The sequence below is a fragment of the Maribacter sp. Hel_I_7 genome (assembly GCF_000688315.1).
Lineage (GTDB): Bacteria > Bacteroidota > Bacteroidia > Flavobacteriales > Flavobacteriaceae > Maribacter > Maribacter stanieri.
Genome location: NZ_JHZW01000002.1, coordinates 1,265,583 through 1,496,268, shown reverse-complemented (window position 1 = coordinate 1,496,268; position 230,686 = coordinate 1,265,583). Strand labels below are relative to the sequence as shown.

General features: G+C 34.9%; 217 protein-coding genes and 2 tRNA genes (2 of these 219 only partly in view). 105 read left to right on the top strand and 114 right to left on the bottom strand.

Annotated elements, in window-relative coordinates:
* Both P178_RS21650 and P178_RS0108025 read right to left on the bottom strand, forming a co-directional pair.
* A protein-coding gene (locus tag P178_RS21650; protein WP_051638207.1) for a SulP family inorganic anion transporter crosses the window boundary here: on the bottom strand, positions 1-111 show its beginning. Its footprint begins 1,515 nt before the window's first position; 111 of the gene's 1,626 nt are visible here — the first part of the coding sequence; its start codon is at positions 109-111; its stop codon lies off the left edge, out of view.
* Positions 112-194: 83 nt separating this feature from the next.
* A complete protein-coding gene (locus P178_RS0108025) occupies positions 195-1,169 on the bottom strand; it encodes a phytanoyl-CoA dioxygenase family protein (RefSeq protein ID WP_027065736.1) in 975 nt (324 codons plus the stop codon).
* Positions 1,170-1,313: 144 nt separating this feature from the next.
* Between P178_RS0108025 and P178_RS0108020 the strand changes: the two genes are divergently transcribed.
* Both P178_RS0108020 and P178_RS0108015 read left to right on the top strand, forming a co-directional pair.
* Positions 1,314-2,162 (top strand): AraC family transcriptional regulator, encoded by an 849-nt coding sequence (locus tag P178_RS0108020; protein WP_027065735.1) that lies wholly within the window; start codon positions 1,314-1,316, stop codon positions 2,160-2,162.
* Between the two features lie 124 nt (positions 2,163-2,286).
* On the top strand, positions 2,287-2,814 hold the full coding sequence (locus tag P178_RS0108015; protein ID WP_027065734.1) for a DUF421 domain-containing protein: 528 nt from the start codon (positions 2,287-2,289) through the stop codon (positions 2,812-2,814).
* Positions 2,815-2,869: 55 nt separating this feature from the next.
* On the opposite strand, the gene P178_RS0108010 is transcribed toward P178_RS0108015, so the two are convergent.
* The gene (locus P178_RS0108010) at positions 2,870-3,784 is read right to left on the bottom strand and encodes a hypothetical protein (RefSeq protein ID WP_027065733.1); all 915 of its coding nucleotides are present in this window, start codon (positions 3,782-3,784) and stop codon (positions 2,870-2,872) included.
* A 110-nt stretch (positions 3,785-3,894) separates the two neighbouring features.
* Between P178_RS0108010 and P178_RS0108005 the strand changes: the two genes are divergently transcribed.
* Positions 3,895-4,896 (top strand): NAD(P)H-dependent glycerol-3-phosphate dehydrogenase, encoded by a 1,002-nt coding sequence (locus P178_RS0108005; protein WP_027065732.1) that lies wholly within the window; start codon positions 3,895-3,897, stop codon positions 4,894-4,896.
* Here the strand turns inward: P178_RS0108005 and P178_RS0108000 are convergent.
* The 3 genes from P178_RS0108000 to P178_RS0107990 all read right to left on the bottom strand — a co-directional run bounded on the left by P178_RS0108000 (position 4,893) and on the right by P178_RS0107990 (position 8,688).
* Complete coding sequence (locus P178_RS0108000; RefSeq protein WP_036145887.1) at positions 4,893-6,560, bottom strand: glycerol-3-phosphate dehydrogenase/oxidase; 1,668 nt, start codon at positions 6,558-6,560, stop codon at positions 4,893-4,895. The genes P178_RS0108005 and P178_RS0108000 overlap by 4 nt on opposite strands.
* Before the next feature lie 114 nt (positions 6,561-6,674).
* Entirely contained in the window at positions 6,675-8,168 is a 1,494-nt protein-coding gene (glpK, locus tag P178_RS0107995) for a glycerol kinase GlpK (RefSeq protein ID WP_027065730.1), read from the bottom strand.
* A 163-nt stretch (positions 8,169-8,331) separates the two neighbouring features.
* Positions 8,332-8,688, bottom strand: coding sequence for a hypothetical protein (locus P178_RS0107990; protein ID WP_027065729.1), 357 nt, complete (start codon positions 8,686-8,688; stop codon positions 8,332-8,334).
* Positions 8,689-8,770: 82 nt separating this feature from the next.
* Here P178_RS0107990 and P178_RS0107985 point away from each other — a divergent pair, with 82 nt between their 5' ends.
* From P178_RS0107985 to P178_RS0107945, 8 genes are all read left to right on the top strand, one after another.
* A complete protein-coding gene (locus P178_RS0107985) occupies positions 8,771-9,295 on the top strand; it encodes a CvpA family protein (RefSeq protein WP_027065728.1) in 525 nt (174 codons plus the stop codon).
* 188 nt (positions 9,296-9,483) lie between these two features.
* Positions 9,484-9,963: a CAP domain-containing protein gene (locus P178_RS0107980; RefSeq protein WP_027065727.1), complete on the top strand. Its 480-nt coding sequence runs from the start codon at positions 9,484-9,486 to the stop codon at positions 9,961-9,963.
* 268 nt (positions 9,964-10,231) lie between these two features.
* Entirely contained in the window at positions 10,232-10,735 is a 504-nt protein-coding gene (locus P178_RS0107975; protein ID WP_027065726.1) for a CAP domain-containing protein, read from the top strand.
* 111 nt (positions 10,736-10,846) lie between these two features.
* A complete protein-coding gene (locus tag P178_RS0107970; protein ID WP_027065725.1) occupies positions 10,847-11,389 on the top strand; it encodes a 3-hydroxyanthranilate 3,4-dioxygenase in 543 nt (180 codons plus the stop codon).
* Positions 11,386-11,757 (top strand): DUF1304 domain-containing protein, encoded by a 372-nt coding sequence (locus tag P178_RS0107965; RefSeq protein ID WP_027065724.1) that lies wholly within the window; start codon positions 11,386-11,388, stop codon positions 11,755-11,757. The genes P178_RS0107970 and P178_RS0107965 overlap by 4 nt, the downstream gene beginning before the upstream one ends.
* Before the next feature lie 80 nt (positions 11,758-11,837).
* Positions 11,838-13,391, top strand: coding sequence for an aldehyde dehydrogenase family protein (locus P178_RS0107960; RefSeq protein ID WP_027065723.1), 1,554 nt, complete (start codon positions 11,838-11,840; stop codon positions 13,389-13,391).
* A 582-nt stretch (positions 13,392-13,973) separates the two neighbouring features.
* On the top strand, positions 13,974-14,882 hold the full coding sequence (locus P178_RS0107950) for an OmpA family protein (RefSeq protein WP_027065722.1): 909 nt from the start codon (positions 13,974-13,976) through the stop codon (positions 14,880-14,882).
* Between the two features lie 32 nt (positions 14,883-14,914).
* The gene (locus tag P178_RS0107945; protein ID WP_027065721.1) at positions 14,915-15,580 is read left to right on the top strand and encodes a hypothetical protein; all 666 of its coding nucleotides are present in this window, start codon (positions 14,915-14,917) and stop codon (positions 15,578-15,580) included.
* A 56-nt stretch (positions 15,581-15,636) separates the two neighbouring features.
* Here the strand turns inward: P178_RS0107945 and P178_RS0107940 are convergent, their stop codons facing one another.
* The 4 genes from P178_RS0107940 to P178_RS0107925 all read right to left on the bottom strand — a co-directional run bounded on the left by P178_RS0107940 (position 15,637) and on the right by P178_RS0107925 (position 19,698).
* Positions 15,637-16,635: an acyl-ACP desaturase gene (locus P178_RS0107940; RefSeq protein ID WP_027065720.1), complete on the bottom strand. Its 999-nt coding sequence runs from the start codon at positions 16,633-16,635 to the stop codon at positions 15,637-15,639.
* Between the two features lie 64 nt (positions 16,636-16,699).
* Positions 16,700-17,434, bottom strand: a complete 735-nt coding sequence (locus tag P178_RS0107935; protein WP_027065719.1) for a metallophosphoesterase family protein — start codon at positions 17,432-17,434, stop codon at positions 16,700-16,702.
* Entirely contained in the window at positions 17,431-18,513 is a 1,083-nt protein-coding gene (locus tag P178_RS0107930) for a hypothetical protein (RefSeq protein ID WP_027065718.1), read from the bottom strand. Before P178_RS0107930 ends, P178_RS0107935 begins: the two co-directional genes overlap by 4 nt.
* A 51-nt stretch (positions 18,514-18,564) precedes the next feature.
* Positions 18,565-19,698 carry an SPFH domain-containing protein gene (locus tag P178_RS0107925; protein ID WP_027065717.1) on the bottom strand — a complete coding sequence of 378 codons (1,134 nt, stop codon included), beginning with the start codon at positions 19,696-19,698 and terminating at the stop codon, positions 18,565-18,567.
* Positions 19,699-19,884: 186 nt separating this feature from the next.
* Here P178_RS0107925 and P178_RS0107920 point away from each other — a divergent pair, with 186 nt between their 5' ends.
* Positions 19,885-20,829 carry a carbohydrate kinase family protein gene (locus P178_RS0107920; RefSeq protein WP_027065716.1) on the top strand — a complete coding sequence of 315 codons (945 nt, stop codon included), beginning with the start codon at positions 19,885-19,887 and terminating at the stop codon, positions 20,827-20,829.
* A gap of 1 nt (position 20,830) precedes the next feature.
* Positions 20,831-22,771, top strand: a complete 1,941-nt coding sequence (locus tag P178_RS0107915) for an amylosucrase (RefSeq protein ID WP_027065715.1) — start codon at positions 20,831-20,833, stop codon at positions 22,769-22,771.
* Here the strand turns inward: P178_RS0107915 and P178_RS0107910 are convergent.
* The 3 genes from P178_RS0107910 to P178_RS0107900 are packed head-to-tail and all read right to left on the bottom strand — an operon-like array spanning position 22,758 to position 25,568.
* On the bottom strand, positions 22,758-23,894 hold the full coding sequence (locus P178_RS0107910; RefSeq protein ID WP_027065714.1) for an ATP-binding protein: 1,137 nt from the start codon (positions 23,892-23,894) through the stop codon (positions 22,758-22,760). The genes P178_RS0107915 and P178_RS0107910 overlap by 14 nt on opposite strands.
* Before the next feature lie 45 nt (positions 23,895-23,939).
* The gene (locus P178_RS0107905; RefSeq protein ID WP_027065713.1) at positions 23,940-24,692 is read right to left on the bottom strand and encodes an SDR family NAD(P)-dependent oxidoreductase; all 753 of its coding nucleotides are present in this window, start codon (positions 24,690-24,692) and stop codon (positions 23,940-23,942) included.
* Between the two features lie 12 nt (positions 24,693-24,704).
* On the bottom strand, positions 24,705-25,568 hold the full coding sequence (locus tag P178_RS0107900; RefSeq protein WP_027065712.1) for an aldo/keto reductase family oxidoreductase: 864 nt from the start codon (positions 25,566-25,568) through the stop codon (positions 24,705-24,707).
* Between the two features lie 171 nt (positions 25,569-25,739).
* Here P178_RS0107900 and P178_RS0107895 point away from each other — a divergent pair, with 171 nt between their 5' ends.
* From P178_RS0107895 to P178_RS0107800, 20 genes are all read left to right on the top strand, one after another.
* Positions 25,740-26,741 (top strand): AAA family ATPase, encoded by a 1,002-nt coding sequence (locus P178_RS0107895; RefSeq protein WP_027065711.1) that lies wholly within the window; start codon positions 25,740-25,742, stop codon positions 26,739-26,741.
* Positions 26,742-26,837: 96 nt separating this feature from the next.
* Positions 26,838-27,704 (top strand): DUF58 domain-containing protein, encoded by an 867-nt coding sequence (locus P178_RS0107890; RefSeq protein WP_027065710.1) that lies wholly within the window; start codon positions 26,838-26,840, stop codon positions 27,702-27,704.
* A gap of 5 nt (positions 27,705-27,709) precedes the next feature.
* The gene (locus P178_RS0107885; RefSeq protein WP_027065709.1) at positions 27,710-29,371 is read left to right on the top strand and encodes a hypothetical protein; all 1,662 of its coding nucleotides are present in this window, start codon (positions 27,710-27,712) and stop codon (positions 29,369-29,371) included.
* The gene (locus P178_RS0107880; protein ID WP_027065708.1) at positions 29,372-30,370 is read left to right on the top strand and encodes a vWA domain-containing protein; all 999 of its coding nucleotides are present in this window, start codon (positions 29,372-29,374) and stop codon (positions 30,368-30,370) included. It begins immediately after the preceding gene.
* Between the two features lies 1 nt (position 30,371).
* Entirely contained in the window at positions 30,372-31,418 is a 1,047-nt protein-coding gene (locus P178_RS0107875; RefSeq protein ID WP_027065707.1) for a VWA domain-containing protein, read from the top strand.
* Positions 31,411-32,268, top strand: a complete 858-nt coding sequence (locus P178_RS0107870) for a tetratricopeptide repeat protein (protein WP_027065706.1) — start codon at positions 31,411-31,413, stop codon at positions 32,266-32,268. Before P178_RS0107875 ends, P178_RS0107870 begins: the two co-directional genes overlap by 8 nt.
* Before the next feature lie 59 nt (positions 32,269-32,327).
* Positions 32,328-34,052 (top strand): BatD family protein, encoded by a 1,725-nt coding sequence (locus tag P178_RS0107865; protein WP_051638206.1) that lies wholly within the window; start codon positions 32,328-32,330, stop codon positions 34,050-34,052.
* A gap of 2 nt (positions 34,053-34,054) precedes the next feature.
* The gene (locus tag P178_RS0107860; RefSeq protein WP_036145879.1) at positions 34,055-34,816 is read left to right on the top strand and encodes a tetratricopeptide repeat protein; all 762 of its coding nucleotides are present in this window, start codon (positions 34,055-34,057) and stop codon (positions 34,814-34,816) included.
* 58 nt (positions 34,817-34,874) lie between these two features.
* The gene (locus P178_RS0107855; RefSeq protein ID WP_027065703.1) at positions 34,875-35,168 is read left to right on the top strand and encodes a hypothetical protein; all 294 of its coding nucleotides are present in this window, start codon (positions 34,875-34,877) and stop codon (positions 35,166-35,168) included.
* A 72-nt stretch (positions 35,169-35,240) separates the two neighbouring features.
* A complete protein-coding gene (locus P178_RS0107850; RefSeq protein ID WP_027065702.1) occupies positions 35,241-36,833 on the top strand; it encodes a SulP family inorganic anion transporter in 1,593 nt (530 codons plus the stop codon).
* Positions 36,834-36,873: 40 nt separating this feature from the next.
* A complete protein-coding gene (locus tag P178_RS0107845; protein ID WP_027065701.1) occupies positions 36,874-37,701 on the top strand; it encodes a hypothetical protein in 828 nt (275 codons plus the stop codon).
* A 16-nt stretch (positions 37,702-37,717) separates the two neighbouring features.
* Entirely contained in the window at positions 37,718-38,347 is a 630-nt protein-coding gene (locus tag P178_RS0107840) for a carbonic anhydrase family protein (RefSeq protein WP_027065700.1), read from the top strand.
* Positions 38,348-38,513: 166 nt separating this feature from the next.
* Complete coding sequence (locus P178_RS0107835; protein WP_027065699.1) at positions 38,514-40,388, top strand: SulP family inorganic anion transporter; 1,875 nt, start codon at positions 38,514-38,516, stop codon at positions 40,386-40,388.
* A 71-nt stretch (positions 40,389-40,459) separates the two neighbouring features.
* A complete protein-coding gene (pheS, locus tag P178_RS0107830; RefSeq protein WP_027065698.1) occupies positions 40,460-41,479 on the top strand; it encodes a phenylalanine--tRNA ligase subunit alpha in 1,020 nt (339 codons plus the stop codon).
* Between the two features lie 9 nt (positions 41,480-41,488).
* Positions 41,489-41,884 carry a hypothetical protein gene (locus P178_RS0107825; RefSeq protein WP_027065697.1) on the top strand — a complete coding sequence of 132 codons (396 nt, stop codon included), beginning with the start codon at positions 41,489-41,491 and terminating at the stop codon, positions 41,882-41,884.
* Between the two features lie 243 nt (positions 41,885-42,127).
* On the top strand, positions 42,128-42,607 hold the full coding sequence (locus P178_RS0107820) for a GbsR/MarR family transcriptional regulator (protein WP_027065696.1): 480 nt from the start codon (positions 42,128-42,130) through the stop codon (positions 42,605-42,607).
* Positions 42,608-42,708: 101 nt separating this feature from the next.
* Positions 42,709-43,794, top strand: coding sequence for an efflux RND transporter periplasmic adaptor subunit (locus tag P178_RS0107815; RefSeq protein WP_027065695.1), 1,086 nt, complete (start codon positions 42,709-42,711; stop codon positions 43,792-43,794).
* Between the two features lie 37 nt (positions 43,795-43,831).
* The gene (locus tag P178_RS0107810; RefSeq protein ID WP_027065694.1) at positions 43,832-46,978 is read left to right on the top strand and encodes an efflux RND transporter permease subunit; all 3,147 of its coding nucleotides are present in this window, start codon (positions 43,832-43,834) and stop codon (positions 46,976-46,978) included.
* Between the two features lie 7 nt (positions 46,979-46,985).
* Positions 46,986-48,389 (top strand): TolC family protein, encoded by a 1,404-nt coding sequence (locus tag P178_RS0107805; protein WP_027065693.1) that lies wholly within the window; start codon positions 46,986-46,988, stop codon positions 48,387-48,389.
* Positions 48,390-48,407: 18 nt separating this feature from the next.
* Positions 48,408-48,986 (top strand): TetR/AcrR family transcriptional regulator, encoded by a 579-nt coding sequence (locus P178_RS0107800; RefSeq protein ID WP_036145874.1) that lies wholly within the window; start codon positions 48,408-48,410, stop codon positions 48,984-48,986.
* A gap of 14 nt (positions 48,987-49,000) precedes the next feature.
* On the opposite strand, the gene P178_RS0107795 is transcribed toward P178_RS0107800, so the two are convergent.
* A complete protein-coding gene (locus tag P178_RS0107795; RefSeq protein ID WP_027065691.1) occupies positions 49,001-49,471 on the bottom strand; it encodes a CYTH domain-containing protein in 471 nt (156 codons plus the stop codon).
* A 52-nt stretch (positions 49,472-49,523) separates the two neighbouring features.
* On the opposite strand from P178_RS0107795, the gene dinB reads away from it, so the two are divergent.
* The 6 genes from dinB to P178_RS0107765 all read left to right on the top strand — a co-directional run bounded on the left by dinB (position 49,524) and on the right by P178_RS0107765 (position 57,881).
* A complete protein-coding gene (gene dinB / locus P178_RS0107790) occupies positions 49,524-50,627 on the top strand; it encodes a DNA polymerase IV (protein ID WP_027065690.1) in 1,104 nt (367 codons plus the stop codon).
* A gap of 109 nt (positions 50,628-50,736) precedes the next feature.
* Positions 50,737-51,156: a hypothetical protein gene (locus P178_RS0107785; RefSeq protein WP_027065689.1), complete on the top strand. Its 420-nt coding sequence runs from the start codon at positions 50,737-50,739 to the stop codon at positions 51,154-51,156.
* Between the two features lie 146 nt (positions 51,157-51,302).
* Positions 51,303-52,388, top strand: coding sequence for an efflux RND transporter periplasmic adaptor subunit (locus tag P178_RS0107780; protein ID WP_051638205.1), 1,086 nt, complete (start codon positions 51,303-51,305; stop codon positions 52,386-52,388).
* A 17-nt stretch (positions 52,389-52,405) separates the two neighbouring features.
* Positions 52,406-55,654 (top strand): efflux RND transporter permease subunit, encoded by a 3,249-nt coding sequence (locus P178_RS0107775; RefSeq protein WP_027065687.1) that lies wholly within the window; start codon positions 52,406-52,408, stop codon positions 55,652-55,654.
* Complete coding sequence (locus P178_RS0107770) at positions 55,641-57,089, top strand: TolC family protein (RefSeq protein ID WP_027065686.1); 1,449 nt, start codon at positions 55,641-55,643, stop codon at positions 57,087-57,089. The genes P178_RS0107775 and P178_RS0107770 overlap by 14 nt, the downstream gene beginning before the upstream one ends.
* Before the next feature lie 267 nt (positions 57,090-57,356).
* Positions 57,357-57,881 carry a PAS domain-containing protein gene (locus P178_RS0107765; protein ID WP_027065685.1) on the top strand — a complete coding sequence of 175 codons (525 nt, stop codon included), beginning with the start codon at positions 57,357-57,359 and terminating at the stop codon, positions 57,879-57,881.
* Positions 57,882-57,956: 75 nt separating this feature from the next.
* Here P178_RS0107765 and pyk read toward each other — a convergent pair whose 3' ends face one another.
* The 5 genes from pyk to P178_RS0107740 form a co-directional block, all read right to left on the bottom strand.
* Positions 57,957-59,399, bottom strand: a complete 1,443-nt coding sequence (gene pyk, locus P178_RS0107760; RefSeq protein ID WP_027065684.1) for a pyruvate kinase — start codon at positions 59,397-59,399, stop codon at positions 57,957-57,959.
* A gap of 2 nt (positions 59,400-59,401) precedes the next feature.
* Positions 59,402-59,866: an IPExxxVDY family protein gene (locus P178_RS0107755; protein WP_027065683.1), complete on the bottom strand. Its 465-nt coding sequence runs from the start codon at positions 59,864-59,866 to the stop codon at positions 59,402-59,404.
* Between the two features lie 115 nt (positions 59,867-59,981).
* Positions 59,982-60,716, bottom strand: a complete 735-nt coding sequence (rnc, locus tag P178_RS0107750) for a ribonuclease III (protein ID WP_027065682.1) — start codon at positions 60,714-60,716, stop codon at positions 59,982-59,984.
* An 8-nt stretch (positions 60,717-60,724) separates the two neighbouring features.
* On the bottom strand, positions 60,725-61,975 hold the full coding sequence (fabF, locus tag P178_RS0107745; RefSeq protein WP_027065681.1) for a beta-ketoacyl-ACP synthase II: 1,251 nt from the start codon (positions 61,973-61,975) through the stop codon (positions 60,725-60,727).
* 107 nt (positions 61,976-62,082) lie between these two features.
* A complete protein-coding gene (locus P178_RS0107740) occupies positions 62,083-62,316 on the bottom strand; it encodes an acyl carrier protein (RefSeq protein ID WP_008269813.1) in 234 nt (77 codons plus the stop codon).
* 290 nt (positions 62,317-62,606) lie between these two features.
* Between P178_RS0107740 and P178_RS0107735 the strand changes: the two genes are divergently transcribed.
* From P178_RS0107735 to P178_RS0107720, 4 genes are all read left to right on the top strand, one after another.
* Positions 62,607-63,182 (top strand): phosphoribosylglycinamide formyltransferase, encoded by a 576-nt coding sequence (locus P178_RS0107735; RefSeq protein ID WP_027065680.1) that lies wholly within the window; start codon positions 62,607-62,609, stop codon positions 63,180-63,182.
* Positions 63,182-63,817, top strand: coding sequence for a viroplasmin family protein (locus P178_RS0107730; RefSeq protein WP_027065679.1), 636 nt, complete (start codon positions 63,182-63,184; stop codon positions 63,815-63,817). The genes P178_RS0107735 and P178_RS0107730 overlap by 1 nt, the downstream gene beginning before the upstream one ends.
* A 114-nt stretch (positions 63,818-63,931) precedes the next feature.
* Positions 63,932-64,858 carry a PfkB family carbohydrate kinase gene (locus tag P178_RS0107725; protein ID WP_027065678.1) on the top strand — a complete coding sequence of 309 codons (927 nt, stop codon included), beginning with the start codon at positions 63,932-63,934 and terminating at the stop codon, positions 64,856-64,858.
* Between the two features lie 44 nt (positions 64,859-64,902).
* Positions 64,903-66,801 (top strand): hypothetical protein, encoded by a 1,899-nt coding sequence (locus P178_RS0107720; protein WP_027065677.1) that lies wholly within the window; start codon positions 64,903-64,905, stop codon positions 66,799-66,801.
* Positions 66,802-66,882: 81 nt separating this feature from the next.
* Here P178_RS0107720 and P178_RS0107715 read toward each other — a convergent pair whose 3' ends face one another.
* Together P178_RS0107715 and P178_RS0107710 are read right to left on the bottom strand one after the other, a co-directional pair.
* On the bottom strand, positions 66,883-67,062 hold the full coding sequence (locus tag P178_RS0107715) for a hypothetical protein (RefSeq protein ID WP_027065676.1): 180 nt from the start codon (positions 67,060-67,062) through the stop codon (positions 66,883-66,885).
* 603 nt (positions 67,063-67,665) lie between these two features.
* A complete protein-coding gene (locus P178_RS0107710; RefSeq protein ID WP_027065675.1) occupies positions 67,666-68,274 on the bottom strand; it encodes a superoxide dismutase in 609 nt (202 codons plus the stop codon).
* 119 nt (positions 68,275-68,393) lie between these two features.
* Here P178_RS0107710 and P178_RS0107705 point away from each other — a divergent pair, with 119 nt between their 5' ends.
* The 4 genes from P178_RS0107705 to P178_RS0107690 all read left to right on the top strand — a co-directional run bounded on the left by P178_RS0107705 (position 68,394) and on the right by P178_RS0107690 (position 76,961).
* Positions 68,394-71,489, top strand: a complete 3,096-nt coding sequence (locus P178_RS0107705) for a UvrD-helicase domain-containing protein (protein WP_027065674.1) — start codon at positions 68,394-68,396, stop codon at positions 71,487-71,489.
* A gap of 6 nt (positions 71,490-71,495) precedes the next feature.
* Positions 71,496-72,689, top strand: a complete 1,194-nt coding sequence (gene kbl / locus P178_RS0107700; RefSeq protein ID WP_027065673.1) for a glycine C-acetyltransferase — start codon at positions 71,496-71,498, stop codon at positions 72,687-72,689.
* Between the two features lie 113 nt (positions 72,690-72,802).
* Entirely contained in the window at positions 72,803-74,146 is a 1,344-nt protein-coding gene (locus P178_RS0107695; protein WP_027065672.1) for an OmpA family protein, read from the top strand.
* A 73-nt stretch (positions 74,147-74,219) separates the two neighbouring features.
* A complete protein-coding gene (locus P178_RS0107690; RefSeq protein ID WP_027065671.1) occupies positions 74,220-76,961 on the top strand; it encodes a PD-(D/E)XK nuclease family protein in 2,742 nt (913 codons plus the stop codon).
* Positions 76,962-76,963: 2 nt separating this feature from the next.
* Here P178_RS0107690 and P178_RS0107685 read toward each other — a convergent pair whose 3' ends face one another.
* Positions 76,964-77,674 (bottom strand): SDR family oxidoreductase, encoded by a 711-nt coding sequence (locus tag P178_RS0107685; RefSeq protein ID WP_027065670.1) that lies wholly within the window; start codon positions 77,672-77,674, stop codon positions 76,964-76,966.
* Between the two features lie 115 nt (positions 77,675-77,789).
* Between P178_RS0107685 and P178_RS0107680 the strand changes: the two genes are divergently transcribed.
* Positions 77,790-79,130: a sugar porter family MFS transporter gene (locus P178_RS0107680; RefSeq protein WP_027065669.1), complete on the top strand. Its 1,341-nt coding sequence runs from the start codon at positions 77,790-77,792 to the stop codon at positions 79,128-79,130.
* A 97-nt stretch (positions 79,131-79,227) separates the two neighbouring features.
* Here the strand turns inward: P178_RS0107680 and P178_RS0107675 are convergent, their stop codons facing one another.
* The 15 genes from P178_RS0107675 to P178_RS0107600 all read right to left on the bottom strand — a co-directional run bounded on the left by P178_RS0107675 (position 79,228) and on the right by P178_RS0107600 (position 92,430).
* Complete coding sequence (locus tag P178_RS0107675; RefSeq protein ID WP_027065668.1) at positions 79,228-79,527, bottom strand: antibiotic biosynthesis monooxygenase family protein; 300 nt, start codon at positions 79,525-79,527, stop codon at positions 79,228-79,230.
* Positions 79,524-79,859, bottom strand: coding sequence for a hypothetical protein (locus P178_RS0107670; protein ID WP_027065667.1), 336 nt, complete (start codon positions 79,857-79,859; stop codon positions 79,524-79,526). Before P178_RS0107670 ends, P178_RS0107675 begins: the two co-directional genes overlap by 4 nt.
* A gap of 34 nt (positions 79,860-79,893) precedes the next feature.
* Positions 79,894-80,805, bottom strand: a complete 912-nt coding sequence (locus P178_RS0107665) for a helix-turn-helix domain-containing protein (protein WP_027065666.1) — start codon at positions 80,803-80,805, stop codon at positions 79,894-79,896.
* Between the two features lies 1 nt (position 80,806).
* The gene (locus tag P178_RS0107660; RefSeq protein WP_027065665.1) at positions 80,807-81,319 is read right to left on the bottom strand and encodes a hypothetical protein; all 513 of its coding nucleotides are present in this window, start codon (positions 81,317-81,319) and stop codon (positions 80,807-80,809) included.
* 26 nt (positions 81,320-81,345) lie between these two features.
* A complete protein-coding gene (locus P178_RS0107655) occupies positions 81,346-82,296 on the bottom strand; it encodes an SDR family oxidoreductase (RefSeq protein ID WP_027065664.1) in 951 nt (316 codons plus the stop codon).
* Between the two features lie 164 nt (positions 82,297-82,460).
* A complete protein-coding gene (locus P178_RS0107650; protein ID WP_155941596.1) occupies positions 82,461-82,862 on the bottom strand; it encodes a biotin/lipoyl-containing protein in 402 nt (133 codons plus the stop codon).
* Between the two features lie 33 nt (positions 82,863-82,895).
* Positions 82,896-84,617: a leucine-rich repeat domain-containing protein gene (locus tag P178_RS22590; protein ID WP_027065662.1), complete on the bottom strand. Its 1,722-nt coding sequence runs from the start codon at positions 84,615-84,617 to the stop codon at positions 82,896-82,898.
* 28 nt (positions 84,618-84,645) lie between these two features.
* A complete protein-coding gene (locus P178_RS0107640; protein ID WP_027065661.1) occupies positions 84,646-85,467 on the bottom strand; it encodes a DUF695 domain-containing protein in 822 nt (273 codons plus the stop codon).
* Between the two features lie 48 nt (positions 85,468-85,515).
* Positions 85,516-87,360, bottom strand: a complete 1,845-nt coding sequence (locus P178_RS0107635) for a hypothetical protein (RefSeq protein WP_027065660.1) — start codon at positions 87,358-87,360, stop codon at positions 85,516-85,518.
* A 146-nt stretch (positions 87,361-87,506) separates the two neighbouring features.
* Positions 87,507-88,205 (bottom strand): DUF4386 domain-containing protein, encoded by a 699-nt coding sequence (locus P178_RS0107630; protein WP_027065659.1) that lies wholly within the window; start codon positions 88,203-88,205, stop codon positions 87,507-87,509.
* A 116-nt stretch (positions 88,206-88,321) separates the two neighbouring features.
* Positions 88,322-88,687: a hypothetical protein gene (locus tag P178_RS0107625; protein ID WP_027065658.1), complete on the bottom strand. Its 366-nt coding sequence runs from the start codon at positions 88,685-88,687 to the stop codon at positions 88,322-88,324.
* A 241-nt stretch (positions 88,688-88,928) separates the two neighbouring features.
* On the bottom strand, positions 88,929-89,459 hold the full coding sequence (locus tag P178_RS0107615; protein WP_027065657.1) for a nuclear transport factor 2 family protein: 531 nt from the start codon (positions 89,457-89,459) through the stop codon (positions 88,929-88,931).
* A gap of 279 nt (positions 89,460-89,738) precedes the next feature.
* Positions 89,739-90,617: a PhzF family phenazine biosynthesis protein gene (locus P178_RS0107610; protein WP_027065656.1), complete on the bottom strand. Its 879-nt coding sequence runs from the start codon at positions 90,615-90,617 to the stop codon at positions 89,739-89,741.
* Between the two features lie 56 nt (positions 90,618-90,673).
* On the bottom strand, positions 90,674-91,210 hold the full coding sequence (locus P178_RS0107605) for a sigma-70 family RNA polymerase sigma factor (protein WP_027065655.1): 537 nt from the start codon (positions 91,208-91,210) through the stop codon (positions 90,674-90,676).
* 14 nt (positions 91,211-91,224) lie between these two features.
* Positions 91,225-92,430: a serine hydrolase domain-containing protein gene (locus P178_RS0107600; protein ID WP_036145868.1), complete on the bottom strand. Its 1,206-nt coding sequence runs from the start codon at positions 92,428-92,430 to the stop codon at positions 91,225-91,227.
* Positions 92,431-92,606: 176 nt separating this feature from the next.
* On the opposite strand from P178_RS0107600, the gene P178_RS0107595 reads away from it, so the two are divergent.
* Complete coding sequence (locus P178_RS0107595; protein WP_027065653.1) at positions 92,607-93,647, top strand: succinylglutamate desuccinylase/aspartoacylase family protein; 1,041 nt, start codon at positions 92,607-92,609, stop codon at positions 93,645-93,647.
* Between the two features lie 291 nt (positions 93,648-93,938).
* On the opposite strand, the gene P178_RS0107590 is transcribed toward P178_RS0107595, so the two are convergent.
* The 4 genes from P178_RS0107590 to P178_RS0107575 form a co-directional block, all read right to left on the bottom strand.
* Positions 93,939-94,199 (bottom strand): GIY-YIG nuclease family protein, encoded by a 261-nt coding sequence (locus tag P178_RS0107590; protein ID WP_027065652.1) that lies wholly within the window; start codon positions 94,197-94,199, stop codon positions 93,939-93,941.
* A gap of 169 nt (positions 94,200-94,368) precedes the next feature.
* Positions 94,369-94,442: transfer RNA gene (locus P178_RS0107585), tRNA-Ala, on the bottom strand.
* Positions 94,443-94,685: 243 nt separating this feature from the next.
* The gene (locus P178_RS23700) at positions 94,686-94,853 is read right to left on the bottom strand and encodes a GIY-YIG nuclease family protein (protein ID WP_081819404.1); all 168 of its coding nucleotides are present in this window, start codon (positions 94,851-94,853) and stop codon (positions 94,686-94,688) included.
* A 128-nt stretch (positions 94,854-94,981) separates the two neighbouring features.
* Complete coding sequence (locus P178_RS0107575; protein WP_027065651.1) at positions 94,982-95,779, bottom strand: universal stress protein; 798 nt, start codon at positions 95,777-95,779, stop codon at positions 94,982-94,984.
* Between the two features lie 53 nt (positions 95,780-95,832).
* On the opposite strand from P178_RS0107575, the gene P178_RS0107570 reads away from it, so the two are divergent.
* The 7 genes from P178_RS0107570 to P178_RS0107540 all read left to right on the top strand — a co-directional run bounded on the left by P178_RS0107570 (position 95,833) and on the right by P178_RS0107540 (position 101,581).
* On the top strand, positions 95,833-96,333 hold the full coding sequence (locus tag P178_RS0107570) for a GNAT family N-acetyltransferase (RefSeq protein WP_027065650.1): 501 nt from the start codon (positions 95,833-95,835) through the stop codon (positions 96,331-96,333).
* A gap of 12 nt (positions 96,334-96,345) precedes the next feature.
* Positions 96,346-97,680: an MATE family efflux transporter gene (locus P178_RS0107565; RefSeq protein ID WP_027065649.1), complete on the top strand. Its 1,335-nt coding sequence runs from the start codon at positions 96,346-96,348 to the stop codon at positions 97,678-97,680.
* 69 nt (positions 97,681-97,749) lie between these two features.
* Positions 97,750-98,517, top strand: coding sequence for an enoyl-CoA hydratase/isomerase family protein (locus P178_RS0107560; RefSeq protein WP_027065648.1), 768 nt, complete (start codon positions 97,750-97,752; stop codon positions 98,515-98,517).
* Positions 98,518-98,731: 214 nt separating this feature from the next.
* Positions 98,732-99,157 (top strand): hypothetical protein, encoded by a 426-nt coding sequence (locus P178_RS0107555; protein ID WP_027065647.1) that lies wholly within the window; start codon positions 98,732-98,734, stop codon positions 99,155-99,157.
* A gap of 56 nt (positions 99,158-99,213) precedes the next feature.
* Positions 99,214-99,663 carry a 6-pyruvoyl trahydropterin synthase family protein gene (locus P178_RS0107550; RefSeq protein ID WP_027065646.1) on the top strand — a complete coding sequence of 150 codons (450 nt, stop codon included), beginning with the start codon at positions 99,214-99,216 and terminating at the stop codon, positions 99,661-99,663.
* Positions 99,664-99,746: 83 nt separating this feature from the next.
* Positions 99,747-100,733, top strand: a complete 987-nt coding sequence (locus tag P178_RS0107545) for a hypothetical protein (RefSeq protein ID WP_036145864.1) — start codon at positions 99,747-99,749, stop codon at positions 100,731-100,733.
* Positions 100,734-100,816: 83 nt separating this feature from the next.
* Positions 100,817-101,581: a UDP-2,3-diacylglucosamine diphosphatase gene (locus tag P178_RS0107540; RefSeq protein WP_036145862.1), complete on the top strand. Its 765-nt coding sequence runs from the start codon at positions 100,817-100,819 to the stop codon at positions 101,579-101,581.
* A 639-nt stretch (positions 101,582-102,220) separates the two neighbouring features.
* On the opposite strand, the gene P178_RS0107535 is transcribed toward P178_RS0107540, so the two are convergent.
* The 5 genes from P178_RS0107535 to P178_RS0107515 all read right to left on the bottom strand — a co-directional run bounded on the left by P178_RS0107535 (position 102,221) and on the right by P178_RS0107515 (position 106,659).
* On the bottom strand, positions 102,221-103,483 hold the full coding sequence (locus tag P178_RS0107535) for an MFS transporter (protein ID WP_027065643.1): 1,263 nt from the start codon (positions 103,481-103,483) through the stop codon (positions 102,221-102,223).
* Between the two features lie 104 nt (positions 103,484-103,587).
* Complete coding sequence (locus P178_RS0107530) at positions 103,588-103,950, bottom strand: hypothetical protein (protein ID WP_027065642.1); 363 nt, start codon at positions 103,948-103,950, stop codon at positions 103,588-103,590.
* Between the two features lie 62 nt (positions 103,951-104,012).
* Positions 104,013-104,399 carry a VOC family protein gene (locus P178_RS0107525; protein ID WP_027065641.1) on the bottom strand — a complete coding sequence of 129 codons (387 nt, stop codon included), beginning with the start codon at positions 104,397-104,399 and terminating at the stop codon, positions 104,013-104,015.
* The gene (recJ, locus tag P178_RS0107520; RefSeq protein ID WP_027065640.1) at positions 104,396-106,084 is read right to left on the bottom strand and encodes a single-stranded-DNA-specific exonuclease RecJ; all 1,689 of its coding nucleotides are present in this window, start codon (positions 106,082-106,084) and stop codon (positions 104,396-104,398) included. The genes P178_RS0107525 and recJ overlap by 4 nt, the downstream gene beginning before the upstream one ends.
* A 146-nt stretch (positions 106,085-106,230) precedes the next feature.
* Positions 106,231-106,659 carry an OsmC family protein gene (locus P178_RS0107515; RefSeq protein ID WP_027065639.1) on the bottom strand — a complete coding sequence of 143 codons (429 nt, stop codon included), beginning with the start codon at positions 106,657-106,659 and terminating at the stop codon, positions 106,231-106,233.
* 122 nt (positions 106,660-106,781) lie between these two features.
* Here P178_RS0107515 and P178_RS0107510 point away from each other — a divergent pair, with 122 nt between their 5' ends.
* Positions 106,782-107,384, top strand: coding sequence for a carboxymuconolactone decarboxylase family protein (locus tag P178_RS0107510; RefSeq protein ID WP_027065638.1), 603 nt, complete (start codon positions 106,782-106,784; stop codon positions 107,382-107,384).
* 61 nt (positions 107,385-107,445) lie between these two features.
* Here P178_RS0107510 and P178_RS0107505 read toward each other — a convergent pair whose 3' ends face one another.
* From P178_RS0107505 to P178_RS0107490, 4 genes are all read right to left on the bottom strand, one after another.
* Positions 107,446-108,021, bottom strand: a complete 576-nt coding sequence (locus P178_RS0107505; protein ID WP_027065637.1) for a uracil-DNA glycosylase family protein — start codon at positions 108,019-108,021, stop codon at positions 107,446-107,448.
* A gap of 83 nt (positions 108,022-108,104) precedes the next feature.
* Positions 108,105-108,449 carry a HopJ type III effector protein gene (locus tag P178_RS0107500; RefSeq protein ID WP_027065636.1) on the bottom strand — a complete coding sequence of 115 codons (345 nt, stop codon included), beginning with the start codon at positions 108,447-108,449 and terminating at the stop codon, positions 108,105-108,107.
* 5 nt (positions 108,450-108,454) lie between these two features.
* Positions 108,455-109,126 (bottom strand): 16S rRNA (cytidine(1402)-2'-O)-methyltransferase, encoded by a 672-nt coding sequence (rsmI, locus tag P178_RS0107495; protein WP_027065635.1) that lies wholly within the window; start codon positions 109,124-109,126, stop codon positions 108,455-108,457.
* 62 nt (positions 109,127-109,188) lie between these two features.
* Positions 109,189-109,881 carry a hypothetical protein gene (locus P178_RS0107490; protein WP_027065634.1) on the bottom strand — a complete coding sequence of 231 codons (693 nt, stop codon included), beginning with the start codon at positions 109,879-109,881 and terminating at the stop codon, positions 109,189-109,191.
* Positions 109,882-109,985: 104 nt separating this feature from the next.
* Here P178_RS0107490 and P178_RS0107485 point away from each other — a divergent pair, with 104 nt between their 5' ends.
* The 7 genes from P178_RS0107485 (at position 109,986) to arfB (ending at position 117,269) form a co-directional block, all read left to right on the top strand.
* Positions 109,986-110,630, top strand: coding sequence for a thymidine kinase (locus tag P178_RS0107485; RefSeq protein ID WP_027065633.1), 645 nt, complete (start codon positions 109,986-109,988; stop codon positions 110,628-110,630).
* Positions 110,623-111,729, top strand: a complete 1,107-nt coding sequence (alr, locus tag P178_RS0107480; RefSeq protein WP_027065632.1) for an alanine racemase — start codon at positions 110,623-110,625, stop codon at positions 111,727-111,729. Before P178_RS0107485 ends, alr begins: the two co-directional genes overlap by 8 nt.
* A gap of 84 nt (positions 111,730-111,813) precedes the next feature.
* Positions 111,814-112,221: a large conductance mechanosensitive channel protein MscL gene (gene mscL / locus P178_RS0107475; RefSeq protein ID WP_027065631.1), complete on the top strand. Its 408-nt coding sequence runs from the start codon at positions 111,814-111,816 to the stop codon at positions 112,219-112,221.
* A gap of 229 nt (positions 112,222-112,450) precedes the next feature.
* Positions 112,451-113,440 carry an aspartate-semialdehyde dehydrogenase gene (locus P178_RS0107470; protein ID WP_027065630.1) on the top strand — a complete coding sequence of 330 codons (990 nt, stop codon included), beginning with the start codon at positions 112,451-112,453 and terminating at the stop codon, positions 113,438-113,440.
* 86 nt (positions 113,441-113,526) lie between these two features.
* Positions 113,527-115,683 carry a prolyl oligopeptidase family serine peptidase gene (locus P178_RS0107465; RefSeq protein WP_027065629.1) on the top strand — a complete coding sequence of 719 codons (2,157 nt, stop codon included), beginning with the start codon at positions 113,527-113,529 and terminating at the stop codon, positions 115,681-115,683.
* 85 nt (positions 115,684-115,768) lie between these two features.
* Positions 115,769-116,761, top strand: a complete 993-nt coding sequence (locus P178_RS0107460; protein WP_027065628.1) for an ABC transporter ATP-binding protein — start codon at positions 115,769-115,771, stop codon at positions 116,759-116,761.
* 106 nt (positions 116,762-116,867) lie between these two features.
* Positions 116,868-117,269 (top strand): alternative ribosome rescue aminoacyl-tRNA hydrolase ArfB, encoded by a 402-nt coding sequence (gene arfB / locus P178_RS0107455; RefSeq protein ID WP_027065627.1) that lies wholly within the window; start codon positions 116,868-116,870, stop codon positions 117,267-117,269.
* A 4-nt stretch (positions 117,270-117,273) separates the two neighbouring features.
* On the opposite strand, the gene P178_RS0107450 is transcribed toward arfB, so the two are convergent.
* The 11 genes from P178_RS0107450 to pdxA form a co-directional block, all read right to left on the bottom strand.
* On the bottom strand, positions 117,274-118,602 hold the full coding sequence (locus P178_RS0107450) for a GntP family permease (protein WP_027065626.1): 1,329 nt from the start codon (positions 118,600-118,602) through the stop codon (positions 117,274-117,276).
* Positions 118,603-118,750: 148 nt separating this feature from the next.
* Entirely contained in the window at positions 118,751-119,221 is a 471-nt protein-coding gene (locus tag P178_RS0107445) for a 3-oxoacyl-ACP synthase (RefSeq protein WP_231500517.1), read from the bottom strand.
* Complete coding sequence (locus P178_RS0107440; protein ID WP_027065624.1) at positions 119,208-119,819, bottom strand: hypothetical protein; 612 nt, start codon at positions 119,817-119,819, stop codon at positions 119,208-119,210. Before P178_RS0107440 ends, P178_RS0107445 begins: the two co-directional genes overlap by 14 nt.
* Before the next feature lie 169 nt (positions 119,820-119,988).
* Entirely contained in the window at positions 119,989-121,104 is a 1,116-nt protein-coding gene (locus tag P178_RS0107435) for an NAD(P)/FAD-dependent oxidoreductase (RefSeq protein ID WP_027065623.1), read from the bottom strand.
* A gap of 21 nt (positions 121,105-121,125) precedes the next feature.
* Positions 121,126-122,100 (bottom strand): polysaccharide deacetylase family protein, encoded by a 975-nt coding sequence (locus tag P178_RS0107430; protein ID WP_051638203.1) that lies wholly within the window; start codon positions 122,098-122,100, stop codon positions 121,126-121,128.
* 118 nt (positions 122,101-122,218) lie between these two features.
* Positions 122,219-123,571: an acetyl-CoA carboxylase biotin carboxylase subunit gene (gene accC, locus P178_RS0107425; protein ID WP_027065621.1), complete on the bottom strand. Its 1,353-nt coding sequence runs from the start codon at positions 123,569-123,571 to the stop codon at positions 122,219-122,221.
* 85 nt (positions 123,572-123,656) lie between these two features.
* Positions 123,657-124,145 (bottom strand): acetyl-CoA carboxylase biotin carboxyl carrier protein, encoded by a 489-nt coding sequence (gene accB / locus P178_RS0107420; protein WP_027065620.1) that lies wholly within the window; start codon positions 124,143-124,145, stop codon positions 123,657-123,659.
* Between the two features lie 33 nt (positions 124,146-124,178).
* Entirely contained in the window at positions 124,179-125,174 is a 996-nt protein-coding gene (locus P178_RS0107415; RefSeq protein WP_027065619.1) for a beta-ketoacyl-ACP synthase III, read from the bottom strand.
* Between the two features lie 233 nt (positions 125,175-125,407).
* Positions 125,408-125,605: a 50S ribosomal protein L32 gene (gene rpmF, locus P178_RS0107410; RefSeq protein ID WP_027065618.1), complete on the bottom strand. Its 198-nt coding sequence runs from the start codon at positions 125,603-125,605 to the stop codon at positions 125,408-125,410.
* Between the two features lie 7 nt (positions 125,606-125,612).
* Positions 125,613-126,143 carry a YceD family protein gene (locus tag P178_RS0107405; protein WP_027065617.1) on the bottom strand — a complete coding sequence of 177 codons (531 nt, stop codon included), beginning with the start codon at positions 126,141-126,143 and terminating at the stop codon, positions 125,613-125,615.
* A 122-nt stretch (positions 126,144-126,265) separates the two neighbouring features.
* A complete protein-coding gene (pdxA, locus tag P178_RS0107400) occupies positions 126,266-127,318 on the bottom strand; it encodes a 4-hydroxythreonine-4-phosphate dehydrogenase PdxA (RefSeq protein WP_027065616.1) in 1,053 nt (350 codons plus the stop codon).
* Positions 127,319-127,378: 60 nt separating this feature from the next.
* On the opposite strand from pdxA, the gene P178_RS0107395 reads away from it, so the two are divergent.
* The gene (locus P178_RS0107395; RefSeq protein ID WP_027065615.1) at positions 127,379-127,963 is read left to right on the top strand and encodes a riboflavin synthase; all 585 of its coding nucleotides are present in this window, start codon (positions 127,379-127,381) and stop codon (positions 127,961-127,963) included.
* A gap of 4 nt (positions 127,964-127,967) precedes the next feature.
* Here P178_RS0107395 and P178_RS0107390 read toward each other — a convergent pair whose 3' ends face one another.
* Positions 127,968-129,056: a DUF5009 domain-containing protein gene (locus P178_RS0107390; RefSeq protein WP_036145857.1), complete on the bottom strand. Its 1,089-nt coding sequence runs from the start codon at positions 129,054-129,056 to the stop codon at positions 127,968-127,970.
* 7 nt (positions 129,057-129,063) lie between these two features.
* Positions 129,064-130,875 carry a sodium:solute symporter family protein gene (locus P178_RS0107385; RefSeq protein ID WP_027065613.1) on the bottom strand — a complete coding sequence of 604 codons (1,812 nt, stop codon included), beginning with the start codon at positions 130,873-130,875 and terminating at the stop codon, positions 129,064-129,066.
* Positions 130,876-130,950: 75 nt separating this feature from the next.
* Here P178_RS0107385 and P178_RS0107380 point away from each other — a divergent pair, with 75 nt between their 5' ends.
* Both P178_RS0107380 and P178_RS0107375 read left to right on the top strand, forming a co-directional pair.
* Positions 130,951-131,706 (top strand): sulfite exporter TauE/SafE family protein, encoded by a 756-nt coding sequence (locus tag P178_RS0107380; protein WP_027065612.1) that lies wholly within the window; start codon positions 130,951-130,953, stop codon positions 131,704-131,706.
* Between the two features lie 124 nt (positions 131,707-131,830).
* On the top strand, positions 131,831-133,360 hold the full coding sequence (locus P178_RS0107375) for a GH3 auxin-responsive promoter family protein (protein WP_027065611.1): 1,530 nt from the start codon (positions 131,831-131,833) through the stop codon (positions 133,358-133,360).
* A gap of 5 nt (positions 133,361-133,365) precedes the next feature.
* Here the strand turns inward: P178_RS0107375 and P178_RS0107370 are convergent, their stop codons facing one another.
* Together P178_RS0107370 and cls are read right to left on the bottom strand one after the other, a co-directional pair.
* Positions 133,366-133,968, bottom strand: a complete 603-nt coding sequence (locus P178_RS0107370; protein ID WP_027065610.1) for a hypothetical protein — start codon at positions 133,966-133,968, stop codon at positions 133,366-133,368.
* A 14-nt stretch (positions 133,969-133,982) separates the two neighbouring features.
* Complete coding sequence (gene cls / locus P178_RS0107365) at positions 133,983-135,410, bottom strand: cardiolipin synthase (RefSeq protein WP_231500516.1); 1,428 nt, start codon at positions 135,408-135,410, stop codon at positions 133,983-133,985.
* A 130-nt stretch (positions 135,411-135,540) separates the two neighbouring features.
* On the opposite strand from cls, the gene P178_RS0107360 reads away from it, so the two are divergent.
* A complete protein-coding gene (locus P178_RS0107360; protein WP_027065608.1) occupies positions 135,541-135,951 on the top strand; it encodes an arsenate reductase family protein in 411 nt (136 codons plus the stop codon).
* 64 nt (positions 135,952-136,015) lie between these two features.
* Positions 136,016-137,572 (top strand): hypothetical protein, encoded by a 1,557-nt coding sequence (locus P178_RS0107355; RefSeq protein WP_027065607.1) that lies wholly within the window; start codon positions 136,016-136,018, stop codon positions 137,570-137,572.
* 72 nt (positions 137,573-137,644) lie between these two features.
* Here the strand turns inward: P178_RS0107355 and P178_RS0107350 are convergent, their stop codons facing one another.
* On the bottom strand, positions 137,645-137,827 hold the full coding sequence (locus tag P178_RS0107350; protein WP_027065606.1) for a hypothetical protein: 183 nt from the start codon (positions 137,825-137,827) through the stop codon (positions 137,645-137,647).
* 271 nt (positions 137,828-138,098) lie between these two features.
* Here P178_RS0107350 and P178_RS0107345 point away from each other — a divergent pair, with 271 nt between their 5' ends.
* Together P178_RS0107345 and P178_RS0107340 are read left to right on the top strand one after the other, a co-directional pair.
* Positions 138,099-139,145 carry a helix-turn-helix domain-containing protein gene (locus P178_RS0107345; protein WP_027065605.1) on the top strand — a complete coding sequence of 349 codons (1,047 nt, stop codon included), beginning with the start codon at positions 138,099-138,101 and terminating at the stop codon, positions 139,143-139,145.
* Positions 139,146-139,315: 170 nt separating this feature from the next.
* Positions 139,316-140,353 (top strand): helix-turn-helix domain-containing protein, encoded by a 1,038-nt coding sequence (locus tag P178_RS0107340; RefSeq protein ID WP_036145851.1) that lies wholly within the window; start codon positions 139,316-139,318, stop codon positions 140,351-140,353.
* Here P178_RS0107340 and P178_RS0107335 read toward each other — a convergent pair.
* The 3 genes from P178_RS0107335 to P178_RS0107325 form a co-directional block, all read right to left on the bottom strand.
* On the bottom strand, positions 140,350-141,012 hold the full coding sequence (locus tag P178_RS0107335; RefSeq protein WP_197026792.1) for an SOS response-associated peptidase family protein: 663 nt from the start codon (positions 141,010-141,012) through the stop codon (positions 140,350-140,352). The two genes, P178_RS0107340 and P178_RS0107335, sit on opposite strands and share 4 nt — an antisense overlap.
* A 212-nt stretch (positions 141,013-141,224) precedes the next feature.
* Positions 141,225-141,674 (bottom strand): ferritin-like domain-containing protein, encoded by a 450-nt coding sequence (locus P178_RS0107330; RefSeq protein ID WP_027065602.1) that lies wholly within the window; start codon positions 141,672-141,674, stop codon positions 141,225-141,227.
* A 49-nt stretch (positions 141,675-141,723) separates the two neighbouring features.
* On the bottom strand, positions 141,724-141,966 hold the full coding sequence (locus P178_RS0107325; RefSeq protein ID WP_027065601.1) for a hypothetical protein: 243 nt from the start codon (positions 141,964-141,966) through the stop codon (positions 141,724-141,726).
* Between the two features lie 267 nt (positions 141,967-142,233).
* Between P178_RS0107325 and P178_RS0107320 the strand changes: the two genes are divergently transcribed.
* The gene (locus P178_RS0107320) at positions 142,234-142,446 is read left to right on the top strand and encodes a DUF2945 domain-containing protein (protein ID WP_027065600.1); all 213 of its coding nucleotides are present in this window, start codon (positions 142,234-142,236) and stop codon (positions 142,444-142,446) included.
* Positions 142,447-142,453: 7 nt separating this feature from the next.
* Here the strand turns inward: P178_RS0107320 and P178_RS0107315 are convergent, their stop codons facing one another.
* Positions 142,454-143,530, bottom strand: a complete 1,077-nt coding sequence (locus tag P178_RS0107315) for a DNA topoisomerase IB (RefSeq protein ID WP_027065599.1) — start codon at positions 143,528-143,530, stop codon at positions 142,454-142,456.
* A 259-nt stretch (positions 143,531-143,789) separates the two neighbouring features.
* Between P178_RS0107315 and P178_RS0107310 the strand changes: the two genes are divergently transcribed.
* Positions 143,790-144,395, top strand: coding sequence for a DUF2652 domain-containing protein (locus P178_RS0107310; RefSeq protein ID WP_027065598.1), 606 nt, complete (start codon positions 143,790-143,792; stop codon positions 144,393-144,395).
* A gap of 107 nt (positions 144,396-144,502) precedes the next feature.
* Entirely contained in the window at positions 144,503-144,970 is a 468-nt protein-coding gene (locus P178_RS0107305) for a Dps family protein (protein WP_027065597.1), read from the top strand.
* Between the two features lie 94 nt (positions 144,971-145,064).
* On the opposite strand, the gene P178_RS0107300 is transcribed toward P178_RS0107305, so the two are convergent.
* Genes P178_RS0107300 through P178_RS0107290 form a run of 3 tightly spaced genes read right to left on the bottom strand, consistent with a single transcriptional unit; the run spans position 145,065 to position 145,947 of the window.
* Positions 145,065-145,259 carry a hypothetical protein gene (locus P178_RS0107300; RefSeq protein WP_036145848.1) on the bottom strand — a complete coding sequence of 65 codons (195 nt, stop codon included), beginning with the start codon at positions 145,257-145,259 and terminating at the stop codon, positions 145,065-145,067.
* Between the two features lie 7 nt (positions 145,260-145,266).
* On the bottom strand, positions 145,267-145,614 hold the full coding sequence (locus P178_RS0107295) for a phage holin family protein (RefSeq protein WP_027065595.1): 348 nt from the start codon (positions 145,612-145,614) through the stop codon (positions 145,267-145,269).
* Entirely contained in the window at positions 145,615-145,947 is a 333-nt protein-coding gene (locus tag P178_RS0107290; protein WP_027065594.1) for a YtxH domain-containing protein, read from the bottom strand.
* A gap of 196 nt (positions 145,948-146,143) precedes the next feature.
* On the opposite strand from P178_RS0107290, the gene P178_RS0107285 reads away from it, so the two are divergent.
* Genes P178_RS0107285 through P178_RS0107270 form a run of 4 tightly spaced genes read left to right on the top strand, consistent with a single transcriptional unit; the run spans position 146,144 to position 152,710 of the window.
* Positions 146,144-147,505 carry an NAD-dependent succinate-semialdehyde dehydrogenase gene (locus tag P178_RS0107285; protein ID WP_027065593.1) on the top strand — a complete coding sequence of 454 codons (1,362 nt, stop codon included), beginning with the start codon at positions 146,144-146,146 and terminating at the stop codon, positions 147,503-147,505.
* 5 nt (positions 147,506-147,510) lie between these two features.
* Positions 147,511-147,681 carry a hypothetical protein gene (locus P178_RS23195; RefSeq protein WP_155941595.1) on the top strand — a complete coding sequence of 57 codons (171 nt, stop codon included), beginning with the start codon at positions 147,511-147,513 and terminating at the stop codon, positions 147,679-147,681.
* Positions 147,682-147,707: 26 nt separating this feature from the next.
* On the top strand, positions 147,708-151,448 hold the full coding sequence (locus tag P178_RS0107275; protein WP_155941594.1) for a hypothetical protein: 3,741 nt from the start codon (positions 147,708-147,710) through the stop codon (positions 151,446-151,448).
* 50 nt (positions 151,449-151,498) lie between these two features.
* Positions 151,499-152,710 carry a Pycsar system effector family protein gene (locus tag P178_RS0107270; RefSeq protein ID WP_027065591.1) on the top strand — a complete coding sequence of 404 codons (1,212 nt, stop codon included), beginning with the start codon at positions 151,499-151,501 and terminating at the stop codon, positions 152,708-152,710.
* A gap of 8 nt (positions 152,711-152,718) precedes the next feature.
* Here the strand turns inward: P178_RS0107270 and P178_RS23640 are convergent, their stop codons facing one another.
* The 13 genes from P178_RS23640 to cobA all read right to left on the bottom strand — a co-directional run bounded on the left by P178_RS23640 (position 152,719) and on the right by cobA (position 168,646).
* Positions 152,719-152,844 carry a hypothetical protein gene (locus tag P178_RS23640; protein ID WP_262493282.1) on the bottom strand — a complete coding sequence of 42 codons (126 nt, stop codon included), beginning with the start codon at positions 152,842-152,844 and terminating at the stop codon, positions 152,719-152,721.
* Between the two features lie 144 nt (positions 152,845-152,988).
* Positions 152,989-154,425 carry a rubredoxin gene (locus P178_RS0107260; RefSeq protein WP_027065590.1) on the bottom strand — a complete coding sequence of 479 codons (1,437 nt, stop codon included), beginning with the start codon at positions 154,423-154,425 and terminating at the stop codon, positions 152,989-152,991.
* 11 nt (positions 154,426-154,436) lie between these two features.
* Positions 154,437-157,967, bottom strand: coding sequence for a nitrate reductase (locus P178_RS0107255; RefSeq protein ID WP_027065589.1), 3,531 nt, complete (start codon positions 157,965-157,967; stop codon positions 154,437-154,439).
* Between the two features lie 300 nt (positions 157,968-158,267).
* On the bottom strand, positions 158,268-158,696 hold the full coding sequence (locus P178_RS0107250; RefSeq protein WP_027065588.1) for a DUF6526 family protein: 429 nt from the start codon (positions 158,694-158,696) through the stop codon (positions 158,268-158,270).
* Between the two features lie 162 nt (positions 158,697-158,858).
* The gene (locus P178_RS0107245; RefSeq protein ID WP_027065587.1) at positions 158,859-159,530 is read right to left on the bottom strand and encodes a response regulator transcription factor; all 672 of its coding nucleotides are present in this window, start codon (positions 159,528-159,530) and stop codon (positions 158,859-158,861) included.
* Between the two features lie 111 nt (positions 159,531-159,641).
* Positions 159,642-160,925 (bottom strand): alginate export family protein, encoded by a 1,284-nt coding sequence (locus tag P178_RS0107240; RefSeq protein WP_027065586.1) that lies wholly within the window; start codon positions 160,923-160,925, stop codon positions 159,642-159,644.
* A gap of 34 nt (positions 160,926-160,959) precedes the next feature.
* Positions 160,960-161,784, bottom strand: a complete 825-nt coding sequence (locus P178_RS0107235) for an ABC transporter ATP-binding protein (RefSeq protein ID WP_027065585.1) — start codon at positions 161,782-161,784, stop codon at positions 160,960-160,962.
* An 11-nt stretch (positions 161,785-161,795) separates the two neighbouring features.
* The gene (locus P178_RS0107230) at positions 161,796-162,635 is read right to left on the bottom strand and encodes an ABC transporter ATP-binding protein (RefSeq protein WP_027065584.1); all 840 of its coding nucleotides are present in this window, start codon (positions 162,633-162,635) and stop codon (positions 161,796-161,798) included.
* A gap of 19 nt (positions 162,636-162,654) precedes the next feature.
* Positions 162,655-163,755 carry an ABC transporter permease gene (locus tag P178_RS0107225; protein WP_027065583.1) on the bottom strand — a complete coding sequence of 367 codons (1,101 nt, stop codon included), beginning with the start codon at positions 163,753-163,755 and terminating at the stop codon, positions 162,655-162,657.
* A gap of 33 nt (positions 163,756-163,788) precedes the next feature.
* Positions 163,789-165,177, bottom strand: coding sequence for a CmpA/NrtA family ABC transporter substrate-binding protein (locus P178_RS0107220; RefSeq protein WP_027065582.1), 1,389 nt, complete (start codon positions 165,175-165,177; stop codon positions 163,789-163,791).
* 249 nt (positions 165,178-165,426) lie between these two features.
* Positions 165,427-166,185, bottom strand: a complete 759-nt coding sequence (locus P178_RS0107215; RefSeq protein ID WP_051638201.1) for a Crp/Fnr family transcriptional regulator — start codon at positions 166,183-166,185, stop codon at positions 165,427-165,429.
* Positions 166,186-166,197: 12 nt separating this feature from the next.
* Positions 166,198-167,625, bottom strand: a complete 1,428-nt coding sequence (locus tag P178_RS21635; protein WP_036145845.1) for a NarK family nitrate/nitrite MFS transporter — start codon at positions 167,623-167,625, stop codon at positions 166,198-166,200.
* 247 nt (positions 167,626-167,872) lie between these two features.
* Positions 167,873-168,646, bottom strand: a complete 774-nt coding sequence (gene cobA, locus P178_RS0107205; protein ID WP_316930000.1) for a uroporphyrinogen-III C-methyltransferase — start codon at positions 168,644-168,646, stop codon at positions 167,873-167,875.
* Between the two features lie 124 nt (positions 168,647-168,770).
* Between cobA and nirB the strand changes: the two genes are divergently transcribed.
* From nirB to P178_RS0107180, 5 genes are read left to right on the top strand one after another with little or no spacing between them, the layout of a single operon-like run.
* Complete coding sequence (gene nirB, locus P178_RS0107200) at positions 168,771-171,290, top strand: nitrite reductase large subunit NirB (protein WP_027065579.1); 2,520 nt, start codon at positions 168,771-168,773, stop codon at positions 171,288-171,290.
* A 36-nt stretch (positions 171,291-171,326) separates the two neighbouring features.
* On the top strand, positions 171,327-171,704 hold the full coding sequence (gene nirD, locus P178_RS0107195; protein ID WP_027065578.1) for a nitrite reductase small subunit NirD: 378 nt from the start codon (positions 171,327-171,329) through the stop codon (positions 171,702-171,704).
* 21 nt (positions 171,705-171,725) lie between these two features.
* Complete coding sequence (locus tag P178_RS0107190) at positions 171,726-172,316, top strand: DUF4202 domain-containing protein (protein WP_027065577.1); 591 nt, start codon at positions 171,726-171,728, stop codon at positions 172,314-172,316.
* 22 nt (positions 172,317-172,338) lie between these two features.
* A complete protein-coding gene (locus P178_RS0107185) occupies positions 172,339-174,189 on the top strand; it encodes an ATP-binding protein (protein WP_027065576.1) in 1,851 nt (616 codons plus the stop codon).
* The gene (locus P178_RS0107180; RefSeq protein ID WP_027065575.1) at positions 174,176-174,760 is read left to right on the top strand and encodes a bifunctional precorrin-2 dehydrogenase/sirohydrochlorin ferrochelatase; all 585 of its coding nucleotides are present in this window, start codon (positions 174,176-174,178) and stop codon (positions 174,758-174,760) included. The genes P178_RS0107185 and P178_RS0107180 overlap by 14 nt, the downstream gene beginning before the upstream one ends.
* 1 nt (position 174,761) lies before the next feature.
* Here the strand turns inward: P178_RS0107180 and P178_RS0107175 are convergent, their stop codons facing one another.
* Entirely contained in the window at positions 174,762-175,319 is a 558-nt protein-coding gene (locus P178_RS0107175) for a hypothetical protein (RefSeq protein WP_027065574.1), read from the bottom strand.
* Positions 175,320-175,517: 198 nt separating this feature from the next.
* Here P178_RS0107175 and P178_RS0107170 point away from each other — a divergent pair, with 198 nt between their 5' ends.
* Positions 175,518-176,576, top strand: a complete 1,059-nt coding sequence (locus P178_RS0107170) for a phosphotransferase enzyme family protein (RefSeq protein WP_036145843.1) — start codon at positions 175,518-175,520, stop codon at positions 176,574-176,576.
* Between the two features lie 2 nt (positions 176,577-176,578).
* Here P178_RS0107170 and P178_RS0107165 read toward each other — a convergent pair whose 3' ends face one another.
* From P178_RS0107165 to P178_RS0107150, 4 genes are all read right to left on the bottom strand, one after another.
* The gene (locus P178_RS0107165; RefSeq protein WP_027065572.1) at positions 176,579-177,283 is read right to left on the bottom strand and encodes a TVP38/TMEM64 family protein; all 705 of its coding nucleotides are present in this window, start codon (positions 177,281-177,283) and stop codon (positions 176,579-176,581) included.
* Between the two features lie 4 nt (positions 177,284-177,287).
* Positions 177,288-178,172 carry an SdiA-regulated domain-containing protein gene (locus P178_RS21630; protein ID WP_051638200.1) on the bottom strand — a complete coding sequence of 295 codons (885 nt, stop codon included), beginning with the start codon at positions 178,170-178,172 and terminating at the stop codon, positions 177,288-177,290.
* 102 nt (positions 178,173-178,274) lie between these two features.
* Positions 178,275-179,540 carry a sensor histidine kinase gene (locus tag P178_RS0107155; RefSeq protein ID WP_027065571.1) on the bottom strand — a complete coding sequence of 422 codons (1,266 nt, stop codon included), beginning with the start codon at positions 179,538-179,540 and terminating at the stop codon, positions 178,275-178,277.
* A gap of 30 nt (positions 179,541-179,570) precedes the next feature.
* Positions 179,571-180,248, bottom strand: coding sequence for a response regulator transcription factor (locus tag P178_RS0107150; RefSeq protein ID WP_027065570.1), 678 nt, complete (start codon positions 180,246-180,248; stop codon positions 179,571-179,573).
* A gap of 151 nt (positions 180,249-180,399) precedes the next feature.
* On the opposite strand from P178_RS0107150, the gene P178_RS0107145 reads away from it, so the two are divergent.
* On the top strand, positions 180,400-180,846 hold the full coding sequence (locus P178_RS0107145; RefSeq protein ID WP_051638199.1) for a PepSY-like domain-containing protein: 447 nt from the start codon (positions 180,400-180,402) through the stop codon (positions 180,844-180,846).
* A 92-nt stretch (positions 180,847-180,938) separates the two neighbouring features.
* Here P178_RS0107145 and P178_RS0107140 read toward each other — a convergent pair whose 3' ends face one another.
* The 6 genes from P178_RS0107140 to P178_RS23190 form a co-directional block, all read right to left on the bottom strand.
* A complete protein-coding gene (locus tag P178_RS0107140; protein ID WP_027065568.1) occupies positions 180,939-181,508 on the bottom strand; it encodes a TlpA family protein disulfide reductase in 570 nt (189 codons plus the stop codon).
* Between the two features lie 106 nt (positions 181,509-181,614).
* Entirely contained in the window at positions 181,615-181,803 is a 189-nt protein-coding gene (locus P178_RS0107135; protein ID WP_027065567.1) for a hypothetical protein, read from the bottom strand.
* Between the two features lie 40 nt (positions 181,804-181,843).
* Positions 181,844-182,086: a hypothetical protein gene (locus P178_RS0107130; RefSeq protein ID WP_027065566.1), complete on the bottom strand. Its 243-nt coding sequence runs from the start codon at positions 182,084-182,086 to the stop codon at positions 181,844-181,846.
* Positions 182,087-182,156: 70 nt separating this feature from the next.
* Complete coding sequence (locus P178_RS0107125) at positions 182,157-182,690, bottom strand: hypothetical protein (protein WP_155941593.1); 534 nt, start codon at positions 182,688-182,690, stop codon at positions 182,157-182,159.
* A gap of 29 nt (positions 182,691-182,719) precedes the next feature.
* Positions 182,720-182,992 carry a hypothetical protein gene (locus tag P178_RS0107120; RefSeq protein WP_027065564.1) on the bottom strand — a complete coding sequence of 91 codons (273 nt, stop codon included), beginning with the start codon at positions 182,990-182,992 and terminating at the stop codon, positions 182,720-182,722.
* An 8-nt stretch (positions 182,993-183,000) separates the two neighbouring features.
* Positions 183,001-183,177, bottom strand: a complete 177-nt coding sequence (locus P178_RS23190) for a hypothetical protein (RefSeq protein ID WP_155941592.1) — start codon at positions 183,175-183,177, stop codon at positions 183,001-183,003.
* 283 nt (positions 183,178-183,460) lie between these two features.
* On the opposite strand from P178_RS23190, the gene P178_RS0107110 reads away from it, so the two are divergent.
* From P178_RS0107110 to P178_RS0107085, 6 genes are all read left to right on the top strand, one after another.
* Complete coding sequence (locus tag P178_RS0107110; RefSeq protein WP_027065563.1) at positions 183,461-183,823, top strand: hypothetical protein; 363 nt, start codon at positions 183,461-183,463, stop codon at positions 183,821-183,823.
* Positions 183,824-183,878: 55 nt separating this feature from the next.
* Entirely contained in the window at positions 183,879-184,613 is a 735-nt protein-coding gene (locus tag P178_RS0107105; protein ID WP_231500515.1) for a hypothetical protein, read from the top strand.
* A gap of 7 nt (positions 184,614-184,620) precedes the next feature.
* The gene (locus P178_RS0107100; protein WP_027065561.1) at positions 184,621-186,204 is read left to right on the top strand and encodes a type I restriction-modification system subunit M; all 1,584 of its coding nucleotides are present in this window, start codon (positions 184,621-184,623) and stop codon (positions 186,202-186,204) included.
* Complete coding sequence (locus tag P178_RS0107095) at positions 186,204-187,550, top strand: restriction endonuclease subunit S (protein ID WP_027065560.1); 1,347 nt, start codon at positions 186,204-186,206, stop codon at positions 187,548-187,550. Before P178_RS0107100 ends, P178_RS0107095 begins: the two co-directional genes overlap by 1 nt.
* Positions 187,551-187,846: 296 nt before the next feature.
* Positions 187,847-189,391 (top strand): Fic family protein, encoded by a 1,545-nt coding sequence (locus P178_RS0107090; protein WP_027065559.1) that lies wholly within the window; start codon positions 187,847-187,849, stop codon positions 189,389-189,391.
* Complete coding sequence (locus P178_RS0107085; RefSeq protein ID WP_027065558.1) at positions 189,388-192,288, top strand: type I restriction endonuclease subunit R; 2,901 nt, start codon at positions 189,388-189,390, stop codon at positions 192,286-192,288. Before P178_RS0107090 ends, P178_RS0107085 begins: the two co-directional genes overlap by 4 nt.
* A gap of 43 nt (positions 192,289-192,331) precedes the next feature.
* Here the strand turns inward: P178_RS0107085 and P178_RS0107080 are convergent, their stop codons facing one another.
* From P178_RS0107080 to P178_RS0107045, 9 genes are all read right to left on the bottom strand, one after another.
* Complete coding sequence (locus tag P178_RS0107080) at positions 192,332-193,273, bottom strand: hypothetical protein (protein ID WP_027065557.1); 942 nt, start codon at positions 193,271-193,273, stop codon at positions 192,332-192,334.
* Positions 193,270-193,518: a hypothetical protein gene (locus tag P178_RS0107075; protein ID WP_027065556.1), complete on the bottom strand. Its 249-nt coding sequence runs from the start codon at positions 193,516-193,518 to the stop codon at positions 193,270-193,272. Before P178_RS0107075 ends, P178_RS0107080 begins: the two co-directional genes overlap by 4 nt.
* 99 nt (positions 193,519-193,617) lie before the next feature.
* Positions 193,618-193,788 carry a hypothetical protein gene (locus P178_RS23185; protein WP_155941591.1) on the bottom strand — a complete coding sequence of 57 codons (171 nt, stop codon included), beginning with the start codon at positions 193,786-193,788 and terminating at the stop codon, positions 193,618-193,620.
* 53 nt (positions 193,789-193,841) lie between these two features.
* A complete protein-coding gene (locus P178_RS0107070) occupies positions 193,842-194,312 on the bottom strand; it encodes a hypothetical protein (protein WP_027065555.1) in 471 nt (156 codons plus the stop codon).
* Entirely contained in the window at positions 194,309-194,524 is a 216-nt protein-coding gene (locus P178_RS0107065) for a hypothetical protein (RefSeq protein ID WP_027065554.1), read from the bottom strand. The genes P178_RS0107070 and P178_RS0107065 overlap by 4 nt, the downstream gene beginning before the upstream one ends.
* A gap of 142 nt (positions 194,525-194,666) precedes the next feature.
* Entirely contained in the window at positions 194,667-195,296 is a 630-nt protein-coding gene (locus tag P178_RS0107060; protein WP_027065553.1) for a hypothetical protein, read from the bottom strand.
* A 20-nt stretch (positions 195,297-195,316) separates the two neighbouring features.
* Positions 195,317-195,931, bottom strand: coding sequence for a response regulator (locus P178_RS0107055; protein WP_027065552.1), 615 nt, complete (start codon positions 195,929-195,931; stop codon positions 195,317-195,319).
* Complete coding sequence (locus tag P178_RS0107050; RefSeq protein WP_027065551.1) at positions 195,928-197,766, bottom strand: sensor histidine kinase; 1,839 nt, start codon at positions 197,764-197,766, stop codon at positions 195,928-195,930. Before P178_RS0107050 ends, P178_RS0107055 begins: the two co-directional genes overlap by 4 nt.
* Positions 197,759-198,301 carry a hypothetical protein gene (locus P178_RS0107045; protein WP_027065550.1) on the bottom strand — a complete coding sequence of 181 codons (543 nt, stop codon included), beginning with the start codon at positions 198,299-198,301 and terminating at the stop codon, positions 197,759-197,761. Before P178_RS0107045 ends, P178_RS0107050 begins: the two co-directional genes overlap by 8 nt.
* Before the next feature lie 661 nt (positions 198,302-198,962).
* Between P178_RS0107045 and P178_RS0107040 the strand changes: the two genes are divergently transcribed.
* The 3 genes from P178_RS0107040 to P178_RS21620 all read left to right on the top strand — a co-directional run bounded on the left by P178_RS0107040 (position 198,963) and on the right by P178_RS21620 (position 202,372).
* Complete coding sequence (locus P178_RS0107040) at positions 198,963-199,988, top strand: DUF1080 domain-containing protein (RefSeq protein WP_197026790.1); 1,026 nt, start codon at positions 198,963-198,965, stop codon at positions 199,986-199,988.
* A 104-nt stretch (positions 199,989-200,092) separates the two neighbouring features.
* Positions 200,093-201,358, top strand: coding sequence for a PQQ-dependent sugar dehydrogenase (locus P178_RS21625; protein ID WP_081819402.1), 1,266 nt, complete (start codon positions 200,093-200,095; stop codon positions 201,356-201,358).
* A gap of 9 nt (positions 201,359-201,367) precedes the next feature.
* On the top strand, positions 201,368-202,372 hold the full coding sequence (locus P178_RS21620) for a DUF3500 domain-containing protein (protein ID WP_051638196.1): 1,005 nt from the start codon (positions 201,368-201,370) through the stop codon (positions 202,370-202,372).
* Between the two features lie 80 nt (positions 202,373-202,452).
* Here P178_RS21620 and P178_RS0107025 read toward each other — a convergent pair whose 3' ends face one another.
* The 4 genes from P178_RS0107025 to mce all read right to left on the bottom strand — a co-directional run bounded on the left by P178_RS0107025 (position 202,453) and on the right by mce (position 207,261).
* Positions 202,453-204,993, bottom strand: coding sequence for a M14 metallopeptidase family protein (locus tag P178_RS0107025; protein ID WP_231500514.1), 2,541 nt, complete (start codon positions 204,991-204,993; stop codon positions 202,453-202,455).
* Between the two features lie 281 nt (positions 204,994-205,274).
* Positions 205,275-206,321 (bottom strand): sterol desaturase family protein, encoded by a 1,047-nt coding sequence (locus tag P178_RS21615; RefSeq protein ID WP_081819401.1) that lies wholly within the window; start codon positions 206,319-206,321, stop codon positions 205,275-205,277.
* A gap of 317 nt (positions 206,322-206,638) precedes the next feature.
* Positions 206,639-206,712 (bottom strand) — tRNA-Ile (locus tag P178_RS0107015).
* A gap of 144 nt (positions 206,713-206,856) precedes the next feature.
* Positions 206,857-207,261 carry a methylmalonyl-CoA epimerase gene (gene mce / locus P178_RS0107010; protein ID WP_027065547.1) on the bottom strand — a complete coding sequence of 135 codons (405 nt, stop codon included), beginning with the start codon at positions 207,259-207,261 and terminating at the stop codon, positions 206,857-206,859.
* 66 nt (positions 207,262-207,327) lie between these two features.
* Here mce and rbfA point away from each other — a divergent pair, with 66 nt between their 5' ends.
* From rbfA to P178_RS0106990, 4 genes are all read left to right on the top strand, one after another.
* Positions 207,328-207,720 carry a 30S ribosome-binding factor RbfA gene (rbfA, locus tag P178_RS0107005; RefSeq protein ID WP_027065546.1) on the top strand — a complete coding sequence of 131 codons (393 nt, stop codon included), beginning with the start codon at positions 207,328-207,330 and terminating at the stop codon, positions 207,718-207,720.
* Between the two features lie 4 nt (positions 207,721-207,724).
* Positions 207,725-208,930 carry an ABC transporter permease gene (locus P178_RS0107000; RefSeq protein WP_027065545.1) on the top strand — a complete coding sequence of 402 codons (1,206 nt, stop codon included), beginning with the start codon at positions 207,725-207,727 and terminating at the stop codon, positions 208,928-208,930.
* A gap of 80 nt (positions 208,931-209,010) precedes the next feature.
* Complete coding sequence (locus P178_RS0106995) at positions 209,011-210,117, top strand: hypothetical protein (RefSeq protein WP_027065544.1); 1,107 nt, start codon at positions 209,011-209,013, stop codon at positions 210,115-210,117.
* 64 nt (positions 210,118-210,181) lie between these two features.
* Positions 210,182-211,288, top strand: a complete 1,107-nt coding sequence (locus P178_RS0106990) for a hypothetical protein (protein WP_027065543.1) — start codon at positions 210,182-210,184, stop codon at positions 211,286-211,288.
* A gap of 11 nt (positions 211,289-211,299) precedes the next feature.
* Here the strand turns inward: P178_RS0106990 and dusB are convergent, their stop codons facing one another.
* Positions 211,300-212,298, bottom strand: a complete 999-nt coding sequence (gene dusB / locus P178_RS0106985) for a tRNA dihydrouridine synthase DusB (protein ID WP_027065542.1) — start codon at positions 212,296-212,298, stop codon at positions 211,300-211,302.
* 212 nt (positions 212,299-212,510) lie between these two features.
* Between dusB and P178_RS0106980 the strand changes: the two genes are divergently transcribed.
* The 3 genes from P178_RS0106980 to P178_RS0106970 are packed head-to-tail and all read left to right on the top strand — an operon-like array spanning position 212,511 to position 214,853.
* Positions 212,511-213,293 (top strand): prolipoprotein diacylglyceryl transferase family protein, encoded by a 783-nt coding sequence (locus P178_RS0106980; RefSeq protein WP_231500513.1) that lies wholly within the window; start codon positions 212,511-212,513, stop codon positions 213,291-213,293.
* On the top strand, positions 213,265-214,659 hold the full coding sequence (locus P178_RS0106975; protein ID WP_027065540.1) for a radical SAM protein: 1,395 nt from the start codon (positions 213,265-213,267) through the stop codon (positions 214,657-214,659). Before P178_RS0106980 ends, P178_RS0106975 begins: the two co-directional genes overlap by 29 nt.
* Positions 214,656-214,853, top strand: a complete 198-nt coding sequence (locus tag P178_RS0106970) for a hypothetical protein (RefSeq protein WP_027065539.1) — start codon at positions 214,656-214,658, stop codon at positions 214,851-214,853. Before P178_RS0106975 ends, P178_RS0106970 begins: the two co-directional genes overlap by 4 nt.
* 5 nt (positions 214,854-214,858) lie before the next feature.
* Here the strand turns inward: P178_RS0106970 and P178_RS0106965 are convergent, their stop codons facing one another.
* Positions 214,859-217,258, bottom strand: coding sequence for an outer membrane beta-barrel family protein (locus P178_RS0106965; RefSeq protein ID WP_027065538.1), 2,400 nt, complete (start codon positions 217,256-217,258; stop codon positions 214,859-214,861).
* 110 nt (positions 217,259-217,368) lie between these two features.
* Positions 217,369-219,771 carry an outer membrane beta-barrel family protein gene (locus tag P178_RS0106960; RefSeq protein WP_051638268.1) on the bottom strand — a complete coding sequence of 801 codons (2,403 nt, stop codon included), beginning with the start codon at positions 219,769-219,771 and terminating at the stop codon, positions 217,369-217,371.
* A gap of 203 nt (positions 219,772-219,974) precedes the next feature.
* Between P178_RS0106960 and lepA the strand changes: the two genes are divergently transcribed.
* Positions 219,975-221,771: a translation elongation factor 4 gene (gene lepA / locus P178_RS0106955; RefSeq protein ID WP_027065536.1), complete on the top strand. Its 1,797-nt coding sequence runs from the start codon at positions 219,975-219,977 to the stop codon at positions 221,769-221,771.
* A 190-nt stretch (positions 221,772-221,961) separates the two neighbouring features.
* Here lepA and P178_RS0106950 read toward each other — a convergent pair whose 3' ends face one another.
* The gene (locus tag P178_RS0106950) at positions 221,962-223,824 is read right to left on the bottom strand and encodes a cation:proton antiporter (protein WP_027065535.1); all 1,863 of its coding nucleotides are present in this window, start codon (positions 223,822-223,824) and stop codon (positions 221,962-221,964) included.
* A gap of 158 nt (positions 223,825-223,982) precedes the next feature.
* On the opposite strand from P178_RS0106950, the gene P178_RS0106945 reads away from it, so the two are divergent.
* The 3 genes from P178_RS0106945 to P178_RS22585 form a co-directional block, all read left to right on the top strand.
* Positions 223,983-224,828 carry a universal stress protein gene (locus P178_RS0106945; RefSeq protein ID WP_027065534.1) on the top strand — a complete coding sequence of 282 codons (846 nt, stop codon included), beginning with the start codon at positions 223,983-223,985 and terminating at the stop codon, positions 224,826-224,828.
* Between the two features lie 2 nt (positions 224,829-224,830).
* Positions 224,831-227,053 (top strand): SulP family inorganic anion transporter, encoded by a 2,223-nt coding sequence (locus P178_RS0106940; protein ID WP_081819400.1) that lies wholly within the window; start codon positions 224,831-224,833, stop codon positions 227,051-227,053.
* A 375-nt stretch (positions 227,054-227,428) separates the two neighbouring features.
* A protein-coding gene (locus P178_RS22585; RefSeq protein ID WP_081819399.1) for a PAS domain S-box protein crosses the window boundary here: on the top strand, positions 227,429-230,686 show its 5' portion. Its footprint extends 1,326 nt past the window's final position; only the first 3,258 of its 4,584 coding nucleotides appear in the window; its start codon is at positions 227,429-227,431; the stop codon falls past the right edge of the window.

Sequence of the window (230,686 nt, the reverse complement as noted above, 5' to 3'; positions counted from 1 at the left end):
AAACATCAATGATTCTGGAATCATTGTCATAGCGACCGTTAAGCCCGCTAAAATTTCATTTTTATAATCTACCTTCTGTTTGAAATCGAATAAATTGAAAACCTTCGCCATGTTCCTCTAACTTTAAAGGGCGCAAAAATAGTAATATTTACTGGCCTCACCACAAACCTGCTAATTATTACCAAATTATCTGTCTACCAGTCTTTTAATCCCAATAATCTTTCTCCTAACGGTGATAGTTTAGCAGTTTCATATTTGGTTTGTTCCCATTTACGCGGATCACCCGGAAATGCATACCCATCAGGGGCGATTTTGTTCTTCCAAGAGTTGACTCTCCAATTACGCATTTCTTTATTTTCTGGCTCAGCCGGCATCATTGAAATGTACTGTGCTATCCTAACTTTATCTTTAGATTTATTAGGTCTTATACCATGTGGTTGGGTACTATTAAAAATCAATAAATCTCCCGTATTCATTTTTACTTTTACAATTTTATCTTCCAAACCATCTAAAGAAGGTTGAAAACGGTCTCTATCATCTGGTTGTGATAATTTCCAAGAATCATAATTGCGGTACAACCATGGTATACATTGAAAGCCACCCATATTCTCATCATCTTGATCAGCCAATGCCAATACTCCTTGAACGTTTTGTGGTTTGGTCTCCGGATCATAATCCCAATGAATAAATCCTTTCTTTTCTACTCCCTTAGGTAATGGAAAATTGAGATTGGCTCGATCAATGGTCACCCATAACTTTTCTGTTCCCCATACATCTACAAATGCATCATATATTCTTTGCGTTTGTCTATTGTTCCATAAATGTTGATGGTTGTAAACCTCAACCATACCCGTTCCCGTTAATTCTTTCATTTGCATTTCTGCTCTTGGTGGCGCGTACCATGTTGAAGAATCTGTAGGATTCTTTTCATCAAATTCCCAAAGAAAATCAGCGGTTGCTTTTGCCTGGTCTAAAGGCACTGCATTTTTAATGACAATGTACCCGTTCTCTATCCAAAATTTCCAATCCTCTTCGCTGAGTACACGAAGTGAATTTCCATTAGAACGATCATTTAATTTTTGTTTACTACTAGTTGCGGTAGATGGATTTCCTGGGATATCTTTGTGTGCTTTATTACCTTGCTCTACAATATTTTTAGTCTGTTTCATAGTGTTTGATTTAAGTTATTGTTCATAACAAAACTATTGAGCCTTAGCAACTTAAACCACCGTAATATTGACCATAATTTGAACAATATTGATTTATAAAACCCTAAACACATAAATTATCTGCAATTTTGTTACATTTATCGAATGAAGATTGAACTAGAAACCATCGATTCTAACTCTAAAAGTCCGTTCAGACTTTTGCACGACCCCAAGTTGAGCCATCTTTTCTTTTGGCATTTTCATCCAGAATATGAGCTAGTATATATTGAGAATGCAAATGGAACTAGACATGTCGGCGACCACATTTCTGAATACGAAGAAACAGACTTAGTTCTTATTGGATCTAATATTCCCCACTTAAATTTCGACTATGGCGTCAATACAGATTATCGTAAAGAAGTTTTACATATTAAACCCAGTTTTAAGAACACATTTGTAGACCCTTTACCAGAATTACAAAGCCTAAATAGATTATTAGATTTATCACGCTACGGAATTGCATTTCATGGCGAAACAAAGAAAGAAGTGGGTAATTTATTAAAGGAACTGCACACTCTTAAACCTTTTGAATATTTTATGGCTATTATGAGTATTCTTAAAAGATTGTCGCAAAGCAATGAGTTCGAATTACTTCATAAGAAGCCTTATAAAAATAGATACAGTAAAAAAGAGCAAAGCAGAATACGTGATATTTATGCACTAATTGATGAACGTTACCAAGGTAAAATTTCTGTAGATGAAGTTGCTAAATTCTGTAATTTAACGAAACCAGCGTTCTGCCGATATTTTAAAAAAGCTACCGGCAGTACTTTTATAGAATTCTTAAATCAATATCGTATTAGCCAGTCTAAACGCATGTTACTTACTGGAAAAAATGTAACTGAAACATGCTTTGAATGTGGTTTTGAAAGTCTTTCTTATTTCAATAGAACATTTAAGAAAGTAACAGGGGAAAATCCATCTGCGTTCAAAAAAAGATTGCACACCAGTTAAATGAAGCATCATTATAGGCAATAGAGGAAACTTATAAAGTGAGACCATATTATTTTTAGAAAAATATTATTAATCTGTACAGCATAGCACATTTGCGACACTGTTTAGTTTCTAAAAAACAACCATGGAAATCTTTGATCCACTTTCTTTGAAAACCGTTTTACAAATGTGTATTGCGGCTGTTTTCATCTATTTATATATTATGTTCGTTACTAGAGTAACCGGTAAAAGAACATTTGCAAAAATGACAAGTTTCGATTTTGCCGTTACTATTGCAATGGGGTCTATTCTTGCTGATGCAGTAAACAAACCTGTTTCTAGTTTGATGCCTGCAATTGTCTCTCTTGCCCTATTGGCAGGATTACAAGCCATATTCGCAAAAATACTATCATCTTCTGATACGGCTCAAAAAGTTATAACAAACACTCCCATTTTATTAATGAAGAATGGTGTTATTCTTAGAGAAAATTTAAATAAAGCTTTGGTAAGTCAAGCTGATTTAATGGGGAAGTTACGAGAGGCTAATGTTTTACAACTATCCCAAGTAAAGGCAGTCATATTTGAAACAACTGGAGATATTTCCGTTTTACATTCAGAAGACCAAATAGATATTGATGCTATAATTATGGAAGATGTTAAATCTGATACTTAAAAAAAATGCCCTATTCAAATTGAATAGGGCATTCTTAAGACAATCAACTTAAAAACTATTTTGCTTTCTTCCTTTCAACATTCATTGTTGGGTTAGAAGATTTACTTCTCTTTTTACTCTCTGCACTTTTACTAGACTTCAAATACTCTTGGTAACCCCTTCCTTTAAATTCGTAAGTAGTTCCACTATCTGGGTGATATAATTCTATAGTGCTATCGTTTATTACATATAGTTCAAAATAATCATCACCCATAAAATTATAGTCTAAAGTCAATGTTTTCAATGAATTATCACCCTGAATATTGTACACTTGGTAATCACCTTCAAAATCCCATTGTAAATAAGAAATATTCGTATTTGGGGCATCTAAAGAAGACCTGAAAAAACGTGGTAAAAACTGTAGGTAATTTTCATTATCAAAATCATTTAATGCACCTGTTTCACTGGTATAGATTTTCTCCCAAGCATCATACTCTTGTATGAAGTAGTTGATATTATCATAGAATACCGTGTTATAATCAAAATTATTAATCTGGTACCCTTTCAAATAATAAGAAGTATCTGTACTGGCATCATACAACTCAATGGTATTATTATTAACCGCGTAAACTTCTAAAAACCAAGACCCGTCAATATCATGATCTATATCTACTGTACCTCTTAGGGTACCATAAGTACCTACATCAATACCATAGCCACCACCTGTTTTACCTATACCAACAATGTTATTATTAGCATATAATACGCCGCGATCAAAAGAAACCGTAAACGCCCTTTGTAAAAAAGGAACCTCACCATTACCACGTGTTGCATTGATATCTACATACCAAAGGTCATAGCTTTGCAAAACTTGATCTGTATTAAAAGCTGACTCTTCTATAAAATCATCTTCAATAATTACCTCTGTATAACAAGAAACCATTAAAGTGGCCAATAGGAAATATCCTGTGAGTAGTTTTATTGTTTTCATATGATTTGATTTAAAAGATTATCTACCTAGAAACAATCTCTATGCCAAAATTTAAATAAGACTGATACTAATCATATTATGAGCATCTAAATATTTGGTAAATTTGCACCATGAACAAGGATGCGAAATTTGCGGTTTTAGGAGGTGGAAGTTGGGCTACGGCTATTGTTAAGATGTTGACCAACAACCAAAAACAAGTAGGTTGGTATATGAGAAATACCGATGCTATTGAACATATAAAAACTCAAAAACACAATCCAAATTACCTTACTTCGGTTGAATTTAAACCTGAGCAATTACTCTTAACCAGTGATATCAATGAAGCAGTCGACAATGCAGATGTTTTGATTTTTGCAATTCCTTCTGCCTTTTTAGTAGGTGAATTAGAAAATTTAACATCTTCTCTAAAAGACAAAATTATTTTTTCCGCTATTAAGGGTATCGTACCTGAATCTGGATTAATAGTTGGCGAGCATTTTCATGAAGTTTTTAAAATACCATTTGATCACATTGGTGTTATTACCGGTCCATGCCATGCAGAAGAAGTTGCTATGGAACGCCTTTCATATTTAACGATTGCATGTGCAGATAAAGAAAAAGCCCAACTGATAGCGAAAAACTTATCAAGTAATTACATTAAAACGAATATTAGTAAGGATATCATTGGTACAGAATATGCCGCAATGCTAAAAAATATATATGCTATTGCAGCTGGAATTGCCCATGGTCTGGGATATGGAGATAATTTTCAAAGTGTATTGATGAGCAATGCAATTCGTGAAATGAAGCGATACACTAAACGTATTCATAACCTGGATCGTAACATTAATAAATCTGCCTACTTAGGGGATTTATTGGTTACAGGATACTCCATTTTTAGCCGAAACAGAATGTTCGGCAATATGATAGGTAAAGGGTACACGGTAAAAAGTGCACAAATGGAAATGAGTATGATTGCTGAAGGATATTACGCAGCAAAAAGCGCTTATAACATTAAAGAAAACTTCAGCAAAAAGGTTAAAACACCTATTATAGATGCTGTTTATAAAGTTCTCTATGAAAATAAGAATCCTAAAAAGGTTTTCCACGATTTAACCGACAAACTAGATTAAGGTCTTTCTAAAGAAAAATCTGAATGCTCTTTTAATTCTGCGTTCAGCGTTTTTCTCCATTCTTCAATTTTAGCATCATCTACCTTAAACTTACTTTGGAAGTCCGCCATTAGCGGCTCCATTAAGGTTCTAATACTTTCAATATCGAAATATAATCTACCCGTTCTTCTTATAAAGAAGTCCATTGGGTTCTGTACCATTTCATAATCAATACCAAATGCTAATTCTGCTTTAGCTAAACGAACATATTTATCTTCGTCAACTAATGTAGCGTAAGTTTCAAGGATCTTAGAGGTTTGTTTACCATAATTAGTTACTAAAAACCAAGCATCATGTTTGGTAAACCCTTCTTCTTTAATTTCACTATACACCTGATCAATGTATTTTTTAACGTGTTTAAATTTCTTGAAATTATCATTTCCACTTAAAAATATCTTCTCGGTGTAGCAATCTTTTAATTCGATATCATGTTCATCCTCCATCTTTTTAGCAATACGGTCTACCACTCTTTCTGCCATTTTACGGTAGCCTGTCAACTTACCACCAGCAATACTTATTAGGCCCGTATCTGATACAAAAATCTCGTCTTTTCTTGATAATTCTGAAGCAGATTTACCTTCTTCATGTATTAAAGGACGTAAACCTGCCCAAGAAGAAACAATATCATCTAACTCTAAATTAATATCTGGAAACATGTTATTTACCGCTGAAATTAAATAGATGGCATCGGCTATGTTTGTTGTTACCTTGTCTTTATTATCATTATAGTTTGTATCTGTAGTACCAACATAGGTGATTTTACCTCTAGGTATAGCAAACATCATTCTACCGTCTGGAATATCAAAATACACAGATTGTTTAACCGGTAATTTCTCATAAGGGAATACCAAATGCACACCTTTGGTTAAATGAAGTTGTTTCCCTTTTTTAGAATTGTTTAAACTTCTTAAATCATCTACCCATGGGCCAGCTGCACTGATCACATATTTAGATTTAATCGTAAATTCTTGACCTGTAACCTCATCTGTTGCTTTTACTCCGGCAACTTTCTCATTTTCATATATAAACGCGTTCACTTTGGCATAATTCAACGCCTGTGCTCCAAATAACAAACTTGTTTTAATGTTTTCAATAGTTAAACGGGCGTCATCTGTTCTGTATTCGGCATAATATCCCGCACCGTTTAAAATTTTCTTAGGTAATAAGGGCTCCAACTTCATAGCCTCCTTCTTTTCTATCATTTTTCGTTTATCGTCTCCAGATACCTGAGCCAGAATATCATAAACTTTAAGACCAATAGATGTTAACCATTTACCATAAGAGCCATTTTCAATTAACGGTAATAACATCTTCTCTGGCAATACCAAATGTGGCGCCAATTTATGTACAATTGCACGTTCAGAACCTACTTCTTTTACCAACCAAAAATCGAACTGCTTTAAATAACGAAGACCACCATGAATTAATTTGGTTGACTTACTACTAGTACCAGAAGCAAAATCACCTTTTTCCAGCAAAGCGACCTTTAATCCCCGAGATGCGGCGTCTAATGCTATTCCACCTCCAGTAATTCCACCACCAATAACCACTAAGTCAAAATCTTCAGATTTTAGATTATCTATTGTTTTTTGGCGTTCCAAATTGGTGAATTTTATATATTTCATCAGTAGCGATCTATTTAGTTATTTAAAAGGTACTTATATAAATAAAGCAAAGTTAAAGCCCATTACCTCCTATTCTATGCTCTAAAGAATTAAAAAATTGTAAAATTGATTCGTCTACAATTCTTCGTCTTCCCATCCTTTGGTGCGTTCTACCGCTTTCTGCCATTTTTTATACAGACGCTTTCTTTTTACCCTATCAAAAGTTGGTTTAAAGATTCTGTCCATTGGTCGGCTTTCATCAATATCCGATTGCTTCCAAAAACCTACTTGTATTCCTGCAAGAAATGCAGCCCCCATGGCTGTAGATTCAATTATCTCTGGTCTATGAACTTCTGAATCCAAAATATCGGCTTGAAATTGCATTAAATGATTGTTGGCACATGCACCACCATCTACACGAAGGTTTTTAAGTTGAATACCAGAATCATCTTCCATTGCTTTTAAAATATCTTTGGTCTGATATGCCAACGCTTCTAAAGTTGCCTTTGCTAAATGTGCTTTGCCTGTATCCCTAGTTAACCCGAAAACGGCACCTCTTGCATACATATCCCAGTAGGGTGCTCCTAAGCCTGCAAATGCAGGAACTACATAAACAGGATTTTCACCTTCAATAGAGTTAGCCAGTTCCTCCGTATCATTTGCATCTTCTATAAGCTCTAAACCATCTCTTAACCATTGTATAGCCGCCCCTGCAATGAAAATACTGCCTTCTAAAGCATAATTAACCTTACCATCTAAACCGTAGGCAATCGTAGTTAAAAGTCCGTTTTTAGAAAACTGTGGTTTTTCTCCGGTATTCATCAACATAAAACAACCTGTGCCGTATGTGTTTTTTGCAGTGCCCTTCTTAAAACAAGCTTGACCAAAAAGAGCCGCTTGTTGATCCCCGGCAATACCTGCAATAGGAATCTTTATACCATCAATTTCGTAATCGCCAAAATGAGCCGAAGATGGCTTTACTTCTGGCAACATAGATTTTGGTATCTCAAGAACCTTTAACATTTTATCTTCCCATTTTAGATTTACAATATCATAAATCATGGTCCTTGACGCATTGGTATAATCGGTACAATGCTTTTGATCTTTCGTCATATTCCAAACCAACCAAGTATCTATAGTGCCCATCAATAAATCACCCGCTTGGGCTTTCTTTTTTGCGCCATCTACATTATCAAGTATCCATTTTACCTTGGTTCCAGAAAAATAAGAGTCAATGACTAAACCCGTGGTCTTCTTAACATGCTCTGTTAATCCAATTTTTTTAAGGTGTTCGCAAATGTTTGCTGTTCGTTTATCTTGCCAAACAATTGCATTATATACAGGCTCACCGGTGTTTTTATCCCAGACAACAGTAGTTTCTCTCTGGTTGGTAATACCAATACCCACTATTTCTGTAGGTTTCACTTTTTCCTTTTCCAGAAGCTCTTTTAAAACTTCTAACTGTGAGGATAATATTTCTTTTGGATCGTGCTCTACCCAACCAGATTTAGGAAATATCTGCTTAAATTCTTTTTGAACCATTCCTTGAATAGTTCCATCATGGTCAACCAATAAAGCTCTAGAGCTCGTTGTACCTTGATCTAATGATACTATAAATTGCCTTGCCATGTGTTTTTAAGTTATTTCCTTAAATATAGCAGATTTAATACCTAATTCAAATATGAACTATAGAGGTATTAAGAATTTCTATAAAATGAAAAAATAACTTGAAGAAGATTTATCAAGTCAACACACGTACTACATAAAAAAAGGATAAATTTTTAAGCTTAATCTAATTTATAAACTCTTTTTCTACAAAATAAGAAACAATAGCCTCTTTCATTAAAACAGTTTGCTCCCCCGCTTTTAATGTTGGCAATTCTTCAACCACGTTATAATGCGGCCAACCTTCTTCATCAAAAAAACTAAACTCATAAAAACCATAAGGTTCTAAAAGACGACAGATGGCAATGTGCATTAAATCTAATTTATCATCCTTTTTATACTTTCTATGGTATTGCCCTAATTCTTGGACTCCAACTAAATAAATTATAGCATCTAACTCCAAAGGATCACCATCAGAAAACTTTCCAGAAAGCTTTTCCACCAAATAATCCCATCGTTCTTTTAATTGTATATCCCTAGCCATATAAATTTGTTGAGCCTGTAGTAAGGTACAGACCTTGCAAAGGTACAAATCAAAGTTCTATCTTTGTTAAAACACTTTACTAATGGGACTTTTGGATATTTTACTTGGATTACCCTTAATTTGGGGGCTATGGAAGGGATATAAAAATGGTCTTTTTATGGAAATAGCCTCTATTGTGGCATTAGTTGCCGGCATTTTTGGGGCAATCCATTTTTCATACATTACGGGTAACTACCTATCGGAACATTTAGATTGGGATGAAAGAAATATGAGTATTATAGCTTTTATTATTACATTAATTCTCATAATTATCATCGTTAATCTTGCAGGTAAAATATTGACCAAAGTTGCCAACTTTGCCATGCTTGGCTCTTTAAATAAAATTGCAGGTGGAATTTTTGGGGTTTTAAAGGTTGCTATTCTTTTAGGTGCCGCTTTCATATTTTTTGACCGAATGGATAACACATTTGGTCTAATAAAAGAGGAAACTAAACAGGAGTCTGTTCTCTACCAACCAATTAAGGATATTGGAGCACTAATTTTTGATACAGTATTGAAAAGTGAAGTATTGCCAAAAGAGTCTACCGAAGAACCTGTTACCATATAACTACACTGAACGCTAATCTTACTTTTTATACACTTTATCGAATAAGCATTTTTGTTATCATCCTGCATTTAATTTTTCAATAATATTACTATATCGATAACCCAAATCGATTTAGAGAACTTAGAACATTCTCGTTTTTCTTACCTACTACGCTACGCCGAGAGGCTACATAATTAAAAGACACTTATATGAAAATGAGATTGCTTTATGCGGTCCCTGTCTTTTTATTACTTTTTCTTGGTTCTTGCACTAGCGACTCTGTTGATGATACGCCGGTACTTGAAGCTGAAAATGTATTAACTATAGAACAGGACCTTCTAGAAATTGTCAATGAGCATCGATTAAGCTTAAATACCAATACTTTGGAATTTAGCGATGTGGCATACAAATACGCGAACCTTCATACTGATTACATGATATCTAAGGGCAGCATTAGTCATGATAATTTTAGCTCAAGAGCATCTAATATTAATACTGAGATAGCTGTTGAAATGGTAGCAGAGAACGTTGCCAAAGATTATCAAACTGCCATTGAAGCTTTTGAAGGTTGGTATACAAGTAGCAGTCATAAAAAAACCATGGAAGGAGATTTTACTCACACCGGTATTAGTGTAAAGAAAGACGATTTGGGTAATTATTATTTTACCCAACTATTTTACAAGCAATAATCAACTAGCTATTATTACCTAAAAACAGATAATTTTTAACTGCAGTTTAACCCATATGGGTTGACATGGTTCTTTAGTCGGACAAAGTGGGAAAAATCATATTAAATACACTTTTTGACGTTGAAATTTTACTTGTATTTTATCGATGAGGACCGATTTTATCAATAGACGTAGCTTAACGAGTTTTTTGCCCTCTCTATAGATGTTTTTCTTCTTACCATTTACGTTGAGCCTATTTTTGAAACTCAATAAAAAAAGTTTCCCACTTATGAAGTACACATTAACTTACTTAGTATTAATCATTTCGCTATTATCATCTTGTTCTAAATATGAAAACTTTGCAGGATATGACAATACAGAGGAACCTTTAACAAATTTTACTTTAGCTTCTTCTGAATCTCACAGTACTTTAGAAGATGAGCTTTTTGAAATGATAAATGATCATAGAGTTAATTTAGGTTTAAATGCATTGGTATTTGAAAGTACCACCTATTATTATGCAAATCTTCATACGGCCTATATGATTTCTAAAGGAAATACCAGTCATGATAATTTTACCAAACGTGCAGAGAATATTGCAAAAAGGACAGATGCTATATTTATTGCTGAAAATGTAGCAAGAAATTACGATACTATAGAAGAGGTTTTCGATGCTTGGAAAAAAAGTTCTGGGCATAGAGAAAATATAGAAGGCGATTACGATTATTCTGCAATTAGCATTAAACAGAATAGCCATGGTGATTTTTATTTTACACAAGTATTTTTTAGATAAGCTTAAAAGAAACTAATTTTATAAAAGCCTTTGTAATTCAAAGGCTTTTTTTATGCTTAACTTTTAGGTAAAAAATAACGGTTTATTTAACTTTCACTTAAATTCATAAAAATGAGTATACAAGCACCATTTAATCTAAATAAATGGATAGAGGAAAACCGAGCGCTTCTTAAGCCACCGGTAGGAAATAAAAACCTATATAAAGATGCCGGAGACTATATTGTTATGATAGTTGCCGGACCTAACGCTAGAAAAGACTACCATTATAATGAAACAGAAGAACTTTTCTATCAACTTGAAGGCGAAATAGAAGTACACATTCAAGAAGATGGTAAAAAAAGAACCATGCAACTAGGACCTGGAGATATGTATTTACATCCTGCCAAAGTGCCCCATTCCCCTGTGCGTAAAGAAGGTTCTATTGGTTTAGTCATAGAGCGTAAACGTGCAAACATGAATGTTGATGACGGCTTATTATGGTTCTGCGATAATTGCAACCACAAACTATATGAAGCTTATTTTACGCTTCATGATATTGAAAAAGATTTCCTTTCACATTTTAAGCATTTTTACAGTTCAAAAGAATTAAGAACTTGCGATAATTGCGGCACTGTTATGCCTGTAGACGAACGTTTTATAGCTAAAGAAGAATGATAATTGTAGCCAAAATTATTACCGCACTTGTTGCGCTCATACATATTTACATTCTTTGGATAGAAATGTTCTCATGGACCACTACCGGCAAAAAAGTATTTAAAAATTTTCCTAAAGATTTATTTGAACCTACCATACAAATGGCAGCCAACCAAGGTCTCTACAATGGTTTCTTAGCAGCTGGTTTAATTTGGTCATTTTTAATAGATAGTACAGAATGGTCAACAAACGTTGCTCTTTTCTTTTTAGGCTGTGTTACCGTTGCAGGTATTTACGGTGCTATTTCTGTAAGTAAAAAAATATTCATTATCCAGAGCATACCTGCTTTGATCGGAATTGTTTTATGGTCTATCATAAAATTTTCATAGTTTCAATTAGTTCTACTTGTGGATAAAATTCTTTGTATTTTTGTAATATATCTAACATAAATCACGTAAAAAGTTATAAAATGTCAAAAATAGCAGCAGATTTCGGAATACACGACGCTCTTAAAGCATTAGGAATTAAAGATGTCAATGAGGGAACTTCAACGGGATCCAATAATTTTTCATCCGGAGATATTATTTCTTCATATTCTCCAGTAGATGGTTCTTTGATTGCAAAAGTGAAGTCAACTACAAAAGCAGATTATGAAAAGGTAATGTCTACTGCTACAACTACATTCAAAGAATGGAGAACAAAACCTGCTCCTTTACGTGGAGAAATTGTTAGACAATTTGGTGACAAATTAAGAGAACTTAAAGAGCCGTTAGGTAAACTTGTTTCTTACGAAATGGGTAAAAGCTACCAAGAAGGCTTAGGTGAAGTTCAAGAAATGATAGATATCTGTGATTTTGCAGTGGGTCTCTCTCGTCAATTACACGGGTTAACTATGCACTCAGAAAGACCTGGGCATAGAATGTACGAGCAATATCACTCTTTGGGTGTGGTTGGTATTATTTCTGCTTTTAATTTTCCTGTAGCCGTGTGGGCATGGAATACTGCATTAGCTTGGATCTGTGGTGATGTTTGCGTTTGGAAGCCATCAGAAAAAACACCTTTATGTGGAATAGCATGTCAAAATATTGCTGCTGAAGTTCTTAAAGCAAATAATCTTCCTGAAGGCATTTCTTGTTTGATAAACGGTGATTATAAAGTAGGTGAGTTAATGACTCAAGACAATAGAATTCCGTTAGTATCCGCTACTGGATCTATTAGAATGGGTAAAATTGTTGCCCAAGCAGTTGCTGCTCGATTAGGTAAATCTTTATTAGAACTTGGTGGTAATAATGCTATTATAGTTACTCCTGATGCTGATTTAAAAATGACAGTTATTGGTGCCGTTTTCGGTGCTGTAGGTACCGCCGGTCAACGTTGCACATCTACTAGAAGATTAATCATTCATGATTCTATGTACGATAAAGTAAAAGAAGCAGTGGTTGCAGCATACCAACAATTAAGAATCGGTAACCCATTAGATGAAAATAATCATGTAGGTCCATTAATAGATACTGATGCTGTAGCACAATACAACAAGGCCTTAGAAAGAGTTGTCAAAGAAGGTGGTAAATTAATTGTTCAAGGCGGTGTGTTAGAAGGTGAAGGTTATGAAAGTGGTTGCTATGTAAAGCCTGCTATAGCTGAGGCTAAAAACGACTTTGAAATTGTACAGCATGAGACTTTTGCCCCTGTTCTTTATCTTTTAAAATATTCTGGTGATGTTGAAAATGCCATAGCAATTCAAAACGGAGTGGTTCAAGGTCTTTCTTCGGCAATTATGACAAACAATCTTCGTGAGGCAGAGCATTTCCTATCTGCATGGGGTAGTGATTGTGGAATTGCAAATGTTAACATTGGTACTTCTGGAGCTGAAATTGGCGGTGCCTTTGGTGGTGAAAAAGAAACAGGTGGTGGTCGTGAAAGCGGATCTGATGCTTGGAAAGTTTATATGCGAAGACAAACGAACACCATAAATTACACCACTGAGCTACCATTAGCACAGGGTATAAAATTTGATTTATAGATAATTTCCTAATTTTCTTTGCATGCTGCTTACTAGGTTGCTTTTCTGCCAGCTGGTTCATTAGACCAACTACCATGTAGTAAAGTTTGAGCACCCAGTACAATAAACATGCAAAGAAAATTTATAGTATTTTTTATTTTTTTCTTCATTTTTACAAGTGTAAATACCTCTGTATTAAACTAGTAAATTCCTCTATTGATTTCAATAAATTCTGTACGGCTTTACACAAATATTGTATAGTTGGATCATAGATTAGATAAATCTTAAACATAAAAAAATCCTGTCTACTAAAAGAAGACAGGATTTTTTAACCAACTAACTCAAAACTTTACACTGTATACTCAATGCCCAAACCTTGTGGGGAGAAATATACCGTTTAAGTATCTACGCAAAAATGCAAATAATAGTTGTTGTTTCATACACTTTTTTTACCATCTAACACGTAGATCGTATAGTTGGTAATATATTTAACATATCTGAAATTTAGATAATGATTGATTCTAAGGTAATTAGGTTACAATCTTTTAACATTTTTAAGATTTTTTTAATAAATTGTGGACTAAACACTAAACATAAATTACAATGACGAAAACAACAAGGTATTTATTATACATGTTGATTGCCATTGTAGTTGGTACATTTCTTTACATAACCTATTGCAGCGAATGTGGTGCAGTAGCCACTGTGACAGAGCCAACTACAGAAAAGGTAATCATAAAAGAGCCCTCGGCAACATCATATCCATTTGCAATTGATGGTAATGGGTTCGCCTATAATACCAATGACAATTATAATTTTAACGTTTCTTCCCATAATATTCTTATGCCTTTAGGAGCTGAATTAACAAAAGGTATTTCTGGATTACAGAATCATTTAGAAACCAATGACAGTAACGTTATAAACATAACGGGTTACTATACCAGTGAGGAAGAAAATAATACTGCATTTCCCAACCTAGGACTTGCAAGAGCAAATTCTATTAAAAATGATTTGGCATCTAAAGGTATTTCTACCGCTCAAATTAATACAATGGGTAAACTTATGGATGAGATGATTCCAAAAGATGGCACATATTGGGGCGCTGCTACCTTTGGCATTGTAGAAAAATCTGCAACCGCAGAAGATGATCTTAAGGCATTGTATGAAAAAATAAATGCAGATCCTTTAATTCTATATTTTAACTCGGCAGAAGCATCAATTAGTTTAGACGCTACCCAAAGACAAAAGGTTGCGGATATTTCTAGGTATTTAGATAAAGTTGCTGGAGCCACTACAAATGTAGTTGGGCATACAGATGCAACTGGCCAAGCAAGTACAAATATGAGATTAGGTAAAGAAAGAGCTGAATTTGCTAAAAGCTATCTAATGAAAAACGGTATCGCTGCCGATAAAATTATAGTTTCTTCTAAAGGACAATCACAACCAATTGCTACTAATGCAACTGAAGAAGGCAGAGTAAAAAATAGACGAACAGTAATTACATTAAATTAAGACATACACTAATCCTATAAATAAGTAAAATCATGAATTTTGAAAATATGAATATTTGGTGCTGGCTAATTCCAGCTTTAGTTGGTATTATCTGCGGTATATTAGGCTACCTAATAGGTAGACTTTTTGGTAAAGATTCTGTAGAAGTTGTAGATAATTCAGCCGAAATATCTAATCTTAAAGCTAGTAACGACAAGCTAAAAGCTGACTTAGCTGATTTAAATAACCTTAAGGCAACCAACAGCAAGTTAAAAGCAGATTTAGATGCATGTAACCAAAGAGTAATTGCCGCAAGCAAGGTTGTTAAACCTGCTCCGGTTACTCCAAGCGCGCCAAGTACAAATCTTGGTGCCTCTGCTGCCTCTTTCGCTGCAGGTGCCGCTACAAGTAGCGCGTTAGCTTTTGACGGATCTGCTGCCAAAGCTGCTTTCGGAAAGAATATAAAACAAGACGATTTAAAACTGGTTGAAGGCATAGGTCCTAAAATTGAAGGTATGTTCAAAGACCATGGTATTAAGACTTGGAAAGAACTGTCTGAAGCTAGTTTAACAGAATGCCAAAAAATATTGGATACAGGCGGAACTAGGTATAAGATCCATGATCCTTCTTCTTGGCCTTTACAAGCAAAAATGTGCTACGAAGGTAAATGGGCAGAACTTGTGAAGTGGCAACAAGAACATAAACACGGTAAACTATAGCTTACTGTTTAAAGCAAAAAAAAAATCCCGATCATAACTGATCGGGATTTTTTTATTTATAATGCTCCGTTTGCCTCTACCCACTTAAAGTGATATTGGTCTTGAGGAAATTTCATTCGCTCTGCAATTCTCTCTAATCTAGAAGGTAACTTAATTAAATAGTCACGTGCCTTTTCAGCTTCTTCATTTAATGAACGCACTGAATCTAATTCCCAATACGCATTTAGCTTTCTTAGAATCTCTACATAATCTTGTGCCGTATACACACCTAAGCGTTGTGCACAGTTAGAGAAATTCTCAAACGCTGATCCTATTGTACCACCAGACTCACGTAAAAAGTGCGCGGGCATTACAATCTTTTTCTTCATCATATCAGCAAAGGCAATCATCATACCAGATGGATCCTCTCCAAGAATAGTCTTCACAAATTCTCTATATGCTAAATGGTGTCTCATTTCGTCACCAGCAATAATTGTACACATTTTACCTAGAAGGACATTTCCTTTTTTCTTGGCCATTTGCCCAACACGCTTATGAGAAATATTGGTTGCTAATTCTTGAAATGATGTATAAACAAAGTTTTTATATGGATCACGATCCGTACCAATATCAAAACCGTCAGATATTAAATGTTGGGTTGTTATTTCTATTTCTCTCATATTTACCCTTCCAGATAAATACAGATATTTATTCAACACATCTCCATGTCTATTTTCTTCAGCTGTCCAAGCGCGAACCCATTTTGCCCAACCATTTGTTTTATGATCTCCATGCTGGTCAACACCTACTACATCCATTAACCAAGACTCATAAGTTGGCAATGCTTCTTCTGTAATAGTATCAGCTACCATGGTAACCCAAAAATCATATCCTAATTCTTTAGACTCCTCACGAATATCTTTTACTTCTTGTAAGAAAGTATCTTTCTCAGAATTTGGTAAAAAATCTGTTGGCTGCCATATATCCTCTGGTTGTATAAGGAAGGAATCCATAAATCCTTCTACCTGAGGTTCTAGAGCCTGCATCACTTCTAATCTTATATTTTTAGTAGACATAGTTTAGTTTTTATCAAAGATCGTCATTAAAACAATCTATTTTTTAGTAAAGTTAACGGTTTTCTTAGTTTCTTCCATTTTCATTAGGATAAAAGGTATATACCGGCTCACTTTGCCAATATTCTTTAGTATCCGCATTAAATACTGTCAATGGACCTTTGAATGCTGCACCCGTATCAATATTCCAAACATTGGCTGCTTTTTGCGGCGTAGTTTTTCCTATTCTTGTAACTGGTGTATGACCAATATAAATTTCCGAATAATTTTTTAATCGCTTAGGATAATGAATGTGATCTTCTTCTAAATCTTTATTAAGTGAAAGTGCTAACTCCCACAAGGTACGATCCCAATAGAACGTCTTTTTAAAATATTCATGCTCAATACCTTTTAAGTTTGTAAAACCTGCATGTAAAAATAACCTGCTTTCCGAATCTAAATGATAGTTCTGCAAGCTTTCATAAAACTTTAAATGCAAATCTTTGGTTTCCTTCGAGGCGTTACCATATGAATTGGATGTTGCTTCGCCACCATGCATAAACCAGGTTGGGTTATCCGCTTTGCCAGTTAACCACTCATAACAAAGTTCATCATGGTTACCTCTTAAATAAATACAATTATACTTTTCCTTTAATTGTAAAAGATAATTTACAGTTTCTACCGCTTCACTCCATCCATCAATATAATCTCCTAAAAAAATTATAGTATCCTTTTCTGTAATGGCAGCTTTTTCAAGTACCTGTTTTAAGGCCTGTAAACCTGAATGAATGTCACCTACTACCAGTGTTCTTTTTAAATTCATTTAGCAAAAATCGCAATTATGGCTATTATGACAAGGATAAATATTACTAAAAAGAAAATTTTCCAAAACGAATAAGGTCTATTTCCGCTTAGTACTCCTGTTTGGCCGTTAATGTAAAAATTGAACTCTTTACCGTCATACCTATATGAACTTAGATAAATTGGAAGTAGTACATGTTTAAATTTCTCATCTGTTAACTTAATATCGGCATTTGCTACTCTTTGAGTATCCCCGCCAATATCTCGCTTAATCCAATTATAAGCTATGTTTTTAGCTTCTTGAAAAGATTTATGATGCCCTTCTTTTAAGGAAACCGTATATTTTTCCGTTACAAAGCCTGATAGATATTTAGAATTGAAAACAACCAAATCTTTCAAGTTCCAAAAAGCGACTTTAGCGGGAATTTCCCTGCGTTTCTTTTCTGAAGCATTGATTAAAATATCATCTACAAAACCATCTACCTTGCCAGAAGCATACGTCCACCTTGTTTTTCTAACCTGTCTTGTTCTTTTTCCTTTATTACTATTATAAGTTTGGGTTTCATAGTAATAATCTCCACGTTGCCCTTGATAAGATGCAAACAGATTGGCATCGAACGTCCAATAAGGCACATAAAGACCGTGTAATCCTTCTGGATCTAAAGCAGCTTTTTTTAAATTGTCTGGTGCAAACCAAATTTTACCTACCCATCCTTTAAATATGGCTTGTGCCTTTTTAGCATCTAACTGAAAAGGCACTAAAGCACCTGGTAAGATCCATCCTTCTTTTTCAATATCTTCTCGAATTAAAGGCTCGCTACAATACACGCAATTAAGCGATTTGTAGTTTTCCTCTACATGTTGGTTGGCACCGCAATTTTTGCAATGCAATAGCTCTATGGTTTCGGTATACGCATTTTCGCCTACTATTTTAAGGTAGTGATCTAATTCTAGTTCTTCAAAACTACTTTTTGATTGCTCAATAAATTCCTCATAACCACAGTATTCACATGTAAGCTGATGAGAGCCTGGCTTAAATTTAAGCTCGGCCCCACAATTGGCACATGCTTTTTTAAACTCCGATTGTTGAATATCGTCCATAGAAAGTATCCCTAATCTATAAAAGGTATGTTATATGATAATTGTTTCTGATTATGCCGTTGGTAAAGGTGGTGGGGTATTACCGCCTAAGAAAGATTTTAATTCTTCTACTTCTTTCAAAGCGGTCCAACTTGCCATTCCTTGTTTCCAAATCAGAGAATCCCTATTAATAGTTCTGCTTGCAAATAACTCCTTAAGCTTTTCTAATGAAACCGGACCCAATTGCTGACCACTTACCGCATAAAAGTATGTAATCTGCGCAGGCATTGGCGGTGGTGCTTGTGGCTGTGCAGCTTGACCCCCAAATGGTTGTGCCGCAGGTTGCCCCATTAGACCACCCATTTGTTGTGCCAAAACAAAACCCATGCCCATGCCCATACCGGCACCAGCGGTACCACCTTCGTTTTTAGCCGCTAATTCCATTGCTTTTGCAGCTTTGAACTGGGCTAATTTGGTCATGTCCAACTTATCTAATCGACTGTATTCGAAAATTTCTTTCTTCAGTTCTTCTGGCATCGATACATTTTCGATGTAGAATTTCTCTAATTCTATACCTACCCTATTAAATTCTGGTTGCATAACCACTTGGCATGTTTCAGAAAGCTCACTGGTATTGGCAGCATATAATTCTATAGGCAAGTTAGCCTCGCCTACTGTATCTGTAAAACGGGTGACTATTAAACTTTTTAAATGTTCATTTACTTCATAATTCGTGAAGTTACCATCTGTGCCAACTACATCTATAATAAACTTACCTGGGTCATTAATTCTAAAACTGTATGTACCAAAAGCACGTATTTCTACAAAACCAAATCTATCATCACTAAGTATAAATGGGTTTTTAGTACCCCATTTTTCATCGGTAAAAAGGTGTGTATTTACAAAATACACCTCAGCTTTGAACGGACTGTCAAAACCGTATTTCCAACCCTTTAAAGTCGTTAATATTGGTAAATTTTGAGTGTTTAAAGTATAAGTACCAGGTTTAAAAACATCTGCTAATTGCCCTTCATTAATAAAAACTGCCGTTTGTCCTTCACGAACAATTAACTGTGCGTTGTTCTTTATCTCATTTTGATAACGTTCAAAACGATGGACTATAGTATCGTTTGTAGTATCTAGCCATTCAATAATATCAATAAACTCATGGCTTAGTTTCTTCTTAATTTCATCAAATATACTCATGGTTAGTGTGTGTTTTAAAATGTATAATATCAAGATATGCATTTCATGACCAGAGCCAAAATTAGCGGCATAATAATTCAAGAAAATAATCTACAAACTACAATAATTTAATATTTCCTTAAGAATATTTAGGAAGTAGGTCCTTTTTCTAATTAACTTAGATTTCCTTATTTTTCTTTTAGAACTATGAAAAAAGTATTTTGTATTGGTGAATTGCTAATTGATTTCGTTGCTGAAAACCAAGGTAAAGATTTATCTAAAGCTAAAGAATTTTCTAAAAAAGCCGGTGGGGCACCTGCCAATGTTTCTTGCGCTATTAGCAAGCTTGGTGGCGAAAGTCTTTTTATTGGATGCGTAGGTGACGACCCCTTTGGCACCTTTTTATTACGTATTCTTGAAAATGAAAAAGTAGACATTTCTTCAGCACAAAAAAGTGACACCTTTACTACTCTAGCATTTGTATCGATTGATGCCGATGGAGAGCGAGATTTTGTTTTTAGCCGTGGTGCAGACAAAGAACTTACCTATGATTCATCTCTTAAATCTAGATTTGAAAATAATATATTGCATTTTGGGGCTGCTACCGCACTTTTGGGTGGTTCATTAGAGGAGACGTATAACAGATATTTATTTGACGGAATCACTAAAAATGCTTTCATCAGTTTTGACCCAAACTACAGGGTAGACCTTTGGAAAAACAAAGAGGATGTTTTTATTCGTAAATGCCATCCTTACATAGAAAAATCTCATTTATGTAAATTTAGTTTGGAGGAAGCACAACTTCTTTCAGGCAAGGATAATTTAGATGAGGCATGTCAAGTTTTCCATGAAATGGGAACCCAAATTATAGTAATTACCCTTGGTAGCGAAGGCACATTACTAAGTACTGCTAAATTCAGTAAAACTATACCAAGTATAAAAGTCAACCCAAAAGATACAACAGGTGCCGGCGACGCTTTTATAGGCTGTTTATTGCAACAAATCTCGCAACATTCTAAGTTTGAAAATGTATTAGCAGATGAAAAATTGCTAACCAATATGGTTGCCAGAGCTAATAAGGCTGGAGCAATTACTACCGAGAATTTTGGGGCAATTGAATCACTTCCTACTTTACAACAATTAGACTCTTAAAATGAACCAAGCTGAATTACTAAGGTTATTGGCTGAGAGAGGTCAAAAGAAAAAAGGTACAAATTCTTTAACTTCTTTATTTGAGCAAAGATTAGCGACCAATCTTTCTATTATTAAAACGCAGTTTTTTTCATTATACCCAGAATCAGAGCATAAAGCCTTTTTCTATACTCTTTTAGATAAAATAGAGCTACTGTTCAAAGCCCGCCCTACAGAACTTCAAAAGCAAGATATTGAAAGATTAGAGTCTGGAAACTGGTACCAGAGCGAACAAATGGTAGGTATGCAGATGTATGTTGATCGCTTTAACAAGGACATTAACGGACTAAAAGATAAATTACCATACTTTGATGACCTAGGCGTAAACTTTCTTCACCTTATGCCCATTACCACTAGACCAGCTGGTGAAAATGATGGTGGGTACGCTGTAAATAGCTATCATGAGATTGATAGTAAATATGGCACAAAAAATGATTTTACAACCTTTACAAAAAAAGCTAGAGAACATAACATATTCTTAATGCTTGATTTTGTTGTCAACCATACTTCAGATGAATTTGAGTGGGCACAGAAAGCAAAAGAAGGAAGCTTACACCATCAAAATTATTATTACACCTATTCTGACCGTCATATACCAGACGAATTTGAAAAAACACTACCTGAAATTTTCCCACAATCGGCACCAGGAAATTTCACCTATAATAAGGAAATGGAAAAATGGGTAATGACCTGTTTTAACAACTATCAGTGGGATTTAAATTATAGAAATCCAGAGGTATTTATAGAAATGCTTGGTAACTTAATGTCATTAGCCAACTTAGGTGTTGATGTTATCCGTTTTGATGCACTTGCTTTTCTTTGGAAAAAATTAGGAACCTTATCTCAGAATTTGCCAGAGGCACATACACTTATTTCTCTTTTTAGAATGTGCTTACAAGTTATAGCCCCAGGTGTTATTCTATTAGCAGAAGCTATCGTTGCCCCAAGAAATATCATTAAATATTTTGGAGAAGGTACTGCTGAGGGCAATGAATGCGAAATTGCTTACAATGCTTCATTAATGGCATTGTTATGGAATTCAATTGCCACCAAAAAGGCATCTTTAATGGTTAAAAGTGTAACCGAAGTACCAAACAAACCTAAAGATGGTACCTGGATCAATTATATACGATGCCATGACGACATAGGTCTTGGTTACGAGGATGATTTTGTACGTGCAATAGGATCTGAACCTGCTGCCCACAAACAGTTTTTATTAAATTATTACTGTGGCAAATTAGAATGGTCACCGGCAAAAGGGCTCATGTTTATGTATAACCCTAAAAACGGTGATGGTAGAATTACCGGAAGTGCGGCATCTTTACTAGGACTAGAAACTGCTCTAGAACAAAACAACAAGAATATAATTGACTATGCTATCTCCAAAATTTTAATGATGCATGGTATTATTCTAACCTATGGTGGTATTCCAATGATTTATGCTGGTGATGAAATAGGGACATTAAACGATTATAGTTACGAGCAGAATGAGGACCATGTTAATGATAATAGATGGGTAAATAGACCTATGCAAAATTGGGACACTGTAGCTCAATTGAAAAAATCCGATAACAATCCTTCTGCTATTATATTCAACGGATTAAAGCATATGATTCGTCTAAGAAAAGAACATAGCGTATTTGCAGATTCCAATGATATAAAAATTCACGGCTGCCCTAATCAACATGTTTTTGCTTTCCAAAGAACCCATGAAGATGAAAGTGTTTGGGTACTGTCTAATTTTAATGAAGTTACCGAAACCCTAAATATTGGCTGGTTACTTTCTATAGGTATTCACGCAGGTGAAAATTCTATTGACCTACTTACTGGGAAAAATTTTGAGCTTATCCATAATGAGTTGCCATTAAAGCCCTACGAACAACTTTGGATTAAGAATATTTAACTTTCCTAAGCACGCGGAGAGCCTCTTTTAAAGAAGCATTTATTTTTGGGTATTTTGGTTTTAAGACTTGTCTGGCAAATTCCATTTGTTCTTTAGCTTCTTCAAATCCGTTTAAAAAACATATTAAATAAGAATCTGCTAAATACTTTAAACTCCTTACTTCCTTAATGGATAGCTCCATACTTTTCTCCACCTTTACTACCAACTCATTATTACGCTTGTAAATCTTTTGTAATTCGGTAACATCATATGTTGGTGGCTCAAAAAGCAAATCGCTCTTAATTTGGTATTTGCCATTTTCACTGAAATTGATGACCACTTTTTCTAACGGAAAATATTTTTGCTTTGCCCCAAGACCCAGTTGCACAAATTCAATTGTAGTAAAAGAGTCATTATCAAAGCTAATAGTGACCTCATCTAAATTGGAGTAGAATAGTTTTACCTGTTCGTTTATTAATTCTATATCTACACGATAGTGGTAAGTAACTCCATTAACTACTTTTTTGTTCCCAGCCCAGCATACTACAAATTGTTCTTTAAAAACTTTATAGTTGCTTTCAAGGTCTTTATGCCTGTAGTTTATAAAATCAATAACACCATCTAGGGTAAGTTCAATATTGTTTTTAGCATGCTGCTCAATAGTAGCAACGGCATCAGAATTTATATCTTTTAACTCTATACCATAGGCTTTAGGTAAACTAATACTCCCCTCTCTAAAAAAAACGGAACCCCCATAATATTTCCAGATATTCTTACGAAGAGAACATACTTTACCTATAGATTTTATAGTCACCAAACCCACCACCTTACCTTCTGGTAAATGGGGGAAAGGTATGTTCTCATATGATATTAACGGAGGGTTATCTAAGTAGGCGTTTACCAAATTTTGAATTTTACTATCATCAAAAAAATCAACACCTACTATTTTATTATCCTCATCTTCTACCCCAACTACTATAAAAGAATTGTTTGCCGGGTTACTGTTTGCCAATGCACAAACGTGCTTTAAAAATTTCCCTTTTCCCTCTTTTTCTCCAATGGAAATAAATCGCTTTTTGTCGTAAAAACTATTCTCGTCGTTATGTGCGAACAAGTTCTTTACCAAAAGGCGTTTATTGATCATTTTTTAAATATTTAGCTCTTTAAGGGTTTGCAATATGTGGGAAGACTAAGATTTATTTACAATAGTTGAAGAAGCTTGTGCGGTTGGCATAACAACTAAATCCGCAATATTTACATGGTATGGTCTAGTAACTACAAAGTAAATTATATCTGCTATATCTTCTGGTTTTAAAGGTTGAAATCCTTTGTAGACATTCTCTGCCCTATCTTCATCTCCTTTAAAACGAACATTACTAAATTCTGTTTCAACTAAACCTGGGTTTACCGCCCCAACACGAATACCTGTTCCATTTAAATCAATACGCATACCCTGGTTAATTGCATCTACAGCATGCTTACTGGCACAATATACATTACCTTTTGGGTAGACTTCCTTACCTGCGGTAGAGCCAATATTTATAATATGACCAGATTTTTGAGCAATCATTTTTGGAATTAATGCTTTTGAAACATAAAGTAATCCCTTCACGTTTATATCTAACATAGCATCCCAATCATCTAAACTACCATCTTGTATGGTATCTAAACCATGGGCATTACCGGCATTATTAATTAAAATATCTATTTGGGAAAATTCTTTTGGTAAGGAATCTATAGCCTCTTTTACTGATTCTTTATCTCGAATATCAAAATTTAAGGTATGTACTTGTACCTCTTTACCAAGCTCTTCTTTTAAAGCATCTAACCGATCTTGTCGTCTACCACACAAAACCAAGTTGATTCCGTTAATTGCAAAATGAATTGCTGTTGATTTTCCAATTCCGCTTGTAGCTCCTGTAATGAATGCTGTTTTTGTCATTTTATCAATTAATTATGCAACTTCATGCCCTTCGTTAGCTTCTAACATCAGAAACCAATCTTGTAATTCTAAATTAATGGCTACTGCCTCCATCGCCATTTTTAAACGTTTTGGTGTCGCCGTACCAACAACAGGATGCACACTTGACGGGTGTTTTAAAACCCAAGCCAATAAAAGCTGATCTTCTGTAGCATCATATTTTTTAGTAAGCTCCACTAAAACCTTTTTAATTCTATCATTTGCCTTAGATTCTTCTCTAAAATAACTTCCAAGAGGACTCCAGCTCATTGCTATCCTATCATAAGTTATGCAATCATCTAAAGTACCATCGTTCATAACTGCGTTAGAAGATAAAGAAAACTCCACTTGATTGGCTTCTACCTGAACTTCCTTCTCTATAAGTTGTATTTGAGACGGAGTAAAATTAGATACTCCAAATTGTCTAATTTTCCCATCATCACTTAACTTATCTACAGCCTCTGCAATTTCTGAAGGATTCATCAACGGGCTTGGTCTATGTAATAAAAGTAAATCTAAGTAATCTGTCTGTAGCATTTTTAAAGACCTTTCTACAGATGAGATAATATAATCCTTATCGTAATCATAATGCTTTACCCTATTGGATTTTTCTTTTACATCAAATTGAATCCCGCATTTACTGATCAGCTGAATATTTTCTCTCTTTATACCACTCTTATTGAACGCTTTGCCAAAATCTTCCTCGTTTGTATAATTACCATAAATATCGGCGTGATCAAAAGTGGTAATATTATTTTCCACACAATGATTCATCAACGCTATCATTTCAGCTGCAGAATGTTGTTTCCCCCATTTGCCCCAGGTCATAGTTCCTGCAATAATTCTAGAATATTTCAATATATTGTTATTTGATTAATGAAATTAAAAAGAAATCCCTTAAAACCTTCATAAAAATAAGGGGTTTTCCAATTTTTTAACCTATCATTAACAGCGACTGAATGAATAAATTTTCAATTTGCATGACTGTTAAAATTAGAAGCCTTAACAATCAATAATATAAAGTTTTAAATGGAAGAAAATACTTCAATTGACATTAGTGCCGTAAATGAGAAGATTGCTCGCGAAAGTGCTTTTATCGATTTACTGATGCTTGAAATGAATAAGGTAATCGTTGGCCAAAAGTATATGGTAGAACGATTACTAATTGGTCTTTTAGGGCAAGGGCATATCTTATTAGAAGGTGTTCCCGGTCTAGCAAAAACCTTAGCCATTAATACGCTTTCAAAAGCTGTTAAAGGTAGTTTTAGTAGAATACAGTTTACACCAGATTTGCTTCCTGCAGATGTTGTAGGTACGTTGATCTATAACATGAAATTAAACGATTTCTCTATTAAGAAAGGTCCAATTTTTGCCAATTTTGTTCTTGCGGATGAGATTAACCGTGCACCTGCAAAAGTGCAGTCTGCATTATTAGAGGCAATGCAAGAAAAGCAAGTTACTATTGGTGACGAAACTTTTATTCTTGACAAGCCTTTTCTAGTGATGGCTACTCAAAACCCGGTAGAGCAAGAAGGAACCTATCCACTTCCGGAAGCACAGGTTGACCGTTTTATGTTGAAAACGGTTATCGATTATCCAAAAATTAATGAGGAGCAATTAATAATGCGCCAAAATTTATTGGGTAACTATGAGACCGTAAATGCTGTGGTATCTATAGAACAAATACTAAGCGCACAGAAAGCGGTACGTGAAGTATATATGGACGAAAAAATCGAAAAATATATTCTTGATATTGTCTTCGCTACTAGATATCCTGAAAAATATAATTTAGAAAGCTTAAAACCTTTAATCAGTTTTGGTGCTTCGCCAAGGGGAAGTATCAATTTAGGTGTCGCTGCAAAATGTTATGCCTTCATTAAAAGAAGGGGCTACGTTGTTCCTGAAGATGTACGAGCTATTGTACATGATGTTTTAAGACATAGAATAGGAATTACCTACGAGGCCGAAGCTGAAAATATTACCTCTGTTGATATCATCAACAAAATTGTAAACGAGATCGAAGTACCTTAAATTCAGTTCTTAATATTTATCGCTCGTAATATATTTTATTACTAAATGCTAAATATGATTTACTGAAACAGAGACTGTAAACTGTTTACTATAAAAATGGATACCAAAGAGCTACTCAAAAAAGTACGGAAAATAGAAATAAAGACGAGACGTCTTTCTGACCATATATTTGGTGGGGAATACCACTCTACCTTTAAGGGTCGTGGTATGACGTTTAGTGAAGTACGCCAGTACCAATTTGGGGATGATGTAAGAAATATTGATTGGAATGTTACCGCCCGCTATAGTGAGCCTTATATAAAAGTTTTTGAAGAGGAGCGAGAATTAACCATGATGCTTGTGGTAGATATTAGTGGTTCAGAATTATTTGGTACTACTAATCAATTTAAAAATGATATAGTAACAGAAATATCGGCAACCTTAGCGTTTAGTGCACTAAAAAACAATGATAAGGTAGGTATCATTTTATTCTCTGATCAGATAGAGCTTTTTATTCCGCCTAAAAAAGGGAAGACTCACGCTTTACGTATCATTAGAGAATTACTAGAGTTTAAACCAAAAAGCAATAAAACAGATATAGCCCAAGCATTAAAATTCTTGAGCAGCGTCATGAAAAAGAAAGCCATTGTCTTCGTCCTTTCCGATTTTATTGATGAAGGATATGAAAAAACCTTGAAAATTACCGGAAGAAGACATGATTTAACCGGTATTCGTATTTATGATGAACGAGAAGAATCTATCCCAAATTTAGGGATGGTTCAAATGCAAGATGCCGAAACAGGAAAATTACAATTGGTAAATACCGCGTCTAAGAAAGTAAGAAATGCGTATGCAGAATTTCACAGAGAACGTGTTACTTATTTCAAAGAGTCTTTCACAAAATCTGGATGTGGGGTTTTAGATTGTAGAGTAGACGAAAGTTACGTTAAAAAATTATTGGGCTATTTTAAAAGAAGAGGTTGATACGAATGATTTATATAAATAGAATAATTGAAAATGGTGCTTCGTTCATAAAACGAATATCACCCTTATTCGTATTTCTACTGTTCATTTTTGAGCTATCTGCGCAAGAACGCCCAAATATCTCTTCGAAGGTTGACACTACTTTCATAAAAATTGGCGAGCAAGTTCAATGGACCGTTACTGTTGATATAGATTCTACCGACTTTGTTATTTTCCCTGAAGGACAAACATTTTCCCCTTTAGAAACTGTAGAAGCTTTTGCGACAGATACCACAAGAAAAAAGGATAGACTAACACTTCAAAAAATATATGCCCTAACCCAGTTCGATTCTGGCGCATACAAGTTACCGTCTCAACGTATTGATATTAATGGAACAGGTTTTATGACCGATTCTATGTTGATTAATGTGGCTACTATTCCCGTTGACACACTAAATCAGAAAATGTATGACATTAAGCCACTTATTAATGTTGAGAAAAGTAACTACGATTTTTGGACCTACTTACTTATAGGTCTTTTAATCCTATCTATTTTAGGGGGATTATTATATTGGTTCGTATTCCGTAAAAAACCGTTGACAGAAGAGGAAAAAGTAGCCCTGTTACCTCCTTATGATAGAGCCTTACTTGAACTTAAGCGTTTAGAAAATTCTAAATACTTAATACAAGATGAATACAAACAATACTACTCTGAATTAACCACTATTGTACGTTCTTATCTAGAAGAAGATGCGCATGTAACAGCATTAGAAAGTACTACCGGACAATTAATTGAGAAATTGGAACTTTTAAAAGATGCCGGTGAATTGAAATTGGATGATGATACCATCAAACAATTTCAACAAATACTACAGACGGCAGATTTGGTGAAATTCGCTAAGAACAAACCATCTACAACCGTTGCAGAACAAGATAGAAAACTGGTAGAACAGATTGTAGAAAAAACTCATGAGGCTTTACCAGAACCTACAGAAGAGGAATTACTGGAACAAGCAGAATACCAAGAAGAATTAGAGCGTAAAGCTAAAAAGAAGAAAATAAAAATTGCCATAATATCCACTATTGCCGTGATACTTATAGGCATAACTATTGCTGGGGTCAAATTTGGGTTTGGCTACATGAAAGATACTGTACTTGGTCATCCAACAAAAGAACTATTAGAAGGAGAATGGATTCGTAGCAGCTACGGTTTCCCTCCTATACAATTAGAGACTCCACAAGTATTAATACGTCAAAAAATAAAACTACCTGCAGAGGCAAAAGCTGCAATAGCAGATATACAAGCGTTTCAATATGCAAGTCCAATTGGTCTTTTTAATATTGGTACTACTTCCATTACTCTAACACAACAAGATGTTGAACCCGATTTTGAAAAAACAATTGAGCAAATTCTATCGAATTTTGAAAGTCAAGGTGCAAAAAACATCATTACAAAACAAGAAGAGTTTAGTACCATAAGCGGGGTTAAAGGTCTAAAAGTTTATGGAAGTGGTCAGTTTATAGCACCTGGTGCAAAAGAATTAATGGAAGGTGAATATACCGTACTACTTTTTGGTGGCAAAGGTTTTCAGCAATACATTATTCTAACTTGGTTAGAAGACGATAACTACGCTCAAGAAATAGTAGACCGAATTTTAGCATCGGTAGAAGTTAAAACAGAATTATAAATGTTCGATAATATATCATTTGCAAATCCTGATTTCTTTTGGCTGTTCCTATTACTGCCATTGGCAATTGTGTGGTATATCTTTAAACAAAAAGAGCAAACTGCATCTCTACGAATTTCTAGCGCCAAAGGATTCAGTTACAATAGCATTTTACCAAAACTAAAACCAGGTTTATTCCTTTTAAGATTGTTGGCGTTAGGTGCTATTATTGTAGCATTGGCAAGACCACAAACAGAAGATATTTCTACACGATCTAAGACCACTAAAGGTATTGACATTGTTATGGCAATAGATGTATCTTCTAGTATGTTGGCACGAGATTTAAAGCCAAATAGACTTTCTGCATTAAAAGAAGTAGCTGCAGATTTTATTAAAGAAAGACCAAATGATCGTATAGGTCTTGTTGTCTATGCAGGTGAAGGTTACACAAAAACACCAATTACTACAGACAAATCTTTAGTACTTAACGCGCTTTCAGAAATTACTTATGGGCAATTAGATGATGGTACCGCAATAGGTATGGGGCTAGCCACTTCGGTTAACCGTTTAAAGGAAAGTAAGGCTAAAAGTAAAATTATTATTCTATTGACAGATGGTGTAAACAACTCCGGTTTTATTGAACCGCAAACTGCTGCGGACCTTGCCATTGAATTTGGAATTAAAACCTATACCATTGGTTTAGGGACAAACGGAAATGCTTTATCTCCAATCGCTTATAATGCTGATGGTTCTTTTAGATATGGAATGCGACAAGTTGAGATAGACGAAAACCTATTAAAAGATATTGCAACCGCTACCGGTGGAAAGTATTTTAGAGCCACTGATAATGAGTCTTTAGAGGAAATCTATGACGAAATCAATAAACTAGAAAAAACAGAGGTAGAAGAATTTAAATACTACCGCTACGAAGAGAAATTTAGACCTTGGATTTTATTGGCGGGAGTATTGCTGTTGTTAGAATGGCTTTTAAGAAATACGCTATTTAGAAGCTTTGTATAATATGATACAGTACGACGAAACATTATATTTCTATTTGCTCATTATCATTCCGGTGATAGTGGTGTTGTATCTATTGGTATTGGTATGGAAAAAGAGAACCCAAAAGAAGTTTGCTAATACCGATCTTCTAAAAAGGTTAACTCCAAACCGTTCATATAACAAAGCAGGTATAAAATTGATTGTTTTCATCCTGGCATTGGCGTTATTAATTATTGGCTTGGTTAACCCTAAAATAGGGACAAAATTAGAAACCGTAAAGAGAGAGGGAGTTGATATCGTTTTTGCAGTAGATGTTAGTAAAAGTATGCTAGCGGAAGATATTGCACCAAACAGATTGGAAAAAGCTAAAAGATTGGTTTCTGAAATTATAAATCAATTAGCAAGTGACCGTATTGGTATCATCGCTTATGCCGGGCAAGCATACCCTCAATTACCGATTACCACAGATTATGGCGCAGCAAAAATGTTCTTGCAAGGCATGAATACAGATATGCTAACGTCACAAGGTACAGCCATTGATCAAGCAATAGAATTGGCTACTACCTTTTATGATGATGCTGAACAGACTAATCGTGTTTTGTTCATAATTTCTGATGGTGAAGACCATTCTGAAGGCTCAACTTTAGATGCTGTAGAGGATGCTGTTGATGAAGGAATTATAATTTACACTATTGGTGTTGGTAAAGAAAAAGGGGCTCCAATACCAATTAAGAGGAACGGAATTTTAGAAAGCTTAAAAAAGGATAGTCAAGGCGAAACTGTTATTACCAAATTAAACGAAAGTGTTTTGGTTGATATCGCTAATGAGGGAGAAGGGCAATATATAGATGGTTCTAATACAGATGTAGCAGTAGAATTTATTAAGGAGGAGTTGTTAAAAATGGACAAGAAGGAATTTGAAGCCAAACAATTCGCAGAATATAAAGATCAGTTTCAATGGTTTATCGGTGGGGCATTGTTGCTTCTTTTTTTAGATATATTTATCTTGGACCGGAAGACGAGCTGGTTAAAAAAACTCAATTTGTTCAATGAGAAAAGAAATGAATAAAATTAGCGCAATTTTACTTTTGGTTTTTGCTTGCTTATCATCTTTTGCTCAAGAAGTTGACGAGAAGGAAAAAGAAAAGGCATTAAAATCATCTACAAACCTTACGTGGGATGCTAACAAGGCATTATCAGAAGATAATTTTGTTGCAGCAGAAGTAGATTATAGAAAAGCAATTGCTAAAAGTGGAGAAAATAGTGCAGCTCCCTATAATTTAGGAAACGCCTATTACGAAAACGAAACGTACAACGAAGCTTTTGGAAGATTTAAAGAAGCTGGCGAAGCATCTACTTCAAAAGCTGATAAACACAAAGCCTATCATAATATGGGTAATGTTTTCATGAAACGTAAAGACTATGCTAAAGCTGTTGAAGCTTATAAGGAAGCTTTGCGTAATGATCCTACAGATGAAGAAACTCGCTACAACTTGGCTTTGGCGAAAGAACTCCTTAAAAAAGACCAAGACGAGAACAAACAGGATCAAGACGATAAGGATAAGGACAAAGATCAAGACGAGGATAAAGGTCAAGACAAAAAGGACGAAGGAGAAAACGAGGATAAAAAAGATCAGGGAGACGAAGGTGACAAGGGTGATGAAGGCGATAAAGATGAAGAGAAGAAAGACGACAATAAAGAAGGCGAAGGAGATAATAAGTCTGATCAAAAGAAAAAGCCAGAACAAGGCGAAGGTGATAACGAGCAAGAGCAACAACAACCTAGACCAAATCAACTTTCTAAGCAACAAGTTGAAAATCTATTGAGAGCCATGCAAAATGCAGAAAAAAAGGTTCAAGATAAAATAGATGCAAAAAAAGTAAAAGGTGCTAAAATTAAAAACGAAAAGGATTGGTAGACTTTAAGTCCATAACAAAACTTGGGTTACTTATAACCATTTTTCTATCATCAATATTGATGATAGGACAAGATAGTGATACCGTAACTTTTGAAATGAAATTGAGCAAACCAAAGCTTGGTTTAAACGAAAGATTACGCGTAGATTTTATCATGAACCGTGATGGTGATAATTTTAACCCTCCGGATTTTACCGGATTTAAAGTAGTTATGGGACCATCACAATCCATTAGTTCTTCTTGGATAAATGGTGTTAGAAGTTATTCCAAATCTTATTCTTATACACTAGCTCCTACTTCAAGAGGTAAATTCACTATTAAGCAAGCTTCTATTGTTATTGGTGGAGAAACTTATAAATCCTTAGCTAAGGAAGTTGAAGTTACCGCTGCTGTAGATAAACCTAGCGATCAGATGACCGCTGATGATGTAGCAGATGAAAATCTACATTTAGTTGCTGAAATTTCAAAAACGAATCCGTATTTGAATGAAGCCATAACTGTAATTTATAAGCTATACGTTAGCCCTAACATAAGTGTATCAAACTATCAACCGCTAGATAATCCAACGTACAATAATTTCTGGAGTCAAGACATTAAAGTAAATGCCCTTAGTGCACAAAATGGCACTTACAAAGGCAAACCTTATCGTTATGTAATATTAAAACGCGTTGTTCTTTATCCGCAGAAATCAGGCAAACTAGATATTGAACCTCTTTCTCTTGATGTTACCGTAGACGTACCTTCTAGCAGACGAAATTTCTTTGGTCAAAGAATGTATGACCAAACTAACAAAACCGTATCTGCAGGTAAAAGAATAATTAATGTAAAGCCTTTGCCTTTAGAAAACCAGCCTGCTGATTTTAACGGTGCTGTAGGTGATTTTGATTTTGCAGTAATAACAAGCAAAACAAGCTTAAATGCTTCAGAATCTTTACAAGCAACAGTAGAGGTAAGTGGAAAAGGAAATCTTAAATTATTTAAGCTTCCTGAATTGGAATTACCAAGTGCGTTAGAGGTTTACGAGCCTGAATTCACAGAAGGTGTAAGAACAACTTTAGCAGGTATGCAGGGCAAGGTGAGCAACCAATATACCATTGTGCCTTCATTTAGAGGTAAATATCCTATTTCACCTTTAAATTTTAGTTATTTCAATCCGTCTACCGGGAAATACACCACCTTAACATCAGACGAAATTGTTATAAATGTTTTAGAAGGTCCACTAAGTGCATCTGCTAATGCCGCACAAAATTCAAATAATCAAAAACAGTCTATAATTACCAGTGGAGATCAATTTAATTTTATAAAATTGAATCCTGACTTAACAAGCAAATCTGTATCATACTTTTTTGGATCCACTTCATTCTATATTTGGCTGTTGTGTCCACTACTATTAATTCCTTTAGCTATAGTTTTTAGAAAAAGAAGAGACTCCTTAGCCGGTGATGTTGTAGGTAATAAAATTAGAAAGGCGAACAAACTAGCCCGTAAGTATCTATCCGCCGCTAAAAAAGAACTTGGGAACAAGGAATCTTTTTACGTTGCCTTGGAGCGAGCGCTACATAACTATTTGAAAGCAAAATTAAAGATTGAAACTTCTGAATTCAGTAAAGATAAAATTACGGAACTGCTTACAGAAAAACAGATAGACGATGCTACCGTAAATAGTTTCATCGACCTTCTTAAAAATTGTGAATCTGCCAGATACAGCCCTTTTTCTAACGTACAAATGCAGGCAGATTACGATAAGGCAAGTGAAGTAATCTCTAAAATGGATAAACAATTATAGGTATGTTCAAAAAGCTAACTACACTTATTATCCTCTTTACAGCGGTTCTCTGTGCTGCTCAGAACAATCAATTATTTGAGCAAGCAACTGAAGCATACAATGCCGGTGAATATGAAAAAGCTATAAGTTATTACGAGAATATTTTAACGAACGAAAAGCATTCGGCCGCAGTGTATTATAACCTCGGAAATTCTTACTATAAGCTTAATAATATTGCCGAGAGTATTTATTATTACGAAAAAGCGTTGTTGTTATCCCCAAATGACAAGGAGATAAAAACGAATTTAAGTTATGCCCAAAATATGACCATAGATGCAATAGATACTATGCCAGAAACGGGTTTGTCTAGATTATATAAAAATATAACCGGTAAATTAACTTTTGACCAATGGGCTTATACAGCTATAGGGTTTATGCTCCTTTTTGTACTATTTTATATCCTATTTTACTATTCTAATTTTTCCACTAGAAAAAGGTTTACGTTTATTGGTAGTATAGTTGCCCTATTTCTTTGCATTATCTCAATTCTTTTTGCCTACATACAACGAAATGATTTTGACCAATACCAACCTGCAATTATATTTGCAGAGGAAAGCGTTATTAAATCTGAACCAAACGATACTAGCGCTCAAGTATTTTTAATCCATGCCGGAACAAAAGTGAATGTTCTAGATCAATTAGATTCATGGAAAAAAATTAAATTAGCAGACGGAAAGACTGGTTGGATTCAAAAAGAAGAACTAAAAATGTTGAAGGATTTTTAGAAATTTGTTAACAGTTTTTAAACCTTTGCAAACTATCTTTACCGCTCGATTTTAGTATATGAAATTTTTTGCACGCATTATTCTTTTGTTATTATGGCTTTTTGCAGTTACTGCACCAAGCATAGTAACTTTATGCGATGTTGAGAACCCAATCGTAATTACCAATCTTAATGAGGAAGAGCAAGAGACTGGTAAAAAATCTATGGGCGAAGAAAAGTTTGTTAAAGAAAGTTTATTAGATTTTTCAATAGCAGCCATTTTTGAAAATTCTATAATCAGCAACTTCAGCATGATAGGCTATATAGATCTGTCATTAGAAGTTCCATCTCCTCCTCCCGACTACATTAGTTAATTTCTTCATTTTTATTTTATATCAATTAACTAATCTGTTCCAAAATAACTTTGGGACATAAACTTTTTATACATGTTTAAACATATTAAGAGCGATATTCCTGCGAGTATCGTTGTATTCTTTGTAGCCCTACCATTATGTCTTGGTATAGCATTAGCTAGTGGCGCACCTTTATTTTCAGGATTAATTGCTGGTATTGTTGGTGGTATTTTTGTTGGCGCACTTAGTGGTTCCAAAATTGGAGTAAGTGGTCCTGCAGCTGGTTTAGCCGCAATTGTATTAACCGCAATAGGTGCTTTAGGTGGTTATGAAAATTTCTTGGTAGCCGTTGTATTAGGTGGTATTATTCAAATTATTTTCGGAATTTTAAAAGCAGGTGTCATAGGATATTATTTTCCTTCTTCTGTAATTAAAGGTATGCTTACCGGTATTGGTATCATCATAATTCTTAAGCAAATACCTCATTTCTTCGGTTATGATCCTGATCCAGAAGGCGATTGGGCTTTCTTTCAAGTTGATGGGGAAAATACCTTTTCAGAAATTTTCAACACCATAAATAATATTAGTCCTGGTGCAACTCTTGTTGCCGTTATAGGTATGGCCATTCTTTTATTATGGGATAAAGTTCTTTCTAAAAAAGGAAAAATATTTCAGCTTGTACAAGGTCCTTTAGTAGCTGTTGCAGTTGGTATCATATTCTTTATTGTTACACAAAACAGTGAAGTATTGGCTATTTCATCTGAGCATTTGGTAAGTGTACCTGTTCCTAAAGATGCAGCCTCTTTTATAGGTCAGTTTAGCTTTCCTAATTTTAGTGCCATAACAAATCCACAAGTTTGGGTAACAGCTTTTACTATTGCTTTAGTAGCTAGTTTAGAAACTTTACTTTGTGTTGAAGCAACAGATAAATTAGATCCTCATAAAAATGTAACGCCAACCAATAGAGAATTGCTTGCGCAAGGTGCTGGTAATATCGTATCTGGCTTAATAGGTGGTTTGCCAATTACACAAGTTATTGTTCGTAGTTCTGCTAACATACAATCTAATGGTAGAACTAAGCTTTCAGCAATAATTCATGGTTTTCTATTACTGATTTCTGTTATTTTAATTCCTACACTATTAAATATGATTCCGCTATCAGTTTTAGCAGCCATATTATTTATTGTAGGTTATAAATTAGCGAAGCCAGCGTTATTTATAAAAATGTACCAATTAGGTTGGAAACAATCCGTGCCTTTTTTCGTAACGGTATTCGGTATCGTTTTTACAGATTTATTAATCGGTATTAGTTTAGGTCTTGCCGTAGGTATTGTAGTAATTCTTTTAAAAAGCTACCAAAACTCGCATTTTCTGCATATTGAAGATAATAGTAACGGTAAGCATAAGATAAAAATGTCTTTGGCAGAAGAAGTAACCTTTTTCAATAAAGGTGCTATTCTTAAAGAACTAGACAATCTTCCAAGAGATACGTATTTAGAATTAGACATTTTAAAGACCAGGTATTTGGACTATGATATTGTTGAGATTTTAGAAGATTTCAGGCTTAAGGCATCAGAGAGAAACATAGATATTAAGTTAATTTCGAAGAGAGGTGTCGTTGAAAATCCGCCAAGTTTTATAGGATTCTTTGAGGAACGCCCAAAATCTAAATTGAGCTTAAGCTAACAGATTGGGATTATATTCAATCAACTAAAAAAAAACAAAAATGAGTAAAAAATATAAAATCGTTGTTTTCTCAGATTTGAAAAAATCTTTGGGAAACACACTTAAAAGTACGCTTAGCCTAGCTAAGATACTTAATGGAGAAATAGCCATTTTCCATGTTAAGAAAGCGACAGAAGTAGTTACTGAAGACAGCCATCTTTCAGCAATACGTTCTTTGAATAGTGAATATAGAGATATGGATAACGATATCAATTCTATCGTCTCAACATATTCCAAAGATTTTGGTGTACCATTAACCTATTCTTGTACTATTGGAAATCTTAAAAATGAAATAGCCAATTACATTGAAAAGGAAAAGCCAAATTTTATAGTATTAGGAAAAAGAAAATCTAAGGTATTTAACATCCTTGGAGACAATCTTATTCCGTTTGTACTTAAAAAGCATAATGGACCTGTTTTTTTGTCTGATGAAAATCAAGTTCTTAACATCGACAAAGATTTATCTTTAGGTGTATTGAGTGGTGACGAAGAGACACCTATAGCTTCACTGACAGAAAATTTACTTTTACATTCGCAAAAGCCTTTAAAATCATTTAGAATATTAAAGAATGCTGACACTTCAGATAAAACAAAAGTGTCAAAAGAAAGAAAGGAGATTGAATTTGTATTTGATAGTAACGATAATTCTATAAAGAATATATCAAACTATGTAGCTATCAATAATATTAATCTACTTTGCATCAATAGATCACAAAACAAGGGAGATTCTAAAAACAAATCTCTTTCTATGCCCACTAATATTAACGACATTATCAACAATCTTAATGTTCCTCTAATACTAATGGGCCAAACAAATTATACATTGTAAATAATTATAAAAAAATATGAAAGCACATACTAAAGAAACACAATCAACGATGACTCCTAAGAAATCATTAGATTTCTTAAAAGAAGGAAATCAAAGATTTCAGAATAACTTAAAAGCTAATCGTAACCTTTTAGAGCAAGTAAATGACACTAGCGAAGGTCAATTTCCTTTCGCTACTATATTAAGCTGTATAGATTCAAGAGTTTCTGCAGAACTAGTTTTTGACCAAGGACTTGGAGATATCTTTAGTGTTAGAATAGCTGGTAATTTTGTAAACGAAGACATACTTGGAAGTATGGAATTTGGTTGCAAATTAGCTGGCACCAATTTAATTGTTGTTTTAGGCCATACAAGTTGTGGTGCTATAAAAGGTGCTTGTGACCATGCTAGGTTAGGTAATTTAACTGCGCTTATCAAAAAAATAGAGCCAGCTGTAGATGCTGTTAAAGAACCGACCGATGAAAGCTTACGAAATTCAAAAAACTTAGATTTCGTAGATAGTGTTTCAGCAAAAAATGTTGAATTAACTATTGATAATATCAGAAAACAAAGTCCGGTATTAGCAGAAATGGAAGAAAATGGTGAAGTCATGATAGTGGGAGCTATGTATGATATCGCTACTGGTGCCGTTGATTTTTACAACTAGAATCAACTGTACATAACACAAATAGAGCCGATGTTAAACCATCGGCTCTATACTTAAGGGAAATCAATCAATTATTCGCAGCCAACGAAAATTTATTAATTAAACACGAGTAGAATCACTTCTATTTATTGTGACTCTATCTCATTAAAATTCATTATTTTAAATTATGAAGAATTTATTTTCAAATTTCAGAGGAGATTTATTTGGCGGTATTACAGCGGGTATTGTTGCTTTACCTTTAGCACTTGCGTTTGGGGTTAGCTCAGGTTTAGGGCCTAGTGCCGGACTTTATGGTGCTATTTTTATAAGTTTTTTTGCAGCACTTTTTGGCGGAACCAGTACACAAATATCTGGACCTACAGCACCAATGACTGCTGTGAGTATGGTGGTAATAGCCGGTATTGTTGCCATGAACGATGGTAGTCTTGAAAAAGCCCTACCTGCAATTTTAATAGTTTTTCTTTTAGCGGGATTAATGCAAATTGGCTTAGGCCTTTTGGGTATTGGAAAATACATTAGATATATTCCTTACCCGGTAGTATCTGGTTTTATGACAGCTATTGGTGTTATAATTCTAGTTACACAAATTTTACCGGCTATTGGCTATTACCCAAAGGAAGATGCTGAGTTTGTAAACCTATACAAACCCATGGCCGAAGAGATTATTCTAGATAATATCTTAAAAGAAGAAGCTGGTGAAGGTATATTGGTTTTAGAGGATTTTAAAGAGACTATCTCTCGTGCTGAAGGAATAACGGAAGCCGATATGATGAAAGAGGCTCAAACATTAGCTAAATCTGAAGCATCTGGGGTAATAGGTGCAATTAAAGTATTACCAAGAGCACTTAACAACATTAATTGGCTCGAATTAATTCTTGCACTTTCTACCATTGCCATCATTTATGGTTTCAAAAAAATAACCACTACAATTCCAAGTGCTTTGGTTGCACTAATTGTGGTGTCTGGTGTGGCTTATGGATTTGGCTTAGACTATAGACCAATAGAACAAATACCAAGCGGTTTTCCTATGCCTAACCTTGGCATATTTACCCAATTTCAATTAAGTTCCGTAACTCCATATGTATTTACCGCTCTTACGTTAGCATTACTTGGTGCCATAGATTCACTTTTAACTTCTGTAGTTGCAGATAACATGACCAAAACCAAACACAAGCCAAACAAAGAATTAGTTGGTCAAGGTATTGGTAACAGTATTGCTGCAATATTTGGTGGAATACCAGGCGCAGGAGCTACTATACGTACTGTTGTAAATATTAATGCAGGTGGTAAAACAAAATTATCTGGTATGGTTGCCGGTGTTCTACTACTGATTGTACTTCTAGCTCTTGGCCCTATTGCTTCTCAAATTCCTGCTGCGGTACTAGCCGGTATTTTAGTTACGGTAGGTATTGGTGTTATGGATTATAAAGGTTTAAAGGCAATTCCAAGTTTACCAAAAGATATGAGCTTAGGACCTATTAAATTTAGCTCTGAGGTAGTTATAATGCTTGTAGTTCTGGTACTTTCTTCTGTTTGGAACTTGGTTTACGCAGTTGGTGTAGGTCTAGTAATTGCTTCTTTAATGTTTATGAAGAAAATGGGCGATTTAACAGCAGAACGATCAGATGTAAAATCATTAGAAAAAGAAGTAAACTGGCCAGATGAAGCTGCGTTTCCTAAAAGTCTACAAGAAGAAGTTTTTATTAAGCATTTGAAAGGACCGTTATTTTTTGGATCTACTAGTGAGTTTCAACAAATGGCAGATCAAATACCTGAAACGGCATCTACCGTAATTATAAGAATGGGAAGAATGCAGTACATGGATCAATCTGGTCTATATACGCTTGAAGATGTTTTAATTAGCCTTAGGAAATCTGGGATTAACATACTTTTTGTTGAAGTATTAAAACAGCCTCGTTATATGATGGAACGTGTTGGGGTAATACCTCAATTAATACCAGAAGAACATATTTTTGATACATTCGATGAGTGTTTAGTATGGGTTAAATCTAACGTAAAAGACAAATTCGTTACTAGTTAAACCATCAAAACCAATAAAAACATATAATACCTCTTTTAAAAGTTTTAAATTTGGGGCTTTAATCAACATTCATGATTGATAAGATAAAGGAACAAATCTCTGAAGTAGCATCGTTCACAGCTGATAATTTAGAAGCCGTTGAAACGTTTAGAATTAAATATTTGGGTAAAAAGGGTATTCTTAATGACTTCTTTGCGGAGTTTAAGAATGTGCCTAATGACCTGAAAAAAGAGTTCGGGCAAACCATAAACGAACTTAAACAAGCTGCAACGGAAAAAGTAGAATCTTTAAAAGAGGTTTTAGAAAATAATAATACGGATGAACAGGTATATGGCGATTTAACCAGACCTGGAAATCCTATTGAATTAGGAGCGCGTCATCCGATTTCTATTGTTAAGAATAAAATCATTGACATTTTCTCTAGAATTGGCTTCAACGTTTCTGAAGGACCTGAAATTGAAGATGACTGGCATAACTTTACTGCTTTAAATCTTCCAGAATACCATCCTGCAAGAGATATGCAAGATACTTTCTTTGTTCAAACAGATCCAGATATCTTATTACGTACACACACCTCATCGGTACAAGTACGCTACATGGAAAACAACCAACCTCCCATAAGAACCATATCACCTGGTAGAGTTTATAGGAACGAGGCTATTTCCGCTAGATCTCACTGTTTCTTTCATCAAGTAGAAGGGCTTTATATTGACAAGGATGTTTCGTTTGCAGATTTAAAACAAACACTACAATATTTTACGACAGAACTTTTTGGGAAATCCAAAATTAGGCTTAGACCTTCTTATTTTCCTTTTACAGAACCAAGTGCAGAAGTAGATGTTTATTGGGGACTGGAAACTGAAACAGATTATAAAATGACCAAAGGTACCGGTTGGTTAGAGATTATGGGCTGCGGTATGGTAGACCCCAACGTGCTTAAGAACTGTGGTATAGACCCAGATATATATTCCGGATTTGCCTTTGGGATGGGTATTGACCGTATTGCACTTTTACTGCATCAAATTTCAGATATTCGTTTATTGAGCGAAAATGATTTACGTTTTCTAGAGCAATTTAGAAGTGCCCTTTAAAATCACTTTGTGAAAAAAGATATTGAAATACCTGTTGTCAAAGATGTTCATGTTGCCATTATTAGAGAATGGAACGAAGAATTTTTAGATAAAGACTGGAATGCCTATATCATAAATGATCGTAATACACCTATTGAATTGACCATGGTAGTATCTAAAGGTTATGATGGTGAACGCAAAACGTCAATAATGAGACACGCTATTGGTGATCTTGAATCTAACTCATTTAAGAAAATTGAAGTTGTTCAAGAGGACCTACTCGCTTTGGACAATGACTTTTTTGTGACCTTTTATGCAGATAACAAATTGTATGAGAAAAAGTTTGTATTCTCTAAAAATACGGTCACAGAAAATAACCTTATAACCATTCCTCTTATTGAAAAAGATGGCATTTTTGCATCTTAAATATCTCCTTCTCTTTTTTAAAATTACTTCAAGTTAGAACGTTTTATAGCATTTTATTTAGAATAAGTGTTTTCTTACCAGAGCCCAATACAGTTAAAAGTTATATTTATTCAACTAAATACCAACTACTTACTTTATAAATTTGCCTAACAAATAGCACATACAAACTTTAACATAATTTAAGTTCTTTTGGTTTGTTTGTAACCGAACTAATCATACCTTTGCCCCTTCAATTTGCGAATTATGGAAAAAGAAGAAAATAAACAAAGGTTAATAGAGGAGCTTGGAGTTCACTTTGAAGCCGAATATAATTTACCTCCATTAGCAGCAAGAATATTTGGAAATCTTGTAGTAACCGAAGAGGTTGGACTTACATTTGATGATTGTCTTACAAAAAGAGGAGCAAGTAAAAGCTCTATTTCAACATCACTCAATTTGTTGCTTCAGTTAGGTATGATTACCTATTTCACTAAATCTGGAGATAGAAGAAGGTATTTTAAAATATCGGATAAAAGCACCTTTTTCATTAAGAAACTTGAACAAGCACTTAAAAAAGCAGCAAAAGAATCTAAAATGATACAAACAGTTGCTGAATATGATCAAAAGTATAATCCCGAAAAGTATGCATCTAATAAGCCAAAAATAGAAGCTTATTTAGAATGTCTTAGTCAAAATGAAAAAACATACCAAGACACTATTGAAGCATTAAAAAAGCTACTCTAAAAAAATTTAATTTTTTGGTTCGTTTTAAACCGAACATTCGGAATTAACAAAACCTTAACAAGTACATACAACTATTTAATACATATAAACATCCATCTAAAATGAGAAAGTTATCAATTATAGGAATTTTAAGTGCGACTCTTCTTTTGAGTTCCTGCTTTGGGTCATCTGAAAATCCGGCACAAGGAGCAGCAGCACCTCCTCCACCAAGCTTAAAAGTTGCCCAATTAAATAAACAGGATTTAACCGTTTACAACGAATTTTCTACCACCCTTGAAGGAAAGCAAAATGTAGAAATTTGGCCTAAAGTTTCTGGCTTTGTACAAGAAGTATATGTTGAGGAAGGTCAGAAAATTAAAAAAGGGCAATTACTTTTTAAACTAGAGACACAAACTTTAAACCAAGATGCTAATGCAGCCAAAGCATCTGTTAACGTAGCTCAAGTAGAAGTTGACAAATTAAAGCCACTGGTTGAAAAAAACATCATCAGTAGTGTACAATTAGAAACCGCAAAAGCACAATTAGAGCAAGCAAAAGCTAGCTACCAAAGTGTAGCTTCTAATATTGGTTACTCACGTATCACTAGTCCGGTAGACGGTTATATTGGAGAAATTCCCTATAAAATTGGTGCTTTGGTAAGTTCTGCTATGAGTCAACCGTTAACTACGGTATCTGATGTTAGTGAAGTTCGTGCTTATTTTTCTATGAATGAAAAAGAGTTATTGAAGCTAAAAGAAGCTATGCCTAAAAATGACAAAAATGTTATGGACTTAGAAAAAGCTCCAAAGGTTTCGCTTATTATGATTAATGGTGAAGAATATGCTGAGCAAGGAAAAATTGCAATGATCAATACTATTATTAATAGTACAACTGGTAGTGTAACTGCAAGGGCAGATTTTGACAATAAAAGTAATTTACTAAGTAGCGGTAGTACTGGTAAAATAAAAATACCAACAGTTTATAATGGCGCTTATGAAATTCCACAAACAGCAACTATTGACCTTCAAGGTAAAAAATTAGTTTACGTGGTTAAAGATGATAATACAGTAACTACAATGCCATTAAATATCATCACTACTACGCAAAAAGGATTTATTGTTGAAAATGGAATTGATGAGGGAACAACTATCGTTTTAGAAGGGGTTTCTAAATTAAGGGACGGAATGACCATTAATTCGGTTAAGTAAGCATCCGCCAATAAACATAACATATAAATAAAGAACAATGTTTCAAAAATTTATAGATCGTCCCGTACTTTCTACGGTTATATCGATTATTATAGTCATCCTAGGTATTTTAGGTTTATCAACCTTACCTATTGAAGAATATCCAGAAATAGCACCGCCAACGGTGCAAGTAACAAGTACTTATACGGGTGCCAATGCAGAGACCGTACTTAAAAGTGTTGTTATACCATTAGAAGAGCAGATCAACGGTGTTGAAGATATGTTGTATATGACCTCTAATGCCAGTAATGATGGTGCTGCAACCATAAATGTCTTTTTTAAATTAGGTACAGATCCAGATATTGCTGCTGTAAACGTTCAAAATAGAGTTGCCAGAGCAAATAGTGTTTTGCCACAAGCAGTTGTACAAACTGGTGTTATTACCCAAAAATCTCAAACTAGTGCACTATTATTCTTTTCTCTGTTCTCAGATAACGATGAATATGATGCAACTTTTGTAGAAAACTATGCTAGAATTAATCTTGTACCTAAGCTTCAACGTATTGAGGGTGTTGGTAATGTAACCGTTTTTGGTGCAAAAGATTACTCTATGCGTATATGGTTAAATCCTGAAAAGATGGCTGCTTACAAACTTATGCCATCAGATATACAAGCTGCACTTAATGAACAAAACCTTGAAGCGGCTACTGGTAAAATTGGTGAGAATGCCGATGGCATTTATGAATATGTATTAAAATATAAAGGTCGTCTTTCTGATGAAGCTGAATATGAGGACATTATTATTAGAGCTCAGGAAAATGGTCAATTCTTGCGCTTAAAAGATGTTGCCGAAGTTGAATTAGGCGCCTTTAATTATGGTACCAAGAACGAAGGTATGGGTAAACCCGGTACTGCAGTTGGTATTTTTCAAACTTCTGGTTCAAATGCAAATGCCATAATTGATGAAATTCAGACTATACTAGATGAGAGTAGTCAAGATTTTCCTAAAGGATTGGATTATGTAATTCCTTATAACACTAAAGATTTCTTAAGCGCATCTATAGAGCATGTTGTACAAACATTAATAGAAGCATTCTTATTAGTTTTCTTAGTGGTTTTCATATTCCTTCAAGATTTCAGATCTACTTTAATTCCTGCTATTGCCGTTCCGGTGGCAATTGTTGGTACGTTTTTCTTCTTATCCTTATTTGGATTTTCAATCAACATGTTGACTTTGTTCGCAATGATACTAGCAATTGGTATTGTGGTAGATGATGCCATTGTAGTTGTCGAAGCGGTACATGCCAAAATGGAGGAAGGTGCTACCAATGCAAAAACGGCAACTAAATCTGCAATGTCAGAAATATCAGGTGCTATAATTTCCATCACCTTGGTTATGTCCGCAGTATTTATTCCGGTATCATTCATTAGTGGTTCATCTGGTGTGTTCTACCAACAATTTGGTATAACATTAGCAATCGCAATTCTTATTTCTGCTGTAAATGCATTGACTTTGAGTCCGGCTTTGGCTGCACTTTTATTGAAACCACATCATAATTCCGAAGAAAAGAAAAAAAGCGTTGTAAAACGTTTCTTCTCAGCTTTCAATACAGGTTTTGATGCTGTTACAGATAAGTATATTGGTTCTGTAAAATTCATTACCAAAAGAAAATGGATAACATGGGTATCTCTTGCTGTTTTTGGAGTAATAGCCTTTTTGCTTTTCCAATCAACACCTACAGGTTTTATTCCAAATGAGGATAAAGCTATTGTATTTGCCGATGTTACAATGCCTCCTGGTACCACTTTAGAACAGACACAAAAAACGGTAAAGAAATTAGATTCTATCTACCAATCTATGGATATTATTGAAGCACGTATGAACATTACAGGTTTCAGTATTTTGAACAGTGTAAACGGTGGTTCTTACGGGTTCTCTGTGCTTCGTCTTAAAGATTGGGGCGAGAGAGAAGGTGAAGGGGAATCTGTTCAAGAAGTGATAGGAAGCCTATTTGCAAAAACAGCGGGATTAAAAGATGCAAAAATATTCTTCTTTACTCCGCCAAGTGTTCGTGGTTTTGGTAACTCTACCGGTTTTGAAATGAACTTGCAAAGTAAAGATGCTGATGATTGGCAAACAGTCAATAAAGTTACCAATGAATTCTTAGGTGCTATTAATGCAAGACCTGAGGTACAATATGCTATTACCAATTTCAACGCCAATTTCCCACAGTATGAGTTAGATGTAGATGTTGAAAAAACAAAAATGGCAGGTTTAGCGGTTACCGATGTTTTCAGTGCCATGCAAGGATACTATGGAGGATTGTATACAACGGACTTCAATAAGTTTGGTAAGCAATATCGTGTTATGATCCAAGCTAAACCAGAAGATAGAGCAGATGAAAATTCATTGAATCATATTTTTGTTACAAACGCCAATGGAGAATCTGTCGCTGTATCACAGTTTGTATCGTTAAAGAAAATATATGGTCCTGAAGTGGTAAGTAGATTTAACCTTTTAAGTTCTGTAAAAATTAACGGGGCAATGAACCCTGGCTATTCTACAGGGGACGCTATTAAGGCAATTGAAGAAGTAGCCGCCGAAGTTTTACCAAACAATTATACGTTTGAATATTCTGGTCTTACTAAAGAAGAAAATAGTGCGGGTAGCCAAACTATCATGATATTTATCTTGAGTTTGGTATTTGTGTACTTCTTACTAAGTGCCCAGTACGAATCGTATATTTTACCATTAGCAATTTTACTTTCATTGCCGGTAGGTATTGCAGGCGCTATTGGTTTCGTAAGCATGGCAGGACTTGAAAATAACATCTATTTCCAGATTGCTTTGATTATGCTTATTGGTTTACTTTCTAAAAATGCCATTCTTATTGTAGAGTTTGCATTGCAACGTAGAAAACATGGTATGTCTATTATTGACTCTGCCATAGATGGTGCAAAAGCAAGGCTTAGACCAATTTTAATGACCTCGTTTGCCTTTATACTTGGTTTAATGCCGTTGGCACTATCATCTGGTATTGGTGCTGTAGGAAATCGTTCTATTGGCATGAGTGCTGTTGGTGGTATGTTAATAGGTACCATATTTGGTGTATTCGTTATACCGGCATTGTATGTTATTTTCCAAACTATGCAAGAACGTATTACAGGTGCTCCACAAGAAGCTATTGAAGAATCTAAGAACTAAAGAAATCATGAATAAATTAGTATCTAATAAAATTATATTGGTCGCCTTTCTGCCACTTTTGTTGCAGTCTTGTTTTACCGCTAAAACATATGAACGACCAAATGTAGAAACCGAAAATCTTTACAGAACAGATAATCTGCCTCAGGACAGTGTTTCTTTCGCTTCGGTTTCTTACCAAGACCTTTTTACAGATTCTTATTTGAAGACATATATTCAAAAAGGATTAGAAAACAACCTTGACATTCGCATTGCTCTTCAGAGCATTGCGGCTGCAGAGGCTTATGTTAAACAAGGAAAAGCTGGTTATTTACCAACTATAAGCGGTGCCGCAAGTGCAACTAGAACCGCCAGAACAAGTGAAAACGGACAGTTTGGTAGTTTTTTCACTCAGCCTTTTAATCAGTATGAAACCTCTGGCACAGCTTCTTGGGAAGCAGATATTTGGGGGAAAATTAGAAGTACCAAACGTGCTAGTGATGCAAGTTACTTACAAACAGTAGCGGCACATAAAGCTGTAAAAACTAGTTTAGTGGCGCAAATTGCTACTACTTATTATCAGATATTGGCTTTAGACAAGCAAATTTCCGTTACTGAAGAAACAATTGAAAACCGTTCTAAAAGTTTAGAAACGATTTCTGCGTTGAAAGAGGCGGGACAAGCAAATCAGGTTGGTGTTGACCAAACTGCAGCACAACTATATAGTGCTCAAAGTCAATTGTTAGACCTTAAAAATCTACTTTATCAAGCGGAAAATACCTTGAGCATTTTATTAAGTGAAGAACCACAAACTTACGAGCGCAGTTCACTAGACGAGCAATCTTTAGCTAACGAAATGCAATTAGGTGTACCTGCTCTTTTACTTCGAAACAGACCTGATATTATGCAGGCGGAATATAGCTTAGTAAATAGTTTTGAATTAACGAACGTTGCTAGAAGTAACTTTTACCCATCTATAACGTTATCTGCACAAGGCGGATTTCAAAGTTTAGATCTTGATAATTGGATAGATTCTAGTTCAATATTCGCTAATCTGGTTGGTGGTTTAACACAGCCAATATTTAATGGCAGAAAAATTAGAACGGCTTATGAAGTTGCTCAAGTTCAACAAGAACAATCTTTGTTAAGCTTTAAAAAAGCGCTTTTAAGTGCCGGAAAAGAAGTTTCTGAAGCTTTATATGATTACAATATTTCTATTGAAAAAGAGGCATATATCTCTAAACAAGTATCGGCATTAAAAAGAGCCGAAAGTAATTCTGAAGAATTGTTGAATAGTGGTTACCTAACCTATTTAGATTTGTTAACTGCAAGAGAGAATTCTTTAAATGCTGAGTTAAATTTAGTAAACAACAAATTCTCTCAATTATCAGCTACAGTTGAATTATATCGCTCTCTTGGCGGTGGATGGCAATAGGCTTTTGATATTGTTACAATGCAGAAAAAAAGTGAATGTGTAGCGTTAGCTCTAATGCTTTTCTCTAAGTATGGATGCAAAAGGGTCGGAATGGATGATGTTGCTGAGACCCTTGGCATCTCTAAGAAAACGTTGTACGAATTGTTTGAAAACAAAAACAATTTAGTCCAAGAGAGCGTTACACTTTTACTTAATAACACTCATGAGAAAATGAGTGGTTTTTTTCAATTACCTGAGTCATCATCTGACCCGTTTACCAAAATTATTCATATTTATAGCGTAGGACTTAAAGAACTAAGAAACTTAAGTCCTAATTTTTTAATTAGCCTTAAGAAGTATTATCCTATTGCTTATAAATCATATGATGATTTTGTTAAAGCCATAGTTTGGACTTATGTTCTTGACCTTTTACAAGAAGCTAAGAATAACGGCCAATTAAGAAGCAACATAAATATAAAACTGATTTGCGAATTATTTCTACTGCGAATCAATGAGATACTTTTACCAAACCGAGACTTCTTTGATAGTTATACTACAGAAGAATTATTAGAACATTTAATTATTGTACCATTAGAAGGAATTAAAAGAGCCAATTGATTACCCTTTTTAATTTACTTCCAGTTAATAAAAGGATTTTTACTCAATTGAGAGTTGTAATATTTCACCTCTCCAGTAACTTCTTTGCCTAACCAATCTGGTTTGGCAAACAATTCGTTTTCAGAATTCAATTCTATTTCAGCAACTGTTAATCCTTGATTATCTCCGTAAAATTCATCAACCTCATATACATGATCACCCAAAGGAATTTCATATCTGGATTTTTCTAAAATCCCTTTTTCACACAATTTCAATAATGCATCTGCTTCTTCTACAGATATTTCTTTTTCCCATTCAAACCTAGATGTACCGGTATCGTTAGATTTCCCTTTAACGGTTATATACCCTATATCTCCCTTTATTCGTACTCTAACCGTTCTGTTAGGATCCGTATTTAAAAAACCTTGAACAATTCGTGTTTTAGTACTTGCTCTAGCTTTATAAGCTTCAGATTTTACTAAAAATTTACGTTCTATTTCTATCATATCAATGGGTAAAACTTCTATACTTAAACTAAGATAAGTCTTAAATTTGCTTATGCCCAATGAAATGCCGTTACGAAAAATTATCCATGTGGATATGGATGCCTTTTATGCATCTGTTGAAGAATTGGACAATCCTGATTTAAAAGGGAAACCGTTGGCTGTGGGTGGTAGTGAAAAAAGAGGAGTGGTCTCGGCCGCAAATTATGAAGCTCGTAAATATGGTGTGCGTAGTGCCATGAGCGGATTTCTCGCTAAAAAAAACTGCCCGCATTTAACCTTTGTAAAACCAAGGTTTGAACGTTATAAAGAAATCTCACAAATAATAAGATCCATCTTTTTTGAATATACAGATTTGGTAGAGCCGCTTTCTCTAGATGAAGCCTATCTTGATGTAACGATCAACAAAAAAGGTAATCCTTCGGCAACTATGCTCGCCACTGAGATTAGACAACGTATTCTTGAAAAAACGGGCTTAAATGCATCGGCAGGTATATCTATTAATAAGTTTATTGCCAAAGTTGCGAGTGACATAAACAAACCAAACGGACAAAAAACAGTTAACCCAGAAGAGGTAATTCCATTTTTAGAAAATCTAGACATACGCAAATTTTACGGAGTTGGTAAAGTCACCGCCGAGAAAATGTACAAGCTGGGCATATTTACCGGTAAGGACCTAAAGAACAAATCTATTGAGTTTCTCGCAGAGAACTTTGGCAAAAGTGGTCCCTATTATTATCATGTTGTACGTGGTATTCATAACAGTGAGGTAAAACCACATCGCATACCCAAGTCTGTTGGTGCAGAAAGAACGTTCAATGAAAATCTTAGTAGCGAGATTTTTATGCTTGAACGCTTAGAGCATATTGCACAAGAACTTGAGAGGAGATTAAAAAAGGCTACCATAGCTGGTAAAACAATTACGCTTAAAATTAAATACAGTGATTTTACCTTAAATACAAGGAGTAAAACAATGCCCTATTTTATATCTGATAAAGACCTGATTTTAGAAACAGCAAAAAACCTTCTCTATCAAGAAGAGCTTCAAAACTCTGTAAGATTGCTTGGTATTTCTCTTTCTAACTTAAATACAGATAAGAAAACCGCCAAAAAACTTGAGGATAAATCAATATTAGTACAATTAAAGTTCGACTTCTAAGAATTCATCCGCCATTTTTAGACTTTTATTTAATAATCTTAAATGTTAACAAAAATTAACGGGATATACTTGTACAGCATTAATTGCTAGAATAATTTTGACCTCTTAAATGAAAAAGAGTTTTTTAAAATTTCTTATTTCTACCTGCATATTACTGTCAGGAGTATTTAGCCCTCTATTTGCATATAGCAGTTTAGAGGATTCTTCTTTTAATTCAATTGAACAATTTAGGAGTACACCTACAACTAACCAAGAATTAGTTGCACATCAAAACGCCACAATTAAAGGTAATTATGGCAATTTAGATAAGACTCTTGAAATTGAAGCAGTAGAAATTGAGGAGGAAGAAAATGAGCATTCTTTCTTGAGCAAGGAGATTGAGTACCAAAAAGCTACAGTTTCTTTCTACCTTTTATCTATACTATTCTTATTCAGTTATTTTACAAATAGCAATTCACTACAAAGGCTATTTATTTTTTTACCTACAGCAAATAGGCGCTTTGTCCTATACCAAGTATTTCGTATTTAAAATCAATTTTAGTCAAAATTCTATTTTGACGTGACATCAATTTTTAGGCATCAGCCAATTTAGATTTTTGAATCTACATGCCTATAAATCTGTGTGTCTCTGCATTTTTAAATTTCATTTTTCCAATCAATTAAATATTCATTTTTATGACCAAGAGCGTACTCCTGATCGCTACTGCATGTACTTTATTTATTGCTGCGAGCTGTAATTCCAAAAAAGAGAAAATAGAAGAACACACAAAGTTTCTTATTACAAGTCCCATTAAAAAAGACACATCGATCACCAAAGATTATGTGTGTAATATTAACTCCTTTAAACATATTGAGCTTAGAGCCCTAGAAAAAGGGTATTTGAAGGAAATTCACGTAGATGAGGGTCAGTTAGTAAAAAAAGGGCAAAAAATGTTCAATATCATGCCTAATATTTATGAGGCTGATCTACAAAAAGCCAAAGCCGAGGCTAAGGTTGCCGAAATAGAATTACAAAATACCCAACTTTTAACTGATGGTAATGTAGTTTCTAAAAATGAGCTCGCCATGGCAAAAGCAAATTTTGACAAAGCAAATGCCGAAGTTTCATTGGCGCAAACCCATTTAGGTTTTACAAATATTCGCGCACCATTTGATGGTATAATGGATCACCTGCATGCACGAGAAGGTAGCCTTTTAGATGAAGGTGAACTATTAACAACATTATCGGATAATTCTAAAATGTGGGTGTATTTCAATGTTCCAGAAGCGGAGTATTTGGATTATATCATTAGCACAGATAAGGATACCAAAAAAGAGGTGCAGCTTTTAATGGCCAACAACAAAAAATTTAATCAAAAAGGAATTGTTGAAACTATTGAAGGAGAATTCAATAACGAAACTGGTAACATAGCCTTTAGAGCAACTTTCCCAAATCCCGATCAAATTTTAAGACATGGAGAAACTGGTAGCGTTCTTATGACCATACCTTTTAAAGAGGCTATGATTATTCCGCAGAAAGCCACTTTTGAAATACTAGACAAAAGATATGTGTTTGTTTTAGATCAAGATAACGTGGTACATCAAACTGAAATTTTTGTTGCTGCCGAGCTTCCTCATTTGTTCATTATAAGCAAAGGTTTGAAACAGAGCGATAGGATACTAGTAGATGGTATTAGAATGGTGAAAAACAATGAAAAGATTGAAACTGAATTTGCTGAACCAAATGAAGTGATTTCAAAATTAGCCATCTACGCGGAATAACTAAAAACACATAAAAGATGTTCAGTAAGTTTATAAAAAGACCGGTATTGGCAATCGTCATATCGGTAATAATCGTATTCGTAGGATTGCTTTCTATAAAGCAATTGCCTATTTCACAGTTCCCAGATATTGCGCCTACAACGGTCAATATCTTTATTGCCTATCCTGGTTCTAGTGCAGATGTACTGGTAAAATCGACACTTATTCCTTTAGAAACCGCTATTAACGGTGTTCAAGATATGCGATACATTGCTTCTGATGCCACAAGTGCCGGCGAAGGTACCATACGTATCATTTTTGAGCCTGGCACAGATCCCGATCAAGCAGTCGTTAGGGTAAAAACAAGAGTGGATCAAGTAATGCCATTATTGCCCGAATTGGTGCAACGAGAAGGTGTAATTATTACTCCCGTACAGCCAAGTATGTTGATGTACGTAAACTTGTATAGCGACAATTCTGATGATCACGAGTTGTTCTTATATAACTATGCATACACCAAAATGATTCCTGAAATTCAGAGAATTGACGGTATTGCAAGTGCTCAAATTTTAGGTAGTCGCAAATATGCAATGCGTGTTTGGTTAAAACCTGATCGTATGCGTGCTTATAATGTTTCGGCAGAAGAAATATTAAAAGCAATGGAAGAGCAAAGTATTTTAGCTCGCCCTGGTAGAATTGGTCAAAGTTCTGGTAAAACATCTCAATCTTTGGAATATGTTCTCATGTATCAAGATAGGTATGATGAGCCACAGCAGTATAAGGATATCATTCTCAAAGCAAATGCAGAAGGTGAAATTTTAAAATTAGGTGATGTAGCCGATGTAGAATTGGGTAGTGAATTTTTTGATATCTATTCTAACCTAGATGGAAAACCATCTGCTTCCATTGTACTAAAACAAACTTTTGGCAGTAATGCCAGCGATGTTATTGACGAAGTAAAAGAGAAATTAGATGAGCTTAAAAAAGACCTGCCTACTGGTTTAGATTACAAGATTAGTTATGACGTTTCTAATTTCTTGAACGCATCAATTGAGCAAGTACTACACACATTGAGAGATGCCTTTATTCTGGTAGCTATTGTGGTATTCCTCTTTTTAGGAGATTGGCGTTCAACTTTGATTCCTATTATTGCAGTACCAGTTTCTCTAATTGGTGCATTTTTTATCATGCAACTTTTTGGACTCTCCATTAACCTTATTACCCTATTTGCTTTGGTGCTCGCCATTGGTATTGTTGTCGATGATGCTATTGTGGTGGTTGAAGCGGTACATGCCAAAATGGAAGAAACGCACTTAGGACCTTATGAAGCTGTAAAGCTTGTGGTCAATGAAATAGGTGGGGCTATTATAGCCATTACGCTGGTTATGGTTTCTGTATTTATACCTATTGCATTTATGACCGGCCCTGTAGGTGTCTTCTATCGGCAGTTTTCTATTACCATGGCTGGTTCCATAATTTTATCTGCCATCGTAGCGCTTACGCTAACGCCTGTTTTGTGCGCTATGATTCTTAAGAACAATCACGGCAAGGAGCGCAAAAAATCTCCTATAGATAAATTTATAGATTGGTTTAATAGAGGGTTTGAAAAATTAACGGGTAGATATGTCAAGATACTTAATAAGATTGTCGCCAGAAGAGTACTTACTTTTGGAATTCTAGGAGCTTTCTGTGTTGGTATTTTCTTTACCAATAAGACGCTACCAGCTGGTTTTATACCAAATGAAGATCAAGGTATGATCTATGCCATAATACAGACTCCACCAGGATCAACGCTAGAACGCACCAATGATGTAGCTAGAAAACTTCAGAAAATTTGTGAAGAAACCGAGGGTGTTGAATCTGTCTCTTCTTTGGCTGGTTATGAAATAATGACCGAAGGTCGTGGGTCTAATGCTGGTACCGTATTGATCAACCTTAAATCTTGGGGTGAACGTCATCACTCTGTTCATGAGATTATGGAAGAGCTAGAAGAAGAAACGAAAGACATTGGTGCCGTTATAGAGTACTTTGAACCTCCTGCAGTACCTGGCTTTGGTTCTTCTGGCGGATTCTCAATGCGTTTATTGGACAAGACCGATGGTACGGACTATCATGAATTTGAGAAAATTAACAATGATTTCATGGAAGCGTTGTCTAAACGAGATGAACTTACCGGTTTATTTACTTTCTGTTCTGCCAACTATCCTCAGTACGAATTAAAAATTAACAACAAAATTGCCATGCAAAAAGGGGTTTCCATTGACAAAGCAATGGAAAACTTGAACATTCTTATAGGTAGTACGTATGAACAGGGCTTTATACGTTTTGGTAGATTCTTCAAAGTTTATACCCAAGCTGCTCCAGAATACAGAGCGTTGCCTTCCGATTTAGAAAAATTGTTCGTAAAAAATGAAGAAGGTGAAATGGTTCCCTATTCTGCATTCATGTCCATGGAAAAGAAACTTGGACCTAACGAAATTACGAGGTACAATCTATATAACTCTGCTTCTATTAGAGGGCTTCCTGCTGCAGGATATACAAGTGGTGATGCAATTAATGCTATCAATGAAGTTGCTGAGCAATCACTACCCAGAGGTTTTGACGTTGCCTGGGAAGGTTTATCATATGACGAGGCGCAAAGAGGCAACGAATCTATCTACATATTTCTTGTAGTATTAATATTTGTTTACTTCGTGCTTGCCGCGCAGTATGAGAGTTTTCTACTTCCATTCGCAATCATCCTTTCCTTACCAATTGGTATTCTTGGATCGTTTTTTATGCTAAAAGCAATGGGTCTGGCAAATGATGTATATGCACAAATTGGGCTTATTATGCTTGTAGGTCTTTTAGGTAAAAATGGTGTTCTTATTGTAGAATTCGCTGTTCAAAAAAGACGACAGGGCAGCACTATTTTAGAATCTGCCATTGAAGGTGCAAAAGTGCGGTTTAGACCTATTCTTATGACATCTTTTGCTTTCATAGCAGGATTAATTCCATTAGTGATAGCGCATGGAGCCGGTGCCATTGCCAACAAAACTATTGGTGGTTCAGCCATGGGCGGTATGCTTATGGGTACGTTAATAGGGGTGCTGATTATTCCTGGTCTTTATTACGTTTTTGCTAGAATGGCAGATGGTCGCGGACTAATTAAAGGTGAATCTGATGAGCCTATTTCAGAAGAATTTGTAAGAATAAGCGAAGGTGAAAGTAAAACGCGCCAAAAACTTCGCGAACTAAAGCAAATGATTAAAAAATTAACCAAAAAAGAAGAAGATGATCAAAATTAAAAAAACCATGAAGCATGGAAAACTACTTTTGGTGCTTCTAACCAACATAGGTTTGTTTTATTCTTGTGTTCCAACAAAGGAACTTAAACAAGAAAACAACAAGTTACCAAACCACTATGCACAACAATCTACGGATACTACCAACAGTGCAATTATAAAATGGAAAGATTTTTTCAAAGATGATAATTTGATAAAATTAATTGATACTGCTTTGGTTAATAACCAAGAGTTGAACATTATGATGCAACAGATCAATGTTGCCCAAAATGAGGTAAAAGCTAGAAAAGGAGAATACTTACCGTTTATAACCTATGGCGTTGGTGCCGAAGTTGAAAAAGTAGGCGAGTATACCAGAAATGGTGCTGTAGAGAAAAATCTAGAGGTAAAAGAAGGTAAAGAATTTCCTGAACCATTAACAGATTACTCTGCCGGACTTTTCGCTACTTGGGAGTTAGATGTATGGAAAAAACTACGTAACTCTAAAAAAGCTGCTGCTCTAGAATATCTATCTACCATTGAGGGTAAAAACTTTATGGTTACTAGATTGATTTCCGAAATAGCCGATTCTTATTACGAGCTATTAGCCTTAGACAATCAGTTGGCGTTTATTGAGCAAAATCTTGAGCTTCAAGGAAATGCTCTAAAAATGGTTCGGTTGCAAAAAGAAGCTGCCCGTGCTACGGAACTCGCTGTTAAAAGGTTCGAGGCAGAGGTATCAAAAAACCAAAGCCATAAGTTTGAGGTACAACAAGAAATTGTTGAAATGGAAAACAAACTCAATTTTTTAATAGGTAGACAACCACAGTCTATTGCCCGTAGTTCTGGCGGGTTTATAGATACCCCTATGGATACTATTTATGCAGGAATACCTTCTCAATTACTCTTGAACAGACCCGATATTAGACAAGCTGAATATGAATTAGAAGCTGCAAAACTTAATATCAAAGTAGCAAGAGCCAACTTTTACCCATCAATAGGGCTAAAAGCAGGAGTTGGACTTCAGGCATTCAACCCAAAATATCTTACCGAGACTCCTGAGTCTTTAATTTATAGCGCGGTTGGCGATATTGTTGGTCCATTGATTAATAGAAACGCAATCAAAGCAGGATATAACACTGCTAACGCTAAACAAATTCAAGCCGTTTATGAGTATGAAAAAGCCATTTTAAGTGGGTATATAGAGGTGGTTAATCAATTGTCTAAAATGGACAACCTTAAAAAGAGTTATGAATTAAAGGAAAACCAAGTGAAGGCATTGACAGCCTCTATAGATTTATCTACGCGATTATTTCAATCTGCAAGAATTGAATACATAGAAGTTCTTCTAACACAGCGCGAGGCTTTAGAATCTAAAATGGAATTAGTGGAAACTAAAAAAGACCAACTTATGGCAAGGGTGAATGTATACCAAGCCTTAGGTGGCGGATGGAATTAATACTGTAATTCTAACTTAATTATAACCAAGCTTTAAACCCTAATAGGAATAATTCTTATTAGGGTTTTTTATTGTTTTATTGATTTTTAATGAAAATGTACTCACTTTATGTTCAACCTTTTAAATACATTTTAGTGTATAAGTAGAGATTATTTAAACATTTCTATTAATCGTCTCTTAAAATTATAACTGTAGTCCGTAATTTTTTAGCTTTATGGCAAATTGCTGTGAAAAAGAAATTTTTATTACCAAGCTAAACTGTATAAAATGACAAATTTAAAAGATTACGACAATGCCGTAATCAAGTTTAGAAAAAATTTAAAATTAACCATGTTACCCGTTTTATCATGGGACTTTTATGCTTCAAATTATGAAGATATAAAACGAACGGAAGAAGATACCGTTTCACTTTTAAATCTAGTTGCTACTAACTCTTGGAATATTGATACCGATATTTTAGATGTTAAATTGAAAGCAGAGAAGAATGTTGTGGTTGTTACCGATACCAAATTAAATATCGTTTTTGCCACTAAAAATATGTGGAATATGAGTCAATACCATCCTGAAGAAATTTTAGGTAAAAGTCCTAAAATGTTTCAAGGTAATTTGACATCAAAATCTACTTTAAAAATAGTCTCTGATGCTGTTAAACAAAAGAAACCTTTTGAAGTTACCGTTGTAAATTACAGAAAAGATGGATCTACCTATAACTGTTGGATTCAAGGGCAACCAGTTTTTGACCTTAAAGGCGATATAGTAAACTTCATTGCCTTTGAAAAAGAAGTAGCGTAATTATTAAAGTTTAAAACATAAAAAAGGGACGCTAATGAGCGACCCTTTTTTTTATGTAGAATAATGTTGATCTGTTTAAATATCCTCAGATTCAATTTCACTAACTCTTAATGTATTTACCATCCCTTTATCTTTAATAGGCATAGCTGCAAGACTAACTAGCATGTCACCAACCTGTAAGTATCCTTTATTAAAGGCGATACGGTTAACATCATCAATAGTATCATCTGTAGATACATACTTATCATAGTAAAAAGCTTTAACTCCCCACAAAAGATTCAACTGTGTAAGAATCCTTTTATTTGATGTAAATACTAAAATATGTGCACTTGGTCTCCATGCTGAAATTTGAAAAGCGGTATAACCACTATTTGTCAAAGTAGATATCGCTTTCGCTTTGATATCATTTGCCATTAAGGCTGCATGGTAACAGATAGATTTTGTAATAAATCTCTTTGTACGAATATGTGGTGGATCATGAGGAACATGAATTAGATCAGAACCTTCAACACTCTCAAGTATACTAGACATTTTTTCTATAACCTGTACTGGATAATTCCCAACAGAAGTTTCACCAGATAACATTACTGCATCTGCACCATCCATAACAGAGTTCGCAACATCGTTTACCTCTGCTCTTGTTGGCGTTAGGCTAGTAATCATTGTTTCCATCATTTGGGTAGCAATAATTACAGGGATTCTAGCTTTCTTAGCACGTAATACTAGTTGTTTTTGAATCAATGGAACTTCATGTGCAGGAACTTCTACACCTAAATCTCCACGAGCAACCATTAGACCATCACAATAAGCAACAATTTTATCGATATTTTCAACAGCTTCAGGCTTCTCAATTTTAGCTATAATTGGAATTTTATGATCTGAATGCTTGCTTATAATATTTTGTAGATCAATTAAATCTTGACTGAAACGTACAAATGAAAGTGCGATCCAATCTACTTCTAAAGAAATAGCGAATTCAGCATCTTTAATATCTTTCTTTGTAAGCGCAGGTAAAGAAATATTAGTGTTAGGTAAGTTTACCCCCTTTTTAGATTTTAATGGTCCACCTTGAATAACTTTGGCTTTCACCTCATTATCACCATTGGTTTCAACTACTTCAAACATTAATTTACCATCATCTAAAAGAATACGCTCCCCAGCTTTAACATCTCTAGGAAATTCTTTGTAATTCATGTAAACACGTTCTGCAGTACCTTCAAACGGCTCACCAGTAACGAAAGTTATTTCATCACCAGGACTAACCACAACATCGCCGGCCATTACGCCTACACGTAATTTAGGTCCTTGTAAATCCGCTAAAATGGAGGTGTTGATATCCATTTCTTTATTTAATTCGCGTATCATTGATACACGCTCTTTTACATCATCGTAATCGGCATGAGAAAAGTTTATTCTGAATACATCGACTCCTGCACTAATCATGCTCCTGAGTACCTCTTTCTTGCTAGTTGCAGGCCCTAATGTGGCTACAATTTTCGTCTTTTTTACAGTTGGCATATTTAAAAAATTAGATTGTTCTTTGATTTTAGTTTTTCTGTACTTATTTCATATGCTGCCATAACTCTAGGCAACATTAGTATATTCTTAATTAAGGAATTTGTATCAAAATCCTTTTCTGTTTCTATTTTTAATAGATAATCAACATCTTTATACTCAGGTATTAACCTAGGTGTTTTATATGTTGTTTCATTCTTAAATAAATCATCATGTGTTACGAGTTCTTTTTCACTGCTATGATTGGCAACTAAAACCCAATACATGTCATTAAACTCATCTTCCCATTCAAAAATGGGAAACGATTTATTTTCAGCAAGATTAAAATTCTTTTTTGCTCTTACAAATTTTGCCTTAAGACTTTGGTTTAAACCGTAGGCTAAAGCAAAATCTTCTAAGGTAGTGTGTAAAGCAATAAGGCTAAAGGATTCATCGTAAAAATCATCATTTATTTTATAAGTAGTAGCCATACTTCAACAAAAAGGTAAATATAGAACTTCTAAGCTATATTGCCTAGTTACAAAAATTGATAAAATCATATTAATAGTTATTAAAATGTTAGCATTTTATCATTTTGGTAAATGATCAATTACCCATCTTATCCTGTAGCGCAAAAAAAGCTCTTTTAGATGCTCTCTCTTCTGCTTTTTTCTTTGAAGTTGCCCTAGCTTTTGCAACTACATTACCCCCAATTGAAAGTTTAACCGCAAAATGTTTTAAAGCATCATTGCCGGTATCTTCATACACATCAAAATCAAATGATTTCTTTTGCTTTTGACACCATTCAATCACTAAACTCTTATAACTAATAACCCTACCTTCTAACTGCTCTATATCTACATAGGGTTCTATAACTCTCTTTTTAATGAATTTTTCACAGTACTTATAACCACGGTCAAGATAAATTGCGCCTACCAAAGCTTCAAACACATTACCATGGATGTTTTGACCAAAATGTGATTTAGGAATTCTACTTTCTACAAAATTAATTAACCCTAAATCTTTACCTAATTCATTTAAATGCTCTCTACTCACAATTTTAGAACGCATTTTTGTAAGATAACCCTCATCTCCTTCTGGCACTTCAAGGTAAAGGTGTTTAGAAATAATAGTGCCAAGCATAGAATCTCCTAAAAATTCTAAACGCTCATAGTTCATAGCATTACCTTCATCATCCTTTTTATTCATTGACCTATGAAGAAAGGCTTTTTTATAAAATGATAATGTTTTAGGCTTAAAACCAAGGATTTTGGTTATTCCCAAAAAAAAATCCCCATCCTCTTTTGGATGGGAATTAAATAAGTTTGTGGGAAATGACATAAAACTAATTAATCGATTTTTTTAAAAACCACACATGCATTATGACCGCCAAAACCAAATGTGTTACTCATGGCAACTTTTACATCTCGTTTTTGCGCCTTATTCAATGTAAGGTTTAAACTAGGATCAATATTCTCATCTACCGTAGTATGATTTATAGTTGGAGGAACAACACCGTGTTCCATTGCCAAAATTGAGGCAATTGCTTCTATGGCTCCTGCCGCGCCTAATAAGTGGCCGGTCATTGACTTGGTAGAATTAATATTTATGTTTTTGGCATGATCTCCAAATACTTGAGTAATTGCCTTAAGTTCCGCAACATCTCCTAGTGGTGTTGAAGTACCATGTGTATTAATGGCATCAACATCTTCTATAGATAAACCTGCATCTCTTAAACAGTTCTCCATTACTCTAACCACTCCAATTCCATCAGGGTGTGGTGCCGTCATATGATAAGCATCACTTGACATACCGCCACCTGCTACTTCTGCATATATTTTTGCTCCTCTTGCAATTGCGTGCTCATATTCTTCTAGAACCAATGCCCCTGCTCCTTCACCTAATACGAAACCATCTCTAGTTGCATCAAAAGGTCTTGAAGCCGTTTCCGGACTTTCATTTCTAGTAGATAATGCATGCATTGCTCCAAAACCACCCATACCTGCAATAGTTACCGCTGCTTCACTACCACCTGTTACTATAACATCACAATGTCCTAAACGAATATAGTTTAAGGCATCTATCATTGCATTGGCCGAAGAGGCACATGCAGAAACAGTTGTATAGTTAGGCCCCATGAAACCATGTTTTATGGATATGTTACCCGGTGCTATATCAGCAATCATTTTTGGTATAAAGAATGGATTGAATCTAGGCGTACCATCACCATTAGCAAAATTCATTACTTCATTCTGGAAAGTTTCCAACCCTCCAATTCCTGCTCCCCAAATAACGCCAACACGAAATTTATCGACTTTTTCTAAATCTAATTTAGAATCAAGAATAGCTTCATCAGAAGATACAAGTGCATATTGTGCAAATCTATCTAGCTTACGGCCTTCTTTTCTTTCGAAATGATCTTCGGTCTTGTAGTTCTTTAGCTCACAAGCGAATTTAACTTTGAATTTTTCTGTATCGTAATAAGTTATTGGCGCAGATCCACTTTTACCGTTGATCAATGCGTCCCAATACTCCTCAATATTATTACCTATTGGGGTAAGTGCCCCCAAACCTGTAACTACAACTCGCTTTAACTGCATTTAACTTCTTATTTGTTTAAATCTAAACCAAGCGTAAATTAAAAAAAATTATCCATGCGGAGCATTTACCACATGGATAATTTGAATTCTATTCAAGAAAACATGTTTTACTTCGCTTCTTCTATATAGCTGATGGCTTGACCAACAGTTGCGATATTCTCAGCTTGATCGTCTGGAATTTGGATATCAAATTCTTTTTCGAACTCCATTATCAACTCTACCGTGTCTAATGAATCTGCGCCTAAATCGTTAGTAAAGCTAGCCTCGGTTACCACTTCGTTTTCATCAACTCCTAATTTATCAACGATGATAGCTTTAACTCTTGATGCAATGTCTGACATAATAATATTTGTTTTAAAAATTTAAATTGAAGGCAAAAATAAAAAACTTTGGTTTAATTACACTAATTGTCGTTAAAATGTATTGTAATTTAATAAAATTAAAGACATGTGCTGTAATTTTACCGTATTAAATATTTTGTTTCGGTAACGTTTTTAAAAGGTATTGAAAAGAAGTGAGGTAATAGAACTATAGATGATAATCGTTTTTTTCTAAATACTGACAAGCTTTTTATTTGCTTTTTTTGCCGAATTTAATTTCATTGTTCGCTCTCTTAAAAAGACCACTTCTATTGAAAACCAAAAAAATTATTCTTTTTGCCTCAGGTTCAGGATCTAATGTTGAAAACATTGCCAACTATTTTAAACTCCGCAAAGATGTTACTATATGCTGTGTATTAACTAACAAAAGCGATGCCAAAGTCATTGAACGGTGCAATAGACTTGAAATAAATGCCCTATTTTTTAATAGACAAGCTTTCTCTAAAAGCGATTTTATACTAAATATGCTTCAATCTTTAGAGCCAGACCTTATTATATTGGCTGGGTTTTTATGGAAAGTGCCAGAAGCTATTACCCTCGCCTTCCCTAATAAAATAATAAACATACACCCGGCACTATTACCAAAATACGGTGGCAAAGGCATGTACGGTATGCATGTTCATAATGCCGTGAAAGAGCATAAAGATACAGAAACAGGTATTACTATACATTATGTAAATGCACACTATGACGAAGGAGCTATAATTAAACAGGCAAAAGCTACCGTACTACCCAACGACAGTGCTGAGGACATTGCGTCAAAGGTGCATCAATTAGAATATGAGTACTTCCCTAAAGTTATTGACGAAATATTATTGAAACAGTAATGGCAAAAAAAGGAAAGTTCTATGTTGTCTGGAAAGGAAAGAAGCCTGGTATTTTTGATTCTTGGAAAGAGTGTAAAAAATCCATAGCTAATTATGCTGGTGCCGAATACAAGTCTTTTGAGTCTTTTGAAACCGCAAAAAAAGCTTACAATAGTAATTATGCCGATTTTAAAGGAAAGAAAAAAACAGCATCATCACTATCAAAAGAAGAACTTTTACGAATAGGGCAACCTAATTATCATTCTATTTCTGTTGATGCAGCTTCCAGCGGTAATCCTGGTGTTATGGAATACCAAGGTGTAGATACCAAAACAGGCAAGAAATTATTTAGACAAGGTCCATTTCCACAGGGTACAAATAATATTGGTGAGTTTTTGGCTATTGTACACGGTCTCGCATTTTTAAAGGAGCGCAAGAGCGACCGTATCATTTATACAGACTCTAGAACAGCCATGAGCTGGGTGCGCAAAAAGAACTGCAATACCAAATTGACAGTATCCGCTAAAAACAAAAATCTTTTTGAACTTATAGACAGAGCTGTAGATTGGTTAAAGAAAAACCAATACAGTACGGTTGTGGTAAAATGGGAAACGAAGGCTTGGGGGGAAATTCCTGCAGATTTTGGTAGGAAATAATTACTATATTATATCAACAGCTCCTCTTTAATAACTAATGCAATTTGTATTTAATAAACCGTTTTAATTCGCTTTTCAAAACCTTATATTTGCAGCTTAAATTTTTTCATATTTATGGGCAAGCTTTTAATAGTAGGAACTGTCGCTTTTGATGAGATAGAAACTCCTTTTGGTAAAACAGATAAAATACTAGGTGGCGCAGCTACTTATATTGGTTTGGCAGCGTCGCAATTCGATGTAGATTCAGCCATTATATCTATAGTAGGTGATGATTTACCTCAAGAATATTTAGACCTACTTACCGACAGAGGTATCGATATTTCTGCTTTAGAAATTGTAAAAGGTGGTAAAACATTCTTTTGGAAAGGTAAATACCACAATGATTTAAATTCTAGAGACACTTTAGCTACAGAATTAAATACATTAGAAGACTTTAACCCTGTTGTTCCCGAGGACTATAATGATGCCGATGTAGTAATGCTAGGTAATCTTCACCCAATCGTTCAAATGGGTGTAATTAATCAGATGAAAAAACGACCAAAGTTAATCATATTGGACACCATGAATTTTTGGATGGACAATGCTTTAAGCGATTTAATGGCGGTTATTAAATATATAGATGTACTAACCATCAATGATGAGGAAGCTAGACAATTAACTGGAGAATATTCTTTAGTTAAGGCGGCACAGAAAATTTTTACGATGGGACCTAAATATGTAGTGATTAAAAAAGGAGAACATGGCGCTTTGTTATTTAACGAAGACCAAGTATTCTTTGCACCAGCATTACCATTAGAAGAAGTGTTTGATCCAACAGGTGCCGGTGATACATTTGCCGGAGGATTTTCTGGATACTTGGCAGCAAGCGATGATAATTCTTTTGAGAATATGAAAAAAGCTATTATTCACGGATCTAACCTAGCTTCGTTTAGCGTCGAAAAATTCGGGACTGAAAGAATGATAAGTTTAGATCGTAAAGAAATTAGAGAAAGACTGCATCAGTTTAAAAAACTGACCCAGTTTGACATAGAATTACAATAACCCCTAGCCCCAAAATTTTTGGGGTTTTTTTAATACCAAAAACAATGAGTGACGCAATTAAGCATGAGTGTGGTATATCTGTAATACGGTTATTGAAACCGCTAGAGTATTACAAAGAAAAATACGGAACAGCATTTTATGGTGTAAATAAAATGTATTTAATGATGGAAAAACAGCACAATCGTGGACAAGATGGTGCAGGTTTTGCCAGTATTAAATTAGATGTAAAAGCAGGGGAACGTTACATGAGTCGTGTTCGATCATGTCAACAGCAACCTATACAGGATATTTTTGCTCAAATTAATGACCGTATTAATACAGAGTTAAAAGAACATCCAGAATATGAAGATGATGTTGCGTTGCAAAAAAAACACATACCTTATATAGGTGAGCTACTTTTAGGACACGTGCGTTATGGTACTTTTGGTAAAAACAGTATTGAAAGTGTTCACCCTTTCATAAGACAGAACAACTGGATGCACCGTAACCTTATTGTTGCTGGTAACTTCAACATGACCAATGTTCACGAACTTTTTGACAATTTAATTCAATTAGGGCAACACCCTAAAGAAATGGCAGATACAGTTACTGTCATGGAAAAAATTGGTCATTTTCTTGATGATGCGGTAGCAAAATTATACAAGCAGATAAAAAAAGAAGGTTTTACAAAACAGCAAGCTTCACCTTTAATTGCCGAACGTTTAAAAGTTTCTAAAATATTAAGAAGAGCGGCAAAGAATTTTGATGGTGGCTATGCAATGGCTGGTTTATTAGGTCACGGCGATGCCTTTGTTTTAAGAGATCCTAGCGGTATTAGACCCGCATACTATTATAGAGATGATGAAGTTGTTGTTGTTGCATCAGAACGACCTGCAATACAAACAGTATTCAACGTACCTTATGATGAAGTAAAAGAACTGGACCCAGGTGCTGCAATCATCATTAAAAAGAACGGTACAAGTGCCATTAAGCAAATACAGGAACCTAAGGAGCGTAAGGCATGTTCTTTTGAACGTATATATTTCTCAAGAGGTAGTGATAAAGAAATCTACCAAGAAAGAAAAGCATTAGGGAAATTGGTATTTCCACAAATATTGGAATCTATAGAAGAAGATATCAAAAACACGGTCTTCTCTTATATTCCAAATACCGCCGAAACTTCTTTCTACGGAATGGTCAAGGAAGCTCAAAACTATTTGAACAAGAAAAAGGAAGAGCAGATTTTAGCTTTAGGTACAGGAATTACTGGTGAACAATTACATGAAATATTAGATGTAAGACCAAGGATCGAGAAAGTAGCCATCAAAGATGCCAAGCTTAGAACATTTATTACTCAAGACAGCAGCAGAGATGATTTAGTAGCCCATGTTTATGACATTTCTTATGGTTCTGTAAAGGAAGGTGACAATCTTGTAATTATAGATGATAGTATTGTTCGTGGTACTACTCTTAAAAAGAGTATTCTTAGAATATTGGATAGATTATCTCCGAAGAAAATTATAGTGGTCTCATCTGCACCTCAAATTAGATATCCTGATTGTTACGGTATAGATATGGCCAAACTAGAAGACTTCATTGCCTTTAAAGCTACTTTAGCCTTACATGAAGAAAATAACACTATGCATATTGTAGAGGAAATCTACAAGAAGTGTTTAACACAGGTTAATACTCATGATAATGATGTTATCAATTATGTAAAAGAATTCTACGCTCCTTTTACTGCGAAAGAGATTTCAAAGAAAACAGGAGAGCTTTTAAGTCCTGAAGGGATTAATGCTGAAGTTTCTATTATATACCAAACCATTGAAAGCTTACACGAGGCTTGCCCTAAGAATTTAGGAGATTGGTATTTTACCGGTAACTACCCAACACCAGGTGGAAACAGAGTTGTAAATAGAGCATTCATCAACTTTTACGAAGGAAATAATGAACGTGCTTATTAAATAATATATCGATGAAATGCATGCTTTTTGTGCATTTCATCGACGAATAAAGCGTTTTATCGACTGAATAGTCGAATTGACTTAACCATCTTTACTTTTAAAGCTACCATAGCATAAGTAGGTTAAGTTCATGGTAAGATTTGGGGCAAAAAAGGTGGAGACTTCTCCGCCTTTTTTATTTTCATAACTCAAGGTTTCTACAATTTGTAAACCTTTTCTGCCCAATGCCCCCTTTAACGTTATTTCGAGAAGTTCAGCCAATACCTTTCCTAGTCTCTAATAAGGCAGTTACATTTACAGAACCATAGCATAAGTAGGTTAAGTTCATGGTAAGATTTGGGGAAAAAGGCGGAGCATTGCTCCGTCTTTTTATTTTATACCTATTTCTGATTCCCTTCTTCCAAAAATTATCGTTCAAAATTTACATTTTGCATTACAACCTAAGTTTAAGACTTACATCGAATAGCTTTTTAATAAGCACCACACCACTATATATTTACAGAACCATAGCATAAGTAGGTTAAGTTCATGGTAAGATTTGGGGAAAAGACGGAGCAATGCTCCGTCTTTTTATTTTATACCAATCGGCTTATCTTCTAGACAGTTACCCTAACTTATTACTCCCACACAAAAGTCCATTAGCAAAATAAAAGTTTAATTTTTTCACAAAATTCCTTTTTTTATTTACTCAATACCAGTAATTTAGTATTGCCATAGCATAAGTAGGTTAAGTTTATGGTAAGATTTGGGACGAAAAGGGTGGAGACTTCTCCGCCCTTTTCTATTTTTAAAAACGAAAAAACCACCCATGAAATTTTCATAAGTGGTTTCCTACAAAGCATTTAAGAATATTTCTACTCTTATTTACTTGTTACTTGCATAAAGTTTTGAAACTTCATCCCAGTTAATTATGTTGAAAAATGCTTCAATATAATCTGGCCTTTTGTTTTGATAGTTTAGGTAATAAGCATGTTCCCAAACGTCTAAACCTAAAATTGGGTGACCTCCACAACCAACTCCTGGCATTAAGGTATTATCTTGGTTTGGAGTAGAGCAAACTTCTACTTTACCACCTTTTTGAACACATAACCATGCCCAACCAGAACCAAATCTAGTACCTGCAGCAGTTGTAAATTTATTTTTAAATTCTTCGAAAGAACCAAAAGCACTATCAATTGCTTCTGCTAACTCGCCACTAGGTTTTCCACCACCGTTTGGTGATAAAATTGTCCAGAATAATGAGTGATTGTAAAAACCTCCTCCATTATTTCTCACAGCACCATTGTTCATATCCAAACCAGTTAAAATATCTTCTATTGATTTACCTTCTAGATCGGTACCTTCAATAGCCGCATTTAATTTAGTTGTATATCCGTTATGGTGTTTTGTATGATGTATTTCCATAGTCCTCGCATCTATATGAGGCTCAAGAGCGTCATAAGCGTAAGGCAATTTCGGTAATTGAAAAGCCATAATTTTTTTGTTTTAAGATTAATATTAATAGTCACTCAAAACTACGAATTTTAACATTTATATTCACCAAATAATTTGTTAAGAACCGTGCAGGAATCCTTAATTTGCAGTAAAAACTAGTGTCAAGCAATTCATTTACCATATATAATGCTTCTGCGGGATCCGGCAAAACCTATGCCCTTGCTAAAGTATACCTGAAAATTATACTGGCATCTCCTCAAAATTTTAGAAAAATATTAGCTATCACATTTACCAACAAAGCAGTAAATGAAATGAAGCATCGAATATTAAATAGCCTATTTGAGTTTTCTAAAACCAATTCTATTGAAAATGCCTCTCCCTTATTTAAGGATATATTAAATGAAACCAATTACACTTTTGAAGAACTACCAGCACTAGGCAAACTTCGCCTAAAGCAAATTTTACACAATTACGCTTTTTTTGACATTTCCACTATAGATAAGTTCACACACAGACTCATAAGAACTTTTGCTAAGGATTTAAAAATTCCGCAAAATTTTGAAGTTGTTTTAGATGTTGATCTTCTTTTACAAGAAGCTGTTGAACGTGTTATTAGCAAAGCTGGCGAAGACCCAGTATTTACAAAAGTCCTTTTAGATTTTGCGCTTGAAAAAATTGAAGATGATAGAAGTTGGGATATAGCATTCGATCTATTAAAAATTGGTAAACTTATATTCGATGAAAATAATGCCGATCATCTAAAACACTTAAAACAAGTGGAACTTGAAGATTTTTTAAAACTTCAAACTCATCTTAAAAAAGAAACAAAACACTTAGAGAAAAAAATTGTTGAACTCGCTTCTAAAGCTCTTAAGATAATTGTTGCCAGCGGATTGGATTTTAAAGATTTCCCAAGGGAAACATTACCCAATCATTTTAAAAAAATACAGGCTGGAAATTTTAATCCAACTCAACTTTACAACAACAAACTAGAAGATAATTTAATTGATGGTAAAATAGTAAAAGCGACTATTAAAGACGCTCCACAAGATTTAGCCCCACAATTACTTGCCCAATATCAAGCTATTAAAGAGGTTATCTATAAAAGAGGACTGTACGCTAATATCAATAGGAATATTATTCCTTTCGCTCTTCTAAATGCTATTCAAAAAGAATTAAAAATTATTCAAGAAGAAAAAGACCAACTCTCTATCTCTGAATTCAATACTTTAATCGCTAAAGAAATTAAAGACCAACCTGCTCCTTTTATTTACGAGCGCTTAGGAGAAAAATATCGCCATTATTTTATTGACGAATTTCAAGATACGTCACAAATGCAATGGGAAAACCTTATACCATTAATAGGTAACGCCATGGAAGGCGAAGATGAGCTCGGTACTACAGGGTCACTTTTTTTAGTAGGCGATCCAAAACAAGCAATTTACAGATGGCGTGGTGGTAAAGCAGAACAGTTTCTAGAACTGGCAACGCACCAATCGCATCCATTTACGGTAAAATCCGAATTGGTCACTTTACCAAAGAATTATAGAAGCTATGCCGAAGTCATTAATTTCAATAATAATTTTTTTCAAAGCATTAGTCCGTTTTTAGAAAACGAGATATATCAAGAATTCTTTAAAATTGGTAACACCCAAGAAACTAACCAGAAAGAAGGTGGATATGTAAATATTTCATTATTAGAAGAAGATTCTGATGAGGAGTATGCTACTAATACATTAGATACCATTAATAAATGTTTGGAGCAAGGGTATACCTATAGTGATATCTGTATTATTATCCGTAAAAAGAAACATGGTCTTTTATTGGCTGATTTCTTAATGCAACATCGTATACCTGTTGTATCATCAGATTCATTATTACTTAGTGAAAGTGCCAAAACTATATTCCTCGTGCAGCTTATTAGGTATATGGTTCAACCCACGGAACTAGAGATACAATATGAAATTCTAAATTTTTTATCCGAAGGAAAAAAAGATAAGCACGCTTATATCTATGAAAATTTAGGTCATCTAGATGAGCACTTATTAGCTGTATACGGTTTTGATGCTTCTCAACTTAGACAGACTTCAGTTTTTGATGGTTTAGCTTATGCCATTAAAACTTTTGATCTTATTCCTTCTTCAGATGCACACCTTTCGGCATTTATGGACTTGGTTTTTGATGTAGAGCAGAAATATGGTTCGGACATGCAATCCTTCTTAGATTATTGGGACAAGAAAGGCAATTCAGCCAGTATCAGTACACCAGAAAATATAGAATCGGTACAAATAATGACCATTCACAAATCTAAAGGGTTAGAATTTCCAGTGGTTATATTTCCTTACGCGAACTCTAATGTATTTGAAGAAATAGACCCAAAATTATGGTTACCGGTAAACAAAGATGAATTCCTTGGCTTTTCAGAAGTACTAATCAACAAAAAACAAGAAGTACAGGAATATGGTGAAATTGAATCACTTTTATATACTATTGATCACCAAAAGCTTCAATTAGACGCCTTCAATCTATTATACGTTGTTCTTACCAGAGCCGTAAATGCCCTGTTTATTATTAGCGCTAACAATCTTGACAAGAAAGGGGCGCACAACCCTAATTACTATTCCGGACTATTTATCCATTTTCTAAAAAGTATAGATGCTTACCAACAAGATAAACTATCATATGATTTTGGTGATTTCTCATTGAATGAAGTAAAAGAACATACTATTACAGATCAACTTACTATACCTTATATATATACCAATAAAAATAGAGCAGATTTTAAGATCCTTGCTTTGGCAGGTACACTTTGGGATGAAGGTTTAGATGTTGCCATTAACCAAGGGAATGTTATACATTATATTTTAGGTGCTATTTATACCACTACAGATTTAAATAGGGCTATACAAATGGCACTGCAAAAGGGATTGATAAAGGAACAGGAAGTAAAAGAGATAAAGGAAATTGTAAAAAAGGTAATACTACATAAAGATTTAAACCAATTTTACGAGAAAGGTATAGAAGTATTAAACGAGCACGATTTATTAATGGCAGATGGCACCATACAAAGACCGGACAGGGTTGTTATTAAAGATAATCATGCCACTATAATTGATTATAAAACAGGAGAACAAAATCCTAAATATCATCATCAATTAAATACTTACGCAGAGAGTTTTTCAAATATGGGATATATTATTGATCACAAAATCATTGTCTATATTAATACAGAAATAGAATTAGATTATATATAAAGAGATATGTACGGAAAAATAAAAGAGCATTTACAGCAAGAAATTGAAAACATTAAGAATGACGGACTCTTTAAAGAGGAAAGAATTATTGTTTCGCCTCAAGATGCAGTCATAAAACTAGATACGGGACAAGAAGTAATTAATTTCTGCGCCAATAACTATTTAGGGCTATCATCTCACCCAGATGTTATTAAAGCAGCAAAAGATGCTATGGACACGCATGGTTTTGGTATGTCTTCAGTACGGTTTATTTGCGGAACCCAAGATATACACAAAGAACTTGAGAAGAAAATAGCACATTTCTATGGTACCGAAGACACCATATTATATGCTGCTGCATTTGATGCTAACGGTGGAGTATTTGAACCATTATTATCTAAAGAAGATGCTATTATTTCAGATTCTTTAAATCATGCCTCTATAATTGATGGTGTTCGTTTGTGCAAAGCCATGCGCTACCGTTATGCCAATAGCGATATGCAAGATTTAGAAGCGCAGCTTATTAAAGCCAATGAAGATGGTGCTCGTTTTAAAATCATAGTAACCGATGGGGTATTTTCTATGGATGGTATTGTAGCGCCTTTAGATAAAATATGTGACTTGGCAGATAAGTATGATGCTTTGGTTATGATAGATGAATGCCATGCAACCGGTTTTATAGGTGAAAAAGGTAAAGGCACCTTAGAAGAAAAAGGTGTTATGGGTAGAATTGATATTATTACCGGTACGCTAGGTAAAGCTTTAGGTGGCGCCATGGGTGGTTATACTACAGGGAAAAAAGAAATTATCACTTTACTAAGACAACGTTCAAGACCCTATTTGTTTTCTAACTCCTTAGCACCTGCAATTGTTGGTGCATCTATTAAGGTATTTGATATGTTAGAAAACGATACTTCCTTGCGAGATAAATTGCAGGAAAATACTGCATACTTCAAAAAAGGCATCAAAGCTGCTGGTTTTGATATAGTTAACGGAGATTCTGCCATAGTCCCGGTAATGCTGTACGACGCAAAATTATCACAAGACATGGCAAATAAGTTATTGGAAAAGGGCATTTATGTCATTGGTTTTTTCTATCCCGTAGTACCAAAAGGGAAGGCGCGAATTAGAGTTCAACTGTCTGCAGCGCACTCAAAAGATCATTTAGATGCCGCCATTAAGGCTTTCACAGAGGTGGGGAAAGAATTAAAAATCGTTTAAATGCATTATTTAATCTATTAAATGCATTAAAAAAAATAGGAAATTGATTTTGTTAATAATATTTAACAAGTTACATTTGCAGCTAATAAACACTTAAACTTAAAATTTAATACATGAAACATCTTAGCAAATTATTGGCGGTTGCCCTACTTGTAGTAGGTATCAACAGCATACAAGCGCAAGACGAGAATAACCCTTGGCAAGTGCAATTTGGGGTTAATGCCATTGACGTATATCCTACTTCGGATGTAAGTTCTTTCGGTAACGAATTCTTCAATGTGAACGATCACTGGAACATTTTACCTTCTATTTCTTATGTAGGAGTATCTAAGTCAATCGGAGATGGTTTCTCTGTAGGTGCTAGAGGTTCTCTTAACAAAATTAGCAAACTTGGTGACGTTAGCGTTGACGATCTTTCTCACTACGCTATAGATGGTACAATTAAATATGATATCATAAAAAGACAAACTGTTATCGATCCTTTCGTAGAAATCGGTGGTGGTTATACTTGGATTGACGAAATCGGTGCTGGTACTGCAAATGGTGGTGTTGGTGTTAATATCTGGTTTTCTGAAAACTTAGGTCTTACATTACAATCTTCTTACAAACATGCTTTCGAAGATTACTTAGCTCCACATTTCCAACACTTAGCTGGTATTTCAGTTAAATTTGGTGGTACTGATACTGACGGTGATGGTATCTATGATAAAGATGATGCTTGTCCAGAAGTTGCTGGTCTTGAAGCATTCAACGGTTGTCCTGATTCTGACGGCGATGGTATCGAAGACAGCAAAGATGCTTGTCCTAACGAAGCTGGTTCTAAAGAAATGAACGGATGTCCTGATGCTGACGGTGACGGTGTTGCTGATAAAGATGATGCTTGTCCAAACGAAGCTGGTCTTCCTGCTTTATCTGGTTGTCCTGATGCTGATGGCGATGGTGTTGCTGATAAAGATGACGCTTGTCCTTCTGAAGCTGGTCCTGCTGAAAACAAAGGTTGTCCTTGGGCTGATAAAGACGGTGACGGAGTATTAGACAAAGATGATCAATGTCCTGATGTTGCTGGTACAGTAGCTAACGCTGGTTGTCCTGAAGTAACTGAAGAAGTACAAAAGCAATTGAATGATTACGCTAGAACTATCTTATTTGATACTGGTAAATCTTCTATCAAAGCTGAGTCTACTTCTGTAATGGTTGACATTATCACAATCCTTAAAGAATACCCTAACGCTAAGTTTACTGTTGAAGGTCATACTGACAGCGTAGGTAGCGAAAAATTAAACCAAAGCCTTTCTGAGTCAAGAGCTCTTTCTGTAAAAGAATTCTTAGTTGATAAAGGAATTGAAGAGTTTAGATTATCAGCAGTTGGTTACGGTGAGGCTAAGCCTATCGCAACAAACAACACTAGAACTGGTAGAACTCAAAACAGAAGGGTAGAAATTAACTTAGTAAAATAAGTTTAAAACAAACCTTAAGTGTTTTAATAAATAAAAGCTCCGCATTATTGCGGAGCTTTTTTATTTTTACACTATGCAGAGCTTTATAAAAGATGTAGTACAAGACGTATTAAGAAATAACCAAGACACTGGTAACGTAATTTTTATATTACCCAGTAAACGTGCAGGTGTATTTTTAAAAAAAATACTGTCCAAATCACTTACTAAAACAGTACTTGCCCCAGAAATCTATAGTATAGAAGATTTCATTGAGAAGGTATCTAACCTAGTAACAGCAAATACAACCACCCAATTATTTGAACTTTATAATGCCTATCTAAAAGTGGGCGATTATGAAAAGGAGTCTTTTGATTCTTTTTTAAAGTGGGGACAAATACTTCTTCAAGATTTTAACGAAGTAGATCGCTATCTCGTAGACGCATCTACCCTATACCAAAATGTTGCCGCCATACAAGAGGTGAACCACTGGTCATTGAATCCTGATAATTCTGAGATGATAGAGAATTATCTTCATTTCTGGAGATATTTAGAAGACATCTACAATCAATTCAATAACCGGTTATTGGAACAAGGTCTTGGTCACCAAGGACTTATTTATAAAACATCGGTATCTGAATTACCCAACTACCTTAAAACAACTAGTAAAAAACATATTTTCTTAGGCTTTAATGCCTTGAATACTGCAGAAAGTATTCTCATACAAACCATTCTAGAAAAGACAGAGGCTTCTATCTACTGGGATATTGACCCTTATTTCTTAAAAGATAATATACATGATGCGGGTTATTTTATAAGAAACTATCAAAATACCTGGAACATCCTAAAAGGAAAACCCCTTGCCGGATTAACCAATTACTATAATACCGAAAAGAACATTGAAATCATTGGGGTACCTAAAAACATATCTCAAGTAAACTATGTGGGCGAATTACTGTACAACATACAGAATGAATCTCCAGATGCTTTACGTAATGCCGCTATTGTTTTAGGTAATGAAGAGTTATTAAATCCTTTACTAAACTCTATTCCTGATAATATACCGGCTACGAATATTACTATGGGTCAAAAGCTAGAGTCCACTACTCTTGCCAGCTTTTTTACCAATCTCATAGAATTTCATGAACAAAAAACCGATAAAGGTTGGTTCTACAAGCATTTATTAAACCTATTAACACATTCATATGCAGTATTACTGTTTGATGCAAATGAGGTTTCTGCAGATATACTAATATCAAAGATTAAGACCAACAATTGGTCGTATATCACCAATGAACAAATCAGTGCATTATTACCTGAGAATGCAGCCATACAGTTATTGTTTGAAGACGTTAAAAACAATCCAAATAGATTAATAGATAACTTCTTATCGCTTATTCAATCTATAAGGGTTATAGAGGTTGTAAAACAGAATTCTCTGCTCTTAGAACAGCTATACAAGTTTTTCACCCTATTCAATCAACTGAAAGATTTGTGTAACAGTTTTACCTATATCAATAATCTAAAAAGTCTGAAACATCTGTTTAAACAACTCCTCAGTTCAGAAACTTTAGATTTTCAGGGGAATCCTATAGAAGGTATTCAGATTATGGGTATGCTAGAAAGTAGGTTGTTAGATTTTGAAACCATCATTATCACTTCGGTGAACGAAGGCGTACTACCTTCTGGAAAATCTAATAATTCATTTATTCCGTTCGATTTAAAAATTAAAAACGGATTACCTACTTACAAAGAGAAAGATGCCGTTTACACCTATCACTTTTATCGTTTATTACAACGTGCTAAAAATGTATACATACTTTACAATACAGAACCAGATGCATTAGAAGGCGGAGAAAGAAGCCGATTAATTACGCAATTGCTTACCGACGATAATAGAACTGACATCAAATCCTTTATTGCAACACCAACTATACAGCCTGTTACCAAAGAAATTGAACAGGTAGAAAAAACAAAATCGTTAGTTGATCTTATTCAAGATAAAGCTAGAAAAGGATTTTCGCCTAGCTCACTCAGCAATTACATTAGAAACCCTATAGATTTCTACAAACAGAATCTATTGAACATTAACGAAGTACTGCAGGTAGAAGAGACTTTAGCACCAAATACTTTTGGAACTATTGTACACGATAGTTTAGAGGAATTGTACACCCCGCTAATCAACAAAGAACTAACGCCCGATTTACTAAACGGAATCCGAAAGCACATACCTAATATCGTTGCCAAAAATTTTGAAAAAACATACAAAGAAGGGAATATCACCTCTGGTAAAAACTATATTTCTTTTCATGTCATTCTAAAATACATACAAACCTTTATTGATGCTGAAGTAACGGCATTGGCAGACCATACAATTAAAATTATAGCCTTAGAGCAATCTTTATCTGTACCGCTAACGGTTAACGGATTAGATTTTCCTATCATTTTAAAAGGTAAATTAGACCGTGTAGATGAATATGATGGTATCACCCGTATTATAGATTACAAAACAGGAAAAGTAGAACGCCGTAATGTTGAAATTATAGATTGGGATATTCTAACGGATGAATATCAGTACAGTAAAGCATTTCAGTTGCTTTGCTACGGATTGATGTATTCTAAAACCAACCCAAAAGAGAACTTATCTATACAAGCAGGTATTATTTCTTTGAAGAATTTTGCGGAAGGCACGTTGTTATTTGCACAAAAAAAATCTGCCCGAGGAGCCAAAAACCACATCATAAATAATGAAGTAATTTCTGATTTCGAGCAGATACTTGGTCAGCTAATTACAGAAATCTGTAATGCTGACATTCCGTTTACAGAAAAAGAAGTGTAAGCTTACTTCTTATCTGGTCTTGTAGGCCTTACCTCTATTTTACTAGGTAAGGTTCTTTCGTTCATTTGTAAAAGATCCAACACCAATTCGCCAATATCTTCTGGCTGAATTTTCCATGCATCTTTTTCATCGGGTTCATTATGGTTAAAGTGTGTTGCCACAGAACCTGGCATAATGGTAGATACCTTAATGCCGTATTGTCTTAAATCTAACATTGCAGCTTGTGTAAAACCAACTACACCAAATTTAGAAGCATTGTACCCTGCACCTTGTGCAAAGAAATTAGTACCTGCCAAACTAGCCAACGTAATATAATAGCCTTCTGTTTTCTTTAAACTTTCTACAGAAGCCTTTAGCGTATGAAACACTCCACTTAAGTTAATATCTATCATCTGGTGCCACTCTTCTTCTGTCATCTGATCAACTGGCGCAAAATTACCAACACCAGCATTTGCCAAAACAACATCTAACTGACCCCATTTGTCCATAATTTTAGAAACGGCATTTTTCTCATCTGCTATTTTAGCAACATCAGAAACAATTCCTAAAACTGCATCAGTATCAAAATCTTTAAATGCCTTGTCTACACTTTCTTGAGATCGACCACTAATTGCAACTCTCATACCTTGGTTTAGCAATGTTTGTGCAACTGCAAAACCAATACCTTTAGTGCCTCCCGTAATGTAGGCTACTTTATTTTTCAAATCTTTCATCGTTCAATTTTATAATTATCACAAGTTACCAATTCTTTGATTTTTTGGTTAACCCAAAAGGTTACGATTTTGTGGTTTTCATTCATTATATTTAACAACAACTTAACACTCAACAATGAACAGAATTATCGTATGGTCCATTACCGTGGCCCTCGCAGGATTTTTATTTGGATTTGATACCGTAGTTATCAGTGGAGCAAATGAACCTATAAAACAATTGTGGAACACTTCTCCGCTTTTTCATGGAACTTTTATCATGAGTATGGCGCTGTGGGGTACCGTTGCGGGATCACTTTTTGGTGGTATCCCAACAAAAAATCTTGGTCGTAAAAAGACCTTATTATGGGTGGGAATATTATTTTTCGTTTCTGCTTTAGGTTCCGCATTGGCACAAGATCCTTACTCTTTTTCGGTATTTCGTTTTATTGGCGGTGTCGGTGTAGGTATTTCTTCTGTTGCAGCACCTATCTACATTTCTGAAATTACATCTAAAGAGAATCGTGGAAAATTAGGCGGATTGTATCAATTCTGGTTAGTGTTCGGTATTTTACTTGCCTTTGTATCTAACTGGCTGCTAAAAGGTTTTGATGGTGCAAATGATTGGCGTTGGATGCTAGGTGTTGAAGCCATACCTGCTTTCATATATACCATAATGGTATTTACAGTTCCAGAAAGCCCAAGATGGTTGGCATTACATAAAAAAGACGATGCAGGTGCCTTAAAGATATTAGAGATCATACACTCTAAAGAAAAAGCCGCTCTGCAATTGACCGAGATAAAGACCGATTTACAACACTCCACCAAAAGTGAAAGCCTTTTTCAAAAGAAATACTCAAAAGTACTTTGGCTCGCTTTCTTTATAGCATTTTTCAATCAATTGTCAGGTATCAACTTTGTACTGTATTACGCGCCCGAAATTTTGGAGCAAGCAGGTCTTGGTGGTAAAGAATCACTTTTCAATTCCATTGCCATTGGTATCGTAAACCTCGTATTTACCTTTATAGGTATTCGTTTATTGGATAAATTGGGTAGGCGCCAACTGATTATCATTGGATCTATTGGCTATATCATTAGTTTAATCATGGTTGGTCTCTGTTTTCAAATGAATTTAGGATCTACACTTACCATTATCTTCATTTGTACTTTTGTTGCCTCTCACGCCATTGGGCAAGGTGCCGTAATTTGGGTATTTATCTCAGAGATATTCCCTAACAGCGTACGTGCTTACGGGCAATCTTGGGGTGTTAGTGTTCACTGGGTATTTGCTGCGATTATAACTTTGATTACTCCGTTTTTCTTAGATGCTACCCAAGGTGTTCTTAAAGACCATGTTTGGTATATCTATTACTTCTTCTGTGCTATGATGGTATTGCAACTTATTTGGGCAATTACCAACATGCCTGAAACTAAAGGGGTTTCTCTTGAGGAATTGAGTAAGGAGTTGGTGAAAGAATAAAGAATTATAACCCATTATTACATTAAAAAGACAGGCAAACTATTGTTATAGTTTGCCTGTCTTTTTCTTAATACTTTTTCAATAAAAATTATAATAATTATTTGTTTTCAAAAACCGTTTCATAATGGTTTACCGATGGAAAAGGTTCATAATAATCATGTAACAGTTCTTTCCACTTCAAATAACCTTTAGATTTTCGAAAGCCTATTTCATGACTTTCTACATCTATCCAATCTACTAATAATATGTATTGCCCATCAATCTCAATACATTTACGCAAGGTATGTGAACAATATCCATCAATTGCCTGAATATAATCACTAGCGAGTGCAAAGTCTGCTTCAAACTTACCTTGTAAATTTGGCTTAACATATAATATGGCGACTTCAAGTATCATATTTCTTCTATTATCGAGTTGCCTTTAGATTGGTCGCCAGAAGTCCATTGCCAGCTTTCATGAAGTCTTATTTTTCCGTTTTCCATAATTTCGGGAACAGAGACACACCTACCTGTCATTAACGCTCCTTTTATATTCACTTGATGATAACGCATGTCAATAGAACCGTCTAAAGCTACCACCCCTATTAAGTGCCCTTCGAGTATTTCTCCGCCACAATAACTAGCGGTAAGTATATTTTCTTTTTGTGTATACTTAAAAAGGGTTTCATGGCTAGTTTCACCATTCTTAGTATTGGCTACCGGTCTAAATGTTTTATTATTATAATTCATGCTGTATCGGATTAGCTTTTTATATACCTATACTTTAATTCACACTAAACTTCTCACGATATGCCGTTGGGCTGATACCTTCTTTCTTTTTGAACAACCTTGAGAAATAGTGCGGATATTCAAAACCCAATTCATATGCTACCTCAGCAATACTTTTACTGGGATGCAACAACATATTCTTGGCCTCATCTATTAACAACAATTGCAAATGCTCAGTGGTTGTTTTTCCGGTTTCTTTCTTTAAGGTATCGCTCAAATAACGCTGGGAAATTCCCATTTTATCAGCAATCTGTTCTATACTCGGTATACCGTTCTCCTGTAGCTGACCCGATTCTACATATTGGGATAATTGCTCATTAAACTGTTCTAACAAACTCGTTGAAAGTTCTTTTCTATTCAAAAATTGTCGCTCATAAAAGCGATTAGCATATTTAAGCAAGGTGCTTAGTTGAGAAATAATGATGTCTTTACTGAACTCATCTTGGTTGTTTTGGTATTCTATTTCAATATTTGCTACAATAGATGCTATCTGCTTTTCTTCTTTTGGAGATAGGTGCAACGCTTCATTGACGGAATATGAAAAGAATCCGTATTTTTTGATCTGATGCGCCAACTCGGTTCCTTTTAAAAAGTCTTTGTGAAAGTTGATGGAGAAGCCTTTTTGCTCAAATACAGCACTATTATCCCATTGTAAAACCTGCCTAGGTGCTATAAAAAATAGCACACCATTGGTAAAGTCATAGGTTGTTCTACCGTAGTTTAAATCTCCTTTTATGATTTTTTTAAAACTGATGGAATAACAATCATTTGTTATAGGTGGCGAACTTTCTTTATGACATGGCAAAAAACCTTCTCCTATTGCAGAAAATACACTTAACATAGGGTGTTCCGGACTAGGAAGTTCTAGATATTCCAAATAAGCGGATAATGTTTTAAAGTGCTGCATATTATTTCTTCATTTCTTTAGCTGCCAACTGTAATTCCTTATTATAATTGTCAATTCTTGCATGGGCCGTACCGTCTACCAACAGAATAGCGACCAACATAGCTATAGTGGTGATCATACTTGCCCTCCAAATAGGTGTACTTACAAATAATAAAACCAGAGCACAAACCACTATAATTATTGGTATGGCTTTAAAAACAACAGTATCATATTCCTTTAAAGTATCCTCGGCACGCTCAAGTTCTGATGCTACGAAGGCGGGTGCATCTGTTTCATATGCTTTTTCAAATTGAGATATTCTTGATTTATTAGTAAAGAACAATCCCATCCCAATAATCATAAGTAAAGAACCCGCTATCAAAGTAGGTATAATGTAAGCTCTTGCCATATCGGTCTTGCCCAGTTGCCAAAACCCTAAGCTTGCCAGTAAAAATACCAGACCGAAGAGCATGAAAAACGGAGTTGAAACTAGTTCTGCCTTTGCCCAGTCTGTTGCTGCTTTTAATATATCCATGTTTATAGTTTTGGTCGTTTACTAATTTACAAATTCCAAGTTACACCGGTTTCTTTTTCAGAAAGCTTCCAAAGCCTTTTCATTACCGATTTGTCTTTTGCGTGTGGTTCTAGTTTGCACTCACCTACGGCCCCTGTCCAATAATTTTTGCCTGTAGGACCGTAAAATGCTGTTTGGTCCAAATCAGGTTCTGTAGCGCACATCAATTCTGGGTATGATCCTTTCTCGGCGGACTGCACCATTGGCGTTAATTTCATTATTTGCCAAATGAAACGTGTTAATAAACTTCCGCTGGTTTTAATTAATGAAGTTGAAGATGCCCCAGGGTGGCAGGCATAAGATTTCACACCAGTTTTTCCTGCTGCTTTTAACTTATCTTGTAATTCATAAACCGTCATGATCTGCGCCAACTTACTTTGACTATACACTGCATTCGGATTATAATTCTTGTCCCAGTTCATATCATCGAACTGTATGGTCTTAATTCCCAAATTGTAGCCCATACTACCTACCGTCACTATTCGCCCATTCGATTCTTCAATGCGTAGGTATAGCAATGCCTGCAGTAAAAAGTTACCATAGTGGTTTACCCCTAACTGACTTTCAAAACCATCTTCGGTAACCGTTTGTTTTGGTACTTGGGCAATGGCTGCGTTACACATCAACGCATCAATTTGTGGTACGGTTTTCAGCACTTCTTCGGCAGCTTTTCTAACGGATGCCAATGATGCCAAGTCCATTTCTATATTGCTTACCGGTATAGCATTACCTAGCTCTTGCTTTAAAGTTGCTAAGGTATCTGCAGATTTTTTTGGGTTACGGTTCAGCATCACCACTTTCGCCCCTTTTTTCAATAAAATTTTTGCCGCCTCAAAACCTGTACCGCTCGTAGTACCCGTTATAACGAATGTTTTGCCCTTAAGAATTGTTATTCTATCGGGTGTCCACCCATTTTTTCCAAATTGTGTTGTAATCATATCGCCTATTATTTAAGTGTCTAAAAGAATAGGACAAAGGTATGTGCGAAGATGCCGAGAGCACTTACACGCATTTTCGAATCTTGTGTACTTTTTGGTGGGATAGTGGGATAGTGGGATAGTGGGATAGTGGGATAGTGGGATAGTGAGTTTAGGAATTACTGCTATATACCTTCAATTTTATATAGCTCATTTCCTGGGACTAAGTCTTTTTTATGTTCACAAATCCAGATTACTTTACCATTATAGAAACTTTCAAATTCCATGGTAACGGCTTCGTTCCCAATTGCACATAATACATCACCCGATTTTACCCTATCACCAACTTTTACATACCACTTTTCTAAAACCAGAGGCATCTGATTTCCCAAATCTGGAGATATACATACACTTATTTCTCCTTTCTTGAGCTCTGGAGCTACAAAAGCATTAGATTTTAGATCTTCTTTGTTCATTTCTTCAGTAGACCTAAAATGAGGATTAGCTTTAAAATCCTCCATATACTGGGCGCTTTTCTTATTATATTCAAAAAGCTTAGTTAAATATGCTTCGATTATTTTTCTCAAATTGTTGATGGTTTACTGTTCATCTTAAATGCACTAATAGTTGCTTACCTTGATTTTTCTTATTCTTAATTCTTTCACCAGATCTTTATTAAAGAATAAATTGTTGATTCGTTTTAAGCGTGGTAGATATACTATATCGTCTATGCTTTTAACATCAAAACAGTCATCTTCCCCGTCCCAAAAAGGATACAGCTGACTGTAAATTTCACTGCCTCCGTCCGGATATAATTCTTCAATATCTATTAACAGGCTAGCCGGAATTTTTATGTTTTCAAAATACTCTACCGCTTCCGTAAGTATGTCATAGCCCCTTTCCTCAATATCGATATCATGTGTTTTGGCAAAATCATAAATACTAAACTTTGGCAGCAGCACCTCATCTTCATACATTAATTTCTGAATGACCAATAGCTTAAAATTAAGGTCAGATTCAAATAAGAAGTCTCCTTCTGGGTATTCAGAAAGCTTTTGTTTTGCCTTGGCATCAAACAAAGCCCTGTTTCTTAGTTCCAAATCTAGAACGCGTTTTGGAATCTTGCCCATAATTTTTGGCAATGTCTCAAACGGATTCTTCTTCAGCCCCAATACTTTTAATTGGGTCAATTGACCAATACTTTCTGGCAGTGTTTTTAGTTGTGTTTGTTCTAAATGAAGCTCCTCAAGCTGGACAAGTTCGCCTAACCAAGATGGTATTTCTTGTAACGGGTTTTTGCTAAGAATCAGCACCTTCAACCGACTCAGTTCTTTTAAGGCTATCGGTAATTCCGTTATGGCATTGTTCGCCAAATTCAACACCGTAACGTGCTTCAGACCCGCTATACCTTCCAAATTAGTAAACTGGTTATTGTATACACTCAAGGTTTTTAAATGCGACAATCTACTTATCTCTGAAAAATCAGTAAGTTGATTGCCATCTAAATTCAGGTATTTTAGATTTTGTAACGCAACTAAATTCTCAGGTAAAGTTTTGAGCTGATATTGGTGATCTAATGCGTTCGATGAATGCCTGCCCAATGTAAGGCTTACCAAATTTGGTAACGTATGTAAATTATTTAAAAAGGCATCTGGAATGCTATGCATATTATACACGCTTACATTACTCAGTTGCCGTAATTTAGAAATTTGCTCGTTTAAAAAATCGCCAAATTCGTTCCAGACCGATAAATCTTGAAGGTTTATGCACTCGTACAATTTCTCTTTTACAGCACTATCTTCCCTTCCGTAACCCCAATATAATTTTTGAATATAAAAAGGCGGCTTATCACCTATATTGTCTATCTCGGTAAGGTCAGTAAGTGTATCTTCATTAAAAGTACACTCTTGCAATAGCTTTTCGTAAAAAGCGTCACTAGGCAAGGTGTAAAAAGCCTCTATATTATCTAGATTACTTAGGTAGGCATTGGCTATATAAACTTCGTTCGGTTTTTTTGATAGTTTTTTATCTAGAGTTTCAAGCAGCCCCTCACGCAACATTAGTGTCTCGTGTAATTCTTTTTGTTCTGCCGTTCTAAACAAACCCTTACCGCTTAAAAATTGCTTGTATTGTTTTGCGCTATTGCCCAGTAGGTGTTGCCTAAAGTAAAATGCATACTGCCTGTTTGTATTGTTATTGTTTATATAAATCTGCAATACAGCATAACAATCGCCTTGGGTATTTTTTGTTTTAAAGAGGATATCACCGAAGGAATTTATAGCTAGTATTTCTCTTGGTTTCTGGTCTTGAAATACTGCTTGTAGCAGTTTTTGTTGGCTCATGAATTATGACTTACAATATTTCTAAAAATTATTCCGTCACCACAATAGTTTCCCAACCATCATATTCACCACCAAACTTCTTTGCCGTAATTCTTAACTGAGAAGTAATAGGAAAGATAGTATCAATATCTACATGGTCAACTCTATACATTTGTAGTTCATAAGGTAAGTCTGACTGAGAATTTATACCTGAACTATTTACGGCAAAATTAGCGGCAACCAACTCACTCTCGCATTGCTTCATTGCCTCTTCTGTAGAAAAGTAAAACCAATGATTTACGCGTCTTGCTTTTGTAAGTTTATCACCCGTTTGCTCTAAACTTCGTAGTACAGATTGGTCTGCCATGTAATTAAGGGTTTCTTCATTTGGATATAGAAAATCTCTATAATATGACCAGTCTTTGTCCTCTTTTATGTTTACGTAAAATTTATAATCTGGATAATTTAATTTGTAAAAATTCTCAATTACAGAAGCTAACTCTTTAGGTTCTTTTAGATAAAAATATTCTAACCGCTCTTTATTATACATAAATGAACCTACGGTGATGAATTCAGTTTCTTTATCTATTATTTCCATTAATTGATCTGCCACCTTGTGAAGTGTCGCAAAGGTTTCATTCTCCGGCAAGCCATTTTCGTTAGCCGTTTCATAGGTCAATCCCGTAACTAAAACATAATTGAAGCCTTCAATTGGAACATTATCAATTAAATCCATTCGTAAGGTGGTTGATCCAATTTTACCATCTTCATACGCCGCCATGTAGGCATCCCAACTTTCTTGAGTGTTTTGAGCATTCAATTGTAATGTTGAACATACTATTAATAATAAAATTCTTAACAGTTTTTCCAATTCATTAGATTATTTGGTTGCTTTAGTAAAACAATTATTCGATTCTAATTACTTACTCAATGCCTTTAGAATTCTATCTTCGTTAATAACTATATCTCTAAAGAGCACATGTGGAAATTCATTGTAATTTGATCCTTTAAAAGATTCTAGAATTGTATATAAGGTTGATGCTGTTAGGAGTGACAAATTCATTTCAGTATCCATTTCACAATCCGTAACAAAATCATCACTAAACTCTGGCGCAACAAGTAAAATCTTAACTATACGAAGGTTGTTTTTTAATGCTAAATTTTGATAAGATTTCAGTTGTCTAGAAACTGTACTAAATTTATTATAACCTCTCTCTTTACTGGTCTTACATTCGACAATGATAATTTCATCGTTTCCTAGGTTCAAAAGAATATCAATCATATCCTTTTGAGTATTTATTTTATTTTTAAGAATATCATCAACGTTAAAGCCTAACCCCTTAAAAATAACTTTAGTCAACTCCTCAAACTTCAAACCTAATTCACTTTCTTTTACTACTATACCATTTTCTTTCAAAAGGTTCAAATCTCTAAAGGCAACATTAGAATAATTTTCTAAATAAAGATTTTCAACATCTTTGTAATGTTCAAGGATATTTAAAATATCATCTCCCCTTTGTTTTATTCCGTTATCTTTTATGAATTTGGTTAAATCCTCTTTCACAATTAAGTCGAGAATATCTCTTGGCTTTATATTATAATCCAATAAGTAATCACCCTTTAATACAAACTCTTCCTGCAATTCAAATTGTGCTCTAATTTCTTTGTTTAACTTAGGAATTGATTGATTTAGTTCGGTAAGTAACTTATCAAATCCATCTAAAGAAATACCAACTTTTTCATCTCGCTCAACATTTTCAAAATGCTGAATTAAACTCTCTATTTTATCATCTAAAACACTTCCTCTAAGATTATTGATATTTAAACCTTTTTCACACAATTCATTTAAGGTTTTCTTCTTTTCAGTAAGTGTGCTTCCTGGTTTATAAATATCCTCTAAAAGCAGACTGGTAAAGGAAACCCCTTCTTTAATTATTTCTTCAATTTTTTGAGCGGAAGATAACTTTCTGTCAATATTGTGGTCTCTTGCTATTTGATTTATTATTGGATCTCTAAGTAACTTTAATGTTCTCCTATAAAACTTAGTTGCAACTTCTTTCTTTCTGACTCTACGTAATAATCGAACCATTTCATCTGCAACATAAATCGTATTTTCCTTATTGGAGTAAAAAATTACACCTATATTTTTAAGACTTTTGATTACTTCCTGAATGTCTAATTTTTGAATAGGAATAATAGAGTAATTTATTAGCTTCACTTCTTCTTGAGATAATCCTAATTGTTTACTTAGAGTCAAGATTATAGACAACTCATCCGAAGTTATTTTCGCATCTCTATTATTTTCAATATCGTTTTGATATGCAGTATGTAGACATGATTTATAAATTTTATAATCTCTTTTACGTGAGGGTTCTAACTCAGATTTGTCATTTTCAAAATCAGCATTAAGACTCTTAATTTTACCTTTTAAATTTTTTATTTCTGTTTCATACAACCTAGAAAACCAATCTTGTTTCATGATACAATTACCGTCGCGAATAATTATATCTATCAAAATATCTAGTTGAGAAGTAATTTCTTGAAATTCACATTCAATATAGCTCTGAAATTCTGATGAGGTTAGATTGAAAATTGTAGAAATATTTTGATTGTCAACAGATTTTAACCCTTTGTCAGAGCTACTTAAAATCTTATTAATCTCTTTACCGTTTTTAGGATTTTTTGATATTATATTATCAATAATCTTAATGAAAGAGTTTTTTTCAATTGACCCTAATCTATCTAATATTTTTTCTAGTTTCATATTATAATTACCTAGTTGAATTTAATTTAGAATTAATTCTTTATAACGCTGTTAGGGGAAGTATATTTCAGCACTAATCAACAAGGTAAAAAAAATAGTGTTTATAGAATTACGGGAAAGCGTAATTCGTAAAAAACAGTTATACTTTAATCTTTTAAACGTGCTACGCCAAAGTTAGTTTCTAACCATTCTGTATTCAACCCTTTTACCAATAACCACAGCGGTAAAATCAATTGAATTAAACCCATTGGTAACAACATATTCATGCTAATGCCTTCGCCTAAAATAGAAGCCAGTATCTTAATAAACATTAGTAGTACGGCTAGCATACCAAAGCCAGAAAGTACTCTAGGTATCAAATTTGTTCTGTAAAATGTGAAATAGAGAACAAATACAGAAAAGCAAGATGTCAATAAACTCAAATAATGTGTCCACCAATGTTTTTGAAAGTATATGGGAGCCATAGCCTCTAGCATATTAGCGTTAGCCTCTCCAGTAGTCATGTATTCTTTACTTAACTCTAACATAGCCAAAACACTGATATTATCTATACTTATTGCAACAAAATCTAGAATACTAAATGCTAAGTATAGCACGGCTAGTGTAATGCTATATTTTTTAAAAACAGGAAACAGCAATGCCGCAATACCAATCGAGAATAGGCCACTTAAACTTCCAAGCAATACGGAGGTAATTAATTTTGGAGCGTTTGGCGTAGCGTTAATTAAAAAGTCTTCTGAAAATAAAATGGGTCCTTGTAAAAATTGATACACAAGAATACCCATGACAAAAATGAGTAGAAATAGTAATCCTATTATCCTACCTACAGTGTTGGTCGATTTCATGATTGTGATTTTTGATTGATTGATTGACAATAGGACGTTTACGCCATGCAATTGTTACAATAACAGAGAGGAAATAGTTATAAGTCTTAAGTAGGGAGTATTGAGTATACGCAGTGCTATCTATCTACCGGGAAGCTGCATTGTGAGTTTTCTGGTAACCATAGCATTTGATCATTGGTGAATTGCCCTCTAAAATCTCCGGTAAAGCCTATGACTTTCCCTTGGCAATCATATAAAATAGAGACATAGTTTACCAAAGGATTACAGTTGATATTATAGAAAACATCATCGCCCAAATAACGCGCACTTCGTATATACTCAAATTCTGAAAGTGTGGCAACCCATTCATTTAACCATGCTAATTCTTCTACAGGGTCTTCAACAGAACAAATTAGGTTACTATCATCATCACTGCTACAAGAATATAAAACCATTACCAAAATCATACAACCAATGACCCTAAATAACATACCAGTGTTCATAGTTTTAATATTAGAATATACTAGATAGATGCGTTACAGATAATTGGTTGCTTCTGCTGTTTATATCTCTATGTTCAATTCATTGGCTACAACTTCTTTTCCACCAGCCATGAGTCCGGCAATTTTTTCATTTTCAATTTGTAACTGCACGGTAATGGCGCTAGGTGATGGCGGTAAAAAGATAAAAAATAAAACCCAGAAAAAGCTTCTGGGTTTTACAATAATACTACCGGTTTATTTATTATTCAGTAGGTGGTTGTAGCGTGTATCCCATAGACGTCATTACGTTTAATTGATCGTAATAATGCGCCATCATTTTAATTTTACCATCTTCAACAACACAAGTAACCTGTGCAGGTATAGCAATTTCTTGACCGGTTTTCTTACTTGAAATAGTGTCTGTAGTCCAAACCATAACCCACTCGCCCTCGTTTATGCCACCAGTTACCTTTATGGGTGCATAAGACGTGTTTGGGTCAATTGAATGTTTAGAAGTTGCAAAACTAGCTTTATAATATTCAGACAATTGAGAAGGATTCATTGCGTCTGTAAATACTTCGTTTAGACCATAAATTTTGGCATCACCTGCTAATTGCGCTACCATAGTTTCCACATCTCCGTTTTGCACTGCATTTACGTAATTCGACACAACAGCTACATTGGCTTCTGCATTCTCAAAATCCATGGTAGCCGAAATTTCTTGTGCGTTATTGACAAGTGGCATGAAAAGTACAATTAGCGTTAAAAGCATAGTCATTTTAATAGTTCTCATAATATATAATTTTTGGTTATTATTCTTGTCATTAGGTGTTTTACCACAAAGGGGGAATAATGCTACCGGCAATACATACTAGGGAAATTTATTTGCTTCAATAATGCTTTTACAAAAAACATTGTTTAGACACAATATCTTAATCCTTAGAAAGTTAGTGAAAATTTATATATCTTAAAATATAATTTATATGGTATTTCTTTTGTAAAATCAAATCGCTTGAAAAATTCTCTTGGAGTACAAAGTGTTAGGCACTACGTAAATGGTTGCTTCTGCTGTTTATATCTCTATGTTCAATTCATTGGCTACAACTCCTTTTCCGCCAGCCATGAGTCCGGTTATTGTTTCATTTTCTACACGTAACTGTACTTCAAGCGCACTTGATGATGGCGGACTCATGTATTTGCCTTGCTGAATTTTAAAATTGGTTTGCTTTTGCTGCAAGACATCAAACAAATAACTAGCTAAAGGACCTGCAGCCATTCCCGTTGCTGCTTCTTCTAAAATACCATAGCGTGGCGCGAACATTCTTGTTGTCGCATCTATTTCTGCTACTGCATCAATTGTAAACACATAATATCCTATCAAATTAAATTCCTCGCTAATGTTTTCTATGGCATCAAAATATGGTGTAATATCTTCTAGCGTTTTTACATCTTTCACAGGAATCAATAGAAAAGAATTACCGGTATTGACTACTTGAATTGGTGCGTTTGACAGCAAATCTGCTTTTGTTATTCCTAATGAATTTAAAATGTCATTTTCTCGTTCAACTGGGTCTACATATGTTGGTGCCAATTGCTCCATAAATGCCAAATCGCCCTGTATTTCTATTTTTCTATTTCCATCTATGGTCTCTTTTGAAGAAGTTTTGCCTTTTAACAATCCCAATTGTTTCAAATATGAAAAAGTGGCAATGGTGGCATGGCCGCAATGTGCTATTTGCTTTGTTGGCGTATAGAAATCTAATTTATAATCTGCCGTATTGGAACTGTATACAAATGCGGTTTCCGACAGTCCTACTTTTTGGGCAATGGCTAATTTATTTTCATGCGATAAGGCATCGGCATGTAGAACAACACCTGCAGGATTGCCGCCTTGATCATTCTCGGTAAAGGCATTTAATATTTGTACGGTTACTTTTTTTTGATCATCCATCATAACTTATTTAAGGTTTATAACAGATAGACGTGGTATATTAGAAAAAGACGTAGCTATTCTTCATTATTTTCAAAATCGAGCAATTTTCCTGTTTGGTCAGACGCCACATTTGGGCAACTAAGTAACTGTATTTTTAATATGTCCCTAGCTTTTTGAACTCTAGATTTTGTACCCGAATATGATATGTTCAAATGCTTTGCCAACTCTTTTTGAGAATATTCTTGAAACGTAGTTAATACAATAGCTTCTTTATGCTGTGCAGATAACTGTTCTATTTTCTGGTTGATGCAATTGGTCAATTTTGAATAGTCAAAATCGCCCGACTGTTCTTCTGGCATATCAAAATCGGTAATAGCAACGGTGTTAGAACTTGGCTTACGAAAATGGTCGATTATGGTGTTTCTTGTAATCTGATATACCCAAGAGGTTAACTTAGAAGTATGTTGCAGCTGGTGGATCTTGGTCTGTATTTTCAAGAATACTTCTTGGTGAATATCTTTTGCTACCTGCTCGTCTTTTATCTTCCCTAAAATAAAATGATATAGTTCTTCATTGAGGTCTAACCAAATGGTATGTATTTCATTTTTCATAACACCTCTTTTTGTTATAACTCATTTTCATGAGCAATTAAAGCCCGCCAAATAGCTATGAAATCTTGTACACTTTCTTTATCTAATTCTGTGTTGACCAATAACAGTTTTCCGACCTTGGTCTTTTCATTGAAAAACGTATGGGTGACTACGCTTGGATCACCTCCCGTATGCCCAATTTGCCCTTTTGAAGATATGCCCATAAAAACCCCCATGTTGTATTCGTCATTATACTCCTTATCACTTCGGTCTTTATGATTTTCGTCGGTTAATTGAGGAATAAATAGTTCTTTATAGCCTTCTGCGGATAAAATAACACCATTACCTGCATAGCCTTTTATAATTTCAGATAGGTATTTTGCCAAATCGTGGGAGGAAGTAATCAGTCCGCCATCTGGGTAATTCACCAATTTGTAAAATGCCAGTTCCGTATCTTGATCAGCATATAATTTTGAATGCATAGATAAATCTATGGTATCAAAAGACCATCCAGAACTTGTCATTTCTAAGGGGTCAAAAATATGTTTTTGGGTAAATTCTGGAAATGATTCTCCCGTTGCCTGCTCTAAAACATATGCCGCTAACCCAGCTCCAATATTAGAGTAGTTGAACATGCCACCTGGAGAATATTTTGAAAATGTTTTCTTTTTATACCACTGACCATCTTCACTCAAAATAGCTTTTAGATAATCGCCCAAGGAAATCATTTCACTTGGAGGCAAGAAATTACCATTTACCTTGGCAGTACCATTTTCGACTTCTTTCAATATATAGCCTTTGCTCTCATATTCTGCAGGATCTTTTATACTTGACGTATGACTTGCCAATTGCCGAATAGTAATAGGTGTATTTTTAAATTTAGGATGCACTACTTTAAAAGGCAAGTAGTCGTTTATGTCATCATCTAAATGTAGTTTGCCCAGTTCTTGCGCTTTCAACAATGCTACCCCAATAAAGGTTTTTGATATAGATCCTATATTTTGAAGGGCCTTTTCGGTGTATTTTATGTTTGCTTTTTTATCTGCAAATCCAAATCCGTTTTCATACAAGGTGCCTTCTTCATTAACGATAGCTACCGAAAAACCAACTAAAGAGCCATCTGTAGCAATTTTGTTTAACTCATTGGTGAGTTTGTTAGAAATGGAATCATTGGTTTGTGCGTAGGTTGTAACCACAACTAATGTAAACAGAATTAGTTGACTGATTTTTTTTACTATCATGATTGTAAACGATTTGATTGATTGATGAATGAACTGCAAGTTAGGAATTTATGGGGAAGGAGGTAGGAGTTTTATCTGTTTGCATGCCGTGGTTGTCGTGAGTGGAAAGTTTTACTACCTACTACGTTTTTAATACCTTAGTCTTACCAAACAAATTAGAACCAAAACACCTTACAATGTCAAAGCTTCTTTTTACCCTTTTCTTGTTTTTATCGCTTTCTTCAGGGATAGCTCAAAACAGTTTTCAAGAAGTATTTTCAAGTACTAAAAGACCTCTCAAAGAAAACATACGTATAGAATTTCAAGATTCTAGAAATAATAAAGCCTTTTTACCTATATCTATATTAAAAGGAAAGAGCGAAGGACCTGTTTTTACAATTGTTGCCGGAGTTCATGGATTTGAATATCCGCCTATTGTAGGTGTTCAAGAGCTTTTAAGAGAATTTAATATCGATGACTTAAAAGGTACTTTGATCATTATACCCATTGCAAATACAAGTTCATTCTTTTCAAGAACCTCAATTGTTAATCCGTATGACCAAGTGAATCTTAACGGTGCTTTTCCTGGAAAATCCTCTGGTAGCGTTACCCAGAAAATAGCAGATTTCATTACTACGACAATAATACCCGAGAGCGATGTTTTTTTGGATATTCATGGCGGTGGAGTAAATGAAGACCTGATTCCGTTTGCACTTTTTTACGATAACCCAAATTATCCGGAACAAACAAAAAAAGCTAGGGAACTTACAGAGATCAGCGGATTTGAATACATTGTTTCATATCCTTTTACGTTAAAGGATAATGAACCTGCAAAATATGTTTTTAAACAAGCCTCTCAAGATGGAAAAATAGCCTTAAGCTTTGAAAGTGGAAAATTAGGAAATGTACAGAAAGATGCCATAAGCTTCATAAAAAACGGAGTGTATAATATGTTGAACAACATGGATATGTACAATAAAGGAACCGCTGCGCATGCCAACCTTATTCAGCTAAACAATCCTACCTATATCAGCGCCACCGAAACAGGACTTTTTTACAGTGATCTTAAAGCAGGTGATACTGTTACAAAAGGTGATATTGTAGGATATATTACCAACGAATTTGGCGAGAAACTCAAAGAATATAAAGCTGATGCTACAGGTATTATTCTGTACAAAATCTCTACTCCACCGGTTAATGTAGATGATACGTTGTTTTGTATTAGCTCTAGTTTGTAAGTTATTTTTTTGTAGTGGTTTGCAAAAACATTCCTATTTGTTTAATTACACATAGCATCTTTGAATGTTAGTATAAAAAGAAAAGTTTTCACTTTTGTTAAGGCTTAACCAAATGTGGAAAATATCGAATTCGAACCTATGAACCGGTGACCTTCCCGAATGCTTTCGGGACGCTCTAAACCAAATTATCACTCTCAAATCAAAACCAAAAAAAAACTCCCAAAAATGGGAGCTCTAAGTGGAGAATACCGGATTCGAACCGGTGACCTTCCCGAATGCTTTCGGGACGCTCTATTCTTTCTTAACTGTAGAAATTAAATACTCAATATATTTTCGACTTTTCTTCTTTTTAATTAAAAGCTCAAAAGCCATTGCCTCTGGTCGCGTTTCAAAATTGCGCTGCCATTTTAAAACCCAATCATTTGTCTTTTTAGTATACTTAGAGCCATTTCCTTTATTATGTCGTGCAACTCTCTCTTCAATATCTTCACAATGACCAACATAAAAATGATTTATAGAATTACTGTAAAGTATATATGTTGAAAACGGCATCCTTAAAAATAGTCAAATAAAAAAGGCTTCCAAAACCGGGAGCCTTCATGTGTGGAGAATACCGGATTCGTACCGGTGACCTTTCCCGAATGCTTTCGGGACGCTCTAAACCAAATTATCACCCTCAAATCAAAACCAAAAAAAAGCTCCCAAAAATGGGAGCTCTAAGTGGAGAATACCGGATTCGAACCGGTGACCTCTTGCCTGCCAGGCAAGCGCTCTAGCCAACTGAGCTAATCCCCCAAAATATTTAATATAAAATAAGCGAAAAAACGATTTTCCGAATGTTCCGTTTTAAAGCTTGTAAATATAATTCATTTTTACAGAGATCCTACTCATCTCAAAAGTATCTTTTTCAGCTTAATAGTTCAACCAACAGAGTCCATTTTAAAAAAGTCGGGCTGGCTAATACTCCAAAATAATATTTGTCTTTCTCCATCTTCTTCCCGCAGCCGATTTTAAATACTTTTCTCTTACTCAAGCCTCTTATTTATTATTGTACTCTTCCGTATGAACAATTCTCCAAGGTACATAAGGCTTTGTACTTTTTACTTTACTAAAATTATGTATTACTAAACGATTCTCTAAATCGTCAGTCATACCAACATAGAACCTTTTCAAAACATCGCTGTAAAGAACATATATATAACTCATTATCTGAAAAATTGCGCTCCCTGCCCGAACATGCCTTTTTCGGCATGGGCGGGTAGCCAACTGAGCCCGCCTAAAAAGTCGGGCAGGCTAATCCCAAAAAATCTTTTAACAAGCCATCAAAGTACTACTTAATCTTTCTTTACACTTAATACCAATACTGGTACCGGGGCATAAAATTCCGATTTTGCGATGGTACTTTTCTCCCATAATTTCTTGAAAAAACCACGTTTTCTTCTAAAAACACACAATAAATCGGGGTGTTTTGCTTGAAAATGCTCTAATACACCATGGTATGTAGTTGAATTATCAGTAAACGTTAATTGCGAACTGATATCCATTAAAGCAGTATTTATTTTTAAATCGTCATCTGAATATCCTGGTGTTTTCACCATCAATAAATTCACACTTGAATTATGCTTATTCTTAATTTCAATTAACGGATCTAAAATTCTTTTTCTTTTTAGAATACCCGATTTAAAAGCAACCAAAATGCTCTTAAATTCTTTATAAGACGTTCCTTTTGGCACTATCAATGTAGGAATGTTGGTTCTTTTTATAATGGCACCAGAGGTTTGCCCTAAGTAGTTCTCTTCTTTAATATCATTACTTCTAGGAGCCAAAATTATAAGGTCTATACCTATACCCTTATTAATCTCTTTTAGTCCGTCTTTTAGCTCACCGTTAAAGCTTGCTATTTTAATAGAAACATTTTTGGTCTCTACTCTTCCAATAACTTCCTTTAATCGCTCTTTAGAGTTTTCGGCAACTTTTTGTGTAACGTTTGTAAGTGTTCCTGTTTTTCCAGTTACGTTGAAAACGTCCATTACATATATTGCTGCCCCAAAGGCTTCTGCAAAATCCACTGCATATTGTAAAGTTTCGTTAGCATTTGTAGAGGTCCCAATAGGAACAAGAATATTCATCATGATAAAAAGTGTTGATTATAACTCTAAATTTACAATTTAATTAAATTGCTTCAATGATAGAACCTGCAAAGATCTCGCAAATACCCGAAATTTTATCCATGACCGATGCTTGTAGAATTGCAATGGAAGAAAATGGTATTTATCAATGGACAACAGCATACCCATCTAAACAAGCATTTGAAAAGGATATAGAACGCAATGAACTTTATGTTCTTTTACAGGATGATGAAATAGTAGGTTGCGTTGTTATTTCATTATTTATGGATGAAGAATACCATTCAGTAAACTGGTTGACCGAAAATGGTACTAATTATTACATTCATCGTTTGGCGGTACATCCTAAATATCAAGGCAAAGGTTTAGCCCAGCAGTTAATGGCTTTTGCAGAAAACTTTGCTAGAGAACATAATGCCCTCTCCGTTAGGTTAGATACCTTTAGCCAAAATAAAAGAAATCAGAAATTTTACGAGCAACGTGGCTATACCAAATTAGGGGATATCTTTTTTCCGAATCAAAGCCAATATCCTTTTCATTGCTACGAACTCGTATTATAGAAACCATATTTTTTGAAAACGTCCGTTAACTTCAAATCTATAAATGCTTTAGCTATTCCCGCAACTATTGCCGGTATTGCCGAACCTTTATTGTCCATTACAGATACAGCCATTGTAGGGAACATTCCTGTTGACGGATTAGAGTCTTTAGCCGCCGCTGGTATTGTTGGGTCTTTTCTTTCTATGCTCATCTGGATTCTTGGGCAAACCCGTAGTGCCATTTCAGCAATTATTTCTCAGTATTTAGGCGCAGGCAGACTAGAAGAAGTTAAAACATTGCCCGCACAGGCCATTTACCTCAACATTGCTTTAAGCATACTTGTTTTGCTCTCTACCATATTTGTAATTCAAGAAATATTTGAGCTTTTAAACGCTAAAGGAAAAATACTGCAATACTGTATTAGTTATTATTCTATTCGCGTTTGGGGATTTCCATTAACCTTATTCGTTTTTGCCGTAATGGGTATTTTTAGGGGACTACAGAACACATACTGGCCTATGGTCATTGCCATAACCGGAGCCATTTTGAATGTCATTTTTGATTTTGCTTTTGTATACGGTATTGAAGGTTTTATACCCGCAATGTACTTAGATGGTGCTGCTTATGCAAGTTTATTGGCACAAGCAATAATGGCGATTATGGCCTTCTATTTACTTTGGACAAAGACAGATATTAGCTTGAAACTAAAATTACCGATGCACCCAGAATTAGGTAGATTGATTGTCATGAGCCTAAATCTATTTGTACGTGCAATTGCCCTTAATACCGCTCTTATACTTGCTGTACGAGAGGCAACCGCTCTTGGCGACAAATACATTGGCGCGCATACCATTGCCATAAACCTATGGCTTTTCTCCGCATTTTTTATAGATGGCTACGGTGCGGCAGGTAATATTATGGGCGGCAGGTTATTGGGAGAAAAGAACTATGATGAGCTCTGGTTACTCGTGAAAAAAATAACTAAATATGGACTTTTGGTAAGTGTAGTTATTATGGCTCTGGCGACTATTTTCTACAAACCCTTAGGAAGCTTGTTTTCTAATGAAAGTTTAATGCTATCTGCCTTTTACGGCATTTTTTATATTATTATTCTAGGGCTTCCTGTAAATACAATTGCCTTTGTTCTTGACGGAGTTTTTAAAGGTCTTGGTGAAATGAAATATTTACGAAACACCCTACTGGTAGCTACATTCTTAGGTTTTGTACCCATGCTGTTTTTAGGGAAATATCTTAACTGGGGATTAACAGGAATTTGGTTATCCTTCACCGTTTGGATGTTTATAAGAGGCGCCGCTTTGGTGTGGAAGTTTAGAAACAAATTTAAACCTTTATTGCAAAATCCGTAGTTTTGTATCAGCTGCTTCTAGATAAATTTCGAAGTATGTAATCTCGATTATCGAGTCAAATATAATGCTATGGTCACTACAAGAAAAAATGGAAGTTTATATACACGAATAGATGGTAAAGTTGCTCACGTAGAGTTTGGGCACCCTGCCAGTAATTCATTCGTTTACGAACTACTAGAACGCTTAACAGACACTATTAATGAGCTATCTGATAACGAAGCTATTTCTGTTATCCTATTAAAATCTGAGGGTGAAAAAGCATTTTGTGCCGGCGCATCTTTTGATGAACTTTTAGAGGTATCTAATTTAGAAGAAGGTAAAGCATTCTTTAGTGGTTTTGCTCATGTGATCAATGCCATGAGAAAATGTAAAAAAGTAATTGTAGGTCGTGTACATGGTAAAACCGTTGGTGGTGGTGTTGGTCTTGCTGCTGCCTGTGATTATGTGTACTCAAATGTAAACGCATCCATAAAACTATCAGAACTTAGTATAGGTATCGCACCTTTGGTTATTGCACCCGCAGTAGCGCGTAAAATAGGAACTGCTGCCTTAGGCGAAATGTCATTAGCACCTACCGAATGGAAGAGTGCTTATTGGGCTCAAGAGAAAGGACTGTTTAATAAAGTATACGACTCTGCACAAGAAATGGACAAAGAATTAGACTTCTTTATTCACAAATTGGCAAGCTATAATCCTGATGCTTTAACAGAGTGGAAGAAAGTTTTGTGGGAAGGTACCGACCATTGGGATACCTTATTGACAGACCGCGCATCTATTACAGGAAAATTAGCCCTTTCCGATTTTACTAGAAATGCACTGTCAAAATTTAAAAAATAAACAATAACTGAAACAGCGGTTCGTTCTGTTTCTAAATAATTATTATGGAATTCTTTCAATTTTTAAACGGAAACCTTGTTTTTCCAGTGCTTGCACTGTCTGTATTGATCATCTATTTTGTAAATAAAGTACGCGCAAAAAGAAAATACAAAAGGTAATCTAATACCCTACGCAACTATTTTGCACTTGTACATCTCTTAATAAAGCTTTCTTTATGTACGCAAAAATCTTTCTAGTATTTATTTCCCTATTTCTGGTTACTTGTAGTAATAAAAATGAACCAGAGCTACAAGATTGTAGCATGGTAGCTTGTACCCTTAATTTTGTAACGATTTCGGTTATCTTAAAAGATGCATCTGGCGCAGCTGTTGCATTAGACAGCTATGAGATTATAGATACTGAAACGGGTGAAAACCTGGCAACAAATTTTAATGGCGAAGAATATCAGTATTCCAAAGAACAAGGTATCTATCCTATTCTTAGTGATGCCCATCGTGTTCAATATCAAAATAAGTCAGCAACTCTTACCTTCAAAGGTTATATTGACAATGAAGAGGTCATCAACGAAGTTTATGAAGTTGGTGCAGACTGCTGTCACGTAAGCTTAATAACAGGAAATACGGAGATTGTTTTAGAATGATTTCTAAGCTATAAATCCTATCAAAGTTCCCTACCTTTGCCATATAATTATAGGCTATGAGTAACATTCGTATTACCAAACAATTCAATTTTGAGACCGGTCATGCACTTTACGGTTATGACGGTAAATGTAGAAATGTACACGGTCATAGCTATAAACTATCTGTAACCGTTATTGGTCGTCCTATTACGGATACCAGTCATGTAAAATTAGGAATGGTAATAGACTTTGGCGATTTAAAAAAAATTGTAAAAGAAGATATCGTAGACATTTTTGATCATGCCACTGTTTTCAATAAGAACACACCGCACGTAGAGCTTGCAAAAGAATTAACAGACAGAGGGCACAATGTAATTCTTGCCGATTACCAACCTACTAGCGAGAATATGGTGATAGATTTTGCAGCAAAAATACAGTCTAGACTTCCTAAGAACATTTCATTATTCTCTCTTAAGCTTCAAGAAACCGACACCTCTTTTGCAGAGTGGTATGCCAGTGATAATTAAGTTGAACTAAACTTAACTGTTAACTTTCTTTACATCATTTAAAATTGTTTTATTTTAAGGGTAATCTCTTAATATATAACAACATGGTAAAGCATCACATTTATTGGTGGAATCTTGAAAACCTATTCGATATTGAAAATTCCCCTAGAAGAAGTGAGTTTTTAAATAAACACTTAGGCAAAGAGCTTGACGGATGGAATGCTACCGTTCTCAATCAAAAAATTACCAACCTTACTTTAATTATATCAAAATTCAACAACAACCAAGGACCTGATATCTTGGGTGTATGCGAGGTTGAAAATGAATTTGTTATTGAATTGCTCATTGCTTCCATGAGCGCTGCGCTTAATAAAAACTACGCATTTGTAATTTCTGAAGGTGACGACAAACGAGGCATTGACACCGCACTTATATATGACAAGGATAAATACGGTCCAGAACAGTCCACCTTTAGTTTACGTATCATAAAAAGAAATACTACTAGAGATTTATTTCAAGTTCATATAAATACTGAAAATGGCAATAAGCTTGTTTGCATACTTAACCATTGGCCATCAAGATCAGGGGGAGAATTAGAAAGTGAACCATTTAGAATTATGGTAGCCGAGAACTTATCGTATTGGATCGAAAGAATTTATGAAGAGCAGGGTAAAGATGCCAATATTTTACTGATGGGCGATTTTAACGACAATCCGTATAACAAAAGTATTACGTCGTATTTAATGGCCATCAATAATAAGGCTTTGGTAAAAAGTAATAGAGTACGGTTAAAGTATTTCTATAATGTAATGCATAAGTTTCTGGATGCTCAAATTGGTACGTTTGTCTTTGGCAACGAGTATAATTTGTTAGACCAGTTTATGATTTCTAAAAGTATTTTATCTGAAAAATCTGAATTGCCATTTAAATTGAGTACTGCAGAAATTATTGCTTACCCTGAGCTCACTTCTGGTTCCTACCAAAAACCTGTGAAATTTGGCAGACCTAATTCATCCACATTTAATACAAAAGGATACAGTGATCACTTACCAATAAAAATAGTTCTGAACGAAAAAGATGCTTCCGTATAAATTGTAGGGGTTATTAAAACCATGTCTTATTTTGACCTTGGTATTCCCTTGGTCCGCAAAACAGTTATTATCTTTACATTCTGATGACGAACATTGAACTTCCTGCAGGGAAAAAAGTATATTTTGCTAGCGATAATCACCTAGGTGCACCTACTATGAAAGAAAGTAGGCAGAGAGAACTCAAATTTGTTCGCTGGTTAGATACGATTAAATCTGATGCAGCTGCTATATTCTTAATGGGCGATCTGTTCGATTTTTGGTTTGAATACAAAACCGTAATTCCAAAAGGATTTACTAGAACTTTAGGAAAACTTGCAGAACTGTCTGATGCCGGTATAGAAATACACTATTTCGTAGGCAACCATGATTTATGGATGAACGGTTATTTTGAAGAAGAATTAAATATACCTGTATACCACAAACCTAAACAATACTCCATTAACGGAGCTTCATTTTTTTTAGGTCACGGAGACGGATTAGGACCAGATGATAAGGGTTTTAAAAGAATGAAGAAGGTTTTTACGAACCCCCTGGCTAAATGGTTCTTTAAATGGCTACACCCAGATATAGGTGTTCGGTTGGCCAAACATTTATCTGTAAGCAATAAGTTGATCAGCGGTGACGACGATGCTAAATTCTTAGGTAATGATAAAGAATGGCTTGTACAATATGCACATAGAAAATTAGAACAACAGCATTATGACCATTTCATATTTGGACACAGACATTTGCCGTTGGAGATAAAACTGAAAGAAAATTCAAAATACACCAATCTTGGTGATTGGATCAATTACTACACCTATGCCGAATTTGACGGCAAGGAACTTTCTTTGAAGAAATTCAACTAAATAATAGCAAAAACATCGACGAACTACACATTTTTATTTGTAATCCTTTTCTTACAACAAGAATTGAGGTGTTCACAACAATAGTTTTCTAAAACTAGTAATTGATTATATCTTTACAGTGTTATTAAGTTTAAGTGTTGATCCCAAATCTTCACATTACCTACAAGTTCACCCCCTTAATGACCCATGTCTTAAGAATACCTACTTTAAAGAACAGCCCCTATTTTAGGGGCTTTTTCGGTATTTAATTTTTTAAATACAGAAGCTAATTTTTTATATTCTCTAAGATATAAATACCTCCACAAAATCTACTTTTAAAAATATATTATAAAATAACCTGCAATTTTTAATTCTCATCTGCATCCTATTTACCCTAATAAATATCAAAAAATATACATTAAAAAACCATCAAACCACATGTAATCCTTTTCCTACAACTTAAATTTAGCACTTGACAACAAAAGTTAGTACAAACTACACATTGGTGATACCTTTACAGTGTTGTTTAGATTAAGTGTTGATTCCCAAATCTTCAATTTACCTACAAGTTCCCCCACTTAAGACCCAAATCTTAAGTACCACTTACAATAAAAAAAGCCCCTAAATTAGGGCTTTTTTTATGTTCTATTTTTAAAGCAGTTAGCTTTCATGCTCTTCAACATCTTTCTGTAAATCTAACTTACGGAAACCAGGAGAAACAATTGCCGTAAGTCCAACTGTTAATAACGTCATAGTACCACCAAAAACAACTGCTGTTACCGTTCCCATTAGTTTTGCGGTTACGCCACTTTCAAAAGCACCCAGCTCATTAGACGAACCTACAAACATAGAATTTACCGAAGCTACACGACCACGCATATTGTCTGGAGTTTTTAATTGTAATATAGTTTGTCTAATAATCATTGAAACCCCATCTACAGCCCCGCTTAAAAACAGAGCTATAACAGAAAGCCAGAAATAGGTAGATAGACCAAATACAATCATACATACTCCAAAGCCGAACACTGCAATCAATAATTTCTTACCTGCATTTTTATGTAACGGAAACCTTGTTGAACCAAGCATAGTTATTGCCGCACCAACTGCCGGTGCAGCTCTTAATACACCAAAACCTTCTGAGCCTACATGTAAAATATCTTGTGCAAAAATGGGCAATAATGCCACTGCACCACCAAATAAGACCGCGATCATATCTAAAGTTAAGGCACCTAATATCGCTCTAGTCTTAAATACGAAATTCAATCCTTCTTTTAAACTTTGAAAAACCGGTTCTCCGATCTTAGGGTTAAGTATTGGCTTCTTAGAAATATTAAATAGTGCCGTCAACGCAAGTAATGAAAACCCGAAAATGACACACATAGACCAATGTACGCCAATTAAGCTTATGGAAAACCCAGCTAATGCCGGACCAAGTACAGATGCCATTTGCCATGTTGTACTGCTCCAAGTTGCTGCATTTGGATATATTTTTTTGGGAACGATCAAAGCGATAAGAGAAAAAATAGTTGGTCCTAAAAACGCTCTCACTAGTCCACCAAAAAATACAAGAGTATAGATGCCGTATAGAATTGCTTTGGTGTCATAAGTTTCTAAAACCGAAGGTAGGCTCAACATAAATAACCCGAAACTTATAACGGAAAACCCAAAAATACACTTGATTAACAAATTTCGCTTTTCTTTCTGATCTACGATATGACCAGCAAAAAGTGCCATACTTACTGCAGGTATTACTTCCATTAACCCAATTATACCTAATGATAATGGGTCTTTTGTCATGGAGTAGACTTGCCACTCTATTACAATAAATTGCATAGACCAGGCAAAAACCATAGCAAAGCGAACTAAAAGAAAAATATTGAATTCCTTAAATCTTAAGGCAGCATAGGGATCATTTACGCTCATAGGGCAATCACTAAATAGGGTCCAAAGATATTTAATATATCATTGGAGATATGAAGATTTATCAACTAATTATAGCACAAATCTGAGCAGTTCTGTAACATTAACTATTCTATACCCAGCTCTCCAAAAAAGGAATCTAACTCTAATTTAAACAACGTACCACTAATTAAATCTCTGATTTCTATAGCCTCTTGATAGCTTACTGCAAAAGTTATTTGGTGGGCAGGACTATTCAATAAAAGAGACCTACACGATTCTTTTGTTTTACAATCACCACACAGATTACCTTTTCCATTCTCTATGGTGTTCGTAATACATTTAGAAAAATAGCGTAATTCACTTTGCGTAAGCAGTAAGCCAATATCCCTGAAAATTACCTGAACTTTGTTTGATTGACTGGGTTTATCTTTTTTCCACTGAAAGGCTATTCCAAAATCATTTTGGTATATAGGTTTGATATCGTTCATAAGAATCTACATATTTAGTATAAATATATGAATCTTATTTAGAATAATTATAAATAGTAATGTTAAATGGTGATTTCTATCTGATTACCTTCTGGATCCAAGACCACGCTTTCGTAATAACCATCTCCTGTAGTTCTGGGTTCGCCGTTAATTGTATACCCATCTGCACGTAATTCATCGGTCAGGGAATTAACTTTCTCTTTTGACCCCACCGACATTGCAAAATGTATAAATCCCGTACGTGTCGTATCAATATTAGACGACTTACCAATACTTGGTTTGTGCATGATTTCTAATCTTGCACCATCGGTAAATCTTAAAAAGTAAGATGAAAATTCTTTGGTAGGGTTATAATATTTCTCTCCAGATAAAGCATTAAAATATCGTTCATAAAATGTTCGCATCATTTCTAAGTCTGTAACCCAAATAGCAATGTGCTCTATTCTCATTTTATATCCTTTAGCTTCAATTGAATACTAATATTGCCTTGCCATTCATTTTCATCCAACGAAAAAACAGCATCAAAAGGTTTTCTGCCAGTAACTAACGATAATTTATCTCCCATATTAAAACCAATACCGTCAATTCTATGACTGTCTTCTTGTACTACCGCAATTTTTAAATGTGCCTCTTCTTTACCTACTCCTTTAGCATAGCCGGTATCGTGTACATTTTCTGCCATAAAAGTTGGAGACATATTACCTGGTCCGAATGGAGCAAACTGTTTTAAAATTCGCATTAATTTCGGATTAATATCCTTCAACTCTATAACCGCATCAATCGTAATTTCAGGAATCAACATCTGTGGATCAATGGTTTCCTTAACCACTTTCTCAAACTGATGTTTAAAGTTGTTGTATTGATCTTCTAACAAGGTTAACCCAGCTGCATATTTATGACCGCCAAATTGTTCTATATAATCTGCACATCCTTCTAGAGCATTGTATACATCAAAACCTTTTACCGATCGTGCCGAAGCAGCCAATTTATCTCCACTTTTAGTAAAAACCAATGTAGGTCTATAATAGGTTTCCGTCAATCTAGAGGCTACTATACCAATAACCCCTTTATGCCAAGAATCTTTATAGACTACAGAAGTGAAACCTTCTTCCTCTTCATTGTCTTGAATTTGTACCAAAGCTTCTTGGGTAATTTCTTGATCCAGCCCTCTTCTATCTGTGTTAAACGTTTCAATTTCAGAAGCGAATTTTATAGCTACATCCATATTCGTTTCCGTCAATAGATTTACGGCATGTTGGCCATGTTTCATTCTACCAGCAGCATTTATTCTGGGGGCAATTATAAACACTACGTCTGTAATGGTGAGAACGCTTTTGTTGATTTGATCAATAATAGCCTTGAAACCAATTCTAGGTTGCTGATTGATAACCTGTAAGCCATAAAAAGCTAATATTCGATTCTCCCCAGTTATCGGTACTATATCCGCTCCAATTGCAGTTGCCACTAAATCAAGGTAATAGATGACATCATCAATAGTTTCTCCTCTCCGAGAACCTAATGCCTGAATTAATTTAAAACCGACTCCGCACCCACATAATTCATCGTACGGATAGTTACAATCATCCCTTTTTGGGTCTAGAATTGCAACGGCATCCGGTAAGTCTTTACCTGGTCTGTGGTGATCACAGATTATAAAATCGATGTCCTTTTCTTTTGCATAAGCCACCTTATCAATAGCCTTTACTCCGCAATCTAAAGCAATGATTAATGTAAATCCGTTATCCTCAGCAAAATCAATTCCCTTAAAAGACACGCCATAACCCTCTTCATATCTATCCGGAATATAGGTTGCTACATTGGGGTAATAGCTTAACAAATAAGATGACATTAAAGCAACGGCAGTTGTACCATCTACATCATAATCTCCGTAAACCAAAATGTTTTCACCATCTACAATTGCCTTTTCAATTCTGGCAACGGCAATATCCATGTCTTTCATTAAAAAAGGGTCATGAAGGTCACTTAGTTGTGGGCGGAAAAAATTCTTTGCTTCTTCGAAGGTAGAAATACCTCGTTGTAATAACAGTTGCGCCACCAATTTATCTACCTGAAGCGCATTTGCCAAGGCATCAATGTCTTCTTGTTTCGGTTTCGGTTTTATGGTCCAGCGCATTTTAGAAGTTAAAGTGTTCAGTAATCAGTAACAGGTGGCAGATACAGTTCTCATAATATAATCTACATCGTCTTTGCGAGGTACGAAGCAATCTCTCGCTTAAGAAGACAAAACAAACAAATTGCTTCGTACCTCGCAATGACGTATTATTTCTTATGAAAAATAGTCTTGATATCCAGCTCAGCAAATTGTCTGAACATTTCCATTACACCACAATATTTTTCAATAGATAGATCTACCGCTCTTTGCAGTTTCTTTTCATTCAAGTTTTCACCATGAAAATGATATTCTATAACTACTTTATCATAAAACTTAGGATGCTCATCTGTAAGATTGGCAATTGTTTCAATATGAAACTCATCTACTTCAAGCTTCATCTTTTTAATCAATGCAGCTATATCTAAACCAGAACAACCTGCTAACGAAGAAAGCATTAAAGCCTTTGGTCTAAAACCACTACCATCACCGCCATCTTCCTTGGCAATATCTATTCTTAATGAATGTCCTGATGGGTTATTACTTTCGAAGGACATGTTGCCCAACCATTTTGTGCTAATATGATTTGTTGTGCTCATAATTTTTTGTTTCTTGTAGAATACAAAAATACAACAATATAGGCTGTTATATGATCCAACCAACTGATCAAAGCAGCCAATACTTAGTTAACTCATCTTAAATAAATACTTAAAAAAGACGTATGGCATTAGTAACACCGCTTGACCCAAACCATGACCCAGAAACTAAAGAATTAGCAGCGTTTTTCAATGAAACTCTTGGTTTTTGTCCAAATTCTGTTTTGACAATGCAGCACAGACCTGCCATATCTAAAGCATTTATAAACCTCAATAAAGCCGTTATGGCCAATGAAGGTCGCGTAACTTCTGCCCTTAAAAGAATGATTGCATGGGTAAGCAGTAATGCTACGGGTTGTAGGTATTGCCAAGCTCATGCTATTAGAGCTGCAGAACGTTATGGAGCAGAGCAAGAGCAATTAGATAACATTTGGGAATATAGAACTCATTCAGCATTTTCAGATGCAGAACGTGCCGCTTTAGATTTTTCTCTACAGGCTTCTCAAGTGCCTAACGGAATTGATGCCGAAATAAAAGAGCGACTTTACCAACACTGGAACGAAGGTGAAATTGTTGAAATGCTAGGCGTGATTTCTCTCTTTGGATATCTTAACCGTTGGAACGATTCTATGGGAACATCTATTGAAACCGGAGCCGTAGACAGTGCAGACCAATACTTAGGAAAACATGGTTGGGAAAAAGGAAAGCATGATGGATCGGTTTATTAACTGATATATTCAGCTTAAAAAACTTATAAATGCGTATTCAAATATTTTGGATGCGCATTTTTTATCCCTTCAAAATCTTAGCAACCAATTCCTGCAACTCACCAACAACATCTTCCTCGAACCAAGGATTTTTACTACGCCAAAAGCGATTTACAGGTGATGGATGTGGTAGAAGAAAATATTTAGGCAAGTATTCTTTGTAATGCAATACATTTTCGGTCAAGTTTTTTTTGGACTGCTTCCCTAGGTATTGATCTTGAGAATATTTACCGATTAAAAGAATCAGTTTTACATTAGAAAACTGTTCCCACACACGTGAATGCCACAAAGGAGCACATTCTTTTCTAGGTGGTAAATCGCCTGTTTTTCCTTTTCCTGGGTAACAGAAACCCATGGGCAGTACAGCAAAATTATCGGGATTATAGAATACCTCTTCGCTGACACCAAGCCATTCCCTTAATTTTCTTCCGCTTGGGTCGTCCCAAGCTTTATTTTCTACATGTGCCTTTCTACCTGGTGCCTGACTGACCAAAATGATTTTAGAATTACTATTACCCGCAACAATAGGTCTTGGTTCTAAAGGCAAATGTGCCTTACAAATCTCGCATCCTCTTATTTCAAATAATAAACCTTCCATCTTATTTTATTTATGGTCATAACCTTCCCAATTATTGTAGACGGAAATAATTCGTACTAATTTGACAGACCTAAGTACGCCCCTTAAATCAATTTTAATGCCTCACCATCAAAGCTTAAACCTTCGAAACCAGTTTTTATAAAGTTTCTAATATTTTGGTGAGAGCTACCTTTAAGGTCAAGAAGCACTTCATCAAAATAATATGCTCCAAAACAAGCCAAGGTTTCCTGTTTGGTAAGTCCTTCTTTTAGTGCAAAAGAAAATAATTTACAAGAACCCGAATTTTGACCAGCATCATTACTTACTGTTCCGTTTGTGTATGCCGTAGGTGTAAAAATGTATTTAGAATCTATAGCAACCATAGTTTCTGAAAAGGAAATATCTTTTGGACTATCAGCTAATTTTATTTTGAATTCTTGTATTGTCATAATGTTTATTTATTCCCCCCAACCACAATTACTATTTCTCCTTTTGGTGGTTTCTCAGTAAAGTGTTTCAGAACTTCTTCGGCAGTACCTCTAATTGTTTCTTCATAAAGTTTTGTCAACTCCCTTGATACGGAAACAGGTCTTTCAGCTCCGAAGTTTTCTACAAAATGAGCTAAGGTCTTCAATAATTTATGCGGAGATTCATAAAATATAATGGTACGTGGTTCTTCTGCCAATAGTTTTAAACGAGTTTGTCGCCCTTTCTTAACCGGTAAAAATCCCTCAAAAACAAACTTATCATTTGGCAAACCACTATTAACCAAAGCGGGAACAAAAGCTGTTGCACCTGGTAAACATTCTACCTCAACACCTGCTTCAACACAGGCACGTGTCAATAAAAAACCAGGGTCAGAAATTGCGGGCGTGCCAGCATCTGATATCAAAGCAATGTTCTCACCTCCCCTTAATTTGCCAACTAAATAGTCTACCATATTATGCTCATTGTGCATATGATGACTTTTCATTTGAGTACCAATCTCAAAATGATGTAATAACTTACCACTTGTACGGGTATCTTCAGCAAGAATAAGATCCACTTCTTTAAGAATTCTAATTGCTCTTAAAGTCATATCCTCCAAATTGCCTATTGGTGTTGGCACTAAATAAAGCTTTCCCATTTATTTTTAAAGTAAAAAACCCAACACAAGTGCTGGGTTTGTGATACACAAAATTATCATTATTAAGAGAATCTTCGAGATACTAACTCAATAAATCGTTCTTCAAACGGTTCTTTTCCTGCCCAGTTATTGTAATCAGGTTTCACCATATTCTTTATAAAAGATATAGAACGTTCTTCTGAATCTATCGTATTCAATTGAGATAATACACGGTTATAATCTTCCATGCTATTATTAAACAAATGCTTTACAAATGCCAAACGGTCATTTAAGTCAACCTTTACATTGCTTTTTGCCAAACGATCATTCAATGATTTTGGTGCTGCATTAGTTTGTTTTAAATCTTCTTTTGATGGCATAAAGAGTTCCTTGTCATTTTTCATCAAATCTGGCTTTGACATAAACTCAGCCAAAACATCCTCTAAATCATCATTACTAGGCATTTCAGATATGAAACCTTTTATGGTTTCCATACCAGGGTGCTTAACTATATCCTCATCATGCGGATTATTCTCTGGTACTCCTGTGTTTCCCTTTAATACCGCGGTTGCCATTTCTTCAAATTTTGCCGCAATAGCATTTTTGGAAACATCAACTTCCATATCATTTAGTTCAACCTCAATAAACTTAAGCACAGCAAGTTTCTCATATAGGTTTTTAGAAACCTCATACAAATTTGTTACATCATCTAAATTATCAGCAGTCAAAATTTCTGTAGATAACTTTCTCAATTCCAGTTTCAACTTATTTTTCATCTCACAATTTTTACGGTAAAGACCTAAATAGCGGGTTTTTTAAATACCTTTATCATTCTTAAATAATAAACGAAAAACCCATTATTTTCGTCTAAAATTACAAAATGTTTCTTGAAAACACAGTTAATCCTAAAGAACAATTCGGCTGGATAGAAGTCATTGCCGGGTCAATGTTTTCTGGAAAGACAGAAGAATTGATTCGTAGACTTAAAAGAGCACAGTTTGCCAAATTAAAGGTTGAAATCTTTAAGCCAATGGTAGATACACGCTATGATGATGAAATGGTGGTATCTCATGATGCCAACGAAATTCGTTCTACGCCCGTACCCGCAGCTGCCAACATTAGAATATTGGGAGACACATGCGATGTTATCGGTATTGATGAAGCCCAATTTTTTGATGACGAAATAGTTACTGTTTGCAATGACCTAGCTAATAAAGGTGTTAGAGTTATTGTAGCTGGTTTGGATATGGACTTTAAAGGCAAGCCTTTTGGACCTATGCCCGCTCTTATGGCTACGGCAGAATATGTTACTAAAGTACACGCCATTTGTACCCGTACTGGTAATTTGGCCAATTACAGTTTTAGAAAATCTAATAACGACAAATTGGTAATGCTAGGTGAGGTAAATGAATATGAGCCTTTAAGCCGTGGTGCATATTATAAAGCTATGCTTAAAGAGAAAGTGAAAACGATGGATGTAAAATCTGAGGAGATTGATACAGTCAAAAAGAATGCTAATGGCTAAGGCAGAAGAGACCGTTTTAGAGATTGACCTAAAGGCACTTGGTCATAACTACAGATATTTACGCTCTAAAATAAAGCCTGAAACTAAATTTATGGCAGTCGTTAAGGCATATGCTTATGGTAGTGATTCTGTTTCTATTGCTAAACATTTGCAAGATTTAGGTGTTGATTATTTCGCTGTAGCTTATGTAAATGAAGGCATTACTTTAAGAGAAGGTGGTATTACCGCACCTATTTTAGTACTTCACCCACAAAAAATTCATTTTAAAACTTTAATTGAACATCGTTTAGAGCCAAGCATATACTCTAAAGCTATATTGGCAGATTTTGTAGCGACAGCCCAGAAATTGAATACTTTAGATTATCCAATTCATTTAAAATTTAATACGGGACTAAATAGGTTAGGTTTCTCTGCGGATGAACTCCCAGAAATTTCAGTCCTTATACAGCAACAACAAGCGGTAAAAATTATTGCTATATTATCGCATTTAGCCGCCACCGAGGATAGTAAAGAAACGGAATTCACCAACCTTCAATTACACCGTTTCGATGCTATTTGCCAGCAAGCAGATGCTTTATTTAAAACCAAAACTTTAAAGCATGTATTAAATACTTCTGGTATTATCAACTACGCACATGCCCAGTATGATATGGTTAGAAGTGGCATAGGACTTTATGGTTACGGCAATGAACCTCATGTTGATGAAGCATTACAACCTGTAATGACTTTAAAGACTATCATCGCCCAAAAGCATAGTATTCCTTCAGGGGAATCTGTAGGTTATAATCGTAAATACAAATCGAACTCGGAAACCGTTACCGCTACTTTACCCTTGGGTCATGCAGACGGTATTGGTAGACAATATGGACAAGGTAAAACCTTTGTAAGTATTAATGGTCATATGGCTCCTATAATAGGAAATGTTTGTATGGATATGATTATGGTAGACGTAACAAATGTAGAGTGCAAAGAAGGTGATGAGGTAATCATTTTTGGCAAAGAATTACCAGCAAATAAATTTTCCCAAACTGCCGAAACAATATCGTATGAACTTCTTACTGGACTCTCTCAACGTATTAAGCGGGTTTTAACAAACTGATTTATTAACATTTCATTAAGGTTTGAGCTTTTTTTAGTAAATTGCAATACTTATAATATAACCATTAACTTAAATTAAGTACACATGTTAAAAGAATTCAAGAATTTTATTATGACGGGTAACGTCATTGATTTTGCTGTTGCAGTTATTTTGGCCGGAGCAGTAGGATTAGTAGTGAACGGTTTTGTAGCTGATATCATTATGCCAATCGTAGGTCATTTCGCAGGCGGAATTGATTTTGCAGATATGAAAATAATCTTAGATGAAGCTGTTGTTGCTGCTGATGGCACCGTAACTACTGCTGAAAATGCAATCCGTTGGGGAGCTTGGATCAATACTATTGTAAACCTTATAATTGTTGGTTTCGTAATGTTCATGATTGTTAAAGCTTACAACAAAACTAAAACTCCACCAGCTCCAGTTGAAGAAGCTCCAAAAGGACCTACTGCTGAAGAATTATTGGTAGAAATTAGAGATGCTTTAAGAAAGTAATTTATAATACTCCCTAATAAATAGGGAACCGTTGCACTGCAACTAACAATAACTAAAACCGTCAACTTTGTTTCGCTAACATTGTTGACGGTTCTTTTTTTGTTCAATACTCTAAATAGTACAATGTTATAAATAAAACATTTTGTTATATTTTGATTATTCTTTTCTTTTTTACTTGTGTAAGTACCAGTATTACCTATTTTTGCCGCTTAATATAATTGGTTAACAAATGAAAGTAGCTGTAATTGGTGCCACAGGCATGGTGGGCGATGTAATGTTGAAAGTATTGGCTGAACGTAATTTTCCATTAACGGAATTATTATTAGTTGCCTCTGAACGTTCTGTAGGTAAGAAAATGACCTTTCAAGGAAAAGAGCATACGGTAATAGGCTTAGCAGATGCTGTAGCCGCTAGACCAAATATTGCTATATTTTCAGCAGGTGGTGACACCTCTCTAGAATGGGCTCCAAAATTTGCGGAAGTTGGTACGACTGTAGTAGATAATTCTTCTGCTTGGAGAATGGATCCTACTAAAAAATTAGTGGTTCCTGAAATTAATGCTCATGAGCTTACCGCTGAAGACAAAATCATTGCAAATCCTAATTGCTCTACAATTCAGCTAGTAATGGCATTATACCCATTACATAAAAAATATAAAATGAAACGTGTTGTAGTTTCTACATACCAATCCGTTTCAGGTACTGGTGTAAAAGCTGTTCAACAACTTGAAAATGAAATTGCAGGTGTACAAGGTGAAATGGCATATCCTTACCCAATTGGTAGAAATGCATTGCCTCATTGCGATGTTTTCATGGAAAACGGTTACACTAAAGAAGAGATGAAACTGGCTCGCGAACCTCAAAAAATATTAGATGACCGCACATTTTCAATAAGCGCTACAGCAGTTAGAATACCTACCGCTGGTGGTCATTCAGAATCTGTAAACGTTGAATTTGAAAATGATTTTGAGTTAAACGAGGTTCGAAGATTATTAAATGAAATGCCCGGTGTAACAGTTCAAGATAATCCTGATACCAACACCTACCCAATGCCAATTTATGCACACGATAAAGATGAGGTTTTTGTTGGGCGTTTACGTAGAGATGAAACTCAAAGAAACACTTTAAATATGTGGATTGTTGCCGATAATCTTAGAAAAGGTGCTGCAACAAACGCTGTACAAATTTCAGAATATCTAGTTGAAAAAGGCTTAGTATAAATTATACCTTTTTCAACGTTAAAACCTTCAAAACATAGCTGTTTTGAAGGTTTTTTTATGGTATTTTAGTGCAAACTCAACTGCTAATGAAAAATATAATCCCTGCGCTACTTATCTTGGCGCTGATTTCTTCCTGTATAAACGAACCTAAACCTGAACCCATTACCGTGAAATACCCCGTTACCGCAAAAGTTGATACTGTAGATACTTATTTTGGCACCGAAGTTAAAGACCCTTATCGTTGGTTAGAAGATGATCGAAGCCCAGAAACAGAAGCTTGGGTAAAAGAACAGAATAAGACAACATTGGGGTATTTAGAGCATATTCCCTTTAGAAATGATCTAAAAAATCGTCTTGAAAAACTATGGAATTATGAAAAATTAGGATCGCCTTTTAAAAAAGGGGATTACACCTATTTCATGAAAAACGACGGACTCCAAAATCAATATGTCGTTTATAGAGCTAAAGGTGATGAGAAACCCGAGGTTTTTTTAGATCCGAATACATTTTCTGAAGATGGCACTACATCTTTGGCAGGTTTGAGTTTTACTAAAGATGGTTCATTAGCAGCCTATCAAATTTCTGAAGGAGGTAGCGATTGGCGAAAAGCAATTATTTTAAATGCCGAAACCAAAGAGATCGTAGAAGACACGTTGATTGATATTAAATTCAGCGGACTCTCTTGGAAAGGTAAAGAAGGTTTTTACTATTCTAGTTATGACAAACCAAAAGGCAGTGAGCTATCGGCTAAAACCGATCAACACAAAGTATACTATCATAAATTAGGCACACCTCAAAAAGACGACGAACTTATTTTTGGAGGAACTTCTCTAGAAAAGCATCGCTATATAGGTGCTAATGTTACCGAAGATAACAAGTACTTATTAATAAGTGCATCTGTTTCTACCTCTGGCAACAAATTGTTTATTCAAAATTTAGAAGACCCAAACGGATTACTTATCCCTATGGTCGAAGACACTGATTCTGATAATTACGTTATTGACAACGTCGGTTCTAAGCTGTATATCGTTACCAATAGAAATGCACCTAACAAGAAAATAGTTACTGTTGACGCTGCTAGCCCAGAAGCAAAGAACTGGGTAGATTTTATCCCGGAAACGGAGAATGTATTAAGTCCGAATACTGGTGGCGGTTATTTCTTTACCGAATATATGGTAGACGCTATTTCTAAGGTAAATCAATATGATTATGACGGTAAACTGATTCGTGAAGTAAAATTACCAGGCATAGGTTCTGTTGGCGGATTTGGTGGAGAGAAAGATGATAAAGAGCTATATTTCTCTTTTACCAATTATAACACTCCAGGTTCTACCTATAAATTTGACCCTGCAACCGGTGAATATGAATTGTACTGGAAACCAGAAATAGATTTTAATCCTGCTGATTATACTTCTGAACAAGTTTTCTATGCTTCTAAAGATGGTACCAAAGTACCTATGATTATCACCTATAAAAAGGGAACAGAATTAAACGGTAAAACCCCGACAATTCTATATGCCTATGGCGGATTTAATGTAAGCTTAACTCCGTCTTTCAGCATCGGTAATGCCGTTTGGATGGAACAAGGCGGAATTTATGCTGTTCCTAATCTACGAGGCGGAGGTGAATATGGTAAAAAATGGCACGATGCGGGCATCAAAACTAAAAAGCAAAATGTGTTCGATGACTTTATTGCTGCTGCAGAATATTTAGTGGCCAACAACTATACTTCAAAAGAATATTTAGCAATTCGCGGAGGTTCTAACGGAGGATTACTAGTTGGCGCCACAATGACGCAAAGACCAGATTTAATGCAAGTAGCATTGCCTGCAGTTGGCGTTATGGACATGTTACGTTATCATACGTTTACGGCTGGCGCCGGATGGGCATACGATTACGGTACCTCAGAAGATGATGAGGAAATGTTCAAATATTTAAAAGGCTATTCGCCTGTACATAATATAAAAGCAGGTACAGCTTACCCAGCTACTTTGGTTACAACAGGTGACCATGATGATAGAGTGGTGCCAGCCCATAGTTTTAAGTTTGCCGCAGAGCTTCAAGAAAAGCAAAAAGGTACCAACCCAACGTTAATAAGAATTGAAACAAATGCCGGACATGGTGCTGGAACTCCTGTAAGTAAAACCATAGAGCAATATGCAGATATTTTTGGCTTTACACTCTACAATATGGGCTACACCGAGCTACCTAATAAAAGTGTTTTAAAAGAATTTAAGAAGTAATTGCTTTTTAAAATCAATAATTTATTGAAAAATCCGTTTCATATTGGAACGGATTTTTCAATTTTGCATTCCTAAGTACAAAAGCATGTTACGAGTAGAAAACCTATCATTTTCTTATGATAAACTTCCAGTATTAGAATCCATTAATTTACGTATTCAGCGTGGAGAACATGTGGCTATCATTGGTGAAAGCGGGTGTGGCAAAAGCACCTTGTTGAAACTAATGTACGGACTAATGGATTTAGATCAAGGTGAGATCTTTTGGGAGGATGAACAAATTTTAGGTCCGGCTTATAACTTGGTACCTGGTCCTGCTTTTATGAAATATCTATCGCAAGATTTTGATTTAATGCCTTTCACTTCCGTATCTGAAAACATTAGCCAATACCTTTCTGTCTTTTATCCAGAAGAACTTAAAGAAAGAACACAAGAGCTATTAGAAATGATAGAGCTTACCGAATTTGCCAATACAAAAGTAAAAACACTTAGTGGAGGGCAACAACAACGCGTTGCATTAGCTAGAGTATTAGCACAAAAACCAGAGATTTTACTACTAGACGAGCCTTTTAGCCACATAGATAATTTTCTTAAAAACAGTTTACGCCGTAATATTTTCAATTATCTGAAAGAGAATAGAATTACAACCATTGTCGCAACACACGATGTAAACGATGTGTTGCCTTTTGCCGATCGTGCAGTTGTTTTACGGGACAGAGGCATTATAGCTAGGGCAAGACCTATGGAGCTTTATAAAAATCCAAAAAATCTGTATGTCGCTTCACTTTTCGGTGAATCAAGTATGATTTCTATAGATGTACTTAAAACATATGCGAATACCAAAAGAAAAATTATCGTTTATGCTCACGAGTTTCGAGTTTCACCTTCATCAGGATTTCATGTTACTGTAGAAAAAGCTTACCCAATGGGTGCCTATTACTTAACCGAAAGTAAAAGTGATGATGATGAAACCATCTTTTTCAATGCAGATAAATTATACCCGAAGGGGAAAGAAATATTTTTAAACGTCGCCATCGAAACAATCAATCAGCGCATACAAGAGGCTTCTTCAAATTCATAAATAAAAATACAACGACTGTTTATGTCTTATAAATATTCAATCTTGAGCCTACTTTTCATAGCAATGTAGAGACATTTCTTTTGTTTACATTTGTTAAAAGCCCGTTGTGCAACAAGAACAAATACTTACCGAGTTACAATTTAAAGCTATTAGAAGTAGTGGTCCCGGTGGGCAGCACGCAAATAAAGTATCCTCTAAAGTAGAATTATCATTTCATATTGAGTACTCAGCCGGACTTACAGAACGTCAGAAAAAAAGAGCACTTCTAAAACTGGGAAATAAAATTAGTAAAGAAGGAAATTTAATTTTACAGTGTGATGAATCTCGTAGCCAGCACAAAAACAAAGAATTGGTTACTAAAAGATTCTTGAAACTTCTAGAAAAATCTTTGATGGTACCTAAGGCAAGAAAGAAAAGCAGACCCACCAGATCATCTATTGAAAAAAGATTGAAAAGCAAGAAATTGGCCTCGCTCAAAAAAACGAACAGAGGTAAACCAGAATATTAAAGTACTAGGCAAAAATAGAATAGAATACAAAAACCGTAATTGCCCCTGTAAGACCAAGAATACCCGTTCCCAAACCAAAAAGTCGATAGCCTGTTTTCACATTCATTCCGCTCATTTGGGTAACCACCCAAAAGAAGCTATCGTTAGCATGAGAAATTACAGCTGACCCTGCGCCAATTACAACTACAACAAGTGCTTTTTGTATTTCGGTTTCAAAACCTAGGGATGACATCATTGGCATAATAATAGAAGCTGTAGTTACCAAGGCCACTGTAGAAGAACCTTGAGCAGTCTTTAATGCAGCAGCTAATACAAAAGGCAAGAAAATACCCATATTATAGTCGGTCAGTGTTTGCCCTAAAATATCGGCAATACCTGAATTTTGTAATATTTTACCAAAAATACCTCCCGCACCAGTTATTAAAAGAATTGATGCCGCATCTTTAATTGCCTTACCTACCCAACCAGAAGAAGAAAGCATATCATAATTTAATTTCTTTGGTAATAATAGACATAAGAACACACCAATTAATAAAGAAATTACAGGTTCACCTACAAAATTTATTAAGGCAATTAATTCACCGTCTTGAGCAAAATTGACCGAATTCAATACTGATTTGAGAACTATAAGAAAAATAGGAACTAAAATAGGAATTGATGCTTTTAGAGCACTAGGTGAATATTTTATCTCCCGTTCTGCTTCCATCGCATCTTCAACATTAGGCTCAATAAGGGTTTTAGAAGCATATTTCTTGGCGAATATAATTCCGACAATCAAAGCCACTATACTTGTTGGAAATCCAAAAGCGATAACGAGCCCTAAATCTGCGCCTAAAATACCTGCGGCGGCAATTGGTCCTGGTGTTGGCGGAACCATAGTATGTGAGGCCATTAGGCCCAACCCTAAAGCTATTGCTGGTCCTGCAATTGATATCTTGGCTTTTTTAGAGAGACTTTTGTTTAAGGGGTGCAACAGCATAAAACCGCTATCGGCAAAAACAGGTATAGAAACAATGTACCCAATGATACCCATGGCTGTTGATACTCGTTTTTTGCCAATGATACTTAGTACTTTTTCGGCTATTGCGAAAGCCCCACCGGTATGTTCTAAAAATGCACCTATAATGACACCTAAAACAATGATTAATCCAATTTTACCTAGCGTACCACCAAACCCGTCATTGATTGAAATAATAATTTCGGCATAAGGCATACCTGCAAAAATTCCGTATAAAATGGAAATTATAAATAGCGCTAAAAAAGCATGAATCTTAAGCTTTGTAGTTAATATAATTATGGCAATGACAGCGATAAGCAAATAGAAAATCTCCATAACTAAAAATCAATTTATATTTTATTCAATGCCTAATTTGACCCATTTAAGGCTGACTTTTGAAATTCTAATTAACAATTTTGATGGTAATTGCGTGAAACTTCAACTACGACAGCTTTAAGATAGCTAAATAAAATTCAACATTTAGCTAATGGATACTTACAATAGTTAATGAGTTACCATTGAAACTAAAAACATCGCCAACAGCTTTACCAAAGACGAGTTTACCAATAGGCGTTGCAGCAGATATACAGTATACCGACTTTGGCTTACTTTTAAATTCTCCTGCTGATATAGCTATATAATAAATGAAAGTATCTGTGATGACCAAACTCCCTAAACCAACTGTTTGAGCTTTTCTTTCTTTTGGAACTTTTGAAAGTAATTGTTGTGTTTTTTCTAGTTCTGCTAATTGCTGACCTAGTTTTTCTCGCTCCAATTGTATCATGGCGCGACCGGTTTCGTGCTTATCGCCAGCACTACTCTTTGTTTCTGACGTGAGCGCAGCTTCAAGTTCTTTAATTTGTTTCTGTATTCTAGTCAACCTATCGTTAACAAAACGCTCGCAAAAGTCATAAGCGTCTTTTTTTAAAATATTAAATGATTCAGTTTCCTTCAATGTGATACAGGTCTGCCAGTTTATAGATCAAGTAATTTACGATTTGATTATCACTTTCACCATCACTTAACATTTTTTGAATCTCTATTTTATTTTCCGCTTTAAAATATTCTAAATCACCAGATCGATCTTCACTAAAAATATTCCAAGATTTTAATCCGCTCAACATTGCTTTATGCGCTTCGTACCTTTTTTTTATCGTTTGTACCCTTCTTTTATCAACCTTACCCATTGCTTCATCATCATGCAATAATTTGTAGTCTGCCGTAATTTTTGCATCTGCTTTTTCCGCTTCGGTTATAATTTTGAAGTACGCCTTTGAAACTAATGATTCATATGTGGCATTAAAGCCCGTTGCTACAATTTCATCTTCTGCTAAAGAAACATCACTATCTGAACTTGCATATAAATCATCATTAGTATATGAATTGTTGGCTATAAGTGATTCTTTCCAAGCCTGACTTTTAATATGCTCTTTCCAAACTTTAGCGTATTCTCGTTGATAATGGGTTTTAGATAAACCACAACTGTTAAGGCATATTATTACTGCAATAGCTGTAAGGGCAGCCATTGAAATTCTTTTAATCAATGTTCTCATATAGTTTAAATGCTATTACAAACCATCTTAGCCGTCTACTGTTCTAAGTAAACGGATAAGTGCATTTAGGGTAATAGATAAAATGAGGGGACGTACAATTTATAAATAAAAACCAGAGTACAAGGCGCTTTTAGACAAGAATTAAAAAAACGGGTTAAACGGTGGTATTTTAATTATAAATATTGGCTAATTTCTTACCTATGGTACTGCCAATTGCAATACCCATGCCACCCAAACGTACACCACATGCGACATTATTAGACAATTGCTTTATAATTGGTTTTTTTTGTTGACCAACACCCATTATACCACTCCAGCTATAATCAACTTCAATAGTTTTCTCCGGTAATATGACCATTTTCAAAAGGTCTTTCAACTTATTCTCAACCAACATTGTAGTACCAAATTCAGTCGTTTCTTCAGATTTAAAATCTAAATTTCTGCCACCACCCAATAAAATTCGATTATCGATATTTCTAAAATAATAATAGCCTTCTTCGAGGTGAAACGTTCCCTTAATTTGTAAGTCCTTAATTGGTTTCGTAATGAATACCTGAGCTCTTGCCGGTTTTACGTCCTCAGATAATAGCTGTGCGGCAAATCCATTTGTAGCTATCAATAATTTCTTGGTCGTAAACTCTAAATCTTTTGTTTTAATACTCACTTGGGTACCAGAATCTTCAAACCCTTTTACATATGTAGCGTTTAAAATTGTCACTCCCTTTTGTAACGCTAATTGAACTAAAGACTTCATCATCTTACCAGTATCAATCTGTCCTTCAAAAACTTGAGTAATATAGTGCTTGTTAATGCCCTTAAAATTAAATCGGTTCGTAGTTCTTCTAAAAGCATCATCCTTAAAAACTGGATGAAGCATTTCATTTACCATCTTAATTTTATGATGACAATGTTCGAATAGTTCTTGGTCACTCTCAAAAAACAACTCATGCCCTCCATTGTTTTCATAAGCAATTGCATCATCTCCTAATAGCCCACGTAAATTTTGTATGCCGTCATGTCTATCTTGCACAAGCTTAACGACGTCTTCTGCTGAATGTGTTTTAAGGTCAGATAAAACTTCAGAAATACTGCCAAAACAGGCAAAGCCAGCATTTTTGGTACTTGCGCCTTGAGGAAGCATACCCTTTTCCAAAATTAGTATACGTGCCTGAGGGTGCTTATTCTTTAATTCTAAGGCACAATTTAAGCCTACAATGCCACTACCAACAATTGTATAATCTATGTTCGCAAACCATGATGTACGTTCCCAGTAGCTTAAGTTCATTGTATAATTAAGTTTACAGAATTATAACCCTCTTGAGTCCATTTCATCTTTTTCATACCTACTATCTTCTGCCGGATATCTAAGACTGTCTTCATATTTTCCCGATTGTTTTGCCAAAGACCAAATAAGACTTTCGCCAGCAAATTCTGAATTAGGTTGATGTTCAAAAACTTCATCACCATATGCTTTATCGGCATCAATAATCGTCCATCCCTTATTTTTAAATTCTTGTATCAAGTCCCCTAAAAACATGGCTGAAGTTAAATTATGATGTAATAATATAGTGTGGTTAATATGTCGGTCGTTCACCTCATACGATAGCTTTTCGTAATAATTTGCCCTATCTATTAAATGCTGTAAATAATACTTCTTAAACTTAGCAACTTCTGCATTTTCAAAACCCACTTCTTTAATTCGCTTTAAAAGGCGTTGATTGATATACCAATCAGATGCATCAATAGTTACATACCCATTTTTATATTCATGAGCTTTAAGAACATTTCTTATACTATCAACCTTTAGTTTATTTGCTCCTTCTTTCAAATATGGAAACCTAAAATATTTGACCGAATTACTAAACTTAGAGATGATGGAATCTGTTTTATTCAATTCATTTTCAAATATTTCAGTATCATTTTTAACTGAATTAAAATTAGGATGTGTAAAAGAATGGTTGGCTATACTATGCCCTTCTTGATTCCAGCTATTCAATAAATATTGCCCTTTTTTATCCAATTTGTTTTTACCGGTTACAAAGAAAAGAGCCTTTAACTTATTCGTTTCTAAGTGATTTAACAACATTTTGTTCCAATCTTCAAATGCAAAGCCGGCCAAATCTGATGTTATACCATCATCAAATGTAAAACTGATAGTTTTGTTTGAAGATTGTATTTCTTTTGTTTCTGCTATAGCTCCTTTAGATTTCTCACTAGAAATTTCTTTACATCCAAAAAAAGAAACTAATAATAGTGCAGTTATAGGTATTATTTTGGTCATTAAAATAATTGGAATTTACAATGAGTTTTTCTTCCATAAATATACTTAAACGATGTAAAACCTGATTTTAAAAAAGTTTTAAAATAAAAAACTCCAACATTGCTGTTGGAGTTTGTTATTAACTTTCGGGTTGAGGATTCATTTTCCAATCGTTCATAAAGGCTGTTGTGTAATTTCCAGCCAAATAATCTGGATGGTCCATTAATTGCCTATGGAACGGAATGGTCGTTTTAATTCCCTCAATTACAAATTCATCTAATGCACGCTTCATTTTGTTAATTGCTTCTTCCCTTGTTTGGGCCGTTGTAATTAGCTTAGCGATCATTGAATCATAATTTGGAGGAATACTATACCCACTATAAACATGTGTATCCATTCTTACTCCGTGACCACCTGGCGTATGTAAGGTTGTAATCTTACCCGGTGATGGTCTAAAATTGTTATAAGGATCTTCTGCATTAATTCTACACTCTATTGAATGTAATTTTGGAAGATAATTTTTACCTGAAATTGGTACACCTGCAGCTACAAGTATTTGCTCACGTATTAAGTCATAATCAATAACCTGCTCTGTAATTGGGTGCTCTACCTGAATACGGGTATTCATTTCCATAAAATAGAATTTACGGTGCTTATCTACCAAAAATTCTATGGTACCGGCACCTTCATATTTTATGTATTCCGCAGCTTTAACAGCAGCTTCACCCATTTGTTCCCTTAACTTATCTGTCATGAAAGGTGACGGAGTTTCCTCTGTCAACTTTTGGTGACGTCTTTGTATAGAACAATCTCTTTCAGATAGGTGACATGCTTTACCATATTGATCACCAACAATTTGAATTTCAATATGTCTTGGCTCTTCAATTAGCTTTTCCATGTACATACCGCCATTACCAAAAGCAGCGGTTGCTTCGTTTACGGCGCTATCAAAAAGCTCTTCCATTTTGTCTTCAGACATTACGGCGCGCATACCCTTACCACCACCACCGGCAGTAGCTTTGATCATTACAGGGTAGCCCATTTTCTTGGCTATCTTCTTAGCATCTGCAACATCTTTCAAAAGACCCTCTGAACCAGGTACACAAGGTACACCAGCCTCTTTCATGGTTTCTTTGGCCGTAGCCTTATCTCCCATTTTGTCTATTTGATCACCAGAGGCACCAATGAACTTGATTTCATGCTCAGCACATATACGAGAGAACTTAGAGTTTTCTGAAAGAAAACCATAGCCCGGGTGAATGGCATCTGCATTTGTAATTTCTGCAGCAGCAATTATATTTGGTATCTTTAAATAGGACTCGCTACTAGCAGCAGGGCCGATACATACCGCTTCATCTGCAAAGCGTACATGCAAACTCTCTTCATCTGCCTTACTATATACAGCTACCGTTTTAATACCCATTTCTTTACAGGTACGAATAACGCGCAAAGCGATTTCTCCCCTATTGGCAATCAGTATTTTTTTAAACATCTTTTAAATTTTAAGTTCTAGGTTCGACAAGATTCTTACATACCGTTATTATAACAGTATCTAACAACTACTACTCAAAATTTAGTTAAGAAGGATCAACCAAAAATAATGGTTGATCAAACTCTACCGGTGAAGAATCATCTACTAATATCTTAACGATAGTACCAGAAACTTCAGATTCTATGTCGTTGAACAATTTCATTGCTTCAATTACACAAAGTACATCTCCTGTACCAATTGTATCTCCTACCTCAACAAAAACAGGCTTGTCTGGAGATGGCTTTCTGTAGAAAGTACCAATAATAGGAGACTTAATTGTGATGTATTTATCATCCTCGGCTTTTTTCTGCTCAGCCTCTGTAGGTGCAGCAGCTTGTGCTTCTACCGGTGCTGCAGCAACAGCTGGCATAGCTTGTTGCGCCATAGGCATAGTGTGCACATAAGTTGGCTCAGAATTCCCACTTAAGCTTCCGGTACGAATGGTAATCTTAATATCATCCGTTTCCAATTTTACCTCGCTAGCGCCAGATTTGGCTACAAACTTGATAAGGCTTTGAATTTCTTTAATATCCATATTTCTATAAGTTATAATTGGTAGTTGTTGTTGTTAGTTATAAGCCCATTTTAAGTAGATAGAACCCCAGGTAAAACCACCACCAAAGGCAGCAAAAACTAAGTTATCTCCTTTTTTAAGCTGTTTTTCGTAATCAAATAATAAAAGTGGCAATGTTGCAGATGTTGTATTACCATAGCGCTGAATATTCATCATCACTTTAGAGTCATCTACACCCATTCTTTTGGCAGTGGCATCAATAATACGCTTGTTTGCTTGGTGTGGTACTAGCCAGTTGACATCATTATCAGAAAGTTCATTTCTAGTCATGATTTTTGCCGCTACGTCTGCCATATTGGAAACGGCAAATTTGAATACCGTTTTTCCTTCTTGAAAAATAAAATGCTTTTTATTGGTGACGCTTTCTATGGTTGCCGGCATAATAGATCCGCCACCTTCCATTCCTAGAAATTGTCTTCCGCTACCATCTGCTCTTAAGTACTCATCTTGCAAACCTAAACCTTCATAGTTAGGCTCAAAAAGTGCAGCACCGGCACCATCTCCAAAAATTATGCAAGTGGTACGATCGGTATAATCTATAATAGATGACATTTTATCCGCACCTATTAGTAGTACTTTCTTGTAACGACCTGTTTCTATATGACCTGCAACTGTTGACATTCCAAAAAGAAAACTCGAACATGCAGCCAATAAATCATAAGCAAAGGCATTAACGGCGCCTATTTCAGAAGCTACAAAAGCTGCTGTTGATGCTACCATACTATCTGGAGTTGCGGTGGCAACGATAACCAAATCTATTTCGGAAGCATCAAGGCCCTTCTTTTCCATAAGGTCCTGAGCGGCTTTAATGGCTAGATAAGACGTGCCCTCACCTTCTTCCTTTTTTAATACCCGTCTTTCTTTAATACCAGTTCTGCTAGTAATCCATTCGTCATTGGTATCAACCAATTCCTCAAGCATTTTATTGGTCATTACAAACTGGGGAACATAGCCTCCTACCGCGGTAATAGCTGCTGTAATTTTGGTCATACTTTATTTGCTTTCTTGTAAAAAACTTAAAAAACGAGTCAAAAGTCATGAAAAATAATGATTTTCAACGACTTTTCGTGTAAAGTTATCGGGTTTTTAAAAAATTGCAATTGATAGCTGTAAAGCTATTACACCTTAAATTATCTGAACAACAAGGTGCTAAAATATAAATTGGACTAAAAAAAACTCCCTACTTCTAATGAAGTGGGAGCTTAGTATAAGTTCAAAAAGTCTTAAGCTTCTGCCTCTTCGGTTTTATCAACCAAAACTTGACCTCTATAATGTAATTTTCCTTCGTGCCAGTGAGCTCTGTGAAATAGGTGAGTCTCGCCAGTTGTAGAATCTGTAGCCAAAGTAGGAGCTACTGCTTTATAATGTGTTCTTCTTTTGTCTCTCCTTGTTTTGGAAATTTTTCTCTTAGGATGTGCCATTTAAACCTTATTTATCCGTTAATAGTTTCTTTAATTCGTCCCATCGGGGATCGCTTTCTTCTTTATCTGATCTTTTCTCTTTTGGTTGAAGCTCGTTTAACCTGTCTAACACTTCAGATTCTAAAGTGCCATCTTCAATACCAGGATGAATTCTTTTTTGTGGAACTGCCAATACAAGCATTTCATACACATACTGCGCAATGTTCAATTGGTGTTCGTTATGAGGAAGAATTAATATTTCATCATTTTCATCATTATACTCTTCACCAAACTTAACCACCAAATGTAAATCTCCGCTTAAAGCTTGATCATACGGTTCGCTAGTTATGTCACAATCAACATTTACTGTTCCTGATGCCTCCAAATCAACCTCCATCATTGTACTTGTTTTATTAAGTACTACATCTAAATTGATGTTGGCAGCATTGAACTCATCGTATCCAAAAGAATCAAAGAACGTATTTTCAATCTGGTAATTAAAGTTGTGTTTTCCTTGCTTCAATCCTGAGAAAGGAATATTGAACTCCTTTTGCTTCATCACGTACACACTTAAATTAACACTATTCGCCCTCAAAAGGCGGGTGCAAAGATACTATAATTTTAATAAAAGACAATAGTTATCAACTATTTATCTTTATAACTTTTTAATCTTATAAAAAATTAACGCTCTCTCTTTAAACGCTGCTTTTTTAATACGTCTTTCGTAAGTTCTTCGTATTCTGTTCTATTCTTAAAAATCTTTAAGGCCATAAAAACCGCTTCTTTAAAAGAACTCTCGTCAGCAACACCTTTTCCTGCTATTTCATACGCCGTTCCATGATCTGGTGATGTTCTAACTTTACTTAATCCTGCTGTAAAATTAACGCCTTGACCAAATGAAATTGTTTTAAAAGGAATTAAGCCTTGGTCATGATATGCTGCTAAAATGGCATCGAACTTTTTATATCCGTCCGACCCAAAAAAGCTATCTGCAGAATAAGGGCCATATACTAGATGACCCATATTTGACATTTCTTTTATCACTGGCTTCATTACCTCATCATCTTCTTTACCAATTACTCCGTTATCACCACTATGCGGATTAATGCCTAACAAAGCTATTTTTGGTTTACGAATACCAAAATCCATCATCAATGATTTTTCTATGGTATTGATCTTATCGCGTATAAGTCTAGGGATAATTGCCGCCGAAACATCTTTAACCGCTACGTGATCCGTTAATAACCCAACCTTTAATGTATCTGTTACCATAAACATTAAACTCTCGCCATCTAGCTCTTGAGCTAAATAATCTGTATGTCCAGGAAACTTAAACTCTTCTGATTGAATATTGTTTTTATTAATAGGTGCGGTTACTAAAACATCTATATCACCTTTCTTTAATGCCGCTACTGCCGCTCTTAAAGATTTAATAGCATACTCACCACCATCTTTTGTTGACTGCCCAAAATCTATTCTAGGCATTTCTTTCCATACATTAACAATATTGATTTTATTGTCTATTGCTTTTGAAGCATCTGGTATACCATTAAATACAATGTTAAGCTTCAATTGCTTCATTTGGAAAGAAACCGTCTTGTTTGAAGCAAAAATAACGGGAGTACAAAAATCTAACATTCTACTGTCTTCGAAGCTTTTTAATGCCACTTCACAACCTATTCCATTTAAGTCTCCTATTGATATGCCTAACCTAATTTTCCTATTTTCCTCCATGATATTCTGTACCTTTGTACTCAATTTTGAATATTCAAAATTACTTAAATTAAACGACACATGTTTACGGGAATTATTGAAACATTAGGTAAAGTAACCTCGCTTGAAACTAAAGGCGGTAACTTAGACATCACTATAGAATCTAGCTTAACACCTGAATTGAAAATAGATCAAAGTGTTGCTCATAACGGGGTTTGTTTAACCGTTGTTAGTCTAACAGACACCACCTATACCGTAACGGCAATAGCCGAAACACTAAGTAAAACCAATCTTGACATTTTAAAAATCAACGATACTGTAAACTTAGAACGTGCAATGATTTTAGGGTCTAGATTAGACGGACATATTGTTCAAGGCCATGTAGATCAAACAGGAGAATGTACCAACGTAAGGGAAGATAATGGTAGTTGGATTTTTTCTTTTACCTATGACGCAAAAACTGGAAACCCAACCATTGAAAAAGGTTCTATTACCATTGACGGTACAAGTTTAACGGTAGTGAATTCTGGCAAGAATTCTTTTGAAGTAGCGATTATACCTTATACTTACGAACATACTCGTTTTAACACCTACAAACCTGGCACTATTGTAAATCTAGAGTTTGATGTTATTGGGAAGTATGTTGCAAAGTTAATGGCTAAATAACTACCTATACTTTTATAAATATCTTTTTCTGATAAAGAAAGTAGCCCACAAAGCTATAAAACAGCACTACACTTAATCCATATAATAAGGAAGACGTTTCTAGTGCAAGAAAATCATGCACATATACCTTTTGAAACAACCACCCATGTAATGACGTTTCGCCAACTTGTATCTGACCCATTACTTTGCTAATAAAACTCGATAAGAAATAAATTACAATAGCATTTGCCCCTGCATATCTAAATATGGAACCAAATTCTATTTTCTTAACATCGGTCAAGTAATAAATAAGTGCCAGAATTAAATTAGCCCAGCCTGCGGTTACCAAAACAAAACTACTTGTCCAAAGTGCTTTATTGATTGGGAAGACAAGATCCCAAATATGACCAATAATTAAAAAGCTACCACCAATACCCATTAATATAGTTGCCTTCTTTTTTTGAGTACTCGTTAATATAAGACCGGTAAATACACCTAATAAAGAGCTAGCAATAGAAGGTATTGTACTTAACAAGCCTTCTGGGTCATAATCTGCCTTGTAGCTGTGCGAACCAAATACTTTTACATCGATCCAATTTGCTAAATTATTAGGTGCTCTTTCTAGTGTTGAAGCTACACCATCAACAGGAACAAAGGTCATTAATAACCAGTATCCTATTAAAAGTAACGCAGTTACCCAAATTAAATTTTTCCAACTTAGGTTAATGAATAGTAATGCAGCAAAAAAGAATACCACACCTATTCTTTGAAGTACCCCAGGAAAACGGATATCACCAAAATCTTTAAAGAATGGAAAGTGAATAACGAATGCTCCTAAAAAAAGTCCGAGTCCAATCAGCTTCAATGCCCGAATTCCTATTTTACGATATGCCTTAGCATCTACAGTTCTGTTTTTATATGAGAAAGCAATAGATGTACCTACAATAAATAAAAAGAACGGAAAAACTAAATCAGTTGGTGTATACCCATGCCAATCGGCATGTAGAAATGGACCATAAACATTAGACCACGTTCCTGGTGTATTTACCAAGACCATTAATAATATGGTAGCTCCCCTAAAAATATCAACCGATAAAATCCTATCCTTTATCATCTTGATATTATAATATGTTATCCTTTAAACGATTCCAAGCTTTTACCAATAACACTGCCGCTATAGTAGAAACAACCGTTAATACAATTGCTTGTGTAGTTCTGCCATAAATCCAATATCCTGTAGCAAACATAATTGAGTAAATTAATACCACACCTAACAACATAGCTGTTAAACCAGCCGGAACACTCCATTTTTCTTTATCCTTAACAATCTCTACCGCATCTGTTTTTGCATCACCTACCACTTTTGCCCAACCCGGACCTCCTGGTTGTATTTTTCTATAGAAGCTACGTAATGTATCATTAGATTCTGGTTGAGTCATATACGTTGCCATCAACCAAATTGCAGTGGTTACCACCACAATAAATATGTATTCTGACCAATCTGGTAATAGACCAGTATCAGCAGCAAAAAGATATGCCCCTACCGGAGTCAATTTTAAAATAATAGAAATAATACCCGATGCGAACATTGCAGTAATTTCACTCCAAGCATTAATCCTCCACCAAAACCATCTTAAGATAAATATAAGTCCGGTACCTGCACCAAAAGCCAATAGCACATCAAACAATTGAAGTGCATTTTGAAGTAACAATGCTAAACCAGCACTAAAAATCATTAGTACTACGGTAGAAATTCTACCTACGGCTACTAATCTTTTCTCAGATGCATTCGGATTAATCTGTTGCTTATAAAAATCATACACAATGTAAGACGACCCCCAATTTAACTGTGTACTAATAGTACTCATATATGCTGCAACCAATGAAGCTAGTACAACTCCTAAAAGTCCGCTAGGTAATTTTGTCAACATTGCTGAATATGCTAAATCATGACCTAATTTATCTGGAGTTACATTTGGGAAAGCCTCTTGTATACTTGCTAAATCTGGGTATACAACTATAGATGCCAATGCAACCAAAATCCATGGCCAAGGTCTTAATGCGTAGTGCATAATATTAAAAAAGAATGTTGCACCAATAGCATGATTCTCATCTTTTGCCGCCAACATACGTTGTGCAATATAACCACCACCACCTGGTTCTGCACCTGGGTACCAAGAACTCCACCATTGTACCGCTAATGGAATTATAAATAAGGTTATCAATGCTTTCTTATTACTGAAATCTGGAAGTATATTTAGTTTAGAAGCTACATCCTCATTTGCCATTAAAGCCTTAATACCACCAACTTCAGGTATATTCACTAAATAATAAGCAGCACCTATTGCTCCTGCCATAGCCACGAAGAACAAGAGAAAATCTGTATACACCACACCTTTAAACCCACCTAAAGCACTAAAAGTAACCGTAATTAAACCAGCACTTACTACTGTTTGCCAAGGCTCTAACCCAAGCATAATGCTTCCTATTTTTATTGCTGCCAATGTAACTGCAGACATGGTAATTACATTAAAAATTACCCCTAAATAAATAGCCCTGAATTTTCTTAAAAAACTTGCGGGCTTACCGCCATAGCGCATTTCATAAAACTCAAGATCCGTATTTACGTTAGACTTACGCCAAAGTTTAGCATAGACAAATACCGTTAACATACCGGTTATTAAAAAACACCACCAAACCCAGTTACCCGAAACCCCGTTGGTACGTACTATATCTGTTACTAAATTGGGTGTATCTGTGGAAAAAGTGGTCGCAACCATTGAAAGCCCTAAAAGCCACCAAGGCATCGTACGTCCTGAAAGAAAAAATTCTGAAGAACTTTTACCTGATTTTTTTGATACATAAATCCCTATTCCTAAGACAAGAGAAAAGAAAACTATAATAAAAGTATAGTCTAGCGTACTGAGTTCCATAAGTTGGTTTTAGGTTGATTGTTAAAGATATATTATTTTAGGACATTTTTACATCTAATACGCTAAACGTACCACGTGCTTCTATCAATAACTACTGAAATTACCCCAACCGCTTGGATACTTGCTTCTATAGCTACGTTTATAATCGGTTTGTCAAAAGCAGGTATTAAAGGTATCGCTGTTTTAAATGTCACTATAATGGCGTTGGCATTTGGCGCTAAACAATCTACCGGTATGGTTGTTCCGTTATTGGTTCTCGCTGACATTTTTGCCGTAATCTATTACAATAGATATACCCAATGGAAGTATGTTTTTAAGGTGCTGCCATGGATGATTTTTGGACTAGTGATCGGTGTTTTCGTCGGGAATGAAATGCCAGAGAAGTTTTTTAAAATTGGTATGGCAACTATAATTATCATAACTGTAGGTATGATGTTTTATTGGGACCGTAAAAAAGATAAAAATGTACCATCGCACTGGACTTTCGCTGGATCCATTGGTACTATCGCAGGCATCACTACTATGGTAGGCAATTTAGCCGGCGCTTTTTCTAATATTTATTTTTTAGCCATGCGCCTACCTAAAAACCACTTTATTGGTACTGCAGCTTGGTTATTTTTAATAATTAATATTATAAAACTACCCTTTCATTTCTTTGTTTGGAAGACCATTACATTAGAGTCATTGACATTAAACCTAATGCTCTTACCTGGTATTCTATTAGGCTTTTTTGTTGGTATTCGTTTTATTAAGCACATTAAAGAAGCATTTTTTAGAAAGATGATATTGGTTTTAACTGCCGTAGGTGCCGTGCTTATAATGCTTAGTTAGCACCTCAATTTCATCTATATTTCACAGTTGGTTGAATAACGTCCACATATTTAAGATTAGGGTTAATCTTAACTTCAGCTTACATGTACTTTTATGAGCACTAATCAAGAAATATTTTCAGCTCATGAATATCATAGGAAATTTCATAAAGGGTGTTATAAATGTAACCGATAAAATTACCGGTGACGACAACCCAATAGAAGAACAAAAAGAAGTTCTTAAAAACCTATTGAAAACGGCAAAAGATACTTCTTTTGGTAAAGCTTATGAGTTTGAAAATATTTTAGAAAGTGATAATCCTCAACAATCATTTCGTAATGCGGTGCCCTATTTTGACTACAATCAAATAAATGAAAAATGGTGGCATAAATTACATGAAGATCAAACGGATGTTACTTGGCCTGGCAGCCCAGATTATTTTGCATTAAGCTCTGGTACAACAGGGAAGACAAGTAAGCGTATACCTGTTACAGATGAAATGATAGACGCTATACGACAAGCAGGTATTAAACAGGTTCTAGCTCTATCTAATTTCGATTTACCGGCAGATTTCTTTGAAACAGGAATTCTTATGCTGGGTAGTTCAACTGATCTAATTGAAAATGACGACCATTTAGAAGGAGAGATTAGCGGTATTAGCGCTAGTAATATACCATCTTGGTTTAGCGGTTATTATAAACCAGGAAGAGAAATTGCAAAAATTGAAGATTGGGACGAACGCGTTGCAAAAATTGCAGAAAAAGCAGCAGATTGGGATATTGGTGCTCTAAGTGGCATACCTTCTTGGATAGAATTAATGCTGAAAGAGGTTATTAAAAAACACAACCTCAACAACATACATGAAATATGGCCTAATCTACAAGTTTATACTTCTGGCGGAGTGGCATTTGGTCCTTACGAAAAGAGTTTTAACGCATTAATGGGAAAACCCGTAACGGTCATAGACACCTATTTAGCATCCGAAGGTTTCATAGCTTTTCAAGCAAGACCAGAAACCGATGCCATGAAATTGGTAACCGATAACGGAATCTACTTTGAATTTGTGCCTTTTAATCCAGATTTTATTTTAGAAGATGGATCTCTTTCTCAAGATGCTCCTTCACTAACATTATCTGAGGTTGAAACCGGTCAGAATTACGTTCTTATTATTAGCACCGTCAGTGGTGCATGGCGCTATCTTATTGGAGACACTATTGAGTTTACAGATGTTGAGCGTGCCGAAATTAAAATTACAGGGCGTACTAAATTCTTCTTGAACACCGTTGGTTCTCAATTATCAGTAAATAAATTAGATGATGCCCTAAAAGATATCATGGAAACATTTGATATTGAAGTACCGGAATACACGCTATGTGCAAAGAAATATGAAGACGGATTTTACCATACTTGGTATTTAGGTACTAAAGCAACACAAGACCCTAAAGACATTGCAGATAAGCTAGATGAGTCTTTAAAAGCAGCTAATAAAAATTATAAGGTTGCCCGTTCAAAGGCTTTGAAAGGTGTTAAGGTATTTACAGTAGATCCTGATGTTTTTTATAGCTGGAACGATAGCAATAAAAAGAAAGGCGGACAGGTTAAAATGGAACGTGTTATGAAGGAGGGAAAATTTGCCGAATGGGAAGGTTTTGTTGAAAAACAGAACAATAAATAATATTGCTAATCTATACTGGCAGCATCCCGTTCTTCAACCAAAATCATGATTTCTTCTGGAGATAGATAGAAATTTTTAATTCGGTCTACGTATTCTTGGGTTAATCCCGCTTCCTTTAAGATAAATTCTTTAGTTGCAAGAATATAAGTTTCCATACCATGGTTAACGGCATATGAATCTGCACGGCGTTCTGCCTCACGAATATAGTTTTTAGAGGTTACATATTTAAATCCGAAGCCAATTAGATTAAATCCACTTCGCTGCTCAAAATCCATTACGTGACCTAATTCATGACCTAACCACCCTATCATTATTTCAGAAGGTATGTCTTTAGTATAGTACACAGAATCTGCAATCTTTATTCTTTCACTTATTAATATATTATAAGACCTCTTCTTCTTTGACTTAAAAACACTCCAAAAAGAAGGCTGTGCCTGCATTGTAGATTTTTTAATATTCTTTTTAAACTTAAATTCAATTTTAGTATTAGTTAATTCTGGATAGTGCGAAAGGGCAATTTTTGCCTCTTCGGTTATTTCATGCGGAATTGTATGTTGTGCAGATGCAACCATAGAGAAACTTAAAGTTATTAGGATTAAATAGTTCAATTTATTTTGTTTTATTAAAGTAGCGGGCTAAAAAATTTAGCTAGTCCTTCTAAAAATTTACTAAAAGGGGATCTATTTTTAAATTCCTCCAAATCAACTTTTACATCTTCGGTACAGTGCTTCGTAAATAGCTTTTCAATCTCCGATGCTTTTTCATCATCGTAAACTATAGCATTGGTTTCAAAATTGTGCTCAAAACTTCTATAATCAAAATTACCCGACCCTACAGATACTATTTCGCCATCAATAATAATTACTTTACTATGAGAAAAATCTGGTCTAAGATAAATGTTAGCCCCTACTTCCAGCAAAGCTTCGAATGTGGAGAACATACTATATTGAGCAAGTAATGAGTCTGATATTTTAGGTGTTAACAACGTAACTTTTACGCCGCTCAAAGCTGCTATTCTTATAGCTTCCAATACTGGTTCTCCTGGAATAAAATACGGGTTGGCAATACAAATGCTTTTTTCTGCAATATTGATCATTGCCAAATATTGTTGCATAATTGCAGGGTACCTAGAATCTGGGCCGCTTGATATTATTTGTGTGACGGTTTTACCGGTAGGTTCTACTTTTGGAAAGTACTTGTCTTGTAACAACAATTCTTCCTTTCCCGCAAAATGGTAATCTTTTACAAATACCCGCTGTAAACTATTAACGGCCGGACCTTGAATACGTAAGTGCAAATCTTGCCAGATTCCAAGTTCTGAAACTGGTTTCATATATTTATCTGACACATTGAATCCGCCAGTAAATCCTATTTTACCGTCAATAATTAAAATTTTTCTATGATTTCTATAATTAAGGGTAAACAAGAGATTACCAAATCGAATGGGCATGGTTGAAAATGCCTTTACCCCAATATCTTTAAATCTTTTTACTCTTTTGCCACGCATAGAATTACTGCCAAAAGAATCATATAACATTCTAATCTCTACCCCTTCTTTAACCTTCTTTTTAAACAGCTCATAAAATCTATCTAACAACATACCATCTTCTAAAATGTAATATTGTAGATGAATAAATTCTTTAGCTTCCTCTATCGCCTTAAAAATAGCGCCAAATGCTTCCTCTCCACTATTTAACAGCTTTATATCATTGCCTTCGTATGGGGCAAAATAACTGTTCTTTCTAATGAGCGATGCTAACTTTTCTCGTTTATAATCATCAAAATGGTGAACACTTTGTTCTCCACCTTCCAGTTCTTTATAGGTTTCTGAATAGAGCCTTCTCTTTTCTGTCTGTTTTAATTTAAAGAGCTTAAATTTTCTTCTATTTATTCCAAATAAATAATATAATAGAGGTCCTAAAAAAGGAAATATGATAACAGATAATGACCAACTAATCATCTTAGTCGCCTTAGATCCATTAAAAATTATATTGACAATACTCCATAGAGTAACTGCAATGTAAGCTAGCCAAAGAATTGTATTTATCACTCTATTTGTAGTTTCTTAACAAGATACTATAAAATGACCCACCCCAGCGTAGCAAAAATCTTTCAAGATACTTTTAGTTTGAAACGAGTTAATTACTGGATGTGGTTGTGAGTACTTTTAAAAAAAAGTGATGGGAGTAATTGCTATGGATAAAAAACAAATAACCCTTTATTACAGTTCAGAAAATTCAATTGGAAAACAATTGAATGCATATGTAGAGTCTTCGGGTAAAGACAACTTAACAATAGATATTTCTAAAACAAACGTTACCGGAACCCAATGGGCAGAACTTGCCGATGGATTAGGTAAAAAAATATCTGAATTGGTGAATACCGAACATCCAGATTTTAAGGATGTATATGGCGAGGATACCATAGATTTAGATGATGATGGATGGTTGAAAATACTGAACAAATATCCAAGTTTTCTAAAGAATGCAATCGTTATAAAAGGTGAGGAATATATTGAACTTACAAGTGCATCAGACTTTAAACAATACATGGATCCCGATAGTGCTGGTATAGAAAAACCATATAAGTAATTGCTTTTACTTCTAAACATAGGGTTCCCAGAACTTCTAATTAGATTCTATTAAAACAACCCTTATGTCTAAGATTTTAAAATGGCTTATTGTAGTTTTTATTGTCTGTATTGGTGGTTATATGCTTGCCCAATGGAAAATGAAAAGCGAAGTCATTAGCTTTTTAGAACGTAAAGTTCCTAATCATATAGATTTTGCATATGATAATATCACTATCGATCTACTTAAAGGAAATATAGCTTTTGAAAAGGTTGTGGTAGTTAGTTTAGGTAAGCAAACCTCTTCATGCGAAATTAAAGTAAATGCAGACAGATTATCTATTACTGGATTTAGTTATTGGAAGCTGTTTTTTAAAAAGTCTATTTTTCTAAAGACACTTACACTTACCAAACCTCATCTTAATTTTAAGACATGTCCAAATGATTCTGACAATGAAGAAGCAAATAAGAGCAATCCTATAAAATTGCTTAAAGAGATTTTTGTTGAGGAATTAATTTTTGATTCTGGTATTGTTGAAATTTGGGATGCTAATGAAGAAGTAGAATTAATTTCAATTAAATCTATTGATCTTTCTTTAAAGCAGGTTACAACAAATCCGGAAATTATAACTAAATATGTTCCTTTCACTTTTACTGAATATAAACTTGATTTTCAAAAATTCAACGCTCCACTGGGAGAATTTGAAGCGTTGAAAATGGAATCTATGGTCATTGATAATTCTAACATTGAAATCAACAACATATCACTTGCAACTATTTATTCTAAATCTGAACTAAGTAAAAAAATTACTTATCAAAGAGATCACATAAATCTATTTATTCCTTCCATTAACGTTAAAGATCATAATTATGTAGTTTCAAATGACTCGCTACAAGTTAATTTTAAAGAGCTATTTCTAACGAAGCCAATGTTAGAAATGTACCGAGACAAGTCTAGATTAGAAGATTATAGAAATAAGCCACTTTATGCAGAATTACTGCGAAAACTACCCTTTAAAGTGGCAATTGACTCTGTTTTTATAGAAAAAGGATCTATTATCTATGAAGAAGATATTCCTAATAACGTAAAAGCTGGCGCATTAAGCTTTGAAAAATTAGATGTCACTATAAGTAATCTGTCCAATTTAGTAAATGTTGAAGACCCCCTTAAAATTCAATTGAGAGCCAATTTAATGGGGGTGGGTAAATTTCATCTTGATTGGCAATTTGACGTACAGGATTTACGAAATACATTTCTTATCTCTGGCGGACTCTCAAATTTTAATACGGCTAATCTAAATGATTTTCTTGTTCCCAATCTAAGAACACAAACAACAGGGACAATAGATCAATTATATTTTACTATTTCAGGTGATGATAATGTAGCTACTGGAGATATTAAAATGAGCTATGAAGATTTTAAGTTTCAAGTACTCAACAAGGAAAGAAACGGTATTAAAAAAGTTCTTTCTTTTATTGGAAACCTATTCGTTAACGACGGATCAAAAGCAGATGAAAATGGGTACAGGTATGGTGATATAAACGTGGAACGTGTTAAGAATAAATCGTTCTTTAATTACTTATGGATCAATTTACAAGACGGATTATTAGATGTATTAACCGGTAATGGCAAAAAGGATTAATACACTATTTATAAAATTAAAAAAGCCAAGTAGTAAAACTACCTGGCTTTCTTTTCATAGCAATATTTTATACTAGTTGTCATCAGTAGCATCTTCTACCGCATCTTCAACCTCATCAGCTCCGTCTTCAATTCCGTCGCCAATATCATCAATTCCTTCTTCCATTTTTTCTCCTGCAGTTTTTTCTTCTCTACAGCTTGTTGCAACGCTAATTGTCATAAATGCGAATACAATCATTAATAGTGACTTTTTCATAATATAGATTTTAATAATTAGGTTAACATTTTAAATAATAGGCACGGCGGTTAACTTGTTAACGATTTAGTTCCTCATACCTGTCAATACAAAAATGCCACTATTATGTTGGAGTGCTTGGTTGTAAAAAATGAAATATTAACTCATCCACCAAAAACATATTTAGCCTAAAACCCTTTACTTTACTTTAGGTACTGCAGATACAAGCTTATTCTTTAGAATTAATTTGGTTTAGAAATTTGACCTATATTGTTGGGTATATTATACATTAATGAGCACAAAAAAAGAACTTAGGGAGTTAAATGTGGTAGATGTTGTAAAAGATATTGCCAATAGATTACAGGTAGCATACAAAGAAGAGAACAATGAAATTTGTATGGATATTCCTGAAGAAGCTGGTTCTGGCCATATTAAAGCAATAAACTTTTCTCATGGTGTAGGTGTAATGGATGTTGACATTACTTTAAAAAAAGAAGTGCGTTTTGTGCTTAATCAATCTTTAGTACAGCCCCTACAAATAGTTTTCAATAGAAAAACCAGTTTGTTACACGAGTTTGACGGTCAAGAAAAGCAAACGGAGATTAAACATTTAGAAAGTGCTATTTTTTCTTGTAATAGTAAATATGGTAATGTTCTTAACCTTAAAGCAAACGAACCAATTTCCTTTTTTAATCTTGAGATAAATAGAAAACTGTTCGAAGAAAAAATTGAATCTTTTCTTCCTGAAATGAATGAAGATTTAGAGGGTCTTTTTAGAGATGTAAATGGAGTTAACCTGTTCTTTCATAAAGGTCATTATAGTTTGGATATTGCTAAATGTATTGAGGAAATAAACCAAAGTGAAGATACCGGTTTTACCAAAAGTGTATTTATAGAGGGTAAGTGTTTTGAAATACTGGCTCATCATCTGCGCCAATATGTTGATGATGCATCGCCAAGTGAAAAAAGAACCATATTAAGACAATCTACAGTCGTAAAAATTGAAGAGGCTGCGCACATTATTGATGATACCTTAGAGGAGACTCCAGATATAATTTCGTTATCAAAAAAAGTTGGGTTAAATCAAAATACACTACAAAACGGATTTCAAAGTTTATTCGGCTTATCAGTAAAAGAATATATTCAAAACAACCGGATGGAAAAAGCCAGACATTTAATGGAAACCACCACTTTGAACATCACTGAAATAACATATAGAATTGGTATCAACTCTAGAAGCTATTTTGCCAAGCAATTTAAAGAACGGTATGCGATGACTCCAAAACAGTATATGCAAAAACTTGCTTCTGATAACAAAGGAGAAACCAATACAATCTAAATTATCCTTCAGATACACTTCTTTTAAAACTATCAAAAATCCATTTTAACATTTTCAACGAAATCAAAAGTGCTCATTTATGTCAATTAACATTTCAAAAGTGTTAATGTAAGTCTCTTAATTCTAGTTTTTTTGTAAAGTACAATTTGCATTGTGCTTTAATAAAAGAAATGAGAGAGTTAGTATTAAACGGTTGTAATTCTGATGATGTGTTTGCCCATATACAAGATTGTATTAAGGGTAAGCTTACACAACATTGGGGTGAAAGTGTTTTAACTTTTGATAACAATATTGGTAAAGGCACTATAAGAACTATTAGTTTTAACTGGGGCGTCTCCCTTATAGATTGTGACCTTACACTTTCAAAAGAAACCAAGTTGGTTTTTGACACAAAAGAGCTATCACCAATTGAATTCATCTTTATCACTAAAGGGTTTTTAAAATATAGTGAAAACAATACAGATTCTTACACAACCATAGCGCAATTTCAAAACACCGTAATTTCAAATAAAAAAGGTGCTCATAAAACTTTTCTATTTCCAGAAGACGAACGTTTAAAAATCAACTTCATCCGTATTGATCGTCAAGAATATTTACAAAAGAAGAATAACAATATCTGTCAACTAGACAGATTGTTGGTTTCCATATTTAATGATAATAAAGGAGATGTAGCCTATACACATGGTGGCAGTTATAGCTTAAAAATTGCAGACGAAATTAAAATGCTAAATAATGTTGACTCCACTAGCGGAATGCTAAGATCTCTATCTCTAGAAGGCAGACTTTATCTTATTCTATCGCTACAGCTATTGGAACATAAAAATTTTGAAGAAAATATGAATTTACCTGAAGCCCTTTCTAAAGAAGATATCCTTAAAATACATAAACTAACTACGTTTATTTTAGAAAACATATCTGAACCAACAACCTTAGCTCAACTCAGCTCAGTGTCTGGTTTAAGCCCCAAAAAACTACAAATAGGGTTTAAGATTCTTTATTCTAAAACTGTTAACGAATATGTAAGACAATTGAAGTTGGAAATTTCTAAGGATTACCTCAAAAATTCCGATTTATCCGTATCAGAAATCGTTTATGCCATTGGTATAAAAAGTAGAAGCTACTTTTCTAAAATATTCTTTGAGGCGTACGATATTCTACCAACAGATTATAGAAAGCATCTCAAAAACAAAAACTCTTCTATCCGTTAGTTTTCTGGATACTCATATGGCATTAACATACTATCATATGATATATCTTGATTAAAAAGGTTTTTGGCAATGGGTCTTATTTCTAATGTTGTTTTATGAGGTGGTTGTGCTATTTCTATTGCACGCTCCGTTGTGGTATCGCTTGAAAGCCATTCACCCTTATCGTTATGGTCAATAATTATGGGCATATAATCTACCAGATTTTGATAGTCCACAATTTCCTCTTCAAGGGGTCCTGTTAATAGGGAACATGTTATAAATCCATCTTCTAGAACAGTATAAATACCTGCCAGGTATAACATTCCTCCACTCTTTTTACTTACATGGTAAGGATAGATTTCGCCATTCTTTAAAACTGAGGTAAAGAACCCTGTAACTGGAATGATACACCTTCTATTCATAAAAGAATCATGATACCAAATATCAATTTCCGAATTGCGAACCGGTATGGTAAGCGTATTCGTCAATCTTTGAAATAACTCCCAATCATCTTTAAAACTAGTTGGTAACAAACCCCATATTGCCAAAGAAATTGATTTGGGCTCATCCATAGTAACAACGGGTATTGTTGATTCTGACAAACCGCTAACAACTACTTGTGGTGTATATAAATTTGGAAATTTGAACATAGCATTTACATCTCGTTCTATCTCCTTCATCTGCGCTGTATTCGAAATTTTAAAATACATATCAATCATTAGATTTAAACATAAAGTTCGTGATATTAACGAGGTACTCTTATTGCAGAAAAACAAAAATATAACCCATTAGAATAAGTTTCTTTTTTGTGTAAATAGAATGATTCTATGTAGAAATTGGGCACAAAAAAAGAGGCTATTAATAGCCCCTTTTATTATAGATACATTTTAATTTATTTAATATCCTCTAACATTTTAATATTTGCCAATCCGTTTTGTATCGCCTCTTTTTGGCTTCTTAAAATGGTTGCCGTAGTTGAAGGTAAGGAAGTATCTCCTAAAACTTCATCATACTCTTCAATAGCACTTTTTTCCCCTCTAATAGCTTCTTCTAACATAGCTTCTTCATTATCTAGAGAGAACAATGATTTTACGTCCATCCAAGCTCTGTGTGCCTTTCCTGCAACACTATCACCTTTATCAATTTCCTGACCAAAAGACTTGATTTCTGTCTTTAGTTCATGTCCAAAATCATAACGTTGTTTAGACTTGCTTTCAAAAAATGCTTTTAACTGAGGATGCTCTGTATTGTCTGCTGCTTTTTTAAAGCCTTTTTCAGCATCATATGTTTTTTCTAAAAGCTCATTTAATTTGTTTCCTACTTCTTCTGTATATGTTCCCATTGTTTATAGTTTTAATTATGTGATTATTATTTAAAGATGCCAATCACAATTACATCTTATAAAACTTATTTCTGTTCTTAAATTCTTGGAGCTTTCTTTTTAGCTCTCCTATATCTTTTCTCTTAGATGAATCTGAATACATTAATACATGCTCCATATCAATTTCACAAAAGGCATCTTCTTCATCAATATCGAAATCATCTACACCTATATTAAGGATATAATCTCTTATTAATAAACCGATGAAAGCTGAACCTATCAGTATAGAAATACCTGCAATTAAATTTATCATCTGTGTTGTTTTGATGACAAATATATATTTGATTCTGGGTACTTTTTATCTTAATACATATTAGCTTTAACTCCTTTGAATAGGGTTAATTTTCAATATTTTAGGATTAAAAATTAAACGTGTTTCCTATACAATAATCAACAGATTCATAGAACTTGCAGTATCAAATTAGTTCTCAAGTTTGTGCATCTATAAACGGTATTTTCCATCACCGGTTCTCCAAAAAACTAGCTGTGATGGAAAGCACAAACTTTTAAAACATTTATTATGATACGAAAAGGTACAGTTGTAAAATGGTCTTGGGGAAATGGTACTGCAGAAGGTACCGTTGAAGAAACATATACTTCAAAAACGACTAAAACAATAAAAGGAAATGAAGTAACCAGAAATGGAGATAAAGACGACAAGGCACTTTACATTAAACAAGATGATGGAGACTATGTTTTGAAGAGTGAAAGTGAAGTTGAACGCGCAGATTAAATTCTCTCTATTTCTTTTCTGTTAAATCTGATAACGGATTAAAACCTGATATTAAATCTAACAATGTAGCTTCTGCTGCCGTCTGGTATTCTGTAGATGATTTGTCCTCTAAGCTTTCAAAAACTTCGTTTAACTCATTTCTTTCATACTTGCTTACCACATAAGGGTGAACATAGTACTTCTTGCATACATTTCTTGTATTACCCAATGCTTTTGCAGTGTCATCAAAGGCTTCAATTACATTCTTTTTTATTTCATTTTCTGTAGTGGTAGGTTCTTTTTCTAGAAGAGACTCAAAGAAAATAATAGTTCCAGACCACGTTCTAAAATCTTTGGCCGTAAAAAGATCTCCACTAATTTCTTGTAGATATTCATTTACCATTCCGCTATCAACACTGATTTTTATACCATCTTCGTCAAAAAATTGAAACAAATTCCAACCTGGTATTTCTTCGCACTGCAAAACCAGTTTTCGCAGCCTTCTATTGTTTAAGGTTATACTATGCTTTTTTCCTTTCTTGCCAGTAAATTCGAACTTCAACTTATTCTTGCTCGTTTTTAAATGTCTTGTTCTTAATGTTGACAAACCATATGTTTTATTTCTTTTGGCATATTGCTGATTGCCAATTCGTATATGGGTTTCTTCCATTAACCGAACAATAAGGGCAAGTACCTTATTTTTAGGCCAACCTTTTAGTTGTAAATCTTCATCTACCTTTTTTCTAATTAATGGTAAAGATTTACCAAAATGATGCATTCTTAAAAACTTGGTTCGGTTTCTAACCCTCATCCACAAATCATGATACCGATATTGAAGCCTATGTTTCAAATCATAACCAACGGCCTGTAAATGGGCATTTGCTAACGATGCAATTTTAACTTCTTGCCATGCCGGTGGTATGACAAGCTTTTCTATTCTAGATATTTCTGACTTCTTATTTAACGGTTTATTCTTTAGTAAATACAGAAACTTATCTTTCTCTTTTATCCGTAAAATAGATAACGCTTCTCTATTTACATATTTTAAATGCATATGAGCTGCAACATCATGTGGTTCACTCGCTAATAGTTCTGAATAGGTCATCTTTACGTCGTTTAAATAGCATGGCAAATAATTGTAAAATAAACAATTCTGTTTACTTTTTTTAGCATACTGTGAAACAAAATTAAATAATCAGATTGCTAGTTTGGTGTTCAATCCAACTCTTTTGTAACCTTAAACCACCTAGCATTAAGATTACTAAAAATAGCACTCAATTGGATTGCGGTACTATTTTTACTTTACGGATTCATTTTAAGTTTGAAAGTTGTATACCTTTCCCCCTCACTTATTACTACAGCTTATGAAAGGATCACCAATGTTAATATGTATACCAGACATAAGCGGTTTTACTGAATTTATGAGTGAAACTGATTTTGAATTGAGTTCAAAAATAATTCCTGCTCTACTTAACCAAATTATATACACCAATAAAATAGGGCTAAAAGTATCTGAGATTGAAGGTGATGCCGTGCTCTTTTTCAAGACAGGTGAAATGCCCAATTTAGAAACTCTTATAGAGCAATGTAGGGTGTTTTATACCGAGTTCTATAAAGAACTTGACGCGTTAAGAGAAAAGTACAAGACTAATAAAGATGCTGCTGTTATACCAGAAATTCTAGGACTAAAAATCATTCTTCATTACGGAAAAGAAATTGCGTTGACCAAAGTTGGCAATCGTATAAAATTATTTGGCGAAGATTTAATTATTGCGCACAAGCTTCTGAAGAATAAAATAAGATTGAGCGAATATCTACTCTTAACAGAAGGTCTAACCAACTATTACAAAGAAAATAATCTAAATGATAAATTTGACTGGGGTTCTTTAAAACAGAACTCTACAGAATACGATCATGTTGGTGAAATTAACTACTCGTACATCAATTTAAAACCACTTGTTAATGAGTAATTTTTCTAACGTTAAATAACGTTAAAGTGTTCATGATTAAGTCTTCAGAGTTAATCGATCTAAGTAGAATTAGTTAATTTTATGGTACAATAATTAAACAAATTATCATGAGTTATTTAGACATTAAATCAAAAGATATAGCGCCAATTGTTGAGGAATTAAACACTCTATTGGCGGATTATAATATATACTATCAAAACCTAAGAGGATATCACTGGAACGTTTCTGGTAAAAACTTTTTTGACCTTCACATTAAGTTTGAAGAGTTGTATACAGATGCAAGAATCAAAATTGATGAAATAGCAGAGCGTATCTTAACTTTAAGACAAAATCCAACTAGCGAATTTTCTAAGTATTTTGAAATGTCATCGATTAAAGAAACTTCATCACTTATTTCTGATACTGAAATGGTTAAGAATATTTTAGATCAACATGAAACTTTGTTAAAGCAAATGAGTAAAGTGGTTAAAAAAGCTGAAGCTGGTGGCGATGAAGGAACCATTGATATGATTGGTGGTTATATTGGTAGTATTGAAAAAGTAAGTTGGATGTTAGACGCCTGGACAAAGGAATAATTCTTTCAGTAAAGTATTACATAAAAAAGCACCTCTATAAAAGAGGTGCTTTTTTATGTAAACTAGTGTTTATAAATATAATTCGTCAATAGTATTACTTAACTACTTTACGCATTATATAGAGCATACCAAATTTCTTGGCTGCAGAGAATGCAGTTGAAACCCAATTGTACGGACTCAAATCTTCCTGCACATCTTGCTTTAATCCTTTTAATTCTTCTAAAGCAATTTGTCGCTCTAATTTTAGACGTTTTAAATTGAATTCTATCTCATCAAAATTTTTGTACATATCTCTATTAGTTAAAGAATTTATCAGATAACTTTCTTACTAACATGTTATCTATTTTGCGTCTAAAAACATAGGCTAAAACCAATAATACTATAAATAAGGCACCAGCAATTAAACAGGCACCTACCATACTATTAAGAATATTTGCAAGAAATACAACCCCCGCAACAGTAATAAATATAAGTGCCAAAAAAGCAAGACCACCAATGACTGCCATTTTCAGCAGCATACCGGTGGTCATTGTTAATTGTTGAAACACTTTTAGTCTATAATATTCTTGGGTTTTCTTATAGTAAACCTCTCCTACATCAATAGCCTTATTAGACGTTTCGTTAAGTGAATCAATGACTCCCATTTATACTGTTTTCTGCAGTTTCTTATTCTTCATTTTCAACTCAGCTAATTTCTTCTCTAGGGTTGAAATTACATCGTCTGTCTTGTAGCTTAAATCTGATACCAAAGACTCAACTCTTGTATCTAGAGTCTCTTTTTCTTCAGACATTTTTGATGCAACTCTGTTCTTCAAATCAACAGCGCTTTCAGTGAAATTGTCTCTTGTTGCAGCTGCTTGATCAGCAATAAGTCTTCTAGTATTTTCTCCTTTATCCGGAGCGTAAAGAATTCCTAAGGCTGCACCAATTGCAGAACCTGCTATAATTGCTAATAATGTATTTCCACTATTGTTCATGTTATAAATTTTTAGATTAAACTGTTCTTTTTTAAGAGATGATATCTTAATAATCATCCTCTACAAATGTCTATATTATAGATAGAATTACTTAACTCAAAACCTTTTAATATTAACCTTAACAATAGCTCGAAAGGGTTAAGAATTAAATGAAACGAATTAATTCATAATCTTGTTTACCTCTAAATTTGTACTCATGAAAGAATATCAAACAAAGAATCCATATAACGGTAGTGTTGTAGCTACGTATTCTCAAGATACAGCAGCTACTATTAACTCTAAATTAGATAAAGCCATAGCAATTGAAGCTACTTGGGCAGACATGGAAATTGCAGATAGGTGTCAATTATTGACCAATGTTGCAGAATTGTTGATAGACCGTAAAGAGGATTATGCAAAACTGATGACACAAGAAATGGGCAAGCCTTTTTCTCAAGGTATATCTGAAATTGAAAAGTGTGCTTGGGTCTGTGATTTTTATGCTCATAATGCAGAAGATTTACTGGCCGATGAAATTATAGAGACAGATGCTGATGAAAGTTTTATCAGCAATGATCCACTAGGATGCGTTCTTGCCGTAATGCCTTGGAACTATCCTTTCTGGCAAGTTATTCGCTTTGCCGCTCCAACATTGACCGCTGGTAATACAGCTTTATTAAAACATGCACAAAACGTAACAGGTTGTTCTCTAGCTATTGAACAATTGTTTTTGGATGCAGGTTATCCTGTAGGATGTTTTCAAAGTTTAAAAGCAGGACACGAAGAAATTGAAAAATTAATAGCCAACGACGGAATCAAAGCTGTAACCTTAACCGGAAGCGAAAAAGCTGGTAAATCAATAGCACGTACCGCAGGTGAAAACCTGAAGAAAACGGTTTTGGAACTTGGCGGAAATAATGCCTGTATTGTATGGGAAGATGCTGATTTGGACCAATATATAGACACAATGGTTACTGCACGTATGCAGAATACAGGGCAGAGCTGTATTGCCGCCAAACGTTTTATAGTTTGTGAGGACATTTATGATGCTTTCCTAGAAAAATTTACCAAAAAAGTAAAATCACTTAAAAGCGGTGACCCCATGAAAGAAGAAACATTTATCGGTGTTATGGCTCGCGAAGATTTAGCGGAAGAACTACAAGAACAGGTAAATAAATCTATTAAACAAGGTGCTAAAGTTGTTCTGGGCAACATGCGAAACGAAGCCTACTTTTCACCCACTATACTTACAGATGTTACAGAAGATATGCCTGTTTTTAAGGAGGAAACCTTTGGTCCCGTAGCTGCAATTATCAAAGTTAAGGATAGGGATGAGGCAATTGCTACTGCAGCAAATTCTAGATTAGGTTTGGGTAGTATGTTATTTACTGAAGACGTAGATGCTGCAATGGCTATTATTTCCAAAATACCAGATGGTGCATTTTTTATAAACGATATGGTAAAATCAGATCCAAGATTACCATTTGGCGGAACAAAAGCTTCTGGATATGGTAGAGAATTATCTAGAGAAGGAATATTAGAATTCGTAAACAAAAAGACAGTTTACATTAAAAAATAAAAGACATGAAAGAAAATACAGAAGAAACAAAATTTGTAAAAGAACCTGAAGAAGACACACGAGAATACATCCTTCAGAAAAATAAGAAAACAAAGCTAGGAGTTACTATTCTTACGGCATTTCTAGTGCTTTTAATTATTGGAATAATAATTTCTAATGTGTTTTTCAATAATTAGAAAAGCTAATTAACTTAAAAATTTTTATGACCAACCAATCCGGCCAACTTAATTGGACAAAATTTAAGATTGCCAAGTCTTTTAGTTTTACAATTGTATTACTACTACTTTCTTCATGCGCAACTTTTAAGGAACAAGGTATTTCCAATATTGTAAATGAGACCCCTAGCAATACAATTACGTACTCGTTTTATATTGCTGGTGGTTTAGGAAATGCTTCTGGAATTCCAAATCATGATCTGTTAAAGCGTTTTAAACAAGAGCTTAATAATGCATCAGAGAATAGTACATTAGTTCTCACCGGTGATAATATTTCTCCCGAAATTGGTAATTGGAAAGTAGACAGCCTACTGGTAAAACAACAACTAGAATTGTCGGCTGGTTTTAAAGGTGAAACTGTTTTTCTTCCTGGTAATAATGAGTGGAAAAGTTATGAGCTTGATAAAATTGAAAAAGTTGAAAATTACTTAAAAGAGGTTGAACGAAAAAATACAGCAGTTGTTCCTAATAATGGTTGCCCTATAGATTATAGGGTCATTAACGATGACTTAGATTTAATATTAGTAGACTCTAAATGGTTTGTATCTAACTGGTCTAGAATTGAAGGTATTAACAGCAAATGCACAGATATTGTTACCCGTAGAAGATTCATGGAAGAATTGGAAGGATACATTGGTGACGGTCAAGGAAAGAACATTGTTATTGCCATGCATCATCCGGTATTCACTAATGGAACTTATGCGGGCAAAACTACAGTAACCGACCACGCAACACCACTTCCTGTATTGGGTACCATTAAAAATGCCGTAATGGACATGGGTGCTTTTAATCCAGAACATGTAAACTCTAGAAGATATAACTATTTACGAATAGCGGTTAGTGCACTAGCGCAGGCTAACGATAGAATAACATTAATTTCTGGGCATGAAGAGAGTCTACAATTACTTGAAGGTGGGGGTATTCATCAAATAGTAAGTGGATCGCTTGGTGAAAAAAGCGCAACTAAATTAGGACCTGGTAGAATAACTGCTATTGGTGGTTCTATTGATTATCAAGGAGAATATGCTTACGGAGAAAGAGGATTTGCGCGCTTAGATTATTTCGCTGACGGTAGCTCTAAAGTGACATTTATTACAGAAAACGACCTTAACAATAGTAAAACATTCGCAGTTCTTCCTGCAAAAGAACCCGTAAAAGAATATAACCAATTTACAAGTAATAATAATAAAATAGAGGAGACAACAATCCTCAACGACCCAAAAGACTATGACAAAAGTGGTTTTTACAAATTTTTATGGGGTAATCGTTATCGTGAATATTATGGCAAATCAGTTGAAGCTCCAATTGTCAAATTAGACACACTTTATGGCGGTCTGTCCGTCGTAAAAGAAGGTGGTGGGCATCAATCTTTCTCGCTGCGTTTAGAAGATGGCAACGGTAAGCAATATGCTATGCGTTCCTTGCAGAAAAGTGCATTAAAGTTTTTAAAATTCAAGCTGCCAGGTATTTCATATAATACACAAGACTATCAAGACACTTGGGCAGAAAAAGCTATTTCAGATTTTTTTACAACAGCTCACCCTTACATGCAATTAATTATAGACCCACTTGCAGCATCTGTAGATATTAATCATTCAGATATAGATTTATTTTATGTTCCAAAGCAGGATAGTCTAAAGCAATTCAATGAAAATTATGGTGATGAGCTTTATTATATAGAAAGAAGACCTTCTGAAGAACAAGCGCATTACAAAGGCTATAGAAGAACTATTAATGAAACTTCTGGTAAGGTTACCGACTATGAAAGCACTACCGATATGCTTGAAAAAATTAAAAGCGACGAGTCTTACTACGTAGATGAAAGAAGTTTTATAAGAGCTAGAATTTTTGATATGTTGATTGGCGATTGGGACCGCCACCAAGATCAATGGAGGTGGATAGAATATGAAAGCCCAGACGGTGAAAAAGAATTTATGCCCGTACCTCGTGATCGGGATAATGCCTTCCCAAAATTTGATGGCAAAGTTATACCCTTCATTCAATGGTTTATGCCCAACGCAAGAAATTGGGAAACTTATGATGATGACATTGATAATGTAAAATGGCTCAATCTTTCCGGTAATAGGTTAGACCGAACTTTATTGACTTCATATGGTCCAGAGGTTTGGATAGAAGAAGCCAAGGCTATACAAAAAGGAATGACGGCAGACGTGATAGAAAAAGCTTTTACACGCCTACCCATATCTGTACAAGACGAAACTTCTGAATACATAAAAACAAGTTTAAAACAGCGTCTAGCAACATTAACTGAAACTGCAAAGGATTATGCGGAATACCTCAACAAAATAGTTGCTGTTACTGGAACTGAAAAAGATGACATTTTTACCATAACGCGAATGGAAAATGGCGACACGAAAGTTGTAGTAAAACGTATTCTATCTGATGAGAAAAATAAAGAAATGTATTCTAGGATTTTTAACGATAGCCTCACTAAAGGAATATGGATTTATGGACTTGGAGATGATGATGTTTTTGTTGTTGAAGGAATGGAAAACCCTAAGACCAAATTAAGAATTGTTGGAGGATATGGCGAAGACAGTTATGACATTGCGAACAAGAGAAAGATTAAATTATATGACTGGGAACATGAAAAAATAAGTTTTGAAAATTTAACACCGCCGACATTATTAACGGACAACTACAAAACCAATACATTTCATTTTAGATATTTTAAACCGAACACAAACGTGTTAGTCCCTACACTAGGTTTTAGAACCGATGATGGTATGTTCTTGGGAGCATCTAACACCTATACACAGAACGGTATTGATGGTAATACTTTTAGGCAACAACACACTGTAAGTGCTAACTACTATTTTAAATTTAAGGCGGCAGAATTGTCTTATTCAGGAATCTATGGCAGTGTTTTCCCAGGATGGAATTTTGAAATGGATGCCTATTATGCCAATGACCGCTATGTAAGTAACTTCTTTGGTTTTGGTAACGAAACGGTAAATAATGAAGAGGTACTGGATAGAGACTATTACAGAGGAAGAATTAGAACTTTTAAGGCAAGTGCCGGTTTAGCTTACTACAGTCTTAGGATTAAAGGATTGTTTGAGTCTTTTAAGGTGGCCGACAACCCTGACCGACTTTTCACTATCGGTAACTTAAATGATAATGTTTTCGAAAATCAGAATTATGGTGGAGCCGAATTAACTGGTGAATATGATCGTGACGATGCTGGTGATTTTCCTTCCAAAGCTATTTATTTCGGCTTTTCTGCAGGCTATAAAATGAATCTTAACAATAACGCAAACAAATTTGGATACGCTTCTTTAAAAGTTGGTTTTGATCACAAATTAGAATCAAAAGGTAATTTGGTGTATAGCACCATGGCTGAATACAAAGGTCTTTTCGATTATAACGATGTTTACTTTTATCACACCCCTTCTCTTGGTGGCGGAAATGGACTACGCGGTTTTAGAGATGAGCGTTTTACCGGTAAATCATACTTTTATCAATCCTCTGATATTAAGCTGAAACTAAAAAGATATGTTACAGCAGTGTCACCAGTTACCATTGGTATGTATGGCGGTTTTGATTATGGTAGGGTATGGATGCCAGATGAAAGTTCAAATGTGTGGCACACTTCACAAGGTGGTGGTTTTTGGATCAGCAGCCTGAAAGCACTTACATTTAATATCGGATATTTCAATTCTAAAGAAAGTAACCTAATTCAAGTTGGTTTTGGACTTTCCATATAACACAAAATTTATTTTGTACTTTTCTAAAGTATTCCAACCATATAGATATCATGTCTTCAATAGTTTCTAAAGCCGAAGTATTTGCCACCGATAAATTAACCGGTAATACTAACCCAAACTATCTCTATCATAACCTTAGGCATACACAACGCGTGGTCGATAGTACCAAAGAATTAATTGAGGGGGAAAATATTAATGACAACGAAAGTGAATTGCTTTTAGTAGCAGCTTGGTTTCATGACCTTGGTTATACTATTACATACCATAATCACGAAGAGCATAGTTGTAAATTGGCCAAAGACTTTTTAACTGAAAACAATTATCCAACACCATTTATAGAGCAGGTATGTAGCCTAATAATGGCAACTAAGAAAAATTACTCGCCCGCTAACGAGTTAGAGAAAATTATGCGCGATGCAGATTCTTCTCATTTTCATATAAAGAATTTCATGGCGACTACCGAACTACTGAGAGAAGAACTTTCGTTATTAGGTATTCAAAACAATACCCCTGTAGATTGGCGAGAAGAAAACATTAAACTTTTACGCACCAAACATAGGTTTTATACTGACTATGCAATTCGTACCTGGCAAAAGGGAAAGGATAAGAATATTAAAAGGCTTATTAAGGCTAAAAAGAAAAATAATGAACTAGTCAAAAAAGAGAATTTAAAAGCTCATTTTAAAGGGGAATTGCCCGACAGAGGAATACAAACATTGTACAGGGTTACGTTACAGAGCCATTTAAAGCTTAGTGATATTGCCGATACAAAAGCGAACATTCTCCTCTCTGTAAATGCAATTATCGTTTCTATGGCATTGGCAAATTTAGTTCCAAAATTGGATAACCCTTCAAACGACTATCTATTTTACCCAACATTTCTTTTTATAGTTTTCAGCGTAGTTTCTATGGTGATGTCAATTATTGCCACTAGACCCAATGTAACATCTGGACAGTTTACAGAAGAAGAAGTAACCAGCAAAAAGGTTAACCTGTTATTCTTCGGAAATTTTCATAAGATGAAATTAGAGCAGTATAACTGGGCAATGACAGAGCTAATTAAAGATAAGGACTATATCTACAGCTCATTAACAAAAGATCTTTATTTTCTTGGGATTGTTCTGGAAAGGAAGTACAGAATTTTACGGTGGACATATACCGTTTTTATGACCGGTATGATTATTTCAGTAATTGTATTTGGTATTGCACTTAAGTTTTATGGTCCGGAAAGAATTTTAGAACTCCCCGTTATGCAGCCCTAAAAAGGCAATTATATTCCAAAAGCCATTATAAACACACATAAAAGTATGCCAATGGCTGCGATTACAATAGTAAATTTTAAAGCTTTCGCTAAAACTGATTCTTTGCTTTGATTATCGACATTTACTCTGGTCATGTGTGGTGGTTTATTTAGTATTATACCACAAAGTTAAAAATTGACATGTTGAAGTTTTAACCTCATACACTAATTTCTTATCTCCATCACGCATACACTAATTAGCTGTTTTTGTGACAACTACCACTTTTTAAGTTTATTCATTTAACTCATTTGAATCATTGTTTCTTTAAACTTTGCCTTTGGTGCAGAACAAACAGGACATTCATAATCTTCGCCTATATCTTCAAATTTTGTGCCCGCTGCAATATTCAAGGCTACATCCCCAAAAGATTCATCATAAACGGTTAGGCAATCTTGACACTGAAACAATGTCTGTTTTGCTTCTACCACCTCCACATTTGTAGTCTCTTCTGCATCATCTAAACGACCCAATTGATCAAAGTACATTTTACTTAACTCCATCAACAACCCAGGTAATTCTATCTTATCTATATCTTGGGCATAGGTAATATACTTTTGACTGTTAGGATCAAAATGTTCAAAATGTAGAACATTGTACGTAGGGCGAACTTCAAATTCTTTAACAATGGTGGGCAAACTATTCTTTTCAATAATCACCGAGGCAAAGTGCGAACGTTTACCCACCTCATTGCTAATACCAAATGTTAGGCCGTAGGTACTAATATCATTTTGATCAAAACTCCGAACCAAATACTTCTTTAACTCCAACGCCTCGCCATCATCAATAGGCACATGCCAATTCATCTCTAATTGAGAATGCCTTACATTGATTCCTCTTTTACCTAAAAAGCGCTCTAAGGCTGGTCTGCTAGATTTCTTAATACCTTTTACTACAAAAGATTTCCATGGGGTAATGCAGATTTTACCAATACTATTATCTAGGCAAAAGCCGCAGAATTCTTTTAAGAAGGACAGGTCATATTTATTGTTTCTCCAATAAAGACCAAGCCAATACATATCTGAACCCAAACGGTTCATACCCTCATAATACGGAAAGGTCTGAAAAGGAACTTTTAGTTCCTTTTCCATGGTTTTATTATTGGTCTCTAAGTTCTTGTTCATCACAAAGAACAACTCATCTATGTCCGAAATATCTTCATAAATTTCTTCGATTTGTTTTGAGATAGAATTGATATCCCAACTATAAATGAGCACCGGATAAAAAGCAGATGATTTCCAGTGTGGTAGTTTAATATTTAAGTACCAATAATCTTCTTGATCAGATGCTATAAAGTTGAGGTTACCACTAAAAACAGGAACTAAGCGTTGTTTTGGATCAGTAATATTGATTTTCAACTTGGGTAAAAAATCAAATCCTTCTAAAATATATAAGTAGGTAGAACCTTTTAACCAATGGGTCATATCAAAAATATCTGCAGAGACGTAAGAGCTAACGATATTCTGAAATGAACGATTAGCAATGATATCTGTATTGAATTTAGAGATACTTTCTAACTGCTCTTCTTTTGCATCCTTCAGGGGAAACAAAATATCTTGTCGAGACCCAAAATTAACACTTGTGAGTCCGGCAGACTCCAGCATGGTAATAATATCCTTCAATTCACCAGGAGATGTAACACCACCTTTTATCAATATTCTATGAAGATCATCATTCATGTCTCGCTGTTTTAATTTGCTAATACCAGTTGTTTCTTTAATAAATCTTTTATCTCGGGCTTACAACTTCCACAGCCCAAACCTGCACCTGTTTCTGAACATAATTTGTTGAAATCCGAACATCCGCCTTTGATGGCATCTACAACATTACCTTCACCAACCTGACTGCAAGAGCATACCAGTTTCCCTTTTAAAGGAACAGATGTTGAAGCACCACGCAACAATTCATTCCGTTTTTCAGATAGTTCAATCTCTTCCTCTATCAGTCGTTTAAACTCTGCAAATTCATTTTTATCGCCCAATAAAATGGCACCTTTTAACGTATCGTCTTTTACAATACATTTCTTATAAAAACGCTTACTTACATCCATTAAAATGATTTCTTCATAAGTAGCATCTCCTATGGGAGAATTCACCATACCAATACTACAGAGATCCAGATTTTCGAACTTTAAAATATTCATCAATACTGAACCATTGTAAATACTACTGAAGTCTCCAAGTATAAAATTAGCTGCAATATCTGCTTGTTGCTCGGCAGCTGAGGTAATACCGAAAAGCGAATTTTTAAACTCTGCTATTTCTCCTAATGCGAATATCGATGAATCACTACTTTGTAAATATGAATTTACCACGACACCTCTACGCGTATTGATGCCTGTTTGTTTTGCCAATTCAATATTTGGTCTGGTACCTATAGCATACACTATAGCATTACATTGAATAGTACGACCTGTTTTAAGATTTACAGAAAGACTATGTTTTTGGTTCCTATCCTCAAATACGGTACTTACCTCATTATCGAAATACAGATTTATACCACGCTCCATAACATCTTCTGCCAATAAACGACTTGCAATGCTATCTAGCTGCCGTTCCATTAATCGTGGTGCACGTTGTATAATACTAATGTTTATATTGATTTTTTTCAATGCAGCAGCGAGCTCTAGTCCTAATAGTCCGCCACCTACAATAACCACATTTTGGTCTTTTGCCTGTAACCCGGTTTCAGATAAATATTTTCTTAATTTATCGGCATCTCCTCGTTCACGCATCGTAAAACGACCGGGTAATTGTATCTGAACATCACTAGGTATAAAGGCTCTACTACCGGTTGCCATTATTAGTAAATCGTACGTATGTTTTTCTCCTTTAGAATCTACTATAATTTTATTTTCCGAATCTACATTTTCAATTCCTACTCCGGAATGTAATACTACATCTAGCTTTTTCAACTCCCCATCTTTAAGTTTCTCTAAGGCTTCCCAAGAAAGTTCATCACTTACATATTCTGGGAGTAAAACACGATTATAAAAAGGGTCTTTTTCTTTTGAAAATACATGAAGTTCATCAATACTATTTTTATCTCTATATGATTGTATAAAGCGATATGCCGCAGCACCTGCTCCAATTACAATAACCTTCTGTTTTTCTTTGACAAACTTGGTAACCTCAACGGCACAATACTTAAAATCTGGCTCTTTTGAAACGGGATCCACTAAATCATTAGTCAGGTTATTTGCCCTACCAAAATCATTGTTCAATACTTTACCCCAATGCATAGGCAAGAAAACAACAGACTCTCTTATGTCATAATTGAGCTGCACTTTTACTTGTACTTGCCCTCTTCTACTTTTTACAACCGCAATATCACCTTCTTTTATTTTTCTCAAATAGGCATCTACAGCATTCATCTCTAGATAAGGCTGCGGTATATGGGTCAACAACCTTTTTACCTTACCGGTTTTGGTACGGGTATGCCACTGATCACGAACTCTACCTGAATTTAATATTAACGGATAGTCATTATCTGTTTCTTCAGATTTATTGTAGAGGGTAGCAGGCGCATTAAAATGAGCCTTCTTGTCATTGGTAAAGAACTTGCAATCGGTAAATAACCTTGGTGTACCCTTATGTGTTTTATGTGGCACAGGCCACTGAAAACTACCTTCATTAATCAAACGTTCATATGATAGACCAGAAATGTCTATTTCAGTGCCTTTTGTTAATAAACAATGTTCGTCATAGACTTCACTGCTATTCTTATAATCAAAACCTTTATAGCCCATTGCTTGTGCAAAACGCCAAATGATTTCTGCATCTGGTAATGCCTCACCCGGTGCATCTATAACTTTAGGCAAGTGACTAATTCGTCTTTCTGAATTGGTCATGGTACCTTCTTTCTCTAACCAACCTGCTGCCGGTAATAATAAATCGGCAAATTTGGTGGTTTCTGAGTTATGGGATATATCTTGAACTACTACGAATTTTGCCTTTTTTAAAGCTCTTTCTACTTTGTTAGAATTAGGCATACTTACGGCAGGGTTGGTACAAACAATCCAAACTGCTTTTAACTTTCCTTCATCGAGGGCATCGAACATTTCTGTTGCCGTATAACCGGGTTCTGCTTGAATTTCTCCACCTCCCCAAAAATCTGATACTTCTTTTCTATGTGCAGCATTCCCTAAATTTTTATGTGCCGCCAATAAACTTGCCATACCACCTACTTCTCTACCGCCCATGGCATTTGGCTGACCTGTCAATGAAAATGGTCCAGCACCTGGTTTGCCTATTTGCCCAGTCAAAAGTGACAAATTTAGTAATGATACATTTTTGGCAACACCAATAACACTCTGGTTCAACCCCATGGTCCACATGCTGATAAACTTCTTGGCATTACCAATATATTCGGCAGCTTTGCGAATATCACCAACGGGAATACCACATTTTTTAGCGGCTTCTTTCAGTGATAAGGTAAACGCCATTTCTTTAACCGCCTCATAATTTGCGGTGTGCTTTTTTATAAAGGCGGAATCTATTTTTCTTTTCTCAATTAATCGGCGTGCTATGGCATTAAAAAGGATAACATCGGTACCCGGTAATATCTGCAAATGTAAATCTGCCCCTGCGCACGTCTGTGTTTTACGTGGGTCTACTACAATTATTTTTACCTGCGGATTCTCTTCTTTATGCTTTTCTAATCTTCTATATAAAATAGGATGGCACCATGCCGGGTTTGCACCTGCTATCAAAAAGCAATCTGCCAACTCAATATCTTCATATGAAATAGGAACGGAATCTTCGCCCAAGGTTTTTTTATACCCAACCACGGCAGAACTCATACACAGCCTAGAATTGGTATCTATATTATTGGTGCCAATGAACCCTTTTGTAAGTTTATTGATGAGGTAATACTCTTCTGTTAAACACTGACCAGATACATAAAAACCAACACTATCTGGACCATGCTTGGCAATAATACTTTTAAAAACTGCAGCGGCACGTTCAAAAGCAGCGTCCCAAGAGACACGTTGCAAAGGGTGATTTCTGCTCCATTTCATTTCTGGATACAGAATACGATCAGTAGTATCTTGAGCTACGTAATTAAGATTACGTCCTTTGCTACACAGCATGCCTTTATTAGATGGATAATCGGGATTACCATCTACTGAAATAGTTCCTTTTGCGTCAACATCTACAAGTATACCGCAGCCTACACCGCAATAGGAACATATTGTTTTATGAGTTTTATTGCTATTCATTTTATCAATGATAAAGAATGGTTCAGAAGTATACTGCAAATTATAAAAAGTACGTATAAATACGTACTTTTTTATCGTAAATGTTCTGCGTAATTTCGAGTGATCCGTAATTATCACCCTTTAAGACTGAGAATAGATCAATAAATAGGAAAGTGAGGTGTTGAAATGTTAAAATAAAGTATCCTTTATTTGAACTTTACAGAAGTTATGAGCTTTAAATTCTAGGTTGTAAGAAATCATGTCACAGACTAGCTCCGGCATGGACCTGCGCCTATAAATTTTTTAGTTTGAGCGCCTAAATTAAACCCTATAATAATCTCCTTTCCAACTTTTGATACTCGATTTAATTTCTTTGGCAGAAAGTTTTTCTTTTAAAGCTTTTTCCATCAAGGATAATAACTCATCATCGCTAGCGAAACGCAAGGCTATTATTTGCGACATTCTCAAATCTGAAGGAAGTAGTTTTCCGGTCATAACATAATGTCTCATATTTTCTTCAGCTCTAATAGCTCTGTCTTGTGCTTTTAAAGGAAATGTTCTCACATACCAAGCCATCAGAATCAAGATAATGGCAATTAACACCATTAAAGATGCTAAATACAAGTTTTCTGATGTGGTTCTAAAAAGATGATATACCGATCCAACTAATAATGCAACTAAGGCAACAAATAACACGCCGTGAAACCCTGTTACTAGTTTTCCGTGATTTTTAAAATTCTGATCTTTCATTTTATAAATTTTGATAAAAATACTTGTATAGTACGATTTTGCTCAAGTTGTTAGTAGTGGTATGAAGTCCATCGATGCGAAAACGTACGTTAAACTATAACCGTTATAGTTTTTGCACGAATGAAAGATGAAAAAAATTCGTTTTAAAGAGAATAAAAATCTCTAAATCAAATTATGCTTCTGTGCCTTTTTAGAAAGATCTATGAGATTTTTCACATCCATCTTGCGCATTAAATTAAAACGATGCGTTTCAATAGTACGTTTGCTATTCTGTAGTTTTTCTGATATCTGTTGATTCGTTAAACCAGACAATACCAACTCTAATACCTTAAGCTCTTTGTTGGTTAAATCAAAAACATTGTCAGCGCTTTTACGTGGTTCTTCTTCTTTGACCACTTGTTTTTTAGCTCCCAATAAGTTATTTACCAAAACATTACTTATATCTCCACTAAAGTATTTACCGCCTTCTCTTACGGTATGTATTGCTTTAATGAATTCTGACTTGTCGGTGTCTTTCAATAGATAGCCATTAGCACCTGAACTAATAGATTTTAATATGTATTCTTCTGAGTCGTGCATGGAAAGTATAATAGTCTTCACCTCTGATTTACTTTTAGTAAGTTCAGCTACGGCATCAATACCGTTCATAACGGGCATTCTAATATCAATGATTAAAAGATCAGGATTTACCTTGCCTACCAATTCAATAGCTTCTTTACCGTTTGAAGCTTCACCAATCACTTCCAAATCAGATTCAGACTCCAATAATGAACGGATTCCGTCCCTAACCAAGGCGTGATCATCTGCCAATACTATTCTTGTTATTTCACTCAAAATATAGGTAATTATACGTACCGTGCTAAATTACATATTTTAAAAACAACAATACGGTCTACACAACCAATGCTGCATAGACCGTATAACTAACTAAATTCTTGTAAAACTCTATTCTTTTTTGGTATTCAAAAACTGAGGCTTAATGGTCAACTGTACCCAAGCCCAGTTTTGGCTACTTGCCGCTAAATCTTCTGTAAACCCTTTTAGCTCATACATACCGTCTGCAGCGAACATTTGAGAATACCCAACTGCTAACCCATAACCATTGAAAGCCTTTGAAAAGACCAAGTCAATTTCTGTACCCAATGATTTTTCTCCGCTTGGCAATTCTTGTTCTCCACTAAAATTTAAGACTTTAACCAGTAAGCTAGATTTCTTTCCTAAATCGAATTTTGCACTTGCGTGAATGTCAAATAGGCCTACAGAATTCGCATGGTTACCTACGTAGAAATAATCCATGAATCCGTTAAACTTATGATTGGTTCCGTATAGTGGAAAAAATGCCTCTGTTTTGTCTGTAGTATCTGCTTTGTTTCCGCTGATAACTTCTGTACCTAAACCTAAAGCTACCTTATCACTAGCCTTATACCCAAGCTCTAAACCTAGTAAATATGCACCGCCAACCTTTACTTCGTTCTGTCTTTCTCCCGTTTGTAAAAATAGGTTGGCATTTGCACTGAAGCTTCCTGCTTTATATGCTAAATGTGTACCAATAGTTTGCAAGCTACTTACCCCATCTGCAGCACCTTCAGTATCAAAATTTTGGAAACCGTTATTCAATGCCAATATGCTACCGGAGAACTTATTCCATTGTTGCTTGGCGTATAGATATTGCATGGTTTTATATGTAAAAAAACCTGATGTATTATATGCTGTACCTACAGACTGAAACCCTGTTGGGTTATCAAAATCTTGACTAAAAGCAAGACCAACATCTAACATGAACTTGTCTTTTTTATACTTTAAAAGCCCCGCATCATGGTTTCTACCTTGTTGCGCCCAATCCAATCCGCCAAAAATACGTTGGTCATCATAAGAGATAACTTGTCTACCTAATTTAGTAGACCAGCCTTTACCTAAATTAATATTTGCCCATGCTTCAAATACTGCAAAAGAATCGTTCTGATCATCTGGTAGAATTTGCCTGTTTTCGCCCCAAACCATCACATCTTGTATGCTTAAGTAAAACTGATATGCTTCCGATTCATACTTTGCATTTAAACGTGCACGGGTAGAGATTGCGAAACTGGCATCTGCAGCATCAGGAATTATGCTTCCGAAACCATTTCTATATTCTGTTCTTGGTCTAAACTGCCCGTCTAACGTAAATTGGGCATAAATTGAATTTACCGCCAGAAACAATACGGTGATTAGTAAATATTGCTTTTTCATAATAATAAATTTTAATAATTGAGTTAGTTAATGGTTAGTGTTCTAAAAAGTCTATTAGGTGTTTTCTATAGGTGTAATAATCATCGTTCTCTAATACAGACTTACGAGTACGCGGTCTTTCAAAATCAATGGAAAGGATATCTCCTATTTTTGCCTTGGGTCCACTGGTCATCATAATGACGCGATCTGCTAGAAAAATAGCTTCATCAACATCATGTGTAATCATAACCGCGGTAATTTTCTCCTTGTTCCAAATCTCTATAAGAATATCTTGTAATTCTCCTCTGGTCAACGAGTCTAGCATTCCAAAAGGTTCATCTAACAACAATACTTTTGGCTTAATGGCAAACGCCCTGGCGATACCAACACGCTGTTGCATACCTTGAGATAATTCTGAAGCCTTTTTATGAAAAGCATTCTCAAGACCTACTTTATGTAAATAATACTTTGCAATGTCTTGGCGCTGCCCTTTGGTTGCATGCGGAAAAACCTGATTAACCCCAAGCAATACATTCTGTAAGGCCGTCATCCAAGGCATTAAACTTGGCGACTGAAAAATAACCCCCCTATCTGGACCCGGACCTTTTACCGGATTTCCCAGTACTGAAATATTACCTCCGGAAATTGGATTAAGACCTGCTATCATAGAAAGCATGGTTGTTTTACCACAACCTGAATGCCCTATAATCGTCACAAATTCTTCTTTTAAAATTTGAAGATTCAAGTCTTCGAGCACTACGTAATCTCCCTTTGGTGTTGGATATACCTTTTTTAATTTAGAAAGGTCAAGCATTACTTTTGATGGATAGATAATGCCATTTTCTGAATATACTTCGTTAGCTTGTTGTGTTGTGTTCATTTGCTATTTCTTTAGGCTACAAAGCTTTTAGGCGTTAGGTTTGGTAATTTATATTCTACATCAGAAACTGTTTTTCTTTCATCACCTATATCCATTAAGTATTCGATGATGGAGTTTCTTGTTTTCTTGTATTCAGGATTATCGTTCATTGCCGTTTTATCTCGAGGTCTTTCAATATCAATCTTAAACTCTGGACCCAGAGTGGCATTCGGACCTGGTTTTAATGGAATTATTCTATCTGCCATATAAATACCCTCATCAACATCATTGGTAATCAGCAATGCGGTACGTTTATCTTGACTCCAAATATTTAAGATTTCATCTTGTAAATTTCCTCTTGTCAAAGCATCTAATGCTCCTAAAGGTTCATCCATAATGATCATTTCAGGATTCATGGCCAGCGCACGTGCTACCGCAACCCTTTGTCGCATTCCCCCTGATAATTCTTTAGGTCTCTTATTGATTGCCGGACTAAGATTTACCATGCCTACGTAATTTTTCACTATTTCCATCAAGGCTTTTTTATTCTCCTTCGGAAAAGCTTCTTTTACCGCCATGTAAATATTTTGACCCACTGTCAACCAAGGCAACAGCGAATAGTTTTGAAAAATCACGCCACGCTCATGACTAGTATCGGTTACCGGAACTCCTTTAAAAAGAACCTCTCCGCTAGTTGGTTGCAAGAGCCCGTTTATAAGATTTACTAAAGTGGTTTTTCCACTTCCGGTAAATCCTACAATAGCTACAAACTCACCTTCTTCTATAGTCAGGTTGATGTTAGAAAGTACTTCTGTACTACCATCTCCCTCACCATAGGTTTTATAAATATTATTTAGTTCTAAATATGCCATGTTCTATCTTTTGAAAGCGTTATGCCATTTCATTTTTATTGAAAGAAACCATATTCTGTACAGCAAGCATCAGTCTATCTAACAAGAAACCAATGATACCAATGACGAACATTGCCACAATGATTTTTGAGTTAGAATCGTTAGCACCGTTCTGAAATTCTTCCCATACGAAAAGACCTAATCCCTGACTTTGTGCTAAAAGTTCAATGGCAATCAATACCATCCACGCCACAGATAGCGTAATACGAAGTCCCGTAAAAATTAACGGTAAAGAAGAAGGTAATATCACCTTGAATACTTTTTGAAAAGTGCCCAACTTTAATACTTTGACAACATTGATATAATCTTTATCTACAGATGCAACACCCATTGCCGTGTTTACCAACGTTGCCCACATGGCACAAAGACCTACACTAATAAATGATATTACAAATGCATTATCAGAACTGTCGCCGATATACAATGTCTTTACGATCATAAAAACTAACAGGTACCATACAACTGGCGATACTGGTTTAAAAATTTGAATGAACCAGTTAAAGGCGCTTCGTAATGAAGGACTAAGTCCTATAACTATCCCTATAGGTACTGCGATAAACATTGCTAAAAGAAAACCGGCAAATACTGTTTTTATACTTGTTAAGACTATATCTACAAATGAGGCTCTACCTGTATATACAATTGGATCTTTACCTTGAGAAATCATTTTCTCATTAGTGACCGCCATTTTCTCTGCAAATGCCGCTTTATCTGCACGTATAACTTTATGATCCGCTATCAAAGATTGTAAGGATGCCCATACTTGAGATGGTGATGGCAAGGTATTGGGCTGGCAACTACTGTCGCCAGATTCAATACATGCACGTTCAGCAACTGCAGCCGCTTCTCCCTGTTCTTGCAGTGCTTTTTCTACTCTGTAATTTGCCTCTTTGTTATACAAGGCTTTAGAACCCATCTGCCATAAACCAATAAACAATAAGATGGATAGAAGCGTTATACCAGTATTTTTTAAGGATTTTATAATGCCATCTTTTTTAATACTTGGCGTAAGTTTCAAAAGCATTTGCTTCAAACTAGAAGACAAACTATTTTCGTTTTTTAAGACCATTTCTTGTTCCATACTATTTAATTTAAGGTCAATGAATTACTTTAATTATTTCTTGTCTTTGTTTCCGATCGAGAAACTGTTGATATACCCAATTGGATCTTTGGCATCATAGCTAGTACCATCTATAAAGTCTGAAGTCACTGCTTTGTAACCATCAGTATCTGGCACATCTGCTGCTGGTATTTGACCTTCTGCAACCAAAAGATCTGCGGCTTTTTTCCATATATCTGGTCTGTAGATATCTTTAATCGTACTTGCGTACCAATCAGAAGATTTTGATTCAGGAATTTGACCCCATCTACGCATTTGTGTTAAGAACCATATTCCGTCAGAATAGAAAGGATATGTTGCATTGTACTTATAGAATACATTGAAATCTGGCATTTCACGCTTGTCTCCTTTTTCGAATTCAAATGTTCCAGTCATAGAGTTTGCCAATACTTCTTTTGGTGCACCCACATATTGAGACATGGAAAGTATTTCTACAGCCTCTGCTCTATTAGAAGGTTCATCTAGCCATTTACCAGCTCTAATCAATGCTTTTGTTACTGCTATAGCAGTGTTAGGATTTTGCTCTACAAACTGCTTTGTCATTACAAATACCTTCTCCGGGTTGTTCTTCCAAATATCATAGTTGGTTGTTACCGGAACACCTATTCCTTTAAAAACCGCTTGTTGGTTCCAAGGCTCACCTACACAGTACCCATAAATAGTACCTGACTCTAATGTTGCTGGCATTTGTGGCGGTGGCGTTACAGAAAGTAAAACCTCAGCATCTATCTGCCCTTGCACATTATCTGCTGTATACATACCTGGGTGAATACCCGCTGCAGCTAACCAATAACGCAATTCATAGTTGTGGGTAGAAACCGGAAAAACCATTCCCATTTTAAATGGTTTGCCTTCATTTTTATACGAAGTAATTACCGGCTTTAAAGCATCTGCTTTAATTGGGTGAATAGGCTTACCATCTGAATCTGCAGGTACATTTGGCTTCATTTTAGACCAAACATCATTAGAAACCGTAATTCCGTTACCATTTAAATCCATTGAAAACGGAGTAACCAATTCTGCTTGTCTACCAAAACCTGCTCCTGCTGCGATTGGCTGACCTGCCAACATATGTGATCCGTCTAATTGACCATCTATTACACGGTCTAAAACATTTTTCCAGTTAGATTGTGCTTCTACCGAAACAAAAAGTCCTTCTTCCTCAAAAAAGCCTTTTTCTTTTGCAATGGCCAAAGGCGCCATATCGGTAAGCTTTATAAACCCAAAGGTTAACTGTGGCTTTTCAATGTCTAACATTTTAGTTTTTGAGGCTACAGCTTCTTCTGAAACCGTTTCGGCTTTCTTGCTTTTTGTATCTCCACAGGCGGTAAATACCAAGGCGAGGGAAAGGGTTAAAACAGATGAGGTAAAAATGTTTTTCATAATCTTATTATTTAGTGTTCTACGTATTAATACTTATTTCTACAAATATATACGTATCAGCATTTTCCATAAGTGATATAAGCGATGTTTAAACCTCTTTTTAACACATATTAAAACCCACTAATTAACCATATTAGAAACTGCTAAAAAACAGGTTTTACGAGCAAACCATTGTTTTGCAATAGTTTATATACATTAAAATGAATCGTGTCAACTACGTAAATGAAGTAATGATAGAAATACGTACTATTAGCTGTCTAGGTAGAAATTGTGCTCTGATATTTCTTTTTTAAGCAACTCAATATTAGAAATACCAACTCTTTTTCCTTTAGTAAGTAACAAGCCTTCTTTTTTAAGAATAGAGAACATTCTTATTACCTGTTCTTCTGTGGTACCTGCATAATCTGCATACTCACGTCTACTTAATAAAAGGGAAGAAAATCCGTTAGTTTGTCCAAACTTACGATCGATATATAATAAGGTGTCTATGACACGTTCTCTAACCGTCATTTGAGATAACGATTTTACTCGGATTTCACTACGATTAAGTTCATTCGCGTAAAACAACATAAAATCATATGTTAGACTAGGTGTTTCCCTTAATGTTTCTTGAAGTAATTCTTTTGAGAAATAACATAAGGTACAATCTACCAAAGCAATGGCACTTATAGGGTACGTCTCTTCTGTACCAAAACCTCTATGCCCAATAATTTCTCCCGGAGTTGCAAAGCGTACAATTTGTTCTTTGCCATGAAGACCGGTTCTCAATACTTTGACCTTGCCACTTAGCAGAAAAAATAGTCCGGTAACAGAGGCACCTTCCATAATAAATTGCTGCCCTTTTTTACATTTAATTTCTTTCCTTGTTTGAACAAGTTTTTCAATACTGGAAGAACGGATGTTTTTTTTAATAAGACAATTCTCATTTGTACAAACACTGCAGGCACTATCAATCAATTCCGGTTGATCGGAAGAATAATTTGATATGTGATTTGTACTAGGAATCATAAATATGATATTTTATATAGAACTCGTTGACAATTGGATAACTGGTTCTGTAGATTTTTTCAATTCTTCGTTGACCTGTTTTTCATCTTCCGCAGAGAATTTTATTGCAAGTGTTGTTAGTGCCGTAACAACTACAAACCCACCAATTATAAAATAACCACTTGACACCGCACCTGAAGCTGCCACAGCTTGCGCAGCTTTCATAGCCTCTTCACCTAAATTTGCGTTCGAAGCCAATGCATTGGTCTCTGCCAAAGAGGACTTTGATTTTAACAATAGTGCCGCTAAAAACGCACCTACATTACCACCTGCACCAACAATACCTGAGATAGAACCTATTGCTTTTTTGTTTATAAATGGAACTACTGAAAAAGTTGCCCCTTCTGCCATTTGCACCGTTATACTAAAAGCAATTAAGAATATAATACCCATTGCAAAACTTGTGGTCAGTGAAAAGACCGAAAGCATCGCACCTTCAAGTGCCAGAATTACGGTTAAGAAAAGTACTCTACCACGTAAACCCTTTAATCTACCAAAACGGTCACCGAAAAACCCGCCTAAGGTTCTTGCAAATATGTTCATTAATGCAAAAGAAAGTACCAAGTTACCAGCCGTAGACCTCGTAAGTCCGAATGTGTTTTGCAAGTAATCATCCATAGTACCATATACCGTAAGCTCCATACCAAAAGAGGCTGCATAAACTATGAAAAGTATCCAAACTCTATAATCTTTCAATACATTTACAAATGATTCTTCATCTTTTTTAAGCTTCGGCATTTTGCCAGCTTCTTTCAATTGTTTAAAGTTTCCTTCAGGGGTGTCTTGTGTAAAAAAGTAATATACAACACCCATTATCATTGCAATAACACCGGCGATAATCATAGAATATCTCCAAGCAATTTCATCTGCAACTCCAAAACTGACCACTACAGCAGCAATTAATGGCATACCTAAACGGTTGGCACCACCACCTAAATTTCCCCAACCTGCCGATGTAGCATTTGCCGTACCAACAATATTGGGGGCAAACATAATAGAAGTATGAAACTGAGTAATTACAAATGATGCACCTATAAAGCCTATAAACAATCTACATATTAAGAATTGCGTTGGTGTTTGAGCAAAGCCAATAAGTATTACAGGTATAGCTCCTAAAATCAATAAATAGGTGTAGCATAATCTAGGACCATACTTATCACATAATTTTCCAATTAACAATCTAGCGAAAACAGTACCGGTTACTGCCAGTATAATCGAATTCCACTTTTGATCGGGAGTCAAGCCTAAATCTTTTACCACATCTGGCATAAACGGTACAATTCCAAACCATGCAAAGAAGCATATAAAAAACGCTATTGATGTAATCCAAAAAGTACGTATTGGCATACTTTTTAAATCAGTTAACTTTAAAGTGGTCGATTTTTTGGATTGATTTTCCATAATAATATAGATTTCATTTATAACTCAGTACAAACCTACTATAATAAATACGTAATTATACGTAGTTTTAGATATTTTGCTCATTTACTACGTATAATTACATAATACATATAATTTGGGGCTACTAATTATTACATTAGGAATTTCAGGAAGACGAAAATCAATTATTAGGAATTTTCAATTTGAAACAGAGGTTGTTTCCAAAGAAAACTAAGTAAGCATAAGTATTTAATGTTAAAAAAAAATGCTAAATAGCATTATGCAACACACGTTGTACTTCTTCTTCAAAAAAGGAAGGATGATCCGCCACTACATCACCGATAACAATAATTCCGTGCATATTTGTCTTTATAGATGATTGCTGTTGATGGATGGACTCTAAAGTGGCCACTACACATCTTTCATTCTCGGTAGTTCCATTTTGTATTACAGCAATAGGAGTCATTCTACCCCTATATTTACTAACCTCATCTACAATTTCACTAAGTTTTCTTATTCCCATTAATATGACCATTGTGGTAGATGATTTAGCGGCATATTGCAAATCTTGTGAGAATGTACCATCTTTTTTAGTGGCAGTCATTACCCAAAAACTACTGCTTACCCCTCTTTTGGTCATAGGTATTCCTTGACTAGATGGTACGGCAATTGAACTTGAAATACCTGATATTATACTTACAGGAATACCAAAGGCTTCTACATACTCTATCTCTTCATTTGCCCTACCAAAAACAAATGGATCACCGCCTTTTAATCTCACCACATGTCCGTATTCAAACGCATATTTGACTATCAATTCATTAATCTCATCTTGAGTATGAGAGTGTTTTCCGCATCTTTTACCCGTATATATCTTAGGTATATCGGTACGTAGTTCAGATAACAGTTCATCACTAATTAATGCATCGTATAATATAACATCTGCATCGTTCAAAACTCTCAAACCCCTTACTGTTATTAGGTCTTTAGCCCCCGGACCCGCTCCTACCAAACTAACTTTTGCCGTTTTTTCTAATTCCATCTTCATAGTATTTAGCATTATTAATTATCGATTCAGCAACAAGAATACGTATTTCTTTTGGTATAATCATAGAATATGTACGTATTTATACGTAATATTGCTTTGTAGCTAAATAAGTAAGCGTATGAAAACTATACTAGTTGTCGGTAATGGAATGGTAGGGTACAAATTTTGTGAGAAGTTTGTCGCTAAAGAAGAAAGCAAGCAGTTTAAATTGATTGTGTTTGGAGAAGAGCCCAGACCTGCATATGATAGAGTTCACCTAAGTGAATTTTTCGAAAACCAAGATGCTAAAGCCCTAGAAATGGCTCCTGCAGAATGGTACGCAGAAAATGGTATAGAATTAATTGTAGATGAGCGTGTTGCTGACATCCATAGAACCAATAAAACCATCACTACCGCAAAAAATAGAGAGTTCTCATATGACTATTTGGTTTTAGCCACAGGGTCATCTGCTTTCGTGCCGCCAATTAAAGGTGTTGAGAAAGAAGGTGTTTTTGTATATAGAACCATAGAAGATTTAGAAGGTATGTTGGCTTATGCCGCTAAGCTAAAAGCAAAGAACCCAAATGCCAAAGCTGCTGTTTTAGGTGGCGGACTTTTGGGTCTAGAAGCTGGTAAAGCGGTAATGGATATGGGCTTAGAACCACACATTGTTGAGTTCGCACCCAAATTAATGCCAAGACAATTAGATTCTAGAAGTAGCCAAGTACTACAATTGAAATTAGAATCTATTGGTTTAAACATACACCTTAGTAAAGCTACAAATCAAATTTTAGGAGACGATGGTTATATAACCGGAATGGAGTTTGGAGAGGATGATGTTTTAGATGTTGAAATGTTAGTAGTATCTGCAGGTATACGCCCAAGAGACGAGCTAGGTAGAAGTTGCGGATTAGAAGTTGGTGTTCGTGGCGGTATTGTTGTAGATAATAAAATGCAAACATCTGATAGCAATATATATGCTATAGGCGAGATTGCTCTTTATAATCAAATGATTTATGGATTAGTTGCACCTGGCTACGATATGGCCGGTGTGGCTGTAGACCAAATTATAGGTCATACAGAAACTCTAATGCCTGCTGAAATAGACATGTCTACCAAATTAAAATTGATTGGTGTTGATGTAGCAAGTTTTGGTGAACCTTTTATGCCTGCAGCAAAGGGACACTCCATAATTTTTGAAAACAAAACACAACATTTATATAAGAGAATTAATGTTAGTCTTGATGGCAAAGAACTGCTAGGCGGTATTTTAGTTGGTGATGCATCTGATTATAGTATGTTACACCAAATCTACCTGAACGGGATGGCAATTCCTGAAGATGCTTCTCAATTAATTTTACCTGCAAGTGAAGGTGGTGGTTCTTTTGGTGATGTTATGGATTTACCAGATGAAGCACAAATATGTTCTTGTGAAAATGTTACAAAAGGACAAATTTGCGGTACTATTGAGAGTGGTGAATCTAAAGACCTTGCCGATGTGGTTAGTTGTACTAAAGCTGGTACTGGTTGTGGTGGATGTAAGCCCATGGTAAAAGACCTTACCGAGGCTACTCTAAAATCTTTAGGCATAGAAGTTAAAGATTCAATTTGCGAACATTTTGATTTAAACAGACAAGATTTATATAAAATCATTCAAGTAAAAGGCTATAAAACATTTAATGAAGTTCTTGATAATCACGGAAACGGTGGTCATGGTTGCGAATTGTGTAAACCGGTCGTTGCTTCTTTGATGGCTAGTATTAATGCAGATACTGCTAATAAAGAGTATGCCATACAAGATTCTAATGATAGATTCTTAGCAAACATTCAGCGTAATGGAACGTATTCTGTTGTTCCTCGTGTTCCTGGCGGAGAAATTACACCAGATAAGCTAATTGCTCTTGGAGAAATTGCTAAAAAATATGATTTATATACCAAAGTAACTGGTGGTGTTCGTATCGATTTATTTGGTGCTACCTTAAACCAATTGCCATTAATCTGGAAAGATTTAATTGATCATGGTTTTGAAAGTGGACATGCTTACGGTAAATCTCTACGTACAGTAAAAACTTGTGTAGGTTCTACATGGTGTCGATACGGCATGGATGAAAGTGTAAGTTTTGGTATCGAATTAGAAAATAGATATAGAGGAATACGTGCTCCACACAAAATTAAAGGTGGTGTTTCTGGCTGTATTCGTGAATGTGCCGAAGCTCGTGGAAAAGATTTTGGTTTAATTGCTGTAGAAGGTGGTTGGAACTTATACCTTGGCGGTAATGGTGGCGCTACACCCAGACATGCTGAATTATTTGCAGAACAAATAGATAATGCAACCGTAATTAAATATATAGATCGTTACCTAATGTTATACATGCGTACTGCAAAGCCTTTACAAAGAACAGCAGCATGGCAAGAACGTTTAGAAGGTGGACTTAATTATTTAAAAGAAGTAATTATAGATGATAAACTAGGGATTGCAGAAGATTTAGAAAATGAAATGCAAACATTAGTTAATAAGTTTGAGTGTGAATGGACACAAGCTATTAACGACCCAGAAATGATGAAGCGTTTTAATCACTTTGTAAATAGTGAAGAAGAAGATGACAACTTAGTTTTTGTTCCATTAAGAGAACAAAAAATGCCAGAAAAATGGGTCTAACTACGCTTTAAGCAACCAGTTTCTAAAATTTAAACAATGACTATAATTTCAGATAAATATAAGACCGTAAAACCAGAGGAAGTAACAGTTTGGTTTAAAGCAGCACCAGTTACTGCGTTTCCAAAAGATGGAGGCGCTTGTGTAAAATATAAAGATCTACAAATTGCTGTATTTAATTTTGAACGACTAAATACATGGTACGCTTGCCAAAACCTTTCTCCCGAAAAACAAGAAATGGTTTTAAGCAGAGGTATGATTGGTGACCATAAGGGTATACCAATGGTAGCCTGTCCGTTACACAAAAAGACATTTTCATTAGAAAATGGCGAAAATTTAAATAGTGATTTGGACCCAATAGCGGTATATCCTATTAAAATAGAAGATGATTTTGTGTATGTTGGCTTTTCTGAATAGCTTTGAGTAAATAAATGACTTATGGCGACAACGGATAAATTATTAGTAGCATTTCAACAATTTGACGCAGCCAATAAGCAAGATCCAAATACCGAAATCTTTGAAGGAACCACGTATCCAAAAGAAGTATTGTATGGTATAAGAATGACTGAACGCCTAAATGAGTTTGACCCAAATGCATCTGAAGCATTACGTTTAACCGCCAGATGCCAGCATATTTGTAGATGGGAAATACCAAGGGCGTCATATGAAATGAATCGCGAAGGGTACCTTAGATGGAGACAAGATCTAAAAAAATTCCACGCCAATAAAGCTGCGGCTATTTTAGAGGAAATTGGTTATGATCAAGATACAATTGATAAAGTGCGTTTTCTATTAGAGAAAAAACAGCTGAAAAAAAACGAAGAAACACAAAGCTTAGAAGATGTTATCTGCTTGGTTTTTCTAGAGTTTTATTTTGAGCCTTTTGCACATAAACATGCAGAGGACAAGACTATAGACATTCTTCAAAAAACATGGAGAAAGATGTCTGAAAAGGGGCAAAGTGCCGCATTAAAATTACCATTATCTAAATATTCTTTAGATTTAATTACCAAGGCGCTACACGCCTAAAATAATTTACTTCTTATTATTTATGGCCAATAACGACCACAATATACCATTGGACACGGCTACCTTTATACGTATACGTAAGTGGTATCTATTGGCATTGGCGGCTATTGCTATTACCGTCATTATTGCCCAAGTACTTATCCAATTACACCTAAAAGCGCAATCTGGAGATTCTCAACTTATAAATATAGCTGGTAGACAACGTGCTTTTAGTCAAAAATTGACCAAAGAGACCTTACTTTTAAAAGATTTAAGTGATCCAGAAGATAAAAAGATGGTGCTCTCTGAAATAGAGAAGACTCTTGAAATTTGGAAAGTATCTCACGTAGGGCTTCATATGGGCGATGCCTCCTTTAACCTGCCTTACGAAGATGACCCTAAGGTCAAGGCATTATTTAAAAAGCTTGATCCACACCATTCGGCAATGGTTGGTGCTTTAGAGCACGTACTTGTAAAACATCAACAAGATATTAATGCATCTGTACAACAAAATGATCTAGATGCCTTGCTGAACAATGAGCGTCAGTTTTTAAAACTCATGGATCAAATTGTAAATGAATATGACGCACGTAGTAATGAACAGCTTCAGAAACTAAAACAAAAGGAATACTGGTTATTGGCTTTTTCGTTATTAATTCTCTTGTTAGAAATCTTCGTGATCTTTAGACCGCTATCCATCCAAATTAAAAATACTATTGGTCATCTTATGGGTAAGGATGAGGAATCTAAAGGTCAACTAGAAAAGATTCAAAACCTGTATGAGGAAAAGGAACAATCCTTAAAAGAGTTACAAGAACTGAATTTCGTTATAGACAACGCTGCCCTATTTGCGAGTATTCGTAAAGATGGTTCCATAGTTTTTATCAGTAAAAAATTTTTAAATCTATTAGACCATGAAACTATACCGGTTAATAAACCTTTTTCAGAAATACTAACCACAGAGGAAGGTCAGCAATCATACCTAAAAGAGGTATTGAAAATAAACAGAAAGAATATTATTCGTAAAGAAGAATTGCAAGTGGTCACTTCTAAAGGAACTACAATTTGGCTAGACATGTCAATTGTACCCATGCATCAATCTACCTTAGAACAAGATATTTTAATTCTATGTTCAGATATCACCGAACGAAAAGAAAATCAGCTTAAAGTACAAGAACTGACCAAGCAGAATTTTGAGGAACGCATGCAGCAAAAAAAGGCGCAAGCGAGCCAAATAGTAGAAGGGCAAGAAGAAGAACGCAAGCGTATTGCCAAAGATATTCATGACGGAATAGGGCAAATGCTAACTGCTCTCAAATTCAATATCGAATCTATAGATATTGAGGATAAAGCTAAAACCGGTGAGAAAATTACCTATTTAAAAAGCTTAACGTCAGACCTAATAAAAGGGGTAAGAACGGCCACTTTTAACCTTACTCCCCCAGAATTAAGTGACCACGGCATATTTCCTGCTATTCATAAAATGACCACAGAGCTTTCTAAATTAACCGGTAAGACGGTTCTGTTTAAAAATAAGACCGATACTAATATTAGGTTCGACTCGCTAGCTGAAACCAATATTTATCGTGTTACCCAAGAAGCGGTTAACAATGCCATAAAATATGCAGAAGCCAATTATATTTTGGTTACCTTAAATTACTCCTATCCTATTTTAAGTGTAGTCATAGATGATGATGGCAAAGGTTTTGACGATACCATTCTTGGTCAATTACCAAAAAATAATAGTGAAGGCGGTATGGGTCTGTTTTTTATGAAAGAACGTATCGACTATATTAACGGTCGTTTATTCATAAACTCTGAACTTGGTAAGGGTACGCGTGTCACCATTAATTATAAAACCGAAGAAAACAAAATTTCACATGGAACGGAATGAGCTTTACCCCGTATTTTTAAAAGTATCTAATCTTCATATTTTAATTGTTGGCGGAGGAAATGTTGCGCTGGAGAAATTGACATTTCTATTAAAATCTAGTCCTAATGCACAAGTAGAAATGGTAGCACCTATGTTTAGGGAAGAAACCGTTGAGCTAGCCAACAAATTCAATATAAAAATGAATGTGGCAGATTATGATGTTTCTTATTTAAAAGGGAAACATATTGCAATTGCCACTACAGATAATGTACCCGTAAACGAGCAGGTATATCATGATTGTAGGGAAAGACAGATTCTAGTCAATGTTGCTGATAACCCACCTTATTGTGATTTCTACATGGGTGGGATAGTTACCAAAGGAAATGTAAAGGTGGCTATTTCAACTAATGGAAAATCGCCTACCACAGCCAAAAGACTTCGTCAATTCTTTGAGGATGTAATACCTGAAAATATTGATGATCTGGTTAAAAACCTCAACGAATTTCGAAAGTCGATAAAAGGTGATTTCGAAGAAAAAGTGGAGACTTTAAATGAATTTACAAAAGGCTTGGTAAATAAGAAAGAGGAGTAACCTAGTTCTCATTACTAACATGCGCAACGTCATGACTACAGCTGTAATGTGCATTATCGGCAGCATAAACAGAAGCATCTGCAGATTCTTGCGCATCTTGTATTAAGCGCTGTGCTATACGCATATGGTATTGTAAGTTGCCAAGATTGTTCGCTTTTGCAGCATTTTTGACATTCTCAAAAGCTTCCGTAGAAAAATCACGAGAATCTATGGCGTGCCTTTCAGCATCTATGGTATAACTCATAACTTCTGCCAAGCCGCAACTTTCAGAATCGTATTGCGCCTCAGAAGCTAAAATTACCGCTTCATCCGCGGCGTTTACTGCCTGCCCCATTAATAACATTACTGTTTTAGTGTTTTTTCGCGCCTTAGTTATAGATGCATCAAAAGAAGCTATTTCAGCTGAAGTACTCAATGAGTCTGAAAGCTGACTTACTTGCTGCATATAACTCTGAACATCACTTATTTCACTTTTAAAAACTTCACATTGGGCTTGTAAATATGTTGATGTAAAAAACAATAATACAGCAACTTTTAGGCATGTTTTAATCTTGTTCATTCTTGGGGGAAATTATTTGGTTATGGTATTAACTTCAATAATTTCAAAATCGTATTATAATTAGGCCAACTGCATAAAATAAGGAGAATTCTTGTTAAATGGACTTAATTTAGACTTCTTACTACTATCCCCTAACTAAACTAAGTAGAGTTTGGGAGATTTAAATATCTTTAAAATCTATATCACATTATCATACCTATGACCCACCAATCTATCTTACATATTCTATTAGAATTTAACCTCAACACAAGCAAATTTGAATTCACTACTTTAAACTCAGGTCTAATAAACGATACATATTTGGTCTCAGGTGATACAGGTCAACAATATATTCTACAGAAAATAAATCATAAGGTATTTAAAAACCCTGAGGTGTTGATGAATAACATTAATTATACCCTGCCCTCTTTGTCTGCAAATGATTATGCTCAAATAACTTTTCTTTCTACCACGGACGGACAAAACTGTCTTAAGAAAGATGATGAATTTTGGCGTATAATGACATTTATACCTAATAGTACAACGTATGACACCACTACCGATACAGACATTGCTTTTGAAGCAGGACGAATTATTGGTAGGTTTCATGATTTATTAAAAACGGTAGATGTTGAGATAATTGAAGACACCTTACCTAAGTTTCATAATCTTGCATATAGAACTCAAGAGTTCAAAGAAGCACTAAAAAAAACTACTCCAGAAAAAAAGGAAATTGCTCATAACGCTATCGAACAGGCGCATCATTTTCTTAAAGAATTGGAACAATTAAATAATGAGAACCTACCTTTTAGAGTTTGCCATAATGATACCAAACTGAACAATATTTTGTTCACTAAGGCAACCCAAAAAGCACTTTGCCTTATTGACCTTGATACGATTATGAAAGGCTATTTTTTCTATGATTTTGGTGATGCCATTAGAACGGTCGTAAATAATGCTCCTGAAGATGAGCAAAATCACGATTTAATTCATTTCGATGAACATCTTTTCAAAGCCTTTGTTGACGGACTAGCTTCTAACAATCCATTTTTATCTTCTGCCGATATTTCAAGTCTGCCCTTAGGAGCCGTATTTATGCCATTTATTCATGGGTTACGTGCATTGACCGACTACCTGAACAACAATAAATACTACAAGGTAACTTACGAAAACCAAAATCTAGACCGCTGCCTTAGCCTTTTCAATTTTGCAGAAAAAGCATTGGCCAAAAAAGACTTTATGGCAAGTTATACGCAACAAAAACTTGGACGCTTATAGCCTTATTTTTTATGTTTTTTAGCCCACCAAATATAAGCCCCAAAAGCAAGTAAACTAATTACCGAACCCCACAGCAAACCCATTTTTAACTCATCTATACTTTTGCCGAAAATTGCAATAAACGCAGTTAAGGGGGCTATACCTACCAAGGTTGCAACCATAAATTTCCAATACCCCATTCGTAGTAATCCGCCAACGAAACTAATGGCATCGTTAGATAAAAAAGGATTTAATCTTGTTACAATTACCGCCCAAAATCCGTAGTCATCTAAAAAAGATGCTACCTTTTTCTCAGATTTCTTTCCAATAATACGCTTTACAATGGTGTCACCAAAGTAACTACCTATAAAATACCCAACAGTAGAAGCCCCGTATACTGATGCAATGATTATAACGCTACCCCAAATAGGTCCGTACGCCAAAACGGAAACCACCATTAAAAGAATACTAGGCACTACCAACAAAAACATTTGGGCAATCATAGCTAAAACCAATACTATAGGACCTAACCACCCAAAACCAGACACCCATTTTTGTACGCGCTCTTCATCATCACTAGTTAATACAGACCATGCCTCATCTAAAAATTCCTTTACTTCTGGTATTAAAAAGTAAGAAGTCACAATACCTAATACCAAAGCAATTGATATATATAATGGCAGTTTGCTTTTCGTTGTCGAAGATGTATAGGAATTGTTTTTCGTCATTGACCTATAGCTGTAATTTTAACTTGGTGATAGTACCTATACCATCTTTTTTGCCTTCACTAGAAATGTACAATGACCCGTCTTTCCCAAAAGTGATTCCCTCTGGTTGTGGAAATATATTTTTATCTAAACGATACCCTTTTTTAGCTGTTCCGTTTTCATCTAAAATCAATAATTTAGGTTTTGCCCCTTCTAACATATACATTTCCTTTGTTTGTGGATGAATGGCAATATCTGAAGGGCGAAAGTTTTTATACACTTTTTTTTCTCTAAAGTGCTTCAATACCTCATCATCCATGTTTAATTGCATGACAGGATTATCTACTAATTTATAATCCTCTAAAGAAAAAGCATATACTCCTTTTCGATCATCCGAATCTATATCACGATCTTTAGGTATTATCAATAATTGATGATTTTCTAAGTCTAGCTCAAGACTTTCCATATTGTTCTTTTCGCTGAATTTGGTTTTGTACGATGTTATTTTTTTGTCGGAATCTTGATACTTCTCAATAATGGTTATTGTACCATCACTCTCCAATACATAGGCGTCTTCACCTTCAATAGCCAAACCTTCATAATCGCCAGCGCCGCCAAATTCAATTTCTTTAACTACTTTTTTCTTATCAAGGACATAGATAAATATGATTCCGTCTTCGTCTTGCACTGCAGCTATTTTATTTTCGCCTATCCAGGAAATACCAGATACTTCTCGTAGTTCTGATGGTAGCTCCCAACGACCAGAAATCTCATAAGCTACCTTATCTGCACCATCATAGGGCATCCAATCCCTAAAGTTCATGAAGAGGAAACCCATGCCTAAAACAATGGCAGCGATTGTCCAGAGTTTTATGGTTACCATATTCAATGTACTATTTGTAGTTTTCATAATTCCTTTATTTAAAACTATTTATATAAAAATAGCCTTCAAATCTGTAAAGAAATAGGAACAAGTGTTTTCTAAAAGACTTTTACAAAAACCTTAACTTTTTTATGGAAATATTAAGGTGAACATGTGTTGACCATCAAATGAATACTGCAGTTGAAGATGGTACTTATCTGCAATAGCCTTACTAATGGCAAGCCCTAATCCGGTTGAGCGACTATCTGCAGATGATTTTTTGAATCGCTTAAATAGATTGTCGGAATTTAATGCGCTATTGGTTCCATGATTTTTAATGGTTACCGAGTGCTCTTCTATACAAATGTCTACGGTCTTACCTGTTTCACCATGTAAAATGGCGTTTTTGACAAAATTAGAAATCATGATAATTGCCAGGTCTTTATTCATTATGCACGATACCGCTGCACTTGAATTTACGTTTATACGCATATCTCTATGTTCGGCAAAATCAGCGAAATCATTTGTAATAGAATCGACTAGGGTATTAACATTTAAACGTTCCTCCTCTAAGTATTGTTTATTATCAATTTTAGAAAGCAATAATAACGATTTATTCAGCCTAGTTAAACGAGTAAGGTTATCTAAAACCGCACCTATTTCTTGCGTTTGTAAGCCTGATAATTCATTCTTCTCCAGCAGTAATTCTAACTTATTAATTGCTATGGCAAGTGGTGTCTGTAATTCGTGAGCGGCATTTTCTATAAATTCCTTTTGGGCAATGTAACTATCACGAGATTTCTCTGTTAATCTTTCTACGCTTTCATTAAGTAGTTTAAATTCAACAATATCAGTAGGCTCTTGTTTTATAGGGTCATCTTTTTCGATACGGAAACCCTTTAGTCGGTCAATGAGTGTATAGAATGGTTTCCATACTTTTTTCATGACCAAATTATTAAGAACCACAATACTTAATATCAATACCAGATAAAGACCCACCAAATATTTAAACAGGTTCTCTATTTGGTCATCCTCTTCTACCATAGAGGTAATGAGCTTTATCTTATAGTGATTACCATCTTGCTCAAAGATACTTTCAAGTATACGTATAGGCTCATATTCATCTTCATTCTGCATGTACATTAAAGTATCCCTATAACTATCTTTTATCTTAGTATGACTATCAATTTCTGTCCTTTTTATGGTGTAATTATTAACACCAAACTCATTATCATGTAATAAATCTGGGTCTACTTTTACTGCCCTTATAATCAGCTCTTTTTGGTTTTCCAATCCGTCATCTAAACTATCGTACACCTCATCTATCATTGCAAAATAAAAAATAACCGCCCATATAGATATGAGTACGATCAGCAGTAATGCAAAGTATTTTGTAGAGTGGTTTAGAAGCTTCATAATATTCGAAAAATTGTTCTGTCAAGTTTGTTACACTACTTGTAATTTATAACCTACACCATATACTGCCTCTATTTCTATGGTGGCAGTAGCATCTGTAAGTTTTTTGCGCAGGTTTTTAATTTGCGAATAGATAAAATCGAAACTATCGGCTTGATCAATGTGGTCTCCCCACACATGTTCAGCTAAAGCTGTTTTGGTAACTAAACGGGTTTTATTAGAAATCATATACAAGAGTACGTCATACTCTTTGCGATTAAGTGTCACTTCTTTTTCGTTTATATGAACACTTCTACTTTCTGGGTTTATGCTAACGTTGCCTATTTCAATGAGCTTGTTACCATCAAAACTTCTACGACGAACAATAGCTTTTACACGCGCATGTAGTTCTGCCATATGAAAAGGTTTGGGCAGGTAATCATCCGCACCTAAATTAAGCCCTTTTATACGGTCATCTAAAGAATCTTTGGCCGATACAATGATTACTCCATCATCCTTACTTAGTTGCTTCAATTTCTTTAAAAGCTCCAGTCCATTTCCATCAGGCAACGTAATATCCAACAAAACACAATCGTAATCATATACACCTATTTTAGTACTGGCTGTCTTATAATCAGAAGCGGTTTCTACCGTATAATGCTCGCGCTCTAAAGTCTGCCGCATATTCTCTAACATCTCTGGCTCGTCTTCTATAATTAGAATTTTCATGACACTATAGTTTGCAACAACAATATAGTAGAATTCTAGAAAGAAATGGGAATCGTAAGCCTATGTTACTGACTCTAAAAAAATAACGGCATTCCCAATTCCTTCTAGATTTGGTCTGTTTCTTTGAAGTGAATTTAAAAATTAACTGATAATGAAAAATAAGAATTTAATAGCGGTAGCATTTACCGTACTTGGAACATTTACCGTTTTTGCACAGGACATTGACCCAAATACCGTACCTGCAAATTTAAGACAGAGTTTTGAACAGCATTATCCTCAGGCAAGTGATGTGGAGTGGGAGTTAGACGGACAGTCATACAAGGTTGAATTTGACCATAATAGACTGGAGCATGAAATATGGTATGCTACGGATGGAAAAGCCACTAGAGCGGAACATGAAATTACCGAAGCAGATTTACCACAGGCCATTACATCTGTAATAGCCAGTAACTATGCCGGATACAAAGTAGATTCTGTCGAAAAAACTACCGTAAACGGGTCTACTACTTATGATGTAGAGCTTGAAAAAGGATGGAATGATGAAAAGGACGTTGTCTTTAATGAAAGCGGAAAAGTACTTAGCGAAATGATTGATTAATGTTTCTTTGATTGGGAGATGTGGGAAAGGCCGGAATTCATTTTTCGGCTTTTTTTTGTTTCAATTTCTAGAAATATTTACCGCTAATTACCTTATTTTTTTATTAGTAAATCATCTAACAATGTTCTTACTTTTTTACTGTTCCAATCTGCTGCACCGGTTTCTTTAATGATAATATTTCCTTTACCATCAATAACATAATTTGTGGGTATACTATTTTCTTGCAACACCTCTGGAGCTTGCATTTGCGGAAAATAGATTGGAAGGTCATAACCTTTTTTCGTAATAAAGCGCTGTACCTTTTCTGGTGCTTCTTGGGTCAACAACATAAAATTAACCTTGTCACCATAATAAGTATACAAATCTTGAATTCCTGGTAGTTCTGCAATACAAGGCGGACACCAAGTTGCCCAATAACTAATAAATGTAACTTCTCCTTTTCCTACCGATATGCTTTTAGCTTCACCCTCCATATCTACAACAGTATATTGAAACGGAGTTACTTGATTTTGGTCTTCTGCATCTTCTACGGTTGGCGACCAAATTGCAACTTTCAATTTGTTTACTGCAACCTGAATGGGTGTTCTCGTCTGTGGTATCAATAGCAGAACTATGAACACTACAAAAATGATATCGCTGATTTTAAACTTTCGTTTTTTCATGTGAAGTATGAGTCGAGAAATAGCCATTCTTTACAATTGTATTTTATTGTCTCTGTTACATTACAAAAAGGGTTGAAATGTTCAATTTGTTCAAATTACACCATAATTAAGCCTTTCTCTTTTCTTTCAAATATCCGTTTAACATTATTCCGAATAAAGCAACCCATAGTAAACGAAAGAACCAAATATTCATTTCAAAACCGAAAAATTCACCTGTATCACTCGTTGTGAAAAAGCTATACACAATCTCAATTAATGCTATTACCATTCCAATAATGGAAAATACTTTTCTCATCTTTTTGATTTTAAATTAATATCCGACTAAAACTTAACACCTACTTTCTAGAATCTAATTCCTTTTTCAAGGCTTTCATGTTCTTTATATTCAAAGGGATTATAGCTGATAATGCTAAAGGAACGGCTAATAACGGAGTAATACCATCTTGAAAGGAAACATAGATAAAGAAAAGTAATATTCCGCCTAAAACAATAGATAAAAGCAAAACCATAGTCTTGGCTGCGGTATGTTTCTTAACTAATTCTTCAGTGCTTAATTTAGATAATGATGTCTGATTCATGTGCCTTTAATTAAAATAATTTCACCAGTTTCCCTATTCATACGTTAGTGCTATAGCTTTCTTTTAAAATCTATTTGCAGTTCTCTTGTGTTGCCTTATTCCTCCATTGAATCCAGTATTCTTGTAAGCCTTCTGGTGTGGTTTTCAAATCACTAATATGCAGTTCATCGTCAGGAAGTAAAACATTGCTTAATTCTTTCTTTCTAATCGCTAATGACGGGGCATGGTTCCAACCGCCCACATGGTCAAAAGAAGTAAAGGCATCGCATGGTTCGGTAACTGAAATAAAAGGAATTAGCAGTTTATAGGTAACCGTACCTGAGCCCATACCCAATGTGGTCATTTTAATACTAGCAAAATCAACCTTGGTATATACGCCCCTGTTATAGCATTCTTTTAATTTATCGCCAACTTTATGCGACATAGTGTTGGAGAACTGATGGGCAACATCAGACCCGTTTATAAATTCCGGTCCATAATACGTGCCCTTACAACCATTTTCATCACATTCAATAGTAGTGGTGTTTGTATCATTAGCCTGACTATAAACCATAGTATGTAAGTAGCTTAAAATAAAGGGTAACAATAAATAATATCGTAACATAGAAATCCATTACTTAAGCATCATTAATACTATTGCTCTTGTTCTTCGTCTTTAGACTTATTGTATTTGGTAAACTCCACCTTTTTATCTTCCAGTATTTTATAAAAACGTCGGTGAGATATTTTAAGGTCTTTCGTTATTTGAGCTACCTTTTTCTTTTTCTTCTTGTACAGTTTAATCTCTGCAGTTACTGCCTTATTAAAATAATAGTTGTGCAGGGCATCCACAACTTCTAGTTCTGTCTTATTACTTGAATTTACAAGGTGGTCTATTTCAGATTTTATGTTTTGTAAGCCTTTCATTTCTTTAGTTATTTTTCGGGCACAGGATCCGTGAACCTTTGTATAAGATCGGCGTACTTTTCTAAATCTTCTAGGGAATGATTTCCATAATCATTGACAACATTGAATTTCACATTGTTGTTTGCTAAGAAAGTGGCTACTCTTTCTAATTCTTCTGGGGAACCTTTAATTTCAATCTTTGCCATTATTTACAAATGCATTTAGTTTAGTGTTTGCCTAATTTAACATTATTCTTTTGAATTTAAGCAGTAAATATCTTACCTACTTATATTCCTTTTAAAGTTAATCGCTTTATTATAGTTTTCGCTGCTACGCAGTCTAGTCAATGAATTATGTTGAATATTAATTTTCGGGTTTTACTTGAATTAGGTAATTGGAGTGTAATTAACTGTGCCTGTTACGGGTAACCGTAATAAACTTTCAAACAGACCATTTATTTTAGTATTTCTAATTAAACCTACGAAACCAATGAATCTGCTTAAAAAATCAACTGTACTTGTTTTTCTAATGTTTGCTGCCAATTATATCAACGCCCAATCTTCATGTGCAGAATTATTGGCAATGGTAAAATCTGAAGGTTACGGGTCTTCTTATTATAGTTATACTAGCGATGCTATTTCTCAAGTTACTTTTTATGAGGTTGATGGCGATAATTACAATAGCTATTATTTTGCTGTCGTACGTTTTAAAAATTCATATACTGATTATATATACCAAGTAGGCTCAAGAACAAAAAGTAATTATGCCATGAATTATATGCAAAGCGCGGGTGAAGCTTTTTGGCAGTACATACAACCGTATAACGAAAACTTGAACTGTGCACCTAATTGAAACAAATATAAAATAGTAACACCGTGACCATTACCAGTTTTTACCTAAATTAAAAATGTTAGAGTTTTGTTTTCTCCTACTTTTTAAAGATGGTTTGATTATTTTGGTAGTTCTAAATACCCCCCCCTTAATTAAATTTAAAATAATGCCAGAATGTATTACATGTGGTGAACCCACAAAATTCGACGGAGGACTATGTTACAAATGCTACAAAAAGCAAAATAAAAGTAAAGATGTAGCCGCGGAAGAAAAGCCTATTTCCAAAACAAAAAAAATCAAGGCAGACGACTCGAAAAAAGTTAAAAAACCAAAAGAAAACCCATGGGTGTCTGGCGTAATTAAAGGCAGAATTGCGGAAACAATTGTCGAAGAGCTTTTTCGGTCATTAGGTTTTCAAGTTTTTAGCTATGGTATGGAAAATTCTATTCCTGGAATAACCGATCTTTTGAGAGGAGTAACTGGAGATGTAGAAAAAAATATTAGACAAATGCCAGATTTTGTCGTCTTTAAAGATAATATGGCACACTTTATTGAAGTAAAATATCGAGCAAATGGAAAATTAAAACTGAGCGATATTGAGAAATATGGAGATTATCCTTTTAAAAATGCCCTATTCGTTTTAATTACAAAAAAGCATATCAAATGTATATCTTATGCTGAATTAAAAGATGGTAAAGAAATAGGTGAAAAAGATCATAAATATCTTGGAAAAAGGGATGAATTTGACACTGATAGCGCATTGATTATCGAATACTGTAATTACGCAGTAAAATTCTTTGAAAACGTATAATTATTATATGACCGAACAAAAAGCACAACTAGAACAACAACTCTGGAACATTGCCAATACCCTACGTGGTAAAATGGATGCTGATGATTTTAGGGACTATATATTAGGTTTCATTTTTTACAAATACCTCAGTAAAAAAATGGAACTCTATGCCAATGAAATTTTACAACCAGACGGACTCACCTTTCAAGAAATTGAGGGGCATGCCATGGAAGCTGATTACCTAGCGGCTGTAAAAGATGCCGCTTTAGACAAGCTAGGTTACTTTTTAGCACCATCTGAATTGTTTAGCGAGCTTGCCCGTAGAGGTAATGCCGGTGGTAAAAGTAAATTTATTTTAGGTGATCTGGCCAAAGTGCTTAACCATATTGAGCAAAGTACCATGGGTACCGAAAGCGAAGACGATTTTGGTAACCTGTTCGAGGATTTAGATTTAACCAGTTCTAAACTAGGCAAATCTGAGAACGATAAAAACGAGCTCATCGTAAAAGTGCTTACGCATTTAGACGAAATAGATTTTGATCTAGAAAACACCGAAAGTGATGTGCTGGGCGATGCCTACGAATATCTAATAGGGCAATTTGCCAGTGGTGCCGGTAAAAAGGCAGGTGAATTTTATACGCCACAACAAGTATCTAGCATTTTGGCGCAATTGGTTACGGTGGGTAAAGACAAGCTAAAATCTGTTTATGACCCTACGTGTGGTTCGGGTTCTTTGTTGCTACGTGTTGCCAAAGCGGTAAAAAATGTAAGTGCGTTTTATGGGCAAGAAATGAACCCTACCACCTACAACTTGTGCCGTATGAACATGATTATGCACGATGTACATTACAAGAGTTTTGATATTAAAAATGAGGACACCCTAGAACGCCCGCAACATATAGATGAACGTTTTGAGGCTATTGTTGCCAACCCGCCCTTTTCTGCCAAGTGGAGCGCCAGCCCACTTTTTATGAGCGACGACCGTTTTTCTAGCTACGGAAAATTGGCGCCTAGCAGCAAGGCAGATTTTGCCTTTGTACAACACATGGTACACCAATTAGATGATAACGGTACTATGGCGGTGGTTTTGCCGCACGGGGTTTTATTTAGAGGTGCCGCGGAAGGTCATATTAGAAAATACTTGATCAAAGACCGCAATTATTTAGATGCCGTTATTGGCTTACCGGCAAACATATTTTACGGTACCAGTATACCTACCTGTATTTTGGTATTGAAAAAAAACAGGGCACTGAGCGGAGCCGAAGTGTTGTTTATTGATGCCAGCCAACATTTTGAGAAGGTGAAGACGCAAAATGTATTGCGAGTAGAAGACATTGCTAAAATTATAGTTACCTATAAAAGCTATACCAGTGGCAATTTTGAAGAAGCCACCACAGAAAAATACAGCTACGTAGCTACCAAAGCAGAAATTGAGGAGAACGATTACAACTTAAATATACCTAGGTATGTAGATACGTTTGAGGAAGAAGAACCGGTAGACTTGGCAGAAGTTGCGCAGCAACTAAAAGAGGTTGCTGAGCGTAGCCGAAGCACCGATGCCACTATTAAGCAATTTTGTGATGAACTAGGTATAAACACCCCGTTTTAATGGCTGAAGACACAAACATAAACGTCATTGCGAGCGAGGAACGAGCGAAGCAATCTGTTAGTCTAGAACACGCAACAGACAGATTGCCGCGCTCCGCTCGCAATGACGAATCAAAAACGCAACCCCTAATACCAAAACTCCGTTTTAAAGAGTTTGCTGGGGATTGGAGTACTGAATTTTTTGGTAAATATGTACTGCATAGTGCTTTTGGTCCTCGTTTTTCTTCAGGTTTATATCAAAGAGATGGTGGTATAGCAACTTTGCGAACTACGGATATGGACCTTGATGGAAATATATCTTATGAGACTATGCCGTTTGCAAGATTAACGGTTGATGAAGTTAAAGACCATATTCTGGAGCAAAATGACATTGTAATTTCTAGAAGTGGAACTATTGGAATTACTGGGATATTTAAAGACTTCCGAGCTCCAGTTGTTCCAGGAGCATTCTTAATCAGATTTAGAATTGATACAAAATCAGTTAGTTCTAATTTTATAAAACAAAATTTTAATAGCCCACTTGGAAGACATAAATTAAATGCTTTGTCAGCTGGTGGAGTACAGAAAAACCTAACAGGAACAAGCGTTAAGAAGGCTGAAGTAAATTTTCCCTCCCTCCCCGAGCAACAAAAAATAGCTTCTTTTTTAAGTGCGGTAGATGAAAAAATACAGCAACTTACCCAAAAAAAGTCCCTTTTAGAACAGTACAAAAAAGGGGTGATGCAACAACTGTTTTCTGGTGAGTTACGATTTAAAGACGAGAATGGTGAGGACTTCCCGGATTGGGAGGAGAAACGGTTGGGGGGTATGCTGAAAATGGTTGTGGACAACAGAGGTAAAACGCCACCGATTGAGGATGAAGGATACCCAATGATCGAGATAAATGCGGTTGGTTCAAGAGGTATAAAGTTTAGCGTCATTTCAAAATTTGTGTCTCAAAATACTTTTGATACTTGGTTCCGAAAATATTTAGAATCAGGTGATATTCTTTTCTCTACAGTAGGTGCAACGGCAATTTGTTCAATATACACTGGAGAAAAACAAGCTGTAATTGCTCAGAACCTTGTTGGGTTAAGATTCAAAATAGAGGATTCAGAGTTTATGTTCTATTTATTGACTGAGGCAAGAAATAATCACAAATTCAAACGAATTGAAATGGGAGCTGTTCAACCAAGTGTTAAAGTTTCACAGATGGTAGATATAAAATTTAATGTTCCTTGCCTTGAAGAACAACAAAAAATAGCCAATTATTTATCGGCACTAGATGCTAAAATAGAAATCGTAAACCAGCAAATAAGTAAAACACAAGAATTTAAAAAAGGTTTGTTGCAGCAGATGTTCGTGTAACCGTCATTGCAAGGGCGTGTTTTAAACCGTCTTTGCGAGGAGGCACGACGCGGCAATCTGCCTGTGGGCGTGTTCCTAAGACAGATTGCCATGTTACGCTCGCAATGACGAAACAAAGGAGCGCGCGCATTTTTAAAAAAACACCTTTAGCGCATACTTTTTTATATTTACGCACGTTTTAGAATCCATTTATTGGCGCATGTTTTTAAGTTAAAATCTTATATGCGCACGTAATTTTACTGTGGCGCATGTTTTTTTGCGCTATCTTAGAGCTTAATCGCATTATTTTTAACCCCATGGAAATTAAAATACCAACTATAAAAACATCTATATTTCAGGGTAAAACTACACCTGAAAAAGGAAAAATAGTGGGTTACGGTGCTATAATAGAGCGTTTACAGCTACCAATACCGTTTCCAAATACATTATCTCTTATAACCGAAAAGAGCAAAAAATATAGTGAAGGTGCTTGGAAAATGTATCCCGCCTCATATGCCCCAGAAGAAACCATATACAAACAGCTTGTTTTTGCTATTAAATATGAAGGCATCAACTTGCTATTTTTTAAATCTTTATTCAATACACTTTCAAAAAAAGAAATACAGACCATATTGCACATAGAACCAATGGGGCAATACAGCCGAAAAATATGGTTTCTATACGAGTGGTTGCAACAAGAGGAAATTGAAGTACAGGTAGATTTAAAAAAGCGCAAATATATTCCCTTACTAGACGCTAAAATGCAATACGCAGTAGTTGGTAAAAATGCTTCGCGACAAAAAATAATCAACAATCTACCGGGCAACATAGATTATTGTCCGCTAATATTCAAAACAGAAAAATTAGAAAAGCATATAAACGCCAATGTATCTGGTAAAAAAAATACATTTTTAAACAACATTCATAAAGATGTGTTACAGCGTGCATCATCCTTTTTACTATTAAAAGACTCTAAAGCCTCTTTTTCCATAGAGGGCGAAAACCCAGGTAACAATAGAGCTATGCGTTGGGGCAAGGCTATTGGGCAAGCTGGTCAAAAACCATTAAGCATAGCAGAGTTAAACCGTTTACAGCAACTCATTATAGAAAATAGCAGGTTTGTTCAAATGGGGCTTCGAAAAGAAGGCGGTTTTGTTGGTGAACATGATAGGGCTACAGGCGAACCCTTGCCAGACCATATTTCTGCAAAGCAAGAAGATCTTAAACAACTTATTGAAGGGTTACTGACCACAAACGCCGTTTTGCAAGATGAAACCTATGATGCTGTTTTGGCTGCGGCCACGATTGCATTCGGTTTTGTTTTCATTCACCCCTATGTAGATGGCAACGGGCGTTTGCACCGCTATATAATTCATCATGTATTGGCAAAAAAAGGGTTTGCACAACAAGGGGTAATTTTTCCCGTATCGTCTTCTATCTTAGATCATATTGGTGATTACCGAATTGTACTGGAAGCATACTCGCACCCTTTATTAGATTGCATAATATGGAAAGAAACAGAAGACCATAATATTGAGGTAACAAACACTACCATTGACTTTTATAGATACTTTGATGCTACACAGCAAGCGGAATTTTTATACGATTGTGTAGAAGATACCTTAGATAGAGTCATACCAGAAGAGGTAAATTATTTACAAAACTATGATGCCTTTAAACACTATGTAGATAACAATTTTGAAATGCCCGATAAATTGGTTGCCATATTGGTTCGTTTTCTAGAACAGAATAACGGAGTACTATCTAAAAGAGCCCTAAAAAAAGAGTTTTTTGAATTAAAGGATGAAGAAGTAACAGCTATTGAGACAACTTATAACCGCATATTTTTGAAGACCAAATGACGACACAACCAGAAGCGCTACTAGAATATCATCTAATTCAACAATTGGTTGACCTAGGTTATCAATCTGTAAAAATAACCGATGATAAAGCATTGGTTTCTAATTTAAAAAGTCAGTTAGAAAGCTTTAATAAAGACACGTATTCATCTAAAGAGTTTGATGCCATTCTTAATCATTTGGCAAAAGGCAATGTATTTGAAAAAGCAAAGACGTTACGTGATCGTTTTAGCTTTACAAGGGAAAATGGTGATGTTTGTTATGTTCGCTTCTACGATTCTGAAAATTGGGCAAACAACTTATTCCAAGTCACAAACCAAGTAACATTAGAAGGCTCTTATAAAAACAGGTATGACGTTACGCTTTTGGTCAATGGTTTGCCTCTTGTTCAAATAGAACTAAAGCGAAGAGGTATTGAAATTAAAGAAGCTTTTAATCAGATAAACCGGTATCAATTACATTCATTTTGGAGTACTCATGGCTTGTTTCAATACGTACAGTTATTCGTTATTAGCAATGGTGGTAACACGAAATATTTAGCGAATAACAAACTACAGTCCGTTAAGCAAACCTTCTTTTGGGCAGATTCTAAAAACAAAAACGTAACAGAACTAACTGAATTTACTACTCAGTTTTTAAACCCAAACCACTTGGGTAAAATGATTGCAAAATATATCGTCATCAACGAAACACATAAAATAATGATGGTGCTGCGTCCCTATCAATATTTTGCAACCGAAGCCATTATAAAACAAGTACAGACCTCAACAGATAATGCTTATATATGGCATACCACAGGATCAGGTAAAACATTGACCTCTTTTAAGACAAGCCAAATCTTAATGGACTTGCCAGAGGTGTATAAAGTAGTATTTGTAGTTGATCGTAAAGATTTAGATTACCAAACTATGAAAGAGTTCAATGCCTTTAAAGAGGGCAGCGTAGACTCTACAAACAATACGACTAGTTTGGTAAATCAGTTCTTAGGAAAGTTTAAAGACAAAAAAGGCGTTCGTAAAGATTCTGATTTAATTATTACCACCATTCAAAAATTGAACAATGCCATAACGGGTCATAATAAAGCAAAATTAGATGCTCTAAAAAATGAACGGTTTGTCTTCATTTTTGATGAATGTCATCGTAGCCAATTTGGCGATACGCACGCTAGAATCACGGAGTTTTTTACAAACAGTCAACTATTCGGATTTACAGGGACACCTATTTTTGCCGAAAACGCTTCTAAAAATGATTTAGGTAAACGCACCACAAAAGATTTATTCGGTACCTGCTTGCACAAGTATGTAATTACTGATGCTATCAGAGACCAAAATGTATTAAAGTTTGGCATAGAATACATAGGTAAATACAAAAACAAAAGTCAAACCTTTATAGATATTGAAGTAGAGGATATTGACAAAAAAGAGGTGTTAGATTCTGAAAAGCGTATTACCAAAATTGTAGATTACGTAATAGCGCATCACAATCAAAAAACATTTAGTAAAGATTACTCTGCATTATTTGCAGTAAGCGGTATTGACAACGTAATAAAATATTACGACATTTTTCAACAGAAAAAAGAAGCAGGAGAACACGATTTACGGATCGCAACCATATTTACATACGGCGCAAATGAAGAAAGTAAAACAGCACAAGATTATCTGCCAGATGATGAATTTGATATGGCTGCAGAACCAGAACCTTCTTACAGCTTAAGCCACACAAGAGACAAACTAGAAACCTATATTGGGCACTATAACGCCATGTACAATACTAGTTTTACCACTAAAGATCAACAACAATTTGAGAACTACTTTAAAGACATTAGCAAACGTTTAAAGGAACGAGAGAAAATTAGCTTTAATGATGAGAAAGACCGCTTAGATATTGTTTTGGTTGTTAATATGATGCTTACTGGTTTTGATGCTAAAAAAGTAAATACGTTATACGTTGACAAGAACTTAAAGCAACATGGTTTAATACAGGCGTTTTCCCGTACGAACAGAATTTTAGGAGAGCAGAAGTCGCAAGGAAATATTTTGTGCTTTCGTAACCTTAAAAAAGCTACAGATGATGCTATAACCTTATTTTCAAACAAAGAAGCTATCGAAGTGGTCACTATGCCAGACTATGAGTTAATTGCTGAGAAATTTGATGAAGCTTTAAAAACCTTACGAGAGATAACGCCAACTTACCAAAGTGTTAATGACTTAGTAACAGAAGAAGATGAAGCTGCTTTTGTACAAGCATTTAGAAGACTTTTAAGAAACATGAATGTCTTACAATCATACACAGATTTTAACTGGGATGATTTACCCATAAGCGAACAAGAATTCGCAGACTATCAAGGAAAATACAGAGACCTATATGATAAAGTAAAACGTGATAATCAAAAGCAGAAAACATCCATTTTAGCAGATATAGATTTTGAATTAGAACTAATTCATAGTGATAATATCAATGTTACCTATATAATTAAACTTCTTGCCAAATTAAAAGGGGCAACCAAATCTGAAGCTCAAAAACAGAAAAAAGCCATTATAGATTTATTGGGTGGCGATACTATGCTGCGTAGTAAGCGAGAACTTATTGAAAAATTCATTGAAGAAAACTTACCAAAAATTGATGATACGGACAATATTCAAGATGAATTTGAAACCTATTGGCAAGATCAAAAAGTAAACGCTTTAACTAAACTCTGTGAAGAAGAGAATCTTGATAAACTTCAGTTTAACGCATTAGTCAACCACTATATTTATAGTGGACAAGAACCAATTCGTGATGATATATTTAGGTGTTTAGACAACAGACCAAGTATTTTAAAAGCTCGCGAAATAGGAGAGCGTATTCTTTTAAAAATGAAAGAATACGTTGAGGTTTTTGTGAATGGGATGGTTGGGTGAAAAACCAATTCAATTAATATAATTATTTTTATACTGCTACTTATTATTTTATTAAATCTAGCCCTATAACTATCCCAGTCCATAATTTATCCTGATAAATCCAATTTTCTGCATTTCCAAAACCATGATCTAAACCAAATGCCAATCCAAGATTCAATTTATTAAAACTAAATACACCCGCAGTACCTATGCTATACCCCATAACAGTTTGGTTGACTAAAATATCTGGGGCAGTATTTTCAGGAGTAAGACCTACCGTTGTCAGTCCAGCAAATGGAGCTAAGGAAAATGTAATCTTATTTTTTTCATAACCAACCATACTACCATTTTTCCCATAAATTGGCCAAACTTTAGACAAATTCCACTGATATCCATATGCTATGCCTGCATTAAAATTTGTGGCAACCGTGCTAGGCATTTCACCTTTTTTGCCTCTAATTTTAAAAGGTATAGTTAAGGTTTGGAAAACCATTTTATTATCGCTATAAATTATTGGAACGGACTTTTTGAACTCGTTATCCTTTTCTGTTTCAATTTGATTCAGTAGGGGTTTTAAGCTAAGTTCTTTTAATTCGTCAGAGATTCTATCATTTAATGCTAAATCGTCAATTAAACCTGTTAAGCCAAGTTTAGTTTTATTTGCTGAAAATTTATTTTGATACGTATAAGCATCAAATAATTTTAATTTTCCAGAAGTATCATTAACCAAATCTGTCTTTGTTTTTATAGTATCAAGTACTTTAAAATCGCTTTTCAAACTACTAGGTTTCAACACAAGTTTATTTTCGTCAAGTTCCAACTTTACTATAGCGCCTTTCTTAGACTCATAGATAATAATATCATGTTCACGATTTTTAATAGCTTTTTTATCTTCAACTGTTTTATAAAGAATATTACCCTTATTTAATTTGACAAAATCCAATGTAGTTGTAGTGGCACAAGACCCAAATAGAAATATAGATAATAGTAGAATTGAATATTTCATGATATCTTTCCTTTTGGGGCTATTTGATAATTTGCTTCTTCTACTTCCGTATAAAAAATATTATTTTCAGGATTATATCCTACATTATCGTTCTCCAGTATATGTGAGAGAGCTATAAATCGGCTTAGTGAAATAGTTCCTGTATTTTTGACGCTATTTTCTCCTTGAAAACGAATCAATATTCTTCCGTATGGCTTTGGTGATTCTACTTGCAATATTTTTTTAAATCCAATTACTTTATACATAACTTATTGTTTTACATTTTTTTGTTAGTATGATAATTTCTAACTTTTTTTAATTTATTCTAAAACATGTTGATTTCTCTAGAATTAGACCTATAACATTTATTTATTATTACACCTCACCGGACTAGGAAACCATCTACATTTATTGTCTCTTGCTAGACTGCATACCCATAGATATCCTTCACTGGAACAAAAATCATCACCACAATTGCATTCATCTATTAAGCCTTCTTTTTCTAGCTCCTCTACCGATGCAGGAAATAGATCCATTTCTAACCCCTTTACCAACAATCTTTTTTTTCTTCTTTCATTTTTAATTGCTTTTATTCCTTCTTAAACTTCAAAATTTGTGAAAGTTGTTTTAATATTCTATAAGCATTCAATCCAGCAACAAAGGAGATTACAACCAAAGCTTCTAATTCTATTGGTTTATCACTTTGCTCAAAAGCTGCTAAATAACCCTGTTTGACCGCCAATACAAAAATTACCGCTGCTATACCTCCCCATACTTGTTTCAATAGATATCCGAAACCCTCATAATATGATGGTAGCACAACTTCACTAGGTTTTGTAACTAGAGTATTTATTTCTCTTGCAAAACCTATTGACATTTGACATGTTCCACCCAATAGTCCCATAAAAAAAGTAATGGAAAAGGTTTTGAAACCCCCAATAAAAATTGTTGACCACCATTGATGGTAATAAATGACAATCGGCATAAAGATTCCTAAGAAAAAACCCAAGGAAAGAGCAAATGGCACTTGGAGATAATGATTACGTGATTGGAAATTCATTTCTTTTTAGTCTTAACGGGCTCTATTTTCAATTTCTCTTCTGATAGTTCTTTTACCTCGTATATTTTAAGACTTTCAAATTCATCTTCAATTGGCATTGCCATTGGAGTCAAGTCTATACTTTCTATAGAATAATCTTCCAAATCATACTTTTTTAATACCGAATCAATATCCGAAATCAGATTCTTTAAGTTTTCATCCATATCTTTCATAATCCCAAAATTAGGTTTTGATAACACCAAAAAACATCCCCATTTCTAGGTATTTTTCACCATAAACCATTACTAATAAGCCATTTGAAAACAAAAAATGGAGCCAGAGCCCCATTGAATCGTTAAAATTGGTAGTGTGCTATTAAACCATACCAGCGGATTTTTCACGCATACCCCTATCTATAGATTCGACAATAAAGTAGATGGCAATTAAAAAGAGCCCAAGCCATTCTGCCCAGAGTAAGGTGAAAGAGTTGTTTTCTTCGCCTACTACATACGACAACAAAAAGTGTATGCCCAAAGACAAAAGGGTCAATACTCCCAAAAAATCGCCTAATCTTTTTAAGGGGGTCTCTTTGGTCAATAGCATGGCCAAAGCACGGCCCACAAAGAAAATGATGGCGAAAGAATAATGTACTACCTTATAATCTACATGGTTAAAAAAGAGCACCCCAAAAAGGGCCAACCCAAAAATAATGTTGTAACCCTTGCCAAACCTACTCTCTACGGCTGCCAAATATTCATTTTTTTGTACACTCATATGCTGGGCGCCATTATAAATAAACAATGCCCCCGCCAAAGTCAATAGACTACCAAACCAATAACTGTCTCTTAGTTCCATAGTAGTGCAATCATCTGCCAAATAAAGTAGTAAGGGAGTGAAAATCAACACAACCGCAATAAAACGTTCTAATTTTGCAAAATGATTCACTTTTTCAAACATTTGTTGACTAGTTATTATCACTTCGCTTTTAATTTCTTCCATTTTCATAGGCCCTTGGTTTTTTGGTTTTAAAACTCATACTTCTTCTCCACCGCATACCTCAACAATTCCCCAGCACCGCTCAACCCCAGTTTACGAATCATGTTTTTACGGTGGGTATCTACCGTGCTTTTGCCAATAAAGAGTTCGTCGGCTATTTGGTGGCTGGTATGGCCTTGGGCAATTAATTGTAGAATCTCTCGCTCACGAGAAGACAGCACACTTTTAGAGCTGTTCTTTTCCGCATCGGGAAAATGAATTTTTTTATCATAATAGGTTTTGCCATCGGCAACGGTACGTATGGCTTCCAAGACTACATCTAAGCTGCTATTCTTTAAAATATAGCCTTGGGCCCCAGCTGCCAACATTTGTTTTACGGCATCATCTTGATCAAACATGGTAAAGGCAACAACTTTGGTATGGGGCAGTTCTTTTAAGATAATCTTGGTGGCTTCAATACCATCTAACTTGGGCATACGAATATCGCATAACACTACCTTAGGCTGCCGTAATCGTACCAGTTTCAATAGCTCCTCCCCATTATTCGCATGGCCAATAACCGTAATATCATCTTCATACTTTACATATGATTTTATGCCATCTATAAGGGCTTGGTGGTCTTCGGCTATGGCTACGGTGATCATACAGGTATATCTATTAAAATGGAGGTCCCTTTACCCAGCACACTATCCACGGTGAAATTACCCCCTAAATGTTCTATGCGTTTTTCAATATTGGTAAGTCCCATGCCCGTCTTTGTCTTGCCCACGGTACTACGGTCAAAACCTTTTCCGTTATCCTCTACTATAATGTTCAAATTATCTTCATGCTGAGTCAATTGAATATTCAGTTTGGTCGCCTCGGCATGCTTAATGGCATTGGCCACCAATTCTTGTACCGTTCGAAAAAGGCTTAGTTCCAAGGAGTTTTCCAAACGCTCCCCCATGCCAAAATCTTCAACGGTTACTTCAAGGGCATTAGTTTCTGTGATAACCTGGGCCATTTTTTTAATAGCAGGTAAAAGTCCTTGACTACTCATAACCCCAGAGTTTTTACTATGCGCCATGCCCCTTACTTTTTGGTAGGCTTCTTCTAATAAGATTTGTGCATGCTGTAAAGCGGGGTCGCTATTTCTGTCTTTTACATTATCAAAATGAAGCTTGATGGTGGCCATTAAACTCCCTAAATCATCATGCAATTCATTGGCCACACGTTGGCGTTCTTTCTCTTGCCCAGTAATCATGGCATCAATCGTGACCAACTCTTGTTCTTTAAGCAGGTTGTCTACGCGTTCTTGTTTAAGCTGGGTTTCCTTTTCGGCCAACAAGCGTCTTTTTGTGGTGTTTTTTTGGAGCAAAATGGCAATGCCGGTGCCTAATATTAGAGCCGAAAGGGTCAATATTAAATAGTATTGATTGGTTTTACGTCTATTATCTAGTGATAATTTGTCTAGCTTTAATTTATCCGTTTCATTCTCCACAGAGAGTAATGCTGTTTCTAAAGAGTTGTTTTTTGCCCCAATTTTATATTCATTTTCTACGGAACGATTTAAATAAAAATAGGCCGAGTCGTAAGTTCCTTGCTCCTCCAAAATCCAAGAATTTAAACGATTGTAAAAAAAAGAATCCTTTAGGTTTTTTGAAGTTTTCTTATAGCGCTCTAAATAAATTTTTGCTTCGTCATACTTTTTTTCCTCTAACTTTAGACTGGCCATTTGCCAAAGGTTTGTACTGTGATAATCTTGCCAAAACAAAATGCCTGATGTTGCCGAATCTACCTTCTTAAAAAAGAATTCAGCTTTTTCAAAATCCCCAGAAAGTTTAAATTGAATTCCTTTTTCAAAATAATAGTAATTGAGATATGGATGATTTGGTGGTAAAAATGTTACCAAAGAATCCATTCTCTTACCAGAATTCACATAATCAAGATCTATTTTTAAATTATTATTGGCTTTAGATTTAAAAACGGTTTCAAATAGTAATATTCGAAAATCATCGGCGGCATCATCACTTAACTCTTTAAAATGGTCCAAATAAGGCACATATTGTTTGCTCCCAATAAATATTTCCGCCTTTATTAAATTCAAAATAGACGTTACTGCAAACTTAGAAAGTGGTCTATTGTCTTCTTTGTCAGCAATACCTTTTGCCTGTGAGAAGCTATTATAAGCTTGAAGAATCTTAGGTTGATCATGGTATTGATACAAATAACCATTTGTAATTAATTTTATTATTTCCAATTCTTTTGAGTCGCCAATAGACTTTTCTAAAATAGAAGAATTACTTTTTTTGTTTATCAAAACTTCAATTAACTCAAGTGTATGTTTCTTTAATTTAGAATCTTGAATTTTAGACGCGTTTAATTTTGCTTCCTCAAACCTTAAATTCCTAATAGAATTAAGTGTATTTGGAAAAACAGCATCCGTAGTATTTGAAACGGTCAAAAGAAAAACGAAAATAAAAGTAACAGCCTTATACAAAATTGGAATACGTGGTTTTACAACGGTCTTGTCTTGTTAGTTGCTCTTTATTATCAAGTCGATCCAACTCTTCAATTAAAGAACCATCGCGTTGATAAAACTCAGAATCAAAAATTCCCTCCCTTAAATGATCACTTTTACTCTTATTTGATAATTTTTGTAGTTCTCTTGTTACAATTAATCCTTTTAATTCGTCTATTGGTATATTATCGCATTTTACATTAAGTTGTCTCCGTTTTCCATGCCGACCTGCATTTGCCTTTAAGTATAGTGTTAATTTAGCCCCATTACCCTCTAGCTTAAATGCGCTTTTCGTTTCCTTTAGCATTCCAATATTGTAAAGACCTTTAAAATTAATAAGGGTCAAGGTCATACTTTTCAAAAAGCCCTTTTCTATGTTAAATTTTGCAGAAACCGCAAAGAAAGTCCCGTACAATTGGCTACAGTATATTAGTTGATTAGCCTTAGTATCAAGTTTGTTGATATTACATGTGATGTTGACGTTTTGCTCTTCTGTTGTTTCTTGATTGTTCATTATTCTAGCTTTTGGTTTGTTCAAATATGTAAAAAATGATGCTCTTTTAAAATCCCCATTACTAGGTATTTTTTAATGGATTCTCGCTTCTTTTCTTTGTGTAGCAATAAGAAGTTGGCCCATTAGAAGCGGCTTAATCATCATATTCGGGGGAACTATGGTATTACCAAACTGGTGGGCTTTTACAATTTAATATTTTATTAGGACATAACACAATAGAAAACCCACTATTCATTTGACTTACAAGTACTTGCTAGTTTCTGTTGGATCTTAATAAACTACAAAACCTTAAGTCTTAATAACGCTTGTTCAATTATAAAGTGTGGTTTTTAATCCGACCCTCCATCATATATAATATTAAATAACTTTATAGGCATCTCAAATATATATCCTGTTTAAATTTATCCATCACATCTAACGAATGATTTCGAAAATTATTTACCACGTTGACCTATATGTACTAGTTGTTCAATATTTTATTCTTTATTCAAATCTTAAAATTTATCCGCATCTCTACACACCAATAAACAACTTTGTGAGATACCTTAATTCCCTGTTAAACTTTAAAACAACAGGAGTCACCTACTATTATAATTCTTATTTTTAGTTAAGATACATGGTTCGTGTATCACCAAACCAACAAACTTAAATCAACAACAACATGAAAAAATTACCAGTTTTCCTCATGGCCTGTTTATGCGCCATAACTTCTTCAATTGCAAAAACTACAGATGTACTCCCCGAACCTGAAAACACCTTTATTGGCACTTGGACCATAGATGTCGTCGGTGGCGGTGTCGCTTGGCTAAAAGTGCATGAAGACCAAGGCGTTTTAGATGGAGAATTATTATGGATAGGAGGCAGTGTGCTTCCAATATCCGATGTGTATTTGGTAAATGAGAATACTTTGATCGTTACCCGTACTTCTGATGAAAAGCTTAAAACAACTTCAGGAAATGAACGCACACACACCAGAACATGGACAATGCGCATTACCAAAATAAATGAAGCCATTGCTGGTACTATGACCGGACCTGCTTGGAGAAAAACAGGCGAAAACATAAGTTATTTTACAGGTTCCCGTATGCCTGCTGTTGGTCCTGCACCTAATTTGAAAGCATTAAAATATGGAAAGTCTATAAAGTTATTTAACGGAAAAGACTTGACCGGATGGAGAACCATTGACCCAAAAAGCCCGAACGGATTTAAAGTGGTAAACGGAACCATGCAAAATGACCCGGTACAACCTGAAAATGGAGAGCACATTTATTATGGAAACCTACGTACCGACCAAGAATTTGAAGATTTTAATCTAAAATTAGAGGTTAATGTACCTAAAGGAAATAATAGCGGTGTTTACCTTAAAGGGTTATATGAAATACAAGTTGTGGACTCTTATGGTCTAGAGTTAGACAGTCATAATATGGGAGCATTGTATAGTCGTGTTACTCCAAGTGAAAATGCTGAAAAACCTGCAGGCGAATGGCAAACCCTAGATATTACTCTGGTAGACCGTCATGTAACGGTTATTTTAAATGGAAAAAAGATAATTGACAATGCTGCCGTTGAAGGTCCTACTGGTGGGGCAATCAGTTCTGATGTATTTGCTCCGGGTCCTATTTACTTACAGGGCGACCACGGTAATGTAGCATATAGAAATATTGTATTGACGCCAATACAAAAATAACTAGTCTAGAATACAGAAAACACTCAATAATGACATCGTAATATAACGGTGTCATTCTTTTCTGTGGTTTTAGTTGTCACATAACAACTTATTAAAATCAACCTATGAACATCAACTTTAAAATCAAAAACCGACTGCCATTTCTTACCACAATGGTATGTGCTGTTTTATTCATTCAGTGCAAAACGGAACCCAAACCTGTTGCAAAAACAGTTATTAATAAAACCATTTTAAAAGCTCCCGACGGATTTTCAGTTGCCGAAATCGGTAAAGATTTGGGTGCTGTGAGGCATTTGACCGTTGCAAAAAACGGAGACATCTATGCCAACAGATCTGTATTAAAAGACGGTAAGGCAATTATCTTACTTAAAGACAGCAATGACGATGGCACTATAGATGAACAACACCAATTTGCCGAGTTGCCAGGCACCGGAATTTTAGCTACCGATGACTACCTATATGCTTCTTCTAATTCTGCCGTATTCCGTTATCAGCTAAATGAAAACCATGAGATTGTTGACACAAATTCTCCGGAAAAATTAGTGGACGGACTCATTGATATGGGCATGGACAATGCCAAACCCTTTACCATTGATAATAATGAAAACCTATATGTAACCATTGGTTCTTGGAACGACGCCTGTAGGGATGATAATTCAGGTATGATGCCGTGTACTTTATTGGACTCTGCAGGGGGTATCTGGAAGTTTAAAGCCAATATGCTCAATCAGACTTTTGCTGATGGTTCGCGATACGCTACGGGACTTAAAAATGCGGTGGGTATCAACTGGAATGCTAAAACGAATTCCTTATTTGCAACAGATCATGGTCGCGGTGGATTGCACAATTTTTATCCTGATCTATTTACCCAAAAACAGGATAATGAATTACCTGCGGAAACTTTATATGAGCTTAAAGAAGGTGATGATGCGGGATGGCCTAAAACCTATTACGATCATTTTAAAAACAGTCGAATGCTTGCTCCTGAATATGGTGGTGACGGTGAGCAAATAGCCGAAGAAAATTTTATAAAACCTTTAGTAGCCTTTCCTGCACATTTAGCCCCTAATGATTTGTTGTTCTATACCGGTGATATGTTTCCTGAGAAATATAAGAACGGAGCGTTCATTGCCTTTCACAATCAATCGTCTGAACTTAAAAAAGGATTCTTTGTAGCTTTTGTTCCTTTTAAAGATGGAAAGCCTAGTGGTGATTGGGAAATTTTCTTGGACAACTTTGCTGGATTCGATTTAGCAAACCCATCAGAAGGTACATTAAAACATCGCCCTTGTGGATTAGCACAAGGTCCGGATGGCGCATTATATGTGTGTGATGATTTTGGCGGAAGTATATTTAAGGTAACCTATTAATTTTCACACATGAAAAAGCTTTTTATTCTAATCATTGTTGCCGTTTTTCCTTTGTGTGGGTTCGCTCAAGATGTTACGATTGTAAATCAATTTATCAGCTCTTTAACAGCACCACAAAAGTCAAAAATAGTACATGAATTTAAAGAAGATACACGAGAAGATTGGCACTTTCTACCTTGGAGTTCTTATCAAAGACAGGGACTTCCTTTAAAAGAGCTAACCGCAAATCAAAAGAAATTGGTTCACAAGCTTTTGCAATCTTCATTAAGCGAAACGGGCTATAAGCAGACCACCGAAATTATTGGTTTAGAAAACGTATTGGCTGCTATTTCTGGAGACTCGGTCTATAGAGATCCCCAAAAATATTACGTTTCTATTTACGGCAACCCTGCAAATGAAGATACATGGATGTGGACTTTTGAAGGGCACCATGTGTCTTTACACTTTACAACCGTTGCCGATATGGTTTCCTATTCTCCAAGATTCTTTGGTTCTAATCCTGGAAGAATAATGGATGGGGAACATAAAGGATTTAGTCCGCTGGTAAATGAAGAAGACTTAGGGCTAGCGCTCGTAAATATGTTAAGCGATAACCAGAAAAAAATTGCAATTTTTAATGACAAAGCATATAACGATATTCAAAGCTGGAATAATTCTGTAGCAGAAAAACTTCCCTCTGAAGGTATATTGGTAAGCGATTTAAATGCAAACCAGAAAAAACAGGTTATGCGTATTATTCATGAATATGTATCTACCATACCAACAGATCAAGCCAAGGAAAAAATGGATGCAATTAGAAACGAAGAATTAGATGACATGCGATTTGCATGGGCTGGGGCAACGGTTCTTGGTAAAGCACATTATTACCGTATTCAAGCCAAATCATTTATGATCGAATTTGATAATAGCCAAGACTATGCCAACCACATACATTCTGTCTGGCGTGATTTTGATGGTGATTTTGGTAGAGATTTATTAAAAGAACATTACAAAAACAGTACACATCATCACTAAGGTTTTCTTAGAATATTAAAAAAAAGCCCATCAGAATCTGATGGGCTTTTTTGTATTTAATTAATTATTTCTAAAATCACTTACTCTGCAGCACCTTCAAAAATGCTGTTGAAAATAAGCTTGTACGTTCCTCTTGGTTGCGCTCTAAATTGAGGTCTAAATGCAAACAACACTACAGAACCTTTACCATAAGTTGCTTTTACCATAGCTGGCTTTTTAGCAATGTACTTTTTCTCGCCCATTGCCCAGCCGCTCATTAATAAATCTTTTTCTGCATAGTTGGCAATAACTTCAACCTGTGGTGCCGGAGCATCTTTGATATCTTCTGTACCGCCTTCTCCCTTTTTCTCTTGTTTATCTATAACAAAAGCACGACTCTTATTAAAAGAAACCGCAACAGTGTCTTGCATACCAAAAGCCAACGGATGGGTTGTGTCTATCCCTGTTTTTATCAATGATCCAGGTATAAAGAACTCCTTACTATCCGTACCTTCCGTAGCATCTTTAATTGGCAAGCCAAATTGTTCTATTACATAATTACTGGCATCATCAAAAGCAATTAACGTTCCACCATTTTTTACATATTTGCTCAATGCTAAAGATCCTTCTAAACCAATACCTCCTGTAAATTTCTCTGGCATTTTTAATGGCGAATTACCATGTAAGATTGATTTTGCACGTTGAGACGGAAGTATTAAAACATCATACTGAGACAAATCTTTTGTTTGAATATCTTTATCATGAAGCGTATCTGTTTCAAAAGCATATTCATCCATTATAAAACGTGTCCATCCTTCATCCATATTAGAAACCCAAGATTTGTATAGCCCTACTTTTGGAGCATGTACCTTAGTCAATTCTACTTTTGGCTTTGCCGATAGCCCTGTAACTTCAAGACCATATTCGTTTGCCAAATCTTCTATAGAAGCACTACCACCAGATACAATATAAGAACCTGCAGGATACTCTGTTTTCCCAGATTTAAAGGATGCTTTCGTTTTATATGCCGTACCACCTGCTTTCAACACTTTATTTGTTGCTACTACAGATGCATTGCTATTGGCACTTAATAAATATCCAAAAGAAGCATTGCCTTTTACCTCACCTTCATAGTAAGATGCTAAATCTGACAACTTCTCTGTAGCCACTTCAAAAGGTTCCGCAATTTTATCTACCGTAACTCCCATTTGCATAGGTAGTGTCCAACCAGCTAAATCATACGGAGTATCTGGAGGACCACCAGGATATTGAAAACGAGTTGGATAATTTTGCTTTTCCATCAAGTCCATTAAATAGGGTCTAAACGCTTGTGCCGTATAAATTACATAAGCTCCTTTTTCATATTTCTTTCCGTTGATTTCAACGTTTTTGGTCGTTCTTTCTATTTCAATTCCACCTCGTTGCAACACATTTACAAGGTTTACAGACTCAAAAGCATCCCATTGTTCTTTTCCGATTACATAAGCAAACGGACCTTCTGTTTTAGACTCTTCAATTGCAGAAGCACCCATTTTGTAGATATTATGAAGATAATTGCTTTTGCGGTCAGCTGCTAAATCTAACGTTGCCCATGTAGCGGTCAACATATAATCTACGGCATCACGAAAATGAGATTCGCCACCTTTCCATGGATCTGGGTACATAATATCAGTACCATCTGTAGGAGTACCCCCAGCAACTGTTTTAGGTAGTTTCTCTGGATCGTAAAATCTTGGTGTTGGTGAGGTATGACCCACTTCTGTCAAAATACCGATCATGTTATGGTAGTAAGGTGTTGTACGACCTCCACCGTTCCAAAACATGGTATAAAAGTTATCGGCAATTGCTCCAGGCATATTCTCCAATGAAAAACGTTTGGTCATAGCAGAACCTACTTCACTAACCCCCGCGGTAATCGCTGGATGGATTTTAGGGTTCACTGGATCTGCATATGGTGGCAAAGATATTTTTGTCCACGATGGAGAAGATTGGTGGTGGTTATACACAATCTGCGGATACCACTCGTTGTATAAAATCTTGGTGACATTATACGTCTCTGGCATGGTATTCATAAACCAATCCCTATTATTATCGTGACCCATATAGTAATGATATAAAATTGGAGGTCTAGATGTTTCATAGGCGGTACCTAAATTTTTCTTGTACCAGTCTACCACAATATCTAACCCATCAGGATTCATTACCGGCATTAAAATAGTAATGACGTTTTCCCTAATTTTTTTCATTTCAGTACTTTCAGAAGTGGTCAAGGTATACGCCAATTCTGAAGTCATTTGACCGTGAGCTAATTCGGTAGAGTGCATTCCGCCATCTACCCAAACAATTGCTTTACCTTCTTCAGATAATTTTAAAGCTTCATCTTCAGAAACTTGTACTCGTGCTAATTTAGTACTGATGTCTTTCCACTTGTCTAAATCTTTTAAGTTCTCTTCACTAGAAATAAACAGGATGTACATTTTTCTACCCAACACTGTTGTGCCTATTTCTACTTTTTTAACCCTATCGGATGAAGCATCTAATTGAGATAAATAATCTTCAATTTGGCTGTAGTCTGCCAATTTATAATCGTCGCCGACCTTAAAGCCGTAAACATCTTCTGGAGAAGGTACTTTTTGCGCCATCGAAACAGATATGCACGAGAGGGCTAGTACAAGGGTCAGTAACACCGACTTGCACTTAGAGTTTTTTGTAGTCATTTTCGAATTAGTTTGTTTGAACTAGGAATTTAAGAAATAGTAGAGAGCTAGATAAATGTTACGAAGAAAGATTATGTTAAAAGAAATGTTAATTTCTAAGTCGGTAATCTAACGGGGTTGATTTTATTGAATTGTATGTTAAGCTGAATTCTATGAGTAATTTAGAAAACACTTACGAGCTAATGGTACCTAGTATAAAAAGAAATTCACTTTATAATATTGTTATTTATTGGACCAGGCTGTTGAACTTTAATAGCGCGATTATAGGCAGGATTATTTTGAAAATACTCCGCCCGAGTAATTTTAGAGGTTTTGTGATCTCCCGTATGGCTCCACCCTGGTGGCATAAAAACATACATAATCTTATTTTTTATTCCTGGTGCCTTACTTACATCTTTAAAAAGAGCCGCGAATTCACCAAAATAGACATCAAGAAAATTACCCGAATCCATTTCTCTAGTAATACCATATTCTATTTCAATTTCTTTCTTCTCTTCTTGATACGTACCAAAAGCATGGTCCCATATATTCAATAGATTACAGAAATTAGTATCCATATACAACGGATTTCTTGCATGATGTACACGGTGGTGAGACGGTGTAAGCATTATCTTGTTTAAAGGTCCGAAACGTGCATCTTTAATTACATTCTCACCTATATGGATAAATGCTCCATAAGTACCATCTATAAACATAATTAAAAACAACAGTTCTGGTTGAATACCTAATAAAATACAGACCGTAGTACGTATAGTATCTGCATAAGGCGCCTCTAAAAAGAAGTGTGCATGCGTTACCGAAAGATTCATGTTTTCAGGTGCATGATGTGTGGAATGAAGACACCAAAAAAGACGGACTTTATGACCCCAATAATGATATAGAAAATGAGCAAGCTCCCACACGATATAGCCATAAATGAACCAATACCAAGTCATTTCTGTCTGGAACGGTGCATAAGATTGAAATAAGCCAATGCAAATTGTTACCATAGCAATAGCGATAAACCTACCTATAAATCTATTAAACACATATATTAAGAAATTTACCTTGTATACTTTGGTATCTGGCTTTTTATAGATTAAACCTAAAATCAATTCTAAAATTAATAAGAGCGGTATAATAGGGTAGATGAGCGATACTACACCATCAAATGTTCTGAACTTACCATAGTCTCCTGTCTGTAATATTTCAAAAGCATTTGAAATACCTAGAAACCCAATTATTTCATTAAAAAATGTTTCGAAAATTTCCATGATTATTGTTTTAGTAAAATATTGATGACATCACTACGAATACGTCATTAATTCTGATACGAAATTATAAATATGATTGATTCTACTAAAGAACTTTAAAAATAACAAAGGCATAAACAAATTCGACGAACAAGAGATCGGGGTCGACCGAAGTTGGATTTATTGAATGGAGTATATACTAAGAAAACAGGTATCTAGGCTTAAATTATTAGATAAACTTTGAAAAAATTAGAGGTTGAGCAAGTAGATATAAAGCGTATACCTGAATTACGACATTCTTAAAAACAAAAAAGAGAAGCCTTTTTGGCTTCTCTTAGTGGTCCCACCTGGACTCGAACCAGGGACCACCTGATTATGAGTCAGGTGCTCTAACCAGCTGAGCTATAGGACCGGTTACAATTCTATACTTTGCCCTGTAAACCCTTTATTCGATTAAAACCGATAAAGACTGGTGCTCAAACCAGCAATTACAGAACTCGCGAATTGCGGATGCAATATTACTACTTATTTTTAACTGACACAAACAAAATAGTGCTTACTCCTTAATTTCTTGACACAACTCTACCAACACCCCATTTGCTGTCTTTGGATGAACGAAAGCAACTAACTTATTATCAGCTCCTTTTTTGGGTTTTTCATTTAGTAACGTAAACCCTTCTTTCTTTAAACGTTCCATTTCTGCAACAATATCTTCTACCTCAAATGCTACATGGTGTATGCCTTCTCCCTTTTTTTCTAAGAATTTGGCAATAGGTCCATCTGGTTCTGTGGCAGACAAAAGCTCGATTTTATTAGGTCCGTTTTGAAAGAAAGAAGTCATTACGCCTTCAGAAGCTACTTCTTCTTGTTTATAGGGTGCTACACCCAATAATTTCTCAAAAAGCGCATTGGAATCTTCCATGTTTTTCACCGCTATACCTAAATGTTCTATCTTTTTCATGTCTAAATTTGCTTCAGAGTGCATCACATAGGGGTTAAGATACATTTTAATATGTATTTTTGCAGTATGGAAACGCAAAGACAACGTAAAATAGCTGGGGTCATTCAAAAAGATATTGTAGATATTCTACAAAAAGCTGCCATTGATGGCGGACTTCGTAACACCCTTATATCTGTGTCTAAGGTTGCAGTGACCACAGATTTATCTATCGCAAAAATTTACCTAAGTATTTTTCCGAACGATAAAGCAGGTGAATTAATGGAAGGTATTAAATCTAACCAGCCATTAATTAAACACGAACTTTCTCAGCGTACCAGAAACCAACTGCGTAGGGTGCCAGAATTATTATTCTATTTAGACGATTCATTAGATTATATCGAGAATATTGAAAAGTCTTTGAAAAGAGAAGAAAACCCTATAGAGAATAGAGATTTATTACCTAAGCGTAAAAAGTCTTAATCGGTTGAATTTTCCGCTCTATATCGCCAAAAGATATGTACGTTCAAAAAGTACCCAGAACGCGGTTAACATCATTAATTTTATTACCTTTTTAGTTATAGTTATTGGTTCTGCAGCACTGTTTATTGTGCTTTCGGCTTTCGCCGGATTAAAAACCTTTAGCCTTTCCTTTACCGAGTCTTTTGATCCACAATTAAAAGCACTACCCGCCACTGGAAAGATTTTTACCCTATCACCAGAGCAAGAACAACGTTTACAATCTGTAGACGGACTCGCATTTTACTCTAAAGAAATAGAAGAGAAAGTATCTCTTGAACATCGAGGCAAAAATCATATTGCATATATAAAAGGTGTGGATAGTAACTACACCAAGGTTACCGGTGTAGACAGCACGCTCTATATTGGAGATTGGACTATTAACGACACTCAAGTTGTAGCGGGTTTGGGTATTGCCAATATTCTTGGGGTAACCATTAACCAGTTTCGCAGTCCAATGCAGATTTATGCTTTTAAACCCGGTAAAGGCTCTATATCTCAACAAAGTATATCATCGCTCTACAATCAATTGCCTATGGTTATTGGTGGGGTATATGCCGTAGAAGCTGACTTGGATAATAAATATGTATTTGCCGATTTACGTTTGACTCAGGCATTATTAGAAAAAGATTCCCTACAGATTTCTGGTATTAATTTTAAGATGGATGATAGTGTTGAGCCTAGTGCTGTACGCTCAGAAATTCAGTCTATTTTAGGTTCTAATGTGCAATTAAAAAATAGACAACAGCTGAATAGTACCCTCTATAAAATGTTGAATACCGAAAATGTAGCTACGTATCTTATTTTCACCTTAGTACTTATTATTGCTCTTTTCAATGTTGTTGGTGCTATCATTATGATGATATTAGACAAGCAACAGAATTCAAAAACACTGTACAGTCTTGGTACAACGATTAAGGAGTTAAGACGTATTTACTTTGTTCAAGGAATTCTTGTTACAGGTTTTGGAGGTTTAATTGGCGTGCTAATAGGCGTGCTAATTGTATGGTCACAACTGGCATTTAGTTGGCTAAAAATTACACCATCACTAGCCTACCCAGTAAAGTTTGAGTTCATTAATATTACCATTGTTTTGGCAACAATTATTGTACTTGGTGTTATTGCTTCTAAAATAGCTAGTAGCCGTATCAATAAAAAATTGGTAGACCTTTAGAAGGTCCTCATTATCTCCGCAATACAATTTCCCACCTTTGTTTTTGTTATCTTATAGCACAATTAACCATTAACAAAGGCATGAAGATTTCAAAAGTACCCTCCCCTACACTTTTAGTTATAACATTAATTATCTGTTCTCTTTTCACCACAAACGCACAGAAAGCTGGTGGGTTTTACGAAAAGCTACGAGAATTTAATTTCCCGTATTCCCCTGCTCCTGCTGGTGTAGTATATTATAAAATGGACCACAATTTAAAATCTGGTAGTATTACCATGAAAGACTACCGTGGTGAAATTGTTACTATTGATAATTTTAACCATAAGCGCCCCACTTATCATCCTGACTATAAAAATTATACGAATCCGCTTAGTGTGCTTCAAACGTATGATGACTTAAAAAGCAATAAAACCAACACCATTTATTACAACCTAAACAGTAGTAATATTGAATTGTATTACAATAAAGGTGAAAGCGATACTATCTATGATGTGTTCGCCAATTTTAAAGCTAAATATACTGCCAAATACCATGGCAAAATTATAGCTGAAGATTCTTTAATATTTAACGACAAAGTAGGCGAAATTGTTAGTAAGCTTAAAGGCAAAGATTTTGCTATAGTAGCTGTAAATAAAAGTAAAAATGTTTCCTACGATGCAAATGACCAAATTCTTGTAACGGTACATAATGCTTACCAAGGTTTTGTAAGAAGAGCACAAATGTCTTATGGCAAAAACAATATGGCTTTTATTAAGCTTAAGAAAACAAAGAAACTTGCTTCTGAAGATGACGTAAACCAACTTACGGAAGCTATTAAAAACTTGCAAGCCATAGATACAGGTCTTAAATCTAGAAATACAAGAAACGAAGAAGTACAACGGTTAATTGAAAAAATTACTGCCTTAATTGATTCTGAAGATTACAAGACATACGATGATTACAAAGTGTTTGTACACGGAAATTTAGGCTCGTTATATACTCTTCTAGAGGATTATGACACAGCAATAGCTCAATATGATTTAGGCTCATCATATAGCTCTCGTGGCGGTCTAAGTTCTTACCTGAATGATGGTAAACATAAAGCCGAATTTAGAAAGGAACGAAAAGAAAAGTTGTTTCTCGATGGAGAAAACAGCGTAAAACCTGAGTTTAGCGAAAGATACAATAAGCGATACCAAGGCAACTAACCAAAATTTATCTATAAACAGTATTTCATTTTCAGAACATGAAATACCCTAAAACATCTAACCAATGATCAAGAAAATTATTCCATTACTATTTGTTGTTATCTTTAATTTACAGCTACAAGCTCAGTCATTAAAATCTAAAGGTTTTAGGGTGTATATGCCCAACTATGCTGAACAATTGGCGCCCAGACAAAGCGAAACCTATTGGGCAGAAGTAGTATTAGGACCAGAAGAGGTGTTAAACTTTACAAAAGACGAATTTCAAAAAGGTCTTCAACTTGAGGATTTTAAAGAAATAACAGGTGAACAATCTCCAGATATGTTTTTTGCCATAAACGGTATATCAGCAGATGACTTAGAAGTTACAGGTACTATTGCACCTATAGCAGGTGATACCTATAGTATTGATATATCTCCGAAAGACAATAAAAGCGTAAAACTCCTTTTCTACTATAAAGAAGAATTGACACAATTATGGCAAATACCCCTTTTGCCAAAAGTAGATGTGCAAGGGAATAAAATTCCAATCACCATCAACTTTCCTGAAGATGAAAAAGAAAAGTACCTAATGTTAGAAAGTGGGCGTGCAGTGCCAGATATAAGTCCGTATATGGTAGAAATGTACTTGGATAAAAAGCTTGGGGAGTCTTTTCTTTCGAAAATCATAAATACAATACAAGATATCTACGATAATAATATGGTGGAGATTTATACCAATTTTTACTTTGTAAAAGACAAGAAAAACAAAGCACTGGCAGATGAAACCAAAGACAAGCTTACTGAGATGTCAGAACTTTCTAAAGCCAGTTTATCTACCCTTAGTGCGGTAAGAGAAAATAAAAAAGCGATAGATGAACATATCACCTATTGGCAAAATTTATTACCAAATTATGAAGATATCAGTGACAAAAAAATAACTAAAATTAGATGGGGTATACTTATGAACCTATCACAGTTGTCACTAATGGTAGAAGATTTTAAAAATGCAAATACCTATTTAAACCAAGCTTCTGAACTAGATGTAAAATCTAACGCAGTAAAACAATCACAAAAAGATTTAGGTAAGCTTTATTCTGATTACATGTTAAACTATAACGAAGCAACTGGAGAAAGAAAATATTCCAAAGGCTATGAAGTTAGCACCTCTGCAAAAATAATAAGAGTCTTATAATCTTATGGAGATTACGGATTCACAAATTCGTGATCTCCAAACTTTTGCATCACCTCGTCAAAGGCTGCAAATACTGATGCAGAATCATCACTGGTCACCATCTTCATGCGATATTCCTTAAAATTTGGAATTCCCTTGAAATAGTTGGTATAATGTCTACGTGTCTCAAAAACACCTAGTATTTCTCCCTTCCAGTCAATGGACATTTGTAAATGACGACGAGCGGCATCTACCCGTTCTTCCATAGTTGGTGGAGCTAAATGGGTTCCTGTTTCAAAAAAGTGCTTAACCTCTCTAAATATCCAAGGATAACCAATACTTGCCCTGCCGATCATTGCTCCGTCCAAGCCGTATTCATCACGCATTTTCATGGCTGCTTCTGGAGAATCTACATCACCGTTACCAAATACAGGTATATGCATTCTAGGATTGTTCTTAACCTCTCTAATCGGGTTCCAATCTGCATTTCCCTTATACATTTGTGCACGGGTTCTACCATGTATTGAAATTGCTGCACAACCTACATCCTGTAATCGTTCTGCAACCTCAACAATTTTTATAGAATCATCATCCCAACCCAACCTAGTTTTAACGGTAATAGGCAAGTTGCTATGTTCTACCATAGCTTTGGTCAGAGAAACCATTAAATCTATGTCCTTTAATATTCCGGCTCCAGCACCTCTAGAAACCACCTTTTTTACCGGGCAACCAAAATTAATATCAATAATATCTGGTCTTGATTTCTCTACAATCTCTACAGATTGTAACATACTTTCTAAATTAGCCCCAAAAATTTGAATACCTACAGGGCGTTCCTTTTCATAAATATCAAGCTTCATAACGCTCTTTGCAGCATCACGGATTAACCCTTCAGATGATATAAATTCAGTATAAACCACATCGGCTCCCTGCTCTTTACAAAGGGCACGAAAAGGTGGGTCACTAACATCTTCCATTGGCGCTAAAAGCAATGGAAAATCTGGCAGTTGTATGTCTCCTATTTTTGGCACTGGTGTATTCTAATTTTCGGGTGCAAAGTTATATAAAAATAAGAGAAGCTCATTACATGCCAATTTTAGTAAACCTGATGGTTTTGAACCTCATGTTATATAATTAAATGCTAGTTTCTAGAAAGAATGTAAATTAGTGCCAAAACCAACCTTCTACTGTGCACATGCGCACAATCTAAAAAATCAGCTATAAAGTTTTAGACAATAATCTTATGAATAGTGCTATGCTTATTGTCTCCATTCCCTTTGAACCTATTGTATTTGGGATTAAATTAAACATGCACCTTATTCTTGAATACCTAGCCTTTTTTATAGGATTCAGGTATTACGTTTACTTACGTAAAAAAAGTACCGATATAATTTCTTCTAATAATCGCCTATCAATTATAATAGGTGCTGTTTTTGGTGCTTTGGTGCTTTCTAGAATCGTTGCCTTTTTTGAAAATCCGATAGCTCACCATAATGAGGATTGGCTTTTTAACCTCAACAATAAAACTATTATGGGCGGACTCTTTGGTGGGTTGTTAGGGGTAGAGCTTGCCAAAAAAATTATTGGTGAAAAACATTCTTCTGGAGACCTTTTTACGTTACCTATAATTCTTGGTATTATCATTGGTCGCTTGGGTTGTTTTCTCGCAGGTATAAAAGAGTTTACCTATGGAAAAGAAACTTCATTTTTTATGGGCATGGATTTAGGTGACGGAGTTACAAGGCACCCAATAGCGCTTTATGAAGTAGTTTTTCTTATACTTCTTTTTATAATCATAAAACGCCTCCAAAAAACAGCTATCTTTTTTGTAAATGGGAATTACTTTAAGCTTTTTATGGTCAGTTATTTCTCATTACGTTTCTGTATAGAATTTCTAAAACCAAATAGTTTTTATATGCTAGGTCTCAGTAGCATTCAATTATTATGTTTAATTTGTTTGATTTACTACTATAAATTCATCCTTCAGGGAATTACATATGTCCGAAAAAAACTATACGTATTATGATTTTACACTAAGTCTTTGTCCAGAATGTCTTAGAAGGGTAGATGCCAAAATCGTTTTTGAAAACGAGAAAGTGTATATGCTTAAGAACTGCAAAGAACATGGTAGGTCTAAAGTTTTAATTGCTGACGATATTGAATATTATAAGAACATAAGAAACTATAACAAAGCTTCTGAGTACCCAAAAACCTTTAATACAAAAACACACTATGGTTGCCCTTACGATTGCGGACTATGCCCAGATCACGAGCAACATTCATGTTTAACCGTAATTGAACTTACAGACCGTTGCAACCTTACATGCCCTACCTGTTATGCAGGATCTTCGCCCACTTATGGCAGACACAGAACCTTAGAGGAAATTAAAAAGATGTTGGATGTCATCGTTAAAAATGAAGGCGAGCCAGACGTTGTTCAGCTTAGTGGTGGGGAGCCAACTATACACCCAGAGTTTTTTGAAATACTGGATTACGCAAAATCACTCCCTATTCGGCATTTGATGTTAAATACGAACGGAATTAAAATTGCAAAGGATTTTGAATTCGCAAAACGATTGGCAACCTATGCCCCAGATTTTGAAGTGTATTTACAGTTCGATTCATTGGATAACAAAGTACTAAAAACATTAAGAGGTGCAGACTTAGCGGATGTTCGTTTACAGGCTCTTGAACATCTTAACAAACTAAACCTTTCTACCACACTTGTAATTGTTATACAAAAAGGTCTCAACGACCATGAAATGGGTAGCACTATTGACTTTGCCTTAAAACAGAAATGTGTACGTGGTGTTACGTTTCAACCCACGCAAATAGCTGGGCGATTAGAGAATTTTGAAGTGGATGAAAACCGAATTACATTAACCGAAGTACGACGAAAAATACTGGAGCAATCTCCTATTTTTGAATCTGATGATTTGATACCTGTACCATGTAATCCTGATGCTTTGGTGATGGCTTACGCCTTAAAATTAGGCGATGAAGTGAATCCGTTAACACGTTTTATAAATCCAGATGATTTATTGAACGAAGGTAAAAACACTATTATTTACGAGCAAGATGAGCAGCTACATGGTAAAATGATCGAACTTTTTAGCACAGGAAATTCTGTAGAAAAAGCATCGGAAAATCTTAAAAGTATTATGTGTTGCCTACCAGAAATTGATGCTCCAGAATTGGGTTATGACAATTTGTTTAGAATTATAATCATGCAATTTATAGACGCTCATAACTTTGATGTTCGTGCTATTAAAAAATCATGTGTACACATTGTAAACAAAGATTATAAGATTATTCCGTTTGAAACAATGAACCTTTTTTATAGGGATGATAAGATTGAACGTTTAAAAGAACTACAAAACGAAATGCTATGATATTAGAAGTTGGTAATCTAGACGGTCTTGCTACTTTATTGTTTCTTATAATGTTTGGTCCCGCAATATTGTTCATTATTATTGGAGCTATTTTGTTTTATTATAAGAAGAAAAAAGCGGGGAAAGTCTTTATGATTTTAGCAGGTGTATATTGCCTAATTAGCTTAGGAGTCTGTGGTGCAATGATGGCATAAACAAATTATAGACGTTTGCCTTCTTCAGTGTTTTTTCGTTTGTAATTGTCCCGTATTTTGGTATTTCCAAACTTATATCTAAAGCCAAATACGAACAATCGGGTCTCTTTTCTAGTACTTGTAATGTTATTTTGATCTAGATAATCTCTAGTAGAAAACATATTTCCGTTATTAAAAATATCATCAACACCCATAGAGATACTGGCATCTTTGTTCCAGAAAGTTTTTCTAAAATTTAGCCCTAATTTACTATACGATTCATAAGTAGCGTTTCCTTGAATAGATGGAGACAAATAAGTATATGTTACATCTGCATAGAGCGATTTATCATTTAAAAGTGTAAAGTAATTATTAGCGCGAAGATGAGTGGTCCAAATAGAATTTTCTATGGAAGTGTTTGTTTCTACATCTAGAAAACTATCCTTATCATGATAGTGGCTTACAAGAAAATACAAATACCAAAATGAGGTTAAATCTTTAGAAACACTCGCATCTATACCGTAAAAATAATTAGTTTCTAAATTTATATATTGAGCCCTAAGGGTATTGGTGGCATTGTCCTGAAAAATTTGTTGCACTTGCTCATTCGATTTTTTATTGGCAAAGACTAGAACTTTAAAATCTCGGTCATAAACATAGTCAAACTGGACATAGTCACTATAGGCCGGTTTTAAACTAGGATTCCCTTCAGAAATAGAATTTGCTGACAAGTAAAATTGAAACGGATTTATACTACTATATCTTGGTCTGGTTATACGTCTATAATACTTAAAGTAAAAAGCATTTTTCTCTTTCGTATAAGACATCGACATATTTGGGAACAGGTTATAATAAGAACTGGTGTTTTGTAATGAAAGATTGTCTAATTCTCCTTTTGTATCTGTATACTCCGTTCGTAAACCCAAGTTTAATTTCCATTTATTCCAGCTGCTGTTTACACTAGCATAGCCTGCGTAAATTTGTTCGTCGTAATCAAATATACCCGAGCCTGTAGGGTTTATACCTTCTAAAGTATCGTCAAACCCAGATTGTATAATACTTGCCTCTGAATTTATCGTTGCAATTCTTAAACCTGTTTCCATTGTGGAGTGTTTAGATAACGGTAACGTAAGATCCGTTTGGGCACTAAAAAGATTAATGATTTGATCAGAATTTATATTCAAGGTATTCTCGGAAGTGTTTTCTGTAAAACCTTGCACAATATCATTATTTACCTCTTGGTTTAGTTTAGAATCATAATATGTAAAGTGTGCATTAGTAGATAATTCCGCTCCTTTATCATTCAGCTTATAAACCCAATCTAAATAGTTAGACGAGTTGAATTTATCTGAATTCAAAATATTAAGTCCGTCTAAACGCGCTGTAAATTCACCCGTGGTGTTTTCTATATCAGTTATTGAAGAAAAATTTATTCCGCCGTTAGGTGAAAAGCTTGATGTGGAAGAAAGGCTAATTGCATTTTTCTCGTCTAATTCAACATCTAAGAAAAGGTTTAGATTATGGCTTCTTTTATTGCTTATAGATTTCTGTTCGGCCGTCCAAACTTCACTTTCTTGTCCGCTTTCAAAATAGGTAGTAATATCAGAATATCTCGTCCAATCTCTATCATGACTAAAACTGTAATTGGTAGAAAAATCTATCTTTTTTCCCTTAAAAAAATGATCCATCCCCAAGGTATGTTTAGGTAATACTCCTTGTGTATATCTATTAAAAAGGGCACCATTATACCCAGCAACTAGGTTTTTTTTCATTTTTATGTCAATCAACAAACCGCCTTCTGCACTGTATTTAGCCGGCGGACTCGTAATCACTTCTATAGATTCTACGTTGCTTGCAGAACTGCCCGTAAGTAGATTAATAATATCATCTTCCGGTAAATTAACGCGTTTACCATTGATCATAATATTCACCTTAGAACTACCATTTACATACAAACGATTATTCATCACCATTACACCAGGGGTTCGTTTTAGAACATCCCAAATATCACCATCAGAAAGTGCGGTATTTTCAACATTAAAAATATGACGATCTGCTAATTGTTCTAGTTTTGGTTTTTTTTGGGTTACTACAACCTCATCTAATTCTTGTGAGCTCTGTAGTATAAGAGGTGATATTTCAATACTTTCTGTAATGGTAGTTAATGGACTCTCTACCGTATTGGCAATATAACTTGCAACTATACGATAACTACTAGGTGATATAGCCTTAAATTCATAATGTCCTTGGTCATTTGTAACGGTACCCTTTATAAATTCACCATCTTCACTTAGTAAAATTACATTTGCAAGAACCACAGGCTCGCTATTGTCATCTATCACTAAACCGTTTATAATAAAATCTTGAGAAAACGCCAGGGTAAACGTAAGGCAAAGTAGTAATGTTATATAAGTATCCCTAGCCATTAAGTGTGTAAATTGTATTTAAATGTAGGAAAGTAATATTGAATTATCTTACAGTATTCTTAAATTTTTCTTAACAAATAAATAACGTACTGACTACGAATATTTTAGCTCTATTCAAGGCGTTCGCGCTCTATTTTTTCAATATCACGTTGGTTGTCTTCTAGACGAAAATTACCAAAGTTGTAGGTAAAGCCGAACTTTACATATTGGGTTTCTGGAACCGTTAAATAACCGTTGTCTTGGTTTAAATATTTAGAAGAAACAAACGCATTGCTTTTATTTAAAAGATCATTAGCGCTAATACTAAGTACTGCTCTATTTTTTAAAAAAGATTTTCTAAGACCTACGGTTAGGTTGGTAGATTCTTCTTGTATAAATGAGCCTTGCAAAAAACCAGAGAGATAAGTAAGTCCCAATTCTCCTTTAAAACTACCATCTTTAGAAAGTGTAATATAATTGGTAAGATCAACGTACGCTCCATTTAAACTATTCTTATAAGAAAATTCATCGCTTTGTAGAGCAATAAAAGATTCATCTTCATGAAAAATGGAAATATAGCTATACAAATACCAATTGTTCGTTATCGATTTACCGTATGTAAAATCAAAACCATACGATGTGCTTTCTAGAACGTTTTGAGTAATGTCTCTTAAAACAAAATTATCATTGTCCTGAAAAGTGAGCGTAGAAATATACATTCCATTATCACGATAATAGAAGTCAAAAAAGTATTCTTGATTAAGTGTATAGTTTAAGTTAAGATTGTGGCTAAAACTAGGTGTTAAATTAGGATTGCCTTCTTTAAAAGTTCGTTCGTTTATATAGGTTCTAAAAGGATTTAAATCTTCATATCTAGGTCTTTGTACTTTTCTAGCATAATCAAAAGATAAGCTATGATGCTCATTAATATTATGAAGAACATATAATGAAGGAAAAAGTTCAAAATAACTTAACTTATTCATATCAGCAACATTTACAGATAACCCAGAACTTTCTGTCTGCTCTGCCCTAAGACCTGTTTTTAAGCTCCATTTTTCCCAATCTTTTGATAAGCTAAAATAACCAGCATAAACACTTTCATCATAGGTATAATCATCAGATAAATTAGGTATAAATTCTGTACCGTTATTCTGTAAAAAATAATCTAATCTACTTTCAGAATCAATAAAAGAACCTTTTACGCCCGTTTCAAAAAATACACTACCTAAATAATCAGTATAATCTAATTGCGCCGTCTTTATATCTATTTGTTGATCTGCAAGGGTAGAGAAATTGAAATCGCGTAAAAAAGAACCACTAGGTCGAAAATAATTGGAATTAACATTTTGGTTACGATCTAAGTCGAAATAGGTATAGTGCGCATTTGCAGTTATATTTCCTTGATTTTTAAATTGATGTTTAAAAGTAAGGTCGCCCGAAATGTTATTCTTTTTTTCATTAAAAAAGCTGTTGGTGTTAAAAATAGAATCTAGAACTCCCGCGCCATTTTTAATTGTTGTCTCTTGAAAAAAATCTGCATCTCGCTTTGGCTGAAATTGTGCATTACTAGTTAAACTAAGAGAATTCTTATCATCAAATTCATAATCAACAACAAGACCAGCACTATGGTTATTACTTCTAATCACTTGGTCAAAATCAGTATCCCAAATAGAAACAATACCGCTGTCGTCCATAAAATTTGTGTTATTTATAGTGTTCTTATACTCCTTTTTAGGAGCATAATTATAACTGGCATTTAGGTTTAACTTCTTGGTCTTATAAAAATGAGAAGTGCCAAAATTATATTTAGGAAATACACCTTGTGTATACCCTGCATTAACATTGCCCTTGTAGCCTATTGATAGATTTTTACTGGTAACAATATTTAAAATTGAACCTCCTTCGGCATCATAACTTGCTGGTGGATTATGAATAACCTCTACCGATTTTATATTCTCGCCCTGGTAATTTTCTAGAAGACTTCTTACCTCTTCTGCAGATAATTGAACTTTTCGGTTATTAATATATACTGTAGTAGCTTGGTTTCTAACTTTTAGGTCATCGTTCATAACAATAACTCCAGGTGTTTGGCTTAAGATATCCCAAGAACTATTCTGAGAAAGCACTGTGTTTTCCACATTAAAAACAATACGATCTACCTTACGTTCTACCACGGGCTTATTGCTTACAATGGTTACTTCGTTAAGCTCTTCTATATGTTGTTCTAAAATTAAGGCTCCAATTTTAGTGTCTTTTAAAATCTCAATAGGTAAATTATCTGACATTTGACCAACGTAAGATGCCTTTAAAAAATATAGCCCTTCAGCAATATCTGAAAATAAAAAAACTCCATTTTCATCGGCAGAAGTACCTTTTACCAATACAGAATCTGTTACTGTAAGTAGAAAAATAGAAGCAAAAGCTACGGGTTCTTGATATTGGTCTTTAACCTCACCTTTAAGTTCAAAGGTTTGGCTATGTCCATAATGAGATAACCCTATGGTAAAGAATAAAATAGCAATTATTAGTTTCAAAGGCAATTTGGGGTTGATAGTCAAATCTAATTAAAAAAACGTTGTAATCCTTTACAATATATGTAATCCAAAGTAATCTAGACAACAATAATTAGGCAACCACACTAAAGCTTAGCGATATAAATTAGATTATATTTGCAATTGCTCTTTAGTGCCGGGCATTATTTCTAATATAAATTGGCATTATTATTACTGTTACCGCTATGAAAAACATTAGAAATTTCTGCATTATTGCACATATTGACCATGGTAAAAGCACCTTGGCAGACAGACTGTTAGAATTTACTGGTTCTGTTACCGATCGAGAGAAAAAGGAGCAATTACTTGACAGTATGGATCTTGAGAGAGAACGTGGTATCACCATTAAAAGTCATGCCATACAAATGGACTATACTTATAAGGGTGAACAATATATTCTTAATTTAATTGACACTCCTGGTCACGTTGATTTTTCATATGAAGTTTCTAGATCAATAGCGGCTTGTGAAGGTGCATTGTTGGTTGTAGATGCGGCACAAAGTATACAGGCACAGACCATTTCTAACCTGTACTTGGCTTTAGAAAATGATTTAGAGATAATTCCTGTTTTGAACAAGGTAGATTTACCTAGTGCAAACCCAGAAGAGGTAACAGATGATATAGTTGATCTTTTAGGCTGTAAAGCTGAAGATGTAATACCTGCCAGTGCAAAAACAGGTATAGGTATCGAAGAAATACTAAGCGCAATTATTGAAAGGGTACCCGCTCCAAAAGGAAACCCAGATGAAGCTTTACAAGCACTTGTGTTTGATTCTGTTTACAATCCTTTTAGAGGGGTTGAAACCTATTTTAGAGTAGTAAATGGATCTATAAAAAAAGGACAAAAAATAAAATTCGTTGCAACCGATAAAAGTTATTTTGCCGATGAGGTAGGTACTTTAAAATTAACGCAACATCCAAAGAAAGAAATTCATGCCGGTGATGTTGGTTATTTAATTACTGGTATTAAAGATGCACGTGAAGTAAAAGTAGGTGATACAATTACTGATTCTGCTCACCCAACCACAAATGCAATTGCTGGTTTTGAAGATGTAAAACCAATGGTATTTGCAGGTATATATCCTGTTGACACCGAAGATTTTGAAGAGTTAAGGTCTTCAATGGAAAAATTACAATTAAACGATGCTTCTTTAGTTTTCGCTGCTGAAAGTAGTGCTGCCTTAGGTTTCGGTTTTCGTTGTGGATTCTTAGGAATGTTACACATGGAAATCATTCAAGAGCGTTTAGAGCGTGAGTTTGATATGACCGTTATTACAACGGTACCCAACGTTAGTTATCACGCCTTTACACGTAAAGACCCTGATGTTCCCCTGATTGTCAATAACCCTACGGATTTACCCGATCCATCAACAATAGATCGTGTAGAGGAACCATATATTAAAGCAACCATTATTACCAAATCTGATTTTGTTGGTAATGTGATGTCTCTTTGTATAGAAAAAAGAGGGTTGATTACCAATCAAACTTATCTGACTACGGAGCGTGTTGAGCTAAATTTTGATATGCCACTGGCGGAAATAGTATTTGATTTCTACGATCGCCTTAAAACGGTTTCTAAAGGGTATGCTTCTTTCGATTATACTCCAATTGGAATGCGCGAATCTAAATTGGTTCGTGTAGATATTCTTTTAAACGCACAACCGGTTGATGCACTTTCCGCATTAATACATTTTGATAGTGCTACTACCATTGGTAAAAAAATGTGTGAGAAACTAAAAGAATTAATACCAAGGCAACAGTTTGATATTCCTATCCAAGCAGCAATTGGTTCTAAAATTATTTCTAGAGAAACAATAAAAGCTTTACGTAAAGATGTAACCGCTAAATGTTATGGTGGTGATATTTCTCGTAAAAGAAAGCTTTTGGAAAAACAGAAAAAAGGTAAAAAACGAATGCGTCAGGTTGGTAATGTAGAAATTCCACAAGAGGCGTTTATGGCTGTTCTAAAATTAAATGACTAGCACTCCCGTAATATACTTTAATTTCTTTGGCAGGCCAATTTTCTAAAAACCTCTTCATCTGTTGAGTTTTGCTTTAATTAGATAGCTGTTGTAATATAAAGTAAAAATCTGCTCATGACCTTAAAATGAGCAAATATGAAAATACCATAGAAATTATTCTATGGTATTACAAATGAAAAGAACTTTGTGGTTATTTCGTATTGTCGTTGACCTCTTCTTTATCAGGGTCTTCCATAGGGAACATTTTACCTAAATAAGCCAATTTGTATCCTTTTTGAATGTCGGTAAAGTCTTTACTGAAAGCAGTTATAATTTGAATATCTCCATCTGGATCTATTAAAAATAACGGCACAATGTCAGCATCAGCCTTTGTTATTTCTATTAAGCCTTCATAATGCTCTGTATCATGAAGTTCAATTTCGTGTATTGAAGGATATTTTCTTGCCGCTTCTGTCAATTTGATAAAATCATCGGTATGTGAAAATAATCCTTCTTTAGGGTTGTTTTCTGGGTCTCCCATTTCATCTGTATCAACTAACCTAAAAGAACCATTCTCGCCAAATACGTCTTGAAACTTATCTATGGCATATCTATTTATATCAGAATTTGGGGTCAAAGCCATTAAATAACCTATATCGTTAAGCTCTATATTATCGGTTAGATTATCAGAATATATATTGGCTGAAATCGCCTCTAATCCTAATTTATTCGCCTTTTCGATGTTAGATTGATTGTTGTCAATAAGCACTACATGTCTATCATTTTTATGTAAATAATCTCCAATTAATCGAGATACTTTAGAAGCTCCTAAAATCAATATCCCTTCAGACTTATTAAGAAAAACACCAACTAGTTTTGCAAAAATTCTAGCGGTAGTCGCATTTAACAATACTGTACCTAAAACAATCATAAATACTAAAGGAGTAATATATTCTGCACCAGCTTCTCCCCTAGACAGTAATTTTGATCCAAAAAGCGATGCTATCCCTGCCGCTACAATACCTCTTGGCCCTACCCAACTAATAAACAGTTTTTCATTTAATTTTAAATTAGAACCAATAGAACTCAAAAACACTCCCAATGGTCTAATTATTAATACGATGGACAGGAATAATGCTATTGTTTTCCAAGTGTATATTAACTCTAAGTCTGCTATATTGATGTTAGCCGCCAATAATATGAATAATATTGATATTAGAAGAATACTCAATGATTCTTTAAAATAAAGCAACTCTTTAATGTTTGGCAAGTTTGTGTTCCCCATTACCATACCCATAACCACAACTGCTAAAAGACCAGATTCATGTGCAAAAACATCAGACATTACAAAAACCCCCAACACCACAGAAAGGGATACCACGTTTAATAAATAATGCGGAATGAAACTCTTTTTAATTAAGAATGTAAGCGCATGGGCAAAAGTAAATCCGAAGGTAAAACCAAATAACAGAATTTTTCCAAACTCTATCAGTGCCGTAAGTGTATATGCCTGACCTTCACCTACACTAATAAACTCATACACCAAAACCGCAGCCAATGCACCTATAGGATCAATTAAAATTCCCTCCCATTTTAAAATTGCCGAAACATCCTTTTTAAGTGGAATATTTCTTAAAATAGGGGTGATAACGGTAGGTCCTGTTACGATAATCAAAGCAGAAAACAAGAAACAAAGTTGCCACGAGAGTCCGAATAAAAAATATGCAGCCAAAGAGGCTCCAAAAAATGTAGTTAAACTACCAAGTGTTATTAGTTTGGTTATAACTGGACCAATGTTGCGTATCTCTGATCGCTTTAAGGTTAAACCTCCTTCGAATAAAATTATACTTATAGCTAACGATACAAAGTAGTATAAACTTTCGCCAGGAAACAAACCATTGTTTCCATTCCAAATTGGTTCTATAAGTTTAGATCCATCTTCGGTATATAAAGTGGACAACGGACCTACAATTAATCCTATAAGAATTAGAGGTAAAATAGCCGGCAATTTTAATCGCCATGCAACCCATTGAGCAAGTATACCCAAAATGATAATTCCAGCAAGCTCTATCATTTAATTAGTTTTGGATAAAAATAACAATTAAACAGCATTATATCTCATAAAATTCAAAGCCATGAGCAGCTATTTTAATTGCTTGATTTAAGGGGGTTGCTCATACTTCTTATTAATTAGCCTTACCTTGGAAGACACAACCTAATAACCATTCACTTATCAAGTTATATAACCTCATTTTATTCGGCTTTGCATTTTCCCCTTCTCTAAAGGTAAATATATTAGAATCTACACGTATTGCATATTACTTAAACTGCAAACTTATTTTACTTCATGTAGGTGAAAAAACCGCTGAGAAGTCTGCCAAAATTGATGAAATTATTTCTGAAACAGAATATATTGACAGTTTTATTGAAGTAATATGGAAAGAAGGTAACCCTGAGACCGTAATTACGAAAGCCTGTTTGGATCTTAAGATAGATTTACTGATTTTAGGAGCCCTTCAACATGAAAATAAATTTCAATTTTATGTTGGTTCAATTGCTAGAAAACTTACTAGAAAAGTAAATTGCTCTGTGCTATTACTGATAAAACCTACTGAAAAAAGAGTGCCCTGTAAGCATGTAGTGGTAAATGGGTTAGACGCTCCTGAAACACCCTTGGCTATTGAACATGCTTTTTATGTTTCTAATCTATTAGGTGCACAACAAATTACCATTGTAGAAGAAATCCACACAAAAGAGATTCATATTGCTGTTGAAGATGATCGCTCATTAAATAAAGCTAACATTATAAAACAACGCTTAAGGCATAGAGAAGACTCTAGGGTAAATAACATAGTAGGTGCATTACCCAAAAATATCACCAAAGGAATTAAAGTAAAAACACAAAGTATTTTTGGTAAAAGAGGTTACTCTATAGGGCACTATGCAGAAGTGGTCAGAGCTGATTTATTAGTTATGAACGCCCCTATTAAAACAAGTATTTGGCATCGCATTTTTCCCCATGACATCGAATATATTCTTTCTGATTTACCAACCGATTTATTAATTTTTAGAAAATAGATTTGATAGCTAAAAAAAATAAAAAAGCAAGCTTCATTTCAACGCTTCCTAAGAATTTATTTTCTGGATTTGTTGTTTCACTAATTGCCCTTCCTTTAGGCTTAGGACTGGCTCTTGCTAGTGAGGCTCCTCCTATTTCAGGTATAATAGCCGCTGTAGTTGGCGATGTGGTCGTTGCGCTATTAGGAAGTTCTAATGTAACTATAACCGGACCAGGGAATGGTTTGGTAATTGTTCTATTGGGAGCTATTACAACGCTAGGCGGAGGAGATCTCTATGAGGGATATCTATTTACACTTGCTGCCATTGTTTTCTCTGGAATATTGATGCTGATTTTAGGTTTTCTTAAAATGGGACGATTAGCAGATTTTTTTCCGGCATCTGCTATTGAAGGTATGCTAGCAGCAATTGGGTTGGGTATATTGGCCAAGCAGTTTCATATAATGATTGGGCATAATAATGAACATGGTAGTATTGTTCAGCTTTTAATGCAGATTCCTGAAGGCTTAATAGATCTCTATCAAAACTTTCATATAGAAGAATTTATAGCTGCAATTATTGGTGTAATTGCACTTTTAATTATGGCAAATTATTCTAAAATTAGAAACAAGTATCTACACTTGATTCCCGCTCCTATGTGGATTCTAATCCTATCCGTAAGCTTTAGTTATATTTTTGTGTCGTTAGACTTACCATACCCATTAGAAGATAAGTTTTTGGTTAATATCCCAGATAACGTATTATCTAATTTGGCTTTTCCAGATTTTTCAAAAGCACTGGAAATTGATTTTATAATGACAGTTTTTGCTATTACCCTTATTGCCAGTATAGAATCTTTATTAAGCATAAAAGCTGTTGATAAACTAGATCCAGAAAGAAGACGGTCTAATGTAAATAAAGATCTTAAAGCACTTGGTTTAGCTACTTCTCTTAGTGGTTTGGTAGGTGGTTTAAATGTCGTTACCGTTATAGCTAGAAGCTCAGTAAACGTAAATAACGGAGCAACCAATAAGTCTGCCAATATTTTTCATGCGCTTTTCTTAGTCATTTTCGTATTGCTATTTCAAGACCAATTAAGACGTATACCATTGGCTGCTTTGGCAGCGATACTAGTATATACCGGTTACAAACTTGCAACGCCAAAAAACCTACAAAAAATAGCTCTTATTGGTAAAGAGCAGATTATTATATTTTTGGCTACATTACTAACTACGCTGTTTACCAACTTAATAACGGGAATTGCAATAGGTATTTTAGTTACGTTTATTATACATGTAGTTTTAAACAGAAGTATCTCCCTTTTTGTAAATCATCTGGCCAAACCAAACATATTAATGTTCAAGGAAAAGGACGCTGGCAACTACTATATAAGCATTAAGTATTTTGCCACTTTTCTTAATTTCTATAAATTAAAAAACAAGCTTGACATTATCCCAGAGAACGAAAATGTAATCTTAGATTTTTCGCTATGCAGTTTTGTAGATCATACAGTTATGGAAGGATTAGAAAACTACGTAGATACGTTTAGTAAAAAAGAGGGAAGCATTGAAATTATTGGACTTGACAAGCATGGCGCAGACTCTAAACATCCCTTTGCTATTCGTAAATTATTACCGTTTAGTAAAATTGGTTCCATTGAAAAATACTTTACTAAAAGGCAACGATTATTAAAAACATTGGCCAAAGAATACAAGTGGTCTTATGAGCCAAAAAGGTCAGATAAAACTAAGTTTTTAAATAAATTCATATTCTTTAAAAACAGAAGAGTTCCTTATTTCTACAATAGTTTTTATGATGATTCTAAAACCTTTCATTTATTTGATGTAGAGTTTAATGAAGGGGAGTTTATCGCCAAAGAAATTGTTAAAACCACCATCTTACATATTAAATTAAAGCAAACTATACCTGTATTTTCTTTGGACAAAGAAGGCCTTTTGGATTTTGTATATGGAATGGCAGGATTTGAGGATATTGAACTAGAAAACCATCCGGATTTTAACAAGCGTTTTTTCTTAAGCGGTGAGCATAAAACAGATATTCAAGATTTATTTACAGACGAGTTAATTCTATTTTTAGAAAGTAACCCCTACTACCATATTGAAACCAATGGTAATGCTATTCTGATTCTAAAGAAAGAGCGACTATTAAGCGTTAAGGAGATTAAGGATATGCTTTACTTTGGAAAAAAACTCAATCAACTATTATCTGAGAGTGTTTCAATATAAAAGCTGAACACAATTTCATTAATTATTAATATAATTTTGAATGCTTTAGAAATACTTCACTTATATTTTTTATGAGTATAAAGCAAGTATATATACTTTTTAAAAACGTAAACCTTTAATATACAATTGTTAAGTGTGCTTATTACACTACATTTTTATCTTACAAAAGACGAAGAAAATACGCCATTTTAAACAATACTTATTTAACTTAGCATAGCTCCCCAAAACTCAACCGAATATTGTTTAAGGTAAAATGATTTCAATTGTTATTTATTCTTCTTTAGGGGGATGTCTTTTGTAATCTACCAAAAACAGCCACACAACTTGTATGGTAAAGTAGAACTAAATAATAAACCTAGTAAACCACAGGTATAATTGAAAAAACCAAAAATATCTGAACCCGAAAAGAGTTCCGTTTTTAAAAACCCCTTTTTATACGGTTTTTTAGCGTTTTTTCTTGTGCTAATTATTACCCAGTTCATTGCCTTTCAAAAACACCAACTTCATCAAAAGACAGAAAGACAAGAAATAGAACAAAGAGTTTCAAACTTAAAAATAGACTTACAGAATGTATTGAGTCAAAGCTTTTATGTCACACAAACTCTATCCTTTATTGTCGAACAATATGGAGTGCCAGATAATTTCGATAGCGTTGCGCAATTACTTTTAAATAGTAACAAAAGTATTGATGCTCTTGAGTTAGTAAATAGTGATGGAGTAATTACCCATGTTTATCCATTAGAAGGAAATGAAGTATTAGGTCTTAACATTTTAAACGATCCAGACAATAAATTTGGAGCAAGGACCACTCTTGAAAAAGGAGATTATTACACCGCCGGACCTATATATTTAAGACAAGGTGGCTCTGGTATTATTGGAAGAAGACCTCTATATAAAGAAGGTGAATTCAATGGTTTTGTAGCAGCCGTTGTACGTTTAACAACCGTAATTAATGAAATACAAATAGATACTGTTAAAGAAGCTCCATTCTCTTATCAACTAGTTAAAATCAATCCAGATAATTCTGAAGAGACCTTTTACGCTTCTCAGGACATTAATAAGAATGAAGCAGTATCTGTTCCACTTATAGCAAGCCAAGGAGAATGGAAACTATATGTTTTTTCAAATAACAACAGTTCGTATTCAACATCTATTCTATTTTCAATTTTAGGTTTTTTATTATCTCTAGTTTGTGGGATTCTGTCTTGGTTTTTGATGAGGCAGCCGGCAAAATTAAACAAACTGGTAGATGAGAAAACAGCACTGTTAAAATCAAGTCAAGATAGATATCGTCTATTAATAGAAGAGGCTTCCGATTGTATTATCCTAAGCGATTTTAGTGGAAACGTATTGGACATCAACCCTTATGGTGTTCAAATGTTTGGTTATACTAAAGAACAATTGTTGACCAAAAACTTAAAGGATCTTGTTTCTGCCGAAGATTCAATTCAACTTCCATCTCGTTTTTTTAAATTAAAAGAAGGCAACACCATTCGTTCAGAGCGTAATTTTATAAGAAAAGATGGCACTCCGTTTTATGGGGAGGTAAGCGCCAAAAAATTAAATGAAAATGCGGTTTTAGGTATTATAAGAGATATTACCGAAAGAAAAGAACTTGAACTAATTGCCGAAGAAAATTTAGCGAAATTCAGTAAAGCTTATAATAATCGTTTTGTAGGTATGGTCATTAAAGACCACAATAACCGTTTTGTAGATGCTAATTCTTATTTTTTAAATTTAACGGGTTACATGTTAGAGGAAGTAAGAGGTAAAACAATTTCAGAATTAGGTTTAATGAATTTTGAAGAAGCACTTAAAAAGAATCCTAATTTAAATGTCTTTACAAATTCTAACCAAGTAGATAAAATAGAGGTTGAATTTACGGCCAAGAACGGTAAAAAACTTCATTTAGTCACCTCTATAGAACCATATGAATATTTAGGTAAAAAATTTAGCTTAAGAACTTATATAGACCAAACGGAAGCTTATAATGCAAATTTAGCTACGCTAAAGAGCGAGAAAAAATATAAACAGTTTACAGAGCGAATTTCAGATGCCTTTGTTGCTTTTGATAATGAATGGAATTTTGTTGACATTAATGCAAAGGCGGCCAAAATCGTTGGCATGGATGTTAATGAAATGCTAGGGAAAAATGTTTGGGACGAATACCCCGATTTTAAAAACACAGAAGCTTACGCCATGTTCAAAGGTGCAATGGCAAGGCAAGTTTACACATATTTTGAACAATATCATCCCAAAGCAGATCGGTGGATTGAAAATCACATTTACCCCTCCACAAATGGATTATCAATATATTTTAGAGACATCACCCATAGAAAAAAAGAAAATCAGGAAAAACAAAAACTTATATCTGTAATTGAAAATAGTCCTGGATTTATTGGTCTAGCTACCATAGATGGTAAGCCGCTTTTTATGAATGACGCAGGTAAAAAAATGATTAACCTACCTCGCAATTTCGATTTAAAAACCGCAACAATATTTGATTTGTTCCCAGAAAATTATAGAGATGTTGTTATCAATGAACATCTGCCAACAATTATGGAAAAAGGATTGTGGACCGGTGAAGCTCCACTAATAAATTTTAAAACCAATACATCTATTCCATTAGAGTTTTCGGGTTTCATAATAAAAGATAAAACTACTAATGAACCTATAGGTATTGGGTCTATAGGGTTTGATCTTACCGAACGTAAAAAATCACAAAAAGAAATTCTAGAACTGCAGGGCAAAATGAATGCAGCTATTAGAATTGGTAAAATAGGATATTGGGATTTCGATATAAAAACAGAAACATTTATCTGTTCCCCACTAATGTATACTATTTATGATATTGCCCCAGATAACGTACTAACAATTCCATTCTTAGAAACAATAATTCATCCAGATGATGTAGAAAAACACCGCCAAAACGTTAGAGATTTAATAATAGAAAAAAGCACACATGCATTTACGTACAGAATAATTGTTACTGATGGTTCTATAAAACATCTGATGGTGGAGGTTGAAGTTATTAGAGATCCAGATAATATGGCCGTTAACTTTAGGGGTACCGTAATTGATATTACTAAAGAAAAAGAAGCCGATTTTGAGATTATAGAGCTCAAGGACAAGATGGATATTGCCATGCGTATTGGTAAAATAGGGTATTGGGATTATGATTTTTTTACAAAAATTCTTTATTGGTCTCCTAGGTTATTTGAAATATATGATGTTGATCCAGGAACAGAAATAACCTTGTCGTTTGTAGAAACTTTAATACACCCTGATGATTTAGAGAAACACAGTAAGTTAGTATATAATATAAGTGAAGACATTGATAACTATTCCATGTCATATAGAATAATACACAGAGATGGCACAATAAAATATTTGCTTGCCGAAATGGAAGTTGTTCGCAACAAAGAAAAATCACCCTTAAAATATAGAGGTACTATTGTAGATATTACCAAACAGAAAGAAGCTGAAAATGAAATACTATCGCTGCAATCTAAAATGAATGCGGCAGTACGAATTGGAAAATTTGGGTATTGGCATTGGGAAATGGACACCAACGTTGTAGAATGGTCAAAAGAAATGTATGAAATACATGAAATTGATCCAAGTGTTGTTATG

Excerpts from the sequence above, each read along its gene's own strand:
- P178_RS0107575 (WP_027065651.1), bottom strand. The coding sequence starts at position 95,779 with ATGATGAATATTCTTGTTCCTATTGGGACCTCTACAAATGCTAACGAA.
- P178_RS0107525 (WP_027065641.1), bottom strand. The coding sequence starts at position 104,399 with ATGAGAATAGAGCACATTGCTATTTGGGTTACAGACTTAGAAATGATG.
- P178_RS0107145 (WP_051638199.1), top strand. The coding sequence starts at position 180,400 with ATGAAAAATAAGAATTTAATAGCGGTAGCATTTACCGTACTTGGAACA.
- P178_RS0107405 (WP_027065617.1), bottom strand. The coding sequence starts at position 126,143 with ATGAAGCAAAAGGAGTTCAATATTCCTTTCTCAGGATTGAAGCAAGGA.
- P178_RS0107720 (WP_027065677.1), top strand. The coding sequence starts at position 64,903 with ATGAGTGACGCAATTAAGCATGAGTGTGGTATATCTGTAATACGGTTA.
- P178_RS0107695 (WP_027065672.1), top strand. The coding sequence starts at position 72,803 with ATGAAACATCTTAGCAAATTATTGGCGGTTGCCCTACTTGTAGTAGGT.
- P178_RS0107925 (WP_027065717.1), bottom strand. The coding sequence starts at position 19,698 with ATGAGTATATTTGATGAAATTAAGAAGAAACTAAGCCATGAGTTTATT.
- P178_RS0107055 (WP_027065552.1), bottom strand. The coding sequence starts at position 195,931 with ATGATCACCGTAGCCATAGCCGAAGACCACCAAGCCCTTATAGATGGC.
- P178_RS0107920 (WP_027065716.1), top strand. The coding sequence starts at position 19,885 with ATGAAAAAAGTATTTTGTATTGGTGAATTGCTAATTGATTTCGTTGCT.
- P178_RS0107390 (WP_036145857.1), bottom strand. The coding sequence starts at position 129,056 with ATGATAAAGGATAGGATTTTATCGGTTGATATTTTTAGGGGAGCTACC.
- P178_RS0107605 (WP_027065655.1), bottom strand. The coding sequence starts at position 91,210 with ATGAAAAATGAAATACATACCATTTGGTTAGACCTCAATGAAGAACTA.
- P178_RS0107260 (WP_027065590.1), bottom strand. The coding sequence starts at position 154,425 with ATGAATGATGATCTTCATAGAATATTGATAAAAGGTGGTGTTACATCT.
- P178_RS0107155 (WP_027065571.1), bottom strand. The coding sequence starts at position 179,540 with ATGAAGCTTCTAAACCACTCTACAAAATACTTTGCATTACTGCTGATC.
- P178_RS0107945 (WP_027065721.1), top strand. The coding sequence starts at position 14,915 with ATGAATTTTGAAAATATGAATATTTGGTGCTGGCTAATTCCAGCTTTA.
- P178_RS0107325 (WP_027065601.1), bottom strand. The coding sequence starts at position 141,966 with ATGATAAATTTAATTGCAGGTATTTCTATACTGATAGGTTCAGCTTTC.
- pheS (WP_027065698.1), top strand. The coding sequence starts at position 40,460 with ATGATTGATAAGATAAAGGAACAAATCTCTGAAGTAGCATCGTTCACA.
- P178_RS0107855 (WP_027065703.1), top strand. The coding sequence starts at position 34,875 with ATGAAATTTTTTGCACGCATTATTCTTTTGTTATTATGGCTTTTTGCA.
- P178_RS0108005 (WP_027065732.1), top strand. The coding sequence starts at position 3,895 with ATGAACAAGGATGCGAAATTTGCGGTTTTAGGAGGTGGAAGTTGGGCT.
- P178_RS0106975 (WP_027065540.1), top strand. The coding sequence starts at position 213,265 with ATGTCCGAAAAAAACTATACGTATTATGATTTTACACTAAGTCTTTGT.
- P178_RS0107125 (WP_155941593.1), bottom strand. The coding sequence starts at position 182,690 with ATGTTACGATATTATTTATTGTTACCCTTTATTTTAAGCTACTTACAT.
- fabF (WP_027065681.1), bottom strand. The coding sequence starts at position 61,975 with ATGCAGTTAAAGCGAGTTGTAGTTACAGGTTTGGGGGCACTTACCCCA.
- P178_RS0107625 (WP_027065658.1), bottom strand. The coding sequence starts at position 88,687 with ATGAACACTGGTATGTTATTTAGGGTCATTGGTTGTATGATTTTGGTA.
- rbfA (WP_027065546.1), top strand. The coding sequence starts at position 207,328 with ATGGAAACGCAAAGACAACGTAAAATAGCTGGGGTCATTCAAAAAGAT.
- P178_RS0107885 (WP_027065709.1), top strand. The coding sequence starts at position 27,710 with ATGATTTATATAAATAGAATAATTGAAAATGGTGCTTCGTTCATAAAA.
- nirD (WP_027065578.1), top strand. The coding sequence starts at position 171,327 with ATGACTATAATTTCAGATAAATATAAGACCGTAAAACCAGAGGAAGTA.
- P178_RS0107665 (WP_027065666.1), bottom strand. The coding sequence starts at position 80,805 with ATGCAGCACTTTAAAACATTATCCGCTTATTTGGAATATCTAGAACTT.
- P178_RS0107975 (WP_027065726.1), top strand. The coding sequence starts at position 10,232 with ATGAAGTACACATTAACTTACTTAGTATTAATCATTTCGCTATTATCA.
- P178_RS0107490 (WP_027065634.1), bottom strand. The coding sequence starts at position 109,881 with ATGAAAAATAAGTTGAAACTGGAATTGAGAAAGTTATCTACAGAAATT.
- P178_RS0107815 (WP_027065695.1), top strand. The coding sequence starts at position 42,709 with ATGAGAAAGTTATCAATTATAGGAATTTTAAGTGCGACTCTTCTTTTG.
- P178_RS0107660 (WP_027065665.1), bottom strand. The coding sequence starts at position 81,319 with ATGGATATATTAAAAGCAGCAACAGACTGGGCAAAGGCAGAACTAGTT.
- P178_RS0107290 (WP_027065594.1), bottom strand. The coding sequence starts at position 145,947 with ATGAACAATAGTGGAAATACATTATTAGCAATTATAGCAGGTTCTGCA.
- P178_RS0107270 (WP_027065591.1), top strand. The coding sequence starts at position 151,499 with ATGTCTTCAATAGTTTCTAAAGCCGAAGTATTTGCCACCGATAAATTA.
- P178_RS0107485 (WP_027065633.1), top strand. The coding sequence starts at position 109,986 with ATGTTTCTTGAAAACACAGTTAATCCTAAAGAACAATTCGGCTGGATA.
- P178_RS0107140 (WP_027065568.1), bottom strand. The coding sequence starts at position 181,508 with ATGAAAAAACGAAAGTTTAAAATCAGCGATATCATTTTTGTAGTGTTC.
- P178_RS23640 (WP_262493282.1), bottom strand. The coding sequence starts at position 152,844 with ATGACCAGAGTAAATGTCGATAATCAAAGCAAAGAATCAGTTTTAGCG.
- P178_RS0106990 (WP_027065543.1), top strand. The coding sequence starts at position 210,182 with ATGATCAAGAAAATTATTCCATTACTATTTGTTGTTATCTTTAATTTA.
- P178_RS0107550 (WP_027065646.1), top strand. The coding sequence starts at position 99,214 with ATGAGTAACATTCGTATTACCAAACAATTCAATTTTGAGACCGGTCAT.
- P178_RS0107330 (WP_027065602.1), bottom strand. The coding sequence starts at position 141,674 with ATGGGAACATATACAGAAGAAGTAGGAAACAAATTAAATGAGCTTTTA.
- accB (WP_027065620.1), bottom strand. The coding sequence starts at position 124,145 with ATGGATATTAAAGAAATTCAAAGCCTTATCAAGTTTGTAGCCAAATCT.
- P178_RS0107795 (WP_027065691.1), bottom strand. The coding sequence starts at position 49,471 with ATGATAGAAATAGAACGTAAATTTTTAGTAAAATCTGAAGCTTATAAA.
- P178_RS0106995 (WP_027065544.1), top strand. The coding sequence starts at position 209,011 with ATGAAGATTTCAAAAGTACCCTCCCCTACACTTTTAGTTATAACATTA.
- P178_RS0107970 (WP_027065725.1), top strand. The coding sequence starts at position 10,847 with ATGAGTATACAAGCACCATTTAATCTAAATAAATGGATAGAGGAAAAC.
- P178_RS0107865 (WP_051638206.1), top strand. The coding sequence starts at position 32,328 with ATGATAGGACAAGATAGTGATACCGTAACTTTTGAAATGAAATTGAGC.
- P178_RS0107560 (WP_027065648.1), top strand. The coding sequence starts at position 97,750 with ATGGTCACTACAAGAAAAAATGGAAGTTTATATACACGAATAGATGGT.
- P178_RS0107255 (WP_027065589.1), bottom strand. The coding sequence starts at position 157,967 with ATGAATAGCAATAAAACTCATAAAACAATATGTTCCTATTGCGGTGTA.
- P178_RS0107880 (WP_027065708.1), top strand. The coding sequence starts at position 29,372 with ATGTTCGATAATATATCATTTGCAAATCCTGATTTCTTTTGGCTGTTC.
- P178_RS0107350 (WP_027065606.1), bottom strand. The coding sequence starts at position 137,827 with ATGAAAAAGTCACTATTAATGATTGTATTCGCATTTATGACAATTAGC.
- P178_RS0107065 (WP_027065554.1), bottom strand. The coding sequence starts at position 194,524 with ATGAAAGATATGGATGAAAACTTAAAGAATCTGATTTCGGATATTGAT.
- P178_RS0107535 (WP_027065643.1), bottom strand. The coding sequence starts at position 103,483 with ATGAGCGTAAATGATCCCTATGCTGCCTTAAGATTTAAGGAATTCAAT.
- P178_RS0107305 (WP_027065597.1), top strand. The coding sequence starts at position 144,503 with ATGAGTTATTTAGACATTAAATCAAAAGATATAGCGCCAATTGTTGAG.
- P178_RS0107510 (WP_027065638.1), top strand. The coding sequence starts at position 106,782 with ATGGCATTAGTAACACCGCTTGACCCAAACCATGACCCAGAAACTAAA.
- P178_RS0107805 (WP_027065693.1), top strand. The coding sequence starts at position 46,986 with ATGAATAAATTAGTATCTAATAAAATTATATTGGTCGCCTTTCTGCCA.
- P178_RS0107315 (WP_027065599.1), bottom strand. The coding sequence starts at position 143,530 with ATGACCTATTCAGAACTATTAGCGAGTGAACCACATGATGTTGCAGCT.
- P178_RS0106950 (WP_027065535.1), bottom strand. The coding sequence starts at position 223,824 with ATGATAGAGCTTGCTGGAATTATCATTTTGGGTATACTTGCTCAATGG.
- P178_RS0107910 (WP_027065714.1), bottom strand. The coding sequence starts at position 23,894 with ATGATCAATAAACGCCTTTTGGTAAAGAACTTGTTCGCACATAACGAC.
- P178_RS0107470 (WP_027065630.1), top strand. The coding sequence starts at position 112,451 with ATGAAAGTAGCTGTAATTGGTGCCACAGGCATGGTGGGCGATGTAATG.
- lepA (WP_027065536.1), top strand. The coding sequence starts at position 219,975 with ATGAAAAACATTAGAAATTTCTGCATTATTGCACATATTGACCATGGT.
- P178_RS0107230 (WP_027065584.1), bottom strand. The coding sequence starts at position 162,635 with ATGGCATATTTAGAACTAAATAATATTTATAAAACCTATGGTGAGGGA.
- P178_RS0107085 (WP_027065558.1), top strand. The coding sequence starts at position 189,388 with ATGACGACACAACCAGAAGCGCTACTAGAATATCATCTAATTCAACAA.
- P178_RS0107340 (WP_036145851.1), top strand. The coding sequence starts at position 139,316 with ATGAGAGAGTTAGTATTAAACGGTTGTAATTCTGATGATGTGTTTGCC.
- P178_RS0107435 (WP_027065623.1), bottom strand. The coding sequence starts at position 121,104 with ATGAACTTAAGCTACTGGGAACGTACATCATGGTTTGCGAACATAGAT.
- P178_RS0107500 (WP_027065636.1), bottom strand. The coding sequence starts at position 108,449 with ATGACAATACAAGAATTCAAAATAAAATTAGCTGATAGTCCAAAAGAT.
- P178_RS0107675 (WP_027065668.1), bottom strand. The coding sequence starts at position 79,527 with ATGATACTTGAAGTCGCCATATTATATGTTAAGCCAAATTTACAAGGT.
- P178_RS0107465 (WP_027065629.1), top strand. The coding sequence starts at position 113,527 with ATGAAAAATATAATCCCTGCGCTACTTATCTTGGCGCTGATTTCTTCC.
- P178_RS0106980 (WP_231500513.1), top strand. The coding sequence starts at position 212,511 with ATGAATAGTGCTATGCTTATTGTCTCCATTCCCTTTGAACCTATTGTA.
- P178_RS0107615 (WP_027065657.1), bottom strand. The coding sequence starts at position 89,459 with ATGAGAACTATTAAAATGACTATGCTTTTAACGCTAATTGTACTTTTC.
- P178_RS21625 (WP_081819402.1), top strand. The coding sequence starts at position 200,093 with ATGAACATCAACTTTAAAATCAAAAACCGACTGCCATTTCTTACCACA.
- P178_RS0107080 (WP_027065557.1), bottom strand. The coding sequence starts at position 193,273 with ATGAAATATTCAATTCTACTATTATCTATATTTCTATTTGGGTCTTGT.
- P178_RS0107985 (WP_027065728.1), top strand. The coding sequence starts at position 8,771 with ATGGGACTTTTGGATATTTTACTTGGATTACCCTTAATTTGGGGGCTA.
- P178_RS0107515 (WP_027065639.1), bottom strand. The coding sequence starts at position 106,659 with ATGAGCACAACAAATCATATTAGCACAAAATGGTTGGGCAACATGTCC.
- alr (WP_027065632.1), top strand. The coding sequence starts at position 110,623 with ATGGCTAAGGCAGAAGAGACCGTTTTAGAGATTGACCTAAAGGCACTT.
- P178_RS0107345 (WP_027065605.1), top strand. The coding sequence starts at position 138,099 with ATGAGCACAAAAAAAGAACTTAGGGAGTTAAATGTGGTAGATGTTGTA.
- P178_RS0107850 (WP_027065702.1), top strand. The coding sequence starts at position 35,241 with ATGTTTAAACATATTAAGAGCGATATTCCTGCGAGTATCGTTGTATTC.
- cobA (WP_316930000.1), bottom strand. The coding sequence starts at position 168,646 with ATGGAATTAGAAAAAACGGCAAAAGTTAGTTTGGTAGGAGCGGGTCCG.
- P178_RS0107225 (WP_027065583.1), bottom strand. The coding sequence starts at position 163,755 with ATGGAACAAGAAATGGTCTTAAAAAACGAAAATAGTTTGTCTTCTAGT.
- P178_RS0107890 (WP_027065710.1), top strand. The coding sequence starts at position 26,838 with ATGGATACCAAAGAGCTACTCAAAAAAGTACGGAAAATAGAAATAAAG.
- P178_RS0107570 (WP_027065650.1), top strand. The coding sequence starts at position 95,833 with ATGATAGAACCTGCAAAGATCTCGCAAATACCCGAAATTTTATCCATG.
- P178_RS0107800 (WP_036145874.1), top strand. The coding sequence starts at position 48,408 with ATGCAGAAAAAAAGTGAATGTGTAGCGTTAGCTCTAATGCTTTTCTCT.
- P178_RS0107460 (WP_027065628.1), top strand. The coding sequence starts at position 115,769 with ATGTTACGAGTAGAAAACCTATCATTTTCTTATGATAAACTTCCAGTA.
- P178_RS0107685 (WP_027065670.1), bottom strand. The coding sequence starts at position 77,674 with ATGAAAGATTTGAAAAATAAAGTAGCCTACATTACGGGAGGCACTAAA.
- P178_RS0107060 (WP_027065553.1), bottom strand. The coding sequence starts at position 195,296 with ATGAAAATGGAAGAAATTAAAAGCGAAGTGATAATAACTAGTCAACAA.
- P178_RS0107355 (WP_027065607.1), top strand. The coding sequence starts at position 136,016 with ATGTCTAAGATTTTAAAATGGCTTATTGTAGTTTTTATTGTCTGTATT.
- P178_RS0107870 (WP_027065706.1), top strand. The coding sequence starts at position 31,411 with ATGAATAAAATTAGCGCAATTTTACTTTTGGTTTTTGCTTGCTTATCA.
- P178_RS0107165 (WP_027065572.1), bottom strand. The coding sequence starts at position 177,283 with ATGACGAAAAACAATTCCTATACATCTTCGACAACGAAAAGCAAACTG.
- P178_RS0107840 (WP_027065700.1), top strand. The coding sequence starts at position 37,718 with ATGAAAGCACATACTAAAGAAACACAATCAACGATGACTCCTAAGAAA.
- P178_RS0107770 (WP_027065686.1), top strand. The coding sequence starts at position 55,641 with ATGATCAAAATTAAAAAAACCATGAAGCATGGAAAACTACTTTTGGTG.
- P178_RS0108015 (WP_027065734.1), top strand. The coding sequence starts at position 2,287 with ATGGAAATCTTTGATCCACTTTCTTTGAAAACCGTTTTACAAATGTGT.
- P178_RS0107105 (WP_231500515.1), top strand. The coding sequence starts at position 183,879 with ATGTTAGAGTTTTGTTTTCTCCTACTTTTTAAAGATGGTTTGATTATT.
- P178_RS0107530 (WP_027065642.1), bottom strand. The coding sequence starts at position 103,950 with ATGAACGATATCAAACCTATATACCAAAATGATTTTGGAATAGCCTTT.
- P178_RS0107075 (WP_027065556.1), bottom strand. The coding sequence starts at position 193,518 with ATGTATAAAGTAATTGGATTTAAAAAAATATTGCAAGTAGAATCACCA.
- P178_RS0107590 (WP_027065652.1), bottom strand. The coding sequence starts at position 94,199 with ATGCCGTTTTCAACATATATACTTTACAGTAATTCTATAAATCATTTT.
- P178_RS0107980 (WP_027065727.1), top strand. The coding sequence starts at position 9,484 with ATGAAAATGAGATTGCTTTATGCGGTCCCTGTCTTTTTATTACTTTTT.
- P178_RS0107680 (WP_027065669.1), top strand. The coding sequence starts at position 77,790 with ATGAACAGAATTATCGTATGGTCCATTACCGTGGCCCTCGCAGGATTT.
- P178_RS0108025 (WP_027065736.1), bottom strand. The coding sequence starts at position 1,169 with ATGAAACAGACTAAAAATATTGTAGAGCAAGGTAATAAAGCACACAAA.
- P178_RS23700 (WP_081819404.1), bottom strand. The coding sequence starts at position 94,853 with ATGAGTTATATATATGTTCTTTACAGCGATGTTTTGAAAAGGTTCTAT.
- P178_RS0108020 (WP_027065735.1), top strand. The coding sequence starts at position 1,314 with ATGAAGATTGAACTAGAAACCATCGATTCTAACTCTAAAAGTCCGTTC.
- P178_RS0107905 (WP_027065713.1), bottom strand. The coding sequence starts at position 24,692 with ATGACAAAAACAGCATTCATTACAGGAGCTACAAGCGGAATTGGAAAA.
- P178_RS0107180 (WP_027065575.1), top strand. The coding sequence starts at position 174,176 with ATGGAACGGAATGAGCTTTACCCCGTATTTTTAAAAGTATCTAATCTT.
- P178_RS21635 (WP_036145845.1), bottom strand. The coding sequence starts at position 167,625 with ATGGAAAATCAATCCAAAAAATCGACCACTTTAAAGTTAACTGATTTA.
- P178_RS0107150 (WP_027065570.1), bottom strand. The coding sequence starts at position 180,248 with ATGAAAATTCTAATTATAGAAGACGAGCCAGAGATGTTAGAGAATATG.
- P178_RS0107545 (WP_036145864.1), top strand. The coding sequence starts at position 99,747 with ATGGTAAAGCATCACATTTATTGGTGGAATCTTGAAAACCTATTCGAT.
- P178_RS0107250 (WP_027065588.1), bottom strand. The coding sequence starts at position 158,696 with ATGAAAGATCAGAATTTTAAAAATCACGGAAAACTAGTAACAGGGTTT.
- P178_RS0107320 (WP_027065600.1), top strand. The coding sequence starts at position 142,234 with ATGATACGAAAAGGTACAGTTGTAAAATGGTCTTGGGGAAATGGTACT.
- P178_RS0107070 (WP_027065555.1), bottom strand. The coding sequence starts at position 194,312 with ATGAATTTCCAATCACGTAATCATTATCTCCAAGTGCCATTTGCTCTT.
- recJ (WP_027065640.1), bottom strand. The coding sequence starts at position 106,084 with ATGCGCTGGACCATAAAACCGAAACCGAAACAAGAAGACATTGATGCC.
- P178_RS0107835 (WP_027065699.1), top strand. The coding sequence starts at position 38,514 with ATGAAGAATTTATTTTCAAATTTCAGAGGAGATTTATTTGGCGGTATT.
- P178_RS0107895 (WP_027065711.1), top strand. The coding sequence starts at position 25,740 with ATGGAAGAAAATACTTCAATTGACATTAGTGCCGTAAATGAGAAGATT.
- P178_RS0107595 (WP_027065653.1), top strand. The coding sequence starts at position 92,607 with ATGTCAAAGCTTCTTTTTACCCTTTTCTTGTTTTTATCGCTTTCTTCA.
- P178_RS0107110 (WP_027065563.1), top strand. The coding sequence starts at position 183,461 with ATGAATCTGCTTAAAAAATCAACTGTACTTGTTTTTCTAATGTTTGCT.
- P178_RS0107845 (WP_027065701.1), top strand. The coding sequence starts at position 36,874 with ATGAGTAAAAAATATAAAATCGTTGTTTTCTCAGATTTGAAAAAATCT.
- P178_RS0107600 (WP_036145868.1), bottom strand. The coding sequence starts at position 92,430 with ATGATAGTAAAAAAAATCAGTCAACTAATTCTGTTTACATTAGTTGTG.
- P178_RS23185 (WP_155941591.1), bottom strand. The coding sequence starts at position 193,788 with ATGGATCTATTTCCTGCATCGGTAGAGGAGCTAGAAAAAGAAGGCTTA.
- P178_RS0107810 (WP_027065694.1), top strand. The coding sequence starts at position 43,832 with ATGTTTCAAAAATTTATAGATCGTCCCGTACTTTCTACGGTTATATCG.
- P178_RS0106965 (WP_027065538.1), bottom strand. The coding sequence starts at position 217,258 with ATGGCTAGGGATACTTATATAACATTACTACTTTGCCTTACGTTTACC.
- P178_RS0107785 (WP_027065689.1), top strand. The coding sequence starts at position 50,737 with ATGAAAAAGAGTTTTTTAAAATTTCTTATTTCTACCTGCATATTACTG.
- pyk (WP_027065684.1), bottom strand. The coding sequence starts at position 59,399 with ATGCCAACTGTAAAAAAGACGAAAATTGTAGCCACATTAGGGCCTGCA.
- rnc (WP_027065682.1), bottom strand. The coding sequence starts at position 60,716 with ATGTCATTTCCCACAAACTTATTTAATTCCCATCCAAAAGAGGATGGG.
- rsmI (WP_027065635.1), bottom strand. The coding sequence starts at position 109,126 with ATGGGAAAGCTTTATTTAGTGCCAACACCAATAGGCAATTTGGAGGAT.
- P178_RS0107670 (WP_027065667.1), bottom strand. The coding sequence starts at position 79,859 with ATGAATTATAATAATAAAACATTTAGACCGGTAGCCAATACTAAGAAT.
- P178_RS0107765 (WP_027065685.1), top strand. The coding sequence starts at position 57,357 with ATGACAAATTTAAAAGATTACGACAATGCCGTAATCAAGTTTAGAAAA.
- P178_RS0107860 (WP_036145879.1), top strand. The coding sequence starts at position 34,055 with ATGTTCAAAAAGCTAACTACACTTATTATCCTCTTTACAGCGGTTCTC.
- P178_RS0107100 (WP_027065561.1), top strand. The coding sequence starts at position 184,621 with ATGACCGAACAAAAAGCACAACTAGAACAACAACTCTGGAACATTGCC.
- kbl (WP_027065673.1), top strand. The coding sequence starts at position 71,496 with ATGTACGGAAAAATAAAAGAGCATTTACAGCAAGAAATTGAAAACATT.
- P178_RS0107630 (WP_027065659.1), bottom strand. The coding sequence starts at position 88,205 with ATGAAATCGACCAACACTGTAGGTAGGATAATAGGATTACTATTTCTA.
- P178_RS0107300 (WP_036145848.1), bottom strand. The coding sequence starts at position 145,259 with ATGTACAAAAATTTTGATGAGATAGAATTCAATTTAAAACGTCTAAAA.
- P178_RS0107045 (WP_027065550.1), bottom strand. The coding sequence starts at position 198,301 with ATGAACAATCAAGAAACAACAGAAGAGCAAAACGTCAACATCACATGT.
- P178_RS0107215 (WP_051638201.1), bottom strand. The coding sequence starts at position 166,185 with ATGATTCCTAGTACAAATCACATATCAAATTATTCTTCCGATCAACCG.
- P178_RS0107135 (WP_027065567.1), bottom strand. The coding sequence starts at position 181,803 with ATGAGAAAAGTATTTTCCATTATTGGAATGGTAATAGCATTAATTGAG.
- P178_RS0107990 (WP_027065729.1), bottom strand. The coding sequence starts at position 8,688 with ATGGCTAGGGATATACAATTAAAAGAACGATGGGATTATTTGGTGGAA.
- P178_RS22590 (WP_027065662.1), bottom strand. The coding sequence starts at position 84,617 with ATGAGCCAACAAAAACTGCTACAAGCAGTATTTCAAGACCAGAAACCA.
- rpmF (WP_027065618.1), bottom strand. The coding sequence starts at position 125,605 with ATGGCACATCCTAAGAGAAAAATTTCCAAAACAAGGAGAGACAAAAGA.
- P178_RS23195 (WP_155941595.1), top strand. The coding sequence starts at position 147,511 with ATGAAAGAAAATACAGAAGAAACAAAATTTGTAAAAGAACCTGAAGAA.
- dinB (WP_027065690.1), top strand. The coding sequence starts at position 49,524 with ATGCCCAATGAAATGCCGTTACGAAAAATTATCCATGTGGATATGGAT.
- P178_RS0107130 (WP_027065566.1), bottom strand. The coding sequence starts at position 182,086 with ATGAATCAGACATCATTATCTAAATTAAGCACTGAAGAATTAGTTAAG.
- P178_RS0107235 (WP_027065585.1), bottom strand. The coding sequence starts at position 161,784 with ATGAACACAACACAACAAGCTAACGAAGTATATTCAGAAAATGGCATT.
- P178_RS0107450 (WP_027065626.1), bottom strand. The coding sequence starts at position 118,602 with ATGGAGATTTTCTATTTGCTTATCGCTGTCATTGCCATAATTATATTA.
- P178_RS0107505 (WP_027065637.1), bottom strand. The coding sequence starts at position 108,021 with ATGGAAGGTTTATTATTTGAAATAAGAGGATGCGAGATTTGTAAGGCA.
- P178_RS0107395 (WP_027065615.1), top strand. The coding sequence starts at position 127,379 with ATGTTTACGGGAATTATTGAAACATTAGGTAAAGTAACCTCGCTTGAA.
- P178_RS0106970 (WP_027065539.1), top strand. The coding sequence starts at position 214,656 with ATGATATTAGAAGTTGGTAATCTAGACGGTCTTGCTACTTTATTGTTT.
- P178_RS0107780 (WP_051638205.1), top strand. The coding sequence starts at position 51,303 with ATGACCAAGAGCGTACTCCTGATCGCTACTGCATGTACTTTATTTATT.
- P178_RS0107930 (WP_027065718.1), bottom strand. The coding sequence starts at position 18,513 with ATGGACGATATTCAACAATCGGAGTTTAAAAAAGCATGTGCCAATTGT.
- P178_RS0107095 (WP_027065560.1), top strand. The coding sequence starts at position 186,204 with ATGGCTGAAGACACAAACATAAACGTCATTGCGAGCGAGGAACGAGCG.
- P178_RS0107415 (WP_027065619.1), bottom strand. The coding sequence starts at position 125,174 with ATGACCAAAATTACAGCAGCTATTACCGCGGTAGGAGGCTATGTTCCC.
- P178_RS0107730 (WP_027065679.1), top strand. The coding sequence starts at position 63,182 with ATGGCAAAAAAAGGAAAGTTCTATGTTGTCTGGAAAGGAAAGAAGCCT.
- nirB (WP_027065579.1), top strand. The coding sequence starts at position 168,771 with ATGAAAACTATACTAGTTGTCGGTAATGGAATGGTAGGGTACAAATTT.
- P178_RS0107285 (WP_027065593.1), top strand. The coding sequence starts at position 146,144 with ATGAAAGAATATCAAACAAAGAATCCATATAACGGTAGTGTTGTAGCT.
- P178_RS0107190 (WP_027065577.1), top strand. The coding sequence starts at position 171,726 with ATGGCGACAACGGATAAATTATTAGTAGCATTTCAACAATTTGACGCA.
- P178_RS0107310 (WP_027065598.1), top strand. The coding sequence starts at position 143,790 with ATGAAAGGATCACCAATGTTAATATGTATACCAGACATAAGCGGTTTT.
- P178_RS0108010 (WP_027065733.1), bottom strand. The coding sequence starts at position 3,784 with ATGAAAACAATAAAACTACTCACAGGATATTTCCTATTGGCCACTTTA.
- P178_RS0107710 (WP_027065675.1), bottom strand. The coding sequence starts at position 68,274 with ATGGCTTTTCAATTACCGAAATTGCCTTACGCTTATGACGCTCTTGAG.
- P178_RS0107185 (WP_027065576.1), top strand. The coding sequence starts at position 172,339 with ATGGCCAATAACGACCACAATATACCATTGGACACGGCTACCTTTATA.
- P178_RS0107875 (WP_027065707.1), top strand. The coding sequence starts at position 30,372 with ATGATACAGTACGACGAAACATTATATTTCTATTTGCTCATTATCATT.
- P178_RS21630 (WP_051638200.1), bottom strand. The coding sequence starts at position 178,172 with ATGAAAACTACAAATAGTACATTGAATATGGTAACCATAAAACTCTGG.
- P178_RS0107775 (WP_027065687.1), top strand. The coding sequence starts at position 52,406 with ATGTTCAGTAAGTTTATAAAAAGACCGGTATTGGCAATCGTCATATCG.
- P178_RS0107335 (WP_197026792.1), bottom strand. The coding sequence starts at position 141,012 with ATGAAGGAGATAGAACGAGATGTAAATGCTATGTTCAAATTTCCAAAT.
- P178_RS0107725 (WP_027065678.1), top strand. The coding sequence starts at position 63,932 with ATGGGCAAGCTTTTAATAGTAGGAACTGTCGCTTTTGATGAGATAGAA.
- P178_RS0107360 (WP_027065608.1), top strand. The coding sequence starts at position 135,541 with ATGGGAGTAATTGCTATGGATAAAAAACAAATAACCCTTTATTACAGT.
- P178_RS0107440 (WP_027065624.1), bottom strand. The coding sequence starts at position 119,819 with ATGAGAACATTGATTAAAAGAATTTCAATGGCTGCCCTTACAGCTATT.
- P178_RS21615 (WP_081819401.1), bottom strand. The coding sequence starts at position 206,321 with ATGGAAATTTTCGAAACATTTTTTAATGAAATAATTGGGTTTCTAGGT.
- P178_RS0107610 (WP_027065656.1), bottom strand. The coding sequence starts at position 90,617 with ATGGATGATCAAAAAAAAGTAACCGTACAAATATTAAATGCCTTTACC.
- P178_RS0107090 (WP_027065559.1), top strand. The coding sequence starts at position 187,847 with ATGGAAATTAAAATACCAACTATAAAAACATCTATATTTCAGGGTAAA.
- P178_RS0107295 (WP_027065595.1), bottom strand. The coding sequence starts at position 145,614 with ATGGGAGTCATTGATTCACTTAACGAAACGTCTAATAAGGCTATTGAT.
- glpK (WP_027065730.1), bottom strand. The coding sequence starts at position 8,168 with ATGGCAAGGCAATTTATAGTATCATTAGATCAAGGTACAACGAGCTCT.
- P178_RS0107915 (WP_027065715.1), top strand. The coding sequence starts at position 20,831 with ATGAACCAAGCTGAATTACTAAGGTTATTGGCTGAGAGAGGTCAAAAG.
- P178_RS0107120 (WP_027065564.1), bottom strand. The coding sequence starts at position 182,992 with ATGAAAGGCTTACAAAACATAAAATCTGAAATAGACCACCTTGTAAAT.
- P178_RS0107950 (WP_027065722.1), top strand. The coding sequence starts at position 13,974 with ATGACGAAAACAACAAGGTATTTATTATACATGTTGATTGCCATTGTA.
- P178_RS0107375 (WP_027065611.1), top strand. The coding sequence starts at position 131,831 with ATGAATATCATAGGAAATTTCATAAAGGGTGTTATAAATGTAACCGAT.
- P178_RS0107635 (WP_027065660.1), bottom strand. The coding sequence starts at position 87,360 with ATGAAACTAGAAAAAATATTAGATAGATTAGGGTCAATTGAAAAAAAC.
- P178_RS0107240 (WP_027065586.1), bottom strand. The coding sequence starts at position 160,925 with ATGAAAAAGCAATATTTACTAATCACCGTATTGTTTCTGGCGGTAAAT.
- mscL (WP_027065631.1), top strand. The coding sequence starts at position 111,814 with ATGTTAAAAGAATTCAAGAATTTTATTATGACGGGTAACGTCATTGAT.
- P178_RS0107040 (WP_197026790.1), top strand. The coding sequence starts at position 198,963 with ATGAAAAAATTACCAGTTTTCCTCATGGCCTGTTTATGCGCCATAACT.
- P178_RS0108000 (WP_036145887.1), bottom strand. The coding sequence starts at position 6,560 with ATGAAATATATAAAATTCACCAATTTGGAACGCCAAAAAACAATAGAT.
- mce (WP_027065547.1), bottom strand. The coding sequence starts at position 207,261 with ATGAAAAAGATAGAACATTTAGGTATAGCGGTGAAAAACATGGAAGAT.
- P178_RS0107740 (WP_008269813.1), bottom strand. The coding sequence starts at position 62,316 with ATGTCAGACATTGCATCAAGAGTTAAAGCTATCATCGTTGATAAATTA.
- P178_RS23190 (WP_155941592.1), bottom strand. The coding sequence starts at position 183,177 with ATGGCAAAGATTGAAATTAAAGGTTCCCCAGAAGAATTAGAAAGAGTA.
- P178_RS0107540 (WP_036145862.1), top strand. The coding sequence starts at position 100,817 with ATGACGAACATTGAACTTCCTGCAGGGAAAAAAGTATATTTTGCTAGC.
- pdxA (WP_027065616.1), bottom strand. The coding sequence starts at position 127,318 with ATGGAGGAAAATAGGAAAATTAGGTTAGGCATATCAATAGGAGACTTA.
- P178_RS0107755 (WP_027065683.1), bottom strand. The coding sequence starts at position 59,866 with ATGGCTACTACTTATAAAATAAATGATGATTTTTACGATGAATCCTTT.
- P178_RS0107170 (WP_036145843.1), top strand. The coding sequence starts at position 175,518 with ATGACCCACCAATCTATCTTACATATTCTATTAGAATTTAACCTCAAC.
- P178_RS0107940 (WP_027065720.1), bottom strand. The coding sequence starts at position 16,635 with ATGTCTACTAAAAATATAAGATTAGAAGTGATGCAGGCTCTAGAACCT.
- P178_RS0107025 (WP_231500514.1), bottom strand. The coding sequence starts at position 204,993 with ATGGCGCAAAAAGTACCTTCTCCAGAAGATGTTTACGGCTTTAAGGTC.
- P178_RS0107965 (WP_027065724.1), top strand. The coding sequence starts at position 11,386 with ATGATAATTGTAGCCAAAATTATTACCGCACTTGTTGCGCTCATACAT.
- P178_RS0107960 (WP_027065723.1), top strand. The coding sequence starts at position 11,838 with ATGTCAAAAATAGCAGCAGATTTCGGAATACACGACGCTCTTAAAGCA.
- P178_RS0107935 (WP_027065719.1), bottom strand. The coding sequence starts at position 17,434 with ATGAATTTAAAAAGAACACTGGTAGTAGGTGACATTCATTCAGGTTTA.
- P178_RS0107275 (WP_155941594.1), top strand. The coding sequence starts at position 147,708 with ATGACCAACCAATCCGGCCAACTTAATTGGACAAAATTTAAGATTGCC.
- P178_RS0107220 (WP_027065582.1), bottom strand. The coding sequence starts at position 165,177 with ATGAAAAACATTTTTACCTCATCTGTTTTAACCCTTTCCCTCGCCTTG.
- P178_RS0107820 (WP_027065696.1), top strand. The coding sequence starts at position 42,128 with ATGGAAAAAGAAGAAAATAAACAAAGGTTAATAGAGGAGCTTGGAGTT.
- P178_RS0107655 (WP_027065664.1), bottom strand. The coding sequence starts at position 82,296 with ATGATTACAACACAATTTGGAAAAAATGGGTGGACACCCGATAGAATA.
- P178_RS0107175 (WP_027065574.1), bottom strand. The coding sequence starts at position 175,319 with ATGAACAAGATTAAAACATGCCTAAAAGTTGCTGTATTATTGTTTTTT.
- P178_RS0107555 (WP_027065647.1), top strand. The coding sequence starts at position 98,732 with ATGTACGCAAAAATCTTTCTAGTATTTATTTCCCTATTTCTGGTTACT.
- P178_RS21620 (WP_051638196.1), top strand. The coding sequence starts at position 201,368 with ATGAAAAAGCTTTTTATTCTAATCATTGTTGCCGTTTTTCCTTTGTGT.
- P178_RS0107690 (WP_027065671.1), top strand. The coding sequence starts at position 74,220 with ATGCAGAGCTTTATAAAAGATGTAGTACAAGACGTATTAAGAAATAAC.
- P178_RS0107385 (WP_027065613.1), bottom strand. The coding sequence starts at position 130,875 with ATGGAACTCAGTACGCTAGACTATACTTTTATTATAGTTTTCTTTTCT.
- accC (WP_027065621.1), bottom strand. The coding sequence starts at position 123,571 with ATGTTTAAAAAAATACTGATTGCCAATAGGGGAGAAATCGCTTTGCGC.
- P178_RS0107430 (WP_051638203.1), bottom strand. The coding sequence starts at position 122,100 with ATGACCAAAATAATACCTATAACTGCACTATTATTAGTTTCTTTTTTT.